Origin of the sequence: Thiomonas sp. FB-Cd (assembly GCF_000733775.1) — a bacterium.
Taxonomy (GTDB): domain Bacteria; phylum Pseudomonadota; class Gammaproteobacteria; order Burkholderiales; family Burkholderiaceae_C; genus Thiomonas_A.
The window spans coordinates 1132456-1363141 of record NZ_JPOE01000002.1; the positions used below are offsets into that span (position 1 = coordinate 1132456).

Annotated in this window: 186 protein-coding genes and 11 pseudogenes (2 of these 197 running past the window's edge); 70 read left to right on the top strand and 127 right to left on the bottom strand. The window is 63.6% G+C overall.

Translation table 11 applies throughout. The features are described from left to right. From CD04_RS0105570 to CD04_RS0105600, 7 genes are all read right to left on the bottom strand, one after another. A protein-coding gene (locus CD04_RS0105570) for a metallophosphoesterase (RefSeq protein WP_038167510.1) crosses the window boundary here: on the bottom strand, nucleotides 1-333 show its 5' portion. Its footprint begins 531 nt before the window's first position; the window shows 333 of its 864 coding nt (coding positions 1-333); the start codon lies at nucleotides 331-333; its stop codon lies beyond the left edge, outside the window. Between the two features lie 14 nt (nucleotides 334-347). After that, complete coding sequence (locus CD04_RS0105575) at nucleotides 348-1637, bottom strand: RNA-guided endonuclease TnpB family protein (protein ID WP_031404862.1); 1290 nt, start codon at nucleotides 1635-1637, stop codon at nucleotides 348-350. Nucleotides 1638-1821: 184 nt separating this feature from the next. Then, nucleotides 1822-2580: a metallophosphoesterase gene (locus CD04_RS0105580; protein ID WP_031404864.1), complete on the bottom strand. Its 759-nt coding sequence runs from the start codon at nucleotides 2578-2580 to the stop codon at nucleotides 1822-1824. A 332-nt stretch (nucleotides 2581-2912) separates the two neighbouring features. Continuing rightward, on the bottom strand, nucleotides 2913-3767 hold the full coding sequence (locus tag CD04_RS0105585; RefSeq protein WP_031404866.1) for an oxidoreductase: 855 nt from the start codon (nucleotides 3765-3767) through the stop codon (nucleotides 2913-2915). 49 nt (nucleotides 3768-3816) lie between these two features. Then, the gene (locus CD04_RS0105590; protein WP_197033033.1) at nucleotides 3817-4686 is read right to left on the bottom strand and encodes a ferritin-like domain-containing protein; all 870 of its coding nucleotides are present in this window, start codon (nucleotides 4684-4686) and stop codon (nucleotides 3817-3819) included. A 1-nt stretch (nucleotide 4687) separates the two neighbouring features. Beyond that, nucleotides 4688-6049, bottom strand: a complete 1362-nt coding sequence (locus tag CD04_RS0105595) for a class I SAM-dependent methyltransferase (RefSeq protein ID WP_051849229.1) — start codon at nucleotides 6047-6049, stop codon at nucleotides 4688-4690. 393 nt (nucleotides 6050-6442) lie between these two features. After that, nucleotides 6443-8239, bottom strand: coding sequence for a patatin-like phospholipase family protein (locus CD04_RS0105600; RefSeq protein ID WP_051848959.1), 1797 nt, complete (start codon nucleotides 8237-8239; stop codon nucleotides 6443-6445). A 284-nt stretch (nucleotides 8240-8523) separates the two neighbouring features. Here CD04_RS0105600 and CD04_RS0105610 point away from each other — a divergent pair, with 284 nt between their 5' ends. Both CD04_RS0105610 and CD04_RS0105620 read left to right on the top strand, forming a co-directional pair. After that, complete coding sequence (locus tag CD04_RS0105610) at nucleotides 8524-8943, top strand: HIT family protein (RefSeq protein ID WP_051848960.1); 420 nt, start codon at nucleotides 8524-8526, stop codon at nucleotides 8941-8943. 246 nt (nucleotides 8944-9189) lie between these two features. Further along, nucleotides 9190-9756, top strand: a complete 567-nt coding sequence (locus CD04_RS0105620) for a YSC84-related protein (RefSeq protein WP_031404878.1) — start codon at nucleotides 9190-9192, stop codon at nucleotides 9754-9756. 21 nt (nucleotides 9757-9777) lie between these two features. Here the strand turns inward: CD04_RS0105620 and CD04_RS0105625 are convergent, their stop codons facing one another. The 3 genes and pseudogenes from CD04_RS0105625 to CD04_RS0105635 form a co-directional block, all read right to left on the bottom strand. Next, the gene (locus CD04_RS0105625; RefSeq protein WP_031404880.1) at nucleotides 9778-10074 is read right to left on the bottom strand and encodes a hypothetical protein; all 297 of its coding nucleotides are present in this window, start codon (nucleotides 10072-10074) and stop codon (nucleotides 9778-9780) included. Beyond that, a pseudogene (locus tag CD04_RS21440) lies at nucleotides 10040-11179 on the bottom strand (IS630 family transposase). Before CD04_RS21440 ends, CD04_RS0105625 begins: the two are co-directional and overlap by 35 nt. Before the next feature lie 80 nt (nucleotides 11180-11259). After that, nucleotides 11260-11796: pseudogene (locus CD04_RS0105635) on the bottom strand (IS630 family transposase); the annotation flags it as partial. A 235-nt stretch (nucleotides 11797-12031) separates the two neighbouring features. Here CD04_RS0105635 and CD04_RS0105640 point away from each other — a divergent pair. Next, complete coding sequence (locus CD04_RS0105640; protein WP_369792815.1) at nucleotides 12032-12982, top strand: IS110 family transposase; 951 nt, start codon at nucleotides 12032-12034, stop codon at nucleotides 12980-12982. A gap of 15 nt (nucleotides 12983-12997) precedes the next feature. On the opposite strand, the pseudogene CD04_RS0105645 reads toward CD04_RS0105640, so the two are convergent. Together CD04_RS0105645 and CD04_RS0105650 are read right to left on the bottom strand one after the other, a co-directional pair. Further along, nucleotides 12998-13501, bottom strand: a pseudogene (locus CD04_RS0105645) (winged helix-turn-helix domain-containing protein); the annotation flags it as partial. Nucleotides 13502-13548: 47 nt separating this feature from the next. Beyond that, nucleotides 13549-14640: an IS630 family transposase gene (locus CD04_RS0105650; protein WP_031404886.1), complete on the bottom strand. Its 1092-nt coding sequence runs from the start codon at nucleotides 14638-14640 to the stop codon at nucleotides 13549-13551. 332 nt (nucleotides 14641-14972) lie between these two features. Here CD04_RS0105650 and CD04_RS0105655 point away from each other — a divergent pair. The 4 genes and pseudogenes from CD04_RS0105655 to CD04_RS25195 form a co-directional block, all read left to right on the top strand. Then, nucleotides 14973-15608, top strand: a pseudogene (locus CD04_RS0105655) (IS1595 family transposase); the annotation flags it as partial. 200 nt (nucleotides 15609-15808) lie between these two features. Then, nucleotides 15809-16201, top strand: coding sequence for a hypothetical protein (locus CD04_RS0105660; protein WP_031404890.1), 393 nt, complete (start codon nucleotides 15809-15811; stop codon nucleotides 16199-16201). Between the two features lie 1098 nt (nucleotides 16202-17299). Beyond that, a pseudogene (locus tag CD04_RS25190) lies at nucleotides 17300-17545 on the top strand (methyl-accepting chemotaxis protein); the annotation flags it as partial. A gap of 42 nt (nucleotides 17546-17587) precedes the next feature. Beyond that, the gene (locus CD04_RS25195; protein ID WP_255333628.1) at nucleotides 17588-17950 is read left to right on the top strand and encodes a CZB domain-containing protein; all 363 of its coding nucleotides are present in this window, start codon (nucleotides 17588-17590) and stop codon (nucleotides 17948-17950) included. Nucleotides 17951-18074: 124 nt separating this feature from the next. Here CD04_RS25195 and CD04_RS0105670 read toward each other — a convergent pair whose 3' ends face one another. Together CD04_RS0105670 and purL are read right to left on the bottom strand one after the other, a co-directional pair. Beyond that, nucleotides 18075-18785, bottom strand: coding sequence for a DUF1624 domain-containing protein (locus tag CD04_RS0105670; protein ID WP_031404893.1), 711 nt, complete (start codon nucleotides 18783-18785; stop codon nucleotides 18075-18077). Nucleotides 18786-18810: 25 nt separating this feature from the next. After that, entirely contained in the window at nucleotides 18811-22794 is a 3984-nt protein-coding gene (purL, locus tag CD04_RS0105675) for a phosphoribosylformylglycinamidine synthase (RefSeq protein WP_031404896.1), read from the bottom strand. 305 nt (nucleotides 22795-23099) lie between these two features. On the opposite strand from purL, the gene map reads away from it, so the two are divergent. Both map and CD04_RS0105685 read left to right on the top strand, forming a co-directional pair. Beyond that, nucleotides 23100-23918, top strand: a complete 819-nt coding sequence (gene map / locus CD04_RS0105680) for a type I methionyl aminopeptidase (protein ID WP_031404898.1) — start codon at nucleotides 23100-23102, stop codon at nucleotides 23916-23918. A 10-nt stretch (nucleotides 23919-23928) separates the two neighbouring features. Beyond that, the gene (locus tag CD04_RS0105685; RefSeq protein ID WP_031404899.1) at nucleotides 23929-26550 is read left to right on the top strand and encodes a [protein-PII] uridylyltransferase; all 2622 of its coding nucleotides are present in this window, start codon (nucleotides 23929-23931) and stop codon (nucleotides 26548-26550) included. A gap of 18 nt (nucleotides 26551-26568) precedes the next feature. On the opposite strand, the gene CD04_RS0105690 is transcribed toward CD04_RS0105685, so the two are convergent. Further along, on the bottom strand, nucleotides 26569-26889 hold the full coding sequence (locus CD04_RS0105690; protein ID WP_031404901.1) for a chaperone modulator CbpM: 321 nt from the start codon (nucleotides 26887-26889) through the stop codon (nucleotides 26569-26571). A 14-nt stretch (nucleotides 26890-26903) separates the two neighbouring features. Beyond that, a pseudogene (locus CD04_RS24445) lies at nucleotides 26904-27855 on the bottom strand (DnaJ C-terminal domain-containing protein). A gap of 417 nt (nucleotides 27856-28272) precedes the next feature. On the opposite strand from CD04_RS24445, the gene CD04_RS0105700 reads away from it, so the two are divergent. Continuing rightward, nucleotides 28273-30927, top strand: a complete 2655-nt coding sequence (locus CD04_RS0105700; protein WP_031404903.1) for a bifunctional acetate--CoA ligase family protein/GNAT family N-acetyltransferase — start codon at nucleotides 28273-28275, stop codon at nucleotides 30925-30927. A gap of 71 nt (nucleotides 30928-30998) precedes the next feature. Here CD04_RS0105700 and CD04_RS0105705 read toward each other — a convergent pair whose 3' ends face one another. From CD04_RS0105705 to CD04_RS0105720, 4 genes are all read right to left on the bottom strand, one after another. Beyond that, entirely contained in the window at nucleotides 30999-32240 is a 1242-nt protein-coding gene (locus tag CD04_RS0105705; RefSeq protein WP_031404905.1) for a GGDEF domain-containing protein, read from the bottom strand. 35 nt (nucleotides 32241-32275) lie between these two features. Continuing rightward, entirely contained in the window at nucleotides 32276-32746 is a 471-nt protein-coding gene (locus tag CD04_RS0105710) for a hypothetical protein (RefSeq protein ID WP_156030112.1), read from the bottom strand. 118 nt (nucleotides 32747-32864) lie between these two features. Further along, a complete protein-coding gene (locus tag CD04_RS22485) occupies nucleotides 32865-37232 on the bottom strand; it encodes an EAL domain-containing protein (protein WP_197033038.1) in 4368 nt (1455 codons plus the stop codon). A 147-nt stretch (nucleotides 37233-37379) separates the two neighbouring features. Continuing rightward, on the bottom strand, nucleotides 37380-39458 hold the full coding sequence (locus CD04_RS0105720) for an EAL domain-containing protein (RefSeq protein ID WP_051848964.1): 2079 nt from the start codon (nucleotides 39456-39458) through the stop codon (nucleotides 37380-37382). A gap of 368 nt (nucleotides 39459-39826) precedes the next feature. On the opposite strand from CD04_RS0105720, the gene CD04_RS0105730 reads away from it, so the two are divergent. The 8 genes from CD04_RS0105730 to pelG (CD04_RS0105765) all read left to right on the top strand — a co-directional run bounded on the left by CD04_RS0105730 (nucleotide 39827) and on the right by pelG (CD04_RS0105765) (nucleotide 52565). Continuing rightward, nucleotides 39827-42724, top strand: coding sequence for a bifunctional glycoside hydrolase 114/ polysaccharide deacetylase family protein (locus tag CD04_RS0105730; RefSeq protein ID WP_081857816.1), 2898 nt, complete (start codon nucleotides 39827-39829; stop codon nucleotides 42722-42724). Continuing rightward, on the top strand, nucleotides 42724-45753 hold the full coding sequence (locus tag CD04_RS0105735; protein WP_031404918.1) for a tetratricopeptide repeat protein: 3030 nt from the start codon (nucleotides 42724-42726) through the stop codon (nucleotides 45751-45753). Before CD04_RS0105730 ends, CD04_RS0105735 begins: the two co-directional genes overlap by 1 nt. Continuing rightward, nucleotides 45750-46376 (top strand): hypothetical protein, encoded by a 627-nt coding sequence (locus CD04_RS0105740; RefSeq protein WP_031404920.1) that lies wholly within the window; start codon nucleotides 45750-45752, stop codon nucleotides 46374-46376. Before CD04_RS0105735 ends, CD04_RS0105740 begins: the two co-directional genes overlap by 4 nt. Nucleotides 46377-46496: 120 nt before the next feature. Beyond that, on the top strand, nucleotides 46497-47081 hold the full coding sequence (locus CD04_RS0105745) for a hypothetical protein (protein ID WP_051848965.1): 585 nt from the start codon (nucleotides 46497-46499) through the stop codon (nucleotides 47079-47081). A 25-nt stretch (nucleotides 47082-47106) separates the two neighbouring features. Further along, entirely contained in the window at nucleotides 47107-48522 is a 1416-nt protein-coding gene (locus CD04_RS0105750; RefSeq protein ID WP_031404925.1) for a hypothetical protein, read from the top strand. A 4-nt stretch (nucleotides 48523-48526) separates the two neighbouring features. Beyond that, nucleotides 48527-49558 (top strand): hypothetical protein, encoded by a 1032-nt coding sequence (locus CD04_RS0105755; protein ID WP_051848966.1) that lies wholly within the window; start codon nucleotides 48527-48529, stop codon nucleotides 49556-49558. Continuing rightward, entirely contained in the window at nucleotides 49558-51189 is a 1632-nt protein-coding gene (gene pelF / locus CD04_RS0105760; protein WP_369792821.1) for a GT4 family glycosyltransferase PelF, read from the top strand. The genes CD04_RS0105755 and pelF overlap by 1 nt, the downstream gene beginning before the upstream one ends. After that, on the top strand, nucleotides 51189-52565 hold the full coding sequence (gene pelG / locus CD04_RS0105765; RefSeq protein ID WP_031404929.1) for an exopolysaccharide Pel transporter PelG: 1377 nt from the start codon (nucleotides 51189-51191) through the stop codon (nucleotides 52563-52565). Before pelF ends, pelG (CD04_RS0105765) begins: the two co-directional genes overlap by 1 nt. Nucleotides 52566-52579: 14 nt before the next feature. Here the strand turns inward: pelG (CD04_RS0105765) and fliN are convergent, their stop codons facing one another. From fliN to flgA, 24 genes are all read right to left on the bottom strand, one after another. Further along, nucleotides 52580-53032 carry a flagellar motor switch protein FliN gene (gene fliN, locus CD04_RS0105770; protein ID WP_031404931.1) on the bottom strand — a complete coding sequence of 151 codons (453 nt, stop codon included), beginning with the start codon at nucleotides 53030-53032 and terminating at the stop codon, nucleotides 52580-52582. A 24-nt stretch (nucleotides 53033-53056) separates the two neighbouring features. Continuing rightward, complete coding sequence (gene fliM / locus CD04_RS0105775) at nucleotides 53057-54061, bottom strand: flagellar motor switch protein FliM (protein WP_038167512.1); 1005 nt, start codon at nucleotides 54059-54061, stop codon at nucleotides 53057-53059. Then, on the bottom strand, nucleotides 54061-54588 hold the full coding sequence (gene fliL / locus CD04_RS0105780; protein WP_031404936.1) for a flagellar basal body-associated protein FliL: 528 nt from the start codon (nucleotides 54586-54588) through the stop codon (nucleotides 54061-54063). The genes fliM and fliL overlap by 1 nt, the downstream gene beginning before the upstream one ends. Before the next feature lie 99 nt (nucleotides 54589-54687). After that, a complete protein-coding gene (locus tag CD04_RS22490; protein WP_197033040.1) occupies nucleotides 54688-56025 on the bottom strand; it encodes a flagellar hook-length control protein FliK in 1338 nt (445 codons plus the stop codon). A gap of 83 nt (nucleotides 56026-56108) precedes the next feature. After that, complete coding sequence (locus tag CD04_RS0105790; protein WP_031404940.1) at nucleotides 56109-56594, bottom strand: flagellar export protein FliJ; 486 nt, start codon at nucleotides 56592-56594, stop codon at nucleotides 56109-56111. A 33-nt stretch (nucleotides 56595-56627) separates the two neighbouring features. After that, nucleotides 56628-58010 (bottom strand): FliI/YscN family ATPase, encoded by a 1383-nt coding sequence (locus CD04_RS0105795; RefSeq protein ID WP_051848968.1) that lies wholly within the window; start codon nucleotides 58008-58010, stop codon nucleotides 56628-56630. Then, nucleotides 58007-58747 (bottom strand): FliH/SctL family protein, encoded by a 741-nt coding sequence (locus CD04_RS0105800; RefSeq protein WP_031404944.1) that lies wholly within the window; start codon nucleotides 58745-58747, stop codon nucleotides 58007-58009. The genes CD04_RS0105795 and CD04_RS0105800 overlap by 4 nt, the downstream gene beginning before the upstream one ends. Before the next feature lie 26 nt (nucleotides 58748-58773). Further along, nucleotides 58774-59784: a flagellar motor switch protein FliG gene (gene fliG / locus CD04_RS0105805; protein WP_031404946.1), complete on the bottom strand. Its 1011-nt coding sequence runs from the start codon at nucleotides 59782-59784 to the stop codon at nucleotides 58774-58776. A 93-nt stretch (nucleotides 59785-59877) separates the two neighbouring features. Then, a complete protein-coding gene (gene fliF, locus CD04_RS21455) occupies nucleotides 59878-61461 on the bottom strand; it encodes a flagellar basal-body MS-ring/collar protein FliF (protein ID WP_231480481.1) in 1584 nt (527 codons plus the stop codon). An 82-nt stretch (nucleotides 61462-61543) separates the two neighbouring features. After that, nucleotides 61544-61879 (bottom strand): flagellar hook-basal body complex protein FliE, encoded by a 336-nt coding sequence (fliE, locus tag CD04_RS0105820; RefSeq protein WP_031404951.1) that lies wholly within the window; start codon nucleotides 61877-61879, stop codon nucleotides 61544-61546. 73 nt (nucleotides 61880-61952) lie between these two features. After that, nucleotides 61953-62978, bottom strand: coding sequence for a sigma-54-dependent Fis family transcriptional regulator (locus tag CD04_RS0105825; protein WP_038167514.1), 1026 nt, complete (start codon nucleotides 62976-62978; stop codon nucleotides 61953-61955). Nucleotides 62979-63411: 433 nt separating this feature from the next. After that, on the bottom strand, nucleotides 63412-64488 hold the full coding sequence (locus CD04_RS0105830; RefSeq protein WP_081857818.1) for a sigma-54-dependent Fis family transcriptional regulator: 1077 nt from the start codon (nucleotides 64486-64488) through the stop codon (nucleotides 63412-63414). Between the two features lie 106 nt (nucleotides 64489-64594). After that, nucleotides 64595-65479 carry an SPOR domain-containing protein gene (locus CD04_RS0105835; protein ID WP_031404956.1) on the bottom strand — a complete coding sequence of 295 codons (885 nt, stop codon included), beginning with the start codon at nucleotides 65477-65479 and terminating at the stop codon, nucleotides 64595-64597. Beyond that, the gene (motD, locus tag CD04_RS0105840; protein WP_038167515.1) at nucleotides 65476-66360 is read right to left on the bottom strand and encodes a flagellar motor protein MotD; all 885 of its coding nucleotides are present in this window, start codon (nucleotides 66358-66360) and stop codon (nucleotides 65476-65478) included. Before motD ends, CD04_RS0105835 begins: the two co-directional genes overlap by 4 nt. 57 nt (nucleotides 66361-66417) lie before the next feature. Then, nucleotides 66418-67008, bottom strand: coding sequence for a PilZ domain-containing protein (locus CD04_RS0105845; RefSeq protein WP_031404960.1), 591 nt, complete (start codon nucleotides 67006-67008; stop codon nucleotides 66418-66420). A 77-nt stretch (nucleotides 67009-67085) separates the two neighbouring features. Continuing rightward, a complete protein-coding gene (gene fliS / locus CD04_RS0105850; protein ID WP_031404962.1) occupies nucleotides 67086-67469 on the bottom strand; it encodes a flagellar export chaperone FliS in 384 nt (127 codons plus the stop codon). A 26-nt stretch (nucleotides 67470-67495) separates the two neighbouring features. After that, entirely contained in the window at nucleotides 67496-69457 is a 1962-nt protein-coding gene (gene fliD / locus CD04_RS0105855) for a flagellar filament capping protein FliD (protein ID WP_031404964.1), read from the bottom strand. Between the two features lie 87 nt (nucleotides 69458-69544). Beyond that, a complete protein-coding gene (locus CD04_RS24110; protein ID WP_197033041.1) occupies nucleotides 69545-69970 on the bottom strand; it encodes a hypothetical protein in 426 nt (141 codons plus the stop codon). A 125-nt stretch (nucleotides 69971-70095) separates the two neighbouring features. Next, the gene (locus CD04_RS0105865; protein WP_231480482.1) at nucleotides 70096-71601 is read right to left on the bottom strand and encodes a flagellin; all 1506 of its coding nucleotides are present in this window, start codon (nucleotides 71599-71601) and stop codon (nucleotides 70096-70098) included. A gap of 70 nt (nucleotides 71602-71671) precedes the next feature. Beyond that, nucleotides 71672-72877: a hypothetical protein gene (locus CD04_RS0105870; protein ID WP_197033042.1), complete on the bottom strand. Its 1206-nt coding sequence runs from the start codon at nucleotides 72875-72877 to the stop codon at nucleotides 71672-71674. After that, nucleotides 72874-73422, bottom strand: a complete 549-nt coding sequence (locus tag CD04_RS22495) for a chemotaxis protein CheW (RefSeq protein WP_231480483.1) — start codon at nucleotides 73420-73422, stop codon at nucleotides 72874-72876. The genes CD04_RS0105870 and CD04_RS22495 overlap by 4 nt, the downstream gene beginning before the upstream one ends. A gap of 83 nt (nucleotides 73423-73505) precedes the next feature. Beyond that, nucleotides 73506-74807 (bottom strand): hypothetical protein, encoded by a 1302-nt coding sequence (locus tag CD04_RS23615; RefSeq protein WP_156030118.1) that lies wholly within the window; start codon nucleotides 74805-74807, stop codon nucleotides 73506-73508. 92 nt (nucleotides 74808-74899) lie between these two features. Then, on the bottom strand, nucleotides 74900-75907 hold the full coding sequence (locus tag CD04_RS21470; RefSeq protein ID WP_081857821.1) for a GGDEF domain-containing protein: 1008 nt from the start codon (nucleotides 75905-75907) through the stop codon (nucleotides 74900-74902). Nucleotides 75908-76111: 204 nt separating this feature from the next. Continuing rightward, nucleotides 76112-76915, bottom strand: coding sequence for a flagellar basal body P-ring formation chaperone FlgA (gene flgA, locus CD04_RS0105895; protein ID WP_051848973.1), 804 nt, complete (start codon nucleotides 76913-76915; stop codon nucleotides 76112-76114). A 290-nt stretch (nucleotides 76916-77205) separates the two neighbouring features. Here flgA and flgB point away from each other — a divergent pair, with 290 nt between their 5' ends. The 15 genes from flgB (at nucleotide 77206) to CD04_RS0105970 (ending at nucleotide 94218) form a co-directional block, all read left to right on the top strand. Continuing rightward, on the top strand, nucleotides 77206-77613 hold the full coding sequence (gene flgB / locus CD04_RS0105900) for a flagellar basal body rod protein FlgB (protein ID WP_031404980.1): 408 nt from the start codon (nucleotides 77206-77208) through the stop codon (nucleotides 77611-77613). Between the two features lie 16 nt (nucleotides 77614-77629). After that, a complete protein-coding gene (flgC, locus tag CD04_RS0105905; RefSeq protein WP_031404982.1) occupies nucleotides 77630-78046 on the top strand; it encodes a flagellar basal body rod protein FlgC in 417 nt (138 codons plus the stop codon). A gap of 24 nt (nucleotides 78047-78070) precedes the next feature. Beyond that, on the top strand, nucleotides 78071-78769 hold the full coding sequence (locus tag CD04_RS0105910) for a flagellar hook assembly protein FlgD (protein WP_031404984.1): 699 nt from the start codon (nucleotides 78071-78073) through the stop codon (nucleotides 78767-78769). A gap of 54 nt (nucleotides 78770-78823) precedes the next feature. Then, nucleotides 78824-80065, top strand: coding sequence for a flagellar hook protein FlgE (gene flgE / locus CD04_RS0105915; RefSeq protein WP_031404985.1), 1242 nt, complete (start codon nucleotides 78824-78826; stop codon nucleotides 80063-80065). A gap of 104 nt (nucleotides 80066-80169) precedes the next feature. After that, nucleotides 80170-80907: a flagellar basal-body rod protein FlgF gene (gene flgF, locus CD04_RS0105920; RefSeq protein ID WP_031404987.1), complete on the top strand. Its 738-nt coding sequence runs from the start codon at nucleotides 80170-80172 to the stop codon at nucleotides 80905-80907. 57 nt (nucleotides 80908-80964) lie between these two features. Continuing rightward, entirely contained in the window at nucleotides 80965-81750 is a 786-nt protein-coding gene (flgG, locus tag CD04_RS0105925; RefSeq protein ID WP_031404989.1) for a flagellar basal-body rod protein FlgG, read from the top strand. Between the two features lie 13 nt (nucleotides 81751-81763). After that, complete coding sequence (locus CD04_RS0105930; protein WP_031404991.1) at nucleotides 81764-82450, top strand: flagellar basal body L-ring protein FlgH; 687 nt, start codon at nucleotides 81764-81766, stop codon at nucleotides 82448-82450. Between the two features lie 23 nt (nucleotides 82451-82473). Then, a complete protein-coding gene (locus tag CD04_RS0105935; protein WP_031404993.1) occupies nucleotides 82474-83616 on the top strand; it encodes a flagellar basal body P-ring protein FlgI in 1143 nt (380 codons plus the stop codon). 16 nt (nucleotides 83617-83632) lie between these two features. Then, entirely contained in the window at nucleotides 83633-84769 is a 1137-nt protein-coding gene (locus CD04_RS0105940; protein ID WP_031404995.1) for a glucosaminidase domain-containing protein, read from the top strand. A 58-nt stretch (nucleotides 84770-84827) separates the two neighbouring features. Next, nucleotides 84828-85244, top strand: coding sequence for a hypothetical protein (locus CD04_RS0105945; protein ID WP_031404997.1), 417 nt, complete (start codon nucleotides 84828-84830; stop codon nucleotides 85242-85244). 1 nt (nucleotide 85245) lies between these two features. Then, nucleotides 85246-87252: a flagellar hook-associated protein FlgK gene (gene flgK / locus CD04_RS0105950; RefSeq protein WP_031404999.1), complete on the top strand. Its 2007-nt coding sequence runs from the start codon at nucleotides 85246-85248 to the stop codon at nucleotides 87250-87252. A gap of 12 nt (nucleotides 87253-87264) precedes the next feature. Beyond that, complete coding sequence (flgL, locus tag CD04_RS0105955; RefSeq protein WP_031405001.1) at nucleotides 87265-88518, top strand: flagellar hook-associated protein FlgL; 1254 nt, start codon at nucleotides 87265-87267, stop codon at nucleotides 88516-88518. Nucleotides 88519-88557: 39 nt separating this feature from the next. Then, nucleotides 88558-92040: a glycosyltransferase gene (locus CD04_RS23025; RefSeq protein WP_081857822.1), complete on the top strand. Its 3483-nt coding sequence runs from the start codon at nucleotides 88558-88560 to the stop codon at nucleotides 92038-92040. A gap of 114 nt (nucleotides 92041-92154) precedes the next feature. Beyond that, nucleotides 92155-93444, top strand: a complete 1290-nt coding sequence (locus tag CD04_RS0105965) for an EAL and HDOD domain-containing protein (RefSeq protein WP_031405005.1) — start codon at nucleotides 92155-92157, stop codon at nucleotides 93442-93444. A 33-nt stretch (nucleotides 93445-93477) separates the two neighbouring features. Beyond that, nucleotides 93478-94218: a flagellar brake protein gene (locus CD04_RS0105970; protein WP_031405008.1), complete on the top strand. Its 741-nt coding sequence runs from the start codon at nucleotides 93478-93480 to the stop codon at nucleotides 94216-94218. Here CD04_RS0105970 and fliW read toward each other — a convergent pair. The 6 genes from fliW to motA all read right to left on the bottom strand — a co-directional run bounded on the left by fliW (nucleotide 94195) and on the right by motA (nucleotide 97819). Continuing rightward, nucleotides 94195-94734 (bottom strand): flagellar assembly protein FliW, encoded by a 540-nt coding sequence (fliW, locus tag CD04_RS0105975; RefSeq protein WP_156030120.1) that lies wholly within the window; start codon nucleotides 94732-94734, stop codon nucleotides 94195-94197. The genes CD04_RS0105970 and fliW overlap by 24 nt on opposite strands. A gap of 30 nt (nucleotides 94735-94764) precedes the next feature. Continuing rightward, on the bottom strand, nucleotides 94765-95001 hold the full coding sequence (gene csrA / locus CD04_RS0105980) for a carbon storage regulator CsrA (RefSeq protein WP_031405012.1): 237 nt from the start codon (nucleotides 94999-95001) through the stop codon (nucleotides 94765-94767). 14 nt (nucleotides 95002-95015) lie between these two features. Continuing rightward, nucleotides 95016-95456 carry a flagella synthesis protein FlgN gene (locus CD04_RS22500; RefSeq protein WP_031405014.1) on the bottom strand — a complete coding sequence of 147 codons (441 nt, stop codon included), beginning with the start codon at nucleotides 95454-95456 and terminating at the stop codon, nucleotides 95016-95018. Nucleotides 95457-95501: 45 nt separating this feature from the next. Continuing rightward, on the bottom strand, nucleotides 95502-95834 hold the full coding sequence (gene flgM, locus CD04_RS0105990) for a flagellar biosynthesis anti-sigma factor FlgM (RefSeq protein WP_031405016.1): 333 nt from the start codon (nucleotides 95832-95834) through the stop codon (nucleotides 95502-95504). Nucleotides 95835-96010: 176 nt separating this feature from the next. Beyond that, nucleotides 96011-96955: a flagellar motor protein MotB gene (gene motB, locus CD04_RS0105995; protein ID WP_031405018.1), complete on the bottom strand. Its 945-nt coding sequence runs from the start codon at nucleotides 96953-96955 to the stop codon at nucleotides 96011-96013. 3 nt (nucleotides 96956-96958) lie between these two features. Beyond that, on the bottom strand, nucleotides 96959-97819 hold the full coding sequence (gene motA / locus CD04_RS0106000) for a flagellar motor stator protein MotA (protein ID WP_031405021.1): 861 nt from the start codon (nucleotides 97817-97819) through the stop codon (nucleotides 96959-96961). A 227-nt stretch (nucleotides 97820-98046) separates the two neighbouring features. Here motA and CD04_RS0106005 point away from each other — a divergent pair, with 227 nt between their 5' ends. The 11 genes from CD04_RS0106005 to CD04_RS0106060 all read left to right on the top strand — a co-directional run bounded on the left by CD04_RS0106005 (nucleotide 98047) and on the right by CD04_RS0106060 (nucleotide 110999). Continuing rightward, on the top strand, nucleotides 98047-98445 hold the full coding sequence (locus tag CD04_RS0106005) for a response regulator (RefSeq protein ID WP_031405023.1): 399 nt from the start codon (nucleotides 98047-98049) through the stop codon (nucleotides 98443-98445). After that, entirely contained in the window at nucleotides 98442-98936 is a 495-nt protein-coding gene (locus CD04_RS0106010; RefSeq protein WP_031405025.1) for a protein phosphatase CheZ, read from the top strand. Before CD04_RS0106005 ends, CD04_RS0106010 begins: the two co-directional genes overlap by 4 nt. 8 nt (nucleotides 98937-98944) lie before the next feature. Continuing rightward, nucleotides 98945-100813 carry a chemotaxis protein CheA gene (locus tag CD04_RS0106015; protein ID WP_231480484.1) on the top strand — a complete coding sequence of 623 codons (1869 nt, stop codon included), beginning with the start codon at nucleotides 98945-98947 and terminating at the stop codon, nucleotides 100811-100813. A gap of 16 nt (nucleotides 100814-100829) precedes the next feature. Beyond that, nucleotides 100830-101444, top strand: coding sequence for a hypothetical protein (locus CD04_RS0106020; protein WP_031405029.1), 615 nt, complete (start codon nucleotides 100830-100832; stop codon nucleotides 101442-101444). Continuing rightward, nucleotides 101441-102193 carry an MBL fold metallo-hydrolase gene (locus CD04_RS0106025; RefSeq protein ID WP_031405030.1) on the top strand — a complete coding sequence of 251 codons (753 nt, stop codon included), beginning with the start codon at nucleotides 101441-101443 and terminating at the stop codon, nucleotides 102191-102193. Before CD04_RS0106020 ends, CD04_RS0106025 begins: the two co-directional genes overlap by 4 nt. A gap of 45 nt (nucleotides 102194-102238) precedes the next feature. Beyond that, nucleotides 102239-104104 carry a methyl-accepting chemotaxis protein gene (locus tag CD04_RS25090; protein ID WP_031405033.1) on the top strand — a complete coding sequence of 622 codons (1866 nt, stop codon included), beginning with the start codon at nucleotides 102239-102241 and terminating at the stop codon, nucleotides 104102-104104. A gap of 667 nt (nucleotides 104105-104771) precedes the next feature. Further along, nucleotides 104772-106211 carry a methyl-accepting chemotaxis protein gene (locus CD04_RS0106040; RefSeq protein WP_051848976.1) on the top strand — a complete coding sequence of 480 codons (1440 nt, stop codon included), beginning with the start codon at nucleotides 104772-104774 and terminating at the stop codon, nucleotides 106209-106211. A 43-nt stretch (nucleotides 106212-106254) separates the two neighbouring features. Continuing rightward, a complete protein-coding gene (locus tag CD04_RS0106045; RefSeq protein WP_031405039.1) occupies nucleotides 106255-107223 on the top strand; it encodes a chemotaxis protein in 969 nt (322 codons plus the stop codon). A gap of 50 nt (nucleotides 107224-107273) precedes the next feature. After that, nucleotides 107274-108767: a methyl-accepting chemotaxis protein gene (locus tag CD04_RS0106050; RefSeq protein ID WP_031405041.1), complete on the top strand. Its 1494-nt coding sequence runs from the start codon at nucleotides 107274-107276 to the stop codon at nucleotides 108765-108767. Between the two features lie 11 nt (nucleotides 108768-108778). Next, nucleotides 108779-109552, top strand: coding sequence for a hypothetical protein (locus CD04_RS0106055; protein ID WP_031405043.1), 774 nt, complete (start codon nucleotides 108779-108781; stop codon nucleotides 109550-109552). Between the two features lie 328 nt (nucleotides 109553-109880). Continuing rightward, entirely contained in the window at nucleotides 109881-110999 is a 1119-nt protein-coding gene (locus CD04_RS0106060; RefSeq protein WP_197033044.1) for an IS630 family transposase, read from the top strand. Nucleotides 111000-111359: 360 nt separating this feature from the next. Here the strand turns inward: CD04_RS0106060 and CD04_RS0106070 are convergent, their stop codons facing one another. After that, nucleotides 111360-112676: an RNA-guided endonuclease TnpB family protein gene (locus CD04_RS0106070; RefSeq protein WP_038167528.1), complete on the bottom strand. Its 1317-nt coding sequence runs from the start codon at nucleotides 112674-112676 to the stop codon at nucleotides 111360-111362. Nucleotides 112677-113585: 909 nt separating this feature from the next. Here CD04_RS0106070 and CD04_RS0106080 point away from each other — a divergent pair. The 3 genes from CD04_RS0106080 to CD04_RS0106090 all read left to right on the top strand — a co-directional run bounded on the left by CD04_RS0106080 (nucleotide 113586) and on the right by CD04_RS0106090 (nucleotide 123388). Continuing rightward, complete coding sequence (locus CD04_RS0106080) at nucleotides 113586-114611, top strand: IS5 family transposase (protein WP_031405050.1); 1026 nt, start codon at nucleotides 113586-113588, stop codon at nucleotides 114609-114611. A 234-nt stretch (nucleotides 114612-114845) separates the two neighbouring features. Next, on the top strand, nucleotides 114846-118316 hold the full coding sequence (locus CD04_RS0106085) for an EAL domain-containing protein (protein ID WP_231480485.1): 3471 nt from the start codon (nucleotides 114846-114848) through the stop codon (nucleotides 118314-118316). A 431-nt stretch (nucleotides 118317-118747) separates the two neighbouring features. Beyond that, a complete protein-coding gene (locus tag CD04_RS0106090) occupies nucleotides 118748-123388 on the top strand; it encodes an EAL domain-containing protein (RefSeq protein WP_051848978.1) in 4641 nt (1546 codons plus the stop codon). A gap of 332 nt (nucleotides 123389-123720) precedes the next feature. On the opposite strand, the gene CD04_RS0106095 is transcribed toward CD04_RS0106090, so the two are convergent. The 16 genes and pseudogenes from CD04_RS0106095 to CD04_RS24455 form a co-directional block, all read right to left on the bottom strand. Next, nucleotides 123721-125397 carry a GGDEF domain-containing protein gene (locus CD04_RS0106095; protein ID WP_051848979.1) on the bottom strand — a complete coding sequence of 559 codons (1677 nt, stop codon included), beginning with the start codon at nucleotides 125395-125397 and terminating at the stop codon, nucleotides 123721-123723. 40 nt (nucleotides 125398-125437) lie between these two features. After that, nucleotides 125438-125764 carry an EscU/YscU/HrcU family type III secretion system export apparatus switch protein gene (locus CD04_RS0106100; protein WP_031405059.1) on the bottom strand — a complete coding sequence of 109 codons (327 nt, stop codon included), beginning with the start codon at nucleotides 125762-125764 and terminating at the stop codon, nucleotides 125438-125440. Beyond that, entirely contained in the window at nucleotides 125761-127044 is a 1284-nt protein-coding gene (locus tag CD04_RS22505) for a flagellar hook-length control protein FliK (protein WP_156030122.1), read from the bottom strand. Before CD04_RS22505 ends, CD04_RS0106100 begins: the two co-directional genes overlap by 4 nt. Beyond that, nucleotides 127041-127583, bottom strand: a complete 543-nt coding sequence (locus tag CD04_RS0106115) for a DUF2802 domain-containing protein (RefSeq protein WP_197033045.1) — start codon at nucleotides 127581-127583, stop codon at nucleotides 127041-127043. Before CD04_RS0106115 ends, CD04_RS22505 begins: the two co-directional genes overlap by 4 nt. A 54-nt stretch (nucleotides 127584-127637) precedes the next feature. Next, complete coding sequence (locus CD04_RS23620; protein ID WP_156030124.1) at nucleotides 127638-127850, bottom strand: hypothetical protein; 213 nt, start codon at nucleotides 127848-127850, stop codon at nucleotides 127638-127640. 78 nt (nucleotides 127851-127928) lie between these two features. Beyond that, nucleotides 127929-128672: a flagellar motor protein gene (locus tag CD04_RS0106120; RefSeq protein WP_031405065.1), complete on the bottom strand. Its 744-nt coding sequence runs from the start codon at nucleotides 128670-128672 to the stop codon at nucleotides 127929-127931. Between the two features lie 37 nt (nucleotides 128673-128709). After that, nucleotides 128710-129429 carry an RNA polymerase sigma factor FliA gene (gene fliA / locus CD04_RS0106125; RefSeq protein ID WP_231480486.1) on the bottom strand — a complete coding sequence of 240 codons (720 nt, stop codon included), beginning with the start codon at nucleotides 129427-129429 and terminating at the stop codon, nucleotides 128710-128712. A gap of 31 nt (nucleotides 129430-129460) precedes the next feature. Beyond that, the gene (locus CD04_RS0106130; protein ID WP_031405069.1) at nucleotides 129461-130318 is read right to left on the bottom strand and encodes a MinD/ParA family protein; all 858 of its coding nucleotides are present in this window, start codon (nucleotides 130316-130318) and stop codon (nucleotides 129461-129463) included. 11 nt (nucleotides 130319-130329) lie between these two features. Next, on the bottom strand, nucleotides 130330-131646 hold the full coding sequence (flhF, locus tag CD04_RS0106135) for a flagellar biosynthesis protein FlhF (RefSeq protein ID WP_051848981.1): 1317 nt from the start codon (nucleotides 131644-131646) through the stop codon (nucleotides 130330-130332). Between the two features lie 3 nt (nucleotides 131647-131649). Then, nucleotides 131650-133746: a flagellar biosynthesis protein FlhA gene (flhA, locus tag CD04_RS0106140; protein ID WP_031405072.1), complete on the bottom strand. Its 2097-nt coding sequence runs from the start codon at nucleotides 133744-133746 to the stop codon at nucleotides 131650-131652. A 2-nt stretch (nucleotides 133747-133748) separates the two neighbouring features. Continuing rightward, nucleotides 133749-134888, bottom strand: coding sequence for a flagellar biosynthesis protein FlhB (flhB, locus tag CD04_RS0106145; RefSeq protein ID WP_031405073.1), 1140 nt, complete (start codon nucleotides 134886-134888; stop codon nucleotides 133749-133751). 9 nt (nucleotides 134889-134897) lie between these two features. Beyond that, on the bottom strand, nucleotides 134898-135689 hold the full coding sequence (gene fliR / locus CD04_RS0106150; RefSeq protein ID WP_031405075.1) for a flagellar biosynthetic protein FliR: 792 nt from the start codon (nucleotides 135687-135689) through the stop codon (nucleotides 134898-134900). After that, nucleotides 135686-135958 carry a flagellar biosynthesis protein FliQ gene (gene fliQ / locus CD04_RS0106155; RefSeq protein WP_031405077.1) on the bottom strand — a complete coding sequence of 91 codons (273 nt, stop codon included), beginning with the start codon at nucleotides 135956-135958 and terminating at the stop codon, nucleotides 135686-135688. Before fliQ ends, fliR begins: the two co-directional genes overlap by 4 nt. Nucleotides 135959-135968: 10 nt before the next feature. Beyond that, nucleotides 135969-136721, bottom strand: a complete 753-nt coding sequence (gene fliP / locus CD04_RS0106160) for a flagellar type III secretion system pore protein FliP (RefSeq protein WP_031405078.1) — start codon at nucleotides 136719-136721, stop codon at nucleotides 135969-135971. Continuing rightward, nucleotides 136718-137071, bottom strand: coding sequence for a flagellar biosynthetic protein FliO (gene fliO, locus CD04_RS23030; RefSeq protein WP_081857823.1), 354 nt, complete (start codon nucleotides 137069-137071; stop codon nucleotides 136718-136720). The genes fliP and fliO overlap by 4 nt, the downstream gene beginning before the upstream one ends. Nucleotides 137072-137288: 217 nt before the next feature. Continuing rightward, a pseudogene (locus CD04_RS24455) lies at nucleotides 137289-137426 on the bottom strand (IS1595 family transposase); the annotation flags it as partial. 280 nt (nucleotides 137427-137706) lie between these two features. Between CD04_RS24455 and CD04_RS0106165 the strand changes: the two are divergent. Further along, entirely contained in the window at nucleotides 137707-137889 is a 183-nt protein-coding gene (locus tag CD04_RS0106165; protein ID WP_369792777.1) for a hypothetical protein, read from the top strand. A 181-nt stretch (nucleotides 137890-138070) separates the two neighbouring features. On the opposite strand, the gene CD04_RS0106170 is transcribed toward CD04_RS0106165, so the two are convergent. Then, nucleotides 138071-138517, bottom strand: a complete 447-nt coding sequence (locus tag CD04_RS0106170; RefSeq protein WP_031405082.1) for a PRC-barrel domain-containing protein — start codon at nucleotides 138515-138517, stop codon at nucleotides 138071-138073. A gap of 528 nt (nucleotides 138518-139045) precedes the next feature. Here CD04_RS0106170 and CD04_RS0106175 point away from each other — a divergent pair. After that, nucleotides 139046-139771, top strand: a pseudogene (locus tag CD04_RS0106175) (slipin family protein); the annotation flags it as partial. Between the two features lie 57 nt (nucleotides 139772-139828). Here the strand turns inward: CD04_RS0106175 and CD04_RS23035 are convergent. The 5 genes and pseudogenes from CD04_RS23035 to CD04_RS0106195 form a co-directional block, all read right to left on the bottom strand. Then, a pseudogene (locus tag CD04_RS23035) lies at nucleotides 139829-141052 on the bottom strand (RNA-guided endonuclease InsQ/TnpB family protein). 152 nt (nucleotides 141053-141204) lie between these two features. Continuing rightward, nucleotides 141205-142575: a group II intron reverse transcriptase/maturase gene (ltrA, locus tag CD04_RS0106180; RefSeq protein WP_031405085.1), complete on the bottom strand. Its 1371-nt coding sequence runs from the start codon at nucleotides 142573-142575 to the stop codon at nucleotides 141205-141207. A gap of 226 nt (nucleotides 142576-142801) precedes the next feature. Continuing rightward, entirely contained in the window at nucleotides 142802-144340 is a 1539-nt protein-coding gene (locus CD04_RS0106185) for an IS66 family transposase (RefSeq protein WP_031405087.1), read from the bottom strand. A 68-nt stretch (nucleotides 144341-144408) separates the two neighbouring features. Then, complete coding sequence (tnpB, locus tag CD04_RS0106190) at nucleotides 144409-144750, bottom strand: IS66 family insertion sequence element accessory protein TnpB (RefSeq protein WP_031405088.1); 342 nt, start codon at nucleotides 144748-144750, stop codon at nucleotides 144409-144411. A 3-nt stretch (nucleotides 144751-144753) separates the two neighbouring features. Continuing rightward, complete coding sequence (locus tag CD04_RS0106195; protein ID WP_031404100.1) at nucleotides 144754-145119, bottom strand: hypothetical protein; 366 nt, start codon at nucleotides 145117-145119, stop codon at nucleotides 144754-144756. Between the two features lie 802 nt (nucleotides 145120-145921). On the opposite strand from CD04_RS0106195, the gene CD04_RS0106205 reads away from it, so the two are divergent. Next, nucleotides 145922-154576, top strand: coding sequence for a glycoside hydrolase family 94 protein (locus tag CD04_RS0106205; RefSeq protein WP_038167533.1), 8655 nt, complete (start codon nucleotides 145922-145924; stop codon nucleotides 154574-154576). Nucleotides 154577-154827: 251 nt separating this feature from the next. On the opposite strand, the gene CD04_RS0106215 is transcribed toward CD04_RS0106205, so the two are convergent. From CD04_RS0106215 to CD04_RS23040, 8 genes are all read right to left on the bottom strand, one after another. After that, nucleotides 154828-156051: an RNA-guided endonuclease TnpB family protein gene (locus CD04_RS0106215; RefSeq protein ID WP_031405094.1), complete on the bottom strand. Its 1224-nt coding sequence runs from the start codon at nucleotides 156049-156051 to the stop codon at nucleotides 154828-154830. Nucleotides 156052-156598: 547 nt separating this feature from the next. Next, on the bottom strand, nucleotides 156599-157429 hold the full coding sequence (locus CD04_RS0106225; RefSeq protein WP_031405097.1) for a hypothetical protein: 831 nt from the start codon (nucleotides 157427-157429) through the stop codon (nucleotides 156599-156601). After that, the gene (locus CD04_RS0106230; RefSeq protein ID WP_051848982.1) at nucleotides 157429-158283 is read right to left on the bottom strand and encodes a YaiO family outer membrane beta-barrel protein; all 855 of its coding nucleotides are present in this window, start codon (nucleotides 158281-158283) and stop codon (nucleotides 157429-157431) included. Before CD04_RS0106230 ends, CD04_RS0106225 begins: the two co-directional genes overlap by 1 nt. A 10-nt stretch (nucleotides 158284-158293) precedes the next feature. Next, entirely contained in the window at nucleotides 158294-159436 is a 1143-nt protein-coding gene (gene wecB, locus CD04_RS0106235; RefSeq protein ID WP_031405100.1) for a non-hydrolyzing UDP-N-acetylglucosamine 2-epimerase, read from the bottom strand. Continuing rightward, complete coding sequence (locus tag CD04_RS0106240; RefSeq protein WP_156030128.1) at nucleotides 159433-160407, bottom strand: hypothetical protein; 975 nt, start codon at nucleotides 160405-160407, stop codon at nucleotides 159433-159435. The genes wecB and CD04_RS0106240 overlap by 4 nt, the downstream gene beginning before the upstream one ends. Further along, nucleotides 160404-161459 (bottom strand): polymer-forming cytoskeletal protein, encoded by a 1056-nt coding sequence (locus CD04_RS0106245; RefSeq protein WP_031405103.1) that lies wholly within the window; start codon nucleotides 161457-161459, stop codon nucleotides 160404-160406. The genes CD04_RS0106240 and CD04_RS0106245 overlap by 4 nt, the downstream gene beginning before the upstream one ends. Further along, nucleotides 161456-162967 carry a glycosyltransferase gene (locus tag CD04_RS0106250; RefSeq protein WP_369792778.1) on the bottom strand — a complete coding sequence of 504 codons (1512 nt, stop codon included), beginning with the start codon at nucleotides 162965-162967 and terminating at the stop codon, nucleotides 161456-161458. Before CD04_RS0106250 ends, CD04_RS0106245 begins: the two co-directional genes overlap by 4 nt. Nucleotides 162968-163362: 395 nt before the next feature. Beyond that, entirely contained in the window at nucleotides 163363-163518 is a 156-nt protein-coding gene (locus CD04_RS23040) for a DUF3096 domain-containing protein (protein ID WP_081857979.1), read from the bottom strand. Nucleotides 163519-164500: 982 nt separating this feature from the next. Here CD04_RS23040 and CD04_RS0106270 point away from each other — a divergent pair. From CD04_RS0106270 to CD04_RS0106295, 5 genes are all read left to right on the top strand, one after another. Then, nucleotides 164501-165319 carry an MIP/aquaporin family protein gene (locus CD04_RS0106270; RefSeq protein WP_038167537.1) on the top strand — a complete coding sequence of 273 codons (819 nt, stop codon included), beginning with the start codon at nucleotides 164501-164503 and terminating at the stop codon, nucleotides 165317-165319. Between the two features lie 202 nt (nucleotides 165320-165521). Beyond that, nucleotides 165522-166196 (top strand): ParB-like protein, encoded by a 675-nt coding sequence (locus CD04_RS0106275; RefSeq protein ID WP_081857824.1) that lies wholly within the window; start codon nucleotides 165522-165524, stop codon nucleotides 166194-166196. Nucleotides 166197-166806: 610 nt separating this feature from the next. Next, complete coding sequence (gene dksA, locus CD04_RS0106285; RefSeq protein WP_031405113.1) at nucleotides 166807-167250, top strand: RNA polymerase-binding protein DksA; 444 nt, start codon at nucleotides 166807-166809, stop codon at nucleotides 167248-167250. A 62-nt stretch (nucleotides 167251-167312) separates the two neighbouring features. Then, complete coding sequence (locus CD04_RS22510; RefSeq protein ID WP_156030130.1) at nucleotides 167313-167723, top strand: hypothetical protein; 411 nt, start codon at nucleotides 167313-167315, stop codon at nucleotides 167721-167723. 7 nt (nucleotides 167724-167730) lie between these two features. Beyond that, nucleotides 167731-168222, top strand: coding sequence for a universal stress protein (locus CD04_RS0106295; protein ID WP_156030132.1), 492 nt, complete (start codon nucleotides 167731-167733; stop codon nucleotides 168220-168222). Between the two features lie 75 nt (nucleotides 168223-168297). Here CD04_RS0106295 and CD04_RS0106300 read toward each other — a convergent pair whose 3' ends face one another. The 10 genes from CD04_RS0106300 to CD04_RS23045 form a co-directional block, all read right to left on the bottom strand. After that, nucleotides 168298-168990 carry a Crp/Fnr family transcriptional regulator gene (locus CD04_RS0106300; protein ID WP_031405119.1) on the bottom strand — a complete coding sequence of 231 codons (693 nt, stop codon included), beginning with the start codon at nucleotides 168988-168990 and terminating at the stop codon, nucleotides 168298-168300. A 153-nt stretch (nucleotides 168991-169143) separates the two neighbouring features. Continuing rightward, nucleotides 169144-169884, bottom strand: coding sequence for a Crp/Fnr family transcriptional regulator (locus CD04_RS0106305; protein WP_081857826.1), 741 nt, complete (start codon nucleotides 169882-169884; stop codon nucleotides 169144-169146). Then, a complete protein-coding gene (locus tag CD04_RS21500; protein WP_156030134.1) occupies nucleotides 169884-171557 on the bottom strand; it encodes a diguanylate cyclase domain-containing protein in 1674 nt (557 codons plus the stop codon). The genes CD04_RS0106305 and CD04_RS21500 overlap by 1 nt, the downstream gene beginning before the upstream one ends. 13 nt (nucleotides 171558-171570) lie before the next feature. Next, nucleotides 171571-173070, bottom strand: a complete 1500-nt coding sequence (locus tag CD04_RS0106315; protein ID WP_031405124.1) for an ATPase domain-containing protein — start codon at nucleotides 173068-173070, stop codon at nucleotides 171571-171573. Beyond that, nucleotides 173067-173498 carry a hypothetical protein gene (locus CD04_RS0106320; RefSeq protein WP_051848985.1) on the bottom strand — a complete coding sequence of 144 codons (432 nt, stop codon included), beginning with the start codon at nucleotides 173496-173498 and terminating at the stop codon, nucleotides 173067-173069. Before CD04_RS0106320 ends, CD04_RS0106315 begins: the two co-directional genes overlap by 4 nt. A 329-nt stretch (nucleotides 173499-173827) precedes the next feature. Next, entirely contained in the window at nucleotides 173828-174157 is a 330-nt protein-coding gene (locus CD04_RS25095; protein WP_031405128.1) for a collagen-like protein, read from the bottom strand. A 328-nt stretch (nucleotides 174158-174485) separates the two neighbouring features. Continuing rightward, nucleotides 174486-174707 carry a hypothetical protein gene (locus tag CD04_RS0106330; protein WP_231480488.1) on the bottom strand — a complete coding sequence of 74 codons (222 nt, stop codon included), beginning with the start codon at nucleotides 174705-174707 and terminating at the stop codon, nucleotides 174486-174488. A gap of 111 nt (nucleotides 174708-174818) precedes the next feature. After that, complete coding sequence (locus CD04_RS0106335) at nucleotides 174819-175034, bottom strand: glycine zipper 2TM domain-containing protein (RefSeq protein ID WP_031405132.1); 216 nt, start codon at nucleotides 175032-175034, stop codon at nucleotides 174819-174821. Nucleotides 175035-175151: 117 nt separating this feature from the next. Then, on the bottom strand, nucleotides 175152-175463 hold the full coding sequence (locus CD04_RS0106340; RefSeq protein WP_031405134.1) for a BON domain-containing protein: 312 nt from the start codon (nucleotides 175461-175463) through the stop codon (nucleotides 175152-175154). Nucleotides 175464-175554: 91 nt separating this feature from the next. Continuing rightward, nucleotides 175555-175713 carry a DUF3309 domain-containing protein gene (locus CD04_RS23045; RefSeq protein WP_081857827.1) on the bottom strand — a complete coding sequence of 53 codons (159 nt, stop codon included), beginning with the start codon at nucleotides 175711-175713 and terminating at the stop codon, nucleotides 175555-175557. Nucleotides 175714-176366: 653 nt separating this feature from the next. Between CD04_RS23045 and pelG (CD04_RS24465) the strand changes: the two genes are divergently transcribed. Further along, nucleotides 176367-176672 (top strand): exopolysaccharide Pel transporter PelG, encoded by a 306-nt coding sequence (gene pelG, locus CD04_RS24465; RefSeq protein WP_031405136.1) that lies wholly within the window; start codon nucleotides 176367-176369, stop codon nucleotides 176670-176672. Nucleotides 176673-176712: 40 nt separating this feature from the next. Here pelG (CD04_RS24465) and CD04_RS0106350 read toward each other — a convergent pair whose 3' ends face one another. Further along, a complete protein-coding gene (locus CD04_RS0106350) occupies nucleotides 176713-177762 on the bottom strand; it encodes a DMT family transporter (protein ID WP_031405138.1) in 1050 nt (349 codons plus the stop codon). Nucleotides 177763-178315: 553 nt separating this feature from the next. Between CD04_RS0106350 and CD04_RS23630 the strand changes: the two genes are divergently transcribed. From CD04_RS23630 to CD04_RS0106385, 6 genes are all read left to right on the top strand, one after another. Next, nucleotides 178316-179335, top strand: a complete 1020-nt coding sequence (locus tag CD04_RS23630; protein WP_031405142.1) for a GGDEF domain-containing protein — start codon at nucleotides 178316-178318, stop codon at nucleotides 179333-179335. An 11-nt stretch (nucleotides 179336-179346) separates the two neighbouring features. Further along, nucleotides 179347-182565 (top strand): EAL domain-containing protein, encoded by a 3219-nt coding sequence (locus CD04_RS0106365; RefSeq protein WP_051848986.1) that lies wholly within the window; start codon nucleotides 179347-179349, stop codon nucleotides 182563-182565. A gap of 153 nt (nucleotides 182566-182718) precedes the next feature. After that, complete coding sequence (locus CD04_RS0106370) at nucleotides 182719-183942, top strand: RNA-guided endonuclease TnpB family protein (RefSeq protein ID WP_031405145.1); 1224 nt, start codon at nucleotides 182719-182721, stop codon at nucleotides 183940-183942. Next, nucleotides 183935-186265: a sensor domain-containing diguanylate cyclase gene (locus CD04_RS0106375; protein ID WP_081857830.1), complete on the top strand. Its 2331-nt coding sequence runs from the start codon at nucleotides 183935-183937 to the stop codon at nucleotides 186263-186265. Before CD04_RS0106370 ends, CD04_RS0106375 begins: the two co-directional genes overlap by 8 nt. A gap of 406 nt (nucleotides 186266-186671) precedes the next feature. Further along, on the top strand, nucleotides 186672-187118 hold the full coding sequence (locus CD04_RS0106380; RefSeq protein WP_038167539.1) for an Hsp20/alpha crystallin family protein: 447 nt from the start codon (nucleotides 186672-186674) through the stop codon (nucleotides 187116-187118). A gap of 25 nt (nucleotides 187119-187143) precedes the next feature. Continuing rightward, complete coding sequence (locus tag CD04_RS0106385; RefSeq protein ID WP_031405152.1) at nucleotides 187144-187533, top strand: Hsp20/alpha crystallin family protein; 390 nt, start codon at nucleotides 187144-187146, stop codon at nucleotides 187531-187533. A gap of 164 nt (nucleotides 187534-187697) precedes the next feature. On the opposite strand, the gene CD04_RS0106390 is transcribed toward CD04_RS0106385, so the two are convergent. After that, the gene (locus tag CD04_RS0106390) at nucleotides 187698-188168 is read right to left on the bottom strand and encodes an HAD family hydrolase (protein WP_031405153.1); all 471 of its coding nucleotides are present in this window, start codon (nucleotides 188166-188168) and stop codon (nucleotides 187698-187700) included. A 61-nt stretch (nucleotides 188169-188229) separates the two neighbouring features. Here CD04_RS0106390 and CD04_RS0106395 point away from each other — a divergent pair, with 61 nt between their 5' ends. Together CD04_RS0106395 and CD04_RS0106400 are read left to right on the top strand one after the other, a co-directional pair. Next, complete coding sequence (locus CD04_RS0106395; protein ID WP_051848988.1) at nucleotides 188230-190527, top strand: DUF255 domain-containing protein; 2298 nt, start codon at nucleotides 188230-188232, stop codon at nucleotides 190525-190527. Continuing rightward, nucleotides 190524-191795, top strand: a complete 1272-nt coding sequence (locus tag CD04_RS0106400; protein ID WP_031405158.1) for an FGGY-family carbohydrate kinase — start codon at nucleotides 190524-190526, stop codon at nucleotides 191793-191795. Before CD04_RS0106395 ends, CD04_RS0106400 begins: the two co-directional genes overlap by 4 nt. Nucleotides 191796-191810: 15 nt before the next feature. On the opposite strand, the gene def is transcribed toward CD04_RS0106400, so the two are convergent. The 20 genes from def to CD04_RS0106500 all read right to left on the bottom strand — a co-directional run bounded on the left by def (nucleotide 191811) and on the right by CD04_RS0106500 (nucleotide 212898). Continuing rightward, a complete protein-coding gene (def, locus tag CD04_RS0106405; RefSeq protein ID WP_031405160.1) occupies nucleotides 191811-192341 on the bottom strand; it encodes a peptide deformylase in 531 nt (176 codons plus the stop codon). Between the two features lie 52 nt (nucleotides 192342-192393). Continuing rightward, nucleotides 192394-192918, bottom strand: coding sequence for a phosphoribosyltransferase (locus CD04_RS0106410; RefSeq protein ID WP_031405162.1), 525 nt, complete (start codon nucleotides 192916-192918; stop codon nucleotides 192394-192396). Nucleotides 192919-192965: 47 nt separating this feature from the next. After that, nucleotides 192966-194288 (bottom strand): adenylosuccinate synthase, encoded by a 1323-nt coding sequence (locus tag CD04_RS0106415; protein ID WP_031405164.1) that lies wholly within the window; start codon nucleotides 194286-194288, stop codon nucleotides 192966-192968. A 44-nt stretch (nucleotides 194289-194332) separates the two neighbouring features. Next, nucleotides 194333-195496 carry an ATP phosphoribosyltransferase regulatory subunit gene (locus CD04_RS0106420; protein ID WP_031405166.1) on the bottom strand — a complete coding sequence of 388 codons (1164 nt, stop codon included), beginning with the start codon at nucleotides 195494-195496 and terminating at the stop codon, nucleotides 194333-194335. 201 nt (nucleotides 195497-195697) lie between these two features. Next, nucleotides 195698-196600 (bottom strand): protease modulator HflC, encoded by a 903-nt coding sequence (hflC, locus tag CD04_RS0106425; protein ID WP_031405169.1) that lies wholly within the window; start codon nucleotides 196598-196600, stop codon nucleotides 195698-195700. 9 nt (nucleotides 196601-196609) lie between these two features. Beyond that, complete coding sequence (gene hflK / locus CD04_RS0106430) at nucleotides 196610-198016, bottom strand: FtsH protease activity modulator HflK (RefSeq protein WP_156030136.1); 1407 nt, start codon at nucleotides 198014-198016, stop codon at nucleotides 196610-196612. A 17-nt stretch (nucleotides 198017-198033) separates the two neighbouring features. After that, nucleotides 198034-199191 carry a GTPase HflX gene (gene hflX / locus CD04_RS0106435; protein WP_231480610.1) on the bottom strand — a complete coding sequence of 386 codons (1158 nt, stop codon included), beginning with the start codon at nucleotides 199189-199191 and terminating at the stop codon, nucleotides 198034-198036. Further along, nucleotides 199169-199414, bottom strand: coding sequence for an RNA chaperone Hfq (gene hfq / locus CD04_RS0106440; protein ID WP_031405175.1), 246 nt, complete (start codon nucleotides 199412-199414; stop codon nucleotides 199169-199171). The genes hflX and hfq overlap by 23 nt, the downstream gene beginning before the upstream one ends. A 116-nt stretch (nucleotides 199415-199530) precedes the next feature. After that, nucleotides 199531-200928: a ribosome biogenesis GTPase Der gene (gene der, locus CD04_RS0106445; protein WP_031405177.1), complete on the bottom strand. Its 1398-nt coding sequence runs from the start codon at nucleotides 200926-200928 to the stop codon at nucleotides 199531-199533. 46 nt (nucleotides 200929-200974) lie between these two features. Continuing rightward, on the bottom strand, nucleotides 200975-202117 hold the full coding sequence (bamB, locus tag CD04_RS0106450; RefSeq protein ID WP_051848989.1) for an outer membrane protein assembly factor BamB: 1143 nt from the start codon (nucleotides 202115-202117) through the stop codon (nucleotides 200975-200977). Beyond that, nucleotides 202114-202752: a tetratricopeptide repeat protein gene (locus tag CD04_RS0106455; protein WP_031405181.1), complete on the bottom strand. Its 639-nt coding sequence runs from the start codon at nucleotides 202750-202752 to the stop codon at nucleotides 202114-202116. Before CD04_RS0106455 ends, bamB begins: the two co-directional genes overlap by 4 nt. 38 nt (nucleotides 202753-202790) lie before the next feature. Beyond that, the gene (hisS, locus tag CD04_RS0106460; RefSeq protein ID WP_031405183.1) at nucleotides 202791-204086 is read right to left on the bottom strand and encodes a histidine--tRNA ligase; all 1296 of its coding nucleotides are present in this window, start codon (nucleotides 204084-204086) and stop codon (nucleotides 202791-202793) included. A gap of 8 nt (nucleotides 204087-204094) precedes the next feature. Continuing rightward, entirely contained in the window at nucleotides 204095-205354 is a 1260-nt protein-coding gene (gene ispG, locus CD04_RS0106465; protein ID WP_038168072.1) for a flavodoxin-dependent (E)-4-hydroxy-3-methylbut-2-enyl-diphosphate synthase, read from the bottom strand. Between the two features lie 5 nt (nucleotides 205355-205359). After that, the gene (locus CD04_RS0106470; protein WP_031405186.1) at nucleotides 205360-206277 is read right to left on the bottom strand and encodes a helix-turn-helix domain-containing protein; all 918 of its coding nucleotides are present in this window, start codon (nucleotides 206275-206277) and stop codon (nucleotides 205360-205362) included. Between the two features lie 10 nt (nucleotides 206278-206287). Then, entirely contained in the window at nucleotides 206288-207076 is a 789-nt protein-coding gene (gene pilW / locus CD04_RS0106475; protein ID WP_231480489.1) for a type IV pilus biogenesis/stability protein PilW, read from the bottom strand. Between the two features lie 61 nt (nucleotides 207077-207137). Next, nucleotides 207138-208337: a 23S rRNA (adenine(2503)-C(2))-methyltransferase RlmN gene (gene rlmN / locus CD04_RS0106480; RefSeq protein WP_081857831.1), complete on the bottom strand. Its 1200-nt coding sequence runs from the start codon at nucleotides 208335-208337 to the stop codon at nucleotides 207138-207140. A 17-nt stretch (nucleotides 208338-208354) separates the two neighbouring features. Further along, complete coding sequence (gene ndk, locus CD04_RS0106485) at nucleotides 208355-208774, bottom strand: nucleoside-diphosphate kinase (RefSeq protein WP_031405192.1); 420 nt, start codon at nucleotides 208772-208774, stop codon at nucleotides 208355-208357. Between the two features lie 105 nt (nucleotides 208775-208879). Further along, the gene (gene rluB, locus CD04_RS0106490; RefSeq protein ID WP_051848991.1) at nucleotides 208880-210736 is read right to left on the bottom strand and encodes a 23S rRNA pseudouridine(2605) synthase RluB; all 1857 of its coding nucleotides are present in this window, start codon (nucleotides 210734-210736) and stop codon (nucleotides 208880-208882) included. Nucleotides 210737-210765: 29 nt separating this feature from the next. Next, nucleotides 210766-211497 (bottom strand): SMC-Scp complex subunit ScpB, encoded by a 732-nt coding sequence (gene scpB, locus CD04_RS0106495; protein ID WP_031405195.1) that lies wholly within the window; start codon nucleotides 211495-211497, stop codon nucleotides 210766-210768. Between the two features lie 285 nt (nucleotides 211498-211782). Beyond that, the gene (locus CD04_RS0106500) at nucleotides 211783-212898 is read right to left on the bottom strand and encodes a 2Fe-2S iron-sulfur cluster-binding protein (RefSeq protein WP_081857982.1); all 1116 of its coding nucleotides are present in this window, start codon (nucleotides 212896-212898) and stop codon (nucleotides 211783-211785) included. A 123-nt stretch (nucleotides 212899-213021) separates the two neighbouring features. Between CD04_RS0106500 and CD04_RS0106505 the strand changes: the two genes are divergently transcribed. Beyond that, a complete protein-coding gene (locus CD04_RS0106505) occupies nucleotides 213022-213564 on the top strand; it encodes an NUDIX hydrolase (RefSeq protein ID WP_031405200.1) in 543 nt (180 codons plus the stop codon). 15 nt (nucleotides 213565-213579) lie between these two features. Here the strand turns inward: CD04_RS0106505 and CD04_RS0106510 are convergent, their stop codons facing one another. Further along, entirely contained in the window at nucleotides 213580-214338 is a 759-nt protein-coding gene (locus CD04_RS0106510) for a sulfite exporter TauE/SafE family protein (RefSeq protein ID WP_031405202.1), read from the bottom strand. Nucleotides 214339-214385: 47 nt separating this feature from the next. On the opposite strand from CD04_RS0106510, the gene CD04_RS0106515 reads away from it, so the two are divergent. Continuing rightward, the gene (locus CD04_RS0106515) at nucleotides 214386-215126 is read left to right on the top strand and encodes a helix-turn-helix domain-containing protein (RefSeq protein ID WP_031405204.1); all 741 of its coding nucleotides are present in this window, start codon (nucleotides 214386-214388) and stop codon (nucleotides 215124-215126) included. Between the two features lie 35 nt (nucleotides 215127-215161). Here CD04_RS0106515 and CD04_RS0106520 read toward each other — a convergent pair whose 3' ends face one another. The 10 genes from CD04_RS0106520 to CD04_RS0106565 all read right to left on the bottom strand — a co-directional run bounded on the left by CD04_RS0106520 (nucleotide 215162) and on the right by CD04_RS0106565 (nucleotide 223552). Continuing rightward, complete coding sequence (locus CD04_RS0106520; protein WP_051848992.1) at nucleotides 215162-215410, bottom strand: hypothetical protein; 249 nt, start codon at nucleotides 215408-215410, stop codon at nucleotides 215162-215164. 9 nt (nucleotides 215411-215419) lie between these two features. Next, complete coding sequence (locus CD04_RS0106525) at nucleotides 215420-215905, bottom strand: FixH family protein (protein WP_031405208.1); 486 nt, start codon at nucleotides 215903-215905, stop codon at nucleotides 215420-215422. A gap of 28 nt (nucleotides 215906-215933) precedes the next feature. Then, nucleotides 215934-217355 (bottom strand): cytochrome c oxidase accessory protein CcoG, encoded by a 1422-nt coding sequence (gene ccoG / locus CD04_RS0106530; protein ID WP_031405210.1) that lies wholly within the window; start codon nucleotides 217353-217355, stop codon nucleotides 215934-215936. Between the two features lie 100 nt (nucleotides 217356-217455). Beyond that, nucleotides 217456-218403, bottom strand: a complete 948-nt coding sequence (ccoP, locus tag CD04_RS0106535; protein WP_031405212.1) for a cytochrome-c oxidase, cbb3-type subunit III — start codon at nucleotides 218401-218403, stop codon at nucleotides 217456-217458. Between the two features lie 3 nt (nucleotides 218404-218406). Continuing rightward, nucleotides 218407-218583 carry a cbb3-type cytochrome c oxidase subunit 3 gene (locus CD04_RS23635; protein ID WP_156030138.1) on the bottom strand — a complete coding sequence of 59 codons (177 nt, stop codon included), beginning with the start codon at nucleotides 218581-218583 and terminating at the stop codon, nucleotides 218407-218409. 10 nt (nucleotides 218584-218593) lie between these two features. After that, complete coding sequence (gene ccoO, locus CD04_RS0106545; RefSeq protein ID WP_031405215.1) at nucleotides 218594-219211, bottom strand: cytochrome-c oxidase, cbb3-type subunit II; 618 nt, start codon at nucleotides 219209-219211, stop codon at nucleotides 218594-218596. Nucleotides 219212-219253: 42 nt separating this feature from the next. After that, nucleotides 219254-220699 carry a cytochrome-c oxidase, cbb3-type subunit I gene (ccoN, locus tag CD04_RS0106550; RefSeq protein WP_031405216.1) on the bottom strand — a complete coding sequence of 482 codons (1446 nt, stop codon included), beginning with the start codon at nucleotides 220697-220699 and terminating at the stop codon, nucleotides 219254-219256. Between the two features lie 113 nt (nucleotides 220700-220812). Then, nucleotides 220813-221040 carry a cbb3-type cytochrome oxidase assembly protein CcoS gene (gene ccoS, locus CD04_RS21505; RefSeq protein ID WP_038167544.1) on the bottom strand — a complete coding sequence of 76 codons (228 nt, stop codon included), beginning with the start codon at nucleotides 221038-221040 and terminating at the stop codon, nucleotides 220813-220815. Then, on the bottom strand, nucleotides 221040-221597 hold the full coding sequence (locus tag CD04_RS24995) for an HAD-IC family P-type ATPase (protein ID WP_031405220.1): 558 nt from the start codon (nucleotides 221595-221597) through the stop codon (nucleotides 221040-221042). Before CD04_RS24995 ends, ccoS begins: the two co-directional genes overlap by 1 nt. Next, the gene (locus tag CD04_RS0106565) at nucleotides 221594-223552 is read right to left on the bottom strand and encodes a heavy metal translocating P-type ATPase (protein ID WP_255332289.1); all 1959 of its coding nucleotides are present in this window, start codon (nucleotides 223550-223552) and stop codon (nucleotides 221594-221596) included. Before CD04_RS0106565 ends, CD04_RS24995 begins: the two co-directional genes overlap by 4 nt. Nucleotides 223553-223704: 152 nt before the next feature. On the opposite strand from CD04_RS0106565, the pseudogene CD04_RS23640 reads away from it, so the two are divergent. From CD04_RS23640 to CD04_RS23070, 4 genes and pseudogenes are all read left to right on the top strand, one after another. Further along, a pseudogene (locus CD04_RS23640) lies at nucleotides 223705-224450 on the top strand (IS5 family transposase). A gap of 203 nt (nucleotides 224451-224653) precedes the next feature. Further along, on the top strand, nucleotides 224654-225211 hold the full coding sequence (locus CD04_RS0106580) for a PadR family transcriptional regulator (protein WP_051848993.1): 558 nt from the start codon (nucleotides 224654-224656) through the stop codon (nucleotides 225209-225211). Nucleotides 225212-225248: 37 nt separating this feature from the next. After that, nucleotides 225249-225941, top strand: a complete 693-nt coding sequence (locus CD04_RS0106585; protein WP_081857834.1) for a DUF2202 domain-containing protein — start codon at nucleotides 225249-225251, stop codon at nucleotides 225939-225941. Between the two features lie 81 nt (nucleotides 225942-226022). Beyond that, nucleotides 226023-226305, top strand: a pseudogene (locus CD04_RS23070) (helix-turn-helix domain-containing protein); the annotation flags it as partial. Nucleotides 226306-226522: 217 nt separating this feature from the next. Here the strand turns inward: CD04_RS23070 and CD04_RS0106595 are convergent. The 3 genes from CD04_RS0106595 to CD04_RS0106610 all read right to left on the bottom strand — a co-directional run. Beyond that, the gene (locus CD04_RS0106595) at nucleotides 226523-228916 is read right to left on the bottom strand and encodes a Tex family protein (RefSeq protein ID WP_038167546.1); all 2394 of its coding nucleotides are present in this window, start codon (nucleotides 228914-228916) and stop codon (nucleotides 226523-226525) included. Between the two features lie 68 nt (nucleotides 228917-228984). Further along, entirely contained in the window at nucleotides 228985-230361 is a 1377-nt protein-coding gene (locus CD04_RS0106600) for an HD-GYP domain-containing protein (protein WP_031405234.1), read from the bottom strand. Between the two features lie 125 nt (nucleotides 230362-230486). Then, nucleotides 230487-230686 carry the 3' end of an MBL fold metallo-hydrolase gene (locus CD04_RS0106610; protein ID WP_051848994.1) on the bottom strand. The gene runs 706 nt beyond the window's last position, so only the last 200 of its 906 coding nucleotides appear in the window; its start codon lies off the right edge, out of view; the stop codon is at nucleotides 230487-230489.

The window sequence follows — 230686 nt, forward strand, 5'->3', positions numbered from 1 at the left end:
GGTCCACGCGGTTGCGCCCAGAAAGCGCACGCCGCCGATCACGACCGCGTCGTGTTCGAGCACGTGGACGCGGCCGGCCATCGGCCCGCACACCGCTTCAGCTTCCTCTCGCAACTGAAGTAGCGCACGCTCGTGATGGCGACCGTAGAACTCATGATTCCCAGCCACAAACACCAGATCGGCGCCGGAACTCTCGCACAAGGCTGCCCACCGGTGCAGCATCCTGGGATGGGACCCGATGTCGCCCGCCAGCACGACAGCGTCCACGCCGCCTGCGATGCTCGGCGTGAAGGCGGAAAATTCGGTGTGCAGATCAGAAAAAATTTGAATCATGAACTCTCCCGCCACTAAGCGCCTGACGGCGCTGTCGTGGGGGTTTCGCGGGTCACGGACCTGGACTTGCCCCGTTGCCGGGGCAGAGGTTTGGGTCTCGCCGCCACGCCCGTCCCAGGCGTGTCTTGCGTGTTGTGCGCGTCGATGAGCACCACCAACGCGCTGTTGCGGTCGCGCGGGGCCGTGTGCCCGCAGTGCGGGCACACATGCACACGCTGCGCCAACGTCTTGGGAACGCGTTCCCAGCACGCCGCGCAGCGCTGCGACGGTTTGAGTTGGCGCGTGTTGCTCAGATGCAGTCGCGTACCAGCTTCTTCCGCTTTGTACGCCAGCATCTGATGCGCCATGCCGAACCCCGCCGAGAGCATCTCGCGGTTGAGTCCGGCCTTCTGCCGCACGCGACGGCCCGGCGCATCCACCGTGCCCTTCGCGCTGCGGCTCATGGTCTTCGGAGCCAGTTGCTCCGTGGCCAGGACGGCGCATTGCTGCACCATCTTGGTTGTTTCCTTGTGCACGAAGTCCCGGCGCAGGTTGCCGATGCGATCATGCAGCACCGCGATGCCGCGGCTCAATCGCTTGTATCGCACGGAGCCTTTGCGTTTGCGTGCACGCTGGCGCTGCAGCACTGCAAGGCGCGGCAGCGCCTCGCGCACCCAGCGCGGGTTCGCGATGGGCGGACCCGCGTCAAATGTGGCCCAGTCCGTGATGCCGAAATCCACGCCACGCCGCATGTCGGCGGTGCGCTCGCGCGCACAGGCCGCATCGGGCACGCGCAGCGTCACCGACACAAACCACTGACCGTTGCGGCGTGTCAGGGCGATGTCGTTGGGTTTGGCATCAATCCCAAAACGATGCTGCCCACGCGCCCGGATGGACAGGGCGGCCTCGCCGCTGCCGATGCGCAGGGTTGCGCCACGGCCGCCGTGCTCCATCAGCTTCCACCCAACCGGATCGGGATAGGCAAAACCCGAGAACCGCTTGCTGGATTTGAATCGCGGGAATCCGGGCGTCTGCCCCGCCTTGACGCGGCGGAAGAACGACTGGAATGCGAGATCCAGCCGCCGCAGCGTTTGCTGCAGCGCGTGGCTACCGAGTTCCATGAACTCAGGCCGCTTCGCCTTGATCTGCGGCAGGACGTTCTGCTGGTCGTAGTAAGAGATGGACTTCCTGGCCTTGCGCCAGGCGTCGATGCGTTCTTCCAGCGCCGCGTTGTACAACTCGCAGTGCAGCCGCGTCCACGCCTCAAGCCGCGCAGCTTGCGCGGCATTGGGATACAGCTTGAGCGTGACTTTGCGCCGTTGCATGCTGGTATTTTATCCAGCATGGCGAGGAACAACAAGCGAAAACCGCCCGCTTGACCCCCTCCTGCCCGGACGGCTTCGCCTATGCGACGCTGTGCGTCGGGCCGGGCTAGGAAGGGGAATGCGCGGGCATGTGTTCATGTCTAGCGGCCGATGGGTCCGGCGCAAACCTGCGTGTGCGTGGCCATCACAGAGTGATCGTCTGCCACGGGTTGTACCCGGTGCTCTCCGGGACGTAGCCCACCGGATTGCTCACCACGCGCGTGCCCCTGACGGCATGGTCGACCGGATCGTGCGTATGCCCGTGCACCCAGAGATCCACGGGGGGACCCATCAGATCCTCCCACGCATTCGCATACGCCGCATCCAGATGGTTGACGTCTGCGGGTGCGCCTTCGGCCCCAGGCCGCACGCTGAGCATGCTCGGCGCATGGTGCGTGATCACCACTGTTTTGCCACTAAACGGCTCGGCGAGCCTTTGCTGCAGCCAGGCCTTCGTGATCTTGTTGATCATCTCGATGTCCGACAGTCGGATCCTGCGCCAGTTGGCGGCGCGGATGCGCATGAAATCATGCATGGAGCGCGCTGCTTCGTATCGGCCCTCGAATTGGTTGCCGGTAGCCGTGTAGTCCGTCCAGGCCGTTGCCCCGAGGAAACGCACGCCGTCCATGACCACCTCATCGCGCTCCAGGAAGCGCACGCGGTCGTCGGAAGCCAGGCGCATTTTCTGCTGCGTGTACTGCAGATGGCCGCGCCAGTACTCATGATTTCCGGCCACCAGCAGCACGCGCCCGGGGAACGCGGAGCGCGCCCAGTTCACCGCGTGCTCGCCCTTGTGGATATCCCCGGCCAGAATGGTCACGTCCGCATCGAGCACCGATGGTTCGTAGACATAGCCTGGGGCGTCAATTTCGAGATGGATGTCGGAGAGTAAGTGAATGCGCATGGCGGTTCCTGGTTGTCGCCACGCGGGGCCGTCCCAAAACAGCAAACCCCGCATCGGCGGGGCTTGCTGTGGGAGACGGTACGCCGAAATTTAGTGGGTCGTCTCATCTTGCGCGCAAGCCCCGGCACGGCCGCTTTTGACGGCCGCCGTCGTCACCCATTCGCCCCCTAGGGGCCGGCGGGAAAACAGGGATGCGCAGTGCAACGCGTTCATAGCCTCTCATTTTGCATAACACGGCGCACTTGGCAAGCCCGGCCCGCTCGATGTTGCCCAGGCAAGACACTCGACTTCGCGGATCTGCCGCTTGCCCCACCCGCACGCCGAGCACGCCTTTAGCCTTCGCCGCGGGGAAAATCGGCCCCAATGGTCGTGGACTCCCATGCATCGAAATCACGGCGCATCGCGTCAAGCTTCTGCCGTGCCAGCTTGAGCGCTGCTTCGCCCAGGAGCAAGCGCAACGGGGGATTGTCCGACAGCGCTGCATCAATGATGGCTTGCGCACCCCGCACCGGATCACCGGCCTGGCTCCCGCTGCGCGCCGCCGTCTGTCTGCGGCGCTCGCCGGCCGTCGCGTCATACGCATCGATGTGGGTTGCCGACGCCTTGATCGAAGGCCCCGCCCAGTTGGTCCGGAATGGCCCCGGCTCGACGATCAGCACATCGATCCCCAGCGGCTTGACCTCGATCGCCAGCGATTCGGAAATGCCTTCCACCGCGTATTTCGTCCCGTGGTAGTACCCCGTCGCGCCAAAGCTCGTGATGCCGCCGATCGATGACACATTCACGATCAGGCCGCTGCGCTGCTCGCGCATGATCGGCAGCACGGCCTTGGTCATGTTGATGAGGCCAAACACGTTGGTCTCGAACATCGCTCGCACGGCTTCGTCCTCACCCTCCTCGATCGCTGCGAGATAGCCGTACCCGGCGTTATTGACGAGCACGTCGATGCGCCCGAACTTGCGCTTCACCGCCGAGACCGCTTCGTCGATCTGGGCAGGCTTTGTGACGTCAAGCGGCAGCACCATCGCCCGGTCTTGGTGAGCTTCGGCGATGTCGGTCACTTTCGACGCGTCGCGGGCGGTGACCGCCGCGCGCCACCCTCGTGCGAGCACGAGCTTGGCCAGCTCACGCCCAAAGCCTGTGGAGCAGCCCGTGATCAGCCACACCGGATCATCGCGACGCATCATCGTCAAAGTCCTCCATTGTTGTTAACAGGAAAAGCAATGCCAGCGCATCTCACTGCAGCAGCAGGCGACGCGTCAGCGCCGCCACAGGTCGCTCGGTCCAGCGCTGCAGGCGGCTGCTCAATTGCAGGGGCTTCATGACCATGCGCACGGCCAATTCGACGGGATACTCGTGTGCCATGATGGCGAACACCCGCTTGCTCATCGCCTCATAGTCCTGGGGCGCATGGCCGAAACGCCAGGACACGGCATGGCGCAGCGCAACGTCCGCGTCGCTCTGGCGCAGCTCGGCCACCCGGCGCCAGAGCGACGCGGCGACTTGCCAGCGCTTGAGCCCGTCGCGCTGCCGGTACTGCAGGAAGTAGTGGTAGAAGTGCTTGTAATGCTGCACCTCGTCGGTGCGAATGCGCCAGGTCAAGTCGCGCAGCACCGGCTCGCTGCATACGGCATTGAGCGCCTGGTAGTAGGTCGTCGTGCCCATCTCGACGACGCAGCGCGCGGCCATCTCCTGCCCCCGCGTGGGCTCCAGTTCCTCGACGGTGCACAGCTTGCCATATTCGCTGAAAAAATCCGCATACGCAGCGTCCCAGTCGAATTCCGGCCACACATGCTGCACATAGGCCTTCAGCGCGCGGCCATGCTGCAGCTCCTCGGGCTCCCATTGATCATTCAGCCATGCGGCAACGGGTGGATCATCCGCGAAGTACTCGATCAGGTTGCGTGTGTAGGTGCTGCTGCCGCTTTCCATGAACGACGCACTGCACAGCAAAAGGAACAGCTCATCGCTGCCCCGGACCTGCTCGGCATCGATGCTTGCGTAGTCCAGATCCTGCCAATGCCAGCGCATGCCGTGCCCGCTGCCTTCCACAGCACTGGACGGTGCCGCTTCCTCGGCAGGCCTCGAATCCGTCGGGGTTGTCATGTCAGACCTCCGTCTCGGCCGCAGCAGCCTGCTCGACAGAGCCGTCCCCGGGCGCGGGCGCGGGAGCCGCTGCGTCTCCTGTGGCCTTGTCCCCATACATGTAGCTGCGATTGAACGGATAGACGCTTTGGGTGGCACGCAGTGTGCCTGTCGCTGGCTCGCGGGGCTGCACCACACCGTCGGGCCGGGAGCCAAGGATCTGGAACAACGAGATCCACCCCTGCTCGAAGCTCATGGCTGAGCCGGCCAGATACAGCCGGTAGGCACGGATGACGCGGTCGGCATCCGCCCCCAGGACCTGGCGCGCTTGACCCTCATGCGCCTCCAGCGCATCGGCCCAGTGCCAAAGCGTCTGCGCGTAATGCGGTCGCAGGCACTCGGCATCCAGGGGTTCGACGTTGCCTCGCGCCATCGCATCGAGCATCACGCTCACGTGCACGAGCTGGCCACCGGGGAAAATGTATTTTTCGATGAAATCCCCCATGCCCCCATCAAGCTGGGCGTTATCGGTGCCGCCAGCCGTGATGCCGTGATTGAGCACCAGACCGCCCGGCTTGAGCAAGCGACGAATCTTGGCGAAATACACGGGCAGGTTCAGACGCCCGACGTGTTCGCACATACCCACCGACGCCACCTTGTCGAAGCCCTCGCTCTCGTCCACATCCCGATAGTCCTGCAGCAGCATGCGCACGCGCCCCTGCAGTCCCTTTTTCTGAATGAGGCCGTTGACGTAGGCGTGCTGGTTCTTCGACAGGGTGATGCCGGTGGCATCCACCCCATAGTGCTCGGCGGCCCACAGCAGCAGGCCGCCCCATCCGGCCCCGATGTCGATGAAGCGCTCCCCGGGCTTGAGCAGCAGCTTCCTGCAAATATGCTCGAGCTTGGCCTCCTGCGCCTGCGCCAGTGACATGCCGGGGTCCAGGAAATAAGCACAGGAATACACACGCAGGGGATCGAGCCACAGCGCGTAGAAATCGTCCGAGACGTCGTAGTGATGCTGAATCTGTGCCGCGTCACGCGCCTGCGTGTGGCTCATGCGCTCCCACAGCGCGCGCTGCATGCGCTGCACCGGACCCGCGCGCTCATGCGTGGGGTCACGGCCGAGAAGTGCAGGCGCCACAGCCATCAAGTCGCGCAGTCGACCTTCGATGTCCAGGCGGCCTTCCACGTAGTCCTCGGCCACACGCCCGATCGCACCACGTGCCAGATGCAACAGCGCGCGCATGTCCCGAACGATGAGTTGCAGTCGGGGTTGCGCAGCGCCGATCCGCTGGCCCCCGGGAAGCTGCACTGCGCAAGACAGCGGCAGACTTGCCAGCCGCTGCTCGGTCGACTGCAGCCAAAGGCGGTTAAGCGATTCCACGTGGTGCCTCCCTCGGTGAATCGTGCAGCAGCCCTGCACCGGCAGGCCAGGCCCCATCCACGTCCAGGCGGTGTCGTCCTCGACACTCCAGACGCCACGGACGGCCCAGCGCCCCTTGACCGCGACCACAATCCTGGCGCGCGCGATCCGTCCATGGATGGCCTGCGCCAACCGGCACAGCCCACCCTCTGGAATACCCTAGCTTCATACAAGCATAGCTCCGACTGCGCATGCGTGCATGAACTGCCCATTCCGACACTCCGTAACGGCACGTCGCACACCCGCGTCCCGGGCGTGGGCACGCCTGCCACGCCGGCCGACAACCGCACCGCCCGCGATGGCGCGCGTCGGCTCCGTCCAGTACACCGGGCGCACCGAGAGCCGAAGTTGCCGCTAAGCCCCTGACGGGCGCATGCGCTTCGCGCCCGAGGGCATCGCTGCGGGCGCGGTCCCATGCGTTTCGAAGTGCCGCATCGTGTACGCATAACCACTTTCGATGGCGCGTTCGTAGGCCTTCCAGTTGAGCAGGCCGACCTGCCCATGCGGGGGGGTGAGCACCCAGGTGGCCAGCTTGCGCCGCTCCTCGCTGCTCCTTTCACTTTGCACCATCGCGGCTCTGACCAGGATGGCGAAGAGGCTCGGCCACTGCCGCCCGTGCAGCCACTCCCAGGTCAAACGCGGCAACGTCGGCAGCGCGACGTCTTCGAAGGTCGCGGGCAGCGCATCATCGCCACTGATGTCCACGGCAATGACCTGATGCACACCGCGGTCACGCATGACGTCCGTGGGCAAATTGTTCATCACGGCGCCATCCACATGCACCATCCCGGCGTCCAGCAGGGGTGGCAGAAGGCCCGGAATGGCCGCGCCCGCCCGCAGCCATTTCCACAGGGAGCCGCGCGTGTGCACATCGACGCTGCCACGCGTGAGATTGGCCGACACGCAGAAAAAGGGGATGGCGAGATCCTCGATGTCGCGCGACCCGAACGAGCGGCGCAGCAAGCGTGTGGCGCGCGTACCCCGCGTCAAGGCGATCAGCGGCAGCGTCAGATCCCGAAGCGGATGCCCCCGGATGAACGCCTGGCGCATCTGCTCGAGCAGTTGCGCATCATCCCATTCGCAGGCCACGCCGGCGGCAATGATGGCCCCCATGCTGGTGCCCCCCACGGCATCGATGGGTTGGCCCAGCTCGCGCAAGGCGCGCACCACGCCAATGTGGCCGAACCCGCGCGCGCCACCACCTGAGAGCACGAGTCCGGTGGCGCGCTGGGCCAGGTGCCGGGCCACCCTCGCATGATCCGCCGGCCCGCGCACATGGTGCAATGCCACCTCGCCATCGAACTGCGAAAGCCATCGCGCCGCATTGCCCGCTGCCGGGGTGGCGCGATCGTCCAGCAGGAGCAGATGCCGTGCGCGGTGCAAAGTATCCACCCCGGAACGACACATCGCATCGGGCCATGGCGCGGGGGTCGCATCGGCGCGCGCCACCATCACGACCTGGTCGGCCTGGCGCAGGCAGGTGGCCCGCCATGCTGGATCGTCGGGCCCCGCCACGTAAAGCACGAAGCGGTGCTCGCGCTCACGCTGGCTGTGCCACGCCGCATCGCCAGCGCGGCCCAGGCTGGCATCGATCACGGCAGCCGGCCCGAAGGGGGCAAGCGCCTGCGCCAGCTGCTCGGCTGTGGCACGCAGGCGAACCGATGCATCCAAGCCCAGCAGGGCGAACGTGCGGGCCGGCGACAGCGACTCGCCCCTGTCGTTGCGCAAGTGCCTGTCCACAATCTGGCGCAAGGTGCCCACCAGGGCCTCCGGGTGCGCGCGCATCACGCGCAGCAGGACGTCCCCGCGCGACAGTTTCAAGAGGGTGCAGTCACGCAGGGCGCGCACCGTTGCGCTTCGGGGCTGCTCGGTGAGCAATCCGAGCTCGCCCACGATTTCACCCGGAGCGATCACGCCCAGAAGGCGCTCGCGGTCGGTGGACAGTCCCGGGCCAAAGGCGCCGAGGCTTCCCGAGCACAACACGTAGAGCGCGTCCGACGGCTCCCCCTGCCGGCACAGCGTTTGGCCTCCGGCCAGCTCCAGCGGTTCGAGATACGGCAGCAGCGCATCGCGAACCTCGGGATGCAGCCCACCGAAGATGGCCGTGCGCGCGATGGAGTCCGAAACACTTGCGCCTTCAGCGTGCGGCATGGCCGTTCCGATCCGCGACCCCGGCAATCACCGTGGATCGCGTGGTCCTGCGCCACGCGTCTGCCTGCGGCAACGCGCCAAACGCCCGTGCCCGCGCACGCAAGCCCCGGCCGCCAGCGCGCGCGCTGCGTTGGCCGATTCGCCAACCCTCTCCATTGGCAACCCCACGTGTCTCGTGCACAATGATCCCCACCCCAGTGCGCAACGGTTTTTTGCAATTCGCAGTCTGGCGCGCGCCCGCATCGGCCATGGCCACACCGTATCAGACCTTCTCCTGACCGCCAATGAGCATCTGCCCCTTTTGCCGCATCGCGACGGCTTCGTCCGGCACGTCGACCCTCCTGCAAACCCCCTCCGCAGTGGCCTTCCTCGATATCCGCCCCATCAGGCCCGGCCACGCCCTCATCGTTCCCCGGCGGCACGAGCCGGATTTCTGGAATCTGACCGACGACGAGCGCCATGACATCTTCGCCCTGGCCAAGCAGCTCGCTGACGCGCAGCGCCAGCTGTTCAACCCTCTTAAAGTCGGCCTGCTCGTGGCGGGATTTGATGTCCCCCATGCCCATGTCCACGTGGTGCCGTTGCACGACGCGCATGACCTCACGTCCGAGCGCATCCTCAATGGGTCGGTGAAGAGCGCAGCGGCGGACGAACTGGCTGACCTCCAAGGCCGATACGCTCAGCACTTTCTCGTGCCGCGCTAGCCTTGCGGGCCCGCCCGGATGCGCATGTGCCCACGTGTCTCGAATCCCCATGCCGCCTCGCCAGGGCTCTGGAGGCCATGCGCGCCGATCCAATGGGTTTTCCAACCCGAGCCACATGGGTACGCCGCGTCGTACGCAAACTCGGCGTTGCCATGCCATTGGACTTTGGCCATGGGATGGACTATAAGCAGCATGGCAACGCTTAAAAGTCAATCATGGCTTCTTAGCCGCATCAAGGAAACTGTCATGCATTTCATCCAACGCGCTTTGCGCAATGCTTTTCTCATGCTTGCGGTCATCGCGCCGCTGGCGTTATGGTCCACCGGCGCCCAGGCAGAAACCGCACAAGAATTAACCCAGAATGCCAGGCAAGCCCTGGACCAGCTCTACAAAACGGACCCCGCGGCCAGCGCGATTTCCAAACAGGCCAAGGCCATTCTTGTGTTTCCGAGCATCATCAAGGCCGGGCTGGTCTTTGGCGGCGCTTATGGCGAAGGCGTCCTGTTCAAGGACTCCAGGGTGGACGGTTATTACAACTCCGTCTCGGCATCCTGGGGTTGGCAAGCCGGCGCCCAGTCCTACGGCTACGTGGTCTTCCTGATGAACGACAAGGCCCTTCAGTACCTTCACAAATCCGATGGTTGGGAAATTGGCGTGGGCCCGACGGTTGCCGTGATGGATAAGGGCGTGGGCCGCAACTTGTCCTCCACCACATTGCAGGACGACGCCTACGCGTTCATTTTTGACCAGAAGGGACTCATGGTGAGCCTCAGCATCGAAGGCACAAAAATCTCGCAGATCAAGAAGCACTAGTACAACATCCCCTAAATAGCGTTACGTCTCTGGATGGAGGTATGGCGCCAGGATGGTGACCACGATCTCGGCGGTTTGGCGCAGGTTGCCGGAGGCGGGCAGTGGTTCCCAGCGCCCTGAATGGGTTCGGAAGGCAGCCACGTAGTGGTTGGTTCCGGTCTGGGTCAATCGGGCGACGGTGTCGAGGGATTCGTCATGCTGCATCTGGATGAGCAGATGCTTGCCATAGCGGCGCACTCGGGCGGCGGCGTGCCCCGTCAACTTGGCGAGCAAGCCCTGCAATTCACTGGCGCGGTCGGGGATAAGGGGTGCGGTCATGGCGAGAGCGATGGACGTGATGCCTAGGCTCCCCAGTTTGCCACTCGAAGCCTGCAAACGTCCAGCGGAACGGTCGCGGATCGAGATTGCGCTGGGCAATGAAGGCCTCGGTGCGCCTGCGCAGATGGTGCACCGAGATGTGGCTGGCACGGCGCAGCACCCGGCGGGCGTAGATGCCGAACAGCAACTCGATCGGGTTGCCCCAGCTGGCATGCAGCCGGGTGTCGTGAAAGACGAAGCGTCCGCCGTGTCGGGCATTGAACGCCTGCCACACGCCCCAGGCGCGATGGGTATTGAGGTTGTCCCAGATGACATGCAGCGGCCCGCTGGGATGCGCGCGCGCGACGTCTTCCATGAAAGCCACCAGGTCGGCCTGGGTGCGGCGATCGGTGCAGCGCCCCAGCACACGGCCGCTATGCACGTCCAGCGCCGCGGTCAGCGCCTGCGTGCCGTGGCGAATGTATTCGAATTCGTAGCGGCGCAGTCGCCCGGGTTGCGCGTGGCGATCGACATGCTTGCGCTCGACGGCCTGGATGCCGGTCTTCTCATCGACGCTCAGCACCACGCTGCCCTTGGGCGCGCGCCGGTACAGCGCACAAATCGCGTTGACCTTCTCGCGGAATTGTGGGTCGGGCGAATGCAACTATTGCCGAACGCGGTGCGGCCGCACGTCGCCAGCCTGCAAAATGCGCTGCAAATGGCTACGGCTGATGTGCTTGACCACGCCTCGCTCCACGGCGCGCACGCACAGCTCATCCAGCGTCGGCAGCGCCCCGGCGCGATCCTCGCCTGTCTCGCACGCTAGCGCCAGCAGTTGCAAACGCTGCGCCGGGTCAATCTGTCGAGGTCGGCCCGGGCGCAGCCCCTCGTGCAGGCCTTCCACACCCGATTGCGCAAGCCGCTCTCGCCAGCGCATCACGGTCGGCCGCGACACCTGCAACGTCGATGCGATCGACGAGATCGTGTGTCCGTCGTGGAGCATCAACGCGATCCGCGCTCGCAGCACGTCGCGCTGCGGCGCCGTGCCCCGACGCAGCGTCTCTCGCAGCTTCGCCTGATCCTTCCTCGACAACTTGATCACTGCCGCCACGCGCTCACGACTCATGGCAAACAGTCTACTTCATGCCCATTTTGTTGTCACGTTATTTAGGGGATGCTGTACTATTGCTCCGGCCCTGTGAAGTATTAAGCTGCGTAGCGAACGCGCCGGTCCTGGAAGTAGCTCATCACACGCTGCGGGTTTTGTTCCAGCCTCGCCATGTGGTCGTTGGCAGCTTCGCGTAACTTGGCCTTGGTTCGCACCGGCACGCGTTTGCCCATTTCCTGTTTGAGATCGGCGTTGAGCCTCTCCTCAGGGTTGAGTTGGGGGCTGTAACTGGGCAGGTAAAACAGCTCGATCTGCGCGTTGTGCAAGGCGACCCACGCCTTCACCAACTTGCTGTGATGCACCCTCAGGTTGTCCAGAATCAGGAACACCTTCCTGCCTGCATCCTTGATCAACGCCTGCAAGAACTCGATCAGCTTGTCGGCGTCAAACGCCTCGTCGATGATCATCCAGCGGGTCTTGCCCTGGTTGGTGACCGTGGCGATCATCGAGAGCTTCTGGCGCGTCCCGCCCACCGCCATCGCCACCGGGGTTTTGCCCGCAGGGGCAAAGCTTCTGCCGCGCACGTCCGTGTTGACCAGCGCGGTTTCGTCTCCCCAGTGAATTTCCGCGCCCTTGTATGTTTAAACCAGATCAGCGCGGTGCAGTCTAATCACCGTTGAGGTGACCGGACCGGATCGTGCAGCCTGAAACGCCCTGGAGTCGGCGAGCGTGCTCGCCAGCTCGTGGCTGAGTCGATTGCGCACGGACCCCGTGCTGGTCTTCCTGACGCCCGAACGGTTCGTTGATCGGCGTTTCGCCTGCTCGCATGCACAGGCAAGGGATATGAAGACCATGTCTGGATCATCCGTGATGGTGGGCATCGACGTTGCCAGTGCGCATGTCGATGTGGCTTGCCTGGGAGCAGTCTTGCCATCGGAGCTGGCTCATGTCAGCAACGATGCCGAGGGGCATTCCGCCCTGGCCGACGCCCTGGTGAAGCTGCAGCCGGGGCTGGTGCTGATGGAGGCCACCGGTGGCTATGAGGCGGCGCTGGCGTGCGCGTTGCAAGCAGTGGGTCTGCGTGTGGCGGTCATCAACCCGCGCATGGCGCGTGACTTCGCTCGTGCGATGCAGCGCCTGGCCAAGACCGACCGCATCGATGCGGCCACCCTGGCCGAGTTCGCTGCCGTGCTGGCCCAGCGCCCCGACTGCGAGCGCTTCGTGCGTCCGCTGAGCGAGCCCGAGCAGCAGGATCTCGCAGCCCTGGTCACCCGCAGGCGCCAGCTCGTGGCCATGCAGTTGTCCGAGCGCCAGCGCTTGCGCCTGGCCCGCCCGGTGACGCGCCCGAGTATCGATGCCCTGCTCGAGGCGATTGCCCGCCAGCTCGACGACGTCGATGCCGAAATGGTCCGCCATGTCGAACAGCATCATGCCGTGATGGCCAAGCTGTTGCAAAGCGTGGCCGGGATCGGCCGCATCGCTGCCGCAACCCTGATCGCTGAACTGCCTGAACTGGGGCGGCTCAACCGGCGCCAGATCTGTGCCTTGGTCGGCGTGGCCCCCTACGCCAAGGACTCCGGGTCCAGCCGAGGCCGACGACGCATCACCGGCGGGCGCTTCGAGGTGCGACGTGCCTTGTACATGGCCACGCTCACCGCCACACGATTCAACCCCGCCATTCGCGCCTTCTACAAGCGTCTGGTGGCCGCAGGCAAGCTCAAGAAAGTGGCCTTGATCGCCTGCATGCGCAAGCTGATCACCCACCTCAACGCCATCACCCGGGACCATCTGAACGCTCAAAATCAGCCTTTCACTGCTTGACTTTCAACACGGTTACTCAGCCCTGGCGCGCTGCTCGATGGCGGGGTATTCCCCCTCCAGCCAAGCCTGCACCGCCGCGGGGCTTTGCTCATAGGCTCGCTTGATGGGCTTTTGCGGCGTAAAGCCCCAGCGGGTGAGGTACTTTCCAACGCTGCGCACCTGCAGTTTGATGTCGAACTCCTGTTCAATGAGTTGCATCACCGCAGCGCGGCTCCACAGATGGAAGTCCATCTTGAGTTGCTCGGGACGTGTGTCAATGATCATGCGCTGGATCGTCTCTTCTTGCGCTTGACTGAGCACCCGACCGTCGCCTCTGGCGCGTCCCCGCCGAGTCGGCCGGATGGCGCTCCAGCCGCCAGCCTCGTACAAGTCGATGGCCGCTCGAACCGACGGGTAACTCAGCCCCGTCATGTCCACGATCTGCATGATCTTGACGCCCCGCTTGTGCAACCTCACGACTTGCTTGCGTCGCTCGTGAAGTTGCTCCAGTGTTTGCTTTCTTGCGTTTTCTTTTTCCATCATCAATGGATCAAAAAACTTGCTGAAAGTTCATATTTTATTGGGCCTTATCTATAGTGTAGTGTTGCATTCTGTTTAGAACTTAAGTGACTGTTGGCACGAATGACCTTCTGCAGGATGTCGGCAGCGCTCTTGGTCCAGATGAACGGCTTGGGTTTGGTGTTGTGATGGGCAACGTACTCATCAATGGCAGTGATCAACTGCGGCACGCTGGTGAACACGCCGCGGCGCAGCCGATTGACGGTGATGTCGCGGCAGAAGCGCTCGACCCTGTTCCGCCACGACGCCGAGGTCGGCGTGAAGTGCATGTTGAATCGCGGATGCTTGGTCAACCAAGCTTGTACGGCAGGATGCTTGTGCGTGGCGTAGTTGTCGGCGATCAGATGCAGCGTCTTGCCTTTGGGCGTCTCGCGGTGGATCTGCCGCAGGAACTTCAGCCACTCGGTGTGGGTGTGGCGCTGCTGACACTGGCCGATGACCTGGCCGTCGAGCACGTTCAGCGCCGCGAACAGCGTAGTCGTGCCGTTGCGCTTGTAGTCGTGCGTCATCGTCTGCGCACGCCCCTTCTTCAGGGGCAGCCCAGGCTGTGTGCGGTCCAGCGCCTGCACCTGGCTCTTCTCGTCACAGCACAGCACCAAGGCGTGCTCGGGCGGCCACAGGTACAGCCCCACGATGTCTTCGAGCTTCTCGACGAACTTCGGGTCGCGCGAGACCTTGAAGCCACGCACCAGATGGGGCTTCAGGCCGTTCTTGCGCCAATGCCGCGAGACGCTGGCTGCGCTGACCCCCAACTCGGCGGCCAGGGTTCGGGTGCTCCAGTGCGTGGCCGCCTCGGGCTTGCGCTGGGTGGTCAGTTCGATGAGGCGCGCCACATCCACAGTCACCGGCGGTGCCCCGCGCGGCAAGTCGTGCTCGATGCCCGCAAGCCTGAACTCGGCATAGCGTTCGCGCCAGCGCGAGACCTGGACTCGCCCAATGCCCAGCTCGGCGGCAATCTCCTTGCTCTGCATGCCCTGCGAAGCCAGCAGCACGATGCGTGCGCGTTGCGCCAGCCTCACGCTGGTGAGCTTGGAACGAGCCAGCTTCGTCAACTCGGCTCGCTCCTCATTGGTCAAAACAATCTCAGGGGCAACTCGCACTCGCTCTCTCCACGCCAGTCCACAGTAAAACATTGGAGATGCAGCAAGACATTAAGTTCACTTAAGAATAATTCACTACACTAGGCGGAACGCCCAGGCAGTGCCTTGATCGGGACCCTAGGGTCCCGATCAAGGCCAATATAGAGCCAAGTATCCAAGTGAACACATACTCGCGCATTCCCCTTCCTCGCCCGGCCCGACGCACAGCGTTGATCAAGCGAAGCCGACCGGGCAGGAGGGGGTCAAGCGGGCGGTTTTCGCTTGTTGTTCCTCTCCAGGCTGGATAAAAGAACGGGGTATCCCTTTAGCTCCACAAGTGGCAAAATTGCCAAATGACCGCACCAGCAAAACCCCCGATAGGGGGGAAGGATGACCCAACGACCTGGGTTCAATTCCTCGACTGGTGCCAATCTGAACAAGCGTGCCGGGATTATTTGGAAAAGATGCGCTGGTCGGACGGGCTGATTTGTCCGAAGTGTGGGGTGATATCGCAAGTTCAGCGACGCAGCCGTGGCAGATTGATTTGTCGGGCGTGCAGACATCAAGCGACGGTGACTGCAGGCACCATTTTTGACAAGACGCGCACCGAACTTCGCGTCTGGTTCGCCGCCATTTGGTACATCACCAACCAAAAACACGGCGTCAGCGCATTGGGGTTGCAGCGCGTACTTGGCCTTGGCAGCTACGAGACGGCGTGGACCATGCTGCACCGACTGCGTCGTGCAATGGTTCGCCCGGACAGAGAATTGCTCCACGGGGAAGTTGAGGTCGACGAAACCTACCTTGCTCTCAGTGACCGGACGCAGCCGATTACGGCTGAAGGGCGCAAGAGCAACACCACCAAGGTTTTGGTTGCCATAGCAGTGGAAATGCTGCAACCCAAAGGATTGGGAAGGATACGGGTTCAACGAATCGAGCGTGGTGATTACGATCACCTGATGCCATTCATCAAAACGTCACCTCCGCCATTTCAAAGAGCTTTTCGCAACCCGATGTCTTGGGCTTGATCGCTTGGTGGGAAGCGCTCGATGCTGTGGGCATTGTCCCCATCCCTTCACCAAGAGCACGACCCCATGGACAGGATCACCCAGCAGGCATCGAGCAAGCTCAGTCATGCGCCGAGGCCGTGGCAAACGCGGACCTGCGTCTAGGCATGGGGAAATAATCAATGGACCCAACGTCCCGACTCGTCGATGTCGATTGGAACGACCCGCGCCTTCAGGAATTGTTGAAGAAGACCGAAGGGCTGCGTTTGGATGACCGGGGGACTTACAAACCGCGCCGCATTCGCGTGCACCCCGGTTGGCACCCTCTGGGGGCCAACCGGGGTGCCTGGGTACCCGCTTTACTCGTGTGGGATACCGGGCACGGGGACCTCGTGATTCAGATGCAACCGATGCCACTGCGGCCCGGAGATCCGATGACGCTCGACAAGGCACCAAACGGTGTGGAAGCCAGACTCGAGCACGGCGAGATCATGCAATGCCGTGCAGGGGTGCGTCCGGAAGATGAAGGCAAGGACGTTTTTCTGGTGTGGGTGCACGTGCCAACCCCGCGATGAGCGACACATGCCTCGCGTGCATCCCGGGCAGTGCCAAAGCTGCATGCCCTGGCACTTGATTAAATATCCAGGCTAGGCCGCAGGGTTTTTTCGAAATCTTGGCGATGGCCGCATCTCTGTTGCCCCTGTGCAACCGGGCGGCCATTTGTTTGATTTACGTCAATTTTTGATCCTGCCCCGCTTTCTAGCATCAACGGTAGTGTTTCTTCGTGACGCTCACCCGGGTAAGTCGTCGACGAGCAGCGTGGTAGATATCCGCCACGCTGCAGCAGATGGTTGGCCAGACAATCGTGGTACCCGCAACGTACATGAACCCAATTTCCATCCTTATTCGGCGTACTCGCACTTCATGTGGTCCACGGACAACCTCCGGGCCGCGTTCTCCAATGCGCGCCAAACCTGAAGACAAGGCCCGTGCCTGCGCAAGTTCCAAGAACCTATAAGAAACCGATGTCCTGGAATTGATCGCTTGGTGTAAAGCGCTCGATGCTGTGGGCGTTCACCCCATCATTTCATCAAGACAACGATCCCATGGACAGTATCACCCAGCACTGCATCGAGCAAACTCTGGACAGTCTGGAAACGCTGGATGTGCTCGCCGAGGCGACCGGTGAGCTTGCCATCTTCTACGCCAATCCCGCTGCGCAAAACACCCTGGCACGGTTCTCTGACATGTTCAGGAACTATCTCGGCGGCATCGACCCAGCCCAGATCCGGGGTCACTCGATAAAGCTCATCTTCCGCGACGGCGAAGCCGCGCGAGACCGGCTACAGGAATTGATGAGTGGCCAATGTTCAGTTCTACACGAGCAGATCGAGATTGGAACCTTCCTTTTCTCGCTGGTCGTCGCAGTCATTCGAGATGTGCACGGCGAGCCGCTTTGCCTGCATGCGAGCCTGCGCAATATTTCGGCACGGCGCGAAGCCGTGCAGTTGAACGACCGGCTCAAGACGGTTCTGAATTCATTGATCAAAGCCGAGGTTGAGGTTGGCCAATCAATGTCTGCAGTGGATTCCGCCATCGGCAAAGTCAAGGATGCAACAGCCGGCAACGCCCGATCCGTTGGTGACCTTCTCACACAGGTCACGATGATTGCCTCACTGGTGCAGAGTATTCAAGAGATCTCCAACAAGACGAATCTGCTCGCACTCAATGCGGCCATCGAAGCCGCGCGCGCCGGTGAAGCAGGCAGGGGCTTCGCGGTGGTCGCCGATGAAGTGCGCAATCTGGCACGCCGCGTGCAGGACATCACCATGAGCATCGAAGGAAATACGGATGCCATCGCCATGCATACGCAGCAGATCGAGGCAACGAGCAACCAGTCCAACCACGAACTTGCAGCTGTCGACGCCGTGGTTGCAAAGCTGCAGTGCCAGGTGAAGGACATGCAGCGCCTGGCCGCCCAAACCCTGCTCCGCGCAGCGGAGGAGGATCACAGAAACTTTCTGATTCAAGTTCTGGCCGAAGCCGAGGGCAATCCTCCCACCATGCCGGCTTCAGCGGTGCCTGACCACCATCAATGCAGTTTTGGCCAGTGGTACGACACTCGGGACCAAGGGGCAATCGACGGGTTGTCAACGCTGAAGTCGATCGGCACACCCCATGCACAAGTGCATGCCATTGCTCGCCAGATCCTGCAAGCGGCCCATGATGGCAGGCGAGAGCATATTCCTCAAATGACCACATCGCTGCTTGGTCAGGAACGACAGTTGATCGAACTTCTCCACACGCTCAGCGCCGAATTTTGATTGATTGGACCCGCTCCCCCCACAGGCATGCGCGGAAAAGGCAGATGGCCTGCGCACAAGTTGCCCATGCAGAGCGCGGGGCACAGACCTGCCTGGCGTGGGCCTGACGTGCCCGGTCTGCCTGCTACCGATGCGCCGCAAGCCAGACCAATCCAACCAATAGCGGTTGGTGCAGCATGTAGATCGTCAGTGGCCAGCGGCCGAGAAACCCAAGCGGGCGCACGCTGGGCAGCGCAGCCAACGCCCGGAAATCCGCCCGACGCAACAGCGCGCCAAGGCCAGCACCAAGCCAGAACACGCCAATCCAGGGCAGCAACGGGACGTAGTCCTCCGTGATCGGCTTTTGCGTGATCAACCCGGTCCAGTTCCACAGGGGTGGATTGAAGAACGCGTGCCCCAGAAACTGGGGCGCGGCAATGGCCAGCGGCGCCAGCAGCAGCACCCAGGCGCCCAGGCGCCGGCCAAGGATGTGGTGGACCAGCAGCATGGCTGCCACCCCCTGCAGGATGCCGAAGTAGATGAAGCTGTGCGGGAACGCGAGGTAGCTGCCTGCTGTCACCAGCAGGCCACACCCGGCGATTTGCCCCCAGCGCTTCCAGAACGCTCGCTCGGTGCGCCCGCGTGCATCGCCGTAACTTTGCGCCAACCCCGCGGTGAACAAAAACAGGCTGACGATGCACACGCGCTGCCAGAGCCACCAGGGGCTGGTGTAGAAATCGGTATGAATGACGCCGAACCAATTCAGGTCGAAACTGAAGTGGAAGCTCATCATCCAGACGATGGCGAGCCCTCGCAGGCTGTCGAGCCCGCCGAGTCGTGGCCGTCGCGGCACCACGCCCGCGCTCCTCACGGCAAGGCCCTCATGCGCACCATGCCCGCGCATTGCGGAACATGCGCATCCATGGGCTTGCATCGCCCCAGGCCGGTTCAGCCCAGCTGAACTGAAGACTACGGAAAACACGCTCGGGATGGGGCATCAGCGCCGTAAATCGCCCATCCGGCGTGGTCACGCCAGTCAGCCCGCCAGCGCTTCCATTGGGGTTCAGCGGGTACGTTTCAGTTGGCTGTCCTGCCCCGTCCACAAAGCGCAGCGCGGGATCCAGCCGTGCCGGGTCGCCCTGCTGGGAGAAGTCCGCGTAGCCTTCGCCGTGCGCCACCACGATGGGCATGCGGCTGCCGGCCATGCCACTGAAGAACAGCGAGGACGAGGGCAGGACTTCCACCATGGCAAGGCGCGCCTCGTACTGCTCGGACTTGTTGCGGGTGAAGCGCGGCCATGCGTGGGCGCCCGGGATCATGGGCGCGAGCGCCGCCAGCATCTGGCAGCCGTTGCACACGCCAAGCGCAAAGGTGTCGGTGCGGCTGAAAAACCGCGCGAAATCCTCGGCAAGCGCGGGGTTGAAGAGCACCGAGCGCGCCCAGCCCTCGCCGGCGCCAAGCACGTCGCCATAGCTGAAGCCGCCACATGCGACAAAGCCGCGGAACGTCTCCAGGCGCACACGCCCGGCGATGAGGTCGCTCATGTGCACGTCGTAGGCACCGAAACCCGCCTGGTTCATCGCCCAGGCCATCTCGCGCTGGGAGTTCACCCCCTGCTCGCGCAGAATCGCCACACGGGGTCGAGCCCCCCGCGCAATGAAGGGTGCGGCCACGTCTTCGCTGATGTCAAAGGCAAGCGCGGCATGCAGTCCGGCATCGTTGCCGCACACAACCGCATGTTCGGCGTCGGCACATTGCGGGTTGTCGCGCATTCGTGCGATGGCGTGCGAGACGTGGTCCCACTGCCGCAGCAGCTCGGCACGGCTGTCGCCATAGATCTTGCGGGTGTCGCGCCAGACCTCGATGGCGGGCGCCTCGGTGACCTGCCCCACCACATGCGAGCAGGCCGACAGGCCCTCCCCACGCAGGATCTGCATCACCGCGTCGCGATCGGCGGCGCGCACCTGCAGCACCACGCCCAGCTCCTCGTTGAACAGGGCGCGCAGCGACAGATCGTTGCGGCGCTCGCCCACCTGCTGCGCCCAGTTCTTCGCATCGCCCTCATCGGGCATAGCCTCGGCTGCGGCGATCAGCACATCCACGTTCAGCGTCACCCCCGCGCGCCCGGCAAACGCCATTTCACACACCGCTGCCCACAGCCCGCCGTCGCTGCGGTCGTGGTACGCCAGCACGCGGCCTTGCGCACGCAAGGTCGCCAGCGCCCGCGTCAGACGCAGCAGATCCTGGGCGTCGTCCAGGTCGGGCACTGGACTTGCGGCCTGCTCCAGCGCCTGCGCCAGGATGCTGCCACCCATGCGCTGCTTGCCGTGGCCGAGGTCAATCAGCACCAGCACGCTGGAGCCTTGGTCCAGACGCAACTGCGGCGTCCACGCCCCGCGCACGTCATCCAGCACGGCAAACGCGGAGACGACGAGCGACACGGGCGAGGTCACGCTGCGGTCCTCCTCGCCCTGCTGCCAGCGCGTATGCATGGACAGCGAATCCTTACCCACCGGCACCCCGATGCCCAGCACCGGGCACAGCCCCAGGGCCACCGCCTGCACCGTGTCGTACAGGGCGGCGTCCTGCCCCGGCTGGCCGCACGCGGCCATCCAGTTGCACGACAGCTTGACCTGCGACAGGCTTTGCAGCGGCGCTGCAAGCACATTGGTGAGCGCTTCGGCCACTGCCATGCGCCCCGAAGCCGGCGCATGGCTGACGGCCAGCGGCGTGCGCTCGCCCATGGCCATGGCCTCGCCGCGCACCCCGGCGTAGTCGGCCAGGGTGATGGCGCAGTCGGCCACCGGCACCTGCCAGGGGCCCACCATGGGATCGCGATGGGACAGCCCGCCCACCGTGCGGTCACCGATCGTGATCAGGAAGCGCTTGCTTGCCACGCTGGGGTGCCGCAGCACGGTCGTTGCCGCCCACTCCAGCGCCACGCCCGTCAGTTCCACGTCGGGCAGTGCCACCGGCTGGCGCTGCACCGTGCGCACCATGCGCGGGGGCTTGCCCAGCAGCACGCTCAGCGGCATGTCCACAGGCTGCTCGGGCAGCAACTTGTCGGTGACCTGCAGCCGCGGCTCGACCTGCGCACGCCCCACCACGGCGTGGGGACAGCGCTCGCGTGCGCAGATCGCGGCGAACTCCGCAAGAGCCTCCGGGGCGATGGCCAGCACATAGCGCTCCTGGCTCTCGTTGCACCAGATCTCGCGCGGGCTCATGCCGCTTTCTTCCACCGGTACGTCGCGCAGCTCGAAATCCGCCCCGCGGCCGGCGCCCTCCACCAGTTCAGGGAAGGCGTTGGACAGCCCGCCTGCCCCCACGTCGTGGATGGCAAGGATGGGGTTGGCGGCACCCAGGGCGCGGCAGGCGTCGATGACTTCCTGGGCGCGGCGCTGCATCTCGGGGTTGCCACGCTGCACCGAATCAAAATCCAGATGCTCGGCGTTGGCTCCGGTGGCCAGGCTTGAGGCTGCCCCTCCGCCCACACCAATGCGCATGCCCGGGCCACCGAGCTGCACGAGCAGCGCGTCGGCCGCGAAGGGCAGCTTGTGGGTGTGCGCATCGGCCACCTCGCCGATGCCCCCGGCCAGCATGATCGGCTTGTGGTAACCCCACGTGCGCCCGCCAGCCGACTGCTCGAAGACGCGGAACACGCCGGCCAGGTTGGGCCGGCCGAACTCGTTGTTGAACGCCGCCGCCCCGATCGGACCCTCGATCATGATCTGCAGGGCGCTTGCCGTGTGGGCGGGCTTGCCGATGTCCCCCTGTTCCCAGGGCTCGGCCTGCGCCTCCAGCCGCAGGTTGGACACGTGGAATCCGCTCAGCCCCGCCTTGGGCCGCCCGCCCCGGCCAGTGGCACCCTCGTCGCGAATCTCGCCACCCGCACCGGTGGCGGCGCCGGGAAACGGCGAGATGGCCGTGGGATGATTGTGCGTTTCCACCTTCATCAGCGTGTGCGCAAGTGCCGGCTCGGCCGTGTAGTGGTGCTGCGGGCCCTGCGGCTGCCAGCGCTGGATCTCGCCGCCTTGCATCACCGCGGCATTGTCCGAATAGGCCACGATCGTGCCGGCGGGGCTTGCCGCGTGCGTGTGGCGGATCATGCCGAACAGGGACTGCGGCTGCGCCTGGCCGTCGATCACGAACTGGGCATTGAAGATCTTGTGCCGGCAATGCTCGCTGTTGGCCTGCGCGAACATCAGCAACTCGACGTCGGTGGGGTTGCGCCGGAGTTCGCCGACGAAGGCATCCATCAGGTAGTCGATCTCGTCCGGCGACAGCGCCAGACCCTGCTCCACGTTGGCGCGCAGCAGCGCCGCGCGCCCCTCGCCCAGCAGGTCCACGGTCTGCAGCGGCTTGGGGGGCAAGGCGGCGAACAGCCGGTGCGCCTCGTCGCGGGCGAACACCACGGTTTCGGTCATGCGATCATGCAGCAGCGCCGCGATGGCCTGCAGCTCGTCCGCACCCAGGCTGTCAGGCGTGCGGGCAAACAGGCCGCGCGGCTTCAGGCTGAAGCGGTATTCCACCGCGCGCTCCACCCGGCGCACCGGCGCGCCGCAGTTGTGCGCGATGTCGGTGGCCTTGCTCGCCCATGGCGAGATGGTGCCCAGGCGCGGGATGACCAGCAGCGCTGGCCCTTCATCGGGGCCCTCGTAGGGCGCGCCGTAATGCAGCAGCGCCGCCAGGCGATCGCGCAGGGCTGCGTCGGGCTCGGCGTCGGTGGCCACGAAATGCACCAGGCGCGCGTGCACCTCGGCAATGGACGCCGCCAGGGTTGGATGCGTCTGGTGCAGGCGCTGGAGCAGAGCGTGGCGGCGAAACGGCGACAGGGCTTGGGCCCCGTCGAAGGTGGAAATGTGCATGGACGGCGCGCGCGGCGGGTGCGGAAAGGGGAAGGCGAAGGGCAAGCGAATGCGTGAAGCGGCACAAGCGTGAAGCGGAACGGGAAAGCCGGGACTGCAGAGCGACCGTGTGGCGTGCTGGCCTGAAAAACGCGGGTGAAGCGCGCGGCGCGCCAGGCAGCCGCCACCGGTCGCGCACGCAACCCGGATCATGCCCCGGTTCGGCCGTGCGCCCCGCGCATTTTAGATGGGACGCCCTTACGCGCGATGCGGGTGCTGCGCGACACCCAGCCGGCGCGCGCAGCCAGTGAGATAATGCGCCCGCTATGAGTATTTCAATCAAAACCCCTGAAGATTTCCCCAAGCTGCGCGTCGCCGGTCGTCTGGGCTCGGAGCTTCTGGACTACCTGACCCCGCACGTCAAGGCCGGCATCACGACCCGCGAGCTCGATCGCCTGGCCCATGACTACACGGTCAATGTGCAGCAGGCCATCCCCGCCCCGCTGAACTACGCCCCGCCCGGCTACACGCCCTACCCGGCGTCGATCTGCACCTCGGTGAATCACGTGGTGTGCCACGGCATCCCGAACGACAAGCCGCTGAAGGATGGCGACGTGATCAACATCGACGTCACCGTCATCAAGGACGGCTGGCATGGCGATACCAGCCGCATGTTCATCATCGGCAAGGTGGCCCCCCACGTCGAGCGCCTGTGCCGCATCACCTACGAGGCCATGTGGCATGGCATCGTGCGCGTGCGCCCCGGCGCGCACCTGGGCGATATCGGCCATGCCATCCAGACCTTTGCCGAAGACGCCGGCTACAGCGTGGTGCGCGAATTCTGCGGTCACGGCATCGGTCGCAACTTTCACGAGGATCCCCAGGTCCTGCACTATGGAAGACCGGGCACGCTCGATGAACTGCGCCCGGGCATGGTCTTCACCATCGAGCCGATGATCAACGCCGGGCGACGCGAGATCCGCGAAATGGCCGATGGCTGGACCATCGTCACCAAGGACCGCTCGCTGTCGGCGCAGTGGGAGCACATGGTGCTGGTGACGGAAAAGGGCTACGAAGTCCTCACCCTCTCGCAAGGCTCCCCCGCACCACCCGACTTCGTTCGGGAATTCGCGACTGCCGCCTGAGCGCGCAGCAGTGGCCGTCGTCCCCACGCCGCAGCCTTCGGCCGTCGCCGCGCCGGATGTTGCCGCCATTCGTGGGACCTGGCGCACGGCGCGCAATGCCCTGCTGGCCGACTTCAGCGCCCACCCCCAGCGCGTGCGGCCCCTGTTGCAGGGCCTGAGCCGGGCGGCGGACGCCGCGCTGCGCGCGCTGTGGCTGCACGCCGGCATGCCGGCCGATTGTGCCTTGCTGGCCGTGGGCGGCTTCGGACGCGCCCGGCTGTTCCCGCACTCCGACGTGGACGTGCTCATCCTGTTGCCGGATGCGCCCGCTGCCAGCACCCAGCAGGCGGCCGAGCGCTTTGTCGCGGCGTGCTGGGACGCGGGGCTGGAAATCGGCCCGAGCGTGCGCACCGTGCAGGCCTGCATTGAGGAGTCCGAGCGCGACGTCACGGTGCAGACCACGCTGCTGGAATCGCGCGCGCTGTGCGGGGATCGGGCGCTCGTCGGGCGTTTCCACAAAGCCTTCGAAGCCCATCTGGATGCGCGCGCGTACTTCCAGGCCAAGCTGCTGGAGATGCGCCAGCGCCATGCCAAGTTTGAAAACACGCCGTACGCCCTGGAGCCCAACTGCAAGGAAAGTCCAGGCGGGCTGCGCGACCTGCAGATACTGCTGTGGGTGGGACGCGCGGCCGGGCTTGGCGCCAGCTGGCAGCAGCTTCGCGCCAGCGGCGTGCTCAGCGCCTACGAGGCCCGCAAGATCCAGACCAACGAGCGCATGCTCGAGCGCATCCGCGCGCACCTGCACGTGGCCGCGGGCCGGCGCGAAGACCGCCTGGTGTTCGATCTGCAAACCACTGTGGCCGCCGCCATGGGGCTGCGTCCCGACCCCACCAAGCGCGCGGGCGAAAGGCTGATGCAGCTGTACTACTGGGCTGCCAAGGCCGTCGAGCAACTCAACCAGATCGTGCTGCTGACGATCGAAGGCAGGCTGTGGCCGGAGCTCGCGGCCCAGCCGGGGCGGGCGATTGCGGGCATCCCGGACGTGCAGGACGGCCTCTTTCTGGACAAGGACGGCCGGCTGGAGCCCGCCGACCTGCGGTTGTATGAACGCGACCCGCCGGCCATTCTGGAGACGTTCGTGGTGTTCGCCCTGGCCCCGGGCATCCGCGGCCTGACGGCGCCCACGCTGCGCGCGCTGTACCACGCGCGCGAGCGCATGGACGCCGCCTTCCGGCGCGACCCGCGCAGCCGCGCGGCGTTCCTGCGCATCATGCAGTCACCCCAGGGCGTGACCCACGCGCTGCGCCTGATGAACCGCACCAGCGTGCTGGGGCGCTACCTGCTGCCGTTTCGGCGCATTGTCGGGCGCATGCAGCACGACCTGTTCCACGTCTACACGGTCGACCAGCACATCCTGATGGTGGTGCGCAACGTGCGGCGGTTTTTCATTCTCGAGCACGCGCACGAATATCCGTTTTGCTCCCAGCTCGCCGCGGGCATGGAAAAGCCCTGGCGGCTGGTGCTCGCCGCGCTGTTCCACGACATCGCCAAGGGTCGCGGCGGCGACCATTCGGTGCTTGGCACGGCCGAGGTCCGCCGCTTCGGCAAGGCCCACAATCTCAGCGGCGAGGACATCGACTTCGTCGCTTTCCTGGTTGCGCAGCACCTCACCATGTCACGCGTGGCGCAAAAGGAGGACATGAGCGACCCCGATGTCATCACCCGCTTTGCCGCGCTGGTGGGCGACGAGCCCCATCTGACCGCGCTGTACCTGCTGAGCGTGGCGGACATCCGCGGCACCAGCCCCAAGGTGTGGAACGGCTGGAAGGCCAAGCTTCTGGAAGACCTGTACCGCGCCACGCTGCGCGTGCTGGGCGGCCAGGCACCGAATGCGCAGGCCGAACTGCAGCAGCGCCAGCAGGAAGCGCGCCGCCTGCTCAACCTCTATGGCATCGACGAGCACGGCGCCAAGGCGCTGTGGGACACGCTGGACGCCAGCTATTTCCTGCGCCACGACCCCGCCGTCGTGGCCTGGCACACGCGCCAGCTCATGCGCCGCACCGCGAGCGCCGAGCCGGTGGTGAGCTCGCGCCTGGCCCCCCATGGCGAAGGCCTGGAGGTGCTGGTGTACTGCCCCGACCAGCCCGACCTGTTTGCGCGCATCTGCGGCTTTTTCGACCAGCACAACTTCAGCATCCTCGACGCCAAGATCCACACCACCCGCGCGGGCTGGGCGCTGGACAGCTTCGTGGTCATCGAGCCGCAGCTTGCCCAGCACTACCGCGACCTGATCTCGCTGCTGGAGGTGGAACTGGCCCGCACGCTGGCGGCGCGCGGGCCCCTGCCCGACCCGGTGCGCGGCCGCGTGTCGCGCCGCGTGCGGCATTTCCCGGTGCAGCCGCGCGTGGAACTGCGCGGTGATGAGCGCGGCCAGCGTTGGATCCTGAGCGTGCGCGCCAGTGACCGCACGGGCTTGCTCTACGCCATTGCGCGCGTGCTGGCCGCACGCGCGATCAGCGTGCAGCTGGCCAAGATCATGACGCTGGGCGAGCGCGTGGAAGACACCTTCGTGCTGCAGGCCGCGAGCCTGGGCAGCGAGAAGGCCCAGCTCGCGCTGGAAACCGCCGTGCTCGAGGCCCTTGAGGCGGCCTGAGCCGCCTTGCCCAGCGGCTCAGTCGTCGACGCCGGCGCGCACCAGGCGCGCCTGCAGGGCCTGCAGCTGCTCCATGAGCTCCAGCGCCAGCGCCGCGCCCTCCAGATTCACCCCGAGGTCACGCTGAAGCCGGCGCACGGTGCGCGCGGTAAACAGGGCCTGCGCCGGAAAGCGCCACGCCTGCGGGGCCTCCGCGGCTCTTGGAAGCGGCTCCAGAATGCCCACCTGAACCAGCTCCATGACCCAGGTTTCGGGCTCCGCGCAGGCCACCGTCAGGGCTTGCAGGTCGAGCAGCACGCCCTCGTCCATGGGTGTGGCGGTCAAAACGTTCACATGCATCGCTCAGGCTCCCTTCAAACGCCCAGGTGCAGGCGCGGGTTGAATCGCAGCTCGCTGGCCATGCGCTTGTACAGCTCCACAGCCTTCGGGTTGTCGGCCGGGGCAGCACGACCTTCAGCTCGATGTACAGATCGCCGGGCTCGGCTGCTGGCAGGCCGCGCCCCTTGAGGCGCAGCTTGCGCCCGGTTTGCGAACCCGCGGGCACGTTGACTTCCACGGTGCCGCCCGGCGTCGGCGCGGCAACCTGACCGCCAAGCGCGGCCTCCCAGGGCGCCACGGGCAAGGTGAGGTACAGGTCCTTGTCCACCACGCGGTACCAGGCATGGGGCCTGAACTGGATTTCCAGGTACAGGTCGCCGCTGTGCCCGTCGGCGCCCGGCGTCCCCTGCCCCGCCAGGCGCAGGCGCTGGCCCTCGCGCACGCCGCGCGGAATCTGCACCCGCAGGCTGCGCTCCTGCATCGTCACGTGCCCTGAAGCGTCCGCTTGCGGGCTTTGCAGGGTGATGGTGCGCTCGGCTCCACTGAACGCGTCTTCCAGGTCGATGGCGATGCGCGCATGGTGATCGGCCGCGCGCGCCGAACGCCGCGCGTGTGCCTGGGAGCCGCCGCGCGCAGCGCCGCCGAACAGCGATTCAAAGAAATCGCTGAACGCCGCGGCCTCCTCCTCGCCCATGCCCCGGTCGCCACCCGCCCCGAGAACTCGAAGCCGCTGCCCCAGTCTGGGGGCGGCTGGAAGTCCTGCCCCGACTGGTACCGTGAGCCCAGGCGGTCATAGGCCGCGCGCTTTTCGGGATCCTTCAACACCTCGTATGCCTCGCCCAGTTCCTTGAAACGCTCCTCGGCCTGGGGCTCCTTGCTGACGTCGGGGTGGAATTTACGAGCCAGTTTGCGGTAGGCGCGCTTGATGTCGTCGTCGCTCGCGCCACGCTCGACACCCAGCACTTCGTAGTAGTCCTTGAATTTCATGCTTGTCGCCGAAAGAGTTGCTTTTCATACGCCGTGCGTCGCGTTGAGTCTACCGTCGATCGGGACAACGCGGCGCAACGCAAAGCAAAGCGCCCCGAGGCGCCCCTGCGCGCGCAGGGGCGCTCGATCGTGCAGCCTGGCGCCGGCGATCCCTGTTTGGGGCGGGCTGCGCACGCTTGAGCCGACCCCGCCGGCTCGCGCCCGCACGGTGGTCTGCGCATGGGCGCCGGTTTTCGGGCCGAGCTAGCATGCAGGGCATGGAGGGATTGCTCCCCGTGCCAGGCGCCGGCCTTGGCCAGCCCAACGCCACAGCGCGCCTTCGCGCGTGGGCAAGGCACAGCGCTGCCTGCCATCCAGGCCCCGGCATCCAGCCTCGGCGTCATGGGTCTTGAGCGGCCCCGCTTCCCATCGCAAACCATGGACAGACACTACCTCACCTCGCTGCTTTCCCCGCAAGCCATCGTCGTGTTTGCCGATGAGGACGGCTCCGGGCTCGCACGCACCGTGCTCGCCGCCCTCAAGGCGCAGCAATTTCGTGGCCGGGTGCAGTTTCTCGGCGTCGAAACCAGCGGCACGCTGGGTGAGCTCTCGCAGGCGCAAGCCGATCTGGCCATCATTGCCCTGCCACCAAAGGACGCCAGCACGGCGCTTGGCATTGCAGCGCGCATCGGCTGCCGGGCTGCGGTCATGCTCGGCAATGGCGTGAGCGCGCACGACGCGGCCTCGATGCAGGCCATTGCCCGGCGCGAAGGTCTGCACATGCTGGGCCCGAACAGCCTGGGATTGCAGCGTCCGCATCTGCAGCTCAACGCCAGTGCGGCCGGCCCCCTGGCTGCACCCGGTCCGCTCGCGCTCGTCTCCCAGTCCGGATCCCTCACGGCGTCCATGCTCGATTGGGCGCGGGACAATGCCGTGGGCTTTTCGTGTGTCGTCGCCGTGGGGCCCCATGCCGCGGTGGATGTGCCCGAGGTGCTCGACTTCCTGGCCAGCGACGCCCACACGCACAGCATCGTCGTCCATCTCGAAGGCATTGGCAACGCGCGACGCTTCATGAGCGCACTGCGCAGTGCCGCCAGTGCCAAACCCGTGATCATCCTCAAGGCCGGACGCACGTCTGCCGGCAATGAAGCCGCGCGCACCCACAGCGCCGCCCTGGTGGGCGCCGATGCGGTGTTCGACGCCGCGCTGCGGCGCGCGGGCGCGGTGCGCGTGCGCTCCTTCGTCGAATTGTTTTCGGCGGCCAAGTGCCTGGCCTCCCGCTATCGCCCGGTGGGGCGGCGCCTGGCTGTGGTCACCAACGGCGGGGGACCCGGCGTGCTGGCCGCCGACTGGATCGGCGAAATCGGCCTGACACTTGGCAAGCTTTCGCACGAGGCGGCCGCGGCCCTGCAGCCGCAGCTGCCCCCGCATGCCTCGCTCAGCGACCTCATCGACCTGTCCGAGGATGCGCTGGCACCCCATTTTCACGCCGCGATCGATGCGGCCAGCCATGACCAGGCGGTGGATGGCATCCTCGTCGTGTATTCGCCCAAGCCCGACTCCGATGCGCAGGCCACGGCCAAGGTTCTGGCCGAGATGCGGCGCAGCGTCAGCAAGCCCCTGCTGGCCTGCTGGCTGGGTGAGACGACGGTGTTGAGTTCGCGGGTGATCCTGAAATCGGCCGACATCCCGACGTTTCGCACGCCAGAGCCCGCAGTCAGCGCGTTTGGCAATATCGCCGCCTTCTATCAAAACCAGCAGCTGCTGCAACAAACGCCGCCGCCCCTGACGGGACTTGCAGCGCCCGATGTCGAGTGCGCGCGCCTCGTGATCGAAAGCGCCCTGGCCGAGCGGCGCACGGTGCTGACCGAAATGGAATCCAAAGCGGTCCTGGCTGCCTTTCACATCCCCGTGACCCCCACCGCCCAGGCACGCAACGCCAACGAGGCGATGCAGCTGGCCAGCCAAATGGGGTTTCCCGTGGCCATGAAAATCGATTCCCCCGATGTCAGCCACAAATCGGATGTCCAAGGCGTGGTCCTCAACGTGAGCAGTGGGGTGGCCGTGCGGGAAACGTTCGAGACCATGATGGACAACGTCAAGCGCCTGCAGCCGCAGGCGCGCATCAACGGGGTGACGGTGCAGAAGATGGCCTCGGCGCAGCGCGGGCGCGAAGTGGCCATCGGGGTGGTCTGCGACGCTGCACTGGGACCCGTGATCACATTCGGTGCCGGGGGCACGGCAGTCGAGTTGATCCATGACCAGGCCATCGAGCTGCCGCCGCTCAACCAGTTCCTGGCCCGCCGGCTGATCGAGCGCGCACGCGTGGCCCAAACCCTCGGCGCGTGGCATGGCGCGGCGGCCGTGGACATGCAGGCGCTGGAGCACCTGCTGCTGCGCGTGTCCGAGATGGTGTGCGAACTGCCCCACCTGCAGGAGATGGACATCAACCCGGTGATTGTCGATGCGCATGGCGCAGTGGCCGTCGATGCCCGCATGATCATCCGGCGCGCGCAGTATGAGCCGCTGGGCTCGGGGCATTATCAGCACCTGGCCATCATGCCCTACCCCGCGTATTACCGCCAAACCGTTCCGCTTGCGGGCGATCTCGAATACACCCTGCGTCCGATTCGCCCCGACGATGCCGAGATGCTGCAGGAACTGGTGCGCGGCCTGTCACCCGAGAGCCGGTACTTCCGCTTCGTGTCCGCGCGCAGCGAACTCACACCCGGAATGCTCGCGCGCTTCACGCTGATCGACTACGACCGGGAAATGGCCCTGGTGGCCGTGCTCAAGCCCCAGGGTGAATCGCAGCCCGAGCGCATCATCGGCGTGTCACGCTACATCACCAGTCCGGATCAGCAAAGCTGCGAGTTCTCGCTGGTGGTTGCCGATGCGTTCAGCGGACAGGGCATCGGCTCGCGCCTGATGCAAGCCATCATCGACGTGGCGCGCGAACGCGGCCTGACCGAAATCTACGGCCTTGTCCTGGCGCACAACCCCACCATGCTCAAGCTGATGCAGGCGCTGGGCTTCAGTATCCAGCCCTGCATCGAGGAGCCCGATTTCCGGTTGGTCAAACGCGAGCTCTGACAAACGCGAGCTCTGAGCGACTGGTTTCGGCCCCGGCATCCGGCGGCGCCCGGCCTGCGGCCGTGCGCGCCTTACGCCGAGACCCGGTTGCGCCCCAGGTGCTTGGCGTGATACAGCGCGCGGTCGGCGCGCTCCAGCAGGTCGCTGGCGCGCCGGTCTTCGGCCAGCGCCTGCGCATACCCGATGCTCACCGTGAGCTGCGTCACCTGCCCCTCGCCCAGATCCACCGGCGCCTCCTCCACCCCCTGGCGGATGCGCTCGGCCGCGCGGTATGCCTCGTCCGCGTCGGCCCCCTCCAGAATCAGCAGGAACTCCTCCCCGCCCAGCCGCCCCAGCCGGTCCACGCTGCGCCGCCTGCCCTCCACCACATCCACCACCTGGCGCAGCACCCGGTCCCCCACCGCATGCCCATGCCCGTCGTTGATGCGCTTGAAATGGTCCAGATCCAGAATCAGCACCGACAGCGGCGACTGCGCGCGCCGGTCCCGCCGCCGCTGCAGCGCCTGCTCCAGCTGCTCCAGTATCTCGCGCCGGTTCGCCAGCCCCGTCAGATCGTCGTGCGTGGCCATGCGCTCGAGCTCGCGCTCCATCGCCTTGCGCTGCGTGATGTCGCGCCAGATCCCCTCCACCCCAGCGTACTGCCCCTGCTCGTCGCGCAGCGCCTGCGTGCTGATCGATATGTCGATGATCACCCCGTCCTTGCGCCGCATGCGCCCCGGAAAATCGTGCACGAACCCCTGCTCGCGAATCGCCGCAATCAGCGCATCGCGCTCGCGCATGTCCGGGTAAAACGCCGCCGCCGGCAAGCCGATGATCTCCTGCGCCTCGTACCCCAGCACGTTCTTCACCGCCGGGCACACATAGCGCGTGATCCCCTGCGCATCCGTGCGGTAAAACACATCCTGCATCGTGTTCATGATGCGCTGGAAATTCTCGTCCGTCTCCCGCAGCCGCTGCTCCATCGCCGCGCGCTCGCTCATGTCCAGGAACGCCGCCAGCACCCCGCCCTGCCCCTCGTGCTCCACGTGGTTGCTCGTCATCGCCACCACCCGCTGGCGCCCGCTGCACGTCAACGCCCGAAACTCCGTGGGCGGGTTCGACACCGCCTCGCGCTCGGCGCGCCGGATGCGCGCCAGCACCCGGTGCAGATCCAGCGGATGGATGAAATCCACCACCGCGCGCCCCACAAACGCCTCGCCCTGCCCCGCCTCCATCAGCTCCAGCGCCGCCGCATTCGCATACCGGAAGCGGTCGCCCACGATCACCACCACGCTCGCCGGCAACCGCTCCAGCCACGCCAGCTGCGCTTGCACCCCGTGCGGGTGCCCCAGGGAGATTGGCGCCTGCGTCATGATCGCCCGCGGCTGCCCTCAGCCTTGCGCCCCCACGCGCCGCAGCACCCCACGTAATGCCCCAGCCGCTGCTCCCCGGCGCGCCGCCCCGGCATGCAGCTCTCCAGCTCGAACCACGTCCCCACCGCATCCATCTCTCCCATCGCGTCCCGATGCCCCGCCGCCGCCGTCCACCCCGTCACCCGGTACGCATGCTCCGCCGCCAGCGCCTGCGCCACCAGCACCACGATCCGCTCGCCGTCGCGCACCCCCACCAGCATCGCCGCATGCCCCTGCGGGTGCGCCGCCGATTGCAGCACCACCGGCTCCGCATCCGACGCCAGCCAGCGCCCGCGCCTCCACGCCTGCCCCGATGCCACCTCCTGCATCCGCTCCTCGTCCATGATCGCCTCCCTCACCCAGTCCCGTTTGGATGCCTCGAAGTTTAGGAACGCCCCACCGCCCACGCGGTGAATAAATGCACACATTCGCCCCTTTTCTGCCCCCAGGCGCCCTTGCCGCCCCCTATGCACCCGCGCCAGGCGACGATCGGCGCGACGGCAAGCGCCGACGGCGCCACCGGGAAGCACCACCGGGCCACCCCAATCACGCGCGCGCTTCCTGCCGCACCTGCTCGAGCAACCAGGCCACGAATTGCTGACTGCTCTGCCACAGATCGTGCTTGTCGTGCACTTGCGCGTGCCACTGTGCGGCCTGGCTATGGCTCAAACCCCGTTCGGCGAGAAACTGCGTCACGGGACACGCATCCAGCGGTGTGGGACCTTGGGCTTTGGCATGCATGTGGATCCAGTGGTGCGCCAGGGCACCGAGAAAGGTGTGAATCTGGCCCTGCGCAATGGGCAACGCAAATGTGCGGATCCACTGCGGCACATCCTGCGCCGGCATGGGCCGTGCCAGGCCATAGCCCTGCGCATGGGTTGCACCGAGGATCATGATGGCCTCGATGGCCCCCGTGTCTTCCACCCCCTCGACGATCACCTGACGTTCGAGATCGTGTGCCATCTTGATCAGCGTGCGAATCAAACTGAACGTGAGCAAAGGGGACTTGCGCAGATTCAGGGTCAGGCTCTGATCCACCTTGATCGTGTCGAAGGGCAGTTCGGAAAGCCGCTTCAGACTGCTGTAGCCTGAGCCCAGGTCGTCCATTGCCAATTTGACTCCCAGCTCTGCAAGGCCGGCAATGGCCTGCCCTTGCAGCGCACTATCAAGCTCCTGGGTCTCCAGCAGCTCCAGGGTCAGGCGTCGAGGCTCGACGTCGTGATCGCGCAAGGCCTCGCTCACCCACTGGCGGCAATGGGCGTTGAGCAGCGTGGACGGCGGAAGGTTCACCGCCACATCCAGCTGCAACCCCTGCGCCTGCCAGGCGCTCACACACTCCAGCGACTGCTCCAGAACGAGGCGGAAGAGGCGATCGAGCTCACCATCGCCCAGCAGGGGAAGAAACACACCGGGCGACACCACCTCCTGGGTATCCAGGCGCAGCCGGGCCAGCGCCTCGACGCGGTCCACCGCTGCGCTGCGCAGATCCACCACCGGCTGCATGAACACGCACAAGCCGCCGCGAAACAGCCGGCTCCTGTAGGCCTGCGCCACATCGTGCGGCAGCACCATGGCCGAGGGCGACACGCGACAGGCTCGCCAGAACTGACCCGCACGCTGCTGCAGGGAACGGATGAATTGCCGCGCCCAGCGCGTTCCGAACTGGTTGGGATAGGCGCCAAACAGCACGAGGATGAAGGCCGGCTTGTCCTGGGCGTTCACCACGGGAATGGCTGCCACGCTGCGCACACCGTGCCCAGCCATGATGCCCTGCCACAGATGCAGCCGCTCATCGTCATCGTATTGCTGCGTGGTCTGGATCGTGCCCAGGCGCCATGCGCGGCCGACGAGCCCGCATCCCGCCGGCGTGTCGTCGTCCTGTCGCACCTGGTATGCGGGCGCATGCAGATCCTCCGTGAGCGCAAGCGCGCGCTCACCAACACCGGCTTCCACCTGAAACTGGCCGTGGCTGTCCGGGCGCATGGCCAGGCAAGCGCGCATCCCCGGCAGTGGCCCGATGGGCGACAGCAAGTCCGCCAACGCATCCTGCCAAAGCGTTCCGGGTTTGGGGATCGCCCCGTCGAGCACCGCGTAGTACGCACCCACCGTGCGGTCGTGCGCTTGCATCTGGGCCTGGAGATCCTCCTGCAGGCGGGCCTCGGCGAGCTGGGTGAGCTGATAGCGCGTGCGCGACGTGAGGGGCGCGAGTCGCAGCTGTTCGGCCATGACTTGCCGGTACAGACCGGTTGCCCGGGCCAGCAAGGCGGGGGACACGCCGACAAAGGCATGCATGCGGCCGAGCCTGCCCGCGCGCTCAAGCACTTCATCGCGCGAAACGCATGGCCCCAGGAGCTTGTGCAGATGCTCGGCCTGGTGACGCCCGAGCGCCTGCATCCGCGCCTCATCCAGGTGCACGACGATGGCGTGCATGGCCACGTCATGGACAAACTCTTCGAGCAGCCTGTGCACGAAGTGGTCGATGGCGCCGTGCAGGTGGGCTCCTGCGCTCGTGAGCAGGGCCTGCGCCTGCGCGTCAAAAGGCTCGAAGCCCGCGCCGGGCTCGGAAATGGCGGTCTGCCCCGTCCCCACTTGCCACCATCGCGGCCGCGTGAGCTTATGGGCCTTGAGCTCATACAGCGAAACGTCGGCTTGACGCAATAACGCATCGCCCGTGGTGCCGTCCTGCGGGTACAGCGCAAGCCCCAGGCTCATGCCGATCCTGGCAACGGCGCCGCGGCCGAGTTCAATGGGCGACGCCACCATCCGTTGCAGACGCCGCAGGATCGCCTCGATTTGCTGCTGGTGATGCAATTCGTCCAGATCCTCGAAGACCAGGACGAACTCGTCACCGCCCAGTCGCGCAAGCATGTCGGACGCGCGCATGCACGAGCGCAGCTGCGTGGCGAATTGCCGCAAGAGGCTGTCCCCTGCTTCATGCCCATGGGTGTCGTTGATCTGTTTGAAGTCATCCAGATCGAGCATGCCCACGGCCAGCATGAAACCGTTGCGCTGTGCGCGTGCCAAGGCCTTCGGCAGGTTCTGCTCCAGGGCGCGGCGGTTGGGCAAATCCGTCAGGACATCGTGCAGGGCCTGGTGGGCAATGGCTTCGCGCGCTTCGTGCAGGGCGGTGATGTCGATCACGCTCCAAAGCACGCCTGCCGAGCCATCGGACAGCTCAATGGGCACGCCCATGATCTGGCATGTCAGGGTTGAACCGCCGGCATGCCGGAAGCGGTGTTCCCGCTTGAGCCGCAGATCGTCTTGCGCCGCCTGTGCGGCGATTTTGTGGAACTGCTCGTCAGACGCCTGGCCGCCATGCAGACGCGCCGTGCTGAACCCGACAAGGGCCTCGCGTGCATAGCCGAAGATCTCGCACAAGGCCGGGTTGACGTCCTGAATGGTGCCGCGGGCATCGACCGTGAAAATCCCCGCCGCATTCTTCTCCATGAGCCTGCGCTGGTAGGCCAGTGAGCGTTCCAGCCGCACGTGCAGCCGCTGGCGCTCGGTGATGTCCACAAGGGTCCACACCATCGTGCGCCCTGCAGCCTCCATGACCACGCCGATCGACAAGTCGCAAAGCACGATCGCGCCATCCTTGCGGCGCAGGCGCACCGTGTCCCCCCGCAGCGGCCGGCCTTCATGCAGGCGTGCGCACAAGGCCGTCACGCGTGCGCACTCGGCCGCATCGGCGTACATCGGGCCCAGGGGCAAGCCCAGGACCTCGTGCGCGTGCGCGTACCCCAGCATCTGCACGAAATGCTCGTTGACCCGCGCCAGCCGGTCGTCGCGCACGCTGGCGATGGCCGCAAGGCTGGCGTCGAGCAGCACGGCTTGCATGGCGGCCGCTTCGCGCTCGCGTTGCAGCAGACTCACGCGCTCCAGTCCACGGGCGATGTTGCGTGCGAGCTCCTCCATGAGTGCGCGCAAATCCGCGTCGAACACCGATGCCTTCTCGTCCAGGACCGTCAGCACGGCCCACACGGCGCCTTCGCGCACGATGGGCAAGGTGGCGGCGGCCTGCAGCCCATAGCGCCCGGCCTGCTCGCGCCACGCGTCAAGCTCGGGCGCCAGCGCGAACGCATCCGCGTAGAACGACCGCTCCTCGCGCCAGGCGCGCCCGGCGAAGCCCTGACCTTCGGGCGCATCGGCGCGCGAGGAAATCACGATTTCATCAAGGTAGCGGGTCTGTCCCGCGCTCGCGAGAAACCGGAACCGCCCGCCAGCGTCCGGCCGCGCCACATAGGCGAGCCCAACGTGTGCGTAGCGCACCGCGAGCTGGCACACCGACTCCAGCAACGCGCCCTCGTCCTGCGCGCTGGCAACCGCCTCGTTGACGTGGGCCAGCAACGCGTTGAACTCCGCCAGGCGCCGCAGACGCTGCTGGGCCTGCCTCAGCCGCCCGGTTGCCTGCCGCATCGCAATGGCGTGGGCCGCCTGGCGGCTCAGTCGGGTCAAGGCGTCGCGCTGCTGCGCGTCGAGCCGGCGCGCGGTGCGGTCGAGCACGCACAAGGTGCCCAGACGATGGCCATCCTGCGTCTGCAGCGGCACCCCGGCATAAAAGCGGATGTGCGTGTCTCCGGCCACGAGCGGGTTGCCGGCGAAGCGCGCATCCTGGCTCGCGTCGGCAACCTCGAACAACGCATCACCCAGAATGGCGTGCGCACAAAAGGCCCAGTCGCGCGGGGTCTGCGCCAGCTCCAGGCCATGGTGGCTCTTGAACCACTGGCGGTCGCGGTCAATCAGCGAAAGCAGTGCAATGGGCGTGCCGATGATCTGGGCCGCAAGGGCCGTAAGGTCATCGAAAACCACCTCGGGCGCACTGTCGAGAATGTCCAGATCACGCAGGGCCTCCAGCCTTTGGGCCTCGTCCGCAGGCTGGGCCGCGGGCTCGAACGACGGCGAATGCGGCATCATGGCATCCCCTGCTGCCCCATGGCTGCCTGCGCGCGCCATGGCGGATGCCGCCACGCGGTGGGCGCGAACCCTCGATGGGCCAGTGCGCACCATGGCGCGTCGCGCCCGGCCCCGCCAGCCGGTCGCCCCGTGGTCAGGATCGCCCGCTTAATGCCCGATTTCATCGAGCCAGCACTCGGTGAGTTGCTCGATCACCGCAAGCCGCGTGACAGGATTGAACGCGTCGGCTTCGGCACCGCGGGGGCTGCGCCCCACCCTTGCCGCCAAGACTCTTCCCAGCGGGCTGTCCGCCAGCTGATTGGCCGCGACGAACTGCTCGACGATGTTCCTTGCCCCTTGAACCGGATCGGCGAGGGCTGGTCGATCCGCCAGCGCGGCCATTTGCATGTCCCACAGCAGGTATCCCGCCATGGCACCAAGCGCCGTGCGGGGAGTCTGGGGATCAACCGGGTAGCGATAGCTGCGCTGCCAGGCCATGACCTCGGCGGCCGGCATGGGCCTGGCGATGCCGTAGCCCTGCCCCTGGTCCGCGCCCAGAATTGCCGCGGCCTCGATCATCCCCAGGTTCTCCAGGCCTTCCACGGTCACCGCCGTGTCGAACGCATGGGCGAGTCGCACCAGGTACACGATGAACTCCAGGGCGCGTTGAGGCTTGCGCAACGCACCGCGCACCAGGCCCTGGTCGATCTTGACCTCATCGAACGCGTACTGGTCCATGCGCAGCAGGGAGCTGTGGCCCGAGCCCAGATCGTCCTGGGCGAACCGGATGCCTTGCTCGCGCAGCCGCTGCACGAAGCTCTGGCGCAACTCGGTCTGGCTGTCGCCATCCTGCGTCTCCAGGACTTCGAGCTGCAAGCGGTCGACGCCGAGGCCGCACGCATCAAGCACCTTGAACAGGACCGCCTCATAGCGGGGATCGCCCAGGCCCTGGGCGGGGAAATTGATCGCGATGTGCGTTCGCAGACCCTGGCGCTCCAGCTCCCGGCAGTCGGCACAGGCCTGGCGCAATCCCAGCTCGAGCAGCTGCAGGAGTTCCGCATGGCCGAATGCCGGAAGAAAGCGCAGCGGTGCGATCAGCTCGCCGTCGTCGCCTTGCAGCCGGGCGAGGGCCTCCAGCTTGAGGAGCCTGCCGTCGCGCAAGCTGATGATGGGTTGGTACGCCATGACCACGCGCTGGCGTTCCAGCAGTTGCCGATACCCCTGCTGCTCGCGCAGCGGGATGACACTGGCGTGGTTGCGCTGCTCAATCCCGTGCCCGAGCACCAGCTGCACGTGTTGCAAAAAGCTGCTGAGGCGAAGGGTCGAAAAATAGCCCGGCCAGGCGCTGTACAGGCTCAACAGGGCGATGGAACGGCCCGATGCGTCCAGCAGCGGCACCGCGGCGCTGGAGCGAAAGCCAAGCTGCGAGCCAATCGAGCGCCAGGGCACCGGACCCGCTTCCAACGCCCAGGCATCGGTGGCCACGATCTGCCCGCTGCGCCACGCGCGCCCGCCCGGTCCCTGCCCTGCGGGCGCCTCGGGATCGATGCTGATCTTGGGGATCAGGCCCGCTTCCATGGCCTGGTGATAACGGTCCGCCGCCACGCCGAATGACGCCTCGATCTGCAATTGCCCGTAGGCGTCGGCGCGCGCGAAAAATCCGCAGACGTCGCCATCCAGCCCACCGATTGCGGCCAGCACCCCGCGGATCAGATCGGCCAGGTTGGCGGCTCCCAGCACATGCTGGTCGATCTGGGACAGCGCCAGTGCGGTCTCCACCTCGATGCGCCGCAAGCTGGAGACTTGCCCTGCCAGGTCGAGCAGGATGCGCCGGCTGACGACGCGCATGACGTGCTCGCGCTGCTCGGATGCCGGCAGGAGCGGCCCCAGCAACTGGTGAATGTGCTGCTGGTACAGACTGAAGGCCTCGATGACCCACAGAATGTCCACGCCCACGAGCGCATGCGCGCGACCCACGTGCTCCGCCTGTGCAAGGTGCTCAGGTCCGGTCAGAGCCGGATCCAGAAGCGCGATCAGGTGCTGTGCCTGACGGCGTTGAAGCTGGGAAAATTCGCTCGGACCGAGCCGGCCGATGATTTCGGCCGTGTGCGCCGCGCTGCTCAGTGCATCGCAAAACGCGGCTGCGAACTGCTCCGAAAGCTGCGCCATGGGCTCCCTGATGGGCTCAAGCGCCGCTTCAATCCACGCGCCATAGGCATCAACGTTGTTTGCATCACCCTGCATCATTGGATTTCCTGAAGTTGCCTCTCAGCACGCGTTCAAGCCGCGCGGTTGCCGTCCTGTGGAATCGATGACGCATGCGGACTCCTCAAGGCAATTTACAGGAAATGGGACGTTTGCGACTGCCACGTGCGAAAGATTCGCATGCGCAGGGCCACGGCAGTGTAAATGCATGTTGCAGCGCGTCGCGCGCGCTGCGGGACGCGAGGCGCTGCACGGCGGACAAACCGCAGCCGGCATGCGGCGACCCCAAATAACTTCCAAAAATCCAACATTTTCATGAACTTCTTGGGTTTTCTTGATGCTGAATGCGACCAAGCGCCGGCCGGTGCAGGACAATGACAGGATCTGGCCATGCCCCGAACCGCTCTGTCATGAATCGCCGCAAATTCCTCCAAGCGTTGCCGCTAAGCACACTCTTGAGCCGCCTGCTGAGCCGCAGTGCAGCTGGCATCCTGGGCGGGCTGGGCGCGGCGCGCACGGCCTTGGCGGACCCGGACACCGGCGTTGATGGGCGCGCGGCGGCGGGCGCCGCGGGGGTTCCGGCCTTGGCCATCTACTACGGCGATCGCATCCCTGTGGACGATTTGCGCGCCTTCGACTGGGCAGTTCTGGAACCGGCCCATGCGCTCGTCCAGGACCCGGATGTGGTCAAGACCCTGGCACCCGGCACGCTGGCCATTGCCTACGTGTCGCTTGGCGAAGTGCAGCCCAGCCGCCCGTACTACCCGGACATTCCGAAGGCCTGGCTGCCGGCATCCAACCCGCAATGGGGCTCGCGGGTCATCGACCAGATGGCGATAGGCTGGCCACAGTTCGTGCAAACCCGCATGATCCAGCCGCTGTGGGATGCAGGCTTTCGCGCATTCTTTCTCGACACCCTGGATTCCTACCAGCTCCTTGCGCAGACTGACGCCGCGCGCAAGCAGCAGGCCGATGCCCTGCGCGCCACCCTGCATGGCCTGATCCAGGCGTTTCCCGGAATTCGCTTCCTCCCGAATCGCGGCTTTGAACTTATGGATGCAACCATCGCGAGCTCCACGTTGGCGATTGCGGCAGAATCACTCTATCAGGGCTGGGACGCGGCCAGCCAGCGCTATGTGGCGGTCGCTGAGCAGGATCGGAATTGGCTGCTGGCGCGCTTCGATGACATGCGCTCGGCGTATGGCTTGAACGGCGTGGCGATCGACTACGTTGCACCGCAGCAACGCGAGCTCGCACGCCAGACAGCCCGACAGATCGCCTCGTCGGGCCTCATCCCCTGGGTGGGCGATCCCACGCTGCAAAGCCTGGGCGTGGGCAACGTGGAGTTGGTGCCGCGCCGCATCCTGCTGCTGCATTCCTGCGCGCAGGGCGACAGCCCTGCGCTTTCGACGCAAAGCGCCCACCTTTATGCGGCGATGCCACTCGAATATTGGGGGCTGGTGCCAGAGTATCGCTATGTGGGCGAACCCGCCCCCACCCAACCACTGGCTGGCCGCTATGCGGGCGTTGTGCTGTGGTCCGACCACTCGGACGTACCCGAACCCGCGCTACATCTACTGCGCCAGGCAAAGGCCGAAGGGGTGATGGTGGCGATCCTCGGTCAACCCGACACCGCCGCGCTGGGGATCTTCGACATGCAGCCGTCTCAAGGCACGCTGCCCGGTCCGGTGACCGTGCAGCGCCCGCCTGGGGCACCAAATGGCGAGATGATCCCGCTCATTCCGGCGGCGGACACGATGCGCCTGGTGGCCGGCCCTGGCAGCCAGGTCTGGTTACGCGCCACGGGCGCCGACGGCTCGAGCATGGACGGCGCCGCACTCACACCCTGGGGTGGGTACGCGCTGGGCAGCTTCGGCGTGTTCAATCTTCCTGGCGAGGTCGGTGTGCGCTGGTCGATCGACCCGATCGCCTTCTTCAGAAGTGCGCTGCGTCTTGGCGACGCCCCCATGCCCGACATCACCACGCGAACCGGGCGGCGGGCGTTTTTCGTGCATTTCGACGGCGACGGCTGGGTCAATGCCTGCGACCGCCCGGGCTCACCCCTGGCCTGCGAAGTGCTTGTGACGGAGTTCCTGGAAAAATATCGCACGCCGACGCTGGCGTCGGTCATCGTGGCCGAAGTCAGCCACGAGGGGCTGTATCCGGCAACAGCCGGCGCCGCGCAGAAATGGGCGCAGCGCATGTTCGCGCTGCCCCACATCGAGGTCGGCAGCCACACGTGGTCCCACCCCTTCGACTGGGTGGCGGCAAGCGAAGAACACAGCCGCGGCAAGCCGACCAAGGCATTGCCCTATGGCAACTATCTGCCGATGCCCAACTACCGCTTCAGCACGCACACCGAGGTGGTGGGCGCGCGCGAGTACATCCAGAACAAGCTCTGCCCACCTGGCAAGCCCTGCAGCATGATCTTGTGGCCGGGGGACTGCAATCCGCCCAACAGCGCTGTGGCGCTGAGCTACACGGTGGGCATGCACAACATCAATGGGGGCGGAGCCACCATCACCAAGACACAACCCAGTTTGGGCTACGTATGGCCAATGGGTATACCCAAGGGGCAGCACTTTCAGGTCTATGCGGCGCTTTCCAACGAAGAGGATTACACCCACAACTGGAAAGGGCCTTACTTCGGCTTCGAGCGCGTGATCGAAACCTACACCATGACCGACGCGCCCCGACGCCTCAAGGCGCTGGACCTGTACTTCCATCCCTACATCGTGACCAAGGCCGCGGGCGTGGCGAGCCTGCACAAGGTATGGACATGGGTGACGCAGCAGTCGATCCATCCGATTTTCGGTATCCAGTACGCACGCAGCGTGCTGGCCTGGCGGCAAGCCACAGTGGCGCGCACCTTGCATGGGGCCTGGCAGCTGCGAAGCGACCCGAACCTGCGCCAGTGGCGACAACCGCACAGCGCGGCTGCGCCCAGCCTGTCCAGCAGCCACAACCTGGCTGGCTTCAGCACCCACGCGGACATGCGCTACCTGCACGCCGTAGCTGACAAGGTCCTGCTGCAAACAGCTGCGCAAGACATGCGTCCGGTTGCGCGCCTGGTGGACGCCAATGCCGACATCACCCGGTTCACTCAGCTCCCTCATGGAGGGGTGGAGCTTGAGTTGACGGGCCACGTGCCGGTGCAGGCAACCGTGGCGCTGCCGCCCGGCTGGCACCTGCACGCTGGCAGCGCCACCCAAGTGCACGCAGCCTCGACGCCGATGGGCGACATGCGCATGCACCACGTCGCAAGCGCCGAGACGCGAGTCGCCTTGCGTTGCCTTCCCGAGGCCTGATGCCCGAGACCCCCACTTCGCGCCGCCCGGGCCTGTCGGTAGCGCCTGATGATCCGCGGCGCAGCAGGCTGTTTCCGCGGGGTACCCTGCTTGGGTTGATGCTCATCGGGGTGGCCACGCTGGCCTTGATGTGGCCTGGACGCCAGCTCATGCAGCTCTTGCGCACGACGCAAGATACGGCCCTGGCAATCGATTACCTGCAGCATTTGCTCGCCCTGCAGGAAGGCAACTCGGAGCTGCGGTTGCTGCTGGCCCAGCGGTACATGAGCATTGGCCAATGGGACAATGCGCTCAAGGCCCTGGATTCCCTGGCATCCGGGCCCCAGGCCGACGCGTTGCGCCTGAAGATCTGGAAGCACATCTGGTTCGACGCACGCGCGCGCGGACATGAAGCGCGGGCAGAACAGGCGGCCGCCGCCTTGCGTGAGCTGGTGGCGCGCGTGCAGCCCCGGGACTTTGCCGCCTGGCGTTCCGCCCTCACGCTTTTGCAGGGCCTGGACGATGCACCTGCGCTTAAACGCCTGGCGCCGCAGGTACTGCGCTTCACGCCGCTGCCGGCATCAACCGCACAACAGGCGTCGGCGTTGCTGCTTGGCATGCAGCACTACCACCTGGCAGCGCAGGTCCTGTTCGACTCACTGCCAGCCGCGCGCACGCCGGCGCAACGCCGTGCCATGCTGGAACAGGCTGCTGATGCCCTGCTGGCGTCCGGTAATGCCAGTCGGGCCTATGACGAGCTCGCTGTGCAGGCCGCCAAACTGCCGCCGGATCCCAAGCTGGCGTGGCACCTCGTGACTTGGGCGCTTGCGGCCGACAAGCCTCACGATGCGCTGCACTGGCTCGGCCAAGCCGTGGACCTCCAGGCCCCTGCAGCCACACTGGGCCACGCGCTCACGCCGGCGCAGGCCGAATTGGCGTGGCGCCTGATGCTGGCCGACGGCAACCTCGACGGCGCCTTGCATATCGCCAACGCCGCGCTTGCCGCGCACGCCAGCAGCGACTGGGAACAGCGCCGCGCGCAAGTTCTGGAATGGAGTGGGAAACCCGATGCCGCGCTGCAGCAATGGTTGGTGCTGTTGCGCCAGCGCATCACCAGCGAGGCGCTGGCCAATGTCAAGCGCCTGGCCGGCATCCTGCATTCCTCCAGCGGGTTGGTTGCCTACTGGGAGTCGCGCGCCAAGACTGGTGCGATGGACACTACGGCCTGGCTGGACTATGCGCAAGCCCTGGAATCGCAGGGTCACCCCAGGCAGGCCGTCGCGATCTTGCAACGTGCAGTGCCGAACGCCCCGAGCCTGTCTGGACCACTAGGCTGGCTGCTCGGCACGATGGGCGACACGGAAGGGTCGCTGGCTGCCTACGCTCAGGGGCTGCGGCGCCACGCACTGGACTTGCGCAGCAGCATCGACTACGCGCTGGCGCTCTTGCAAACGGGGCAGTTTCTCCAGGCACGTGACGTGCTGGCACAGACTCAGAAGGTGCCGGGGCTGGACAACCTGCGCGCGGTGCATCAGGGTCTCCTGGCCGATATCGACTGGGACTTGAACGACACCAGGGCGGCGCTGCAAGCCTATGCCAGCCTGTGGCACGATCCCTCACTGCGCCGAGGCATGAAGCCTTATCAAATTGAACGCTTCATCACCCTTACGGGGCAGATGCGAGGGGCGTCCGCCGCGCTCGCCGCACTGCCTGCGGCGTGGGCCGCAGCGCCGCGCAAGGCCCTCGCCCTGCAATGGCTGCAATGGCTGGTCAAGCAACCCAGCCTGGCCGGCTTGCACGCCTGGCAGCGGGCCGTGTTCCAGGGCGCGCTGGGGGCGGATCTGCAGCATGACGCCGAGGTCTTCGCCGCACGCGCGCAGGTTTGGCAGGCGTTGGGGCGGCGCGAGAACGCGTTGGCCGATTTGCGCACCGCTGTGCACCTGGACCCCGGCAACCGGGATGATCAGATTGCACTGCTCTGGATGCTGGTGGACATGCAACGCCTGGATGCGCTGCGCAGGGCGTACGCGCAATACTCCGGGGGCCTGCGGGGAACGCCCGATGGCCTGGAGGTGCTGGCTGCCGCCGCACAAGCGCTGGACGATCTGCCGCAAGCCCTGGCCCTGAGCCGTGCCCTGTACCCGCGCAAGCGCAACGATGCGCTGTGGCTGATCAACTTCGGCGACCTGCTCACCCGTTCCGGCCAGGAAGCGAGTGCCCGCGCAGCCTACGACCAGGCCTGGGCGCTGTTGCGCCAGCGCGCGCAGCAACACACCACGTCGCCCCGCTTCGATGCGCTTGTCGCGGCCCTGCGGTTGTCTCATGGGCGCACCACGATAGCCCAACAGCAACGCATCATTGCGGCGCTGCGCGCCACGCTGCACGAGCCCGGCGCTCCCGGCCAGGCTCGCGCCCAGGCCGACGCCGCCATTGCCGACTGGCTGCTGCGTCTGCACACGACCGCCCCCACGCGCTGGTGGCTGGCACACGCCGTGCTCAGCAGCGCTGATCGGCAATCGATCGAGCTGCAAGTGGCGATGAAGCAAGGCGACACCGAGCACGTTCGCAGCTTGCTGGACGCAGGCGCTGGATCCGCGCTTGCGCCCATCGATCGCGTCGAGGCCCTTCGCGCTGCGGGCCACCCGCTGCAGGCGCTAGCTCAGGCAGATCAGGTTCTGGAGCATGCGGCCGCGCAAGGCCGCAGCAGCCCGCAACTCCAGGCGCTGGCGAGGCAAGACGCCGAGGACCACCTCAATTTAGCCAATCGCACTGCGCTGGGCTTCGCCAGTCAGCAAAACGATGCCGTGATGCGCCAGGGCCCGGTGCTGGAGCAACGCTTGACTCTCACGCCAGCTCTCAAGCTCGATGTGCATGTCGCCGGCGAGCGCCTGAGCACACGCGACGCGAGCGTCATCACCAACCTGCCGCAAACGTGGAGCGACGCGCAGGCTACGCTGCAGTGGCGTGAGGGTCGGCACGCCTGTCGGGCAGCGCGGGCCGCAACACCGCAGTCGGGACCATTGACCCGCTCCAGCTGGACGCTGCGTTGACGCTGCCAGGAGGCGTGCGCGCCCACGTGCAGGCGCAATACGATGCGGTCGCCGACGAGTCCGGCTTGCTGCTGGTGGCAGGCAAGCGCGACCGGATCGAGCTTGCGTTGAGCAAGACCTATGGGCGACTGTGGGTCAGCGTCAGCCAGAGCGCGTCACGCTATTTCACGCGCGCGGGCGCACCCCTGGGCCAGGGCCGCAGCATCCAGGCCGATGCGGGCATCTGGCTGCGGCAGGACGAGCCGGACATTGCCCTCAAGATGCTTGGGTACGCCAACCAGTTCAGCGCCACGGGCGGGCCTGAGTGGCTGTACGCGAAGCTCAGCCCCACAGGGGTTCCACCCACCGCAAATTCGTTCATTCCTGCCGGCGATGACGTTGCGGGCGTCGGAGTCACTCTGAACGCGCTTGCAGCGGACCGCTACAGTTCGCATTGGGTTCCCTTTGGAGAGGTGGATGTGCTGTCTTCGCGTCGGCTTGGAAATGCAGCGGACCTTAACCTCGGCCTTCAAGGCCCGGTGCTGGGTGGTGACCAGCTGTCATTCCAATATCAGCGCGAGCAAAACACGACGGGGCTCAACCGCCAGTGGAGTCTCCAATACCGTATCTGGTTCGGGCCATGATCACAGGCATCGGCCTGCGTGATCACCTCGCACCAACCCTTGGCCACCTTAACTGCCGCCGACAACCTTTTCTCATTCATACCCACACGGCCATCCCAAAGCGCCGCACAGGAGTCGCCAATGCATCCATTCACCCTTCGATCCCCGCGTGTTCAGACGCCGCGCTTGTGGCTTGGCGCCATCCTGACGCTGCTTCTGGCAGCATGCGCCACCACGGCCGTGCCCACCCAGAGCCTGCAATTGCAGGCAGGGGACACCCTGGCCGTGCTGCCTTTTGAGAACGCCACCGAGGTTCCCCAGGCCGAGACCCGCGTGCAAGCGATTGCCGTGGCGCTGGTGCGCCAAAAAGGGATGCAACAGGTGCTGGTCTATCCACAGTCGCCGTCCGACAACCCCCTGGAGGCGCCGGCTGCAGTCACCCCGGTGCAGGTTTTGGACTGGGCACGGCGCAAGGGGGCGCACTATGCGCTGAGCGGCACGGTAACCGAGTGGCGCTACAAAACGGGCGTAGACAGCGAACCGGCGGTCGGCCTGACGCTGCAGATCACCGACGTGGGCACCGGGCAGGTCGTGTGGTCAGCCACGGGTGCGCGTGCCGGCTGGGGCTACCAGGCGCTCGCCGCTGTGGGCCAGGCGCAGCTCGCTGACTTGCTGCGTGGCGTGCACGTTGTGACGGCGCCCGCCAAGGCATCTGTCACACCCTGAGCAACGCACGCAACGCCTGTTGCCGATGAGCCGCATCGCCCACCTTCGCGCTCGCATCACGCGAAAACGTGAGGTGCCGTCTCGCCCGCGCTGGCGTCAGCTGTGGCGTGCGCTACGGTTCTGGCGACCCAATGCGCAGGCCGATCGCCTCTTGGCGAGTCTCGAGAGCGCCGGCCTTCCGGCTTTGGCGCTGTACCTGGGCTTGCGCATCAATCCCGGCGACCCCCTGGGATTGCATGGCGGCTTTCCATGGGTGTGGTTTGGGCCGTGGCTGGCCGCAGTGCGCTACGGCGCCGGCTATGGCCTGTTTGGCGTCGCGCTCTATGGCGGTGCCTGGGCGTGGCTTTTCGATTCGAGCCCAGCGGCCTTTCCCGGTGAGTTCTTTCTCGGCGGTGCGCTGGTGAGCCTGATCCTTGGCGAGTTTGGTTCGGCCTACAAGGTGCAGAGCGTGCGTCACAGGGAAATCCAGTCGGACCTCACGGCAAGGCTGGAACGGACCAAGCGGCGGCTGTTCATCGTGAAGGAGTCGCTTGCCACGCTCGAGCAGGAACTCACCGACCGGCCCATGACCCTGCGCGATGCGCTGCTTGACCTGCGACGCAGGCTTGCGCAGGCGCAGACCAAACCGCAGACGCCTGCTGGGAGCACATTGCCCGATCCTGCGGCTTTTTTGCAGCTGCTCAGCCAGTCATGCCGGCTGATTCAGGCGGGCATCTTTCTGCGCAAGGGCGGTGCCGAGCGCTGGGGGCTCGTGGTGCGCCTCGGCCAGCACCTGCCCGAGATCGACACAACGCACCCGCTCATTGAGCACGTCCTGGAAACGCATGAAATTGCCCACATCGCACAAGCGGGGCTGTCCGACCCGAAATACAACGAGTGGGTGTTCGCAGCCCCCTTGCGTGTGGATATCTTTGAGGAGGTTGACGTTTTACTGGCCGTGCACACCATGCCGTTCATGGCCTTCGATGACATCAATTTGCGGCGGCTTCAGGTGCTGGCCTCCTCGTACGCGGACTTCACCCAGCTCGAACTCCTCGTGGAGGACATGCGCGCGGCCTGGCCCGAATCGCCCATCGGGCTCCAGCAAGAATGGGCTCACCTCGGGGCGCTGCATCGGGCCTCCGGCCTGCGCAGCTACTGCGCCCTTTGGATGGGCGAGGCACGCCTGAGCGCGGAGGTGCTCGACGAGTTTGCGAGCATGCAACCGCCGGAGAGCAGTTGGTGGCGCCTGCAAACCCCGAAGGGTCACCTGGTGCTGGTGGTGCTCATGCCCATCATCAGCGGCGCAAGTCTGACTGCCTACAGGCGCGAGATGATCGAGGCGCTTGAGGCCATTCTCGCGCGCAAGGACATTCCCAAGCAAACCCTCGGCGTTGATTTCTATCCCGTGCGGCACGCGGCAGATTTCGCCGAGCTCCACAAGCGCGTCAATCGGCAGTGAAGTCATGGAGGTGATTCAGGTCTATAAACTTCTGCTGCTGTCGGCCTCGATGGAAACAGCCGCGTTGTGGCTTTTGAACTCGCATGGCGACGCAAAGTTCCTGGCCTTCTCGCTCATGCACGCCGGGGCCTCCGCGGCTGCGAGCTGGCTGGCCTGGTTGTCCCTTCCCCGGCCCATGCGCCAGCCGCGGCTGCTCTCACTGCTGCTGGTCTTCCTTCTCGCACTCCTCTTCCCGATCCTGGGTGTGGTCGGCCTGCTGCTGGCGTCGCGCCTGGCCATGGCCTTGCCCAAACGTCAGCAGGATGATGAAGCGATCCATGAGGCGCCACGCCTTGAGATCTACGCCATTGACCCGCGCCTGGACAAAGGACTGGACCTTCTGCCCCCAGGCCAGATTGGCCGCATCGCCGCCGATCCCCATGCTGCGACTACGCAACGCATACGTGCTGTGCTGGCCCTGCGCGACATGCCCGCACGTCTGGCCCTGCCGTTGCTGCGCAGCTTGCTGGGGGACGGCAACGAGGAAATCCGCCTGTTGGCCTACGGCATTGCCAGTCAATGGGAACAGCGCCTCACCCACGACCTGCAAGGTGCACAACGGGAACTCGATGCGCTTCAAAGCCAGGGCGCCAGTGGCAACGTCCTGGCCCGGGCCGCACTGCACGTGGCGGAGCTGCAAATGGAATTCATTTACCAAGGCCTGGCGCAGGGCGATTTGCGCAAGTTCGCGCTCGACCAGGCCTGGTATTACGCCAACCTCGGACTCAAGGCTCAACCCGACGAACCGGCCTTGCTGATGCTGCGCCTGCGCCTGAGCATGACAAAAGACGATCTGGACAACGCCCAGGATACCTTGCTGCTTCTGGATGAACACACCAGCGCCTCGGTGTGGGTGCCCTATGCAGCCGAGCTGGCCTGGCGGCACCGCAACTTCTCTGCAGTGGGCGCCATCCTGGGCCAACTCAGCAATGCGCAAGTGGCTCCGCGCATGCTCCCGATCGTGCGCCTGTGGTCGGACTCCAGGGGGAGAACATGATGGGCACGGCGCCACAGCCCGATATCGACGTGATGCTGCTGCTCGAAGGCACATACCCGTACGTCTCCGGCGGCGTGTCGAGTTGGGTGCATCAGATCATTAACGGCTTTCCCGAGCTGCGGTTCCACCTGTGTTTTCTGGGTTCACGCCGGGACGATTACGGCGAAGCACGCTATGCAATGCCGCCCAATGTGGTCGGGCTGACCGAGCATTACCTCTTCAGCGACGAGGCGATGCCCACGCCGCACCGCAGATCGGGCGACGCGGCCACAGCCAAGCTGGTTCGCAATCTGCACGAGCAACTGCGCACGCCGGGCGATACGGCTGACGGCGGGCGCCACTCGCGTGCCCAGGTGCTGGAGCAAAGCCTGCGGGCGATGCAGGGCAAGCTGACTCTGGACAATTTTCTGCACTCCGAGGCGTCGTGGAGCTATCTCACGGAGCAGTACCTTACGCGCTGTACCGATCCATCCTTCGTCGATTACTTCTGGACTGTGCGCACCATGCACACGCCCATCTGGACCCTGGCCACGCTGGCGCGCGCTCTGCCTGCTGCGCGGGTCTATCACACCATCTCCACAGGCTACGCCGGCTACCTCGGCGCGGTGCTGGCAGGGCTCACCAACCGGCCACTGATTCTCTCCGAGCACGGCATTTATACGAAGGAAAGGCGCATTGACCTTTTCTCGGCCCAGTGGGTAAGCGACAATATGCCGGTTCTGGAGCGTAACGCTGGGGATGCGGGATATTTCCGTGAGCTGTGGATCCGCCTGTTTGAATCGCTGGGGCGCATGTGCTACGACGCGGCGGACCCGGTGATCGCGTTGTATGAGGCCAACCGGCTGCGACAGCTCGCTGACGGTGCCGAACCCGCATCAACCTGCCTGATCGCCAACGGCATCAACATTCCGCCCTTCGCTGCCACGCGCGCGCAGCGCCCACCGCAGCCCCCGCCGGTGATGTGCCTGATCGGCCGCGTGGTGCCGATCAAGGACGTGAAGACCTTCATCCGCGCCGTGCGCGTGGCCGTGGGGCGAATGCCGGGGCTCGAGGGCTGGATTGCCGGCCCCGAAGACGAGCATCCGGACTATGCACGCGAATGCCGGGAACTCGCCGATAGCCTGGAACTCGGCAGCAACCTCAAATTCCTTGGGTTCCAGAAACTGGTCGAGTTGCTACCCAGGGTGGGCGTGGTCGTGCTGTCGTCGATCAGCGAGGCGCTTCCGCTCGTGCTTCTCGAAGGCTTTGCCGCAGGCGTTCCCGCCGTGACGACGGATGTTGGCTCATGCCAGCAGCTGATCGCAGGTCTTGGCCCGGAGGATACGGCGCTGGGCTCAGCAGGCGCTGTGGTCCGCATCGCCGACGCGCAAGCGCTTGGTGAGGCTTGCACCGCACTGCTCGGCGACCCTGTCGCGTACGCGCGCGCGCAGGCGGCAGGCATCGCGCGCGTGGAGCGTTACTACGGCCAGCCCACGATGTTTGCGAAGTACCGCGCTGTGTACGAGGACGCGTTGGCGCGAAGCGACGATCCGGATCACGCCACGCCGCGGGGCCAGGTCGCCACCGCGTTGCGTGAGGGACATGTGCCTGGCCGCATCCCGCCGCCGCTTCAAACCGAGGAGGCCGGCTGATGGCAGGTATCGGCTTTGAATTGCGCAAATTGCTGCGAAGCCAGTCCTATCTCGGCTTGCTGCGCGCCTACAGCTATGCCTCGATCATCAGTTCCGGCCCCTGGGTGTTTTCGATTCTCGGGCTGATCGTCACGGGGTTTTTGTCGCTCAGCGCGGTCAGCCCCAATTCACTCATCACCCAGTTCCAGGTCACGGTCACTTACCTGATCATGACGTCGCTCGTGCTCTCCGGTGGCCTCCAGCTGAGTTTCACCCGCTGGGTCGCGGACCAATTGTTTGCCAAGCAGCGTGAGGACGTGGCGCCGGCTTTTCTTGGCGTGCTCCTGGTCACGACCGCCGTGTCGGGGGCGCTGGGGTGGATCGCCGCGCTTGTGCTCTTCCCTCTGCAGAGCAACCTGTATCGCGTGCTGCTTGCCGGTGGCCTTCCCCTGCTGTGCGACATCTGGATCGTGACTGTGTTTCTGTCAGGCCTCAAGCAGTACCGCGCGATTGTCGCGCTGTACGCGTGTGGCTACGGGCTGTCGGTGTTCCTGTCGTATCTGCTACGGGGCTGGGGGCTGGAGGGGCTTCTGGCCGGTTTTCTTGGTGGCCAATTCCTGATGTGGACGGCCATGATGGCACTGGTCCTGCGCAATTTCCCGCCGACCAAGCCCATCACCCTCGCATGCTTCGCGCCCGGCGCGATGCTCCCTACCCTGCTGGCGGGCGGAACGCTCTACAACCTCGGTGTTTGGGCCGACAAGCTGATGTTCTGGTTCACGCCGCAAACCTCCTCACCCGTGATTGGCCCGCTACGGGCCTCGACCATTTATGACCTTCCGGTATTCCTTGCCTACTTGTGCGTGATTCCGGGCATGGGCGTTTTTCTGGTGAAATTCGAAACCGACTTTGTCGAGTGGTATGACCACTTCTACACGGCCGTGCGTTCAGGCGGCGCACTCCAGGACATTGCGCGATACCACGACCGCATGCAGGACACGGTGCGTGAGGGCATTTACCAGATCATCAAGGTTCAGGCCATCACCCTGCTGGCCTTGTACACCTTTGTGAAACCGTTGTTTCACGCCATCGGCATCAGCGACTTATACATTCCGCTGTTTCTCGTCCAAGCCGTCGCGGCCAGTTTCCAGGTGTTGCTGCTGGCCGTGCTCAACGTTTTTTTCTACCTCGACCGCAGACGCGAGGTGGTCTTCATCACCGCCTTATTGCTTGTGCTCAACGTCATTCTGAGCAGGGTTTCGATTAGTCTTGGAGCCGTGTACTTCGGGTATGGGTTCGCGGTCGCGCTGCTCCTGACCCTTCTGGCAAGCCTCCTGCTCGTACAACGCCTGTTTCGGCGCCTGGAATACCAGACCTTCATGCTGCAGCGAACGTAAGGCACGGTACTCGGTCATCCCAGGCGCCGTGCGCGCTCGGTGGGGCTGACAATGTCCGTGAGGCGGATGCCAAATTTGTCGTTGACAAGGACAACTTCGCCACGTGCGATCAGGAAGCCGTTAACCAGCACGTCCATCGGCTCGCCAGCCAACCGATCGAGGTCGACCACAGATCCCTGCGCAAGCTGGAGAAGCTCGCGAATCTGAATTTTGGTGCGCCCCAACTCGACCGACAGCGTCACCGGAATGTCCATCACCAGGTCGAGCTGGTCGGTGTTGCCGGCACTGCCCGTCTCCGGCCTCAGCTGGGTAAAGGGCGCACGTTGCGCAGCCGGGGCTGTCTCGGGCTGCGTTTGCACGGGGGCAGCCGCCTCGCCACCCTGCTCGGCCATGGCAGCGGCCCAATCGTCGACAGCAGCGTCGGGGGCAGCCTGCGCCATTTCAGCGGTTTGGGTGTCGTCAGCCATGATGATGCGTGTTCTCGGGAAAATTCAATGAATGGGCTTGGCGCTATGCGTCAGCGCCGCATCGGGCAAGAGGCGCTGGCGCACCTTGATCGCCATGTGCTCGTCATGCTGGCCGTACTCGCCGCGCAGAACGGGAATGCCGTCCACGCGTGCAATCACAGTCTCCGGCATGTCCACAGGCAGCACGTCGCCAATGCTGATCTGCAGTAATTCGCGTACGAGGATGGATCGGTTCAGGAGCTCCACCCGCAACTCCACCTCGGCCTCGCGCATCTCGCTTTGGAGCGCTTGCATCCAGCGCTGATCGACGTCATTGCGGTCGGTGGTCATGCCCGTGGTCATCTGGTCGCGAATCGGCTCGATCATGCTGTACGGTATGCACACATTCAGGCTGCCACCGCCACCTTCGATCTCCACGTCGAAGGTGGAGACAATGACGACCTCGGTGGGCGTGGCAATATTGACGAATTGGGGATTGACCTCGGACCGCACCACCTCGATGTCCAGCGGCAGGACCGGGTTCCACGCCGTCTTGTATTCCTTGAAAACCATGTCAAGCATGCGCGAGATGATGCGCTGCTCCAGCGGCGTGAAGTCGCGTCCCTCGATGCGCGCGTGGAAGCGTCCGTCGCCACCAAAATAGTTGTCCACGACGCTGAACACCAGTCGTGGATCAAAGATGAACAGCGCCGTGCCGCGTAGAGGCTTGAGTTGCACGAGATTGAGATTGCTCGGCACGACCAGGGTGCGAATGAATTCGCTGTATTTCATGAGGCGAACCGACGACACCGAGATTTCCGATGAGCGGCGAAGAAAGTTGAACAACCCGACGCGCCACAGCCGTGCAAAGCGCTCATTGATGACTTCAAGCGTGGGCATGCGCCCGCGCACAATGCGGTCCTGGCTGGCCAGGTCATAGGGACGTATGCCGCCTTCATCGGCCGCCTCCGGCTCGGGCTCGGCTTCCTCGCCGCTCAACCCCTGCAGGAGTGCATCGACCTCATCTTGCGACAGGACGTCCTTGACCATTACTGCACCACGAAAGCCGTGAAGTACACACCCACAACCGGACCGACTGGCTGAGCAGCGTGGGCCGTCGGCGCCACAGCTTTGCCCAATGCATCGCTCCCCGTGTTCAGGATCCGGTTGATCACCGTGAGAATTTCGCTGCGCAACTGCTCCCGCACCTGCACGGTTCCAACTTTGTCGGCCTGCTGCGCAGCAAGGATGCGAAGGACGGCATTGCGGATTTCAGGCGTCATGGCTTTGACTTCGTCGTCCGTCTTCGGCTCGAAGGTCTTGAGGTCGATCTTCACCTGCAGATAGTGCGTGTTGCCGTCGGTGCTCAGGACGTTCGTGACAAACGGTTCGAGGCTGATGAAATGCGCCAGTTTTTCACGCTGCGCTGCGAGCTCCTGCGCCGTGACCTGCGGCTTCGGGCGCATCAGGAACCACCACGCCCCCGCCCCACCGCCACCGAAAACGAGCAGCACCACGACCGTGATGATGATCCATTTACCCTTGCCAGATTTGGTTTTGGCGGGTTTATCTGCCATTGAGAAACTCCAGAAGTCTTGCCGAACGTGACACTGTAAACGGCACGGATTCCAGAAAATTGAATCCGGCTCCCGCATGCCCGGGGCCTATCGCACCAATCAGACGTAGGTATTCACCAGACCCCGTCTCCATCCTGCGCCAATCCCGATTGGCGCAGCGATGCCCGGCTCCGCGGCCGCGCCGAGCGCGCCAATCGAGGCCGCAAGACGCTGTCGTGGAGCCGCGAATTGCCCCGAATTACCGCCCGATGCGCCCGAATTAACCGACGATTGTGACAATGTGAGCCCCGCACCGGTAAACAGATCATGCAACTGCGGCATCGCGCTTTCAATTGCCTGGCGCACCGCGAGGTGGGGCGATATGAACTGCGCATTCACCTGACCGCCGTCTAATTGCAGATGCACCTCCAGCGGCCCGAGTTGCGGCGGGTTAAGGTGCAAGGTCGCCAGTTGCTGACGAGCGTTCACTGCGACCAGCATCTGCTGCCCCAACTCCTGACCCCATGGCGCCGCTCCGACCGGAATATGCAACGCAGCCGTGACCCCCGAGCCGGGCGCGGCGCTCGGCGGCAAGACGGGCGCGCCAGGCATGAGCGCGACCTGCATGCCGCTGGGCGTGGAAGTCGGCGCCACACCCGCATCCCCTGCATGCCGGGATGTTGCATCGCTCGATTGGGGCGTGGAACTGTCGCCAAGCGTGCGCAGGGCAAGCGCGGCGTCAATGGGCTTGCCCTGCGCGCCCACGGCCGCTGCGGAGCTGCTCTGCGGGCCCGGGCTCCACACGCCAGGTCGCTCAGCCGCACTGCCCTGTTGGCTGACCGGCAAGCGTGACGGGTCGATCGGGGCACCGCCGCCCAGGGGCATCTTGCCCGTCGGCAGCGGCGCTGCGGCCAGGCCGGGCCCTGCCGCAGCGCCCTGATCGCCGGCAAGCGGCAAGACTTTGCCGCTCACGGCTGCCGCGTCGGCCACCTGTGCGCTTGGCAAGACACCGGAGGGCGCGGAACGATCCACGGAGTTCGCAACGCTGCCCCCGCCCTTGCCGTCCACCGTCTGTGCGGCCACTGCGCCCGATGACACCACCCCGGCAAGGGCGATGGCCGCAGGGGCCTGGACTTGCGCCGCTTGCAGCGATGCTGCCTGCGCGGGTTTTGCATCCCCCTTTGAAACCTCCTTGGACTTCAACTTGCCGTCCTGCGGTTGCCCCTGTGCGGATGCGGCTTTGCCCTCGCCAGGCCCGTTGCCTTTCGTCTGTTCGGCCACTGACGTGGGCGTCGGACTGTCTGGGCCCTCACCGGCGCCATTTGACTTGGTGCTCTGCGCCTGCTTCAGGGTCGCGGCAAACGCTACGCCGCCGGTCGCCGCCGGCTCCTGCACGGAGGCACCCGATGGCGTCGATGCGGAGGAAGCAGAGGGGGAGAAAGCGAGAATGGTGGTCATGCGTGGCATCCGTGTGCTGTCCCCACCATTAAGCAAAAGCCGCGCCAAGCGGCCGCCAGCGCCCCAAACCAGCTTGCGGCGTCCTAAAAGCGCGTGGGCTGCGTAGTCGTGACGAACTGCGACTGGGGATTGAGCCCCCATTCCTGCAACTCGTGCTGAGCTTGTTTTTGCGCCGCAGTCTTGACGAAAACCTGTTGCTGGGCGAGCAACAGCTCGTAGGCTTTCTCACGTTGCCGCGCCGCCGTCCATGCCTGGGTCTTTTCCGCGCGCCGGGCCTCGACACGCGCGATTTCTGCCTGCTGCGCCACAAGCGCCGCATCGACCTTGGCAATAAAACTGCGCAGGTCGCGCACCTTGCTCCACGCCCCACCTTCGGCTTCCAGCTCTTGCAACTGCCGACGGTACTGCTGCGCGTAAGTTTGCAGATTTTGCATCTTGTCCAGCGACTGCTGGTGCAACGACTGGCTCTGCTTGAGGTCTACGGCGAGTTGATTGCCGGCTTCGACGGCCTGGGCGTGCAACGTCTTGAGCACATCGATGCGCTGGGGTATCGCTTGGGATGGCGGCATGTGTGGTTTTGGCTGGTCTTCTTATGTCGACCATTATGCCGCAAGGGGTGCCGGCAGGTAAGGCGTCATGAGGTTGATGAGCATCGCCTCGCTCGTCGAAAGATTGACGGCCTCACGCATGTCCTGCCGCAAGAACGCGCGAATGCCCGCATGCGCCTGCACAGCCAGATCGAGGCTTGGGTCGCTGCCCGGCGTGTAGGCACCGACGGCGATCAAATCCTGCTGGCTGGCGTAGCGCGACTGCAACTCTTTGAGCTTGTAGGCGCGTCGCAACTGTTCGGGGTCGACCAGGTTGGGCATCACGCGGCTGATGGATGACTGCAGGTCGATGGCCGGAAAATGCCCTTGCTCGGCCAGGCGCCGGCTGAGCACGATATGGCCGTCGAGGATGGCGCGCGTGTTGTCGGCCACCGGGTCCTGCTGGTCGTCACCTTCCATGAGAATGGTGTAAAAGGCTGTGATGCTGCCTCGGCCCTCCAGCCCATTGCCTGCGCGCTCCACCAAAGCCGGCAATCTGGCAAACACGGACGGCGGAAAACCCCGCGCTGCCGGGGGCTCGCCCGCCGCCAGCGCAACCTCCCGCAGTGCCAGCGCGTAGCGCGTGAGCGAATCCATCAGCAGCAACACGTGCTTGCCCTCGTCGCGGAAATACTCGGCCAGGGCGGTGGCCAGCCGCGCTCCACGGATGCGCGTAAGCGCTGGCGCATCCGCCGGCGCTGCCACAACAATGGCGCGGCGCATCCCCTCCTTGCCGAGGATGTCCTCGATGAATTCCTTGACCTCGCGCCCGCGTTCACCGATCAACCCCACGACAATCACGTCAGCGTTCGTGTTGCGCGCCATCATGCCCAGGAGAACGCTTTTGCCCACGCCACTGCCCGCGAACAAACCCATGCGCGCGCCGCGACCGACGGTGAAGAGCGCGTTGATTGCACGCACCCCGACGTCCAGCGGCTGGCGCACAAGGGCGCGCTCCAGAGGGTTGATCGGCGCGCTGTTGAGGGTGGTAAACGCTGAGGCGTGCAGCGGGCCGTGGCTATCGAGAGGTTTGCCGTTGCCGTCGAGAACGCGCCCGCAAAGCTCCATCCCGGCCGGGATGCGCAGATCCCCGGGAATGGGCGCCACGCGCGCGCCAGGAGCCAAGCCCTGCATGTCGCCCGAGGCAATCAGCTGCACATGCGGACCGTTGAAGCCCACAACCTCGGCGGCCACATGGCGGTGGCCTTCACCGGTAATGACGCAGCGAGTACCCAGACTGATGTCCAGCCCCTGTGCCTCCAGAATCAGGCCGCGCACGCGCACCAGGGTTCCGCTGGGCTGGATGGGCAGATTGCCCGCCGCCTGCAGACGCTTATGCAGTGTGCGCAGGCGCAGCAGTGCGCCTGTCGAGCCCGATGCCGGGACACCTTCGCTCAAAGGGAACCCTCCTCGAACAGGCGCGCCATCACCTGCCTCCAGCGCTCCTCAATGCGCAAGTCCAGCTCTGACTGCACGTCATGCCCGCTGCGCGGACGCCAGCGCCGATCGGACATCGCCCGCTGGGGCTCGCTTCCCGTGGCGAGGATCAGGTCTCCGCGCTGCAATGTCTCGTCAGGAATCAGACTGAGATCCCCGGCTTCGAGCTCCGGGGCGAGTTCGTGCAGAAGCTTGACGTCATCCGGGTGCAGGCGTACCCAGGGAATGCCGGCATGCGCCGGATAGGCGTCCAGCGCGCGGTGCAGTACGTCGAGCACCCCCTCTGGTCGCGTACGCAGTTCGCTGATGACGACCTGCCGCGCGATTTCCAGGGCCAGCGAGACAACGGCGGCCTCCATCACGTCGTCGAGCTGCTGTATCGGCTCTTGCAGTCGCGACAACAAATCGAGCAATGTCTGGCGCTCGACCGTTGCCTGCGCCCGTCCTTCCTGCAGGCCCGCCGCGTGTCCCTCGGCCCGGCCAAGCTTGAAGCCTTCGTCATGGCCCTGCGTCTGTGCCTGGTCAAACACCGTCTCCAGCGCGCTGGCGGTAGGCAGATCAACGTTCAGCGCCTCGTCCTGCAGGCCTGCCTGTGCCTGGTGTCCCGATTGCACCGCCGCACCTCCGCCCGGGCCAAGTTCGGGAGCGTTCCAGGCGCGCGCATCCCCAGCGCTGTCCTTGGGAATGATCGCATTCATCAGGGATGAGCCGCCCGCGCGCGCCGTCAGGACACCAAGGGCTCGCCGCTGCCGCCGAGCTGGATCTGCCCGGCGGACTCAAGGCGGGTGGAGATCTGCAGAATCTCCTTCTGGGCGGCCTCGACCTCGGTGAGCCGCACGGGACCCTTGGCCTCCATGTCGTCGCGCAGCATTTCAGAAGCACGCTTGGACATATTGCCAAGGAACTTTTCCTTCAGCGCGGCGTTGGCCCCCTTGAGCGCGAGAATGAGAACCTCAGAGGAGATTTCGCGCAGCAATGCCTGCATGCTGCGGTCGTCGATTTTGATGAGGTCGTCAAAGACGAACATCTTCTCCTGCACCTTGCTGGCAAGATCCTCATCCTGCGAGCGCAAGTGGTCCATGATCGTGTTTGACAACGATGTGTCCAGGCGGTTGAGAATCTCCGCTGCAACCTTCGGCCCCCCCATTGCACTGACTTGCACGCTTTGCGATTCGCCCGAGAGCAGTTCGTCCAGCGCATCATTGAGCTCACGCAGCGCGCTGGGCTGCAGGCCATCAAGGTTGGCCAGACGCAGCAGTGCCTCACCCGCCTGGCGTTCGGGCAGGAAATGCAACACCTCTCCGGCCTGGTCGGGCTCGATATACGAGAGCACGAGTGCCACGACCTGGGGATGTTCGAGCTTGATGAGCTCAGCGATCGCTCGCGGCTCCAGCCACTTCAGGTTTTCCAGGCCGCTGGACTCGCCGCCATGCAGGATCCGCTCAATCAGCGAGTTCGCGCGGTCGCCACCCAAAGCCTTGGTCAGCGCTCCACGCAGGAACTGGTCCGCGCCGAGGCCGAGCGAGGTCTGCTGTTCAAGCTGTTCGCGAAACTCACGCATGACGGCGTGTGCCTGATCGGTGCTGACCCGACCCAGCTTGGACATCGCGACGCCCAGGCGCTGCACCTCGCGTGGCGCGAGATGTTTCATGACCTCCGCGGCCTGGTCTTCGCCCAAGCTCAAGAGCAGCACCGCAGCGCGATCCAGTCCCTTGTACTTCTCCTCACTGACCATCGGCAAGCCACTCCTTCACGACCTGTGCGGCACGGCGCGGATCCTGCTTGACCAACTCGCGGGAGACAGCGGCGTCGCTTTCGAAGGTGTTACTCAAACGTACCACGTCTGGCTCGAGTTCCTTCGGAGATTGCGGCCGTGCGGGTCGCGCTCCCGCACCGTCCGCGGAACCGGTGCCGGCCTCCAGGCCGCCAGGTTCCGTGGCCTGCTGGGCGCCCCGCCGAGTTTGCGCACGGCGCGGTAGATGAGCAGCCCCAGGATCAACGCCACCAGATAGGGGACAGCGTGCTTCACTCCCGCCCAAAGCCAGGCGGCACGCCACCACGGACGCGCCTGTTCCGCTGCGGCAACCTGTGCCGTGAAAGGAATGTTGACAACCGACACCTGATCGCCGCGTTTGGCGTCGAAACCGATGGCGTTTTCGACCAGCTTCTTGATCTGCGCCAGCTGCTGCACGCTCATTGCGTGCGGCTTGAGCCTCGCGCCGCTGCCCACGATGTCCTGGTCATTGACCAGAACCGAGACCGAAATGCGCTTGATCGACCCGACCGGCTGCTGCGTGTGACTCACCGTCTTGTCGAGATCGTAATTGGTCGTAGCCGAGCTGCTGGCCGATGTCGGCGCCAAGGCCTTCAAACTGGGTGTCATCTGTGCAAACTGCTGCGGAGTCAGCGGGGCCGAGGCCGAACCCACGGCGAACGGCGCATTGACACCGCCCGGCGGCTGGTTCGTCAGCGCCCCGGGCACACCCGACGGCAGATTGGCGCTTCCAGCGCTGCTGGTGGACTGGGCTTGCTGACTGAGCACATGACCCTGCCCATAGTAGACCGAGCTGGTTTCGGTTTTGCCAAAGTCCAAATCCGCCGATACCGCCACGCGCACGCCGTCGGCACCCACCAGCGGTGTGAGAATGGATTCGATCTGCTTGCGATACTGCTGCTCCACCGCGTTGCGGTAAGCCAGCTGACCGGGTTCAATGCCGGACTCATCCTGCCCGGCTGCGGTGAGCATGGTGCCATCCTGATCAACCACGGTGACGTTTTTATCACTCATCCCGGCGACGCCAGACGACACCAGATGGACGATACCGGCGACCTGCGCGCCGCTCAGAACGCGCCCGGGATAGAGCTTGACCAACACGGAAGCCGTCGGCTTTTCTTCTTGACTGAGAAACACTGAAGGCTTCGGGATCGCCAGATGCACCGTGGCCGACGCGACCGCCGACAGCGACTCGATCGTACGTGCCAGCGATCCCTCCAGGGCGCGCTGGTAATTCACCTGCTCCACGAATTGGCTCGTACCCATGGGCTCGTTGTCGAGCGCTTCGAAGCCCACGCCTGCCCCCTTGGGAAGCCCACCCGCAGCCAGCTTCATACGCGTGGCGTAGACCTGGCCCGACGGCACCTGGATCACGGCGCCCCCGTCCGTGATGCGGTAGGGGACGTTGAGCTTTTGCAGCTCGGCGATGACGGCTCCGCCGTCACGCTCGGACAGGTTTGTGTACAACACCTGGTAATTGGCGCTGCCGCTCCACAGCAGAATGCCCACCACCAGCGCCACCAGCGCCGCAAGTCCCGCCAGAGCGGCGAAGCGCTGGTTCATGCTGAGCCCGCGCCAAGCCCCGAGTGGATCTTGGCGGGCCGCCGGCGCAGGCACGGCAGTGTCGGTGGTGGCCATGAGAAGTCTTTGACTCGGAAAGGGGTAGTCAGGTGCCGGGGCTCAGAATGGCGGCTGGTGCGTGCAAATCCGACCTGGACAATCAGGCCTGGATATTCATGATGTCTTGGTAGGCTGAAACGAGCTTATTGCGCACCTGCAGCGCCGCCTGGAATGACAGACTGGCCTTTTGCGAAGCCAGCATCACGTCGCTCAGGCTGAGGTTGGACTGCCCTGCCGAAAATTGCTGCTGCATCGTATCGGCGCTCTGCATTTGCTGATTGATGCCGTCGAGTGCAGTCTTGAGGGTCGCCGCGAAGTCCCCCTGCTGGCTGGAGGCGCCGCCGGCGACGCCCTGCCCGGCTGACGGCTTCCCTGCGGCTTCGGCCGCCAGTGCGCGCATCTGGCCGACGAGTTCCTGCATGCGATCGACGTTCATCGTGCTCCCCACCCCAAAACGCCGGACAGTCGACGTCTGGCCTTCTTCAAGCAAAAGGCATTCCAGCGTTCATTCATCGCTCGCCTGGCGCCGGCGGGACGAGGCTTGCCTCGCGCATGCGCTGCAGCTTGTGACGCAGCGTACGCGGGCTGATGCCCAAACGCTCGGCCGCGAGTTTTTTCGATCCGCCGCTTTCGCGCAGCGCGTCGGCGATGAGTTTGCGTTCACTGTCGGCCAGCTCATCGCCAAGATCGCGTGGCTCCTGTGCCTTTGCCTGCACGCTGACCGCCCCGTCCTCAGGCAGCGCGCCATCGGTCGTACCCCTGTCCTGCTGCAACAGCAGGTCACCCGCCGTGATCACCCCCTGCATGCACAAGATGGCCGAGCGCTGAATGACATTTTCGAGTTCGCGCACATTACCCGGCCAGCGGTACTCTGCAAGAGCCCGCTGCGCGCCAGGGTCGAGCCGCGGCATCTGCTTCAGTCCGTAAAGCCCCGCATAGCGCTCCAACAAGGAAGCGGCCAGCGGCAGGATGTCTTCGCGCCTCTCGCGTAGCGGCGGAATGCGCAGCGGAAACACGCTCAGCCGGTAATAGAGGTCTTCGCGTAATACGCCTTGCTTGACCGCAAGCTGCAATTCCCGGTTGCTCGTCGCAATGATTCGCAAGTCCAGCGCAATGTGCTTACGGCCACCCACGCGCTCGATTTCACGCTCTTGCAGCACGCGTAGCAGCTTCGCCTGCAGGCCTGGAGCCATCTCGGTGACTTCGTCCAGCAGTAGCGTGCCGCCCTGCGCCTGCTCGAATTTGCCGGGCGCAGACTGCGACGCGCCTGTGAAGGCGCCCTTCTCATAGCCGAACAGGGTGGCTTCGAGCAGGGTCTCGGGAATTGCAGCGCAATTGATCCCGATAAATGGTCCCTGGGCCCGGGGTGAGGCGCGGTGCACGAAGCGAGACACAACTTCCTTGCCCACGCCGCTCTCCCCCAGGAGCATGATCCCAACGTCGGTCTGCGCAGCGCGCCGGGCCATCTCGAGCACCTGCTGCATGACGGGCGAGCGTGCGATCAATCCTGGCGCGTCGACCGATTCATGCTGCATTGGGGCATCAGGCCCGGGATAGCTCATCAAAAGCACTTCCCTTGCGCCACGTGCTCGCCTTCGCCATGGGCGCCTGGCATGGGCGAGTCACGTCCCGGCGCGCATGCCGCCATCCATGGCGCCTGGCCCAAGCGCTTTCTACCGCGAGGTGCGCGTCGCGTCGGCTCGAATTGAAGTGGGGTCGTAGACATGGTGATCGGGTGATCGGGTGGGTCCGCACGGGACCATGCCGGCAAAAACCCGCTGGCAGTGGCATGCACACCCCATCGTAAGCAATTCCAGTGCCCGCTCTCCGTGGCGCGCACGAAGCCCAATCTGCCCATCACTGACATGCGCCTGAGGCTTTACGATCGCTCGGCGTCAAAACCTTGACTCAACCAGGCCGATCCAGCCCGAATCTTGACACATGCCTGTTTGCGCAAAGGCAATCGTCCTAGACATCGCAGACCGCAGCGCGCAAACCATATTTACGGATCTTTTCCACAAGCGTCGTGCGCCGCAGCCCGAGCTTGCCTGCTGCGTGAGCGATGACATCATTGCTCGCTGCAAGCGCCTGCTCAATGAAGGAGCGCTCGATGCGCTCCAGGTATGCCCTCAAATCGACCCCCTGAGAAGGCAGAACCGGAACGGACGGATCGGCCACGAGCCGCATCAGATCCTGGAGCCCGTCATCTGTATCCGTCAGGGGCTCCACTGCAGCTGTCTGGAAGTCCGCCGCTAGCATCTTTGGTGGCAGCTCACGCAGCGTCACTGTGGATCCGCCGTGCAGGATCACCAGCCGTTCCATCAGGTTATGCAACTCCCGCACATTACCCGGCCAGCGATAGGCCAGCAGCGCCTTCACAACGCCATCGCCTAACCGGACGTGGCCCAGCCCAGAGGCGTCCAACTGTCGCAACGCCTGGTAGGCAAGCAGAAGAATGTCCTCCCCTCGGTCGCGCAGGGGCGGGATGTGGATCGGCACGACATGCAGGCGGTAAAACAAGTCTTCGCGAAAGCGCCCAAGCTGAATCTGCTGCTCCAGGTCGCGGTGCGTGGCAGCAACGATGCGCGCCGGGGCCTGCAGGGTCTCAGAACCACCCACGCGCTCAAAGGTGCGCTCCTGCAGCACGCGCAGGATCTTGACCTGCAGCGGCGGCGCCATTTCTGCGATTTCGTCGAGAAACAAAGTCCCACGCCCGGCGAGCTCGAAGCGACCTTTGCGCATGCCCTGCGCCCCGGTGAACGCGCCGCGCTCGTGACCAAACAGCTCGCTTTCCATCAATTCACCGGGTATTGCACCGCAATTGACCCCGGCGAAGGGGCGCAAGGCTCGTGGGGACCACGCATGCAGCAGCCGGGCCACGAGTTCCTTGCCTGTACCGGACTCCCCCTGGATCAGCACCGTACTGTCAGCCCCCGCCACTCGCCGAATCAGCGCGCGCAGAGCCACCATGGGAGGGCTGTCGCCCAAAAGCTGGGGTTCAAGCGCAGGTCCTTCGGCAATCACAGATGGCGATGGGGCAGTCATAACCTGCACATTCTCGCACTCTGGCCGCACGCGCCGATGCGATGCGTTGCAACGCAGCAACGCAGCAGCCCTTCAACGCTGGCACGGCCAGGCCCGTGCGGTCGCTTTAGCGCGGCGGCAGATGGCGCACGTAGGCCGCACTGCGCAGCGAAGCCTCAAGCCGCTTGCCGGCGTGCTGAGCCTCGTCGCGCGTCGGGTAGTCGCCGACCCATAGCACGCTCAGTCCCCCGGGCGCCTCGGGCGCCTTGCAGGGCTTGTAGCTCGCGCGTTCGAGACGCGCTCTCAGACGTTGAAAGCGCCGCGCGTCAGCAAAAGCTCCCACCTGCACATACCATCCGGAGCGCTTGCATGTGAGCACTGCGGCAACCTCCCGATGCGCCGCAGCGTGGTGTCGCACGTCCCGCTCCTTCGCCCTGGTCAAAAGCTCGCGCTTACGCTCATGTTTTGGTGCCGGCTTCGCCACATGGATCGCCTTGCCCGATTCAGCCGCCTTGAACGCCTGGCGTTGCGCAGCACCTGCGGCATGCGTCTTCACGGGCTCGCTTATGTGGCGACTGGGCGGGGTGGGCTCCGAGGTGAAGGCTTGCGACGGCCGCGTTTGCATCTTGGCCACCGCCCCGGAAGATGCGGCAGATGCGGCGCCCTGCGGTCTCGATGCGCCCGACGCGCCCACCCCGGGCACAGGCGTCATGGCAGACGTGGACACGCTGGCAGTCATGGCCCTGGACGCCACCAAGGCTGGGGGCGTGGCCGGCACGGATGCAGCGACGGCAGGAAAAGGCCTGGACGCACTCGCGGGCGTGGGTGCAGACGTGCCCGATTGCGGCGGCTTCGGCACGGCCACTGCAACGATCACCGTCTTGGGTTTCGACGGCTGTAGCGTGCGCAGTGTGATGATGAACAGGCCTAGGAGCACCAGAACGCCGGCTACGAGTACGCCGCGATTGAGCCAGCGCAGGCGCTTATGGATCGAGTCGAGTGGATCGGTCACGAGGCAGATCGGGTCGCGGTTGAATGGGCAGGTGCGAAGGCGGGAGCGAGAGGTTGGGCGGCCGCAACACCAACGGCCCCCGTGGGCTGCTCCGGTGAGACGATGACGATGCTCACGCGGCGGTTGGCCGCGCGGCCCCCGGTCGTGCTATTCGACGCCACCGGATGGTATTGCCCGTAGCCTGCTGCGATGAGTTGCCCGGGCGGTACGCTTTGCTCAATCAACATATGCACGACGGATACGGCGCGCATTGCAGAAAGTGCCCAGTTGGACTGGAACTGTGGATTGTGAATGGGCTTGTCGTCGGTATATCCGTTGACCTGGATCTGATAAGGAAGACCGCTGAGCACCCCGGCCACTTCTTGCAGGAGACCTTGCGCCACCGGTGAAAGCTGTGCCTGGCCTGAGGCAAAAAGAAGGTTGTCGTGAATATCGATCACCACGCCAAGCGGCGTGATGCGTACCTGCACCTCACCCTTGTTGATCTGGCTGGCCAGGCGCTCGGCCATGGTCAGCGCAATGGCCTGAAGCTTCAGTTGCACCGGGTCCTGCCCCAGCGCCGTGCCGCCCTTCGGGCCATTCGCTGCGTGGGGGCGCGTGGGCATCGGGGCGATGCTCGTTGGGCGGGGTAGCGGCGGAAGGTCGATCACGCTGGGCGCGTTGGAATACGGCGCGCCGGCCTGAATCGGGTTGGGCGCGCTCGGCTGCCCAGCAAACGCCGACACAAGCGTTTGCGAAAGCACCTTGTACTTGCCCTCATTGAGCGAGGATATTGAGTACATGACCACGAAAAAAGCAAATAGCAGCGTGATGAAATCGGCATAGGAAACCAGCCACCGCTCGTGGTTCTCGTGCTCGTCCTGCCGCCGCTTACGTCCCATGATCCTGCGTTCCTGTCCTCATTGAAGAGTCACGGCCGAAGCTCCTTCCAGCCACCGTTAGCCCGCGGCGCGCTGACGAGCGACCTGCCGCCTGTGGTGGCGGAAGATGAATCGCTCCAGATCACCCTGCAGCGCGTCGTCGAGGGACTCGATGGCCATTCGATGCCACAGCACATCGCCCTCCGCCACCTCCTCCACAATTTGTCCCGGCAGCATCAGCGGCAGAGCGATGCGGTGACGCAGGTAGATACGCGCCCAGACGCGGCGACCGACGCCGACGACCTCGTCACTGCCCCAAAGCAGATGCCGCGCCGACAGCACGCACGAGCGCTCCGGAGGCATAACATTCATGCCTCGAAGCGCTGTGCTGGCCATGATGAGCAAAAGGTCGATGCGACGTTCGAGATGCTGAATCGCGTCGTTTCGACCTTGTTCAGCGTCTGCGGGGACGCGCGAATCATCAAGCATCAGCAGCGCACGCAGCAACGTTCCATTGTCAGCCATCACGTCCGCCAGGGCCGACTGCGGAGTGATCGTTTCAACCCAGTCCATCGGTAGCACGGCCTCCAGATGGACGGCGTCTGCCCTCGGCAAGAGCGATGCAACGTCGGACGGATCCAACGGTTCAGGGGGAAGGGTCTCGGACATGGCTGGGCTTCCTCGAGGGGCAGGCGGCGACAGCGTCAAGCATACCCCGCCCGCTCCATGCCGCAATCAGCGGCCGCTCACACGCGTCGCAGGCCCTCGAGCCACGAGTCGCGCAAGGCTCCGACCACGGCTGCGCAGTCGTCGATGGCCTGCACGTCGTCGAAAATGTTGGCCTGGGCCATGCGTTCGAGCAGGTAGCGGTAGATCCCACCAAGGCGGTTGCCCAAAGGTGTGGCATCCTGTCCACTGGGCACCGGAAGCGCGACGAGCAAGTGCTCGACGATTTGGTAGGCCTTGCTCAGGCTGGCGAGTTTGCGCTCCGTTGCCCCGTCTCCGATGGCCACTTTAGCTCGCCTCAGGTACTCGAGAATGCCATCGAGACCCAGTACGAGAAGCTTGTCTTCCGATACGCCCTGCTGCTCGACCTGCCTATAGGCCTGTACGGCCAAACCTGCGCTCATGAATGCCTCCTGGAAATAACGTACGTTCAACCGCTGGTAGTGGATGAACTGCTGGATGTGCCGGTGTTAAAGAAGGCCGTGAGGTACTGCCCCACGGACTGCAGTTGTGACACCTGGGTTTGCATGGCATTGAACTGCTGCTGCAACAACGTGGTTTGTGCCGCTGCGCTGCTTTGCAACTGCGTGATTTGCTGGTTGATGCTCGTAATGGTGCTGTTGAGGCCACTGGTGGCCGCTGAGACGAAACCACTCTGCGTGTTGAGTGCCTGCGTCAAGATCGTGTTCATCTGTTGGTAGAGGCCCTGGCTGACGGTGACAGTCCCAAGGTTTCCCGTGCCCTGGCCCGTCATGCTTAACTGCAATCCGAGCGCCGCACCCGACCCGGTGGCCGTGAGCTGCTGGCCCGCACCGCTACTGGTCTGCCCGTTGATCGAACCAACGACGTCCGCCCCCTTTGCCGTGAGCAATGTGGTCCCAATCCCAGTGCTCCCACTTGAGGCAGCCTGGGTCGACACCACCGTGAAGCTTTGTGCACTACCGTAGCCGGACGATTGAAATTGGAGGCTACCGTTATTGTTGACGGCTGTGATGTCGCTCAAACCTTGCTGACTCAATGTGGCATTGATGGTGGCAACAATCGCGTTGATGGTTGCCCCCGAGGCCAGTTGCACCGATACGCTGGTTGCTCCCGAGCCGAAGACCAGTGTTTCGGCGCTGCTCAGGCCGCCACTGGCAATCGCGTTGGATGCCGTGACGCTTGCCTGTGCCGCAGGTGTCGTCACGTTCACCGCATAGGTTCCCGGTTGGGTGCTATTGCCCGCGCCGACGAACTGCACGTTGGCATTCGTGGCACTGCCGACCTGCCCGAACAGGCCTGCCACGGCGTTGTAATCGCCCGATAGCGCTTGGTTTAACGTGCCCGAGTTCAGCACGAGCGTGCCGTCCTGTGCCAGGCTCAGGCCCACCGCACCCAAGGATGTATAAGAACTGCCGGGAGTCGTGCCAATACCCTGGCCGCTGATCAGATTGAGCAACTGCGTGCGTAGCGTCTGGATCCCGGCATTTCCGATCAATGGGCCGCTCTGGCCAGATGATCCGCTCGTGCCCGTTCCCCCGTTGAAGGCGGTGAGCTGATTCAGCGTGCTCATGGTCGAGTTGAATGCGGTGACAAAACTCTGCACCGAGGTCACAAATGCGCTCGAATCATTGGCCACCGTCAGCGTTGACGAACCACTTGCCTGCAGCAGGTTCAGACTCACGCCCGGGATCGCCCCACTCACGGTGTTCGTGGCACTGGTGATGGCCAAGCCGTTGATGCTGACTGAAGCGTTTTGCGCAGCCTGACTCTGGCTCATGCCGCCGGAGGTACTGGCGCTGTAACTCAAAGCAGCCAATGAACCCGTCGCACCACTGGCGCTCACCGTAAAGGCATTCGCTGCGCCGGTGTTGTTGCCCGTGAGGGTCAGGCGGTAGCCAGTGCCGTCGTAAATGACTGCGGCGTTCACCCCGCTATTGGACCCGTTGATAGCCGCGGCGATGCCATTGAGCGTGTTGTTTGCGCTGCCAACACTGATATTGGTGACGGATCCACTACCAACCTGGATTTGCAAAGTGCCCGTGCCAACTGCGGTATTGGTGGCTGACGCGAAGTCTTGTGAATACACGCTCTGCGTCTGCGCCAGAACGATGTTGCTCAGTGAATAGCTGCCCAGCGGCGCGTTCGCGCTGGCCGTGCCTGATACGGCGCTGGTGTTGCTCAGATTGACCGTGCGATTGTTCAGGCTCGTGACGTTCTGCAAGTTGCCGACTGCCGACTGCAGGCTTGAGAGGGTGTTCTGGACCGAGCCCCAAGCGCTCACGGTCGTCTGGTAGGACTGCTCCTGGTTCTGTAGCAAGGTGATGGGTTGCTGGTAAGCCGCGCTGAGCGTGGTGATCAGCGACTGCACGTTGATCCCACTAACCAAACCCGAAATGGACACCGACGACATGGTTGACTCCGAACGCGTGTGCGCTTCCTAAATGACTTAACGACGCAGCTTCGGCAAACTTGAAACCACGCAAGCCCAAACCCTTGCTCAGGCCTTCCCTTTCAGCAGCGTGCCAGGCGGCACCCCCTGAGTCGGGCCCTGCGCTGCAGCCTTTGCAACCTGCTCCGCCGGGACGTAATAGTGGACAAAAACCTGCTGTGTGACATTGTCCTTGAGCTGCACCAGCACCTGCCCCGGATGCGAGCCCCCAGGGTCGAGCCCTGCCGTCAGGGCTACCGAAGACTCCTGCGCACTGATCTGCTTTTGCACGTTGGCCACAGCCTGTGCCAGCTGTGCAGCCGGCGCCGTGTCCGGACGCGTTGCCGCGGCTGCGCCGCCAGGCGGAATTGATGCTGATCCGGGCAACGGGACGCCTGCGCCTTCCGGCGTCTTGGCCACGTTGAGCGGATCGCCACTTGGCCGCTTCTGCACGCCGCCCGCATCGGGCAATCCTGCCACACCTTGAATGTTCATGAGGCCCCCACGGAGAACCGGTTAAAACGCGAAGAACTCCCCAGACAAAACCACCGTTCAGATGGCAAAGCCCCGGGGCACTTTGCAGCGCCCCGGGGAAGTCCCTGTGAAAATTAGGACTGTGCTTACGGCAGAAGCTTCAAGTAACTTTGCTGCAGTGAGTTGGCCTGCGCCAACGTGGAGATACCGGCTTGCTGAAGAATCTGATACTTCGACAGTTGCGTCGTCGCCTGCGCGATGTTGGCGTCCTGTACCACGGACTGGGCCGCCTGCAGATTGGTCGCAGTGGTTTGCGAGTTCTGCACCGAGGCTTGAATCCGGTTCTGGATGGCACCGAGTGCCCCACCTTGCTGATTCAGGGAGTTGATGGCGTTGTCGATAATGGAAATTGCTTGGTTAGCCCCGGTAACCGTGGACACGTTGGCGGTGGAGGCCGCCTGCAAGGAACTGATCGAGCCTAGGCCGATGTTTGAGCCATTCCCCAAGGAATAACCTTGAGTCGACGCCATCTGCACAAACCCTTGCACAAGCGCAGTACCCGCGCCACTGCTGATTGCCGTGGCTGCGCCCGCGGTAAGAGTCCCCGAGCCACCAAAGCCCGAAATCAGAATGTTCTGACCCTGATTCTGCGTAAGCACCAGTTGGTTGCTGGTATTCACGCTAGCAGTCACACCAGTCTGCGCAGTGCTGTTATCGATCGCAGCAACGAGACCGCTCAAACCAGTAGCGCTGTTTGGATCGGTGACATTGGCGGAAATGGTGACTGGGTTGGTTGGTGAACCCGAGGTGCCGTTGCTCAGCGTGAAGCTGAAAGAGCCCGAGCCAACGGTAAACGCGACGCTGGTGTTGGCCGTCGCGCTAACCCCTGTATTTTGAGTCACAGCATTGACGGACGCAGCAATTGACGCCGCGGAGGCGTCCGTTGATGCGACGGAGACACTCGCGACACCCACCGAACCGGAGATCGAGACCGTGCCGCTCGTGAAATTACCGGCGCCAGTGCTAAGCGTGTAGGCGGAATCGTAGCCATTGTTGGTGGCTGAGCCACTAGCCCCTGAGTATACGGCCCCGGATGTGCCGATGGTGTTGACGCCGACTGCATTGGCTTGCGAATTTGAGATGGACACGTTGATCACTTGGTTGGCATTCGCGCCAACCTGGAACTGCTGACCCGAAAAACTGCCATCGAGGATGTTTTGCCCGTTGAATTGAGTTTGCGTGGCGATGGTCTGCACCTGCGCCAGAAGCTGCGATACAACGCCCTGCAGGGAGGATCGGTCGGACGCAGTATTGGAACCGTTGGCGGATTGGACGGCGATGGTGCGAATCTGCTGCAGAAGATTGGTTTCGTTCTGTAGCGCCCCGGTAGCGGTTTGCACGAGCGAAACGGCCTGGTTTCCATTGGACACGGCTTGGTTCAAGCCATTGATCTGGGTCTGGAAGCGTTGCGCGATGGCGTAACCGGCAGGATTGTCGGCGGGTCCGTTGATCTGCTTGCCGGTGGAGAGTTGCTGGATGTAGGTGCTCAGGCTGCTCGAAGTGCTGCCGAGGGCGTTCAGGGTGTTCAGCGCATTGACGTTGGTGTTGATAATGCCGGAGATGGCCATGATGATGCTCCAATGGATGGACATGATCCGGCTTCCGTGCCGGATGCAGGCGAAGCTGCCCGCACTCGGATTGACGACACGCTTGCAGCTAACTTTAGCCCTGCGGCGCGGACGCCGATGAAAGCTCGACGCCGGAAGGCAGAGCGGCCTCGGCTCGGCCGCGCGCAAACCAAGGCTCAACCCGCTGCAACAGCGCCTCGATCACCAACTGCGCCTCCCGAACGCCCTGAGATGACGGCGAAGGATTCGTGGCTGAGACAAGGGCGTCCTCTAAGCCAGCGCGAAATTGCTGCATCGCAGCGAAACCATAGCGAACATCTTGCTCGGCATGTGCCCGAAACGTAGAGATCTGATGTAGGACATCGGCCCAAGCTTTGTGTGCCCTTTGCCCGGTCACTGCGCCAGAAAATGCCCTCACCTCCATCCCCAATTGATTCGCGCGACGCACAGTTTTCTGCAGGTCTGCCGCCTCGGCACATAAGGGGTCGAGATCCTGCATGATGGTTTCGAGCACCTCATCGCCCACACGACCCTGCAGGTCAAGCCGCTCCAACGCTAGCCGAAAATTCAAGCCCAGCATCTGGAGCGCGTCCGCCACGCGCTCCAGATGCTGCCAGCCTGAAGGATTCTGATCGAGGTGCTGATTCGCAATTGGCATGCGAACTTCATCAATCTGCGATCTTCCTGCCAGTTCAACCTCCAAAGGCCGAAGTGTCAGCAGCGATGCTTCAAGCTTCGCCAGACGTGGCGTGAGTACGGCAAGGAGGTGGTGGGCATGCTCATTTTGCGTGCCGGACACTGCTTCTCGTTCGGCGCTTTCAGCGGCAAGGCGCTCGATCGATCGCGCGAGGCCGTCCCTCGCCTCGGCTAACGACTGACAGACGGTGCTTGCAGCAGCGTCAGCATCGCGGGCGCGGGCGCACGCGACGTCACGCTCCTGCTCGCAGTCGATGACGCGTTCGCGCAGGGTACCGATCTCCTGCCGCTGACGCTGAGTTGCGAGGCGCAAATCGTCCAGCAGTCCACGCCATTCCGGAGCCACGCCCCCCTCCCCAACGAAGGTTCCCTCAAGCACCGCCCTCATGTCCGCGCGCAGCTTGCCCAATTCGATATGCAAGGCAATGCGCAGATACATCAAGAGAAACAGCAGGAACAACGCCCCTGCTCCAAGCGCCACCATGAACAGCGTCGCACCCGGCCCGGGCGCGACGCTACCGTGCCCGATCCACCAAACGCCGGCCATCCAGGCACTACAAAGCAGCCACATCATGGTGATGGCTCTTGACGGTGACATTTTCACGAATCAGGCTCCTGTGAAGCCGCAGGCGAGGCGGTGTACGGTGCAACCTCCGGCATAAGAGGCATAAGAGACAGGCAATCGTCCCAGAGCGTGGGAAGGTGCAACAGCGCACAAACCTCGCCGTCGGCGGCCAAGGACAGCGGCAGTAGCGCCGTCATGGCACTCCACGGCGGCGGCAAACCTGGCGAGACGGTAATGCGCTGTGACTCGCCCGACGCCTCGCGGTGAAAGCCGCGCACAGCATCAACGACCAAGGCGCAGCACTCCCCCTCTAACTGACACACCAGGACGCGCGCGGCAAGCAGACCCAGGCTTGGCCGGCGGCCGAGGCAGGCGCCGAGGTCGAGCACGACCAGAGGGCGACCCTGCCAGGCCAGAAGGCCCGGATAGCAAGGGTTGCGCCCGGGCAGCGCCACGATACCGTCGGATCGGCGAATTTGCCTCACCTGCCCGCTGGCAATAGCGCACGCCTGCCCGTCCACGTCGAGCACGAGCCAATGTCCTGACTTCGAAATCACACCCAACGAATTGCGCGAACCATCCATGCCCGATGCATCAGAAACCATCCGATCGTCGACACAATTTGCCTCACCTTCGTCCGCATCAGGGGATCGCGATGGCGGCGAGGTCATCGTTGCGCCACCGGATCCCGTCTGCACCGGCTCGCAAGATAGGCCGGTGAAAGGACAAGCGCAATGTTGGGGCCGGATGTCACTTCGGACAGCACTGCTGCGGCAACGATACCGAATGCCGAGCCCACCTTCGCCGGCATAGACCAGACATGCAGAGTTCTTGTGGAAAAACAGGCTTCGACACGCATTGCGAAAACGTGTGCGTCGTCACGCAGCAGGAGGGTGCATCCCAGCGTTGCGTCTTTTGCGTCATCTGCGGTCTCAACGCTCCAGACGGCCGGTAGCCGCACGATCGGCGCAGCCCCCGCCTCTGTGAACACCAGGGCGTCGCCCCGCGGAAGCGTCAATCGGCGGCGATCTTCGGGAACGACGCCAAGAATGCTCGCCTCTGGCAACGCAAGCAGCCACTGTCCCAAGCGAACGAGGCGCACGGCCATGCTGCCATTCCACGGCTGAAAACGACCAGGATGACTCGCTTCGGGGACTAGCGCACCGGCGCTATGTTCGGCATGCGGCTCACCCATGCTCAATGGCTCAATTGGCTCAGACGGATCTGCATCTTCATTCGTAGCGTCTCGCACCCTTGTGCTGGGTGTCTCCCCGATTGCGTGCCCGCGCAATCGCTCATCACTTGGTTTGGCGACATACTCGGGACCGACCCGATCACCAGGCCTGGAGCCTGGATCGCACGGCTCCCCATCTCCATGCCCATCTGCGATCGAGCAGGCGTTGCGCCCCACCCAGGTCTCGTGCACCGCTTGCAAAGCTTGCAGGTGCTCGCGTAGCAAGTCTGGCATCTCCGCCAGGCCCTGCAAGAGCCGGTGCCAATCGGCGTTGGGCTCTGCCAACGGGTCAATGCGGGGCTGCGGCTGCGGCTGCGGCTGCGGCTGAGGCTGCGGCTGAGGCTGAGGCTGAGGCTGAGGCTGAGGCTGAGGCTGAGGCTGAGGCTGAGGCTGAGGCTGAGGCTGAGGCTGAGGCTGAGCAAGTTCAGCGCGCAGCCCGGCCACCACCGCGACCATCGTTTCCCAATGTAGTGGCCTTCCAACGCTCACCGCCAGCAGTTGCACCAGGAGCTCCTGCTCTCCCTGCCGACAGAGCCGGCAGATTGCGTCAAGTCGAAGAAAGGCAGCGCCGATGCGAATGCCGCGCAAAGCCTCGCCAGCCTGGCCGAAGGCCTGCAAGGCATCCACACCTTGCCCGGCATCAGCCACTGCCCGCTCAATCTGAACCAGGAACCGGCGTGCGTCGACGAAAAAAGCCGCCATCAATTCGGCGGGAGTTGCGTGCGCGAGACTCACTCCTGCTCCCCGACCCCAGGTCGCGGAGCACGTTGACAGGGTAGCGGCACCATGAACATGAACGCAGAAGTTCGAACAAGGGCGCCAATTCTTCAGGCGCTGCCGTCCCGGAAAATATTGATGTCACGCAGGCCCGGCGCTGCGATGGGGACGGATTTCGGTTGCTTTGCTGCGTAGAGCAAGGCATCGGCCTCGGCGAGGCTGTCGGTCACGCTTTGTCCTCGCTCCAATGCGGCGACGCCCGCAGAAAACTCGGCGTGCAAAGACTGCCCCATGATCACCAGAAGCGGCTGTCGCTGCAGCCTGCCCCGGATGCGTTCAACAGCTGCGGATGCCTGCTCAGTTGTCGCTTGCGGCAGACAAAGTACGAATTCGTCGCCGCCGTACCGGAAGGCCTTGTCGTAAGGACGCAGCTCGGCACCCAGCACACCAGCAAACGCCGCCAGGTAGCGGTCACCGACGAGGTGGCCATAACGGTCGTTGACGCGCTTGAAGCAGTCGAGGTCAATCAACACAAGGGCGCAGTCGTCGGCGTGGCGCCGCACCCTTGCCTGCTCTGCGAGCAGGCAGTGCTGCAGAGCTCGACGGCCAGGAAGGCCAGTAAGCGGATCGAGTCCAGCTTGCTGAGCAGTAAGTTCCACCTCGATTTCCGCCAAATGCTGCAGCGTCTCGAGTCCTCGTTCCACCAGCTGATCGTAAATGTGCAACGCTTCGGGCTGCGTCTTGATTGCGGCGGCCAGTCTTTCGACCAGTAATTCAATATCCACCAATGCTTCAGCGAGGTTTGTCTGTGCCAACGCGAGAGATGCCGCTTCCGCCACCCCCTGGACCGCCTGGTCTAGGTGCCGCGTGATGGCTTGCGTCGGTACAGCCGCGACGGCTTGTGCGCGTTGCCTGTAGGCGCCCTGCCGAAGACAGCGCTGCAACCATGCGGCGAACAGGTCCCGCGCCGTGCGCATGGCATCATGTCGAGCCTGGGAACCTGGCACCGCGGTGACCATTTCAAATCCCATGTTGACGCCTGAAATCGGCACGCTGGCAGCATGCTGCACCACAGATGGCAGTGACAGGGTATCGCGTAATGGTGCAGGGACGGACATGGGCGCGCCTCCTCCTAATGTGTGCCAAGCTTAAGCAAGCGCAATGCCAGCCCAAGATTCGGCATTTATTCTTCTTTTATCAATTTTTTTCACTTTTTATTCTTATCTTTTAGAGAACTTTAGATTTTTCGCCTATTCCTTTGCATTTCCCGTCAGCGCCGTCATGAATTTGACGAGCCAAATGGAAGTCGCACCTTCGATCCTCTAGGGACCGAGGGCGACCATGACCTGACCCTCGGAATCGAGGACGCCTGTGACAACCTTGCCGGATTGCACGTTGCGCGCCATGATGGTTTGGCCCTCGCGTCCGTTCTCGAGGGCCATGCCCAAAGCCACCAGTCGCACCCCCGGTCCGATCGCCACCAGAGAAACCGATTGTCCGTAATGCACAATCTGCCGCCCGGTGAGCATGTCTTGGGTAATGCTTTGACCGGCCGCCACGCTGTACTGAAGCACGCGGCCGATGGCCTGTTCGGGTTTTGTCACGGCACCAGCGGGCAACTTGGACAGGTCGCGTTGCACCACGGACAGATCGCCGATGGTCAGCACGTGCCCGGCGCCCAGCGCACGGTCAGCGATCACCGCACCCTGCGGCCACGAAACCTGCACCGGCAGATAAAGGGACCACACCTGCGGCGCTTCACATCGCACCTCAACAGTCTGTGCCCCAAATGGGTTGGCGGAGCCAAAATCCTGTGCGTGCAACTGTGTACAGCGTGGAAAATGCAGGCCAGCAGCCGGCCCCTGAATCGCGATGCGCGGTTGCTGAGCCTGCTGCGGCAAGCGACCGCGCACGAAGTCCTCCACCGTTTGGCGGATGGTCGTGGCACGCTCCCACTCCTGCGCCCCGGTCTGAGTGGCCCGGGGTGCTGCAATTACCGTGGTTGCAAGACCGAGCATCACAAGGCAGAAGATCACAACGCCGCGCACGACCGCAAGCGGGGCCGGTGGCACTGGCATCAGCCTGGGCTGCCGGAAGGGGACGTCAAATTCGTGTGGATCGTTCATCGTTTTTGGAACAGGGCTCCCAACCATCAAGATTGGATTGAGCATGAAGCAGCAAGGTCCATACCACCGTCCGCGCCGCCCGCGGCGCGGACGGCACTTCACAAAGCTTGCCGCCGGGCGGCAAGGTCTTGCCGCTTCAACGCGCCCGATGCCGCATACGCCATTGCCAATCGCTCTGTGCCGAGCATTGCTCGCTTCTGATCCCTCTCCTCGAAGAATGCGAGGATGCGACCAAAGGCTTACTGGCATGCTTCGTGCAGTAGGTTGGGCGTCCACCCGAAAAAACCACCATGATTTCTGCCCTCGACAGCACCTTCGCTCCGCTACAAAAGGCGCTCAATCTGCGCGGCTACCGCCAGCAACTTCTGGCCGCGAATATGGCCAACGCGGATACGCCAGGCTACAAAGCCGTGGATCTGGATTTCACCAAGGCCCTGCACGGTGCGCTGACCGGCCAGGGCACCACGTTGGCCCTGAAGACCGAGCAGGCCCGCCAGCTCCCCGCGACAGCTGGAAGCAATCCAGCTGCCAATTTTGTAGTCTACGAAGCCGGCAATACCGTGCGTCTCGATGGCAACTCCGTGGATATGAACCGGGAGCAGGCGGCATTTCAGAAAAACAGTATTCAGTATGAAGCCGACCTGACCTTCCTGACTGGCAAGATCAAAACCTTGACTTCGGCCATCACCGGCACTTGAACGTTCCTCGCAAGCCATGTCCCTGTTTACTGCACTTGACGTTTCCAACTCCGGCCTGAATGCCGAGAGCTACCGGCTCAATGTCGTCGCCAGCAATCTGGCCAACGCCAATGCAGCCACCAGCTCCAACGGCCAACCCTACCGCGCTCGCGAAGTGGTGTTTGCCGCGCAACCGCTCTCTGGACCCGGTATCCCTGCTGGCGTCAAGGGCGTCCAGGTCGCTGGCGTCGTGGAAAAGCCTGGCGCCATGAAATTGGTGTACGACCCGGGCAATCCGCTGGCGGATAAGCAAGGCAATGTGGCTTACCCGAACGTGAACCCCGTTGACGAGATGGTCAACATGATTTCCGCGTCGCGCGCTTACCAGGCGGACGTGAACGTGATGAACACCACCAAGAACCTGCTTCTTAAAACCCTCACCTTGGGCCAATGAGCCTGAACGCTTGAAGGACACACCATGACCACCCCTTCCATTGGCAGCAACGCCTTTCTCTCATCGCTGCAGACGAGCAGCAGCAGCGGCACCTCGGGTAGTAGCGCCAGCGGCCTGAGCGGGCTGGGGAACGTCAACACGTTCTACAACCTGCTGGTCACGCAACTGACCAACCAGGATCCCCTCAACCCGATGAGCAATTCAGACTTGTCGGCGCAGTTGGCGCAATTCAGCACCGCCAGCGGGGTGCAGTCCATGCAGCAATCCATGGCGGCGCTGACCGCGCAGATGGCGCAGTCCCAAGGTCTTCAGGCCGCTAATCTGGTCGGGCAAAACGTGGTGTTCGACAACAACTCAGTCAGTCTGGGAGCTAGCGGAGGCACAGCCGGGGGCTTTACCCTGGCCAGCGCTGCGCAAAACGTGCAGGTCCAGATTCAGAACACTGCAGGACAAGTCATCCAGACTTTGAAGCTCGGAGGCTTGCCGACCGGGGTGCAGACGTTCAATTGGAATGGAACGGATTCCACCGGCAAACCCGCTCCTGTGGGCAATTACACCTTCAGCGTTCAGGCGATGGACTCTGGCGGCCAAAGCGTGGCCGCCATTCCCTTCGGCACGGGCACGGTGCAGTCGGTCTACCTGAATGCCAGTACCGGCCCGTCACTGCAGATTCAAGGTCAGAGCGGCACGATTCCACTTTCGAGCATTCAAGGCGTGATGTAAGCGCCTGCCAAGCGTCCCGGTCCAGCACTGCATACCACCCATTCGGGGATATCGATGAGCACCTTCCAAACAGCACTCTCTGGCCTGCAAGCCGCCTCCACCGACCTGCAGGTGATGGGCAACAACATTTCCAACGCCAACACCGTGGGCTTCAAGGAGTCGAACGCCCAGTTCGCTGATGCCTACGCCTCGGCAATTGCAGGCACCGCTCCCGCTGCCGGGCAGATCGGCATTGGCACGACCGTGCAAACCGTGGCTCAACAATTCTCTCAAGGCAATATCCAGACCACCAGCAACCCGCTGGACGTTGCCATCAACGGCACGGGCTTTTTCCAGTTCAACTACAACGGCGCAACCGTCTACGGCCGCAACGGTCAGTTCCAGCTCGATCAGAACGGTTATATCGTGGATGCTGCGGGCGGCCAGCTCATCGGCACTCCTGCCGTGAGCGGCGCGCTGACGGGTGGCGCCGGTCCCTTGCGCGTCACGGCAACGATCCTGGCGCCGCAAGCGACGTCAGGTCTGAGTATCGGCCTCAATCTGGACGCCGGAGCCACGCCGATTGCCAGCGGCACAGCTGTCAACATCAATGACCCCACCACCTACAACTACTCGACAAGTACGACGGTTTATGACAGCCTTGGATCGTCCCATCTATTGACAAGCTACTACCAGCTCACCTCCGGTGCGACACCGACACCAACCTGGAATGTCTACTACTCGGTCAATGGCACAACAGCCGCGGGCGGTACCACGTCCGGGTCATTCGGAACTTTGCCGTTCACGGCCACCGGCTCCGTCAGCGGCACTGCCAGCGGCACCATTGCCGGGCTGAACTGGGCCGATGGCGCTTCGAGCAGCACGATAGCCCTCAATTTCGCCGGCTCCACCAATTTCAGCGCGCCGTCGGCGGTGACCAGCGTCACCAATAACGGCTATGGCGTGGGCCAACTCAGCAACCTGTCGATCAACCCCAGCGGAGTCGTCTATGGCGTCTACAGCAACGGCCAGTCGTCCATCCTGGGCCAGATTACGCTGACCAACTTCTCAGCGCCGCAGAACTTGCAGCGCGTTGGCAACAATTACTACGCTGCAACCTACCAGTCTGGCCAGCCGCTCACCGGGCAACCCAGTTCCACCGGGTTGGGCACGCTCCAGTCCAGCGCGGTGGAGCAATCCAACGTCAACTTGTCGACGCAACTGGTCGATCTGATCGTCGCGCAACAGGCGTACCAGGCGAATGCTCAGACCATCAAGACCCAGAATCAGGTGGTCCAGACCTTGCTTTCTTTGTAAGGCAACAGTCCCACGCGCCCAAAACGCCTTGAGCGCCCCTCATCGATTCACGACACAGCATCTGGCCTTTCGACCGGATTCAAAGCTCAAGCGAAACCTGACCCATGGATACTCTTTGGATTGCCGCCAACGGCGCTCGAGCCATCCTGCGACGACAAGACGCGGTCACGAACAATCTGGCCAATGTGAACACCACCGGCTACCGCGCAACGGAAGCCCAGTTTCGCGCCTTGCCTGTCTATGGCGAACCCTTGCCGAGCAATGCGTATGTCACGACACAAGGCAATCGCGCCGATTTCCAGGAAGGTCCGATCAATCACACCGGCCGCAATCTCGATGTCGCGATCAAGGGCCCTGGGTGGATTGCTGTGCAGGCCCAAAACGGCGATGCCGCCTACACCCGCAACGGCGACCTGCAGGTCTCCAGCAGCGGGATCCTGAGCACGAGTGACGGCAATCCGGTGCTCGGCCAGGGAGGCGCGCCGATTTCGCTGCCGCCGCTGCAATCGGTGCAGATTGGGACTGACGGCACCATATCCGGTGTACCGGTCGGTGGCCAGCCCAATGCACTGGTTGTGGTCAACCGCATCCAACTCGTCAATCCGCCTGAGACGCAAATGCAACGTGGCGCCGACGGCCTGTTCCGCGACACCAAGGGACCCGCTCAGCAGGATGGATCAGTCGAACTGGACGTGGGCGCGCTTGAAGGCAGCAACGTCAGTCCAGTGCAGGCCATGATCCAGATTCTCGACAACTCCCGCGCCTTTGAAATCCAGACCAAATTGATGCAGGCCGTGGACCAGAACGCACAAGCCGCAACGCAGTTGCTGAATGTGAGCTGACGGCGTTTTCGCCTCAATCCCACCCCTTGTCGACGCCCCTCGAATGAGATCTCCCCCATGATTCGCTCCCTCTATATCGCCGCCACCGGTCTGCAGGCCCAGCAAACCAGCATGGATGTGATTTCCAACAATCTGGCTAACGTCAACACCACCGGCTTCAAGAGCGCCCGGACCGTCTTTCAGGACCTGCTCTATCAAAACCTGACACAACCCGGGGCGCAGTCATCACAGACGACCCAATACCCTTCAGGCTTGCAACTTGGCACGGGCGTGACCCCAATCGCCACCGAGCGGCTGATGACCGAGGGCAATCTGACCCAAACCGGCAACTCCCTCGACGTGGCCATCAACGGCCAGGGGTTCTTTCAGGTGCTGCAGCCCAATGGCACCATCGCCTACACCCGGGACGGAACCTTCCAGCTCAACAACCAAGGCCAACTTGTCACGTCCAACGGTTACCTGATACAGCCCACCGTCACGGTTCCTGCCAGCGCGCAGAGCGTCACCATTGGCAACGATGGCACGGTCTCCGTCACCCTGCCTGGTCAAGCGGCGCCGCAGCAGGTCGGCACCTTGCAGCTCGCCAGCTTCGTCAACCCCACAGGGCTGCAAAGCGTAGGCACCAACCTCTATCTGCAAACGGGCTCCTCCGGCAGCCCCAATACGGGTCAGCCCACACTCAATGGCTTGGGTTCGGTGCAACAGGGTTATCTCGAATCGTCGAACGTCAATGTGGTCTCTGCACTGGTGGACATGATCTCCACGCAGCGCGCTTACGAGATCAACAGCAAGGCAGTGCAGGCTTCGGACCAGATGCTGCAGTACGTCGAGCAAAACATCTGAGTTGGCGCCACCTATGCGCACCTGTGTCAACCCTGTTGTGGCATCGTTGCTGGCGCTGTTGCTCGGCGCTTGCGCCGCCATGCCCGATCACATGGCCGACGAGCACCTCAAGCCCTTGCCGGTTCCAGCAATGCCCGAGGCCATGAACGCGCACACGGCCAATGGCTCGATTTGGCAACCTGGAACGAATGTGACGTTGTTCGAGGACACGCGTGCCCACCGCGTGGGCGATCTGATCACGGTCTTGATCCAGGAAAACGCCAACGCCACGAAGTCCACCAACACCACCATCAACAAGTCCGACAGCGTGAGTGCCGGTCTCTCCAGCCTTTTCGGGGTTGCTCCGACGCTTGGCGCCTACAGCCCCAGCATTGGGGCCACCTCGGCACAGAAGTTCGGCGGGAACGGCGCCACCGCGCAAAGCAACACCTTCACCACAACCCTGCAAGCCACTGTGGTTCAGGTCATGAGCAACGGCAACCTGGAAATCTCCGGCCAGAAGGAAGTGATGCTCAATGGCGGACACGAATTCGTTCGCGTGGTGGGCGTCGTGCGCGCGGCTGACGTCTCGCCGCAAAACACCGTGTCGAGCACACAGATTGCCAATGCTCGCGTCGAATACAGCGGCAATGGCAGCGTCTACGCGGCGGCCAAAGTCCCTTGGTTGACCGGTTTCTTCCTCTCGCTATGGCCGTTCTGAACGACACTGACGCACTCGATCTCATGCAAACGCCCAACACACTGTCTCGCTCGCGCTCTGGGCGTTTGCACAAGCTGCTGCTTGCCCTGACCCTGCTTACTGCCAGCACGGCAGCCCAGGCCATGGCAATTCGCGACCTCACCAGCGTGCAGGGGGTGCGGGTCAACCAGCTCGTGGGCTATGGGCTGGTGGTGGGCCTTTCGGGCACTGGAGATCAGGCGACCCAGGTCCCTTTCACGACCCAATCGCTTCTCAACATGTTTCAACGTCTAGGCATCAATCTGCCGCCGAGCGTGGCGTCGAACCTGCAACCCAAGGACGTCGCCGCGGTCATCGTGACCGCGCAGCTCCCGCCATTCGCTCAACCTGGACAGACCATCAACGTCACGGTCTCGGCCGTTGGCAACGCCTCCAGCCTGGCTGGAGGGACCTTGCTGATGACGCCGCTCAAGGGCGCTGACAGCCAGACTTACGCGGTGGCGCAAGGCAATCTGGTGGTCAGCGGTTTTGGCGCTGCATCCGGCGGCAACAGCACACAGGTGAACTTTCTCACTGCAGGCACGGTGGCCAACGGAGCCACCGTGGAGCGCACCGTCGCCAATGGCTTCGACCAACCCGGGCCGCTCACCCTTGCACTCAATACACCGAGTTTCGGCACGGCAAGTCGTATTGCCGACCGCATCAACCAGCACTATGGCGCGAATACCGCCGTGGCATTGAACGCGGGCATGGTTCAGGTCAGCGCACCCGCCAATCCCGGTGCACGCACAGGTTTTCTGGGCAGTCTGGAGGCGCTCGACGTGTCGCCGGAAACCCCGCCAGCCAAAGTCGTGATCGATGCCCGCAGCGGGACCGTCGTGCTGGGTCAGAACGTCACGCTCGGCGCCTGTGCCGTGGCACACGGCAACCTCTCGGTGACGATCAACACCCAATATGAGGTGAGTCAGCCCAACCCACTTGGCGCGGGGCAAACCGCGGTGGTGCCGAAGACGAGTGTGACCGCCAAACAGGAAAAAGCCGACCTGCTGATGTTCAACCCGGGCGTGACCCTGGAGGCCGTGGTGCGCGCACTCAACGCCGTGGGCGCCACGCCCACCGACCTGATCGCGATCCTGCAGGCGATGAAGGCCGCCGGCGCGCTGCATGCGCAACTCGACGTGATCTGACCGTCGGCGACCCACGATGAAAACCCCGTCCCTGCCCATCGCCCCAGCGCTTCCTGCGGCTGTCGACAACAGCCTGTCCTTTCAAGGGCTGAACCAGTTGTCGGCAGCAGCCAAGGCGAATCCGCGCAATCCGGCGGCGATCAAGGCCGTGGCGCAACAGTTCGAGGCGCTTCTGGTGCAGCAGATGCTTGCAGCAATGAGCGCCACGAGCCTTGGCCCCGATATGCTCGGTGGCACTGCCGGCCCCATGTTCAAGTCGCTGTTTAACCAGCAGATCGCCACGACCATCAGCCAAGGTCAGGGCATCGGATTGGCCAGTTTCATCGCGAAGGAACTGGCCACGCGCTATGGCGGCAAGCCACATGACCCCTCGGCCGCAGCAACCGTCTCCCCGAAAGGCTCCGCAGTCCCCAAGAGCTTGGGCAGCCAGACGACCCCTGCAGCTTCAGGCATTGCAGGCTACCTCGCGCACCGTGGAGTCACTCCAGCGCCAGCAACGCCATCACACGCCACGGAAGGTGGTGAGCGGTCGGCGCTGCACAACAAGGCACAGGCCTTCATTCGATCCATCCTGCCGAGCGTGCAGCAGGCAGCAACGGCGTTGCAGGTCAGCCCAGTCGCCATTCCAGCGCCAGCGACGCCATCGCAAGCCACGGAAGGTGGCGAACCGTCGGCGCTAGCCAACAAGGCACAGGCCTTCATTCGATCCATCCTGCCGAGCGTGCAGCAGGCAGCAACGGCGTTGCAGGTCAGCCCAGTCGCCATTCTTGCGCAGGCCGCTCTGGAAACGGGCTGGGGCAGCCACGCGCCAGGCCATAATCTGTTTGGCATGAAGGCGTCGGCAGATTGGTCCGGGGCGTCACTGTCGAGGCTGACCAGCGAAGTTGCCCATGGCGTAACGCATCTCGGAAGCGCTGCGTTCCGTGCGTACCAGAGCGCAGCGGACAGCGTTCAGAGCTATACGCAGATGCTGCTGGGTTCGCCGCGCTACCAGAGCGTGCTCGGACATGGCAGCGATATTGCCGGATTTGCTGCGGCCTTGCAGCACGCCGGCTATGCGACTGATCCGCGGTACGCGAGCAAGCTGGTGGCCATGGCGCGAAGCCCCCTGATGCGCGACGCCCTATCGGCGTTGGGGCTCCAAGCGAACTAAAGTTCCGCCCCACCGTGCCGTTAAAGCCTTTAAACCGACCGCCCAAAGACGCAGCCCCATGACCACCACCGCCCTAATGGACGAATCCCGCCTGGTGGCTGCGCTCACTGACGTGCTGCGTCGCAAACGCCAGAACTTGTCGGACAGCGATTCGGCGCTGCCGGCGACTGCTGTGCCTGATGGCTCAGCCCCAGCGCCAGATTGGCTCAACCCAATCTGGCAACCGCTGCTTGATCGCCTGCAACCGTACGCGGCACACCGGCAGCAAGGCGACTGTGAGCCGCCATCTGCCGAACTCACAGCCCAGGTTCTGGCGCTGCGACACGAGTATGAAGGCCTGCAGCACACCCTGACCGTGTGGATCGCCGCGATCCAGCTTGCCATGGCCAAGGCCGCCCGGCAGCAGCCACCGCCGGTGTACGGCCCGGCTTCGAGCATGTCGTCGCCGCAGCGTCAGACCCTGGGCCGAGGTTGAAATGTCAGGCATCTCCGGATTGGTCACCAACTCCCTTACGGGCCTGCAGGCTGCGCAACAGGCCCTGCAAGTCACGGGCAACAACATTGCCAACGTCAACACGCCCGGCTATAGCCGCGAGCAGGTGATTCAGTCGACGCAACCGCCCTCATTGCTCGGTGGGCTGTACCTGGGCAATGGCACGCAGATTGATACCGTCGCACGCAGCTACAACAGCTACCTGCAGTCGCAGGTTTGGAGCACGACGGCCACGGCCAGCGGGGCCAACACCTTCAACACCCAGTTGCAGCCCCTCGTCAACCTTCTTGCTGGAACGAACGCTGGTCTGAGCACGTCCATTCAGCAATTTTTTGCAAGCGGCGTCGCTCAGGTCGCGGCCAACCCGTCCGATATTCCCTCGCGGCAAAACTTGATCAGCGAGGCCCAAAGTCTGGCGCAGACCTTCCAGGGCGCAGCACAGCAGTTGCAGGATGCGGCCACGGGCGTCAACCAGCAAATCGGCCAGAGCATCACCACAATCAATAGCCTGACGCAGCAGATTGCCCAGCTCAACGTGCAGATCAACAGCCTGTCAAGCGCGCAAAGCACTCCCAATTCCCTGCTTGACCAGCGCGACCAACTCATCACGCAACTGTCTGCGCAGGTTGGCGTGAGCGTGCTACCGCAAAGCGGCAATCAGGTCAGCGTGTTCACCGGTAACGGTCAGGTATTGGTGGCAGGCAGCCTCTCCTTTGCCCTCAAAACGGCGCCCAACGCCTACGACCCGTCACAAGCCGAGGTTGCCTACGCCGCCAACGGCGCGTTCATCTCGCAGGGGCTGCAGGGCGGCACTCTGGGCGGCGTGCTGCAGTTCCGCAGCCAGGTCCTTCAGCCTGCACAAAACGCGTTGGGACGCATCGCCGACGGATTGGCGCAAGCGATGAACACGCAGCAGGCGCAAGGACTTGATCTGAATGGGAAATTCGGCGCCGTCATGTTCCAGTCAGGCGCGGTTCAGGTGTTGGCAAATGCGGCCAACGCCGGTAGCGCGGTCATCAGCGGCAGCGTGGTCGACAGTAATGCGCTGACCACCGCCGACTATCAACTGAACTACAACGGCAGTAACTGGACGGCCACCAACCTGTCCACCGGCCAGCCCACCATAATCACGCCTGGAACCTCTGGCACCGCCACCACGCTGACCTTCGGCGGCGTGCAGGTCAACGTCAGCGGTGCGCAGGCGGGCAACACGTTCGAAGTGCTGCCCACGCGCTATGGCGCGCTGAACTTCCAGTCCACCCTCACCAACGCAGCGGGCGTCGCCGCGGCGTCACCCTACGTCAGCAGCGCCGGGCAGATGCAAGCTGGCGGTTTGGTCAATGCCAATCTTGGAAATCTCGCCTTGTCCGCCGGCCAATACAGCGCCACCAGCGGTAGTGCAAGCGTGGTGGTCAGCGGCGGCGTCAACGCACCGACAGCGCTGCAGATTACCCTGAACAGTGGTGGCACTAGCGGTGCTATCGGCTTTCAGGTGACGCAGCCCGGGTCGGCCACGGTGCTGGCAACGGGAAGCGTCACCCTGGGCAGCAGCGGAACCACGGTTGCCATTCCATATGCCACCAACACCCCACCCGGCGGCTTCTGGACGGTGAATCTCAGCGGCAGCACCGCCGTCTCGGGCGACGCCTTCACGCTCAGCCCGGCCAGCGGCGGCAACGGCGGCAACGCCCAAGCCATGGCGGCGCTGCAGACGGCCAAGACGCTGGGAGGCAGCAGCACGTCCATCGAGGGCGCGTATTCACAGCTTGTCAGCCAGGTGGCATCACAGGGCAATCAGGCACAAACTGCGCTCAGCGCCGCCACTGCCGTCAGCGCGCAGGCCGTCTCGTCGCAGCAATCCGTGTCCGGTGTCAACCTGGACCAGGAGGCGACGAATCTTATTCAATATCAGCAGGCCTACCAGGCGGCAGCCAAGGCCATCCAGGTCGGCAACAGCCTGTTCACCTCGCTGCTGCAAGCCGTGCAGTAAGGAGCCGCCGCCATGCGCATCAGCACCTCGCAGTTCTATGCCGCCAGTCTGACGGGCATTCTCAACCAGCAGAGCACGCTCAGCACCTTGAGCGCGGAGCTCTCCACGGGTAGCACGTTGGTCAACCCATCTGACCAGCCCGTGGCCGCCGCGCAAAACGTGACGCTGACCGGGCAGATCAACCGGTTGGCAACCTACACGCAGAACGGCCAGAACGCCCAAAATGCGTTGCAGCTCGAAAGCTCCACGGTGCAGAGCGTGGGCACTCTGGTCGATCAGGTGCGGCAGCTCGCCGTGCAGATGAACAACGGTACGGTGAGTTCGCAAGACCTGCAAAACGCTGCATCCACCATGCAGGGCTATGCGCAGCAGCTCGCCCAATACGCCAACACGCAGGACGGGCAAGGGAACTACATTTTCGCCGGGAGCAAAAGCGGCACGCAGCCATTCAATATCCAGAGCAACGGTTCTGTGCAATACCAAGGGGATGGTGGGCAAAACCAGCTGGCCCTGGGGCCCAGCCTGCAGACCGCGATCGGTGACCCTGGTAGCGCCGTGTTCATGAACGCGCGCGCAGGCAATGGCACCTTCAGTGTCGGAGCGTCCGCAGCCAATACTGGCGGCGCGACCGCTGGCCCGGGCACGGTCAACAACACCGCGCTGGCCCAGCAGATCCTGCAAGTGAACGGCACGCAGTATCAGATCTCGTTCAGTGGTAGCGGCAACACCATGAGCTACGCAGTGACCAGCGGCAGCGGCGGTGTGTTCTCTTCTGGCGTTGTCAGCAGCGGCGCCTTCACCGCCGGCATGAGCATCGGCTTACCCACTAGCGCAAGCCCGGCCATCACCGTGCCCATCGTCGGCACGCCATCGAACGGCGATACGTTTACTGTGGGCGCCGCCAAGCTGCAAAGCCTGTTCGAGACGTTCCAGTCTCTGGCGCAGGCCTTTACTGCATCGGCACAAGCCTCCGGCTCGAACGCGCAGCGCGCCCAGTCCATCAGCAATGCCTTGGCCACCCTCGACCAGAGCCAGACCAATCTGCTCAGCACGCAAGCCAACATTGGCAGCCGCCTGCAACAGATTCAGGCCGTGCAGACGCAAAACTCCAGTCTGACGCTGCAACTGCAAACCCAGCAGAGCCAGCTCACCAGCATCAACTACCCACAAGTCATCACCGACTACCAGTCCAGCCTCACTGCCCTCCAGGCCGCACAGAAGGCGTTCACGCAGGTGCAGGGGCTGAGCTTGTTCCAATACCTATGACGCTTGGTTACTCCTTCCTTTCCAAAAACACAAACCCGCATGACCCAACAGAGCAAGCCACCGTCATACGTGCCACGCCGTGGTTTCATCTGGGAAGAATTGTCGGAACCAAACAGGGCCGACCTAAAGGGGCAATACCACGACCACCCGAGACCGGAGGTTTTCGAACTACGTAAGCATATACCGCGACTAGTCCTCGATGTCGGCTGTGCCACCGGTGCGACGGGTGCGCTCATCAAGACTCTTTGTCCTGATTGCCGTGTGATTGGCGTCGAGCTTAACGAAAACGCTGCGGAGATCGCTAGATCGCGCGTTGACCTGGTCATCGATCGACCAGTGGAGCAGATCGATCTGGCATCCTATGGCATCAGCGCGCACAGCATCGACACTGTCATTTTGGCCGATGTCCTGGAGCATATGTACGACCCGTGGAATTTCATGCTCAAGCTCAGGGCATGGATCACACCCGACGCGCAAATTCTGGTGAGCGTGCCGAACATCAAAAACCTCGCTCTGATCAACGATCTGGCCAGCGGTTTGTTCCCTTACGCGCGAGAAGGCTTGCTGGATGTCACGCACATCCGGTTTTTCACACGCATGGAGATCACCAAACTACTCAAGGAAACAGGCTTTGTTGCTGAGCGCTGGGGAAGGACCGCAGATGGACGACTACAGAACTGGGCTCCACAGGCCGGCGCGGACCGCGTAGAAACCGAAAAGATCATTCTTAAAAATCTCTCACCTCAAGATCTCGACGATCTGCGTACCCTTCAGTTCCTGATTTTGGCAACGCCTGTCACTGACGCTGAAATGCTGGCCATGCGGCCACAGCTCGTTCCAACGTCAGCAACCACCTCTGCCGTGCTCCCGCCTTGGCTTCCACAGAGCCGCTGGGCACCTAAAGAGAAGACTTGGGCGGATGAAGCGCTGTGCGAGTGGAGCGCGTCCGATATTGCTGCGCCCTCCGCCGCCCTCGCCCTGCTCTCCCACTCAAGCCTGTCCACGGAAACTACTGTCGTCAGCCTTCAGGCCCAGTGGTTCGGCAGCACGTTTCACGCCATTACAGCGCAAACGGATACTGCCGCTCTTCTTACCACGGCTAATCGCACTCTGGTAGCCAGCAAGGCCGACTGGTTCGGCCTCATCGACGCCGGCGACCAACTCGCCCCCGACGCGCTGTTTCGCATCACCCACGCGCTACGTCGCCACCCCGAGTGGCAGATCGTCTACACCGACGAGGACAATCTCACCGCCGACGGCCAGCACGTCAACCCGCATTTCAAGCCCGATTTCAGCCTCGACTATCTGCGCAGTTTGCCCTATGTCGGGGGACTCTTGCTGATTCGACGCGATCTTTTTGAAACGCTCAGCGGTTTCGACCCACAGGCCGAGGGCGCCGAAGATTACGATTTGCTACTACGCGCTTGGGAGCACTTGCACGCCCATGGCCTTGGCGACGCCTGCATCGGCCATGTACCCGAAGTTCTCTATCACAGACTGCAGGGCTCGGGGCACACGCAAAAGTCGGTGCCCGAGATTCTGGAAGCCGGACAGTCGGCGCTTCAGCGCCACTTCGAGCGACTGGGCGTCGCGGCGCAAGTGCAGGCAGGCCCCTTTCCGCCAGCGTTCCGCGTGCGCTGGCCGCTGCCCGAGGTGCGCCCGCTGGTCTCCGTCATCATTCCGACGCGTGACCAGTTTCCGCTATTGCAACGATGCATTGAATCGCTGATCGAAAAAACCAAATATCCAGCTTACGAAATCCTGATCGTCGACAACGACAGCCAGACACCGGAGGCACGCAACTACCTGGCCGCCATCGAGGCCAAGGAGGCTGAGCTTGGCGAGCGCCTGCGCATCATTCGCCAGCCGGGACCATTCAATTTCTCGGCAATGAACAACGCCGCCGCGGGTGCCGCGCGCGGGGAATACCTGCTGCTTCTCAACAACGACACGGCAGCGCTGCACGACGACTGGCTCGATGAGATGATGGGCTACGCCGTGCGACCCGACGTGGGCATCGTCGGCGCCAAGCTGCTCTACCCGGACGGCAAGATTCAACATGCGGGCGTGATTCTCGGCATGCGAGGCCCTGCCGAGCACCCCTTCATCAGCCGCCCGCCTGAAGACCGCGGTTACTTCGGCCGCGCCCAGTTGACGCAGAACTATTCCGCCGTCACCGGCGCCTGCCTGCTCGTACGCAAGAGCGTGTTTGAACAGGTTGGCGGACTGGACGAAGGTGACTTCAAGGTGTCGTACAACGACATCGACTTGTGCCTGAAGGTGCGCGAGGCTGGCCTGCGCATTGTCTGGACGCCTTACGCCCTGCTGATGCATGAAGGCTCAGCCAGCCAGAAGGGCCAGATTGAAGGCAAGCCGGACGAAGCCAAGCTCAAGCGCTTCGCCGCCGAAAAGGACGCGATGTACGCGAAGTGGTTGCCCAAGCTTGCTTTTGATCCCGCGTACAACCGGCACCTGAGTCTGGCCAGCACGGAGTTCCTGCTCGAAGATCAGCCGCCGCTGTCGTGGGATCCGGCATGGCGACCGCGCCCGCGCATCCTCGTGCACCCGGCCGATCGCGAAGGCTGCGGCGAATACCGCATCATCGCGCCGATGCGCGCGCTCAACCGCGCCGGGCTCACACAGGGCTGGGAGACCATGCGCCTTTATGAGCCCGCAGAAATGGAGCGCATGCAGCCTGAGAGCCTTGTGGTGCAGCGTCAGATGGAGTGGCCGCAGATCGAGGCACTGGAGCGCCACGCCCGTACCAGCAAAGCTTTGCGCGTGTTCGAGATCGATGACCTCATCACCAATCTTCCGCACAAAAGCGTGCACAAGAGCAGCATCTACAAGGACATCGCCAAGCGCTTCCGCAAGGCGGCGGGCCTGTGCAACCGCCTGGTAGTGGCGACCGAGCCGCTGGCCAAAGCCTACGCCCATTTCACCGACGAAGTCATTGTGCAGCCCAACTATCTTGAGGCTGCGCGCTGGGGACATCTGCAGCCCGCACGCGCCGAGCGCAGCAAGCCGCGCGTCGGCTGGGCAGGCGGCATCGGCCATACCGGCGACCTCGAACTCATCGTGGACATGGTGCGCGATACGGCCACTGAGGTGGACTGGGTCTTCTTTGGTCTTTGTCCGGATCAATTGAAGCCGCTCGTGAAAGAATTTCACCCCGGGGTCCCGCTTGACCAATACCCGGTCAAGCTCGCGGCTCTCGACCTCGACCTCGCCGTCGCACCCCTGGAGGACAACGCCTTCAACGAGGCCAAGAGTCACCTGCGCCTTTTGGAGTACGGCATCCTGGGCTACCCGGTCATCTGCTCAGACCTCACCCCGTACCAAGGGGACTTCCCAGTCATCCGTGTAGCCAACCGCTACCGGGACTGGACCCGTGCGCTGCGAGACGCCATTGCGGACTGGCAGGCCCTGCGCGCGCAAGGCGATGCCCTGCGTGCCAAGGTTCTTGCCCACTGGATGATGGAAGATCACCTTGATCGGTGGCTCGCCGCATGGACGGCCTGAAGTGTTCAACGACGACTGCGACGATGCGCTGCACGGCCTGTGCCGCCCGTCGTGCAGGACTTGATAGCATCAAGGCCACTGTTGACGTAACCCAACCGAAGCTGCCGACCGCTTATGCAAACTCAGCCTGACACGCAACGACCAGATACCCCGGCCACTGTCGCCTCACCCGAAACCGACGGCTATACGTACATTGCACGCCAGCCGCTTGTTGACCGCAAGCAACAGATCATTGGCTATGAACTCCTCTCACGCGTTTCGGCCACAGCCACCGAAGCGCCGACGACGCACACGCGTGCGTCCGACACGGCGTTCTTGTTCAACGCCCTGTCAAACATCACCACGGAAAACCTGTTCGGCGACAAGCTCGCCTTCATCAACGTGCGTCTGGAGGATCTGAACGGCGAGCATTTTGAAATCGTCTACCCCGAGCGCATCGTGCTCGAGTTACCCCGCGCCGCGGGCGACGATGCTGCCATCATCGCTGACGCCGTACCGAAGATGCAGGCTCTGCGCGAGCGCGGGTTTCGCTTGGCGGCGGGCGTGTTCGCCATCACCGCGCCCTACGCCGCATGGCTGCCGCTGCTTGCATTCCTGGAGGTGGACGTCAAGGCGCTTCCCGCAGGGGTGCTTCCCGCGCTCATGCGTAAGCTGGGATCGTCGCCCAACCTCAAGCTCATCGCCGAAAAGGTGGAAACGCTCGAAGCCTTTCGCGAATTTCACGACGCGGGCTTTCATCTTTTCCAGGGTTACTACTTCGCACGCCCGCAGACCGTCAGCGCAAAGGTGCTGAACCCCGCGTTTTCGACCGTGCTGCAACTTGTCGACCTGGTGAACAAACAGGCCGAAATCCCCCGCATCGAAGAGGTTCTCAAGCGCGACCCGGCGCTGTCGTTCAAGCTGCTTCGCTACATCAATTCCTCCGGTTTCGGGCTGATGTCGGAGGTCACCTCGTTCCGCCACGCGGTGATGATGCTTGGTTACAAGAAGCTGTTTCGCTGGCTCGTCCTTCTGATGGCCACCACCCCCGGCAACAGCGCCGCATCCGCGATGGCCCGCAATGCCATCACACGCGGGCGCATGATGGAACTGCTCACCGCTGGCACGTTGTCGGATGCCGACATCGATAACGCCTTCGTCGTCGGCGTTTTTTCCATGCTCGACGTCATGCTTGGCGTGCCGCTGGACAAGGCCCTGGAGGAAATCTCGCTTGCCGAACCCATCACCCTGGCCCTCAAGCACCATCAGGGGACGTTCGGGCCCTATCTGCAAATCGTCAAGGCCTGTGAGCAAGATACCTGGGAGGATGTGGATTTGCACATTGCCCTGCTGGGCATGCAGCGCAGGCAGGTCGCCATTGCCCACCTTGAAGCCCTGGCCTGGGCTGAAAGTATTGGCATCTGAGCCCCTTTTTGACCCTTCTGAGCTCGAATGCGCATGCGCGAGGTTGCTCACAGTCTGTTCAAAGACGAATTCCGGCTGACCACACAGCAAAAAGCCGAACGTGTGCTCACCCGCATCGCCCTTGAGCGCGAGGCCTTGGCGATCATCCCAAGCGAGCATGCGGAGGAATTCACATCGCTTGTGCTGCACATCGACCGCGCCGAAAACCAGTTGATCATTGATGATCTCAACCCCGCGCATGGCAATCGCCGGGTGGCCGAAGGTCAACCTTTCTTCTGTCTTGGCCGATCGGACGGGGTCTATGTCGGATTCCAGAGCCACCTGCTCAAGACGACCCACTGGGAAGGGTATGGCGCGCTGTGCATTGCCTATCCCGACACAACGTATTACCTCCAGCGCCGCAGCTACTACCGCGTGACAGTCAGTGCGGGCGACGTCAACCATGTTGAGGTCCAACGGCGTGGCGCACGCTCCCTCAAAGGACAGTGCCACGATATCAGCGGCAGCGGCATGCGCATCCTTGTGGAGGTGCCCACGGATTTTTCCCTGACCGAAGGTGAGTACATCCCACTCGTGCGCTTCGAACTTGATGGCATCGAACTCGCCAGCGAGGCCCAGATCCGCTCGATTGGCCCTTTGCGCAGCGCTAAAGTCCGGCAGCCGATGCGGACCGTTGGCGTCCAGTTCCTGAATATGACTGCGGCATTCGAGAGGCGCGTGACGAACTATGTTCAGCGCCGCGATCGCGAACTATTGCGCGACGCCAAGCGCTGACCCGCTATCGGTGGCATCGCCTGCAACCAATGCGGCACGCTGCGTTACCCCGCCTTCGCGCGCGCACTCGATATGCACGATCCGCGCCAACCAGGCGGCGCTTTGCGCCCGGCCGGAAGGGCCGGTCCAGTAGCCCGTACCGGTAACCTGCTCGGGCTCGAATACTTCCTGCACGAAGCTGGCGCGCCTCGCGTCAAACAGGATGGGCGCCAAACGGTGAACCCTCAGCGTGTCCTCTGGACGCTGTGGCACGATGACGAGCACGCAAGGCTCCGTGTCCCCGTCCGCGCGCGCGCGGCTTGCAGGCGGATATCTCAGACCGAAACAATCGGCTCCGGCGATGAGAAAAGCCAAGTCCGGCTCCTCAAGAGATTGCATCCAGAGAAACGGCCCCTGCCCTTCATGCTGCAGCAACGCGAAGCTGTGCAGTGTCTCGAACCCTGGCATGGGTCCTGCGCAGGTCCAGCGCTGTGCCGCGGCGATGCGCAGCGGTCCGAATCGGGTGAGGGACGTCATCACGTTGGGTTTCGGGTTATGTTGCGCCAGCTAGGGCAAGGGTTGCACGCCCCGCTGCAGCCAGGAGTCGAGCGCACCCTGGTCGGGCGCGGTGGCCTGCTGGTTGAGGTCAATGACCATCTTATACAGCTCTTCACGCAGGATGCGAAGCTCCTTGGGCCCTTCGATACCCAGCCTGACCTTGCCGCCACCGACCTGAACAACAACGATGCGAATGTCCTGACCGATGAGGATGGCTTCGCCAGCATGACGGCTCAGGATCAGCATTGGGCAGGACCGGGTCAGGCGCTGCCCAAGGGCTTGGCCGCCTGCTGCGTGGCGAGCGAGTGTCCCGCCGGCCCGTACACTCCCGCTGCGGTGTCAGCGCTAATCCCTCGCAGGATGTCCAGGGCACCTTGGGTGTTGCGGATCAGTGCCGACACAATCATGCCATTGCGTTGGTTGGCCTGCACGACAGCGCGCCCGAGCTCCTGAATCTTGCGCATCCGGTCAGCCTCTTCGACCGGCATGGCCGCGCTGCGCTGGCCAACGCGCTCCAGCCGCTGCTGCTCGAGAGCACTGAGTTCGGCGAAGACGTCCATCTTGCCAGCCGCCAAGCCGTGGAGATTCTCCACGTCACCTGCGAGCAAGGCTTCAAGCTCAGTCTGGAGCATCTGCTGGAGCCTGCCCAGCAAATCCTGTTGGGCAAGCAAGATCCGGTCAAACGCTTCGGGTTCCGACATGATGACGACTGGACAGCGCCTGCGGGATGGCTCGGGGCCGTGGCATTAACCGCCTGTCGTTGCCTTCAGCAGCGCTTGACTATCCTGCACCAGGCCCTTGGCGATCTTCTGCGGATCGACCGTGTATTGACCTGACGCGATGGCCGCCTTAAGGGCATTGATACGCTGATTAGACACGCCGGAAGTGGTCATGGTGCTCGCGGTATTAAGCAGGCGCGCCGAATTGGAAATGGACACCATATCGCCTCCCGCTTGCACCCCGGCTGCTCCGGCGCCTGAAGACTTGGATGCCCCGACTCCACCCCGTTTGACGCCAAGGTCGGCTTTCTGCGTGCTCCCGCTGGTCGAAGTGGTAATGGAATTCTGAATGGGATTCATCGCTGATATTCTCTTAGAAAAACGCCGGATCGTCGCAGGTTTCCTTGCACCACCGAGTGCGGGCAGATCGCCTCTTTATCGCGTACCTATGCCGCTTACACTCGGATTGACGGCACAATTTCACGAAACTTGAGCATAGTGCACAAAAAGTCGATGTGCACGCCATGCGCCTCCAGTCAATGCCCCCCAGCCACAGGCAACCCTGCGGGGGCTTGAATCTGCGGCCGCACCTGCGCCGCTGTACTGGCGGTCTGTTCGGCGCCCTGGTCGCTCACGATACGCGCGTAGGCCTGTTTGGACAAGACCACGATACTCACACGCCGGTTGAGCGACGAGTCGGGATTGTGGAGGTCGAAGGGCGCCGCCGACCCCATGCCGACCACGCGCAGCACCTTGAACTCATCCAGGCCTGATTGCACAAGAACCTGGCGCACCACGTTTGCGCGGTCAGCCGACAGGTTGTAATTACTGTAACCTTTGCCTTGGTTCTGATAACTCAGCGCGTCCGTATGCCCCGTGATGCTGATGTGGTTCGGCAACTGGTTGAGGGTTGGCGCAATATCCTGAAAGATAGTGCGGGCATAGGCCTCGAGATCGGCACCGCCTAAGGCGAACATCGGACGCTTGTCACTGTCAACCACCTGGATGCGCAGGCCTTCGCGGGTGATGTCAATCAGCAGTTGCGAGCGAAAGGCGCTGAGTTGCGGATTCGCCTCGATCTGCGACTCCAACGCCTTTTTCAAGGCCTCGAGATTTTGCTTGTCAACCTGCTCGTCGCGCACCTGCGTGGCATTGGGCGCGACAGTCTTGCCAGGGGTGGCGCCATTGCGCACTTGCCCGACGGTGCGCGTGAGATCGGTGCCCCCGCCCTGAATGACGGAGGTGGCCGAGCCGGCGCCGGAGCCGCCTTCGAGCGAAACCTTTTCAGGATTCTGGAAATACTCGGCAATCCCCTGCAATTGGGCCTTGGTTGTGGAACCCAGAAGCCACATCAACAGGAAAAACGCCATCATCGCCGTGACAAAGTCCGCGTAGGCGATCTTCCAGGCGGCGCCATGCCCGCCCCCACTGATTTTTTTGATCTTCTTGATGACGATCGGCTGGGGCTTCGTGTCGGCCACGGCTTATCTCCCTTTGGCGTCACGCAGGTGCGATTCGAGTTCGCTGAAGCTCGGGCGCTCGCCGGAGAACAGGACCTTACGGCTGAATTCGACGGCAACCTGTGGCGGGTAGGCGTTCATGGTCGCCAGCAACGCCACCTTGATGCATTCAAGCATCTTCGTGCCCTCGTGTGCGCGGTCTTCCATGCGTGAGGCCACCGGTGCGAGGATGGCATAGCCAATCAGAATACCCAAAAAGGTCCCCACCAGCGCCGCACCCACCAACTCGCCGAGCACGGCGGGCGGTTGATCAACGGAGGCCATCGTGTGCACGACGCCCATGACGGCGGCAACGATCCCGAACGCCGGCATGCTGTCCGCCGTGCGCGTCATGGCGTGAATGGGAATTTCCATCTCCCGATGGTGCGTCTCGATGTTCACGTCCATCAGATTTTCCATCTCCATCACCCCCAGATTGCCACCGATCATCAGACGCAGGTAATCGGTGATGAATTCGAGCACGTGATGATCCGCCACGATATGCGGGAATTTCTTGAAGATTTCGCTGTTTTTCGGGTCTTCCACATCACCTTCGATCGCCATCAGCCCGTTTTGCCGCATGCGGGTAAACAGCTCATTGAGTAGCGAAAGAAGCTCCAGGTACGCCGCCTTCGAATAGGTCGAACCCTTCATCGCCATCGGCAGCGCCTTGAGCGTGGCCTTGAACGACTTGGGGAAAGTCGCCGCGAAGAACGCACCAAAGGCTCCGCCGCCAATCATCAGCAGCTCAAAGGGCTGCAAGAGAGACCCCAGATGCCCTCCCTCGGCCATGTAGCCGCCAAAAATTGCCGAGAGGGACAGGGCATAACCAATCAGGAGATACATGGTCGCAAAGGTCTGGGCTAGGTCGTAAGCGCCCACGATGGGCGCGGGTCGGTATGACCCTGAATGCTGTTACGTCACGAATTTTCCCAGCTTGAGCGCCTTGGCCACGACCTGTCGCGCGCCCGATGCGCTGGCAAGCGCGTTCGCATGCCACCATCAAGTTGCTCCTGAACGTGCCGTCATACCCAACAAGACTTGAATATTGCGATCGACTCAGGAGCGCTTCTTTGAAATTTCTTGTTGTTGATGATTTCCCCACGATGCGCCGAATTGTCCGGGGTTTGCTGATGCAAACCGGGCACGTCACCGGCACGATCGATGAGGCCGAGGACGGCGTGCAGGCCTTGAAGCGCATTGAGGCGGGTGGCGTCGAGTTTGTGGTGACGGACTGGAACATGCCCAACATGCAGGGCATTGACCTCCTGCGCCATATCCGTGCGTCCGACGACCCGTCCATCCGCAGTCTGCCCGTGCTGATGGTGACGGCCGAGGCAAAGAAGGAAAACATCCTCACCGCAGCCCAGGCCGGCGTGAACGGCTACATCGTCAAGCCCTTTCCGGCCGACACGCTCAAGGCCAAAATTGACGCCATCCTCCAGCGTCTGCGCGGAGGTCAGGCAGCATGAACGCCCCCAACACCACCCCTACGCTTGCGGCTGCCGCCGTGCTCAACCTGCGCGAGGCCGACGCGCTGCTCACCGAAGGGGTGCAGCGCATCATGCGCGCCTCCATCGACCTGCCCGGGATGAGACACCCGCTGCAAGAAGCCCTGCACCTCAGCGAGCAGCAGGCCATGGCCACCCTTGAGGCCGTGGAAGCGGCGCAGGCCGAGCTCGCCGCCATCCGCGCCACCAACGGCGATTTCATTGACTCCCGGCTGGACCGACTCGACACGCATCTGCAATCCATTTTCACCAGCCAACAGGGCCAGGACCTGACTGGCCAGCGCCTGAAGAAAACCATCACCCTGCTACAGGCCGTCGAGCAACGCATCCAGGAATCGCTGGCGCAGCTTGGCTACGCGCAAGCAGCAGAGCCACCTCCGGAAGGCACATTCAACGGCACGCGCATGGATCAGAGCAACGTCGACGATCTGCTCGCCGAACTCGGCATTTGAGGACCATCATGGCCATGGACAATGACATCCTGCAGGAGTTTCTCGCCGAATCACGCGAGCTGCTTGCGGACGCGCAGGGCCAGTTGCTGCGCCTGGAAGCTGACCCCACCGATTCGGCTGTTCTGGGCGCCATCTTCCGCGCCTTCCACACCCTCAAGGGGGGAGCGGGTTTTCTGGAAGCGCAGAACATGGTCGAGTGGTGCCACCACCTTGAAGACCTGCTCGACAAGTTGCGCGCTAACAAGTTCACTGCCGACAGCGGCATGATCGACGCCATCCTGCGCTCCACCGACATGATCGAGCGCATGCTTGACGAAATGGCGCATGGCGAGAACCCTACCCCAGGCCACGCCGAACTCGGCGCCGTGGTGCAGGCCTACGCACGAGGCGAGCAGCCCACCCTGCCCTCGCCGCTGCAGCTTGACGGCGCGGGCCAGACCTGGGCCGAGTCCCGCACCGACGCCGCCGGGCAGACTGGCCTGTATGTGGAAAAAAAGCCCGTCCACGCACCGCCGCTGACCACGGAGTCCGCAGGTGAGGACGACCTCGAAGCCCTGTTCAACCAGACGCTCGATGCGCTTTACGGGAAGGACGGCGCGCCCGGCGGTGGCGCCTCCCCCCCAGCACCCGTCGGTGCAGTGTCGGCGCCGGCGGCGAACCACGCGCCGACCGTGCCGGCCGCGCAGAGCAGCGAGCCGCAGTCTCGTGAAGACACCACCATCCGCGTCGATTCGTCGCGCCTGGATCAGGCCATGAACCAGGTCGGTGAACTTGTGCTGCTGCGCAACCGCCTGTCGGCTGCAGTGGCACGCTTTGCCCAGAGCGACGACGCCTTGGTGCGCATGGTGCGCGAGACCGATCTGGCTGTCAACGATCTCCAAAACACGGTCATGCGCCTACGTATGCAGCCCTGCAAGCGGCTATTCCAGAGCCTTCCCCGCGTGGTCCGCGACGCGAGCCGCTCGCTCGGAAAGAAGGTGCGCTTGGAACTCGGCGGTGAGGATGTGGAGATTGACAAGACCGTCATCGATGCCCTCTCGGGACCCCTCATCCACCTGGTGCGCAACGCGCTGGACCACGGCCTTGAGGCCCCGCAGGATCGTCTGAGCACAGCCAAGCCCGAAGAGGGCCTCCTGAAAGTGCTCGCTATCCATCTCGGTGACAAGGTGCAGATCCAGGTCAGCGATGATGGACGCGGGATGAATCCACACAAGATTCTGCAATCGGCTCTCGGCAAGGGCATCATCAGCGAGACCGACGCAGCGCGCTTGTCAGAGCGTGAGATGCTTGACCTCATCTTCCTGCCAGGTTTCTCCACCAAGGAGCAGGTCAGCGAACTCTCGGGCCGCGGTGTAGGCATGGACGTGGTCCGCTCAGCCGTGCAGTCCTTGCGCGGCCGTGTGGACATTACCACGCGCCCCAACCAGGGCACCACGCTCACACTTGAGTTGCCCCTGACGCTGGCCGTGCTGCCCGTCCTGTACTTCAAGCTGCGCCGCGAGACCTATGCGCTGCCCGTGTCGGTGGTGGATAACCTGATGGAAATCGAACCCCAGCAGGTGCACAGCATCTCCGGGCGTCTCATGGCACAGGTGGCCAACGACCGCATCGTCCCCTACATTGATCTTGGCCAGCAACTCCAGGGTTCACCCCTGAACCTGGGCAAGGATCCTTGCGAGGGCATCCTCACCGAGCAGGGCCTGCTGGTCGTCTCCGAAGCCGTCGGCACCGAGGACTCCGTCGTCAAGCCCCTGGACATCTCGGCCCAATCGTCGTGGTACCAGGGCGCCACGATCTCCGGTGGCGGGGACGTCGTGCTCATCCTTGACATTCAGGCCCTCGCACGCGCGATGCGCACCACACCGACTGCGCAGTAAACCGGGGGCCATTGCCATGACATCCAAAACCATTGTCCAGCTGCGAACCAACTTCGTCGGGGTCGCCGACGCAACCTTCACCTTCCAGCGCCAGCTTCAGCGCAGGCTGCGTGAGATCGACCGCAAGGCGCTCAATGCCCAGGTCCTGGTCAAGCGCCACGGCAAAGGCCTTGCCGGCTATGGCGTGGTCGCGCAGTCTTTCCGCGAGGGTGCACAGCAGCTGCAGGGCGCGGCCACCGCCCTTCAGGGCGCTATCCAACCCTTGATTCTTGCCTTCATGCAGACCCTGCGCGATACGCATCAACTTGACAAGCTCAACGCGCTTCCCGATTCCGTGCGCAAGGCGGCGCAAGGACTCCAGGGCACTTTGCCGGAATACGAGAAGAAGTTGGCCTCACACCATGACCAAAGCCGCCGTGCCAGCTCCAAGATGCGCCAGGCACTGGCGCGTTTCGAAAGCGTGGTGGCCGAGCTCGAATACGTGGTCGTCAACGGCCGCATCGAGGCCGCCCTCAAGGGCGACGGCCACGCGTCTCTGGCCCAGGTTTCATCCGATATGGACAACGCTGTCGTGCAGGTTCGCGATCTCCTTCGCGCCTACGCCGAACAAATTGAAAAGGTTCTTCCATGAAAGCCGAAAAGTTCTACTCTGAAGGACAGCACCACTGGTTCATTGTCTACGACCAAGAGGAATCGCGCGTCGTCGACTCCAACGTCTTTGCCTTGCAGGTCGACAATGACACCCTGCTGTGTGATCCGGGCGGTTTTGAAGTCTTCCCGCAAGTTTTTTCTGCGCTGGTCGACGTGCTGCCGCCGTCCACCATCAAGCAGGCCTTCGTCAGTCATCAGGACCCAGACGTCGCCTCAAGCCTGCCGCTGTGGAGCGCCTGTAGCCCCCAAATCACCTGGCACGCCTCCAAACTCTGGGTCGGATTCATTCGCCACTACGGCGCCCTGGAAGCCAACATCCAAGGCATCCCTGATGAGGGCGCCGAACTGCTCATGGGGTCGGCTCGACTGCAGATCATTCCCGCCCACTATCTGCACTCCTCAGCCAACTTCCAACTCTACGATCCACAGGCAAAGGTTCTGTTCTCCGGAGACGTAGGCGCAGCCCTCCTGCCGGCCGGGCATTCCGCCTTCGTCGAACGACGCAACCTCGAAAGTGCATCCGCATTCGACGCCCACATCAAGCACGCCGAGTACTTCCACAAGCGCTGGATGCCCAGTAACGCTGCCAAGCGCGACTGGTGCGAGCGCGTGGCCAAACTCGACATCGACTTCCTTTGCCCCCAACACGGGGCGATCTATACCGGCGAGAACGTCAAACGTTTCATCGACTGGTTTGACGCGCTCGAGGTGGGCCGCGCCATCGCCTGAACCCCTCGCTGCGCCATTGACCCAGCCCGTCACAGACTATCCGCCATGCCCACATCCACTCTGCATCCCGACGCCCTGCATGCCCTGCAACAGGTTCTCACGCCGATGGATTCCTGTGAAGCGCTGATTGACGCAAGCAATGCCGAAGTCCACCGCGTGATCTGGCTCAACCCCGCGGCGCAGCGTGTCCTCGCGGATCTCAACCTGCCGGCCGATCCGATCCTTTCACTCCTCATTGAGGCGCTGCAACTCGACCGGGACGTGGCTCTCTCAGCCCTGCGCGATGTAGCTCGAGGCGCCTCCACTGTAGTCACTTTCGAACCGGCTGAGACACGAACCACCGGCCCGATTCGTTTGACTGGGGTGCGCGACGCGCTTGATACCGTAGCGGCGTTCCACATGTCATGGCGCGGCATCGACAAGCGCAAAGCTTCCGACGACTTGATTGACGCGCTCAGCAGCCACCCCCTCGATGCGCGCGCCGAACGCATCGATCGGCTGCCGGCGCCCTATCGTGACATCCTCAGTTTTCTGCGTGACAAGGCCCAAGCCTGGGAGCGTGGCTCCACGAAGGTTGGGCTTGCTGCGGCGCGGGGTTATTTTTCGCCCCGGGGCTCGGCACAGACCATCAAGGCACGGCAAGTCGAGCAAGATGCGCTCATCGCCAAGGTTGGGGCCAGCGTCGAGCAGGTCGTGCAGACGACTCATGCGATGGAAGAACAGATTCAGCAGGCCGCTGCGCGAGCTAAGGCGATTGTTGATGTGACCGAAGCCCGGCAGCAGGATGTGAGCGGCGCGCGTGATCAATTTGAGAATTTGATTGCGGAGGCCGACCGCAACCGCGAGCACCTGGAGCGCATTCAGACGCACGCACAGGACGTCACCCGTGTGCTCCACGTCATCAAAGACATCGCTGCCCAGACCAACCTCCTCGCGCTCAATGCCGCCATTGAGGCGGCCCGAGCGGGTGAGGCAGGCCGGGGGTTCGCTGTCGTCGCAGACGAAGTGCGCCGCCTCGCCAGCAAAGTCGCCGAAACCGTGATCGCGGCCGGTGGATCCATCGAGACCATCCGGGAATCTGTGGCAGTCGCGCATCGCGCTTCTGAAGGTCTGGGGGCCACCGTGGGCAAGAGTGCCGAGCAGATGGGCGACGTGCTGCATGGCTTTGCCGAGATCAAGCGGGGCATCGCCGACAACCAAACGGTATTCGCCGAAGTCGCACGTCTGAGCAATACCTCACAGGACATCATCGCCACGCTCAACGCCAGCTTTGGCCAGATGGCCTCGGGCATCCGCCAGGCGACTGAAGAGGGTATCCGCGGTGCTGAAGAAGTATCTGCCAATCTTCTCGAAACACTTAACGAAAACAAGACACTCCTCGAAATGAATCTGGATTTCGACACCGGTTCTGAGCTCAGCATGGCCTCGCGTGCTGCGATGCAAGGCGCACAGCGGATCGAGGTCCTGTTGAATCAGGCCGTGCTCGAGCGCAGGATCGCCGAGGGTGACCTTTTCGATGAGAACTACCTGCCGATCGCGAATACCGAACCTACGAAGTATCGTACCCGTTTCACCGACCTGTTCAAGCAGCGCGTGCAGACGGTGCTCGACGAAATCCTGGGACAGAGCACGAGTTTCCGATTCGCATTTGCCGTCGACCGCAACGGCTATACCGCCACCCACAACAGCATCTACGACAGGCCCCTGACCGGCGACCCCCAGAAGGACTTGGTTGGAAACCGTGCGATGCGCATCTTCAACGACGTGTTCGGGTTGGAGGCCGCACACAATACCAAGGCCGTGCACTTGATGATTTATGCCCGCGACACGGGTGAAGTGCTGCGCGAGTTGGATGTTCCCATCCAGGTGGCGGGCCGCCATTGGGGCAATCTGCGCCTGGGTTTCCAGTAACGCATGGCGCTCCAGCAGAATCCAACGACGAAAGCGAAACAGCATGAATCACACCTTGCTGCATCGCGGCAGAAAGCGCCCGGATCTGCGTTGCATGCCCGCGTCGCTGATCGAGGCCGCGCGCAACGGCCCTGGGCTTGCAACCGCCCAGAGCGCCACCGCGATGAACGCCCTCACGAAAGTCACTCACGCAATGCGTAAGACCACACAGGGCCGCTGTTCCGGCATCCAGCGCCTCCGGCAACGTGCGGACCACCTCAAGGCTCAGATGCGGCGCATGTGCGACGCGCCCGGCCCGATCCCCTGTCCGGCGCACATGCCGGCGACCACGGCCGACGTCCCTTGGGTGCAAACCACCTCCAGCGGGTTGTACGACCCGACCTGCTGGCGTCAGACAGGCCGCGATGGACGCCGCATGCATCGACCCCTCGACGCCGAACACCACCAAGCCACTTTCGGTGGGCGCGCTGCCGGCTCGTGTCAAGCCCGCGTCGGCAGGCTGGCCGTGTGCGCGACACGGCCAGCCCCGCCGTCGCATGTGCACTCGGCATCGGCATGTCGCCGCTGCACTGCGTGGCCAAACACGGGACATGATCGACAAGCACGGCCCATTCCGTGACTTGATGCAGACCTGAACCGCTCTCGATTAAACCCACGGAAATCGATCATGGAAACCACACTGGAACTCCCGGCACAAGCCACCGTGCTTGCCCCAGCGGAAATCCCCTCCCACCAGGGAGCGCCGAGGCTGCCAGGGGACAGCATTCAGCCCGACGGCCTTCTCGCCCGCCTCAGAGCTGACCGCGAAGCCGTGCTCAGCGCGGTACTCGATCTGTTCACAGGCTGCGGAAGCCGCACCCTGCTCGAGCTCGACCTCATTGACGGCGCACACTGGGTGGAGCAGTTCGCCGCAGTGCGCTCCGCCCTTCTCGCCGGAGCCGACGCCGTGCGCCACACGACGCGCAGCCTGACCTCCGCCCAAGCCACGGTCGCGGGCTACCAGGCGGGTCTCGTCGAACTCTCCACCCAAGTCGTGGACACTGCGCACGCAATGCAGATCACAACTGACCGCGTGCAGGTAGCTGCGGCTGACATGCAAACGCTGCAGGACAAAACTGAAGCAACTTCGCAGAACGTCATTCGCGGTCGCGCGGCGCTCGACCAAGTGCAGGATGAAGTACGCGAAGTCAAGCACTTCGTCGCTTCCACCCAAAGCAAAGTCACGAGCTTTGTGGACTCGGTGCGAGCCGTGGAAACGATGACGGCCACGATCCAGGACGTGGCCAATCAGACCAATCTGCTCGCCCTCAATGCGGCCATCGAAGCAGCCCGGGCTGGTGAGGCAGGACGTGGATTTGCGGTGGTGGCCGATGAGGTACGCAACCTCGCGCGCAAGACCGCTTCCATCACCCACAAAATTGACGACCTGACCCTGTCCATACGCGATAACTCCGGGGTGCTCGGGCGCGATATGGAGGCCGCAGTCGAGCGCATTGAGCGCGTGGGTAACCACATCGGCACCGTACAGGACGCGACCAACGAAGTGCAAAACACGATTGGCGGCTTGCTCCAGGTCGCGTCCACACAGCGCGAACACATGCAAGCCCTCGTTCACGAAGCGCAATCCCAGCACGCCGGCGGCGAGCTGGTCTGCAGCAAGGTGCAGGCTTTGACTGCCCAGGTGGGCGCCATGGTCGAGAGCGTTGGGCGCGCCCGTACCCACCTCACGCAAGGCGCCAGCCACATCGGCACCCTCGCGAGCCCGGGTGTTGCGCTGCGCATCGCGCTGGCCATGCACTACGCGTGGATCGGCGACCTGCTAGCCGCAGCGAAGACGGGCAAGAGCGTGGATATGGACCTGCCCGACGAACGCGGCTGCCAATTTGGAAAGTGGTACTACGGACCTGCGCAGGGATATTTCGGATCGGACGCAGGTTTTGCAGCCACTGGAAGTGTGCATAAGTCGGTCCATATCGCGGGCCAGGCGCTGCTGGACGCGCTGCGTTCAGGTGACCAGTCGCGCATCCATGCGGTCGCCCGTGAACTCGCGGGCTTGACCGACACGATCTCCGAACGCGTCGAGGCGTTGATGGCGCTCGTGCGCTGAGCCATCGCCTTCCATCCAACAAATTTTTAAACACGGAGCCACCATGTCCACCGTACTTCAGGATGTTGACGAGCGTTCACGCCTCGCGGGAACCAACAAATTTGAACTGTTGCTGTTCCGTCTCGGCGAAGACCCCGGCGGGCGGCGCGAGATCTTCGGCATCAACGTCTTCAAGGTGCGCGAGGCGCTGGTCATGCCCAGCATCACCGCGATGCCCGGCGCCCCCGACCATGTGCTGGGTGTGGCCAACATTCGCGGCCAAATCTTGCCGGTGATCGACCTCCCTGCCCTCGTCGGATGCAAGCCCAAAGCCTTGAATATTCTCATCGTCACCGAGTACGAGCGCTCTGTCCAGGGGTTCGCTGTGGAAGAAGTCGAGGAAATCACGCGACTGGAATGGAGCCGTGTGCTCTCGGCAGAGGCCAACGCCGTGGGCGGCATGGTGACCAGCATCGCGCGCCTCGATGCCGACAGTGACAAAACCCGCCTTGCCTTGGTATTGGACGTGGAAAAAGTGCTTCGCGACGTCCTCCCCTCGCGCGTGCAGGAAGTCAATGCGGCGCACGTTGGCCAGAAGCTGGAGCTTCCGCAGGGGGCAATGATCCTGGCCGCCGACGACTCGTTTGTGGCCCGCAGCCAGATCGAGAAGGTGCTCCAGGCTCTCCACGCCCCTTATGTGATGGCCAAGACCGGCAAGGAGGCGTGGGACAAGCTTCAGGCGCTGGCTCACGACGCCAAGGCCGAGGGCAAGACCGTGGGCCAGAAAGTGGCAGCCGTGCTCACGGACCTCGAAATGCCCGAGATGGATGGCTTTACCCTCACGCGCAAAATCAAGGAGGACGAACGCTTCAAGCGCATTCCCGTCGTCATCCACTCCTCGCTCACCGGGGCCGCCAACGAGGATCACGCCCGCAACGTCGGAGCCGAAGGCTATGTCGCCAAATTTGTCGCCGAAGAACTCGGCGCGGCGCTGCGCAAAGCCATCGCAAGCGCAGCCCAGCTTGGATCCTGAGTCCACACCAGAGCGCGCAGCCCGCATCTGCCAATCGAACCCCACGCATCATGAACTCGAACACACCCAAGGACCTCGCCGCCTGGCTGCAGACCCGCCCGCTTGACCTCCGCGTGGCGCAAACTGCCAATTTGCCTGAAACTGAACGTGCGCTGTTGGATCTGCAACGCGGCTTCGTCGACAAGGTTACCGACGGGGCTACTGAAGTGGCCTACGCTATTGCCCGCATCCGCTTCGATTCGAAGGCCGCACTCGCTGAAAGCGAGGCCCACGCCCAGCTGCAGACTCAGCGGATTGCGGCGGTCGGCCAGGAACTGGGTACAGCCGTGCAGGGCATCGAAGCGCTATTGACCCAGGTGCAGAAGGTCGATACCGAATCCAATCGCATCGACCGGTTGGCCACGGAAGGCTCGAGCCAGAGCGCCAGCATGCGAGAGATGTTCGGCGAATTGGTGGAGCAGAACGCGCGCAATCGCGCCGAAATCCAGGCACTACAGCAGCAGTTTGGCGGTGTGGTGCAGCAAATGAGCATGATCCGCGACATTGCCCAGAAAACCAACCTGCTGGCACTCAATGCGAATATCGAGGCGGCACGCGTCGGCGAAGCTGGACGCGGCTTTGCCGTCGTGGCCGAGGAAATCCGCAAGCTCGCGCAGAGTACTGAAAAATCTGTAAGCAGCATCACTGAGGCTGTGGGATTAATCGACAAGTCACTGAAGACCGTGGGGCAGGCCACCGAGCAGTTTTCCACGCTGATGCAAACCAGCCAGACCCGGGTGCTCAATATCGCCACCCATTTCGGCGACATCGCGGGCGGCGTGAACACGGTGGCCAAGGAGGCCGCCGCTACATCGGCCGGGATCACACGGCAAGCTCAGCATTTGCGCGGCTTGGATGCCGACTTCAACACGATGGCCGCACAGGTGCAAACCCATGCCGCTGAAACCGTGCAGACCTCCACACGTATCGCAGAGTCGCTTGAGCAGGCCCTGAACAAGAGCCAGCGTTTATTCGAGTCGGCGACATTATTCCGCACCGACTCAGGTGCAAGCCGCGTGCTCAGCACGCTGGAACAAGTCACGACCGACATCGAAGTCCGCCTTGGACAGGCACTGGAGCGCGGCGAGATCACCGAGTCCGAGCTATTCGACGAAAACTACGAAGCCGTGGCGAACACCGACCCGCGCAAGTTCACTACCCGCTTTACCGCCTGGGTCAAACGCGAGATCCAGCCTGTGGAAGATCGCTATCTCGGCTTATCCGACCAATACAAGTATGTGCTTTTGGTCGATCGCAACGGCTACGCTGCGGCACACAATTCGGTGTACGACCAACCGCTCACGGGTGACCCGAAACGGGATCTGGTTGGCAATCGCTCCATGCGTCTTTTCAATGATCCGGTCGGCTTGGCTTCGGCGCGAAACCGGCAGGACTTCTTGCTGCAAGTCTATGCGCGCGACACCGGCGAGATCATGCGCGAGTTGTCGCGTCCGGTGATGCTCAACGGCAAACACTGGGGCGCCGTGCGCTTCGCCTTCGTCTGAGACCCTCCGCCATGAACCCATCCGCCACCGCTGGCCTGCCCCAGGCGCTGCGTCTGTTTCTTGCGCGCATAAGCCACCATTGGCGCAAGCCAGTAGACCGTACCGCGTTCTCGCAAACGGGACCTATGGACCGCCGCACCATCATGCTGCCAATGATTGGCAACCAGCAGGGCAAGAGCTACTACGAGGTCGCCGAGATGTGGGCACGTGAGCGCTTGCGCGCAAAGCGCCACCTGCAGGAGATCCTCGACGGCACGATCGATTCCGGAGATCCGGACCATGCGGCCAGTTCATTCGCCTGCGAGTTGGGCATCTGGTTGCGTTTTGTCGACATGCCCGGAATTGCCCACACAATTGACGATCTGCGCATGTGGCACGATCACTGGCACCAGGAGCTCGCGAGGTTGATCGACCTTGCCAATCAGGCAGAGCGCACTGCGGTTGACACAGCGATGAAGCCCGGGCGTGGCCCTTGGGCGTACGCCAGCCGCCGCGTCACCCAGTTGCTTGAGGCATTGTGGGTCGACAAGGCTCCGATCGCGCTGAAGCTACAGCTCCCGACTGCGGAGGGGAACTGGATTGACGCGGTCCTGCTGCAGGAGTATGAGCAGGGCGCCCGGCTCACGATATCGCTGGAAACCAATTTGAGTGCAGGCATGAAGGTCGGTGTGCGCGACGTTACGAAGCCCGAGGGGTCAGTGCGCGACTATCGCGTGAAGCTCTGCCGCCTTGGCCAGCGCGGCCCGCAAGATGAGGGCCTGCTCATTGCTTACTTGGTGGGTTGAACATCTGCCCGCACATTTCTCTTCCTCGCCCGGCCCGACGCTCCGCGTCGCATGGGCGAAGCCGTCCGGGCAGAGGGGGTCAAGCGAGTGATTTTCGCTTGTGTCGGCAGCCCGCCATGTGCCGCCCACGGCGATCGCCACCAGCGTACAGGACTTGGGCGCAAAGCTGAGGCCGCACGCATCGGTGTTGACCAGCACCGCCCGCCACCCCAGTCGATCTCACCCTTCTTGTTCTTGGCTTGCGCGTTCGGCAAGGGCTGGGTGCTGCGCATCCCGCCTAGTGTAGTGAATCATTCTTAAGTGAACTTAATGTCTTGCTGCATCTCCAATGTTTTACTGTGGACTGGGGTGGAGAGAGCGAGTGCGAGTTGCCCCTGAGATTGTTTTGACCAATGAGGAGCGAGCCGAGTTGACGAAGCTGGCTCGTTCCAAGCTCACCAGCGTGAGGCTGGCGCAACGCGCACGCATCGTGCTGCTGGCTTCGCAGGGCATGCAGAGCAAGGAGATTGCCGCCGAGCTGGGCATTGGGCGAGTCCAGGTCTCGCGCTGGCGCGAACGCTATGCCGAGTTCAGGCTTGCGGGCATCGAGCACGACTTGCCGCGCGGGGCACCGCCGGTGACTGTGGATGTGGCGCGCCTCATCGAACTGACCACCCAGCGCAAGCCCGAGGCGGCCACGCACTGGAGCACCCGAACCCTGGCCGCCGAGTTGGGGGTCAGCGCAGCCAGCGTCTCGCGGCATTGGCGCAAGAACGGCCTGAAGCCCCATCTGGTGCGTGGCTTCAAGGTCTCGCGCGACCCGAAGTTCGTCGAGAAGCTCGAAGACATCGTGGGGCTGTACCTGTGGCCGCCCGAGCACGCCTTGGTGCTGTGCTGTGACGAGAAGAGCCAGGTGCAGGCGCTGGACCGCACACAGCCTGGGCTGCCCCTGAAGAAGGGGCGTGCGCAGACGATGACGCACGACTACAAGCGCAACGGCACGACTACGCTGTTCGCGGCGCTGAACGTGCTCGACGGCCAGGTCATCGGCCAGTGTCAGCAGCGCCACACCCACACCGAGTGGCTGAAGTTCCTGCGGCAGATCGACCGCGAGACGCCCAAAGGCAAGACGCTGCATCTGATCGCCGACAACTACGCCACGCACAAGCATCCTGCCGTACAAGCTTGGTTGACCAAGCATCCGCGATTCAACATGCACTTCACGCCGACCTCGGCGTCGTGGCTGAACAGGGTCGAGCGCTTCTTCCGCGACATCACCGTCAATCGGCTGCGCCGCGGCGTGTTCACCAGCGTGCCGCAGTTGATCACTGCCATTGATGAGTACGTTGCCCATCACAACACCAAACCCAAGCCGTTCATCTGGACCAAGAGCGCTGCCGACATCCTGCAGAAGGTCATTCGTGCCAACAGTCACTTAAGTTCTAAACAGAATGCAACACTACACTAGCCTGCAGCGAGCAGGAGGGCTTCTCGCAATCGCGGCTGATGGGCTTTCGCGGCCTCGAGCCCGAGCGCGCCGATTGCATGCCCACAGAGCGCACCTGCAATGCAATGCTGCATTTGCAAACAATGAGCTGCATCAAACATATCGGACAGCGAGCATCCCGGACGAGCCGCCTTCCGGCGTGCTGAAGCTGTGGAGCTAAATGCACTGCCCGGGATTTTGACCTCCCGGGCGCGAAATCAGATCTGCACAACCGCCTGCCTGACCCCTACTGCCGGCTCGGCTTCGACCCAGTGACGCTGCGCGTCGAATCGTGAGAGAAAGGGAATGCGCGGGCACATGTTGAACGGGACGACCTGCAAGTCAAGCCACTGAATATGAACTCTCCCGCCGCTCAACGCATGGCGTTGTAGCGGGGGTTTCGCGGGTCACAGGCCTGGACTTGCCACGTTGCCGTGACAGAGGTTTGGGTCTCGCCGCCACGCCCGTCCCAGGCGTGTCCTGCGTGTTGTGCGCGTCGATGAGCACCACCATTGCGCTGTTGCGGTCGCGCGGGGCCGTGTGCCCGCAGTGCGGGCACACATGCACACGCTGCGCCAACGTCTTGGGAACAAGTTCCCAGCACGCCGCGCAGCATTGCGACGGTTTGAGCTGGCGCGTATTGCTCAGATGCAGCCGCGTACCAGCTTCTTCCGCTTTGTACGCGAGCATCGGATGCGCCATGCCGAACGCGGCCGAGAGGATCTCCCGGTTGAGTCCGGCCTTTTGCCGCACGCGACGGCCCGGTGCATCCACCGTGCCCTTCGCGCTGCGGCTCATGGTCTTCGGAGCCAGTTGCTCCGTGGCCAGGACCGCGCATTGCCGCACCATCCTGGTTGTTTCCTTGTGCACGAAGTCCCGGCGCCGATTGCCGATACGCTCGTGCAGCCGGGCGATGCGACGCCCGAGCCGTTTGAAGCGCAACGATCCCTTCTTCTTCCTGGCGCGCTGCCGCTGCAGCGCGGCAAGGCGCGGCAGTTCCTCGCGCAGCCAGCGCGGGTTGCCGATAGTCCGTCCATCATCGAACGTCGCCCAGTCGTTGATCCCGAAATCCACGCCACGCCGCATGTCGCCCGTGCGCTGGCGCGCACAGGCCGCGTCGGGCACGCGCAGCGTCACCGACACGAACCACTGATCGTTCCTGCGCGTGAGCGTGATGTCGTTGGGTTTTGCCTGATCGCCGAAGCGATGCCGGCCGCGCGCCCGAATGGACATCGCCGCATCGCCACTTCCCAAGCGCAGCGTGGCACCACGGCCGCCATGCTGCATGAGCTTCCAGCCAGCCGGATCGGGATAGGTAAAACCCGAGAACCGCTTGGCCGCCTTAAAGCGCCGGAATCCGGGCGTTTGACCAGCTTTGACCCGGCGAAAGAACGACTGGAAGGCGAGATCCAGCCGCCGCAGCGTCTGCTGCAAGGCATGACTGCCGAGCGCGATGAACTCAGGCCGATCCGCCTTGATCTGCGGCAGGACGTTCTGCTGCTCGTAGTAAGAGATGGACTTCCTGGCCTTGTGCCAGGCGTCGATGCGCTCCTCGAGCGCCGCGTTGTACAACTCGCAGTGCAGCCGCGTCCACGCCTCCAGCCGCGCAGCTTGCGCGGCATTGGGATACAGCTTGAGCGTGACTTTGCGCCGTTGCATGCTGGTATTTTATCCAGCCAAAGACCGAACAACAAGCGAAAATCGCCCGCTTGACCCCCTCCTGCCCGGTCGGCTTCGCCTGAGCGACGCTGTGCGTCGGGCCGGGCGAGGAAGGGGAATGCGCGAGCATGTGTTCACTTCAAGCTTTTGGTAGATGTGCCGTTAATCTGGGCGGGACCTGCTGAGACAATCCGGCTACAGGATACACACGTCAGGATGACATCTATCGGCGCTATGACGCGCCCGAAGCGATTTTTTGCCGAGGAGCTTAACCCGATGGCCTCTGTGACGGCACCTTCGGCGACCAATTCAGTAAGCGCTGAACAATGCCATCAGCTTCTTGCTTCGGTGCCCCTTTCGGTTGTCACCAATCTCGCCGCGTCAGGGTTGACGTATACGTTTCTGCGAACGGGGGTTCCCTCTACGGCGCTATTCGGTTGGATTTTCGCTGTGGGTTTGATCCACCTGGCTCGACTCATGGTTTGGGTGCTTCATCGCAGAACTCCGCCTCTGGAATGCAAGACAAGGCTGCATGGCTTGCTGCGAATGGGGTTCGCATTGGCGAGTTCATCCTGGGGAGTCATTCCCCTCTTTTTGCTCCCTGCCAGCAATCTTGGCCAAACATTCGTGGCCTGCGTTCTTGCCGGCATCAGTGGCTCTGCTGTGGCAGGATTAGCGTTTGATGGTTGGGCAGCCTACTTTTACGCGATCCTGACTGGGATGCCCTTAGCGTTCGGGCTGTGGCTCGCGGGTAGCAATACATTCCAAGCCATAGCCGTCTTGACTGTCCTGTACTCAGGCTATCTACTCGTCGTGGCGAAGCGAGGTGAGCGTCAATTTAGGGCACCTCGAAAAACCGCCCGGACGCTGGCATGATGTTGCCTGTGTCGGGGACATGAGGAAGTGGAGATGATCAAGGTCAGTCTGTTCGCGGAGCAAGAGCGTGAGACGAAGCTGGACAAGATCGGCGACGCGCTGGGCAAGCTGTCTGCGCACGTGGACTTTGCGGCGCTGGCCGCGGAGATCGACGAGGCAGCGCCCCGGCCTGGCCGCGAGCGCGGCGGACGGCCGCCGTTTCCGACCGAGTTGATGGTCCGGGCTCTGGTGGTCCAGCAGCTCTACAACCTCAGCGACGAGCAGATGGAGTTCCAGCTTCTGGACAGGCTGAGCTTCCAGCGCTTCGTGGGGCTGAGGCAGAGTTCGCAGGCACCCGACCGCACGACCATCTGGACGTTCAAAGAGCGGCTGATCAAGGCAGGCGCCACCGAGCGGATCTTCGAAGCGGTGAGCCGTCAACTCGACCGCCAGGGCTACATCGCGCGGGGCGGACAGATGATCGACGCGAGCATCGTGCCGGCGCCGAAGCAGAAGCTGACCCGTGACGAGAAGGAGATCGTTCAGCAGGACGCCATGCCGGCCGAGTGGTCGCCTTCGAAGCGCCGGCAGAAGGACGTGCAGGCGCGCTGGACGAAGAAGCATGGCAAGAGCTACTTCGGCTACAAGCTGTCCACGAGCGTGGACAAGCGACACAAGCTGATCCGCCGCGTGCAGGTGAGCACGGCCAGCGAGCACGACACCTTGCACTTCGAGGGCGTGCTCGACGCCGGCAACACCAGCCGCGATGTCTACGCTGACAAGGGCTACGTCGACGGCGAGCGCGAGCAGCGGCTGAAGGCCCAGGGCTGGCGCATGCATATCCAGCGCAAGGGGCAGGCGGGCAAGCCGTTGTCGGACTGCCAGGAGCGACGCAACCGGCGCATTGCCAAGACCCGCGCCCGGGTGGAGCACATCTACGCCAGCCTGGAGCAGATGGGTGGCAAGGCGCTGCGCTCGATCGGCCTGGACCGTGCGACGCTGCATCTGCACTGGAAGGCGGCGACCTACAACCTGCGGCGTCTGTGCACGCTGATGGAGGTCGGTCCGCAGCCCTTCTGACGCCCGAAATGGGCTTGGACCGGTCGAAATCGACCGGATCCAGGCGCCAGAGGGCACAAAGATCCTCGCGCTGCCCTTCGCAGGGCCCGGAACTGGGCTCGATTGCGGCGTCATCAGGGCGATGTCAGCTCAAAAACCGGGTAATTCGAGGTGCCCTTTAGTCATCTTGTCATTTGGCGCGAAGATGCGCTCCAAAACGCACAAAAGCTGCAGCGCCTGGCAGCGTTCAATGCGATGCGCTCCCAAGTCAACATCGTCATTGCAACCGCCGAGAATGAGAACCAGCTGTTTCAGGCAATCTGCGACTTGGCCATTCAATACGGCGGGTTTCAGTTGGCTTGGATTGGGCGCCCCAATGCAACAGGTCGCTTTGAATTTGTTGCGTGCAGCGGCGAAATTGGCTACCTGGACGGACTCTATATCACCACGGATACCACCGTGTCCGAAGGGCGCGGACCGACTCCTCGCACATGGTTCGAGAGTCGAGCCCATTTCAGCGGATCGTTTGGTGCAGCGCCAGCGCTGCAGCCCTGGGTGGAGAAGGCAAAGCGCTTTGGCCTGAATTCAACTGCGACGCTACCCATCCAGCGGCTCGGAAGGACCTCAGAAGTTTTCGTGGTCTACCACAGCGAGATGGATGCCTTTGACGCTGAAATGCGCGGCTTGCTTGAGGATATTGCCGCGGATCTTTCTCGCGGATTAGCCCGGTTGGCGAGCCGCCAACGTGAGTTGAAACTTGGTGCACAACTTGACGCCGCACGGAGGTTCGAACGCAGTCTTTTTCAAAAGAATGCGGCCGGTCTTTATCTGATCGATGCACATCGCAAAATCCTTGATGTCAACCCAGCTCTATGCGCGATGACAGGCTATGAGTCGAGTGAACTGATCGGCTTGACCACGGCCGCACTTCATGTCGATGTGGATGCATACGACGACTGGGAGCACCGGTTCATCGCGTCGATGCAAGGTTCGACCATCGATCATGAAGCCGTGCCCTTCCGACGCAAAGACGGCAGCCGGGGTGCCGCCAAGCTCATGACGGCCTCAGTAGAACTGCCAGACGGATCTCCGGGTGTCCTGGTGAGCGCAATTGACATCTCGGCGCTTCAACAAGCGAATGAGGCCATGAGTTATCAGGCTCGCCACGATGCGTTGACAGGGCTTCTAAACCGGTTCGCGCTCGAATTACTCCTCCCCATCTCCGTAGTACGGGGGCGCCATCAGAACAGTGTTTTCGCAGTCGGCATGATCGACCTTGACGACTTCAAATTCATCAATGACACGTGGGGACACGATGCCGGCGACCGGTTGCTCCAAGACTTCGCAGCGCGGCTGAAGGCGCACACGCGGGGTTCGGACATCGTTGCGCGCCTCGGAGGGGACGAATTTGTCATCGTGACGGAAAACATCGACGAGCTCCAGGCGATTGACCAGCTCCATGACATCTTCGACCTTCTTCATCAATGCGTGGAAACGCCCTTCGAGATCTGCCCCGGCGTCTTTCAGACCATGGGGATGACGATGGGCGTGGCACTTTTCCCACTCGATGCCGAAGACGGGGATGCGCTGCTGCGTCAGGCCGATGCTGCCATGTACCAGGCGAAACTGCATAAACACGACAGAAAGCATTGGTGGCGCATTGGAGGCAATCCCGATTCAGACGCTGACCGTGAAGAAGAACTCGACCCTTACGGCCTCGACGCGGCTTCGCTTCTGGAAAGCATGCAGCCCCAGATCAAGGCGCTGACTGACAAGTTTGTCGACGAGTTTTTCGCGAACCTGAGTCAAACAACAGACCCTTCGAACATCTTGAAGCAGCTCACGAGCACTGAAGCCGACAATTTGCGACGTGTCCAAACCCAGCATTTTCTGTTTCTATTCTCACCAAACACCAGCCAGCAGGAGATCGCAAGGCGTGCCGAACGCCTTGGGACCGTGCACACGTTGGTCGGCGTGACGGCGTCTTTGCTGGTGCAGTCTTTATCGCTGTATCGGAGCCATCTTGGCGATGTCATACGCACCGCGGTGCTGCAATCTCGCCAGCGTTATCGCCTACTTTTCATCGCGGACGTCCGTCTTCAAGACGATCTGCAGGCTCAGTTGGATCAGCAGGCCTCTGTTTTGAGTGCCTACATGGATCCGCTGGCGAGGCCCCTTCCTGCGCCGGGCGCACTCTGGGCTGACATAAGCACCGACGAGATTGACGGGCTTGGCCAGCTTCCGGGCGTGCACGGGGTAATGTTGATGCGCTTGACGTCAAGCGGGGTCTTTGTTGTTGAGCGTAGTGCCGGAGTCAAGAGCCGAGCCATCGCAGCTTTATTGGCAACGCCAGGAATGGAGCCTGTGGTGGATCCTCAATCACCTCGGGGTCACGGGCTCAGCGCCGTCGCATGGCGCAGTGCAGAAATCCAGCGCTCCGCCTCCTATGCAAGCGACGCCCGGTATGCGGCGTGGCACTCCCAGGCCAGTGCGCTGGTTGTCCGCTCGTCACTCAGCATCCCTGTCCGCGATGTTCTCGGCAATACGGTGGCCGTCCTGAGCTTCTTTGGCGCCTATCCAAACCAGTTCGAATCGGCGACGATGCAACAATTCGCGCGCGGTCTGCAGGAGCGCTGGGGCCAAATCTGGTCTCGCTGTTTGGCCATCGCGCCAGTCGTGCGGGAAAAACAGGCTAAAGCGATTCGTGAGCGCCTGTTTTCTGGCGGATTGCAGATGTTCATTCAACCCGTCGTTGACCTCCGGGACGGAAGCGTTCCCAAGGTCGAGGCATTGGCTCGCCTGATACTGGAGGACGGCAAAGTGCTTGCGCCCGCCCAATTTCTGCCGCTGCTAGGCGATACCCAGCTCGATCACCTCTTTCGCATCGGGCTAAGCCAAGCGCTCGATCATTTGGTGTCTTGGGATAGGCAAAATCTACCGCTTAGCGTCGGTGTGAATTTGGCACCCTCAACTCTGCTTGATCCCAATTGCGCCTTCTGGGTTGAAGAAGCGCTGCGCGCCCACGAGATCGCTCCCCATCGGCTCAGCCTGGAACTGTTGGAGACAGAGAGCCTCGACCATACAGCGCAGGATGAGGCCATCGAAAAACTGACCCGCCTTGGCGTCAACCTTGTCATGGACGATCTGGGATCGGGGTACAGCAGCCTGATACGGCTCTCTATGGTTCCGTTCAACGCGATCAAAATTGATCAGAGCCTTGTTCTCGGTTTACGAAAGTCACCGCTGCTGAATCTTTCGATGATTCGGGCCATGGTTCAACTCGGCCATGACCTCGGCCGCGAAGTGATACTCGAAGGCTTGGAGGACACAGGAATGATGGAAGCCGCCTTGATTCTTGGCGCAAATTTTGGTCAAGGCTATGGTTTAGCGCGGCCCATGCAGGCAGAGTCGCTGCCAGGTTGGCTGGCAGCGTTCCGGGCACCCATCGTCGCCCAAAAAGTGCAAACGTATCTGGGAGCGCTAGCTCACCATTGGCTCTATACCCAGTCGGTTTTGGCGGATGTCCATATTCCTCTGCAGACATGTCCGGTCACTGCATTCTTCGAGTCGCGCGGCCTCGCTGATTCAGAACCCGCAGAGTGGCACGTAAGGTGCCATGCAGGCGGAAACATCCATGAAGCAAGCCAAAAATTGACAAACTGGCTGATCGAAAAGGTGCTTGGTGAAGGGGTGAATGCTCCCCCGACTACTCGCTACGCGCTGTAGTCGGGGGATGCGCGGTGAAATTACCTAACGAAGGTGCCACCAGACCGGCCAGACCCGAACCGCTGCCAGGCGACGTGGTAAGTCCAAGTCCGTGACCCATCCCCTCCCCCCGCGACAGCGCCATGCATTGAGCGGCGGGAGATTTCATTGGATCAATCTGCAGATTCCACCCGACACCTCAAATTTTTGCAATGTGTGCCGTTAATCTACCGAAGGCCAAACGCGAGCCTGAAGTAATTGCCGGCAGAAGATTGGCTCCAGTAGGACATCCAAGTTCATTGGAACCAGTGAAAGGACCTGCAGCCACAAACCCGCCCATTGAGATCTAAGAAATCGAAGTCGTGGCCGTGTCTGCAGGCTACATCGCAGCATTGGCGATTCTGCCATGCCCATGAATTTCCCATCTGGCCCGAACACTTTCCCACCATGCGATGCAACGCCCGGGCCCCAAGGAACTACACAAGCTACGCGGCGTGGTCATAGCGGCCAACGCCGCTTTTGCGCTGCTGCTTATCGGGTTATTAGCTTGGCGCTACGGCGCCATCGAGGCGAACACTGGAAAAATGCTCGGCACCCAGTCGGCCTTATGGGCAGACGCGATAAGCCAGCGCTACGCTCGCATCGCGACCGTGTGCGACGCTATGCGGGACAAATTAGACGCCTCTCCTGGTCTGTGGGGCGAGCCCAGTGGGTTGGATCCCTTGATGGCCGGATTCCTGAGGCAAGTTCCTTCCGTCAGCAACATCAAGCTTGTTACTGCCGGTGGGAACATCGTCGCATCCATGCCTGCCCGCGCCAGTGGCACACGCTTTGTGCATGCGCAAGACGGCGCAGGCGCGTTGCCCGCTGGGTTGCAGATTGGCAGACCCAGGCCGGCATCTGGTGGCGGTTTGGTTACGCCGGTACGCTGCACAGTGCCCGGTCCCTCGGCGGGCAAGCAAGGCATTCTGGAGTTCGGCCTGCGCACCCAAGACATCTTGCAATCCATAGGGCGGCGCGAGGATGCCGCGAACGGCGATCGGCCGTCACCGGCCGTAGGGCTCATCCGCAGCGACGGTTACTTGCTCGCACGCTTACCGGCCTTTGGATCCCGCGCCACGAACGACGAATTTACCTTGCCCTCGCGGGGCGTTCTCGCAACGACCCTGGCAGCACATCACGCACATGGGCACGGTATCGTTTTCGGCTGGGTGCCATCGGCAGATGCGCATGACATCATCGCCTGGCAACGTTTGCCCGGCCACAACGTCACAGCCTTTGTCAGCCTGCCGCGCAGCGTCGTCCTCAAGTCCTGGGCGACGCAGGCAGCCCCGACGCTCATCGGCTGGCTGATCCTGCTCGCGGTACAGGCCGTGGGATGGCCCTGGATCACGCGCCTGTATCAGCGTCAGAACCGCATGATGCGCTTTAACGCCGCATTGGCGGCCATGAGTCAATTGGCCGTCCGCGCAGGCAGCGCGGACGCATTGCTGCGGGACGCCTGTCGGATCGCCACCGAGCAGACCGGGGCGCGCCTGGCCTGGATTGGCAGTCCTGATGCACAGGGTCGGTTAACTTTTGATGCGGCACACGGTCTCGTGGACTACCTTGCGGACCTGGACTTGTGCATCCATGCCGAGCAGCCCCAAGGCCGAGGACCGGCAGGACTGGCATGGCGTTCTGGACGCGCTTACTTCGCGCAAAGCTATACGGATCCCATCGCAGCACCGTGGCGTGAGCGAGCGGCCCAGTATGGGTTCGGGGCGCTGACCGTGCTACCGATCTCCACAGCAGGCAAGGTCGCCGCGCTCTTTTGCGCCTATCACCCGACTGGCAACACCCTGGACTCCGATCTGCGATGGCTGCTTGAACAATTGGTGCTCGAGATTGGACGCGGTCTGGACCGGCTGGCGCTACAGGCCGCCGAACGCGTTGAACGCGAGAGCCGCGAACGCCAACAGGAAATTCTGCGCGCCATCTTGGCTGAAATCGAAACGCTCATCGGTGCGCGCAACGACACGGACCTGATGGTCTCAGCGTGTACACGCCTTCTTGAAAGCGGCCTGTTTGCCGCGGCATGGGTCGGATCCCCAAATGAGCAAGGCCATATCCAAGTGCTCGCTGCCGCCGGCAATGGCGCCGAGATTCTTGCCGAGTTTCCACAACTCACGCTTCAGTCAGCTCCCGCTTTGCAACAGGCGCTGCAGACCGACGCACTGAGGCTCGACACTTGCGCGCTGTCGCCCCTTCTCACACCGTGGCAGCCTTACGCGCTGTCTGACTGGACCCAAGCAGCTGCTGTGCTCACGATTCACCGGCATGGCGTCCCATGGTCACTACTGGTCCTTGTGGCACAGAATCGCGATGACCTCGACGATGCCATGCTCGGCATGCTTCGGTGGGTTCCCGAGCTTCTAAGCCGTGCCCTGGCCGAGTTTGACCTCAAGGCGAATCTGCAGTCTGAGCAGTTGCTTCAGGCCCACCTTGCATGGCACGATGCGCTCACCCGGCTGCCGAACCGTGTGGCGCTGGAAGCCCACCTGCCGCTCGCGATGGCGCGCACACGACGCCACGGCACAGTGCTTGCCGTCGGCGTCATCGATATCGATGATTTCAAACGGGTGAACGATCAGTGGGGGCACCCAGCTGGCGACGACCTCTTGCAGCAACTCGGCCAACGGCTGAAGGCTGCGGTGCGCGACAGCGATATGGTGGCACGCCGTGGTGGGGACGAGTTTGTCGTCGTGCTCGAGGGACTCCAGCGAGAGTGCGACCTGCCCATCCTTCTCGAGCGCCTGCACTCCGCAGTGGAGGTGCCTTTTGCCTTGGAGGGCGATACGCTGGCTCAAGTGGGCATGAGTCTGGGCCTTACTCTGTACCCGATCGACGAGTCGGAGCCCGATCTGCTGTTGCGCCACGCCGATGCTGCGCTTTACTCGAGCAAGGCACACAAGGCCGACCGTCCTGCGTGGTGGCTGCGCTGGAGTGAGGGTTGGGGCGAAGACAGCACGACAGCGGCCGCGCCGCATCCCCTGCCCCCCTATGGGGACGAAGTTAGCCGCTTGCTTGCACTGTTGCAGGATGCTGTTGGCCAAACGGCCGAGCAGTTTATCGAACACTTCTACGGCAAACTCGCCTACCCGTCCCAATCTGCGCGCATTGTCCAATCGTTAAGCGAAGACGAACTGACCAGACTCAAACGCCGTCAAACGACTCACTTGCGTTGCATCATGGCACCTGGACTGCGCGAGATCAAACACCGCCAAGCCGCTTCGCGCGTGGGCTTTTGGCATGCGTTGGCCGGCGTTCCCATTGGCTCGGTGGCGAGCAGCCTGGGTTGGTACCTGCAGCAGTTACAGAAACAAATGGCCAAGCATCCTGTGCCAGTACGCGACGGCCAACAGCTCGCCCAGGCCATCTCGGCACGCCTGCAGGTGGAAATCGAGGCCCAGACCCAATCTGCGCACGATCTGCGCGAGCAATACCAGCTTGCCCTCACGAGCCTGGAGCATATGCTGCGCGATGCAACGCAGTGGCCCGATGTGATGCGCGCCGCGCTAAACACCGTGGTTCAGCTTCCGGGCATGAAGGGAACCGCTCTGTACAAGGCCAACTCCGATGGCCGCCTCATGCCCGAGTTCAGCGCTGGCCGATTCGATGCCTACGTGCAAGAACTCATGGCTCGTGACATCGCGCCGCTGGATCTCGACGAACGCAATAGCCTCGGTAACGGACCACAACCCCGTTGTTGGCGTAGCGAGCGCATTGAAACCAACCCAAGTTTCATCACCGATGTGCGCATGGCGCCGTGGCGCGAAGCGGCCGTCGCCGCCGGCATCCGCAGCTCGGCTGCAGTGCCGGTCAAAGACGCGCGCGGGCGCATGCTTGGAGTCTTCGGCTTGTACGGCGGCACCCCGGGGATGTTTGAGCCACCGGATATGCGTCGATTCATGCAGTCGCTGGAATTGCTGTTCGAGCGCGCCTCGCGCTGTTTGCAAACCGGCAGCGGTCGCGTGCCAGGTGTGGAAGATCGCCGGCCTTGGCGCGCCCGCCTGTTCAACGGCGGATTGGACATGTTTGTGCAGCCGATCGTGGACCTGCGTACCGGCCTTCCCGGAAAGGTCGAGACTCTCGCTCGGCTGCGCCTCGAAGATGGCCGTGTCATCACTCCAGACCAGTTCCTGCCCTGGTTTGGCACCGCCGAACTCGTTCGCCTGTTTACTCTCGGGCTGGAGCAAACCCTCAACCACGTCAAGGACTGGGGCAGACAGGGCCTGCGTGTGGACGCGTCAATCAACCTGCCACCAGAAGTGCTGTTGCACCCGGACTGCGTCCAGTGGGTCCGGGAAGGCCTGGAGCAATTTGACATCGAGCCCAATCGACTGCATCTGGAAATCCTCGAAGACGCCGAGTTCCAGGACGGCGAGCGCCGCGATGCGGCAGTGCATGCGCTCGCCGCCCTCGGTGTGCGCCTGGTGATGGACGACCTCGGTTCCGGATACTCCAGCCTTCTTCGCTTGCGCACTCTCCCCTTCCACGTCGTGAAGATTGACCAGGGTCTCATGCGCGAAGCGGGGCGCGATCCGGTGAGGGTCGTACGCTTCATCGGATCACTCGTACGCATGGCGCAAAGCCTCGGGCTTTGCGTCGTGGTGGAAGGCCTGGAAACCCCGGAGCTGGTGGAAGTGGCCGCTGCGCTTGGCGCACAGTTCGGTCAGGGCTACGCCTTCGCGAAGCCGATGCCGGCAGAAGATTTCCCGGACTGGGTAAGTCAGTTCATACCGCGCTTTCACGCAGCATTCGACGTCCTGCGTCCGTGCACCCCTTTGGGCTGTCTGGCCCGTCAGTGGGCTCTTGACGGGAGCGGAGAGCCTCTCGCGCCGCTCCCACGGATCGTTGCGCCGCAATCGACGGTGAGATACCACCACAAGCAATCCCTACAGCATGCACACCGATTGCCACCTCCGGCTAAGCTGGCCGCGCGCAGTGCATGGAGCCGCGACGACGATCGATTGCCTTCAGCATCGAAGGAGGCAGACTCGTCGATCGAACAAGGAATCGCCTTGGCCGAAGAATTTCCTGAAAGGATCTAGCCCTCTACGTGTGGACAACTGCCACGCCTTGAACGGCAGCGGCGTCCAGATGCTGCCGTGCATGCCACAACACCATGATTGCCACGCCTGCGATGCGAATGGGACGATCGATGCACTGGCAAACTCACCGTGCTGGCCCGCTTTGCGCGCAAGCGTGGCAACCCGGTGCTTCTTGAGCCAGCGCTGGCCGTGGCGTCGTCTGCTGCCCTTGGCCGTCCGACGTTGTTCCAGGCGCGTTATGTGCGCGCCGCAGATCCACAAGGCGAGGGCGAGCTCAACAAGTCGCGCGTGCACTCATGGCACACTCGGCAACGAAGCCTCCCCTCGCCTCTTCATGCCTGTCGTTTGCCCTGGCTCTGCCACGGCTGCGCGCGCTCCAAGCGGTGCCGTCCCGCCTGCTTGGCACGCAGCAGAGCCGCATCTGCGCGCTGGTACAAGCTGGAAAACCCCTCGCCCGCGCACCACTGCGCAATGCCGCCGCTAAAGGCAACGCTGATCCGATTGCCGGTGCCGTGATGCAACACGCGCTTGGTGGTCAGCGCATGCAGCAGCCGTTCGACGACGAGCCACGCACGCTCAGTGTCAGCGTCAGGCAGCAAAAGCATGAACTCTTCACCGCCCATGCGGGCAATACTGTCCGTGGGGCGTATCAGGCCTTGTGCCAGCTGCACCAAGGCGCAAAGCACCGCGTCGCCGAGATCGTGGCCGTAAGTGTCGTTGACCTGCTTGAAATGGTCCAAATCAATCAGTGCCACCGACAGCGGCTGATTTTGGCGTTCTGCGCGAGCGGCATCACGAACGAAGGCGATGTCGAGCCCACGGCGGTTGAGTGCGCCGGTGAGCGGGTCTTCCTGAAGCTTGAGGCTTGCCTGTTCAAGTTCGCTCTCCAAGCTCTGGATGCGCTCGTGCGCCTGCGCTGCCTGCCGCTGCACTTCCGCGAGATGGCTTCCAAGTTCACCGCTGCGTTGCTGCATCTGCCAGCCCTGCTCCAGGATGCCCTGCACAATCACGCGAATTTCCTCCCAGTCGCCGCTGCCTTCAAGCCTTCGCAGATCACCCTCAAGCATTTGGTTATAGCTGGCGCTGTGCTCGGCAAATACCACCAGGTTGCGCACGACCAGGCCAATGAGTTCCTTGGCCGTGGCGCGCGCCTCGTCGGCGCTCTTGTGCAGCACGCCCTGCCGAAACAGAACCTGTTTGAGACTTCCCTGCGCCTGCTCGATACGGTGCATGTCGAGCGGCGGGCGCAGAGTGTCCTGGATCGCGGCCATCTGCGCGCCCACCCAGTGGTCCTGGGCCACCAGTTCGCCAAGGTTGTCGAGCATCAGGGCGAAGAGGCCAACGAGCCCATCGCGCACCGCTTCATCCTCCGCGTGCAGACGCTCCCACTGCATCCAAATCTCGCGACTCTCGACTCCGAGCCGGCTCGCCTCAACACTGTCCCCCTCCCATTTTTCGGCAAGGCCAATGAGAGCCTCCGCTCGCAATTTCAGGGCCTCATCGCGGCAGTAAGGCAATACCGCATATCTCAAGCTTTGCAGCCACAATCCATGCCACAACCCGTCAGCACTTTCAAGGCCCGGCGTTGACTCCGACGGGGCTGGCGCATTCCGGCTGGGCAGCGCCGCCCAATGGTCCACAAGTTCTGCCAAGCGTCGACGCAACGCGCCGGTATCGGGTAACGCCTGCGACCCTGGCGCCAAGGCGTGGATCGCCTGGCGTTTCTGCAATTGGGTGAGCCCCGATTGCGAACGTTCCCACTCGGCCACAAGGCTCAGCAACAAGGTGCCCCAAGGCACCTCCTCCGCCTGCGCGGGCTTCCGCGGAGCGTCATCTGCCGAAGTCTTGCCCGACTCTGACTCGGGGGGGCCCGCAGGAGAGCCCTTTTCGAGTTCTGCGTAGATTCGGCTGTAATTCTGCGGTGTTGGCGGCAGGCGCGCCTCGGCCAGGCGCCTGAGTGTGGTGCGTGCGAGCTCTGTGGCAGGCGTTGTCGTTGTTGTTTTTAGCATGTTGTTATTGTGATCTGACTGGCACCCATCATGGTCCGGGTCAAGCCAATGGAAAATCTGGCGGCTGCGCGCTCCCCGGGCTAGCCTCGCGTTCGATGCGCCACAACCAGGCCAGCAATTCCGCCACCGCAAGATATAGCGCTGGCGGAATCTTCTCGTCAAGGTCGACATGCATGAGAAGCTGCACGAGTTGTGGAGAATTATGGACGTAAACACCCGCTTCACGCGCGCGCGCCACAATGGCCTCGGCCACGAAGCCTCTGCCCTTCGCCACGACCTCCGGCGCGCCACCCCGCTCGCGGTCGTATCGCAAGGCAACAGCCTCGCGCTCACTGTGCCCTAACTCGGCGCCGGCTTTCTGGGTCATGGCGCAGAAGCTGCGGGCTCGGACTGCAGCGTCAACTCGTCCATCTGCAGGCCTGCGGCTCGCAGTGCCTGGCCCAACTCCTCGCCCCGGACCCGCAGACGATGGAGTGACGCTTCGTGCTGGCTCAACTGCAATTGCACCCGCACGCGCCCACCGGCACCCAGATGCACACTGGCCACGAGCGGCCCCAGGTTCGGCAGATCAAGCTCGAGCACTGAAGTCCAGCCGCAGGCCTCCGGAGTTGGTGCCAAAGGACCGTGCCCCGCATCGTCGGGCTCAATGCGCCATTTCATCTGCTGGCCCGCCCAGATTTGCCCTGTCCATTGGACGGACCCCTGCGCCAGGGTGGCAAGTTGCTGCTGCACCAGGCCCACTAAAGACGCCGGAATATCGCCACCGTTGGCTTGATGCGGGGATGGGAGTGTGAGCAGACTCGTGTATGCAACGAGTGCCTGCTGCGCGTGAGCAACCGGGATCGGCGACGCGGACAGCTGAGGTAGCGCCTGATCTGTTTGCACACCCGTTGCTGACTGCCCCATTTGTGAGGGCCCGGTGCCGGTGTAGGGTGGAGTGGCCCTGGCTTCCGCAGCAGCGGGGTTGCCGGAAGCGGGCGCGCCAGTCTGAGTCTGAGACCCAAGTGGCTGCGTGCTCGGCGATGCCGAATACTGGGCTTGCGGTTCGGCCAGCAGTGCCGTCAAAGGCAACCGTCCCTGCGCCCACGCGACAAGGTGACTTTCGTAGAAAAGGCCGCTGGCGTGGATTGATTGCGCCAGTTGAGACGCCAGTTGTCCAGCGCTTCCGGCCCTGGATGGCGCCCATACCGGGCGAGCCGACTGCATCGCATGGGGCTGTGGCGTCAACTGCTGCAACCGCCCGAGCAATTGCGCTGTCGGCGAGAGCTCGATCGCGTCTGCCACGGGTGCGCTTGCGGGGGCAAGCAGGAAGGTCAGGGGCGTGCCGGGCTTGGGCTGCGGTGCAAGCGTGCCTTGGACCGTTGCCTGCGAATTTGGGTTGTCGAGCGCGGCAACCACGATCAGCGGCAGCATTTGCCCCTTGGCATAGCTGCCGGGCAGCGTGGCCGCAACCAGGGTCTGACCCAGTCGCAGCAAAACCTGGCCGTCTGCCTGTGTCTGTACGACTTCAGCCATGATGCGCGTGCCGGGCGGCATCGCAAGCGATGTGGCTTGGCTGCCGGACGGCGTTGCCGCCCGGCTGTCGAGTGTGGCGCCGCCAGCCGGGGAAATCGGCAAGGTTGATGCGGGATTTGGAATGCCGCTCACGCCTGGCTATCCACCAGCCTGAGCATCAACTCGGCCTCAGCCTCGCTCAACCCGCAACGAGCAGCTATTGCACGCACCGTCATCCCTTGCGCGACAAGTTGCTGCATCAACCCAAGCATTTGTGTTCGCAACTCCGCCTGTGTCGGTGCCACGCCTGCACGGGCTCCAGACGCAGCCGCCTGCACTGTGTCTGTTGGAGGTTTGATCTCGGTTTGTCTCTGGGTTTGCACTGCGCTCGGTTGCGCCACGGAATCGGGGGAAGGGGATGCCTCCGCGCGGGACGGCAGGCTGTTCTCGACCGCTTGCGCATCGGGCGTCGGGGCGTCAGGCCGAAGGCGAAAGATCGCACCCGCACCGGCTCGCCTCGGATCGGCAGTCCTGCTGTCAGCGCCGGTCCGGTCCTCGGCCCGATAATTTTCCAACACCGTGATGCGCGCGCGCTCGTGGTCGAGTTGCGTGACGATCTTGCGCATCATGGCCATGAGGCCGAATTGCAGCAGGATGATGAGTGCTGCGAGCACTAGCAAAAAAATGATCATGATGAATGACAGGGGCTCCGTAAATGGCATCCGCACAGTTGCCAATCATCCTGGTTACGCCAGCTCATCTATCTGGCCGCTGCGCGGACTCTCGGGTTCTCCCGAGGCCGACGACCCGCCACCAGGTGCTGTCTTGGCTTCAGGTGATCCGCGCTTTGGCGGCTTGCGCTGCGGCTCCTGGTGGGTTCGCGACTGGTTGCTCACCGGCTTGACCGGTGCCCACGGCTCCACAGGCCCAACCGGATTGACATCATCGCTCTGGCTCATGTTCGCCCTTCCTACCGGACCGGCCCGGGTTTTACCTCAATCAGGAGCCAATCCCCTGAACTTGCATACACGCCAATCTCAATGCGCGAAAAAACTCTGCAGGCGGCTCTCGATGATGCGCGGGTTTTCGCCTTCTGCGATGGCGACAATCCCTTCGACAACGAGCTCCTGTAATTTGGCCCTCTCGTGAACAATGCCCTTCATCTTGTTCGCAACTGGAAGAAAAAACAAGTTGGCTGAGCCCACACCGTATATGGTTGCCACAAACGCCACCGCGATGCCCTCGCCCAGTTTGCTCGGATCTGCAAGATTTTCCATCACGTGGATGAGGCCGAGCACGGCCCCCAAAATACCCACCGTCGGCGCGTAACCACCAGCCGATTCCAGGACTTTGGCGGCCTGACCGTCATGGTGCTCGATCGCCCCGATTTCTTGTTCAAGCGTTGAGCGTATCTTCATGGGATCGGTGCCATCTACCAGCATCTGAAGCCCCTTGTGCGTGAACGGATCGGCCACGTCATCGACCAGTGATTCGAGCGAAAGAAGCCCGTTTCTGCGCGCCGCGTCGCTCCATTGCAGGATCATACTGATTGCGGCGCGTGGATCCATAGCTGGCGGCCTCACCACCCACGGCAGCATCTTGAGCGAGCGCAGGAATACGGGAAGCGGGTATTGCAACATGGCCGCGCCAGTGGTGCCGCCAATAACAATGAGGAAAGCCGTAGGCTGGACGATCGAGGCGATATGCCCGCCTTCAAGGAGTTGCCCGAGAAGGATGGAGCCCAGAGCGATAACAAGGCCTGCGATGCTAAGGATGTCCATAATTGACGGCGGCAAGCTCGTGGTTGGCGTCCGGGGCTCAGCCTGCACGCCCAGCGCCATGCGCCTGAAGACTGGCGCGCAGGCGCATGACTGCCTGCTTCATCAACTGGCTCACGCGCGACTCACTCACCTCGAGCACTTGGCCGATTTCCTTGAGCTGCAGGTCCTCCTGGTAATACAGGGAAAGGATGAGGCGCTCGCGCTCGGGCAGATCGAGGATGGCAAGCTGAAGGTCACGCTCGAGTTGCTCATCCTGCAACGCTGCGTCGGGCTGTGCGATTGAGGTGTCGGCATGGCGTTCGGTGTAATCGGAGCCCTCACCCAACGTGAGGTCCTCCAGATAGACGAGCTGCAAGCTGCTTTGTGCCAGCGCCCCGTGGTAGACCTCGATCGACCATCCGAGGTGCTCAGCAATCTCCAGGTCTTCGGGTGGCCGGCGCAGGCGTTGGGTAAGACTCTGGATAGCCTTTTGGATTGCCCGTTCTTGCGTGCGGCTGCGGCGCGGCAACCAGTCCTGGCGCCGCAGCTCGTCGTAGATTGCGCCACGGATACGGATCGCCGCATAGGCACCGAATTGCGAAGGTGATTGCTCCTGACCGCGCTCCAGCGCATCCCAGAGCCCGATCATGCCTGCCTGCTCGAGATCGGCAATGTCCACCGAGGCTGGGAGTTGCGCCGCCATCTGCCCCGCGATACGACGCACCATCGGCAGGTAGCGTGCCAGGCGCTCCTCCCGAGATTCGATTGGGTTGTACACGACAGGTTTCATCCGGGATATAGGCTGGCGATCATGCTGACGCGGCGGACTGTTCGGCCTGCAACCACTGCGCCATGAAAAACTCGATTTGTCCGCCAGGCCCCTCGGGCAGCGGCCACCCCTGCACGCGTGCGCTCAACGCCGCAAAAGCCACTGAGGCCGGGCTTTGAGGTGCGCTTTCGACGACAGCGCGCTGCGCTCGTACTGCGGCGCGCAGCGCAGCGTCCAGTGGAATTGCTCCGACAAGGTCCAGCGAGACGTCCAGGTAGCGGTCAGCCACGCCACAAATTTTGGCAAAGAGGGCCCGGCCCTCGCGCGCATCACGCACCATGTTGGGCAGCAAGTGAAAGCGCTTGAGCCCATACTGTTTCGACAACACTTTGATCAGTGCATAGGCGTCGGCCACCGATGCGGGCTCGTTGGACAGCACGACGACGAGATGCTGCGCGGCGCGACTGAAGGTCAGTACGTCGCCCGAGATGCCCGCCGCGCAATCGACGAGCAGATAATCGAGCTGAATGTCCAGCCTGCTCACCGCGTCGATCAAACGCGACTGGCTCTGCGTATCGAGCGCAGCCATGTGCGCAACGCCGCTGGAGGCCGGCAATACCCAGATGCCATGAGGTCCCTGCACCAACACCTGCTCAAGTGTCTTCTCGCCCGATAGCACGTGCGAAATGTTGTAGCGAGGCGCCAGCCCAAGAAGGATATCAATGTTGCCCAAACCCAGGTCAGCATCGAACACCAGTACGCGGCGGCCCGCCATGCCGAGGCGCACCGCCAGATTGGCAACAACGTTCGTCTTGCCAACCCCACCCTTGCCACTGGCCACGGTAATGACCTTCGTGGCAGGCCGTTGCAGGCGACGCAGTCCTTCGGCTTGGTCCATGGGTCTCATCCTCAGCGGCTCGAGGCGCCAGCAAGCTCGATGCCTGCGCCAATAGGGTCCCGATCCGGGGCTCTGTCACTTTGCAGCAAAGTCACCATCTTAGCGAGCGATGGCACGTGCAGATCCTCGGGAACACGCTGGCCGTCGGTGTAGAACCAAAGGGGTAGTCCGCGTTCCACGAGCCATTGCAGCGCCGCGCCAAAAACTGGAGTCTCGTCGAGTTTGGTGAGAATGCACGCCGCAACCGGTAGATGGCGGTAGATCGCCCAAAGTGCGTCATAGAAGCCCAGTCCCATGCCGCCGTTGATCAGCATCAGCCGGGTCACGCGGTCGCCGAATGCCTGAAGCCACTGCATCTGCTCGGCCAGACGGGCGTCGCGCGGCGACAGGCCGATGGTGTCGATGAGCACGAACGCGCGGTCAGCAAACGCTTCGAGGTGGTCCTCGAGCTCCTTCGCATCGCGCGCCACCGCCACGGGAACCCCGAGAATGCGCCCGTAGATCTTGAGTTGCTCCACGCCTCCAATACGGTAGGTATCAGTGGTGACGAGGGCAACGGTCTGGGTGCCGTGGCGAAGAACCAGGCGCGCGGCGAGCTTGGCTATCGTTGTGGTTTTACCCACACCGGTGGCACCCACCAAGGCGTAAATGCCTCGTGTAGCCACCGGCTCGTCTGGCATGGCCAAGCGCTGCACGATATCCGACAGGGCGGAGTTGAGCTCGGCTGCCCCTGCAGCAGCCTGCTCCGCATATGCTGGGGCAAACCCCAGGCTTTGAAGCCTCAGGGACAAAGGCGACGCTGATGCGCCGTGGCTGGGTGCACTACTGGCGACTGTGGTCTGTACCCACTGCCGCAGCTGCTGAACCTCTTGACGCAGAACACCGATCTCGCTCGACCATACGGGTTGTATCTGGGCGACTTCGGTTGGCGCCGAACTCTGCGCGCCGGACGCCGCCGAACGGATGGGCGCTGCAACGCTGGCGGCAGGCCTCGCTGGTACGGGCGCAGGCCTTGGCGCGGCGGGCGCCGGCGGCTGAGCAATGCCTCGCGGAGCAAGGGCAGGAGCAGGATCGGTGCGTTGTTTCGCCAACACCTGGGGCGCCGGCTTGGACTGGGACGACACGCTGACAGACTGGGCCTGCCCGCCTGCATCTCCAACGGCTTGCTCCGCCTGGATGTGGCTCGCGTCAAAATCCACCGCAGCCATGAGTTCAACACCGCCGACGATTTCGCGGTTCGACAGAATCACGGCGTCCGGCCCCAGGTCGTTGCGAATGCGTGCGAGCACTTCGCGAGTGCTGGTGCCGGTGTAGCGTTTGATTTTCACGAATTACGCTCCGAGAGTGGAGATGATTTTGACTTGTTTCTGATCGGGAATCTCGGCATAGGACAACACCCGCAAGCGTGGTGCCGTGCGGGCCAGAAGCCGGGCGAGAAAGGTACGCAGAGGTGCGACCGTCAGCAATACGGGGCTTGCACCCTGTGCCTCCATACGTTGCATGAGTTCACGCGCGCGCTCCATCGTGCGCTGCGCAAGACCGGGCTCGACAGAGCTCTGGGCCGGGTCCGCGCGAAGGCCAGATAGCAGAATCTGCTCCAGTTGCCCGTCAAGGACCGAAGCTGACAGCTCCCGATTGGAGCCTGACAGCATCTGCACGATGAATGGCCCGAGTGCGAGGCGCACCCGAGCGGTGAGTTCGTCGGCGTCCTGCACCTGCGCCGCGTTCTCGGCAAGCACCTCCGCGATCGTGCGCATGTCGCGGATCGGCACGCCTTCAATCAACAGGTTCTGCAGCACCTTGCGCAGGCGGTCGGCGCTGATCAGCTTGGGAACCAGGTCTTCAACCAGCTTGGGCGATCGTGTGGACAGATGCGCGAGCAGTCCTTCCACTTCCTCGCGGCCGAGCAACTCCGCTGCGTGGGTCTGCAGGATATGGTGCAGGTGAGTGGCAATCACAGTACTGGGATCAACCACGGTATAACCCAGCTGCATCGCCTGCTCGCGTTGCGCAGGCTGGGTCCACACCGCCGGCAAGCCGAAGGAAGGATCGGTCGTGGGCTGGCCTGCGATCGGCCCCAGCACCTGGCCTGGGTTAATCGCCATCAGCATGTCCGGAATCACCTCGCCTGCGCCCACCTCCACACCCTTGAGGGCGATGCGATAGCCTCCTGGCCGAAGTTCGAGGTTGTCCCGGATGTGCACCGGCGATACGAGAAAACCCAACTCCTGAGCAAATTTCTTGCGCACGCCACGAATCCGCATGAGGAGCTCGCCGCCCTGGTTACGATCGACCAGCGCGATAAGGCGATAGCCAACGTCCAGTGACAGAGTGTCGACCGGCTCAATCTGCTCCCAGCTAACGTCCTCAGACTCGGCCGGCGCAGCTGGCGGCGGTGCCGCCGCCATGGTGGCATTCGTGCGCTCGCGCCTGATGCGAAGCCAAAGGATGCCAGCGAGAACACCTGCGGCGAACAGGAACGACAGATGCGGCATCCCGGGAACCAGTCCGACAAAGCCGAGAATCCCGGCAGCAATAGCCAGGACGTGCTTATGGCTAAATAACTGGTTGACGAGCTGGCCTCCGACATCCTGACCCGTGGAGACATTGCTGATGACGATGCCAGCAGCGATGGAAATAACCAGCGATGGAATCTGCGCGACTAGGGCGTCGCCGATCGACAACAGGGTGTAATTCTCGGCCGCCTGCGACAGACTCAAGCTGTGCATGAACACACCGATCACGAGGCCGCCAATCAGGTCAATCACCAAAATCAGGATGGCGGCAATCGCATCGCCACGCACAAACTTGCTGGCGCCGTCCATCGCGCCAAAAAAATCTGCCTCCTGGGCAATCTCGGCGCGGCGCCTGCGCGCCTCGTCCTGATCGATCTGCCCGGCGTTCAGGTCGGCATCGATGGCCATCTGCTTACCCGGCATGGCATCGAGGGTAAATCGCGCACTGACCTCGGCGATTCGCCCGGCACCCTTGGTAATCACCACGAAGTTGATCACCACGAGGATGGCAAAAATGATGATACCTACCGCGTAGTTGCCGCCGACAACGAAGTTGCCGAACGATTCGATGACCTGCCCTGCCGCGTCCGTGCCGTTTTGCCCGTGAAGAAGGATCACACGCGCTGCCGCCACGTTGAGCGAAAGACGTAGCAGCGTGGTGAGCAAAATGGCCGTGGGAAAAGCAGCGAAGTCAAGCGGCCTTGTGAGGTAGAGGGTCACGAGCAGGATCACCATCGACAACGCAATGTTGAAGGTGAATAGCACGTCCAGCAAAAAGGTCGGCAGTGGCACGACCAACATGGTGAGGATCATCACCACCAGGACGGGAGCGGCCAGCACGCGCCAATCCATGCGGCGCAGGGACCGCAGTACCGTGGTGATGCTCAACGATGGAGAGAACGACGTTGCCATGGTCAGTGCACGGGCATGGCTTCGGAGGACGTGTCAATTTCCGCGGGAATCGTCCAGTCGTCCGGCAACGCAGCGTTTTGCGGCATCACACGCAATTGGTAAACGTAGGCCAGAAGAAGCGCCACAGCGCTGTACAACGCGGCGGGTATCTCGCGCTCGAGCTCGCCATAGCGGTACAGCGCACGCGCTAGTGGCGGTGCCTCGACCACGGGGACGTGGGCCTGCGCGGCTAACTCGCGGATGCGCAACGCCACGTGGCCCACGCCCATTGCCAGCACCACAGGTGCCCGCTGCAGGCCCTGCTCGTAGGCAAGCGCCACGGCAAAATGTTGCGGATTGGTGACGACCACGTCGGCCTTTGGTACAGCTTCCATCATGCGCTTGCGAGCCCGTTCTCGCTGCATGCTGCGAATGCGCTGTTTCATTTGCGGGTTTCCCTCGCTTTCGCGCATCTCATCCTGCACATCCTGACGCGACATTTTCAGCTTGCTGTTGAGCTGAAAGATCTGCCACGGCACGTCAACTGCTGCGACCAGCACTGTGGATGCTGCAAGCCAGAAGAATGCCTGCCCACAAAGCATGGCCAGTTGCATTGGCGCACGAGCTGGCTCCACCTGCAGCAATTGCAACAGAGACCCTCGGTCGTTCCACAAAACCAGGGATGCGATGACACCGATGACCAGCGCCTTGAGCACGGCCTTGCCCAATTCGCCCAGGCCCGTACGCGAGAACATGCGCTGCACCCCTGTGATCGGATCCAGGCGCGTCCAGTCAGGCGTCAGCGCCTGAATGCTGAACACCCATCCGCCAATCGCCAAGCCTCCGGCGAGGCTAGTGGCAACCGTCAGCAGGAGAATAGGCACGAGCACAAATACGCCATACAGGCCAACATGGCTGGCCAGCCGCAACATTTGTAAAGGGTCGCGCGCCGCCGCAGACGGGATCGAAAGACCGCTGCGCAGCATTGCGCCTCCTTGCTGAAAAACCCAGCCCCCCCCATAGAACACGATTGCTCCTACGCCAAGCAGCAATAAGGTGGACGTGAGATCGCGCGAACGCGCCACCTGCCCTTTCTCGCGAGCCTGTTGCTTTCGCTTCTGTGAAGCGGGTAATTCCTTGTCCTGGGCGCCTTCGTCAGCCATGGTGGATACTCAACGCACCGATGCCTGCTGGAGCAGGCGGGTGGAAAGATCGAGGCCGACTTCCACCAGATGGCGTACCACGGTCTGCATCGCGGGCATCAAGAGGTACAAACCGACGAAACCCAACGCAAAGAACAGCGGAAAACCAATAGCGAAAAGATTAAGCTGAGGCGCCAATTTGCTCAGGGTCGCCAATCCCAAATTGGCGATGATGAGCACACCCAGCACCGGAGCCGCCAGCGCCAAGCCCAGGCTAAAGAGCGCGGAGCCCTCGAGCACCAAACTATGCCACGTCGCCGCCCCCACCCCCAGAGATGCCCCCACAGGAACCAGGGAAAAACTACGCGCGAGTACAGCGAGGAGCAGCAAATGCCCGTTTAACGCGAGAAAAAGCAGCATTGCCAAAAGGTTGAGAAAGCTTGCAAGGCTTGTGACTTGCACGCCTTGCACAGGATCAAACAGGGTGGAAAAACCCAGGCCCATCTGCAGTCCGATGACGCTGCCGCCTAGCTGCACGGCAGTGAGGATGAGAGTCATGGATACCCCCACGACACCGCCCACCAATAACTGCTGCAACACCAGCATCCATGACAGACTGCTGCCCAACTGCACGGGCGGCATGCCAGGCAGTGCAGGCGCCAACGCTAAGGCGATTGCCACAGCCAGGCCCACTCGAACCTGCACGGGAATCTGAGAAGCGCCGAAAACCGGGGCCGTACTCAGCATGCCGAGCACGCGAAGAAAGGGCCAGAAGAAGGCGCCGATCCAAGTCTCGATCTGGGTGGACGTGAATTCGATCATGAGCCGATGAGGTGCGGAATGCTCTGGAACAATCGAATGGTGAAATCCATCAACACGTGCAGCATCCAAGGCCCGGCAAAAACGGCGGCCACGCCGATGCCCAGGAGCTTCGGCACGAAACTCAGCGTCATTTCGTTGAGTTGAGTGGCCGCCTGGACCAAGCTCACAACCAGGCCGACAAGGAGCGCCGTGCCCAGCAGCGGCAATGCAATGAGCAGCATGACCCACAGCGCCTGCTGGCCGAGGGAAGTGATGGTCTCCGGGGTCACGTCAAGGGCCTTAGTGCACGAAGCTCTGAACCAGCGAACCGATCACGAGCTCCCAACCGTTGACCAGCACGAACAGCATCAGCTTGAGCGGAAACGACACAGTCACGGGCGAAAGCATCATCATTCCCATGGACATGAGCACGGCCGCAACCACCATGTCAATGATCAGAAACGGGATAAACACAATAAAACCAATCTGAAACGCCGTTTTCAGCTCCGACGTGACGAAAGCGGGGATGAGGAGGCTCATCGGGGTGTCGGCTGGCGACACTAGCGGCTTGTTGCCCGAAAGCCTCACAAATAAGGCCAGATCGTCCTGGCGGGTTTGTGAAAGCATGAATGTCTTCAACGGTGCCGAGCCTGCATCAAGTGCCTGCACCATGGAGATCTGGTTATCCATCAACGGCTTGATCGCCACGTCGTTGATTTTGGAGAGCACCGGATTCATGACGAAAAACGTGAGGAACAAGGACAGTCCAATAATCACCTGGCTGGGTGGAACGGTGGTGGTTCCCAAGGCCTGCTTGAGCAGGGACATGACAATCACGATCCGTGTAAATGCGGTCATCATCAATAGCATGGCCGGCAGAAATACGAGCACGGTCATGAACAGCAAAGTCTGCAAGCTAAGCGTGTATTCCGTCGCACCGCCTGGCACCGGCGTCGCCGTGAACGCAGGTAGCCCTTGCGCCTGCGCCCACGCTGGAACGTACAGCGTGAACAGGATCAATGCTTGACTGAGCTTGCGGAAGGTCGGGTTCATGGACTTCGGTCTTGGGGCACGCCGCGAGTTACAGACTTGCGCAACCAATCCGAAAAGACCAAGGAGGAATCTGTCTTTCGAACTTCGAGCGTTTGCGGTAACACGTGTAAACAGCGCAAGCCTTGGGGGCCGGAGCCCAAAAGCAATTGCTGTTCGCCCACCTGTATGAGCAAAAGTCGTTCCCGCGGCGATAGCGCCAAACTCGTGACAACACGCAGCGGAGCATCGGCTCTGGCCAAGCCTGGCTGTACACGCCTAAGTACACGTAAAGCCACGAAAAAAATCAAAAGGACGAGCGCCAACCCGCCCAAGACACGCAGCAATTCAGACCAAGACAAAGGATTGGACATGGTCGATGGACCTCAAAGGTTGACGGAATTTTGACAAGGCAAATCGATGACTGCCAGCCGGTTGACGCTTGACTGAAGCCGATTTTTGACCCGGTGTACGACGAGCACCGGCATTCGTGCCGGAAAGGATAGCGCGGATGCCCCAGACATCCTGTTTCGAATGAAGCGACTTTCGATAGGCTGTATATTCGTACGGACTATCGTTTTAGCTCCACGACTAGGCAACGCACCTGATCACATCGTCATAGGTGACCGGCGACGTAACCACTGCTCGCTGGGTCAGGCAATGGAACACCAAGCCGCGATAGCGGAGTTTGCGACGGTTGAAGCGAAAGACGAACTCGTCGAGGTATGAGGTAGGCGTTGATCTGGTTATCTCCGAGGGCACCCTTGTCAACGCCGGTTGGAATTTCCCCACCTGTTGTGTGTTGGGTGATTGGCCCGGGCGTGGGCTTCGAGCCTCCTTTGGTGGTCGGCTGGGCCGACGTTTGATGGGCTGAACTGCTGCGGGATCGAGCAGTGAGGCGCGATTGCGTATGGTTTCCGGGATGAAGGTGGCATGCTCGCGCGAGCGATAGGAGTTGCCCTCGATGGGGATGACCACGGCGTGGTGCAGCAGACGGTCGAGCAAGGCAGTGGCCGCCAGTTTTCAGGTCTTGCTGCTGGCCGTGCTCAACGTGGAGCTCAGCCGCCTGTCGATGACACTCGGTGCTGTGTATTTCGGCTATGGATTTGCGGTGGCCCTCCTGGTGGGCCTCATGCTCGTGCAACGCCTCTTTCGCCGCCTCGAATACCAGACCTTCATGCTCCAGGGATAAGGCGCGCATCGCGCGTGTTGCCTTCATCCTTCACGTAAGCCGCGTGCCATTCCCAAGGCAGCGTTGACGCGGCACTGCGGCTTCGTCAGGCTGGAGCCTATGGCCACGGACACGCGTCAGTTCTTCTCCAAGTGATACCGCGCCACAGCCCTGTCCAACAGGCCTGTGAGCGGACTTGACTTTACAGCGCCAGGCCCCGATCCGCGGTGGACTTGGTACCGTAATAATTGTGAATGCTCGTCGCCCATGTCGGGTCGACCATATTGGGCCAGTTGTCCTTGTCGAAGCCCGGTGCGCTTTCGAGGCGGGCCTTGTCGACATTCAACACGAAATATTTGTGGTCGGTGTCCTGTTTCAGGGCGCTCCAAGGTACGGCAAAGAGTTTTTCGCCCATGCCGAGAAAACCACCAAATGACAGCACGGCGTATTCAACACGGCCGGTGCGCATATCCAGCATGATTTCCTTGATCTCGCCCAGATTTTCCGACTGTTCGTTGTGCACATCGGTGCCAATCAGGGTGTCGGCACCCATCAGGCCTGTGCCCCTACCTACATGCAATGTGCCCATGCTGCCGCCGTTGTTCCGGCCTTTGTACATGCCATAGGTGTCGCGCTCTTCGTAGTTCATATCGATCTCAATTCAGAAGGTGGGTTGGGAACGTGCCAAAGCGTCCCAGATTGATTCGTGCCTGAAGACGCTTGCAGTCAAGGTAGGCACATCCAATCGCAGTGTCTGTTTGGCAGCGCACGTAGCCGGCGGGCACCCAGCCGCTGCGCCAGTCCAGGACCGCTTCCAGTTCGATGGATGCCGCGCGTCATCGCGATGGACGGGTGAGAAGGCCGGGGAAGCCGCACCCCCAGCCCCCGCAGAACCAGAGGTAAAAATCACACGGACATCGCGAAATTCGTGCCCAAGGATGCAGGGACACGGTACGTCATCGCAATGGGTGAGCCAGAGACTGGCTGTGCCGACAATTTTTTGTCGCTTTATGTGCGCAACCGAACAGTCCGGAAAAGCCTTCGAGCCTACGTTGCACTTGGCGCAATCCTCTCACCAAACCTTCGCCGCGGGAAACCGCGAAACGCCAGCCACCTTTTGCCACAGCTCATCCCCCAAAGCCCCAAAAGCCGAAGACATTCAATACCCAACTTGCACATGCTTTCCCCAATTTTCCTCGCGCTGCTCGTGGTTGGCTTGTTCCTGGCAACGTCTCTGAAAATCATCTATGAATATCAACGCGCCGTCGTCTTTCCGCTTGGGCGGTTCCTGAAGGTCAAAGGACCGGGACTCATCTTCGTGGTGCCGGTCTTCCAGCGGATGGCGCGAATGGATTTGCGCACCGTCGTCCATGAGGTTCCGTCTCAGGACGTGATTTCGCGCGACAACGTCTCGGTCAAGGTCGACGCGGTTCTCTATTTCCGCATCGTTGATCCGGAAAAGGCCTTTATCCAGGTGGAAGACTATTTTTCGGCCACCAGCAAGCTGGCGCAGACGACGCTTCGCGCCGTCCTGGGCAAGCACGATCTGGATGAAATGCTCTCGGAGCGGGGAAAAATCAACGCGGACATCCAGACCATACTCGATGCACAGACCGAAGCCTGGGGCATCAAGGTCAGTGTGGTTGAGATCCGCAATATCGAACTCACCGAAGACATGGTGCGTGCAATCGCCAAGCAGGCCGAGGCCGAGCGTGATCGCCGCGCCAAGGTGATCCATGCGGACGCCGAGTTCCAGGCGGCGCAGACGCTGGTGAACGCACCCGCCATCCTGGCCTCCGCACCGGGAGGCATGCAACTGCGCTATCTTCAGACCCTCTCCGAGATCGGCACGGAAAAGAATTCCACAGTCATTTTCCCCATGTCCATCGATCTGTTGACATCCTCCCCGCCCTTGGCTTTCGCCACCGCTTGCGCGGGAAGGACGGGGATTCCTGCGGCGCTACGCATGCGTGACCTCGTGCGCAGTCGCTTCGGTGGGTTCCTGCTTCATCGAGGGGCCCGAATGCGCCACCTCTCCACAGGCTGCAACGCGGTGTCCCCGCGCCAGAATATTCATCGCGCCGACCACATCGGCGTGATGCGCGTAGCCACACGCCACGCACTTGAACTGCGACTGCGTGCGGCGATTCTCAGCCGCCACATGGCCGCAGCATGGGCAGGTGCGGCTCGTGTGGTGCGGCGGCACCGCCACGAGCCATCCGCCGCTCCACTGGAGCTTGTAGTCCAGTTGCCGGCGAAACTCGGCCCAGCCCTGGTCCAGGATCGACCGGTTCAGGCCGCTCTTGGCCCGAACGTTCCTGCCCGGTCGCTCGGCCGTGCCCGCAGCGCTGCGCGACATGTTCTTCACCTGCAAGTCCTCGATACACACCATCGCGTGGTTTTGGCTGATCGTGGTCGTGGCCTTGTGCAGGGCGTCGCGCCGGGCATTGGCGATACGGGTGTGAAGGGTCTGAACCCTCCGTTTGGCCTTGTGCCAGTTCTTGCTGAACTTCACCTTGCGGCTCATCGCCCGCTGGTACCGCGCAAGCCGCACCGCGTGCGTCCTGAAACTGTTCAGTGGTGCCAGGAACGTGCCGTCGCTGAACGTGGCAAATCGGGCAATGCCCACATCGATCCCGATGGCGCGGGTGGCGCTCGGGATGGGCTGCTCGACCTCACGCTCGGTCTGGATCGAGATGAACCACGTGCCGCCGCTGCTGGACACCGTGACGTTGCGCACCGCGCCGAGCACCGTGCGGCTGTTGCGCTAGCGCAGCCACCCCAGCTTGGGCAAGAAGATGCGGCTGTTGGCCGCATCGAGCTTGATCTGTTTCGGATCCGGGTAGCGCAAGCTCGCGCCCTGGCCTTTCCTCTTGAAGTGCGGGAAATCGGCGCGTTTGGCGAAGAAGTTGGTGTAGGCGCGGTCCAGATCCTTGAGCGCGTGTTGCAACGGGTGGATCGGCGCATCCTGGAGCCACGGCGTCTCTGCGCCGTTGCGCCAGGCCGTCAGATGCCTGGCCATGTCGACGTAGCGGATGAATCGTCCGCCCGCCTCGTGGTTCGTCTTCTGCAACGCCAGCGCCTTGTTGAACACGAACCGGCACGAACCCGCGAAGCGTCGCATCTGGCGCTGCTGCTGGCCGTTTGGCCGAAGCTCGAACTTGAACGCCTGGAGTCGCTTCATGACTGGGTGAATGTACAGCGCATCGGGCGCCACTTCAAGACCAACAAGGATGCCTGTGGCATCCACGATCGGCATAGGGGGCGGCGGTGAGCCGCGCCCCTGCCACACCACCCGGCATGCGGGTCCGCACCGGGCGGTTCGAGAAGTTGAGGTCATGCGAGTCGTGGGAAGCCCAGGGTGTCGAAGTACGTGACCGTGAGGACGCGGTTCAGTCCGGCTCCGCTATGCCGCCACCAGTGGCCTGCACCGCGTGCAAGTTGCACCGCCACCTCATGGGAAGCGCCCAGCGCCCTCAGACGGCTGTAGACCGTCGTGCCGGTACGCCAGTGCCTGAGTTGGATGGCGCGCAGCCGGTGTCGGATCCAGGAGTCCAGGTTCTTGAAGATTTGCGGGGTCTGCGCCAGGCGGAAGTACGCCTTCCACCCCGGCAGGTAGCGCCGCATCTTCTTCGCAACCTGCGCCATGCTCTGGCCGCCGCTCCTCTTGGTGATGGCCCTGACGCGCCGTTTGAACGTGTCGATCGCCTTGGGGGCCACCGCGATCTTGACCGTGTCGCCTGACCACCGCCGGAGGCAGTAGCCCAGGAATTTGCGGCCAAAGACGGAACCCACTTCGGTCTTCTTCTCGTTCACCCGCAGGTGCAGTTGCGCGTACAGCCTGCGCAACCATCGCAGGACCCGCTCGCCCGCCCGTTGGCTGCGAACATAGACGTTGCAGTCATCGGCATAGCGGGCGAATCGGTGCCCACGTCGGGCCAGCGCCCGGTCCACATCGTCCAGCAGAACATTGGCCAGCAGCGGCGACAGCGGCCCGCCCTGCGGCGTGCCTTCGTCCCGTGCAACCACCACGCCATTCAGCATCACGCCGGCTTCAAGGTATCGGCGAACCAACCGCAGTACGGCCTTGTCGTCGATCCTCTTGGCGAGGCGATCCATCAGGATGTCGTGGTTGACGCGATCGAAGAACGTCTCCAGGTCAACATCCACGACCACCCGGTAGCCGTCCTGCGCGTAGCGCTGTGCCTGCAGCACGGCGTCGTGCGCGCTTCGGCCCGGACGGAAGCCATAGCTGAACTCGGAGAACGTCGGATCGATCAGCGGCTGCAGGATTTGCAGCAAGGCTTGCTGAATGAGCCGGTCAGTGACGGTGGGGATACCCAGTTCCCGCACGCCGCCCGTCGGCTTCGGGATTTCCACGCGGCGCACGGCTTGGGGCCGGTAGACGCCTTCGCGGATTTCCTGCCGAATGCGCGGCCATTGGGTCTTGAGATGCTCAACCGTCTGCTCGATGGTCAGCCCATCGACACCTGCACTTCCCTTGTTGGACTTGACGCGTTTCCACGCCTCGCCCATGTTCTCGCGCGAGAGGACCTGCGTCAACAGATCACCTCGCCCCAAGCCTTCGCGTCCGCCTCCCGCCAGACGAGCTTCATCACGCCCCGCTACGCCTCGGGCTTCACCCGAACCGTCGGCGATGCGCCCGGGTTGCCCCGGCTTCTGATGCGATGCCCTTCCAAGAGTCACGGCCTCCAGCCTTCCTTCTCGTTTGGCCCTTCGCCCGGTTGCCCGGGCTACTACGGCCTTTGCTGACTTCTCGCTTGCAGCCACGTGGCCGGCACCCTTTCAGGTTTTAGGCGAGATCTCCCCAGGTAAGAACGCGATCCTTCGCCGCACAACCGCCGGATCTACGCGACTTCGCCTTGACCACAGTAAGCGTCCAGCGAACCCATCTTGACCCCTGCAGTAAGAGTCAGGTGCTGACGGCAGGGGTGTTGGCTTTGGCCCAGTTGTGCGGCAGCAATTCGCCCAAGCGGCTGTTGGGCCAGGTGGGTAGCTTCGTCAGCACGTCCTTGAGATAGGCCCAGGGGTCGACCTCGCACAGCTTGGCCGATTCGATCAGCGTCATGAGCACCGCGGCTCGGCTGCCGGCTTGGGGCGAGCCCACAAAGAGCCAGTTTTTGCGGCCCAGGGCGAGGGGACGAATGGCGTTTTCCACGGGGTTGTTATCGATGGGCACGCGCCCATCGCTGGCAAACACGCACAAGGCGCTCCAGCGGCCCAGCGCATAGTCGATGGCCCGCGCCGTGGCGTCCGCCTTGGCCAGGAGTGGGCGCTGGTCGAGCAGCCAGGCGTGCAAGGCATCCAGCAAGGGTTGGCTTTGGTGCTGGCGCATGACGGTGCGCGCATCGGGCGGATGCTCCCGAAGGGTCTGCTCGATGCCATACAAGGCCCCAATGCGCTCGAGTGCCTCCTGCGCGATGGCGCTGCCGGCCAGCTTGTGCGCCTCGAAGAACTTGCGCCGCACATGCGCCCAGCAACCCGCTTCGACGATCGAGTCCTGGGCATGGAGGGCGGCGTAGCCGCTGAACCCGTCGGTCAGCAAGGTCCCTGACCAGTCCTGCAGGAAGTCGCGCGCATGCGCACCGGCGCGGCTGGCGCAATAGTCAAACACCACGGCCGGGGTCAACGCGCTGCGGTAGACCCAGACATAGGCGCGGTGCGTCTTGCCGGTGCCCGGGGCCAGCTCGGCCACCGGGGTCTCATCAGCGTGCAGCACGGGCTGCGCCAACAGATGGTCTTTGAGTGCCTGGGCCAGCGGCTCCAGGCGCACGCCACAGATGCCCACCCACTGCGCCATGCTCGAGCGCGGGATGTGCGCGCCGCTGCGACGATAGATCTCCTCCTGGCGGTACAGCGGCAGGTGATCGTCATGCTTGGCCAGCACCACCTGCGCCAGCAGGCCGGGAGCGGGGATGCCCTTGTCGATGATCTGGGCCGGCATGGGCGCAGCCAACACCGTCTGGCAGCATGCGCAGGCGTACTTGCCGCGGATGTGCCGGTGCACGAAGAAACGCGTGGGCTCGCAGTCGAGCTGTTCGCTGATCTCCTCACCGATGCGGCGCAGGGCGTGGCCCTGCGGGCACCGCCCCGACTCGATCTCGTAGCGGTGTTCGATGCGCGGCAGCTGGCCCGGCAGGGGCTGGCGTTTGGGGCGACGTTTGCCTGGGGCTGTGCGCTCCTCATCGGCTGCCCGGTCCTCGGCCTGTTCCTCGGCTTGCAGCAGCGCCTGCGTCTTGGCATCGAAGAGCTCGCCCTGGGTGTCCAGTGCCTCGCTCGATTGCCCAAAACGCCATTGCTTGAGGCGCGCCAGCTCGAAGCTCAGGGCCTCGATCTTCGTCTGCTTGAACTTCAGATCCGCCTGCATGCGGGCAATGACCGCACGCGCGTACTGCGCCGTCGGATCGTCCCCCAGGGCCTGCAGTCGGTCGGAATCGATGGCGTCGAGCATGGGCACATTCTCGCGCGCGTGAGCGTGCGCGAGCAGTGGGAGTTGTCCGGATCGACAACCGCCAGCGCCTACACCACGGCAATGGCCGCTGCCGTGGCGTGCGCCGTCATCCGCTGCCACGGCAGCCCGGCCACCAGCCAGCGCCATTGCTGCTCGCTCAGGTGCAGCGCCTCACGATCGTCCTGCGGCCACGCGAACCGGCCTTCTTGCAGTCGGCGCGTGCACAGCCAGATCCCCGCGCCATCAAACACCAGCACCTTCAGCCTTGTCGCGCTGCGGTTGGCAAACACGTAGGCGTGGTGCCGCTGCGCTGAGCCAAACCGGGCCACAACCTGGCCCAGCAGGCTGTCCATGCCGCCGCGCAGATCACTGGCACCCACCGCCAGCCAGACGGCCTCAATGCGCAGCATGGCTCACCCCAGCCAGGCTCGCAGCCACTGCGCGCACTCCGCCGCATGGGCCACTGGCCAGTCGATCTGCGCCCGCCGAGCGCCAGCCACGCAGGTGATGCGCGCGTGGGCCGGCAGCGCATCGGCGGCCACCGCACCAGACCTCGGGCTGAGCCTGGCTTGCACGAACCCGCTCGCACGCGCAGGCACCTCCTGCCCTGCCAACTGCGCCCGCCAGCGCGGTGCGTGTGACAGCCAGCCCCGAAGCTGCCCGTAGCTGACGCCATGGCTTTGGGCAAAAACCTCGGCACGCCCACCGCTGGCCTTGAGTTCATCGAGGATCGCCAGAATCTCCCCAATCCTCTCCTCACTGAGCTTGTCTGATCGCATGCAGCCTCCCAAAACCCCAAGCTTCGCTCAGCCGTCCTTCACTGAAAAGATGGGTTCGCCAGACGCATACTGACCACAAAAGCTTTGCAGCGATAGGCCTGCTCGCCTTGCTCGGTCGCGCCTCGTATCCGGTTCTTGTTCATCAGCTCGCGGTTTCATTCCATGCTTCCTTCCCACGCTCGGTCACCCTTGCGCAGTTGCACTTCCTTTCGCTCGCTGTGGTCAGCTTGCGGGAGGACTTCCACCTCCAAGATCGCGCCCATGCTGGGCGCACCTGTCCTTCCTCCCCGTGCACGGGGAGGTTTGCCGCGCATCTGATCATCGAGAAAGAGGCCCAGACCCAATAGTGCCCCGGCCCGCTGCCAGCATGCTCAAGGTGCAAGGGGGAGACAACGCGGGAAGGTTGGACTATCTTTGATGCACACGGAGCGCATTGCAGCGCCACGGATGGAGGCCAACACGAGAACTGCAGCTTGATGAGCGCGATCGACAGGATGTGGGACCATTCCACGTTCCCACAGCGAGATTCTCCACAAATCAATCCGACAGGCCAACGACGTCGGCTGGAGCGAGGCGAATCGACATGCAAGCAATATCCGGGCACGCGCGGTAACCGCCGGGGTTGATCTCAAAACTCCTGGGTGCACGCGCTCGATCGCTCGACGTCCTTCCTCTTCAGCGATTGCAGCGCACGCACCGAACGGGGCCGCCAAGACCCCGTTCGGCCGGAGCACGTCCACCACCCACTTGGCACACCATCGCGCATGTGTAGCAACCATTGAAGATTCGCTCTCCAGCCTCTTTGTTCAACCTCACCCATTTGCGAGACCGTATTGCTCGCCAGTCCGTTCTGCGTCGAAGTCTTGAACACGAACCTGCCCTGCGTTCGGAACTGTTCAGTGCCGAGCAGATGGACCTGTATGGAGCTGTACTTGCCCGCCGGCATCGATCGACTGATGTTTCGCGGGACAATTCTCTGCTGGCGCGATTGTCGGATAACGAAGCCATTCTCGGACAGGCCAGCGAGATGCTTGCGCTGGCCTTACGTACTGGCCAACGCATCACGCCGGCCGGCGAGTGGTTGCTCGACAACTACTACCTGATCGAAGAGCAGATCCGCACTGCACAAAGGCATTTACCTAAAGGTTACAGCCGCGAGCTGCCAGGGCTGCTCAACGGGCCGTCTGCAAAGTTGCCCCGGGTCTACGACATTGCGTTGGAAACCATTTCCCACGGTGATGGCCGGGTGGACAGCGAGAGCCTGAGCTGCTTCGTGGCTTCGTACCAGAGGGTGAGCCTCCTCACGCTCGGTGAGCTTTGGGCCATTCCGATCATGCTCCGGTTGGCGCTGATCGAGAATCTGCGCCGCGTCGCGGTGCGCGTCATGACCAACTGGGCCGACCGCAATCTGGCCAGCCAGTGGGCCGACCGGATGACCAAAACCGCTGAAAGCGACCCCAAGAGCGTCGTGCTTGTGGTTGCCGACATGGCGCGGTCGAACCCACCGATGGGGAGCTCGTTTGTCGCCGAATTGACGCGGCGGCTGCAGGGTCAGGGACCGGCTTTGGCGCTGGCCTTGACCTGGATCGAACAACGGCTTTCCGAATCGGGGCATGGCGTCGAACACCTGGTGCAGTTGGAGGCGCAGCAGCAGGCGGCCGATCAAGTATCCATCGGCAACAGCATTGGAAGCCTTCGCGCGCTTTCGGCGATGGACTGGCGCGAATTCGTCGAAGCCATGAGCAGCGTCGAGCACGTCCTGCGCGAGGATCCCGCCGGTGTCTATGCCGCGATGGACTTCGCCACGCGCGATCATTACCGCCACGTGGTGGAGAGTCTGGCGAGGCACAGTACCTTGTCCGAAACCGAGGTGGCGCACGCTGCCATCCAATGCGCCAAGGAAGGCAAGCTGCAAGGGCCCCGTGGGCAGGTTGAAGCCCATGTCGGTTTTTACCTGGTGGACAAGGGCCTTCCGGCACTGAGGCGGCACATCGTCAAACCGTATAAAGCGGCAAGAGCCTTGCAATCATTGATTGACCGGGTGCCGTTGCAGATCTATCTGGGTCTGGTCTTACTGCTCACGGCGTTGCTTGCGCGCCCCTTGCTGCAGGCCATGCAGCTCAGCGCAATACACGGTTGGACATCGTGGCTGATTGCCATTCCTGTCGTGCTCGTGACCAGCCAGCTGGCGATCAGTCTGGTGAATTGGCTCGTCACCATCGTCGTGGCGCCGAACAGGCTGCCGCGCATGGACTATTCCAGCGGCCTGCCCGAAGAGGCTCGCACCCTCGTGGTCATCCCTTCGATGTTTTCAGCGCCGCAGGATGTCGAAGATCTGGCCGATGCCTTGGAAGTGCACTTTCTGGCCAATCGCGAGCCTTACCTGCACTTCGGGCTTTTGACGGATTTTCCAGACGCCCAGGCCGAGACGCTGGAGCTGGATGCGTCGCTGCTTGTGCTTGCTCGACAACGCATCGATGCGCTCAACGCAGCCTATCCCGATGTGGATCCCCACACCGATCGCTTCTTTCTCTTTCACCGCCCACGACGGTGGAATTCCGTGGACAAGCTGTGGATGGGGCACGAGCGCAAGCGCGGCAAGCTTGCCGCACTCAATGCGCTGTTACGCGGCCGATGTCCCGAGCAATTCTCCCTGATCGTTGGCCGCACCGCGGTGTTGAGCGATGTGAAGTACGTCATCACGCTGGATGCCGACACCCAGTTGCCGCGAACCTCGGCACGCCAGTTCATCGGCACCATGGCGCACCTCCTTAACCGCGCCGTTTACGACCCCGTCAAGCGGCGCGTCGTCGCCGGTTATGCCATCCTGCAGCCGCGTGTGGGCATCAGCCTGCCAAGCGCTGCACGCTCGAGCTATGCCAGGCTCTTCGGCAGCGACGCAGGAATCGATCCCTACACGCGCGCGGTCTCGGATGTTTATCAGGATCTGTTCCATGAAGGTTCATTCATCGGCAAGGGCATCTACGACGTCGATGCGTTCGAGAAGGCCATTGATGGCCGCTTCCCCGAGAACAGCATCCTCAGTCACGATCTGGTGGAGGGCTGCTACGCACGATCAGGGCTGATCAGCGATGTTCACCTCTACGAGGAATATCCACCCCGCTACCTCGCCGATGTGAGTCGGCGCCACCGCTGGATTCGTGGAGACTGGCAACTTCTGCCATGGCTGATGCCATGGACGCCTACGCAGGACAAAGGCCGGGAGCGCAATCCCCTGACTGTGCTTTCACGCTGGAAGATTTTCGACAACCTGCGCCGCAGCTTTGTCCCGTCCGCCTTGCTGGCCCTGCTCCTGTTCGGCTGGATCGCGATCGTGCAAGTGGTTGCGTGGACGGTAGCAGTGCTGGCCGTCGTGCTGGTTCCCGCATTGTTGTCCTCGTGGTTGGATATGGTTCATAAGCCGCGCGACGTGCAACTCAAGCAACACTTGCGCGCCGCCTTGCACGCAGCTGGCCAGCATTTCCTGCGGGCGCTGCTTTATCTGGCGTGGCTTCCGCACGAGGCGCTGTACACCCTGGATGCTGTGGCGCGCACGCTGTGGCGATTGGGAATCAGCAGGCGCCAATTGCTGCAGTGGAATCCATCCAGAGATGCCGAGCGCGCCAGCCCCAACGATTTGATCGGCCTGTACAGGTCGATGTGGATCGCGCCCTTTCTCGCGCTGCTCGGCGCGCTTGGGCTGCTATGGGTGCGGCCGTATGCGCTGGCCGTGGCCCTGCCGTTCCTGCTGCTGTGGCTGCTCGCGCCGGCCATCGCCTGGCGCATGAGCAACCCCCCAGTTCTGGCAGCATTTGTCCCGACCCCCGAAATGCTGCAATTTCTGCACAGGCTCGCGCGCAAGACGTGGGCTTTCTTCGAGATTCATGTCAGCTCGCGGGAAAACTGGTTGCCGCCGGACAATATTCAGGAGCAACCGACTGCGGTGACCGCACACCGGACCTCGCCCACCAATATGGGGTTGGCGCTGCTGGCCAATCTCGCGGCCTATGATCTGGGCTATCTGACGGCGGGCCGTTTGGTGGAGCGCACCGGCCACGCCCTGCGGACGATGCAAAGCATGCAGCGGCATCGCGGCCATTTTTACAACTGGTACGACACGTTGACGCTGCAGCCACTGCCGCCGCGATACGTCTCGACCGTGGACAGCGGCAACCTCGCCGGACATTTGTTGACATTGCGCCCTGGCTTGCTCGCGCTTGCAGATGAACCGCTGTTCGACTGGCGCGTGCTCCAGGGTGTGCAAGACACCTTTGCTCTATTGTGCGAAGCGGCTCGCACGGGTTCTTCGGACGCGGGGCCTCTGGAGGGTTTGCGCGACGAACTCACTTCCGCCCTTGCCGCGACGCCGCAGACGATGACGGCGGCCACGGCCTGCATGCAGCGGCTCCTCGACCACGCCGAGTCCATCAATGCAGCCGCGCACCATGCCGAAGGTGCAAGTGAGGCGGAATTCTGGCTGCAGGCGCTGGTCGGTCAATGCCGTGACGCCCATTCCTATCTCGTCCAATTCAACTTCGCGTCCCCAGATCTTGCGCCTGACGGGGCCGATGGAATTCCCACATTGCGCCAGCTGGCGGATCTCGACGTGCGACCTGGGGCTCCCATGGCCCAAGCCACCGCAGCCGCCGCCATGCAACACAAGGCCGCCGTGCTCATCGCAACCATCGACGAGTTTGTGAAACAGGCGGGCGACCTTGCGGTCATGGATTACGACTTTCTCTTCGATGCCCGAAGCGACTTGCTCTCGATCGGCTACAACGTCGAGGAGCGCCGGCTCGACGCAGGGTCCTACGATTTGCTGGCCTCGGAGGCCAGGCTGACCAGTTTCGTGGCGATCGCGCAGGAACGGTTGCCCCAGGAGAGCTGGTTCGCGCTCGGCCGGTTGTTGACCACCGCGGGCGGCGAGCCTGTACTGCTGTCGTGGTCCGGCTCGATGTTCGAGTACCTGATGCCCATGCTGGTGATGCCGTCTTATCAGGGGACACTGCTCGATCAGACGTGCCGTGCAGCGGTGGCCCGGCAGATTGAATACGGCAAGCAACTGGGTTTGGCCTGGGGCGTCTCCGAGTCTGGCTACAACACGCTGGACATTCATTTTAATTATCAGTACCGCGCGTTCGGGGTGCCCGGACTCGGCTTGAAGCGCGGGCTGGGTGATGAAATTGTGATCGCGCCGTACGCGTCTGCGCTCGCGTTGATGGTGGCGCCGGACGCCGCTTGTGCGAATCTCCAGCGCCTCTCCAACCAGGGTCTGGACGGGCGCTTCGGACTGTACGAGGCCGTTGACTACACACCTGCGCGCCTATCGCGCGGGCAGGACTCGGCGGTGATCCGCTCGTTCATGGCGCACCACCAGGGCATGAGCCTTTTGGCGTTGGATTACGTGCTCAGGCAGCGCCCGATGCAAAGGCGTTTCGAGTCCGATGCAAGCTTGCGGGCGACGCTTCTGCTCTTGCAGGAGCGGGTGCCGAAAACTGCTTCGGAGTATCGTCACGCCTCGGCACTCCAGGCGCCGAACGTGCTGTTGCGCACAGCCGGTTCCCGCATGCGTGTCGTGACCGATCCGGACAAGTCGCGACCCGCCGTGCAATTGCTCTCCAATGGACGCTACCACGTCATGGTGAGCAGCGCGGGCGGCGGCTACAGCCGCTTCCGTGACCTGGCCGTCACCCGTTGGCGCGAGGACATCAGCGGCGACAGCTGGGGGGTTTTTTGTTACCTGCGCGATGTGGCCAGCGGCGAATTCTGGTCGAGCGCGCATCAGCCAACGTTGAAAAAGCCAGAGCTTAGCGAGGCGATCCTTTCCGATGCGAGAGTCGAGTTTCGCGTACGCGAGCACGATTTCGACACGCATACCGAAATCGTGGTGTCACCCGAGGACGATATCGAGTTGCGCCGCGTTCGCATCACCAACCGTGCACGCGTGGCACGGACCATCGAAATCACCAGCTATGCGGAGGTTGTTCTGGCTCCGGCGATAGCCGATGCGCTGCATCCTGCGTTCAGCAAACTGTTTGTCCAGAGCGAGCTCGTGCGGGCGCTGCAGGCGATCATCTGCACGCGGCGCCCACGCTCCAGCACCGAGCACATACCGTCGTTGTGTCACTTGTTGGCCGTGCACGATGCCGACATTGACGAGATTTCCTACGAAACCGACCGCGCCCGCTTCATCGGACGCGGCGGCAGCGTGGCCAGTCCGGCCGCGATGGACAGCACCTCGGGGGTGCATCGCCGCCTGAGCGACAGCGAAGGGTCGGTGCTCGACCCGATCGTGGCGATTCGCTGCCGCATCACGCTCCAACCGGAGCAGTCAGCGCTGGTGGATATGGTCACCGGCGTCGGCGACAGCCGCGAGGCCTGCATGCATCTGATCGGGAAATATCGCGACCGCCATCTGGCCGACCGCGTGTTCGATCTGGCCTGGACCCACAGCCAGGTTTTGCTGCGCCAGATCAACGCAGGCCTGGCCGCCGCACAGCTCTATGAGGAAATGGCCGCATCGGTCATCTACGCCAGCGCCGCGCTGCGTGCCGACGCCAGCATTCTGCGTGCCAACCGCCGTGGTCAGTCCGGGTTGTGGGGCCAGGCAATCTCCGGCGATCTGCCGATCGTTTTGCTGCACATCGCCGATCCCGCCAATATCGAACTCGTACGCCAGCTGGTGCAGGCGCATGCGTATTGGCGGCTCAAGGGCCTGGCGGTGGATCTTGTGATCTGGAATGAGGACCGCGCCGGCTACCGGCAGCGGCTGCAGGACTTGATCATGGGGTTGATCGCATCGGGGGTCGAAGCCAGCCTGATCGATCGTCCCGGCGGCATTTTTGTGCGCCAGGCGCAGCAGATTTCCGACGAAGATCGCATTCTGGTGCAATCCGCCGCGCGCATCGTTCTCATGGACGGTAGCGGTGCCCTGTCCGAGCAGATCGGACGTCGCCGCATGCACACCCAGCTGGCACGTTTCGTGGCCACCAGAAGCCGCCTCGCCAAACCCGGCTCCGCAAACCCGCCTCCCGAATCGGCTGGCCTGCCCCTGCAGCTGCGCAACCCCTACGGGGGCTTCAGCGCGGATGGCGCCGAATACGTCATCACCCTTGCACAGGGGCAGATGACACCAGCGCCGTGGGCCAATGTCCTGGCCAATCCACATTTCGGCACGGTTGTGTCCGAAAGCGGCGGCGCCTATACGTGGAGCGAGAACGCGCACGAATTCCGGCTGACGCCCTGGCACAACGACCCGGTCACCGACGCCAGCGGAGAGGCGATCTACCTGCGCGACGAGGAGACCGGCCATTACTGGTCGCCCATGCCACTACCCAGGCGCGGCGAAGGCGTCTATCTCACCCGACACGGTTTCGGCTACAGCGTGTTCGAGCACAGCGAGGACGGCATTCAAACGCAGCTGTGGATCTATGTGGCGTTGGACTCGGCCGTCAAGTTTTCGGTCCTCAAGGTGCGCAACGCATCTCCTCGCATGCGCCGATTGTCCGCGACCGGCTACGTCGAATGGGTGCTTGGCGATCTGCCTGAAAAGTCCGCCATGCACGTGGTGACCATGTCCGATCCGTTGACTGGCGCGATTTTTGCGCGCAATGGCTACAACATGGAGTTCCCGGGAAGGGTGGCATTTTTCGATGTCGACGACCCCGCGCGCAGCGTCAGTGGCGATCGCAGCGAATTTCTAGGCCGCAACGGCAGTCTGCGGGCGCCCGCGGCAATGGCCAACGCCCGGCTTTCAGGCCAGGTTGGCGCAGGCCTGGACCCCTGCGCAGCCATCCAGGTCGTCTTCGACCTCGATGCTGGCAACGAGCACGAAGTCATCTTCCGTCTGGGCACGGCCGGCGACATCAAGGCGGCAAGCGAATTTGTGCAGCGGTGCCGCGGACTCGGCACTGCGGCTGCGACACTCAAAGCCGTGCGCACCCACTGGCACGAGCTCCTGGGCAAAATCCAGGTGCAGACGCCAGATCCGGCCATCAACGTCCTCGTCAACGGCTGGCTGATGTATCAGACCATCGCCAGCCGCTTCACGGCCCGCAGCGGCTATTACCAGTCGGGTGGCGCCATCGGTTTCCGCGATCAGCTGCAGGACGCGATGGCGATGATTCATGCCTCGCCGCAAGCCGTACGCCAGCATCTGCTGTTGTGCGCCGCGCATCAGTTCCCCGAGGGTGACGTGCAGCATTGGTGGCATCCGCCCATGGAGCGCGGCGTGCGCACGCGATGCTCCGACGACTATCTGTGGCTGCCGCTGGCCACCAGCCGATATGTACGCGTCACCGGCGATCGCAGTGTGCTCGACGAGAGCGCCGGTTACCTTGAAGGGCGGCGCGTCGGCTTTGACGAGGAGGCCTACTACGATTTGCCGGTTCGCTCGGAACTGCGTGAGACGCTTTATCAGCACTGCGTGCGCGCAATCGAACACAGCATGCCGCGAGGTTTGCACGGATTGCCGCTGATCGGCAGCGGCGACTGGAATGACGGCATGAACCGGGTTGGCGATCAGGGGCGTGGCGAGAGCGTTTGGCTGGGGTTCTTTCTCCATGACGTGCTGCTGCGCTTTGCCCCGATTGCGCGCTTGCGCGACGACACGGCCTTCGCCGCGCGTTGCGAAGCCGAGGCAGCCACGCTGCGCGCCAGTATCGAGCAGCACGCCTGGGACGGCGCGTGGTACCGGCGCGCGTATTTCGACGACGGCACCCCGCTGGGTTCTGCCGAGAACGACGAATGCCAGATCGACGCGATCGCGCAAAGCTGGTCGGTGCTGTCCGGAGCTGCCAGCGAGGGCCGCCGACGCGCAGCCATGGATGCGCTCGACAAACGGCTGGTGCGCCGCGCCGAGGGGCTGGTGCAGTTGCTGGATCCCCCATTCGACCGTTCCGCCCTCGATCCCGGCTACATCAAGGGCTATGTACCTGGCGTACGCGAGAACGGTGGGCAGTACACGCACGCGGCAGTCTGGGCATCCATGGCGTTTGCCGAACTCGGTGACGGGGCGCGCGCATGGGAACTGCTGCGCATGATCAATCCGGTCCGCCACGGGCAAGGCGCCGCTGACATCGAAGTCTACAAGGTCGAGCCCTATGTGGTGGCCGCCGATGTCTACGCCGTCGCTCCGCACGTGGGTCGCGGCGGCTGGAGTTGGTACACCGGGTCGGCCGGCTGGATGTACCGGCTGATCGTGGAGTCGCTCTTGGGTCTTCACCGGGAGGGTAACAGCCTGCGCATCGCGCCGGTACTGCCGGCTGACTGGCCTTCATTCAAGCTCCACTACCGCCATGGCGACACGAACTACCACATCACGGTGCTGCAGACCAATGATGTCGACGAGAACAACAGCTGCATCATGGACGGCGAGCTGATGGCAAGGTCGAGCATCGGGCTGATCGACGATGGCCTGGAGCATCAGGTCGAGATCCGTCACAGGCCTGGCGCATGACCGCTCCCGCCCCTTACCGCATGGCGTTGTCGCGCGGGTTTCGGGGGTCAGGGACTTCGATTTGCGCCGTTGCGGAGGCCCAGGTTTGGGTCTCGCCGCCACCTTGTTGCAGACGCATGCGCGTCGTTCGCCACCGCAGGTGCAAAACATGAAACTTGCTGGATGAGCGATTCCAAGCGTGCTCGTTGACATCCTCCCCGCCCTTGGCGTTCGCCACCGCTTGCGCGGGAAGGACGGGGATTCCTGCGACGCTACGCATGAGTGACCTCGTGCGCAGTCGCTTCGGTGGGTTCCTGCTTCATCGAGGGGCCCGAATGCGCCACCTCTCCACAGGCTGCAACGCGGTGTCCCCGCGCCAGAATATTCATCGCGCCGACCACATCGGCGTGATGCGCGTAGCCACACGCCACGCACTTGAACTGCGACTGCGTGCGGCGATTCTCAGCCGCCACATGGCCGCAGCATGGGCAGGTGCGGCTCGTGTGGTGCGGCGGCACCGCCACGAGCCATCCGCCGCTCCACTGGAGCTTGTAGTCCAGTTGCCGGCGAAACTCGGCCCAGCCCTGGTCCAGGATCGACCGGTTCAGGCCGCTCTTGGCCCGAACGTTCCTGCCCGGTCGCTCGGCCATGCCCGCAGCGCTGCGCGACATGTTCTTCACCTGCAAGTCCTCGATACACACCATCGCGTGGTTTTGGCTGATGGATGTCGTGGCCTTGTGCAGGGCGTCGCGCCGGGCATTGCCAATTCTCTGGTGGAGTTTTGTGACTTTGGCCTTCGCTTTCGTCCAGTTCTTGCTGAACTTCACCTTGCGGCTCATCGCCCGCTGGTACCGCGCAAGCCGCACCGCGTGCGCCCTGAAACTGTTCAGCGGTGCCAGGAACGTGCCATCGCTGAACGTGGCAAATCGGGCAATGCCCACGTCGATCCCGATGGCGCGGGTGGCGCTCGGGATGGGCTGCTCGACCTCACGCTCGGTCTGGATCGAGATGAACCACGTGCCGCCGCTGCTGGACACCGTGACGTTGCGCACCGCACCGAGCACATCGCGGCTGTTGCGGTAGCGCAGCCACCCCAGCTTGGGCAAGAAGATGCGGCTGTTGGCCGCATCGAGCTTGATCTGTTTCGGATCCGGGTAGCGCAAGCTCGCGCCCTGGCCTTTCCTCTTGAAGTGCGGGAAATCGGCGCGTTTGGCGAAGACGTTGGTGTAGGCGCGGTCCAGATCCTTGAGTGCGTGTTGCAACGGGTGGATCGGCGCATCCTTGAGCCACGGCGTCTCTGCGCCGTTGCGCCAGGCCGTCAGATGCCTGGCCATGTCGACGTAGCGGATGAATCGTCCGCCCGCCTCGTGGTTCGTCTTCTGCAACGCCAGCGCCTTGTTGAACACGAACCGGCACGAACCCGCGAAGCGTCGCATCTGGCGCTGCTGCTGGCCGTTTGGCCGAAGCTCGAACTTGAACGCCTGGAGTCGCTTCATGACTGGGTGAATGTACAGCGCATCGGGCGCCACTTCAAGACCAACAAGGATGCCTGTGGCATCCACGCTGTCCTTCCTCCCCGTGCACGGGGAGGTTTGCCGCGCATCTGATCATGCGTCAGGCGACAGCGCACCGATCCGCAGCACCAGGGTAACGCATGCGCATGGCTGCTTTGCCCCGCGACCCTCGGGCACCGAAAACATCGACACGATTGATCGGGAAGGCTCCAAGGACGCGGCGCATCGGCGGTCCATCCTGCACCGGGCCCGGTCGATCACCAGTCCCGCGATTGAGATCGGGTGAGGCTCAACGTACGGGCGCTGGCGATGCGCACGCTGACCCCCGGTGTTCCGGGATCCGGCCGCACGCGGGGTCGCGCCAATGGGCTGATCGACGGCCGCGCAGGCGCTTTCACGACAAAGCGCCTTGTGCCGCTGCAGTCGGGGACTGGGCGATTGCTTTGCTCAAAACTTGTGCTGCAACATTTTGCCAGGCGTAAGGCTTTGGATTGCATATCGCCGCAAAACCGCGCGACGGCTTCCCGCATCATCCACTCAGCGCATCGGCAGGAACACGGCTTGCGAGCCATGAATACAAGGCCACAAAAATCATGACATCAAACACCACACCGAAGCACAGATACAGCAGGGGCATAAACAGCACCGATAGGTGTTGCAGCACGACGGCATGCAGAACCGCCATGTGCGGCACCATCAGTGCAAAGTAGACCAGTACCCCCGCGGGGTGGAGGAACCGGTGTGCACCGCGAATGGGCAGTATTCCGTAGCCCAACGCGAGCAGCATTGGCACGGCGAGCATGACGCCGTATCCAGCGTTCAAAATGGCCTGTAAATGCCCTGGGATGGTGTAGGTGAACAGGGAGGGTTCGAACGTGAAAAACACGATGGCCGTGGCCTGGACCACGCACAAGGTGCGGATCAGGTATTTCAACGGCGTCATCGCATCGCTCATCCAGAACGTTGCCCCATAAAGGGCGATCACCGCTGCGGCCGTGGCGAGGACGATGCCCCTTGTTGGCATCACGGAGGTCCCGGCCGCTTGGACCCAGAGCAGAAGCCCAGACTCAGCGCGCCCGGCATGCAGTGGGATACCCAGATGCCCACCCCAGAACAAGATCACCTCCCGCCACCCGTGCATCAACGGCTGCTTACCCCACAGTAACAGGGCCGTGAACAGCACGGCCCACGTCAGCGACTGGAGCAAGGCGCCCGAACGTAGCGGAGCGCTGCGCATGGCGCGATGGGCTCCCGGGCCTGGAAAGCTTGACCGAACCTCGTCCAACGCCAACTTTGCGGCCTGCAGTGCATCGGACCTTGCGAGGCTGCGTTCGTGTGACTCCAGGGGTGCGGATTTCATCACAGTTGCCAAAACAGCCCGAGCGTGACGCCCTGCCGGTCGTAGTAGGGGTTTCGGTAGCGTTCCAGCATGGCTGAAACCCCCCAATTCGGGCCGAGCCAGTGGCGCACGGCAAGGCTCGCGTCGGTGCTGTAGAAGTCAACCAGTTGAACTCCAGCGCCGATGGTCTGGTATCCCTCCATGCCCCAGGCGTAGCGCCCGATGATCTGGGTTTTTTTAGCGTACCCCCACGTCGCCGCAACGAACTGCTGGCGCGTATCGACGCTTCCCGGACTGCTGTTGTTGAATCGCACTTCGCCTTGAACAACGAGTGGTTGGCTGAAGTAGTAAATGGCGCCCAGACCAACGCTCCTGTCGGTGTGGCCATCGGGCGCGAGGTAGTAGGACAGCCCAAGCGTGGCAACCAGGTTTTTTTGTGCGAGCAGCTTACGGTTGATAAACGCATCGACGCGATAGCGCGGCAGGTAGAACGCGCCATCACCCGCACCCACGGTCAAACTGGCATACCAATCGGGGTTGAGCGTCAGCGTATCGCCGAACCCGGCATACTTGCCCGGTTGACCGAACCGTCGCATGGCCGCCAACTGGCCCTGGAGCACATTGGCGCCCACTGCATCGGTGCCGAGCACCCCCGTTTCGCTCCACTGACCATATCCGGCTGACAGGCTTTGATAGCTGGCGTAGGTGTCGATCTCGATCGGAGTCGAGGCCGGCGTCGGGGTCGGGGCGACCGGGGCAGCGGCTGGCGCAGCAGCCGGAACAGCGGCTGGCAGCAGGTTGGTTTGAGCCATGCACGGCACGGCGAGGCATGCCAGCAAGCTGCCGACCAGATGAATCACGTTTTTTCTTTGCATCAGGCTTTGCCTAGGTGGTGAGCAGAACTTTGGAAATGCGCTCGGCAGCCTGCCCGTCGCCAAACGGACTGTATGGAAGCTGCATGCGCCGATAAACGACCTCGTCGTTGAGCAGTGTCTCGGCCTCGTCCACAATGCGTTGCGTGTCGGTACCAACCAAACGGGCCCCGCCGGCCTGCACCAATTCCTGGCGCTCGGTGCTGTTGCGAGCGATCAGAACGGGCCTGGCCAAGGCTGACGCCTCTTCCTGGATTCCTCCCGAGTCCGTCAGACTGAAATAGCAGCGCGCCAAGAGTGCAATCATGGACAGGTAGTCGAGCGGCTCGGTCAGGCACAGCCGCGCGCGAGCCTGCGCTGCCAACCCGGTCAAACCCTTTGAGACATCCTCCTGCACGGATGGGTTGGGATGAACCGGCCAGACAACCACCAGCTCGGGGTACGCGTTCAGAAGCCTGACCACAGCGGCGGCGATGTCGCGAATCGGCTGTCCCCAGTTTTCCCGGCGATGTGCGGTGACAAGCATCAACCTGTTCTGGCTGTATTGCGCCAGGAAGCTGCTCAACTGCCCGGGCATGGCCAGCGTCGGATCCAGCAATCCTTGGCTGATGCGTTCGCGCACCCAAAGCGCGGCATCGATCACCGTGTTGCCAACCATGAAAACGCGATCGGGCTCGATCCCTTCCCGGATCAGATTGGCCTGTGCCTGGAGCGTGGGTGCAAAGTGCCAGTGGGCCAGACGGCCGATCAGTTCTCGGTTCTTTTCTTCGGGAAACGGCTCATGCTCGCCCGTGCGCAAACCGGCTTCGATATGCGCCACCGATATGTTGTGGTAGTAGCCGGCCAGCGCCCCCGTAAAGGCGGATGTGGTGTCTCCCTGCACCAGCACCACGTCGGGGTCGGCCTTTTCAACGACTTTGTCGATGCGGTCCAGAAGCGTCGCCGTCAGGTTGCCCAGCAGGGGCGAGCGGCGAGGCAACTCGATTTGATAATCCGGAGGTATTTCGAAAAATCGATACAGAACTTGGGCCACCTCCTCATGTTGCCCCGTGTGCAACAGCTGCACATGGTTCCCCTGTTGACGCAGCAGACGGTACAGAACCGCAATCTTGATGATTTCCGGCCGGGTCCCGATGCAGGCAAGATACGTTGTCATGTACAGTTTTCCTTCGTGTTCGCTGGTACCACGTGGTGCGCGTTGAGGATCTGCACCACGACTTCATCGGTCACGGTCCAGTGCGCGGTATGGCGAAATGGCAAGGTGGTGCGCAACCAGCACTGCGCGGATGCGGTGTCGCCCTGCTTCCAGGCAACCAGCGCCACAAGCCCCCACGCAAAATCCGTGTGGACCTGGCTCAGCCATAGTCCGCGATACTGTTTGATCCATTGCGCATACCAGGCATGGGCACCGCCGGGAATGCCGGGATAGTTTTCCAACAACGGGTAGATTTGAGCGACGGCATCGGGATAGAACGCCGGTTTGACCAGTTCCTGCCCAGGCTGTGTAGAGACCAAAAACCGCTTTGTCTTGCCGTCCCAGAACGCCTTGTCGATGGACGCCGCCAGATTTGGGTGTGCCGCATTCTCAGCAGCCGCACGGTTGGCCTTTCCAGACCAGACTTCGAGGTTGTCCATGAAAAGCCCGTGCTGATAGACCGGCGAGACGAGATAGATCCCCCGCGAAGGATCCACCAGCCTGGACAGAGCAAGCTGGGAGGCTTGCTCGCTATGACGCCAGGCTGGATTGCGTTTCAATTCAGCAGGCATGGTCCTCAAAAACTCGAGCCAAAGCGCAAGCAGCGAATCATCCGCGTCAGCCGTCTTGCAGGGAGCCCACACCGGGCCGTTGCGGCAGAATCGATCGAATGTGGCGTCGGGCTTTTGCCGGGCAAGCAGCCAATCCGCCCATGTCGTGCTGTAGGCAGCAATGCTCAAGCCATTCTGTTTCGCCAGGAGAAGCGCTTGCAAGGCGAAATAAGGGTCGACGGTATCGCCATGAAACTGAATGGAAATGGCGCCTGAATCATCGGCGTAGCCGGACAGATCAAGCGGCACGGCCTCGGCCTTTGCGAGAAACGCCAAAAGCGCCACCCCGGCAAACCGTCGGAGCCACAATCGTGTTCTCATGCCACCCCCCATACGACGCCGGCTTCCCGGGCCCATACGGTGCCATGCGCCACGGCGCCAATCTCGGCAATGATGGTTGGCGCGCTGATCGACGTCAGCGCGTCCTCGTGGCCAACCTGCGTGCCGTGATCAAGCAGAACATCGGTTTCCGAGGTCACCGGGCCATGCGCCGAGGATCCCGCCAAAAAGTGAATCGTGTCCTCGCAAATGACAGCCCCGAGAACCCTGGCGTGGAAACCAAGACGGATGCCCTGACGGGCTTTGATGTCGCCCTCGATGCTTGTGAACGCGCCGATCGTGAGTATTCCCGTCACAATCAGCGACCCGACATAATGACGACTCTCGGGAATCGTGCAGTTGCCGTTCACCCGGTACAAGCGCCCGCCTCGATGCTCCGCCCCCGGCAATTGCGAAAGCTCGCTTGGCCGGCCTGCGCCGGCAACCGGGCGCTCCGATTTGGCTCGGCTTGCACCGAAGTGCACCGCGGGCGCATGCATGCGCTCGAAGCAGCAACCCCTTCCGAGTTCGATGGTGGCATCGGACGAAAGGCGGCGCAGGCCAACGCTGAATCCACCCAAGCGCAGACCCTGGTCTGCATGCGCCCATTCCGTGACCCGGCTTAGAGGGCCGAGCTTGATGCATCCGCTTGACAGGATGGCGGAGAAGGTGGAACCGCCAGCCGCGCGGAAATCCAAAGCGGCATGCACCGGGCGCAGGCATTCCACCGGGGTGGCAAGCACAACGCTTCGGGTTGCGAGCACAGGCTCGTCCGTATGGTTCCAGGCCTGCACGTCGGCAACGTCGAACTTGTGTTGAAGTTGGAGTTCCTTTGATGTGTCAATGGAGGATGCATCCAGGACGCCTCCAACATGCTGCCTGCGCCACGAGTTGGCGAAATGACTTACCTGGTTGCTGTCATGGGCCGGCACCGTGAGGGCGTCTTCGTCGCTGGGGTTGCGCCACTCTTGCCATGCGGGCAGGAATGGGATCGTCAGAAAGGTCATGCTTCCCAGCACGAACACAACCATGAGCGTGAACTCGAGGGGACTCATATCGGACTCGCGCTCCTGTAACGCACGGTTTTGTGCCAGACCAGCTCTCTCTGCAAAAGCCCATCCACAATGAGCTCAGCGGATGCCCAGGTGATCGCGAACAGACTGACGAAAAAGCACAGCAGATTGATGGGGAGAAGGCGCACGCGCCGGCGGTTGCCGTCCAGAAGCACGGCCATCACGATTTCATAAAAGGTTGCGAAATTTCCCAGGGTTCCATAGGCCATCACGGCAAAGACGGGCAGAACGAGAGCGAGCAGGGAGCTGGCGTTCAGGTAGTACAGCGTCAAGGCCAAGCCCCAGCCCAACAACAGCAACGGAGGAACAGCAAAGATCGTCAGCAGCATGAAGCCATCGACTTTTTCCCGGGCCGACAAGAACCGACTGCCCAAGAGGCCGCGCCAGTGGCGAACCAGGACCTGGTTGTGTCCCTTGGCCCAACGGCGAACCTGGCGAATACGCACAGACCATTCCTCCGGCACCTCTTCGAAACACTCGGAGCGGTTGCTGTACACGGTCTTCCAGCCATGGATCAGCAATCGAAAGGTGATGTCGGTATCTTCGGCCAGCGCATCGTCGTTCCATCCTCCCACCGCGTCCACCGCCGAGCGACGAATGCCCCCGACGGTTCCCCCGTATTGCGGCACCAGGCGAAGGTTCATGCGCGCTTGCTGGTCCACTTGATATCCGGCGGATCGCTCCAGATCGAGTAATCGTGTCAGCAGATTGCTCCCGCCATTCACGGGCACCACGCGCCCCATGACGGCGCCGACCTCCGGATCAAAGAAGGGGGAAACCAACTGCCGAAGCAGTCCCTTCCCGGGGATGTAGTCCGCGTCAAAGATCAGCGCAATGTCGCCTTCGGCCAGTGGCAACGCATCCTTGAGTGCGGCCGATTTTCCCGGCTTGCCGGTTAATCGATGGAAGGGATGGATGCGATCCGGAAAGCGTTGTGCGAAGTTGTCAATGATGCTCCGTGTCTGGTCCTGAGAGCGGTCATTGACGGGGACGATCTTGAGCCGATTCTGCGGATAGTCCGAGTTCAGCAGCGCCGTGATGCATCCGGCAATCACCTTTTCCTCGTTATGCGCCGCGATGAAAACGGTCAGCATTGGCCAGTCGGCCGTGTCGATGTCGAGGTAGGGATGACGCTGCTTTCCAAAGAGACGGCTCAACGTGAATGCGATGTGACGTGCGGCGTAGGCCATCATCACCAAGACAATCAGACCGAGCACAAAGGCCAGGCCAGTGACCACAGGGCGTTGGTGCAGCGCTACGGCCAGATTGGGTAAATCCGGTACGAGTGTGGGAAGCTCCACTGTCGCGGCGTGGACTGCGTTGCCCACCAGCAGCGGGGCGGCCGCAAAGGGTTGCGGTGAACGAGCAATTGACTCTCCAGTGTTGGCGTCTCCTGCGGGCTTGAGCCAGCCCGAATGGAAGGATTGCATGTTCACTTGCGGCGGCGTCGCGGTCTGTGCGCTGGCGTACAACTCGCACAGATCGGTCATCACCCAAGCGGGAACATCGGCAGGTTGGACAGCCAGGCTTGCTTGCCAAGCGTTGTGAGGACGGCCATGACGTGCCAGTCCACGGCCGAAGAGCAGGCGGCCTGCCCAACGCCCATCAAGACCGGCGTGCCAGGTCCCGCTGCAGGGCGCCGTCTGATGGCCACCCCGCGGAAAGGGCTTCGATCATCACATCGGCTCCGAACGCCATGCCACGCGTGACAAAGGCGTCCTGGAGCGTCCTGGAGTGGGCCCCCTGCGCGACTGCAAAAAGTGGCCTTGCGGACTCCATGCGGCCTGCCTGTGCCGATGCAGGCCGCATGGAATTTCTCGACGAATCCGGCCACGATCCGCGCGCAATGCAGAACTCAGGCGCATCGTGGAGCGAGAACCGCACATTAATGCATATAGAAGCCGCCAGTCCCCACGAGACCAAGAAGTCCGATCACGATCAGATAAATGGCAACAATGTAATTCAACAGTCGCGGAACGACGAGGATAAGTACACCCGCAATCAGGGAAACGAGGGGGCCAATGCTCAAATGTAGGTTCATCATTAATCCTTTCTTCGATTGAATCAATCTCCCCGTTCTTCTTGACCTGGCCGCAAGGCCTGCAAGTCAACATGATCGGGTGCCGGGCTTTGCAACGTCATGAATCGGCTTTGCATCGCTGTGGCCGTTGCGCAGACATGTCAGTCGCTCCAAGCGGGCCAAGCAAGCCCGCGCGTGCCGTATCCATCACGACGCAATAGCCATCCGGCGACATGAAGCCGCAGGTTAATCTTGAACATGACGCCAGACAGTACGGTAACGCACACAGTGTTTCTGTCGATCCGGACCACTGACTTGCCGTCAAAGAAGGCGTCGCGCGGGCGGTTTTTTTTCTCCCACCGCGTTCCCGAAGCAGGGGCCCAACATCCCACGCCGTGGCGTACCGCGTCGGGTACGGCCTCCCCGGCGTGCCTTGATGTGCGCCAACGCACAGACGGCGAACGTGCGCAGGCGTACTCTGACTCGACTTTCCGCTTACGTTGCTGGCTCGCTGCCATCGGATCCTCGCAAAACCTGCCCAGCGTGCTTCACCAACCTTCGCCATGAGGCAGAATATATCGAGGACTTTATTCACAGAAAATAAATGGCAACGCAGAATCTCGGCGATTTCCTGGCTTGGTTCTGCTCTGGCCCTGGCGATGCTTGTCATCTATTTCCATATTCAATAATTTTCAGGGCACTCCATGAAAGGTGGCCCGCGATGAATCACCACGGCAACTGCATGGATAAAACTATCAAAGACCTCACGAGCCCCAACCGAAACAAAATCCGCTCATGATTCACAGCACTAGAATACCCTCACCTCCCAGCCAGCCTAAATCCGCAATCCATCAACTTGAGGCAGGCGCGCGGCTTTACGCTGATGGGCCTATGAAATAGGCATAGACTCTCATCATGAATTCGCACTTCACCGGCTTGCGATTGAGGCCGTTGAACCGTCGCCTATTTCAGTCGCAGTCCAAGAATGGGGAGTTTCCCGGGCATGACGTCGATACGTAAACCCGATATCGCAGCGGCGCGCGAGGACCATCGAACGCAGCGCATGTCCTCTGTCGATTTTCTTGATCCTTCGATCGAGTGGCGCCGGCTGTTTGCCGAATGCTGGGGCACGTTTCTTCTCGTCCTCGTTGCTGCCGGCGCAGGGGTTGTTGCGGCCCGCAGCCATGGCGCGGTCACCCTGCCCATGCAGGTGGTTGCTCCTGGCCTCATGGTCATGGCAATCATCTACTTCATGGGTACGGTCAGTGGCGCACACCTGAATCCCGCGGTGACCCTAGCCTTTGCCGTCCGGCGTAATTTCCCATGGCAGCGGGTGCCAGGGTACGTGCTAGCCCAATTGGCTGGCGGGGTAGCCGCAGCACTGTTTTTGCGTGCCATGTTCGGAACCGCCGGAGCGCTGGGCGCAACCCTGCCTGGAAGCGGTATCAGCAGTATGCAGGCGCTCGCCATGGAGACGGTCTTGACCACCGGGTTGGTGAATACCATTCTTGGCACGGCCTCGGGAGCCCGCAACATCGGCACAAACGGTGCCCTTGCCGTTGGGGGATACATCGCGTTGGCGGGGCTTTGGGCTGCGCCGATCAGTGGCGCATCGATGAACCCAGTGCGATCGCTGGCTCCGGACTTGGTGCGCGGCGATTTTGCGACAACGTGGATCTATATCGTCGGGCCCATCCTGGGGGCCCTGATCGGGGTCGCGTTCGAGGCCATTCTCAGGGGAAAACCCAGCGCCGCCGGAACGATGGCGGCGGAAGGCGATCTGGGCCTCGATGATGCGAAGTCCGGAACGCACGCGCCGTAGCGCTGCATGGCCTCTCATAAACCGAGCCATGCCGAATGCAGGGTTCGTGCGCGCCAGCAACCCAGGCCATGGAACGCCTGTCACGTTGAGCCGCTGTCACGATTGATGGACACGCTCCCTTTGCGCTTGCCTCGAAGTGAACCGGTCGCGCAAACGACTGTGCATCAAACCAAACCCTGCAACCCCACTCCGGCCTTTCGTCATGCCCATCTACCGCCACCACCTTGTCGAGGTTGAATTAAAAGCACTGAGGCCGACACAGATGACCGTAGGGATGGGGGAGGTTCGCCAGAAGTCGACACACTGGTGCACGCTCGACCCGCAGGAACGCAGTCATTACCTTTCCCGGCATTGGTTCCCGGCAGTGCGCGGACCGAAGTCGCGCTATTACATCATCGACCATCATCACCTGGGACTGGCTTTGATCCTGGAAAACGTGCAGAGTACCCAACTCGTCCTCATGCAAGACTTCGCGGCATTAAGTCAGCACGAGTTCTGGGTTGTCATGGACCATTACCAATGGGTGCATCCGTATGATCGGGACGGTCATCGATGTGATTTCAACCAACTTCCCAAAAAACTGACGGACCTGATCGACGACCCCTATCGCAGTCTTGCCGGGGTCGTCAAGAGTTCCGGTGGCTTTCCGAAGGATGGAGAGCCATTTGCCGAGTTCCTCTGGGCCGATTTCTTCCGGCGGCGAATTTCCGCACACATGCTCAAAACGGACCCGCAAGCCGCCATCTGCCGCGCCCAAGAACTCGCCCACGGCAAGGAGGCTTCGCACCTACCCGGATGGAGCGGTGTCAATGTTGAGGGCGAAGACGATTTGGACCCGGTGCCCAAAACATCCAAGGTGAGGCGCCCGCGCACCTAGTCATTCCGGCTGCGGCGATCGTTGCGCAGGCGATGGAGGCCACGTTCAGACCCCCCAGAGCATGCGCTTGGCCACGGCCGCGTTGCCTCAATGGCCGGCGCATCCGTGGCCGACAAGGAGCGCGGATGCGACTGTGCAAGTGGGCATGCGCGACGAATCACCATCAGACCGCCCGGAGTGCATGCAACATCGTGCGCCGCCGCACAGACGGCGACGCACGGAACCATTAGCCTTGCAAATCAAGTCCACAACGCTACCCAGGACAGGCGCAGGATCGCACCCGACAGTTGCACATGAATTTCCAAATATTCGAAACACAGCAAGACGGCGCATCGCAGCACGCACGGGATGCATGGCACCGTGCAGCGCGGGTCCGTGGCACGCTTGGCGATCTCCAGTCCAACCCGCCATTATTTGGCGAGATGGCTTTCATGCCGTCGTCGCCGACGAGCCTCGATCGCTTCGGCGGCGCTGACTTCTCAGGGGACGTGGCGAATCGGTCGCGCCCGAATGTTCACCGGCTTGATCGGTTGTCCAGCCTCACGCATTCTCTCGTGCGGGTTGCGTCGCACCGCCTTATTTTCCTTCGCGAACAAGGTGACCCACGATGATGAACCCACAAGCATTGGCAGCGGCTCCCGCGCAGCGCGCGAAATCCTTGCCGGCTGGCGCCGCAGAGGCCATGTCTCCTCAGCAGCTCGCATTCTTCAGGGAGCTGCTTCACGCCAAACGCGCCGCGCTGCTGCGGGCGGCACATGAGACCATGACCCATCTTCAGGAGTTCGAGGCAACCCCCGATGTATCGGATCGGGCGTCGTTGGAAGAAGACCATTTTCTCGAATTCAGGATCCGCGACCGTGAACGCAAGCACCTGCATGCCATCGATGAAGCACTGGCGCGCATCGACGACGGAAGCTATGGCATCTGTGAAGAAACAGGCGAGATGATCGGGATTGCACGGCTCCTGGTGCGCCCCACGGCAACGCTCTCGATCGAAGCGCAAGAGCACCAAGAGTCGATCCAAGGCATGCTGCCGGTCAAGCATCGGTCTTGACCAAGCAGCCAGCACGTACGCGTGTCGGTCGGTATCGAAGCCGCACTTTCAAGGAGTTTTCAGTGCTCAAGACCACGGTTTCACCCATGCGCAGTGCCCTTGTCGCGCTTGCCAGCGCGGCTGCTCTTTGGGCTTGCGCAGACGCAGCTCATGCCACATCCAGGGCAGACCCGGGCATCATCACCCACTTGTGCGGAGGGGTCGGCGCTGCGCATTTGAAGGCGTTAAAGGCGCAGGCCCATGCATTCAATCTGGGATTCTGGATGGTTGAGGGTCCGCACGGTGCCTATCTCGCTGATGTTCCGATTCAGATCAAGACGGGTGGCAGGATCATCGCCACTTTTACTGCGGAGGGACCGCTGTGTTACCTCAAGGTACCCGCGGGTGAATACACCATTGTCGGAAGCCACAAGAGTCAAACACGCGCCATCACGGCGCATTCGGGAAGCATGAACGACTATTTGCGTTGGTGACTCCACCTTGCACATCCGGCACCTGACCCCAAGCTCAAGGACACCCCTGGCCATGTACACAAAAATCCTCGTTCCCCTCGACTCAAGCAGTGCTGCGCAGATTGCAGCGGACCACGCGGTGGGTTTGGCGCGTGACCATCATGCGGCGGTGCGCTTCCTGACAGTGATCGACTTCAATAACTTCATCGGCGCTTATCCCAACATGATCGAGGTGATGAGCGATGGCGCGCGGCAAATGTTGGACGGGTGGATGGAAAGGGCGTCGCGGTCGGGGCTCGACGCAAGCACCGCAATCGGTGAAACCTGTCTCGACAATGCCAGTGTGGCCGCCGTCATCGCCGCGGATGCCAACACGTGGGGCGCCGATCTTATTGTCCTTGGCCGCGATGGGCACGAAAGTATGGCTCACCGAGTTTTGGGCGGCGTCGCCGACGGTGTGGCGCGGATGAGCGCAATTCGTGTATTGACCGTGCCCTCAAAAGACATCACGAACCCTTAGCGTCCGCCTGCCCGCCCCTTCCGTCCGGGCAGCCTGAATCGGCGTTCATCGCGCGGACTTGGTGTGATGTGGCGCTCAGTGCATGATCTCGGTGTAGGCCTGCCCGTCAGCGGCATAGCAGCTGCAGGCTGCGGCTTCGAGCTTGCCGCGGTTGAGCACCGTGAGTTCACCGCGGTGGTATTCGATCAACCCGGCGCGCTGCATGGCACTGGCTGCGACGGTGATGCCGACGCGGCGCACGCCAAGCATGTACGCCAGAGACTCATGCGTCACGTGGAAGCTGTCGGCGTGTGCGCGATCCTGGCTCATCAGCAGCCAACGCGCCAGGCGAGGACCGATCTTGTGAAAGCGCAAGCACGTTGCCGATGCGGTCAACTGGGCCATCAACACATGGATGTAATGGTGCAGGCAAAGTTGGAGTGCAGTACTGCGCGCCAACTCGCGTTGGAAGGGTAAGGTATCGATGCGCCATGCAGCTCCCGCGCCCTGCACAAGGGCCTGCAATGGCGCAGTCACCACACCGAGAACCAGCTGCGCCCCCAACATGCCTTCACGCCCGACCATTCCAACCTCCAGAGGAGGGGTGTCGTCGCGCCGTGTCAGCACTGAAATGAATCCATCCGTGGGAAAATAAACATGGAGCGTGCGCTCGCCGTGCATGGACAGTATTTCGGAAAACTTGAGTTCAACCAGCACACCGATGGACTGCAGGCGCAGGCGATCCTCGCGGGGAAGCAGTTCAATCAGGTGGTTTTCGGCGACGGCCAAAGGGTTCTCCGGAACATTGCGATCCCCTGCGATAAGGGGAGCGGACGAAGATCGCCTTGTCAGCCTTGGGCCGGGGCGGCAACGCATCGGTCAAGTCTGCGCGAACCGCATCGCCGTGTCTGTTTGCCAGCACGCATAGCCACTGGCACTTATTTAAAGCAGCCGGTCATACTCCCTCTTGACCACGGCGTAGCATTCGCAGGAGCGCTGCTCGAGACCTTGTCGATTCAGCACGGTGATGTGCCCTCGGGCGTAGCGAATCAAGCCCGCCTTCTGCAACTTGACTGCGGCCTCCGTCACGCCTTCCCGGCGTACGCCAAGCATGTTGGCGATCAACTCCTGCGTCATGATGAGTTCGCTGCCCTGCAGGCGGTCCAGGCTGAGCAGCAACAAGCGGCAGAGTTGCTGGTCCAGCGAGTGGTGGCGGTTACACACTGCGGTCTGCGTCATCTGCGTGATCAGCGCCTGCGTGTAGCGCAGAAGCAGAAGTCTCACGGGCCCCGATGTGTTGAATTCGTGCATCAGGGCTTGCGCCCTCACGCGAAATCCATACCCTGCGCATTGCACGACTCCGCGGCTGGGCGTGGACCCGCCCCCCATGAACAGCGGGATGCCGACGATGCCGTCGTTGCCGACCACGGCGATTTCAGCCGACGAACCGTCCTCGGTCACGTACAACAGCGAGACGATGGCCGTGGTGGGAAAATAGGCGTGGCTCAATGTTGCGCCCGATTCGTACAGGGCCTGGCCAAGCGACAATTCCACGCATTCCAGATGCGGCAGCCAGCGCTGGAGCTCGGCGTCTGGTAGCACGGCCAGGAGATGGTTCGCTCTGGGCTCCCGGGCATTGGCCCCCAAGAGCTTGCGCGGCTGATCCGGATGTGGACTGTCCATCAATGCATGGAATCCAGATCGCTTGAGCCGTCTCCGCCTTGGTCGACACCCGAGCGCCCACCCAGCGGCAGCTTCACGACGAATTGACTGCCAAGTCCGCTTCCGGCGCTGGCCGCTGTGATGTGTCCGCCATGGGCCTCGACCAAGGCGCGAACCACTGTAAGCCCGATGCCCATGCCAACGCCATTGAGTCCGGTGGTGTGGGTGTCTTGCACAAAAGGCTCGAAGATCCGGGGCAGTGCCAGTGCGGTGATGCCCACGCCGTTGTCGGATACCGTCAGGACGATTTGGTCATCTGCCGTGGTGACGCTCAGATCGATCTCGCCGCCGTCGGGCGTGTACTTGGAAGCGTTATCCAAGAGGTTGCCGAGAAGCTGGGTGAGGCGATTCGGGTCGCCATGCATCACCAAGGCACGCGAAGGCATCCGGACTTTGAGTCCCTGCAGGCGCGCATCCATGGCAGGTCGGCTGGCGTTGACCGCTTCATCGATGATGCTTGTCATGTCGACCATTTGACGCATGAGCGTCAGCTTGTTCATTTGGATTTTGGATATATCGTCCAATCTGTCGACCAATCGATTCATCTGGGTCAGTTGGTGCTCGATCATCGATTGCGCGCGCGGGAGGAGGGGCTCGTCTGTGCGGACCCGGCCCAGCATGGCCGTCGCCACACGGATGGGCGTCAACGGATCGCGCAGCTCATTCGCGACCACGGCCAGGAACTGGGACTGGCGGCGCTGCCCCTGTTCTGCAGCCTCCCGCAGTTCGTGCGCATCGAGCACAGCAAGGACCAGCTGTTCGTTCGCTTCCCGGAGTTGCAAATGTCTTTTCTCTTGCTCCTCGTGGGTCATAGTAATCGGCATCGCGGGGCGCTCTAGCGCGGCAAGGCGTGGTCGCTGCAGAATGCCTTCAGCGAATGCGTCACTGCCATAGAACTCAAAGCTTCCGACCCGCTGCGATTTCGCGCGATACATGGCCGCGTCTGCTCGAGCGATCAAGGTATCGGCATCCTCCGCGTCATCCGGATACAGGCTGATTCCAATACTCGCCGTCAATCGCAGCACATGCTCGCCCACGCGGCTTGGCATATCCAGAGTCGCGGTGATCTTTTGGGCGATCAAGGCTGCATCTGCAGGCGTGGCGATGTCGGTGAGCAGGATCAGGAACTCATCGCCTCCGTAGCGGCTCACCAGGTCCGTCTCGCGAATCGACGTCACCAGGCGGCTTGTGACCAGCTTGAGCACCTGATCCCCAGCCGCATGCCCGAGCGTGTCGTTGATTCGCTTGAAATTGTCGAAATCTAGGTACAGAACGGCCAGGCGAGTTCCATGCCGCTTCGCTTGGCCGATGGCATGCGCAAGCTGGTCGAGCATCCAGCCACGCCTGGGTAGCTGCGTTAGCGAGTCGAGCCCCGCCGCGTGCGAGACGGCTTCAAGCCGATGCATGGCCTCATCGGCTTGAACCTGGGCGCGGAGCGCGGCAAGCACCAGTTGTTCGTTGGCCTCGACGATCTTGGACTCGCGGGCGGCATCCGCACGACTTTCGGCCACAATCACGTCCTGCAGCAAGCGGTTCAACACCACGCGCGCGGCGTCGACCTGATCCTGCAACTGAACAAGCTCGCGCGCGGATTGTTCCGCTTCACGCGCGTTGGAGTCCGGTGGCTGATTCACAGCGGGTGGCAATTCAATTCGACGTTTCCGCCTTCGGGATTATCGGCTCATGGGGCATGCCCTCCGACTTGCGCGTGGGCCGCCCGCCAAGCAACCCTTCCTGGTCCGACAGCATTTCCCCGACATGGATGCCGTCACTATCGATGGTGAACTCGCGCAAGGCGTTGGAATGTGCGCTGGCCCGCACCTTGACGACTGCCATCGCACGCAATAAGCGGCTGTTGATCTCGATGTAACGCTGCACGATAATGGCGTCTGTCAGGAATGCCGCCCCATAGGGGCTGAAGCGCAGATCGGTATAGCGGTCTTCCAGTTCGGAGGTCATCAGCACGGTGACGCCGGCGCCGGTCAATGTGGTGACCAGACGCATAAGGGATTCACGAAAATCCTCCTGAAATGTGGGCGCCAGCGCGAGCTCGAAACCCGAAAGTGAATCGATCACGACACGGCTTGCCTTCAGTCGCTGGATTTCGCGCATCAGCAGCACGATGATTTCATCGATCGAGAGATCGGACGCCCGACTGTCCACCAAGCCCACGCGATCGCTCTCGATGAGATCGATGAGCACGCGGTTCCGGGATCGATTCGGGTGCTGCTCGAAGGCGGCGATGACGCCCGTCTCGCCGCGCGCTACGCCTTCGGCCAGGAACGCCGAGGCGAGAATGCTTTTTCCCGAACCCGAAGGACCGGCGACCAGCAGCGAATACCCGCGCGGCAGGCCGCCGCCCAGCATGTCATCCAGGCCCGGGACTCCGATATTCAGGCGTGAAGTTGACGGCGGCGAGGCCGCCACGGCGCCGCCCTCGAGCGTCAGACTGGACGATGCGAAGACGTCGATGCCCGAGCTGCTGATCCGAAACGTGTGCAGACCAGGGCGTGTGGCCTGGCCGCGCATTTTCATGATCTCCATCTTGCGAACCATGGAGTTGCGCTGCACGCTCTGGCGTAGCCAGATGAGTCCATCGGCGACGGTGAACACCGGGTTTGCGTCGGACTCCGTGAAGTATTCGCCGATCAAGAAGGTCGTGGCCTGCCAACTTGTCATCAGCATGCCAAGTTGCTGGACGAATTGCTGCAGGCTATTGTGCGGGCTCCGTGCGGCTTTATTGGCAAGCACGACGGAACGGAATGAATCCACGAAGACGAGGGCCGGGCTGTGCGTTTCGACCTCGGCAACGATACGCCGCAGGACATGGTCGAGATCGCCCGCCATGGCGTCGTCGGAGAGGTTGAAGAAGTACACCCCACGATTGATCAGCGTGTTGTCGAAGAACGTGAACAACTGCTGGTAGCGCAGCATTTTCAGCGGGGGCTCGCCCAGCACCGTGAAATACAGCGCTGGGCGCTCGGGCGTGGCCAACGCGAACATCATCTGGTGGGCCAGCGTCGTTTTGCCGCAGCCTGGAGGGCCTGCAATGAGGTTGAACGAGAACTCTGGTAGCCCTCCGCCCAACACATCGTCCAAGCCGGGGACGCCGGTGGACAAACGATTGATCGTCACTTTGCTCGTCATGGCTGTGTGTCCTGCTCAGGCGGTTCGCTCAAGAAGTTGATCCGTATCGAGTGCAATACACGCCTGGTCAACGCGGCTCCGATCAGGCTGGAGAGCAGCGCATAGAACGTGTGCAGCATGGCCGCGCCACCCGCCGCGGCATTGGCACCGCTTTGCCCTTTGAGCGCCGATCTCAACGCGTCCAGACCCATCGCCGCAGGCTGGGTGCGGCTATGGGCAGTCATCAACCAAGGATGCGCTGTACTGGTGAGATAGAGACTGCGCTGGTACAGAGCGTCAACCCCGCCCTTGCCGATGATGGGGTTCAGGCTGGCCGCAATCTCCTGCCAAATCGAAACCACCGCGCTGGCGATTTGCGCAGGATCCGCATCGACGCCCCCTCGCCGCATCAGATTGGCTTCGATTTGCAGCTGCTCATGCGTTTCCATAGGTCGTGCTGTGCGCTGGAATGGTTTTGACGGCTGTCGGTCCGCAGCAAAACTTTGGGCAGTGCCTCGGCCGTCCGGCGAAATGACGTTGATATTTTTGGGCATCTAGCTCGCATGACCGACAGATGCCGGAAATCGTTGGGCATATCGTTTGCGACAGTATGCGCAGCATAGGCCGATATGGCTCCACTTTTTGGAAGCGAGCGCATAATTTTTTGGCGCAACCAAGCCGCTCGACGCGTGACGTGGCGGCAATGCACCCATCGCCTTGGGCGGGTGGCATGCACCGTTCGCATTACAGCAACGCACCACCTCCCCCTACTCTGTGCTCACTGGGCCTGCGGCACAACAACGACAGTGCTGCCCCCGGTGCCAGCTTTGCCCTTGGCACCCGTTGCCCCGGTATCGCCCGTGTTTCCCGTATCGCCAGTGGCACCGGTATCACCTGTTGCGCCCACGGTTCCTTGATTGCCAGTTTTGCCTTGCATGCCAGTGTCACCCGTATCGCCGGTATTCCCCTGGTTGCCGGGCGCGCCCTTGGCCCCCGTATAGCCCGTGTTGCCAGTGTTGCCTTGATTGCCTTGCGGCCCCATTGGGCCCGTGCACGCACCAAGCGCGAACGATGCCAACAGCAGTACGGCAGGTATTGAATAGTTCATGATTGATCCCTTGTCAAAACACAGCCAAGACGGCCATATGGACACTATGGCAGCGCATGTCCGGTGCGTCTGTACGCTGTCGTACGTTGGCTGGATGATGCGGGTGCCGCCTTGGCCAATCGGTGGCTACAGAAGGTGCGGCTACTGAGTCTTGCCATCCGCCGCCAGGAACAGGCATTGCGTCCGTTCTCGCAGCGCGCGCCCGTGCGTTGGCCAACCGTCTCGAGTGCGTCGCGTCCTTGGCGTATCACGTTTCCACCGCGAGCCTCGGCTCGCCAGTTCTCGCGCGGGGAACCCGCTGGCCGACATGGCTGGTTGCCGAAAACGCTCACTGCTGCTGATCGCCCTTCGCCGCGTTTTGCACGCTGTGGCCCGCCTTTTCGATTTGCTGCCCAGCCTTCGCCGCACCTTGATCGATTTCCTTGCCGGCCTTCTCGGCTGGGCCTTCTGGCTTTTGGCAACCGTACAGCGTGGCACTCAAGACGCTCACGGCAAAGGCGAGGCCGAGGATCGCCGGCAATTTGGTCATCCGCATCGGGCTATCTCGCATGTTTGCCTCCTGCAGTTGTCCATTCAATTGGAACGTGCCGCTGTTCCGATAAATGCGCTGCGGCCCCCACACGCGGCATCGGCGCGAAACCGCTGCTTGCCAGACCCTTCATCATTTGCTCACTTCATGGCCAATGATCCCGCCCACGGCTGCGCCACCGACCGTGCCGATGCCGCTGCCACCCGACAAGACTGCGCCGCCCACGGCGCCGACGCCCGCTCCGATGGCCGTGTTTTTGTCTTGCGACGACATACCGGCGCAGCCACCCAAGGCCAGCAGCACAATTGCAGCGGCGGCAGTGGGAATGAACCTTTGCTTGATTTTCATGAAACCACCTCGTGATTCAGGTTATGGAAATACCGGGCTATCCGCCCGGCGCGAAAATTAATGTCTTGACCAAATGCCTCCTTGCCGCGTCCCGACATAACCGCTCTGGCAGTCGGATTACTTTAGACTCATCTCGTCTTTCACCGTTTTGACGCCGCCGACGCCTCGAGCAACTTCAACGGCCTTGAGTTCGTCGGCGCGCGAGCGCACGAAGCCGCTGAGTTGCACGACCCCCTTGAAAGTCTCGACATTGATTTCAGCAACCTTGAGATCAGCATCTGCAAAGATGGCCGCCTTGACTTTGGCCGTGATGGCACTGTCATCGAAATATTGACCCGTGCCTTCCTGTTTGGGCGTCGAGGCACATCCGACCATGCTGACGACGGAAACTGCCAGCAAGATCGCATAGAGAGGTTTGATTAATCGCATATAAATCCTTGATCAATAAGTCGATCGGCCGCAGCCAATCTCGCTGCAAAGCCAGAGAAACAAAAATATTTTCGGAAGACCGGAACCTTCTTTACATCCGACCCGTAAGGAAAAGAACAATCACGATGATGAGTAAAAATCCGAGAATTCCACTTGGAAAATATCCCCAACTTCTGCTATGGGGCCAAGTCGGCAAAACGCCAACCAACATTAAAACAAGAATGATTAAAAGCAGTGCGCCTAAAGACATGGTCGAACTCCAAGTAGATCGCCAAACAGGTTTTGATGGCCATGGATGCGGATAACGAGAAAACGCATTGCATGGACCAGTGGCGCTTCAAGATCGAAGCACAGCAACCCCCGGTCCTGCCTTGCCGTCACGAGAAGCAAAATATCTCGTTACAACTGATCCGTCTGTACGCTGTCGCACATCACTTTCCAGGCGCCCCGCCAGGGAATCGGTGCCCAGTGCGTATCGAGGGATCGGATTTCGGGCTTTGCTTTGTCGCGCTCGCCCGATGCCGCGGCCAACACCGATATTGGCGGCCTGCAAGCCCAACGCGAAGCTCATCGCCCACAGCGTCGTCAAGGCCAGCGTTGCCTCTCCTGCACTGGTGACGCACCGGAGTTGGTGTTCGGTTGTTCGCGCATCCTCCCGCACCTGCGGCCTATGACGCGGCGCAAGGCGTTTCCGAAAGCAGAAGAGGTCGCCGGATGGTGCCCAGTTGCTTGCGCAGCGGCCCAAGGCGATCGAGAAGGATCGCCCGGCCGCGCCGGCGCGGCTCGCGGCGCCCCGGAGAACCGGCCGCGTGGCCGGCTCCTGTCAAGGCGCCAAGGCGCAGTTTTACCTGGGGTCGTTGATAACGCCGCAAACCACGGCACGCGTCAGACCGTGGCGCATCCATGCACGTGGATGGCCAGCATCGGTATCGAGTTGTACAAACTTCTGCGCAGCCAGCCCTATCTCCGCTTGCTGCGCGCCCACAGCAATGCCTCAATCGTCAGCTCCGGGCGCTGGGGTGGCTGGCCGCCCTCAACGTCGCGCTCAGCCGCCTGTCGATGGCCCCCGGCGTTGTGCATTTCGGCTACGGCTTTGCGGTGGCCCTGCTGCTGACCCTCCTGGTGGGTTTGATGCTCGTGCAACGCCTGTTTCGCCGCCTCGAATACCAGACCTTCATGCTCCCAGGGACACGGATCGCGGATCCATAAAGGCTGGTGCGTCCGTCTTCGCGCCCCACCCGCGTGCATGTCAGTGTTTGTGCCGGTGATGGATATCTGGGTAATGCAAATGAGTGTGCGTCAGCGCTTGGTGACGATGGGGATGCGCGTGCGGTTGCGCGCCATCCCAGACGAAATCATGCGCATGCTGGTGGTGCTCGTCGTGCCAGTGACGATGAGCATGCTCCAGCGGCTCGTGCGTGTGTTCATGCGCATGCCGCTCCCTGATGTGGAGCCAGACGCCCAGTGCCATGAGTAGTGCCGCCGCCCAGAATAGGGCTGAGGGCATACGTGGCCACAGGGCCAGCGAAATGACGACCCCGAAAAGCGGCGCCACTGCAAAATAGGCTCCCGTGCGCGCAGTACCAAGCGTGCGCAGTCCGACAACGAAAAGGGTCAGGCTCACGCCATAGCCGAGAAACCCCACCAGCATGCTGCTCGCCATGGCCGGCAGGCCCGGCATTGAGGCGCCTGCGGCCAAAGCCAAGCCCGTGTTGCAGGCCCCTGCCAAGAGGCCCTTCAAGCACGCCACCAGCATCGCATCATTCGTCGACACCTTGCGCGTCAGGTTGTTATCGATGGCCCAAGCCAGACACGCACCGACGATGAGCAGGGAGCCCGGCGATAGCTTCGCTCCACCGGGCTCCCAGGAAAGCAAGAGTCCACCGGCAACGATGGCACCCATGCCGAGGACGATTTGCCGATCCGTGTTCTCTTTAAATACAAGCCACGCCATGGCGGCCGTGAGCACGCCCTCGACGTTGAGCAGCAGTGATGCCGTTGCGCCATCGATTTGCGTCAACGCCCACATCAGCAGCGCCGGGGCAATGACCCCGCCGAACACGATGGCACCAAGCAGCCATGGCATCTCGCGCGCGGGAATGCGCAGCTCTCCAGCGGCCTCAGCGCCGCGAATCCTCCGCAAAGCCAACAGCAACCCCAAACCAAGCCCGCTGCCGAGATACAGCAAACCAGCCAGCAGCAAAGGTGGCACATCGCCCACGAGCAACTTCGCGAGTGGTGTGCTCGCGCCGAACAGGAGTGCGGCGCCGAGTGCCGGGGCGGCTGAACGCAGAGACATGGTGAAGCAGAAGCGCCTGGGAGCGCAATCGTTGAAGGTTTCCCGCATTGTCTCTGATCGCAGAAGCTTCAAAGCGGCCGCGACGAGGCCGAGGCCATGCATGGAGCGCGTCGCCCAACGACCTGACTGAAGTCCACGGCACGACGCAAACGCCAAGATTGCCGGGCCTTCACGGCAAGCGTGGGCCGATGCGCTGGCGCCGTCTCGGCTCTTGGCCGGATGCACGGCAAGCTCCTGCGCTTGAGGGATGCCGCGTGGGTCTTCGCCGAATGCCGCGCACGCGATGCTCCCAAAGAGCGGCTGTTGAGCCACGCGGTCACCGTGTCCTTGGCCGAGGGCCCGCATCATTCAAGTGCCTCGGGCGTGACCGATTTCACACTTTCGCCATTTTTTCCGGACAGCGTGGGTGGCGGCGCCCGCGCGTTTCGGCCAGAATGGGTCTAGTCATTCAATCCACTCCTGCAGCGCCTGCGTCCGATGTTTCCATCGAAATTTTGGACGCTCGGCACCGCAGCATTCCGAACAACCAGCAAGACTGTCATTGGCGAGGCCCATGATGCAAATTCTGATGGAGTTCCTGCAACTCACTGCCGATGAAGTGCAGGCCTTGGTGGCGTGCGCGCCACAATTGCTCAGCAGGCTGGACGCGTTTGCGAAGACCTTTGCTGAGCAAATCCAAGCGCAGGCCGACGACGAGGGTGCATTGGCTGGGCTCAGCAAGGATCAGCGCCTCGAGCTGGCAACCATGCAGACCGATCATTACCGCGAACTGCTGGCCTCGGAGTACACGCAGCAACTGCAGCACCGCATGGTGGAGATCGGGGCGTTGTACTACCGCTGGGGTCTGCCACCCATGTGGATCATGACCACGTCGTCGCTGTTTGCCGCCGAGTTCGAGACGTTTGCCGCCGATCTGTCGCTGGCTCAACGCCGCCCGCTCATGGGCGCCTTGTACAAGCGCTTGCGCCGCGACGAGGCCTGGCAGATGGAAGGCTATCGACAGGCGGCCGAACGCGTGCGACGCCAGCTTGAACGAAGCCCCTTGCGCGACGCCCTGACCGGCTCGCTCAACGGCGATGCACTCCAGGAAATGCTGCCCAGCGCCCTGGCTCGCGCGCGTCGGCATGGCAGCAAGGTCTTGGTGGGATTGCTGGAATTCGATGACTTCAGCGCCCTGACCGCGGCGCAGGGCAACGCGGTGGGAGATGCCGTGCTACAGCAACTTGCCGACCGGCTGCGCAATGCACTGCGCAAAACCGATCTTGTGGTGCGACTCGAAGGTGACCGCTTTGCCGTGGTGCTCGAAGATATTTACCGCATCGAGGCCGTCGCGCCCCTGCTTGAGCGCCTGCAGATGGACCTGAACCTGCCCTACACGCTGTCGGATACGGTGCTGTGGCAATGTCCGCTGAGCATCGGCATCACGGTGTTCCCCGATGACAACGTCGACGCGCCGGAGTTGTTGCGCCATGCCCAGCAGGCCATGCACAACGCCCGCACCAGCAAGTCCCACCGCGAGTGCTTCTGGTCCTTCTATGGCCGCGAAGTCGATGCGCTGATGGCTGCGGCCTAAGGACGCGAGCATTGAGGCCCACCATTCCGGACGCCCTGCTGGCGCAGGCGTTGAATGCGATATCCGAGGCATCGCTGATCACGGATGCGCAGCAGCTTGTGCTGCATGCCAACGCGGCCTTCACGGAGGTCACGGGTTATGCCGCCGATGAGATTGTGGGGCGCGATTGCCGCCTGCTGCAAGGCTCTCAGACCGACCCCACCACGGTGCGGCAGATTCGCCAGGCGCTTGAGCAGGGCAAGACCTTCCGCGGTGAAATTCTCAACTATCGCAAGAATGGTTCGCCATTCTGGAACGCGCTCACGATCACCCCCATGCTGGACGCGTCGGCGCAGGTGACGCACTTCGTCAGTGTGCAGCGCGATGTCACGCAGCAGCGCATGTTGCGCGACCAATTGCACCACCAGGCCTGGCACGACCCGTTGACGGGTCTGCCCAATCGCCTCGGATTGTCCCAGCATGTCGGCGATGCCATCGCGCGTGCCCAGCGCAACCACACGGCGCTGGCCATGGGCATGATCGACCTGGACGATTTCAAGTCCATCAACGACAACTGGGGCCACCTGGCTGGCGACGCGCTGCTGCGCGAGCTGGCCCGCCGTCTTCAAAGCCGCCTGCGCGCGACCGACTATCTCGCCAGGCTCGGTGGCGATGAACTCGTCATCGTGTTGGAGGGCCTGGATGCGGGACGCACCACGGATGAGCTCACCGCCCTGGCCCATCGTCTTCACGCCGCCGTGGAGTCCGCCTTTGAGGTCACGCCCGGGCAGTTCGCGGAAGTCGACATGCGCATGGGTGTGGCCCTGTATCCCAGTCATGGCGACGAGCCGGATCATCTCTTGCGTCTGGCCGATGCGGCGCTGTATCAGGCCAAGGCGCACAAACACGACGGTTCCCGGTGGTGGCGCGCCTGGGGCGAATCCGAGCCGCTGGATGCGGCACTGTCCGTGCACGACTCCGGGCTCGACCCCTACGGCTGGCAGGCGTCGGCGCTGCTGGAAGAGATCCGCTTGCCGCTGCACAAGGTGGTCACGCAGTTCGTCAAGCGGTTTTATGCGGGCATGCGCCAGCGCAGCGAACCCTCGGCGGTGTTGAATCAGCTCAGTGCTCAAGAACACGCCCATCTGCAGGCATCGCAGGGCGAGCACCTCTTGCAGCTGCTCGCCCCGGCCGTGCTGGAGGCCGACCACCGCAGCAAGGCCCTGCAGCTCGGTCGCATCCATGCCCTCGTGGGGCTGGGGTCCAGCGAGGCGGTCCTGGCCATGCAGGATTACTCCAGCTTGCTGCACGGCATGGTCCAGGCGCTTGCCTGGCGCGTGGAACGGCGGGGCGCACTCTTCGGGGTCATCAACGAGCGTCTCAAGCGCGAAATGCAGTGGGAGCTCGAGGGCATGAATCGGGTTGACCAGTCCCGCCGATCGGCGCCCGCGTTGATGGAGTCGCAAGCAGACACATGGACCAAGGCGGGCGACTTCATTGACTCGGCCCTGTCGGCGATCTTTCAACAGCCCGAAGGGATTCAAGGCATCGCCTACCTGGAGCCGAGCAGCGAAGATGACATCGTTGTGCGCTGCTCAATCGGCTGCTCGCCGGCGTACTTTGCCGACCTGACCAACGCCGGGGTCGAGCTCACCTTTCATGCAGCGAATCCAACCCTGAATCAGACCAGCGTGGTCAGCGCCTGGCTCAGCGGCGAAATCGCTACCCGGACCAACTACGCGCTGCATCCGGGATTGAGCACCATTCAGCCCATCGCGCTGCGGCACGGCATTCGCAGTTCGGCCTCCATCCCGCTGTCGGGCAAAGCCGGCAATCCAGCGGCCGTTCTCACGCTGTTTGGCGCCTACCCCAACCAGTTCGAGTCGTGGTCCGCCCAGCTCTGGTTGCGCTCGCTGCAGCAGATCTTTCAGCGCCATGTGGCGCAGGGTCAAGGTTCACCCAAGATCGCGCAGTCGCGTGAGGACCGCGAGCGCTATCGCCGCCTGCTGCACGGGGACGGGTTGCGCATGCACATGCAGCCCATTGTCGACTTGTATACGGGGCGCTTCGTCAAGGTCGAGGCCCTTGCGCGCCTGGACGATGCCGGCGAGCTGATCTCGCCCCTTCGCTTTCTGCAAGCCTGTGGTGAGCAGGACCTGGCGTGGCTGTTTCGCACCGGCCTGGCCCAGGCTTTGCGCTGGCTGCGAACCTGGGAAGATGCCGGCTTGATCCTCGATTTGAGCATCAACCTGCCGCCATCGGTGCTCATCATGCCCGAATGTCCATCCTGGGTCCAGCAGGCGCTGCATGCAGCCCAGGTCGTGCCGCAGCGGCTCACCCTGGAGCTTCTGGAGTCCGAAGAGAGCGCAGACATCAACCGGCGTGATGCAAGCGTTGCAGAGCTTGCAAACCTCGGCGTGAACTTGGCCATGGATGACCTGGGCTCCGGCTACAGCAGCCTTCAGCGCCTGCAGGCGCTACCCTTTCACGCCGTCAAGATTGACCAGTACCCGGTGCGCCACGCGGTGGAGTCACCGGAGAAGTCCATCCCCTTTCTCGGCGCGCTGGTGCGCATGGCTCAAGGCATGGGCATACGCGTTGCCATGGAGGGCCTGGAGACGCCCGAACTCGTTGAAATGGCCACCGCCCTGGGTGTGGATTGGGGACAAGGCTATGCAATCGCCAAGCCGATGCCGCCGCAAAGTGTGGTGGATTGGGCGGCCCAGTGGACCTGGAGTCTCAACCCGGACAAACCGCGGCATGCGATGGGACAGCGCGCCAGGGCGTTCAGCCGCGAATCCCTGGCGCTTGATTGGAAGCGGGCCATCGAAACCCATCAGCGCTGGTGGCAGGACTTTGAGAGCAGCCTGTTCGAGGCGGGCAAACCGCTTGAGTGGCAAATCGCCTGCCGTGACGACAAATGCCACCTCGGGCGCTGGCTGTACCGGCACCGCAAGACGTGCGGCGTGGAGCAGCGTCCCCTGTTCGATCGCGTGGTGGCCGAGCATGCGCGGTTTCACACAATGGCTGGCCACCTGTTGCGCCGTGTGCAAGAAGGCGAGGACCGGCAGTCCGTCATGCTTGCGTTGCGTCACGGCGCCCTCCCCGAGGTGTCCGCGCGCCTGATCGGATTGCTGCAGGAACTCGGCGGTCTGGTGCCTGATGAAGCGGCCGATGCCGGCGGCACTGCGCCGCATGCGAACCTGGCGGCCCCCCTGGAGGCGCGCTCGCTCAGCACGGCATCGTCGTGATGGCTCGCCGTTGTCGCCTCCATTCGTTGGACCCTCACCTTGACCAGATGCGCGACAAGCCCGGTCCTTCAGGGTGGGGAAGGATAGCGCGGATGCCACAGGCATCCATCGTCTCTTGAAGTAGCGCCCGATTAGCTGTATATTAAACCAGTCATGAAGCGACTCCAGGCGTTCAAGTTCGAGCTTCGGCCAAACGGTCAGCAGCAGCGCCAGATGCGCCGCTTCGCGGGCTCGTGCCGGTTCGTGTTCAACAAGGCGCTGGCGTTGCAGAAGGCGCGCTTCGAGCACGGCGAGAAGAAGCTGGGCTACGCCGGGCTGTGCAAGGAACTCACCGCCTGGCGCAACGGATCGGACACGCCTTGGCTCGGCGAGGCGCCGATCCACCCGTTGCAACAGGCGCTCAAGGATCTGGAGCGCGCCTATGCCAACTTCTTCGCCAAACGCGCGGACTTTCCGCGTTTCAAGAAGAAGGGCCATGGCGGGAGTTTCCGCTACCCCGACCCGAAACAGATCAAGCTCGACCAAGCCAATTCCCGCATCTTCTTGCCCAAGCTGGGGTGGCTGCGCTACCGCAACAGCCGGGACGTTCTCGGTGCGGTGCGCAACGCCACGGTGAGTTTCAGCGCAGGCAAGTGGTTTGTGTCGATCCAGAGCGAGCGTGAGGTTGAGCCACCCATCCCGAGCGCCACCAGCGCCATCGGGATTGATGTGGGCATCGCTCGCTTGGCCACGCTCTCGGATGGGACGTTCGTGGCGCCGCTGAACAGTTTCAGGACGCATGAGGTGCGGCTGGCGCGGTACCAGCGGGCGATGAGCCGCAAGGTGAAGTTCAGCAACAACTGGAGAAAAGCCAAACGCAGAGTGCAACGCATTCACGCCCGCATCGCCAATGCCCGACGCGACTTCCTGCACAAGGCCACGACATCCATCAGCCAAAACCACGCGATGGTGTGTATCGAGGACTTGCAGGTGAGAAACATGTCCAAGTCGAGCAGAGGCAGTGCCGAGAAGCCGGGGACGAATGTCCGGGCCAAAAGCGGCTTGAACAAGTCGATCCTGGACCAGGGCTGGGCCGAGTTTCGCAGGCAACTGGACTACAAGCTCCAGTGGAGCGGCGGATGGCTCGTTGCGGTGCCGCCGCACAACACGAGCCGAACCTGCCCGTGCTGCGGCCACATCGCGGCGGACAATCGCCGCACGCAGGCGCAGTTCAAGTGCGTGGCGTGTGGCTATGCGAATCATGCCGATGTTGTCGGCGCGATGAATAGTTTGGCGCGGGGACACCGCGTTGCAGCCTGTGGAGAGGTGGTGCATTCAGGCCCCTCGATGAAGCAGGAACCCACCGAAGCGACTGCGCACGAGGTCACTCATGCGTAGCGCCGTAGGAATCCCCGTCCTTCCCGCGCAAGCGGTGGCGAAAGCCAAGGGCGGGGTGGATGTCAACCCGTCCACACCGCACGACCGTTTTGACCAGCCGGCCCAGGCTGCCGTGGCTGCGGATCAGTATCGCCGTCTGCTCACGGCCGCTCCGTACTCGGCCCTGACCAACCTGGCCACGGGGGCGATCGTCATCTGGGTCTTGCGCGAGTCGGTTTCCCTGAACCGTCTCTGGGCCTGGGGGCTGGTCCTGGCCTTGGTGCACGGTGCGCACCTTGGTCTTTGGATGCGCAAGCGCAAGCGCCCCGCCGCGCCCCGGGCGTTGGTGCGATTGCACCGCGTGCTTCGGGCGGGAGCGTGGCTGTCCGGACTGGCCTGGGGAGCCGTTCCGCTCGTTCTGTTTCCGCCCGGCGCCATGCAACAGGCGTTCATCGTGTTTTTCACTGCTGGCGTCAGTGGCGCAGCGATGACGGCGTTGGCCTTCGACGGTTGGGCGGCGTTCCTGTTCGTGGTGTCGGCGCTGGTGCCGCTGATGGCCCGTTTGTTCCTCCTGCATGGCAGCATGGCGCATGCGGCAAGCCTCATGGTGGCCATTTATCTCGCCTATCTCAGCGCGGCCATTCACCACGGCCATCGGCAGTTCGTCCAGTCGCTGAGCTGGCGCAATCAGGCTTTTGAAAACGCTGCCCAACGCGAGCAGCAAGCGCAACGCCTTCGACGTCTGGCCCAGTTCAACGCGCTGCTCGCCCAGGCCAACCAGCTCGGCTCGACGGCGGACGACGCAGGCGCACTGTATGCGGCGATTTGCGAGGCAGCCGTCGAGCACGCCGCGCTGAAATCCGTCTGGATCGGGCGGCTGGACACAGCCACGCAAGACTTTGATGTCCTGGCTGCAGCCACATCCGGCGGCGAATCGAACGATGCGTGGATCGGCGCAGAGCTTGATGGGCCCGCTGCCCCGGGTTTGGCACGCGCGGCGTGGCGGGAGGATCGTCCGGTATTCGAACCCCGCAGCCCATCCGGCACGCCCGCGACCGGGGCGAACGCAGCCCTGCCCGTGCACGAACACGGCCGCATCGCTTCGGTGCTGAGCGTGCACGTCGAGCAGGAAGAAGTGTTCGATGAGGCAACGCGGGATCTTCTCCTCAATTTGGTCGCGAGCATCGAGCGCGGACTTCAAGTGGTGTGGCAGCGCAACCGGATCGCCAATTTGCAAAAACTGCACCACGCCCTGATGAGCGAAGGCGATGTGGTGCTGCAAGCGCGCAGCGTTCCCGAGATGCTGGTGCGCTCGTGTCAAAAGCTCACCCAAGGCACGCAGTTCCACGCCGCCTGGGTTGCGCGCCCCGACGAGCGCGGCCACATCGATGTCATCGCACGCGCCGGCACCGGCGCCAGCCAGCTCGACGCGCTCGACATCAACATCAACGACGACAACAAGTCGCCCCTGGCCATCCGGGTCTGGATCAGCCACGGGGTCGCCCTCAGTGACGACCTGCTCGAGGACTCGACCATGGCACCGTGGCACGCGTCGCTCGCAGCGCATGGGTGGCGCGCCGCGCTGGCCGCTCCGGTCTTCCGCGGCGGCGAGATCTGGGCCGTGCTTGTCTTCGTTTCGCCCCACGCGCATGTGTTTGACACGCAAACGATCGAACTGTGTGAGCGCGTGGCCGAACTGCTCGGACACGGTCTGGATGAACTCGATTTGAAGCAGCGCCTGGGCGATCTTCAGCGCCAGGAGGCCCACCGCGCCCGGCACGATCCACTCACGGGGTTGGCCAACCGCTTTGCCCTCGAGCAACACCTGCCGCGGGCCATCGCGCGCGCGCATGCCCACGGCCGCGCGCTGGCCCTGGGCATGATCGATCTGGACAACTTCAAGCCCGTCAATGACACATGGGGCCACGAGGCGGGCGACCAGCTGCTGCGTGAGTTGGGCATGCGCCTCCAATCGCGAATTCGCGAATCGGATTTCCTCGTCCGCTTAGGTGGAGACGAGTTCGTGGTGGTCATCGAAGGGATTGACAAGAAACGCGTCATCGAAACGCTCGAGCAGGCTTTTGCCCGCCTGCACCAGGCCGTGGAGACGCCCTTTGCGCTCGGCACGGGAGCGCTGATTCCTATCGACATGACCATGGGCATCGCCCTGTATCCGTTCGATGCGGGCGATGCCGATTCCCTGATGCGCCAAGCCGATGGGGCCATGTATCAGGCCAAGCTGCACAAGGGCGACCGGCAACGCTGGTGGCAGCTGGGCGCAGCCAGCGCCGAACTGTTCAGGCACGCCAAAGCGCTTGACGCGCGGGCCGAAGCGTCCACTTAAACACGCTGGTCCTTGACGTGCACCCCGGGTCGGATCCCGCCGTGCGCAGCGCTCGCCTCATGCGTCGCAGGCGACGGGCGGCCGTGACGCCGGCAGCGGTCTGCATGCGCTGACCGACCCGGGCTGGGTGCAGGCGGCTGGCGGGCGACTTCGTGACCGGCGCAGCGTAGGGCAGGCCGCGGATGGGCGGCGCCGCACAGGGCCCTTGAATTTCATGGCGGTGCTCGCATATTCAGGATGTATTGCAAATGGGCTCGCACGGCACGTGCCGTCTTCGTTTGCACCTGACGGGGCGGGTGTGGTCTGCACAGACGCCCACCGCCGCGCCGGGCCGTTTGCAACCGTTGTCGTGTCGACCCCGGCTGCCCATCCAGGCGCAGCCATATCGAATCAAGGAGCATGCATCATGGTTGGTACATTGATGAGAACCCCGGCGAGCTGGCTCGGCGAGCTCGACCGCTTCCAGCGCGAATTGGATCGCCGCTACGGGGCCTTCGGATTGCCCGTGAGCATCCGTGCGGCAAGCGGCGCGGCCTTTCCGGCGATCAACATCGGCTCCACGCCCACCGCTGTCGACGTTTACGCGTTTGCCCCCGGGCTGGACGCCTCCAAGCTGGAGGTCACCGTGGACAACAATCTGTTGACCCTGACCGGGGAGCGCAAGCTTGAAGCGCCCGACGCCAAGAGCACCGTATATGCGCAAGAGCGCTTTGCCGGCGCCTTCCGCCGTGTCATCAGTCTTCCCGAGGACGTGGACCCCACCAAGGTCGAAGCGCATTACAAGGACGGCGTCGTGCACGTGAGCATCGCGCGCCGCGCCTCCGTGCAGCCGCGGCGCATCACGGTGAACTGAAATCGCCCCCATTGGAGAACGCATCATGAACAGTGAAGTCAGCAAGACCGACCAGGCACCGACCCCAGAGACCGTGCGCAGCGCCCAACCCCTCACCCCGGCAGTGGACATCATCGAAGATGTCGAAGGCATCAGCCTGTACGCCGATATGCCTGGCGTGCCCAAGGAATCCCTGCACGTCCAGGTGGAGGGCGATACGCTCACGCTGCGCGGCGAAATGAGTATTCCGCTGCCGCAGGGAATGGATCCCTTCTACGCGGAAATGCGCAGCAGCGCCTGGGAACGCAGCTTTACGCTGTCGCGAGAGCTGGACCCGTCCAATATCCAGGCCAGCATGAAAGATGGCGTGCTGAGCCTGCGTATTCCGAAGGCCGAGCACGCCAAGCCTCGCACGGTGGAAGTCAAGCTGGGCTGAAACCTGGCGAAAGGGGAAAAGGCGCCGCCCTCAAGCCTGCAGGGCGGCCTTCGGGCCGCGTTTTTCGAGTGAGCACGATCCTGGGCGCATCGCCTGCGTGCAGGCCAAGGTGCACGCAGGCAAGCCTCACCGCCCCCGACGCGAGGGGCGGCGTTCGGCGCGAGCTAGGCGCGCAACGTCGCCACGAGGCGCTGGGGATGCAGCAACACATCGAGCGCATCCATGATCGAGCGCGCCAGCATATCCGCGGCCACCAGGGTCTGCGCGGCGCATCCCTCCTCGCCCAAAACCGCAATCCCCAGCGCCGCCGCTTGCAGCATGCGTGCATCGTTGCGTCCATTGCCGATGGCCACCACCCCTGCCGGGCCAAGCGCCAGCACGTACTCGCGTTTGATGCGGCCCTGGTCAATGCTCGGCAGCACGTGCAGCTTGCAGCCCAGGCCCTGCAACTCAAGGGCGGCCGTGCCGTGGGTGTCGCCGGTGACGACGTGCAGTGTCATGTCCGTGCCAAGGCGTTGCAGCCGCTCGCCAAGGCCCGGCAGCAGCCGGCCATCGGTGGCCAGCGTGCCGTTGAAATCCAGCACCAGGTCCGTCAGGTGCAGGGTGCCGAAATCGGGAATCTCATAGGTGCGCATGCTTGGCCTCGTCTGAAGAGCAAGCGGCAGTTTAGGGGCTCGCGCGGGTCATAATCGAGCTATGCAACCCCATTGGTCCCGGCCCCTGTGCGCCCTGCTCCTGCTGGCAGCAGGCTCTTGCGCGGCGGCGCCCGCGCATGAACCCAGTCGCGCTGCGAGCGGGCCCGCTCCTCCAGGCGTGGCGGCGAATGCGGAAATCGCCGCAAGCTCCAGCCCCTATTTGCGCATGCATGCCGCCAACGCCGTGCACTGGCTGCCCTGGGGTGCGCAGGCGTTTGCGCAGGCGCAACGTACGCATAAGCCGATTTTTGTGACCACGGGATTTTTCGCGTGCTTCTGGTGCCACGCCATGGATCGCACGGTGTTCGCCGACCCGGCGATCGCCAGGCTGCTCAATCGGGATTTCGTGAGCGTTGTGGTCGACCGCGAACAGCGCCCCGACCTGGACCAATCCTTCGTGCTGGCACGCGTCATCCTCGACCACGGCTCAAGCGGCTGGCCCAACAACCTCGTGCTCACGCCCCAAGGCCTTCCGTTCGCTGCCTTTGGGGTGCTGCCTCCGCGAACCACGAAGCGGCAGGCCGGCTTCACCGAGGTCATGCAGCGCATCCATGCTGTGTGGCAGCGCGACCCGCAGGCCATCGAAGCCCAGGCCCAGACCGTGCGCTTGGCCATGCAACGGGTGCAACAAGCCAGTCGCCAACCCGGCGTGGTTGCGCCGCAGCGCTGGCGCAGCCAGGCCCTGGCTGCGGCCAGCGCAACGTTCGATCCCCTTGGCGGCGGCTTTGATGCCGGCTCCGATCGCTTTCCCCATGCGCCGCTGCTGGCCTTTCTTCAGGGCAGTGGCGACGCGCAGGCGCGTCAAAGCGTGGATATGACGCTGCGCGCCATGGCTGAGGGAGGCATCATGGATCAGCTTGACGGCGGATTTCATCGCTACGCCATCGACCCGCAGTGGTCAGTCCCGCATTTCGAGAAAATGCTGTCCGACAACGCGCAGTTGCTCGCGCTGTATGCACAGGCTGCAGCCAGCGAGCATGATGGGTTCTTCGCGCAGGTCGCGCAGCGCACGGCTGCCTTCATGCTCGATCGCCTGCAACTGCCCGACGGCGCCTTCGCCAGCAGCGTGAGCAGCGAAACTGGCGGCATCGAGGGAGCGCCCTATACCTGGAGCGCCGCGCGCATCCGGTCCGTGCTCGGCCAGGCCGACGCCGATCGCTGGCTGCAGCTCTACGCACTGGTGGCGCTGCCGCCTGCGCCCGGCAGCGATCGTCAACCGCAGGCGTCGGTGCTGCGTGTCAATCCTGCAGCAAGCGCCGATGCCACCGATGCGCAACTGGCCGCACGCATCGCCGCGCTTGCCCCGCTGCGCGAGCGCCTGCTCGCTGCCCGGGCGCAACGCCCGCAGCCTGCGCGCGATGGCGTGGCCGTCCTTGCCGCCAATGGCCTGGCCATCGCCGCCTTGGCCGATGCGGGGGCGGCGATGGGCGAACCGCAGTGGGTCCATGCGGCCTCGCGCGCCGCGCAAACCCTGTGGCGCGCAGCCTGGAATCCGCAGACCCGAACCCTGGCGCACGAAGTGGTTGCTGGGGTCGCGGCAGGCCCGGGGCTGCTGGCCGACGACGCCCTGTTCGGGCAAGGCTTGTTGCATTTGTACCGCGTCACGCACGAGGCCATCTGGCTTGAGCGCGCCGAGCAGGTGGCCACGGCCATGCGCGGCCAGTACCGCCGGCGCGACGGCAGCCTGCGCAGCACGCTCGATGCCACGATGCCTGCGCCCGCGCTGGGCGACTCGCACGAGCCCAGCGCGCAGTCCGCTGCCATCGCGCTGTGGCTCGAACTTGCGCAGACCACGGCAAAGCCGGGCTACGCGCAGGATGCGCAGCGCGCGCTGGCGAGCTTTGCCGGCTTCATCCAGCGTGCTCCGGTGGGGTTCGGCAGCCTGCTTGCAGCGCTCGACGCGTCACCGCAAGGCGCTTCAACGCCCGCGCAGGACTCCGCCGGTGTGGTGCGTGCCCTCGCGCGGCTGACGCCAGGCGCAGGCGGCGTGTCGGCACCACTGCAGGTGACGCTGATCATTGCGCCGGGCTACCACGTCAACGCCAACCCGGCCAGCAAACCCTACCTGATTGCGACCAGCGTGCTGGTGCACGGCAAGCCTGCCAGCGGTGTGCGCTATCCCCCCAGCCGCGTGTTGCGGCTGCAAAGCGGCCTGCGGCTTGCGGTGCTCGAAGGCCGCGTCACCCTCACCGTGCCCGTGGCCGGTGCGCCCCCCGCGCAGGTGCAGGTGCGGGTCCAGGCCTGTGACGACAAGGCTTGCCTGGCGCCATCGCTGCTCACGCTCGCGGTTGCCCAATGAGCACGGATCTGGCACTCGGCCTGGACTTCGGCACCAGCGGGGCCCGATGCTGCGTGATCGATGCCGGCGAGCGCGTGCTGTTTGCATCCGGCTGCGCCTTTGCGGCGCCGCGTGCGCAAACCCCGCAGGATTGGGCCGCCGCACTCGCCACCGTGCTCAGTGCGCTGCCCGCGACGCTGCGCGCGCGGCTTGCCTGCATGGCGATCTGCGCCACCTCGGGCACCGTGCTTCTGGCCGATGCCGCACTGCAGCCCGTGGGCCCTGCGCTGGCCTACTTCGATCACCGGGCCGAGAGCCTGGCGCGCGATCTGCACCACACGCTGAGCGCGCCCGCGCAGGTGGACGCGCTCGCCCGACTGCTGTGGCTGTGGCGCGATGCGGCCGGCGCGCCGGTGGCGCACGCCTTGCACCAGGCCGACTGGATCGCGGCCCTGCTGCTGGGCCACGCCCCGGCCACGGATTGGCACAACGCATTGAAGACCGGCGCCGATGTCCTGCACGCCCGATGGCCCGAGGCGGTGCGCGCCCTGCCCTTTGGCGCGATGCTTCCGGCCCTCAGGGCCCCGGGCAGCGTGCTCGGGCGCATTGGCGCGCAGGCCGCACGGCGCCACGGTCTTCCGCGCGGGGTGGTGCTGCGCGCAGGCACCACCGACAGCAACGCCGCGTTCCTCGCCACGGGTGCCCACCGACCGGGCCAGGCCGTCACGACCCTGGGCAGCACCCTCACGCTCAAGCTGCTTAGCGCCCGCCGCGTGGATGCCGCTCCGTATGGCGTGTACAGCCACCGTTGGGGCGACCTGTGGCTGGCCGGCGGCGCAAGCAACGCCGGTGGCGCCGCTCTGCGCCAGATGTTCAGCGACGCAGAACTGCAGGCTTTGAGTGCGCGCATCGACCCGGACGCCGACAGCCCGCTCGATCTGTACCCGCTGCCCGCTGCGGGTGAGCGCTTTCCGCTGCACGACCCGGCCATGGCGCCGCGCCTGACGCCGCGCCCGCGCGACGATGCCGCGTATCTGCATGGGCTGTTGCAGGCGCTGGCGCGCATCGAGGCCCTCGGCTATGGGCTGCTTGCCGAGCTCGGCGCCACGCCGGCCACCGAGGTCCTCACCACCGGGGGCGGCGCCCGCAATCCGACGTGGACCCGTTTGCGCGAGCGCGCCCTGGGCCTTCCGGTGCACCAAGCCGCGCAGACCGAAGCCGCCTTCGGCGCGGCGCGCCTGGCGTTGCACGGCATCGATGCGTTGCGCCCCCGCAGCGAAGGGGCCTGAGAGCGCGCGCGGCGCTCACTCCGCGGGCAAGTCCGGCTCGTCCAGTGCGTCGAGAAAGCCAAAGCGCGTGAAGTCCCGCATGCGCATCGGGTAGAGCTTGCCGATGAGGTGGTCGCACTCGTGCTGCACCACCCGCGCGTGGAAGCCGTCCACCGTGCGGTCGATGGGCTGCCCGTGCGCATCAAAGCCCGTGTAGCGGATGCCGGCAAAGCGCGGCACCACGCCACGCAGGCCTGGCACCGACAGGCAGCCCTCCCAGCCCTCTTCCATGGCGTCCGACAGGGGCTCGATGCGGGGGTTGCACAAGACGGTGAACGGAACCTCCGGCGCGTGCGGGTAGCGCGCGTTATGCCCGAAGCCGAAGATCACGACGGCCAGATCCACGCCGATTTGTGGCGCTGCCAGGCCTGCGCCCTCGGCCGCACGCATCGTGTCGATCAGATCGTTGACCAACGCGCTCAGCTCGGGGGTGCCGAACGCCTGCACGGGCTTGGCCACGCGCAGCAGGCGCGCATCGCCCATCTTCAGAATGTCTCGCACGGCCATTGCCAATCTCCGGATGCACCGATGCTGCCGGCTCGTGAATGGGTCCTGCCGCTCAGATCTTCCAGCGCTCCGCCAACCTGGGCGGGCGCAAGGTGTCGTACTCTTCGAAGGGCTGGTGGATCCAGGGGCTCGAGGGCAGCATTTCGACGTAATAATCCGGCAGGATCGTCGAGATGCCCTTGACCCAGATCACCGCGGTGCGCATCTCGGTGATTTTCAGCGCGCTTCCGAGAAGCCGGTTGGCCACAGCCTTGAGCGTTTCACCCGAATCGGCCAGATCATCCACCAGCAGCACCCGGCCTTCGAGTTCACCGCGTGGCATGGTGATGTAGTTGGCCAGATCCAGGTGCCCCTGCTTGGTGCCGGCACTCTCGCGGTAGGAGCTGGTCGACATGATCGCCAGCGGCTTGTCGAACACCCGCGACAGGATGTCCCCTGGACGCGTCCCGCCCCGCGCCAGACACAGGATCTGGTCGAACTCCCAACCAGACTTGTAAATCTTGAGCGCGAGCTTTTCGATCAGGGCGTGGTATTCGTCCCAGGATACGTACATGTGCTTGCCGTCTTCGCTGAGCATGGTCGTGGTGAGGTTGACGTGAAGGAAGCCGCTGGCGAGCAGGTCGCTCAGTCCTGAAAGGGGTGGTGCAGCACGATGGTGTGATCCCGATCGGGCCCCGTGGACACCATCGCGATTGGCGTTCCGCTGAGCTCGGCCACGCGCTCAAGATAGCGTTGCGCCTTGCGGGGCAACTGCTCCCAGCGCGTGAGCCCGGCGGTCGTTTCGCTCCAGCCTTCGAAGCTCTCGTACCGAGGCTCACAGCGCGTGATGTCGTCCGCGTCAAGCGGGAGGATGTCGATGTCCCTGCCATCGAGCCGATAGCCGACGCACACCAGGATCTCGGGCAGGCCATCGAGCACATCGAGCTTGGTGATGCACTGACCCGTGGTGGAGTTGATGATGTTGGCGCGCTTGAGCGCAGCCGCATCGAGCCAACCACACCGGCGTGGCCGTCCAGTCACGGTACCGCGCTCCTGCCCGACGGTATGCAGGTGGTAACCCACAGTCCCGGCCTTGTCGATGGGCAACTCGGTCGGAAAGGGCCCGCTGCCCACCCGGGTGGTATAGGCCTTGGTGATGCCCAGGACGTAGTCCAGGTAGCCAGGACCCACGCCGGAGCCCGCCGCCGCGTTGCCAGCCACGCAGTTGCTCGAGGTGACAAAGGGGTAGGTGCCGTGATCGATGTCCAGCAACGTCCCCTGGGCGCCTTCGAACAACAGACGGTCCCCGCGTTCATGGCTTTGGTGAATGAGGTAGCCCACATCGGCCATCATCGGCCGGATCACCTCGGCGAGCTCCAGCAGATGCTCGTAGGTGGATTCGAACGCCACCGGCTCCACATGCAGGAATTCGCGCAGGATGAAATTGTGCAGCTCGAGCGTCTCACGCAGTTTCTCGCCCAGCCGCTTGGGATGCTTGAGGTCCTGCACCCGTATGGCGCGGCGCGCCACCTTGTCTTCATAGGCCGGGCCGATCCCCTTGCCCGTGGTGCCGATCTTGCCAATCCCGCGCGACTCGCGGCTGGCTTCACGCGCCACGTCCAGCGCCACGTGCGAAGGCAACACCAGGGGGCAGGACTCACTGATGCGCAGGCGCGAACGCACCTCCACACCGGCAGCTTCCAGACGGGAGATTTCCAGCAGCAAGTGGGTGGGGTCGACCACCACGCCGTTGCCGATGTAGCAGGCCACGCCCGGGCGCATCACGCCGGAGGGGATGAGCTGCAGGGCCGTCTTGTGGCCATTGATGACCAGCGTGTGCCCAGCGTTGTGTCCTCCCTGGAAGCGAACCACGCCCTGGGCTTGGTCCGTCAACCAGTCGACCACCTTGCCTTTGCCTTCGTCGCCCCATTGGTTACCCACGACGACCACGTTACGTCCTGTGCTCACGACACCTCTACCACTCAAGGAAAAAGAAACCAGTCACGCTTGCATCAACTGGGAGAATATGCACGCACGTGCCACTGCCCGTCGCTCCAGGCCAGTTCACGGTCGAAATGGAATTGTTCGCCTTCGAGCGTCGCCCCGGCCGGCAGCTCGATGACGGCTTGCCCATCTTCGCGCAGCCGCTGCACGGCCTGGGCATAGCCCTCGCGCTGCGACCACTCGGCGCGAATGGCGCTGCGCGCCGCCAGCGGCTGCATGTAGCGCACCAGCTCACGCAAATCCAGCGAGAAACCGGTGGCCGGGCGCGGGCGCCCGAAGGTGGCGCCGATCTCGTCATAGCGCCCGCCACGGGCCAGCGCGTCGGGCTGGCCCTGCGCATACAGACCAAAAATCACCCCGCTGTGGTAGTGGTAGCCGCGCAGATCGGCCAGATCAATCTGCACGTCCACACCCGCCTGGGTCTGCGTGGCGGCCAGCCGGGCCAGGTCGGCCAGGGCTTCGCGGATGATCGGACGATCGGGCAGCACGCGCGCGGCATCGTCCAGCACGGAGGCATCGCCGAAGAGTTCCGGAAGCCCCAGGATTGCATCACGCTGCTCGCCACCGGTGCTGCGCGTGAGCTCCTGCAGCACGGCCTGATCCTTGCGTGAGAGCGCCTGCAGGATCGCATCGATCTGCTCGGGTCCTGCCACCATGCCGGCCAGCACGCCACGCACGATGCGCACGTCGGACAAGGCCAGGGTCATGCGCCGCACGCCGCCGAGTTGAAGGCTGCGCACGGCGAGCTGCTGCACCTCGATATCGGCTTCGAGTCCGGCGTGGCCATAGATCTCGGCGCCGAATTGCAGGGGCTCACGCGTGGCGTACACACCTTGTGCGCGCGTGTGGACCACGCTGCCGCTGTAGCAAAGTCGCACGATGCCTTCGCGGTTGAGCAGATGGGCGTCGATGCGCGTGGCCTGGGGCGTCATGTCCGCGCGCAAGCCCAGCGTGCGCCCCGAGATCTGGTCCACGAGCTTGAAGGTCTGCAGGTCGAGGTCCTGCCCGGTGCCGGAGAGCAGCGAGTCGACGTATTCCAGCAGGGGCGGAATCACCAGTTCGTAGCCATAGCCGCTTGCCGTGTCCAAAAGCGTGCGGCGCAGGGACTCGATGGCCCGCGATTCGCTGGGAAGCGCATCGGAGAATTGCTCGGGAAGGAGCCAGGCAGTCATGCGAAGGGGGAAGACGGGCTGAGGGCAGGTGGAAATGTCATTCTAGGTGCGGCACGCGCCTGAGGCGGCAGGTCCGCCCCCCGCACCAGGGGAGCAAACTGGTTGCTCAAGCGCGATCCGACCGCGCAGCGCAGCGCGGGGCCGAGCGCGGCAGCGCACCAGCGCGTGGCGCCAGGCGCGAAGGCGTGGCGTGCCACGCAATCAGCGCTTGGACGGATTGGGTTTGGGTGAGGAGCTGCCGTCGGGGTTGCGGAAGAAACGGAAGAAATCGTTGGATGGATCAAGCACCAAGACGTCGCTGCGACTGTTGAAGCTGGCGCGGTAGGCCTCCAGGCTGCGGTAGAAGGACGCAAATTGCGGATTCTGGCCGAATGCCTTGGCATAGATCGCAGCGGCCTTCGCGTCGCCTTCGCCCTTGATGGTCTGCGCGCGGCTGTACGCGTCGGCCACGATGATTTCGCGCTGCTTGTCGGCTTCGGCGCGGATCTTTTCCGCTTCGGCCTGCCCGGTCGAGCGCAATTCGTTGGCCACGCGCTTGCGCTCAGCCGACATGCGGCGGTAGACCGACTGCGTGATGTCGGCGACAAAATCAACCCGCGTCAGACGCATGTCCACGATTTGCAGGCCGGTGCCGGCGGCAGACTGGGCGATGACCTTCTGCACGTCCGACATGATCTTGTCGCGGTCGGTGGACAGCACCTGACCCACCGTGCGCCGCGTGATCTGTTCATTCAGCGCGGCCTTCACGATGGCATACAGCCGGTCGTTCGCGCGCTGCTGGCTGCCGCCGTAGCTGCGAATGAACGCGGTGGGGTTGACAATGCGCCACTTCAGATACCAGTCCACCACCACGTTCTTCTTCTCGGCCGTGATGAAGCGATCGGTATCGGGGCTTTGCAGCGTGAGCACGCGCTTGTCGAGAACCACGACATTTTCGAACGGGGCCGGCCACTTCAGATACAGGCCCGGTGACTTGATCACCCGCTTGATCTCGCCCAGGGCAAACACCGCCGCAAACTGGCGCTGGTCAACCACGAACAGGCTGGAGGCGAGAACCCCCAGGACGATGGCCAGGGCTACAACGGCAAGAATGGTTCGGTTCATGGCGTGACCTCAGCGGGAATCGCGCTCGCGCAGGGTATCGCGCGAGCTGCTGCCTGAGGCATTGGCAAGGGGTGCCGAGCTGGCAACCCCGGCGGCGCTGTCGGCCAGCGCAGGCGCCGAGGCGGCTGGCAGGCTCGGCACGGGCAGGGCCGAGGCGGCTTGGCGGCTCGATGGGACCGATGGCGGCAGTGCGCTTGGCTGCAGCAGCTTGTCCAGCGGCAGGTACAGCAGGTTGTTCGACCCGCGCGACTCCACCATCACCTTGCTCACATTCGACAGGATTTGCTGCATGGTTTCCAGGTACATGCGCTCGCGTGTGACCTGCGGCGCTTTTTCATATTGGTTGAGGATGAGATCGAAGCGCGAGGTGTCACCCTGCGCCTGCGCCACGACACGCGCCTTGTAGCCCTCGGCTTCCTGCACCAGGCGCGACGCCGTGCCCTTGGCGCGCGGCACCACATCATTGGCGTACGCCTCCGCCTCGTTCTTCAGCCGCTCGCGGTCCTGGCCGGCCTTGATGGCGTCGTTGAAGGCTGCCTGCACCTGTTCGGGCGGCTGCACGCTTTGCAGCGTGACGTTGGTCACCAGGATACCCGTCTTGTAGCGGTCGAGGATCGACTGGATCAGATCCTGCACCTTGATGGCAACCTCGGCACGCCCCTCGTACAGCACGTAGTCCAGCGTCTTGCTGCCCACCACCGCGCGAATGGCGGTTTCGGCAGCCTGGGTCACGACATCATCCGGACTGCGGTTGTTGTACAGGTAATCCACGACGTTGCTGATGCGGTACTGCACGGCAAAGCGGATGTCGACGATGTTCTCGTCCTGCGTGAGCATGGCCGACGCAGGCAAGCCGGTGGTGCGGATATCCCCGCCGCGGCCGACTTCCACCGAGCGCACCTGGGACACGTTGACGATTTCCTCAGCCCCGATCGGATAGGGCATGCGCCAGTGAAACCCCGCCTCTTCGATATAGGCCAGCTTGCCAAAGCGCGTGACCACCGCCTGCTGGCCTTCTTGCACGATGAAAAAACCCGATCCGAGCCATCCCAGGACGACGATGGCGACGAGCGCGGCCACGCCAAAACCTGCGGCGCGCGGCGAGGGTTGAAAATCGGGCCGGCGCGGGGGCTTGAACCCGCCCCCACCCTTGCGGCCGAACAGCCCGTTGAGCTTGCGGTTGAAATCACGCCACAACTCATCGAGATCGGGCGGACCGCTGCCCTGTCCGGGGCGCTTGCCATCGTTGCCCGGGCGCTTGTCGCCATTGCCGGCGCCGTTGCCGTTCTTCGGGTCGGAACCCTGAGGCTGCTGCTCGGAACCGCCGCGACCCCATTGGGGGTCGTTCAGGTTGGCAATGCCTTCAGGCCGGGCGCAATCGGCAGCGCCTGCCGTTCGAGGCCACTTGAGGTGCATGGTGAACTTGGTTGGTGTCAAGCGTGAATGACGGGATGGCCATCGGCAGTGCTGCGTGCTGCAGCCATGGCAGCGAGATACTCGCGCAATGCATCGAGACCCGCGCCGGTCAGGGCACTGACGTCAAAGCTTTTGATGCTATCACGACCGCCTGTTCCAGCATGGGCCGCGTACCGGTCCGTGAAGGGAATCGGGGCCTGGAGCTTGTCGATCTTGTTGTAGACCAAAATCTGTGGGATGTCCTGCGCCCCGATTTCCGCCAGCACCGCATTGACCTGTTCGATCTGCTGGTCGCGCTGCTCGTTCGACAAGTCCACCACATGCAAGAGCACGTCCGCCTCCAGCGTCTCGTCAAGCGTGGCCTTGAACGCATCGACCAGGCTGTGCGGCAAGTCCCGGATGAAACCCACCGTATCGGATACGACGGCGAACGCGCCAGGCGCGAGATAAATGCGCCGCGTGGTCGTATCCAGCGTGGCAAACAGTTGATTGGCCACATAGCCATGCGCGTGCGTCAGCGCGTTGAACAACGTGCTCTTCCCCGCATTGGTGTAGCCGACGATGGACACGCGCAACTGACCGGCGCGGGCGCGGGCACGGCGCTGCGTGGAGCGCTGGCGCTCGAGCTTGTGCAGGCGAACCTGAAGCACCTTGATCTTGTCCTCCAGCATGCGCCGGTCGAGCTCGATCTGCTTCTCGCCAGGGCCCCCGCGCAGGCCAATACCCCCCTGCTGGCGCTCCAGGTGGGTCCAGCCGCGCACCAGCCGCGTCGCTGCGTGGCGCAAACGCGCCAGCTCCACCTGCAGCTTGCCCTCACCGCTGCGTGCACGCCGCGCGAAGATCTCCAGGATCAACGCCGTGCGATCCCACACGGGGACGCCCAGCGCATTTTCAAGGTTGCGCTGTTGGGCGGGCGACAGCGCGTTGTCGAACAGCACGCACGAGGCGTGCGTGCCCACCACCTGCTGCTTGAGCTCGTCGACCTTGCCCGATCCCACGTAAAAGCCCGGATCGATGCGCCGACGCGTGCTCCAGAGGCTGGCCGACGGGACCAAACCCGCGGACAAGGCGAGCTCGTGCAGCTCGTGAAGCTGCGTATCGGGATGCGGTTGCCCGGTGTCGACCCCGACGAGCACGGCACCGGGGGCCTCTTCAGGCCGCGTCAGGCTCGGAATCACCGACGTGGAAGGTCACGGGACGGGCGGGCACGACTGTGGAAATGGCGTGCTTGTACACCATTTGCGTCACGGTGTTGCGAAGAAGGACCACATATTGATCGAAAGATTCGATATGACCTTGCAGCTTGATTCCGTTGACCAGATAGATTGAAACTTGAACGTGCTCCTTGCGCAGCAGGTTCAGGAAGGGGTCTTGTAGCAACTGCCCTTTGTTACTCATGAAAAACTCCAGTTGAGATTGTTATGCAAAAACTGCCAGATGCCGCTCGAACATAGCACAAACCCGCATGCTTGCACGACGCTCGCACAGGTCGGCGGCGCATGCCGCGCGCGCGGTCAGCGCTCGGACTGGTAGGGGTTGTGCGACGAGCGGTATTCAACCCGCAGTGGCGTCCCGCTGAGCTTGAAAACCTTCGAAAACCGCGATTCCAGGTAGCGGGTGTAGCTGTTGGGCACGCGATCCAGGGCGTTGCCGTGGATGACGATGACAGGGGGGTTCTGGCCACCCTGATGGGCGTAGCGCAACTTGGGGCGCACGGTGCCGGCGCGCGGCGGCTGCTGAAACGCAACGGCCTCTTGCAGCGCCCGCGTCAGCCGGGGGGTGGACAGTTTCGCAAAGGCCGCCTTGAACGCCTCGTTGACCGATTTGAGCAAGGCACCAAGCCCCTTGCGGGACAGCGCGGAAATTTCGTGCTGGCGGGCAAAGCTCAGGAACGGCAAGCGCTCATGCAGGCTGTTGGTGAATTGCTGGCGCTGGTAGGCGTCAACCTTGTCCCACTTGTTGGCGGCCACCACCACGGCCCGGCCCGACTCGACGGCGAAGCCGGCAATGTGCGCATCCTGGTCCGACACGCCCTCGCTGGCATCGAGCAACAGCACGACCACGTTGGCCGATTCGATGGCCTGCAAGGTCTTGAGCACCGAGAACTTCTCGATGGTCTCGAAAACCTTGCCCTTGCGCCGCAGGCCCGCGGTATCGATCAGCGTGTAGGCCACGCCGTCGCGCTCGAACGGCACCTCGATGGCGTCGCGCGTGGTGCCCGGCTGATCGAATGCGATGACCCGCTCTTCGCCCACCAGGGCATTGATCAGCGTGGACTTGCCCACATTCGGGCGCCCGACGATGGCAAGTTTGATCACGCGCTGCTGCGGCGCGGGCTCAAACTCCGCGGATTCGGCAGCCGCAACAGGCTCGTGCTCGTGCTCGTGCTCGAGTTCGGACGGTGCACCTTCTGGCACCGGCGGGCGCAGGTGTTCAACGATGGCATCCAGCAGCAAACCCACGCCGCTGCCGTGTGCCGCACTCACGGCAAGCGGCTGGCCCAGACCAAGCTCGTGGAACTCGGCCAAGGCCGTGGGCGGCAATCCCTCGGCCTTGTTCACCGCCAGCACCACGGTCTTGCCGGTCTTGCGCAGGTAGGCAGCAATCTGCTGGTCTTGGGGAGCCAGCCCGGTGCGCGCATCGGTGAGAAACACCACGACGTCGGATTCCGCGATCGCCTGCTTGGTCTGCTTGGCCATTTCAGCGACGATGCCCGTGTCGACCACGGGCTCGAACCCGCCTGTGTCCACAACGAGGAACGCCTGCCCTTCCCACTGCGTCCTGGCGTAGTGGCGGTCGCGCGTCAGGCCCGGAATATTGGCCACGATCGCATCACGCGAACGCGTGATGCGATTGAACAGCGTGGATTTGCCCACATTCGGGCGCCCGACCAGGGCCACGACGGGAATCATGCTCATACGGCGACGCCGCGGCCATGCCGCAGAAAGCTCGGTGCGCTCATTCGGGCAGGAACCCGAAGACGCCGCCCTTGGCCGTCACGGCCACCAGCGTATTGCCCACGCCCACCATCGGGCACTGGATGGCCGCGCCGTCGGTGCTCACGCGCCCGATGATGCTGCCGTCTTTGGCCGACAGAAAGGAAATGTAGCCCTGGTAATCGCCCACCGCGACGGTCACGCCCAGCAAAAGCGGTGCGCCGAGACGTCGATACTTCAACTGGCTGTTGCTCCAGCCTGCTGCACCGCTGGCCGCATCGTAGGCTTGCACCACGCCGTCGCCCTGGCTTGCAACAACGAGGCTGCCGTTCTGGCTCACGCCGGTAGCCCCGACGGCCTTGTCGGTCCACAGCACACGCCCCGTGTCGAGGTCTGCGCAACCGATGGTGGACTGGTAGGCGCGCGCGCACACCATCGAGCCGGCCACGGCCGGTGCACCCGTGATGCCGATCACGCGCTCGACTTCCGTGATGCCGCGGGCGCGCGCCAGGGTGGCCTCCCACAGCAAGGTCCCGCTTGCCAGTGAGACGGACTCGATGCGTCCCAAGGCGTTGCCCACCAGCAAGTCGTCGCCATGCGCGGTGATGCCCGAGGCCTGTTGCAGCAGCAAGGCCGGAGCGCGCGACACGTTGCTCCACAGCTTCTGGCCGGTTGCCGCGTTGAACGCCCACAGGCGCTGGTCTGCGCCCTGCACCACGATCGTGCCGCCGACGACAGCCGGCGCGGTGATCACGCTCGTGGGCAGCTGATACAGCCAAAGGACCTGGCCCTGAGGCCCGAGCGAGACGACCTGATTGGCGTCGTTGACGACGGCGGTGAAGGTCCCGTCGCTGCCGGTGCCGGCGCTGATGCCGCCCTTGACCTGGCTGCGCCACAACTCGCGCCCGGTGCCGGCGTCGATGCGCGCCACCACGCCGTCGCTGGAGGCCACTACCACGCCGGCGCTGGCGCCCGTGCCAACTGCGGCCGTCACGAAGGTGGCCGGAACCGGCCCGACGTGCGCGCTCCACGCCGTCTTGGCCTGCAGGATGGTCGCCACCGGCCCCAGCGGCGTGGGGTCCGGCTGCTTGGGCGTCGATGCACAGGCGCCGAGGCCCGCCGCCAGGCTTGCGGCGACGAGAAGCTTGAGCGTGCGGGCCATCATGATGCGCGGCCTCCCACGCTGTCGAGCTTGAGTTGCACCAGTTGCCGGTAGCCGGCATTGGGTGGCAGTGCCTTCATCGCGTCCTCATAAGCCTGGCGTGCCTTGTCCCGCTGGCCCATGAGGGCGTAAATGTCCCCGCGGCGCGTGGCGAACAAGGCATCGAAGGCAGGCGACGGGGACTGCTGCACCGCCTGCAGCGCGGCCGGCAATGCCTTGGCATCCACCTCAATGGCCGAGAGATTGAGCAAGGCCGCAGCGCGATAGGACTGGCTTTGCGCGTGCTCGGCCGTCCAGCGCAGGACGGCTTGCGCCTCGCTGGGCTTGCCGGCATCGTCGTAGGCCTTGGCCATGGCCAGGCCGCCCATCTGCGCATAAGGGCTGTCGGCGTAGTGCGCCTGCAGCTCGGCCCAGGCTGGAGCCGCATTCGGCAGATTGCTGGCGCCGATTTCCCTGGTCATCTGACCAAACAGGGCCGAAGCCTGCGCGGCCTGCCGCGCCTGCCACCAGTGCCAGCCCGAGTACCCGGCCCACGCCACGCCTGCCACCAGGACGAGGGCGGAAATCAGCGTGCCCCAGCGGCTCCAGAAATCGCGCAGGGTGTCGATCTGGTCTTGTTCTTCGAGGTTGTAGCTCATGGAGGATTGGTGTGTGTTCAGCCGCGCATTCTAGGGGCCTAGGCCGCCGCATCGGTGTGCGCAAGGCACGCGATCAGGCCCGCGAGGGGTTGCAGGGCGATGCGCTGCTGCTGGGCCTCGAGGCCATGACCCTGGCGCAGCGCCTTGCACGTGATCTCGCCGGCGGCATACTCGTCCTCGCCGAAGATCAGCGCGTAGCGCGCGCCGCTCGCATCTGCCTTTTTCATCTGGGACTTCATGCTGCCCGCTCCGGCGTGCAGCACCACGTTCAAGCCTGCGGTGCGCAGATCTTCGGCCGTTTGCATCGCCAGGGCCAGCGCCGGGGCATGCGCCAACACGATATAGGCATCGGGCTGCGGCGCGGGCACCGGCATGCCGCCCTGCTCCAGCAAGTCCAGCACACGTTCCACGCCCAGGGCCCAGCCGCAGGCCGGTGCGGGCTTGCCGCCGATCTGCTCGATCAGCCCGTCGTAGCGGCCCCCTGCGCACACGGTGCCCTGGGCGCCCAGGCGGTCGGTCACCCACTCGAACACGGTGAGGTTGTAGTAATCGAGCCCGCGGACCAGCCGCGGGTTGATGGTGAAGCCCTGCCCTGCCGCGCGCAGCAGGGCCTGCACGCCCTCGAAGTGCTGCAGCGACTCCTCGCCCAGCTCATCGATCAAGCGTGGCGCGGCATTGACCAGTGCCTGCATCTGCGGATTCTTGGTGTCAAGAATGCGCAGCGGGTTGCTGTGCAGGCGCCGGCGACTGTCCTCGTCCAGCTGATCCTGATGCGCCTCGAAATAGGCCACGAGCTTGTGGCGGTGGCGAAGCCGCTCATCGGGCTGGCCAAGGCAGTTCAGCTCCAGGCGCACGTCGGCCAGGCCCAGCATGTGCCACAACCGACGCGCCATCAGGATGAGCTCGGCGTCGACGTCCGGTCCGGCAAATCCAAGCGCTTCGGCACCCACCTGGTGAAACTGCCGGTAGCGCCCACGCTGCGGACGCTCATGCCGAAACATGGGCCCGCTGTACCACAGCCGCTTGCCACCGTCGTACAACAGGTTGTGTTCCACTGCGGCGCGCACAACCGCCGCTGTGCTCTCCGGACGCAGCGTCAGCTGCTCGCCGTTGAGCGCGTCGGTAAAGCTGTACATCTCCTTCTCGACGATATCCGTGACTTCGCCGATGCTGCGCACAAACAATGCGGTGGGCTCGACGATCGGCGTGCGAATATTGCGGTAGCCGTAGCCCTGCATGAGCGCGCGCACCTGGGCCTCGAACCATTCCCAGCTCGCCGACTGTGGCGGCAACAAGTCATTCATGCCTTTGACGGCACTGAGTTTTGCATTCATGCGGATGATCAGTCCGCTGCGGCCTGTTGGCCCCAGCGATGCTCAATGTAGGAGTTGACGATGTCGATGAACTGCACGGCGATGCCGTCGCCGCGCAGGGTGTACCGCTTTTCCCCGTCGATGTACACCGGCGCCGCAGGCTGCTCGCCCGTTCCGGGCAGGCTGATGCCGATGTCGGCATGACGGCTTTCGCCCGGCCCATTGACGATGCAGCCCATCACCGCCACGCGCAGCCCCTCCACCCCGGGGTATTGCGCGCGCCACAGCGGCATGTGCGCACGCAGGTGGCGATCAATATCCTGCGCCAGTTCCTGGAACACGCTGCTGGTGGTGCGCCCGCATCCTGGGCAGGCCGTGACGCTGGGCACGAAGCTGCGCAGCCCGAGCGCCTGCAGGATTTCAAGCGCCACCACGACCTCCTGGGTGCGGGCCTCGCCAGGCGCGGGCGTCAGCGACACGCGGATCGTGTCCCCAATGCCCTCCTGGAGCAGCACGGCAAGCGCGGCCGTGCTCGCCACCGTGCCCTTCGTCCCCATGCCCGCCTCGGTCAGTCCGAGGTGCAGCGCATAGTCGCAGCGGCGTGAGAGCTCGCGGTACACGGCGATGAGATCGCGCACGCCCGAAACCTTGCACGACAGCAGGATCTGGTCGCCCGGCAGGCCAATGTCCCGTGCCCGCTTCGCCGATTCCAGCGCCGAGGTGATGAGCGCTTCATACATCACCTGCTGCGCGTCGCGCGGCTGCGCACGCGCAGCATTGGCGTCCATCAGCGCAGCGAGCAATTCCTGATCCAAGCTGCCCCAGTTCACCCCGATGCGCACGGGTTTGTTCCAGCGCGCGGCAACTTCGATCATCTGCGCGAACTGCCGATCCTTCTTATCGCCCTTGCCCACATTTCCCGGGTTGATCCGGTATTTGGACAACGCCTGTGCGCATTGCGGGTACTGGGTCAGCAGCAGGTGGCCGTTGTAGTGAAAGTCGCCAATCAGCGGCACGTCCACGCCCATGCGGTCAAGCTGCTCGCGGATGGCCGGCACCGCGGCAGCCGCCTCGGGCGTGTTGACCGTGATGCGCACCAACTCGGATCCCGCCTGCGCGAGCTCCTTGACCTGGATGGCCGTTCCGATGGCATCGACCGTGTCGGTGTTGGTCATGGACTGCACGCGCACAGGCGCGTCGCCGCCGACCTGCACGCAGCGCGCGCCCCAGCGCACTGCGACTTGACGAGTGGCACGGCGCCGCGGCACCGCGTCAGGAATGAGCGCCATATCCATCACGGTTGGGGCAGCGTCAAACGGGCGACGTTGCCAAGGGTGCGCGCGGCTAGATTCACAGGTTGGCCGTTGAACATCACCTGGGTATGACCCGCGTTGCCCACAATCAGTTTCACGGGCAGGTCTTGCGCTGTCAGCGGCACCACGTGCGCGCCGTTGGCCGGCACGATGCCGGAAAACAGCACCTTACCCTCTTGGGTGCTGACCTGCATCCAGCTGTCGGCTGTTGCCTGCAGACTCAGGCTCGCCGCGGATCCCGTCGCAGCGCCCGAAGCGCCACTTGCCGGAACCTGCGGGCCTGCTGCGGGCACCGCGCCCTCAGCAGGCGAGCTGGCCGCAGCCGAGGCTGCTGCGCTCGCCAGCGGCGCGACACGCGGACTGGTCCCCGGCGCCGACGCCGACGGGTGCGGCTGGCCGTTTGCGCTCGCCTTGGTCGCGATCTGCCCAGAGGCGTGAAAGGCCGCCAGCCAGCGATTCATCTCGCTGGTGCGAGGCAGGAAGAAAATCACCAGCGCAGCCAGCACAATGGCCAGCACCGCCAGCCACCACAGCTTGCGCGAGCCGTGCGCCGGACCATTGCCGGCCGCCGGCAGGGGCCGGCGCGCTGGTGCCGCCTCCAAGCCGGCCGACCCCGAGACCGCATGGGAAACCGCCAGCACCTGCATGATGGCTTCGGCATCGCCCTTCACCATCTTGGCCGCAGCGCGCAGCAACCCGCGCGCGAAGGTTGGATCGGGCAGGCGCTCCCAGGCGCCGCTTTCCAGCGCCTCGATCTTGTCGCCGGACACTTTGAGCTGTGTGGCCAGCTCACCCGTGCTGCGCCCGGCAGCCTCGCGCGCAGCGCGCAGCATCCCGCCGGCCTGCGTACGCGCCGCTTGCAGCTCCGGCGTGGGGGCGAGATTCGAAGGACTCGTCATCGGCAACGGCTCAACGGGGCAGCAGGCTGGAGTCGTCAAACCGGCCTTGCTGGCTGGCGATGGCCTCGCGCGAATCCGGAAAGCGCTGCACCAGCTGGTTGGTCCACGTGGTGGCCTCCAACGTATCGGCCGCGGCGCGCGCGATCAGGATGCCCAGCCAAAGCGATTGTGCGTTGGCATATTGCCCGGAATTGACGCGGCGGATGTAGAACAGCGCATCTTTGAGCTTGTTCTGCCGGTACAGCACCAGCGACAGGTTGGTCGACAGCGCCGGGTTGGCGGGATCCAGTGCGAAGCCGGCGCGCAGCGTCCGCTCGGCCCCGGCTATGTCCCCGTCGCGATATTGGCACACGCCGTACGCAAGATCGGTGCGCTGCGGATAACGGTAGCCCGGCACGGCCAGGGCCCGCTTGAACATGGCGAATGACTCGGCGTACCGCTTGTCGGTGCACAGGAACCACCCGTAGTTGTGCAGGGCGTCGGCGTTGTTCGGCTGGATGGCCAGCGCCTTTCGGAAACTCGCCTCGGCCTGCGCGTTGCGCCCCAGGCTCATCTCAATGAGGGCGCGCATCGTGTAGGCCGGCACATAGTCGGGAGCCTGCTCGAGGGCCTTGCCCACTTCGGACAGCGCCACCTCGGTCTGCCCGCGCTGGTAGTAGCCCTCGGCCAGCTCAAGGCGGATTTGCGCGTTCTTGTCCGCCTGCTCATTGCCCGAATTGGGCGTCTGCGCGCTGGCGCCATTGGCCTCGGGGCGCGTTGCGCATCCGGCAACCGTCAGCGCCAGGGCCAGGCCCAGCACCAGGGCAACAAGCCCCAGCGGTGAAGGCCGTGCGGCCTTGCAGTGCGTCATGTGCATGGCATTAACCCTCGAGAAAACGTCGCGCCGCGACTGTGGACGCACGCGCCACGGTCGCGTGTGGCGGTGAGCTGGCCAGCTCCGCCACGATCGGAATCACGGGTTGCGTCGCAGACTGGCCGCCGCGCGCGGCCTTGCGCGTGGTGCGATCCTGCACGTCTCCGGCCAGTTGTCCGCAGGCTGCATCAATATCCTCGCCCCGGGTCTTGCGCACGGTGGTCACAAAACCCGCGTCCACCAAAATCTGGGCGAACGCGGCCACGCTTTGCGGCGTGGAACGGCGCAAACCCGACTGCGGGAAGGGATTGAACGGGATGAGGTTGAACTTGCAGGCAAAGCGGTTGCGCAGCAGCTCCACGAGCTGTCGCGCATGCTCGGGCTGGTCATTCACGCCGTCGAGCATGCAGTATTCGAATGTGATGAAGTCGCGCGGCGCGTGCACCAGGTAGCGCTCGCAGGCGGCCAGCAATTCGGCCAGCGGGTATTTTCGATTCAGGGGAACGAGATCGTCGCGCAATGCGTCGTTGGGCGCGTGCAGCGACACCGCCAGCGCCACGGGGCAATCCGCAGCCAGGCGATCGATCATCGGCACCACGCCCGAGGTGGACACCGTCACGCGGCGCCGTGACAGGCCATAACCGTCGTCGTCCAGCATCACGCGCAGCGCGGGCACAAGCGCCGCGTAGTTCTGCAGCGGCTCGCCCATGCCCATCATCACCACGTTGGAGATGGCGCGCTCGCCCGGCGCCAGGCCCAGCTGGGCACGCATGGCGAATTCGGCGTGCCAGAGCTGTGCGAGGATCTCGGCCGTCGTCAGGTTCCGGCTGAATCCCTGGGCGCCAGTCGAGCAGAATCGGCACGCCATGGCGCACCCGGCCTGGGACGACACGCACAGCGTATTGCGCTGCGCCTCCGGGATGAACACCGTCTCCACGGCATCGCCCGCGCCCACGTCGAACAGCCATTTCACCGTGCCGTCGCTTGAGCGCTTCTCGGTCAGCACCGAAAGGCCCTGGATGGTGGCCTCCGCCTCCAGCCAGCTGCGCAGTGGCTTGGCCAGATCGCTCATGCCGGCAAAGCCGGCCGCGCCCTTGTGGTGAATCCAGCGGAAGACCTGGCGCGCGCGAAACGGCTTCTCGCCATGCGCGGCGAACCAGTCCACCAGACCGGCGCGATCGAATTGGAGCAGGTTGGTGGCGGACATGGGCGCCCCGCGGGTCGTCAGCGGGAGAAAATCCAGTTGGACGGGAAGAAAAACGCGATTTCCGTCGCGGCGTTCTCCGCACTGTCGGAGCCGTGCACGGCGTTGGCGTCGATGCTGTCGGCAAAGTCGGCGCGAATCGTGCCCGGGGTTGCCTTCTTGGGATCGGTTGCCCCCATGAGTTCGCGGTTCTTGGCAATCGCGTTGGGACCTTCAAGCACCTGCACCATGACCGGGCCGGAGATCATGAATTCCACCAGATCCTTGAAGAACGGCCGCTCCTTGTGCACGGCGTAAAAGCCTTCGGCCTCGACCCGCGACAGGTGCATCATGCGGGCAGCCACCACCTTCAGCCCGGCTGTTTCAAAGCGATCGATGATTTTGCCGATGCAATTCTTGGCCACGGCGTCGGGCTTGATGATCGAGAGCGTGCGCTCCATAAGATTTTTTCTCCAGAAATCAAGTGATTAAAAATGAATTGTAAGGCGCGCCCGCGTGCTCAGCCGTGGGCGCCGCAACGCACAACGTGATGCCAAACCGCGCCTTCAACGCGGGAAATTGCGCCGCTTGCCGCCCTGGCCGCTGCCGGAACGGCCCGGCTGGGTCAAGCCCAGGGCCGAGCGCGTGGGGTCGGGCTGGGCTGCGCCGCCGCCCTTGCGGCCTTTGCCGCCGCGCGATGGCTTGTTGCCGCTGCGCGCGCCCGCGCCTTTGCCAAACAGGGCATCGACCGCGCTCATCGCATAGCTGTTGGGACCGGGCTCACGTTCCGGCACATCGCGATCCTCGTCGAATGCCGGGCGCGGGTTCGCCAATCGGGCTTCGCGCACGGCGCGCCCGAACAGCGCGTCCACCGCGCTCATGGCATAGCTGTTGGGACCCGGCTCGCGCTCACCGCCCGGCCCGCGCCCGCCCTGGCGCTCGTCGGGGCGTCCGGCGCTGCGATCGGGCCCGCGGCCCTCGTTGCGCCCGCCCTTGCGGGCATCCCTTGCGCCACCGCCCTGCGCGCTGGGCTTCGGGCCCCGCGACTTGCCTTGCGAGCCCTGAACGGCGCCCGCGCGATTCATCATGGCGCGAACGTCCTCGCGGTCGATTTCCGCAAAGTCGCCGCGCCGCAGCCCGGCGGGCAGTGCAATGGAGCCGTAACGCACACGGATGAGGCGACTGACGGTCAACCCCACCGCTTCGAACAACCGGCGCACTTCGCGGTTGCGCCCTTCGGCAATGATCACCCGGTACCAGCGGTTGGCACCTTCGCCGCCCGCTTCTTCAAGGCTGATGAATCGGGCAGGCCCATCGCTGAGCTCCACGCCGCCAAGCAGCTTTTGCCGCGCCTCGTCGTCCACCTGGCCCAGCACGCGCACCGCGTACTCGCGCTCCACACCCTGGCTGGGATGCATGAGCCTGTTGGCCAGTTCGCCCGACGTCGTGAACAGCAGCAGCCCCTCGGTGTTGATATCCAGACGCCCGATGGCCGTCCACTTGGCGTTTTGCACGCGCGGCAGGTTGCGGAACACGGTCGGCCGGCCTTCCGGATCCTTGAACGTGACCACCTCCCCAACCGGCTTGTGATAGACCAGAACCCGTGCCGGGGGCGGGGCGATGCGCACTTTGAGTGGCTTGCCGTTGACGCGGATCTGGTCGCCGGGCTGGATGCGCTGACCCAGGTGGGCCGGCTCGCCGTTCACCGACACGCGGCCCTCCACGATGAGCTCTTCCATCTCGCGACGCGAACCCACGCCGCCTTGCGCCAGCACCTTGTGCAGCTTGGGCGCCTCGGGCGAAGGCGCCAGCACGCGGCGCCCACCGGGCTCGATGGCCTCGGCAATTTCCACGGCGCGGTCGAAGTCGCCCGAAATGACCTCCTCGATGCGCACGGCGGGCACAGCCTTGGCTGGACCACGCAGGGGTGAATTGGGTTTCTTGTTGTTGTGGCGGGCTTGGCGCGGCCGATCCGCACGATTCGCTTGCGCAGGCCTGGCGTGCCCTTCGGCTGCGCGCTCGCCCACCGCCGGCTCGCCCTCGGCCTCGCCCGATCCATCGCCCTGCGGGGCCATCTCGGCCCCGGCATCGCTCGTGGGCACCACGTCGGCCGATTCCGCTCGCGCGACCTTGGATCGTCCCGAGCGGCGGCTGCGCCGACGCTTGCCTTCAGGGCTCGGCTCGCCTTCGGTGCGGGGCTCGCCTCCCGGCGCGGCCACAGCAACGCGCGCCTCGCCCGCCTCCGCGGCTCCCGGGTGTGCGCCCGATCGCTCGCTGGGCGCCGCACTGAAGACGGCCCCTGCGCCGGCCGCGGCGTCCGGGCTCGGCGCCATGGCACGTTGCGCGGGCTCGGGGGTGGCCGCCATGGCGGCTGGTTGGGTGCGCTCGGCGCTGGCGTCGGTATCGTGTTCTTGCATGGACATGGGGCTGTGGGTGTTCGGGACATGCCGCTTCAGGCGGCGGACTGGGTGTCAGGAATGGGAGAAGAATCGGGAGAAGAATCGGGAGAAGAATTGGGGGAAGGAGCCGGGGTGGACAGGTCCGCCGGCGCTGCAGCTGGCTCGGCCACCCTTGCTGCAGGTTCCGCGGTGGCACCCTGCTCGGGTGCATCCGGTGCGGGCTGGACCTCGTGCAAGGGCAGGAGGTCGATCTGCAGTGGGTCGGCGGCCGGCGGCTCGGGCTGCAGCGCGGGAAGCTCGGCGATGGAGGTCAGGCCCATGTCGTCGAGAAAATGGCGTGTGGTGGCATACAGCACCGGGCGGCCCGGCCCCTCGCGATGGCCAATGGCCTCGATCCACCCCCGGTCCTCCAGCTGGCGCAGGATCTGGGCGTTGACGACCACGCCGCGGATGTCTTCAATGTCGCCGCGCGTCACCGGCTGCCGATGCGCAATGATGGCCAGGGTCTCCTGCACGGCACGCGAGTAGCGCGGCGGCTTTTCCGGATTGAGCCGCTGGAGGTACGGCTGCATGTCCTCGCGACTCTGGAAGCGCCAGCCGCCGGCCACCGCGCGCAGCTCCACGCCGCGGTCCTTCCAGTCCTCGCGCAGTTCGTCGAGGACCACGCGCACCGTATCGGCTGCGACCTGTTCGTCAAACAGGCTGCGCAGCGCGTTGATGCTCAAAGGTTGGTTGGCACACATCAGCGCGGTTTCGACAACGCGCTTGGCCAGTGCAATGTTCATGCGTGACAGGAATCGTGCGCCGATGAAAAGTTGCCGGCATGGTTCTTCGGCTGGAGAATCGGGTCGACTCTCGATCGGTTACAGCGCTACGAGCGTGCATGTTAACCCAGATATGCATCCTGCGAACTGCGGCGCATGCATCCGTGGCGCCCAGGCGACGAACGTCCCGCAAAGCGCCGCCGGCTTGTCGGCCCTGCAGGCCGGGCGTTCCTTGCGCCCGCGCCCGAAGGCCTCGCCGCGGCGGCGGGGCCCATGCAGCGCCGCCAAGCACGGGGGCAAACCCGGTCAGACCTCGGCGCGCGGCTGCGGCGGTGCGGCGAGGCGCTCGGGTTCGGCCGCCGGCGCGCCCAGGGCCGCGGCCCCCTCGACCGCCCTTGGCGCATAGAACGCATCCGCGTGGACATCCCCATGGGGCAGCCCGCGCTCGATCAAGGCGGCGCTGACCGCCTCGACCATGGCCGGCGACCCGGCCAGATAGACCTTGGCACCGTCCAGGCCGTTCGCATCGCCCAGCAGCACGTCACCCACGCGGCCGCTGCGGTCGCCGCCATGGGCATCCTGCTCCACCACGATGTGGAAGCGGAAGTTGGCAAACCGGCGCGCCAGATCCGCCAGGTCGTCCCGGCCGTAGACCTCTTGCGGCGTCTTGAATCCGGCATAAAGCACCACGGGCTCCAACTTGCCATTGTCGAGTGCGGTCCTGGCGATGCTGAGCATGGGCGCAAGCCCCGTTCCTGCGGCAACCGCATACAGCGGCCCCTCATGACGCGGGCGGAAATGGCTCGACCCCATGGGGCCATCGACAAAGACGGTGCTGCCGAGCACGATCGCACGCCCCAACAGGCCGCTGAACGCCCCCGTGGGCGTGCGTCGGATGTGAAACTCCAGTTCGTCGTCGTATTCCGCATCCACCGGCGTGCTTGCCATGGAGAAGTCGCGCGCGATGGTGGTATCGGGCCCGGTCTGCACGCTGAGCTGCGCGTACTGGCCAGCCGAGAAGATGAAAGGCTCGCCCTCGCGGTCCACGTACCGGATCTTCAGGCGCAGGCTGAACACCTCGGGCGCAAGCTCGGTCAAGCCGATCACGGTGGCGACGAGGTGGCGCTCGGGATGGACGATATAGTCATCGCTGTCCACCAGGCGCAACTGCACATCGCCCTTGATGCGGCTGCAGCACGCCAGGATCAGGCCCTGCGTGCGCTGCGCCTCGGGCAAGGCCGTGTCCTTGTACCCGCGCAACTCCACCGCGCCTGATTCCAGCACGCATTTGCAACTGCCGCACTCGCCCTGCTTGCACGAGTAATGGATGGGCACCTTGGAGCGGCGCAACACCTTGAGCAGGTTGTCGTCGAGGTCGGCCTGCATGTGCAGGCCGAGTGCGGGAATCGAAATGGTAGGCATGTGGTCGTGTGTGTCGCATCCAGCGCAAATGTGGCCCATTGTTTCAAAACTGCGCCAAGACGGTTGCCGATGCCCAAAAGCCCGCAGTGCGGCACGGGGCAGCCGGCCTGCAACAATAGACCCATGCACAGCAAACCCATCCAGCACTGCAACCAATGCGGCGCCGCCGTGACGTACCAGGTTCCCGAGAGCGACACGCACGCGCGCGCCGTGTGTCCGGTCTGCGGGCACATCCAGTACGAGAACCCGCGCAACATCGTGGGCACGGTGCCGGTGTGGGAAGGCCGGGTCCTGCTGTGCAGGCGCGCCATCGAACCCCGGCATGGGCTGTGGACCCTGCCGGCGGGCTTCATGGAACTGCACGAGACCACCGAGCAGGGCGCGCTGCGCGAAACGCACGAAGAAGCCGGCATCGACGTCGAGCTCGAAGGCTTGTACTGCGTGGCCAATGTCAAGCCCGTCAGCCAGGTCTACCTGCTCTATCGCGCGCGCATGCTGCACCCGCACTGGGCACCGGGACCGGAAACCCTCGAAGCGCAGCTGTTCAGCCGCGAAGAGGTGCCGTGGGACGCGTTGGCGTTTCGCACCGTGCGCGAAACGCTGCAGCGGTTCTTTGCCGAGCAGCAGGCAGGCCGCTACAGCCTGCAGGTGTTCGACATCGATTAAGCCTGCGGCGCGTGCTCAGATCACGCAAAACCCGTGCACCCCAAGGCTCGTGCCTGCATGCGCCAGCTTCCAGAATCCCCAGGCCGCAAACGCCAGCATCACGCCCGCCGCGGCCAGCCGCGTGGCGCGGCTCGTCGCGCGCTGGCTCAACCGCCTCAGCACGTGCCCGGCCAGAAGCATGTGCGGCAAGGTGCCCAGGCCGAAAGCGGCCATCGCCGCAGCACCCTGCCAGGCGCTGCCGGTGAGCAAAGCCAGGGACAGGGCCGAATACACCAGCCCGCAAGGCAAAAGACCCCACAGCAGCCCCGCGCCAAAGCGCCGCTGCGCGTTCGACAGCGGCAGCAGGCGGTTGAGCACACGCATGCCGGTGCCCATGAGGCCCTGGCGCACGCCCTGCGTCCACGATCGCCCCGCTGCGGCGCCCAGCGCAAGGCGCCGTGGCCCGCGCACGCCCAGCGCAGCCTGCAGCAGCCATAGACCACTGGCTGCGAGTACGATGTTGCCCACGGCATACAGCCCGATTTGCGCGGGGCGGGCCTGAAGCGCCCACAACCCGGAGCCGATCCAGCCGGCCACCGCCCCCAGCATCGCGTAAGACACTACCCGCGCCAGTTGCATCTGCGCCGCATTCCACAGCAGCCGGCGAGCCGGTAGCAAAATCGTGCCTTGCATGGCGCGCTCACTGGCAACAACGAGCCCGCCACACATGCCCGCGCAGTGCAGGCCGCCGGTCAAGCCCATCAGCAAGAGTGTCAAAATGATTGCAGTGTTCACGAGCAATATGCGATAGTTCGGTTACAAGACACAACAGACGAGCCACCATGAACGCCATTCCAGCCGCCACTTTGCATCGCATGGACAAGCCCCATCCTTGTGACGTGTGCTTCCAAAGCCGGTTCTGCCTGCCCATTGCGCTGCCGCAGGACCAGCTCGAGCGCATGCGCGACATCGTGCAGAACACGATCCGCATTGGCAAGGGCGAGCGTCTGTTCGAAGCCGGCCAGTCCATGGACAAGGTGTTCTCGGTGCATGCTGGCTCGTTCAAGTCCGTGGTCAGCAGCCCTGACGGACGGCAGCAGATCGTGGGTTTTCACGTACCCGGGGAGATGATGGGGCTGGAGGGGTTCTCGGCGCGCGTGTATCTGACCGACGTCGTCGCGCTGGAAGACGGCGAAGCCTGCGAGATCGACGTCCGGGTGCTGGAGAACGCGGCACGCGAGATGCCCACCCTGCAGCACCAGATTCACTGCCTGATCGGCAACCGCCTGGCGCGCGCCCAGCAGGACCAGTTCGTGCTGGGCAGCATGCAGGCCGATGAACGACTCGCACGGTTCCTGCTCGACTTGTCCGAGCGCTACAAGGCGCGCGGGCTCTCGCCCGACGAATTCGTCCTGCGCATGAGCCGCGAGGAAATCGGCAGCTATCTCGGGCTCAAGCTGGAAACCGTCAGTCGCCTGATGTCGCGCTTTCATCAGGCCGGCCTGATCCACGTTGCCCAGCGCCAGGTGCGCATCACCAACCGTGAAGGGCTGGCTGAGCTGCTCGTGCCGCAGGAGAGCTGAAGGCATTGGCATCGCACGCGCGGCCCTGACCCGGGTCAGTCATCCCATTGCGGGTCGCGGCGGCAACCGAACAGCCACAGATTCAGGGCGCTGGCAACCCAGCACAGCAGCCACAGCACGAGAAAGGTCACGGTGTACATCCCCAGCCCTGAGATCTGGGCCGGGGCACCGAACAGCATGACCTCGCGCGGATCCACCGCACTGAACAACAGCGCCGTGGCTGGCAGTGCCACAAGAAAGGCTGGCCAGAGTGCACGCAGGAAATTGGGGTTGCAGGCACGCATACGAGCTCCTCACACGCCGGGTTTCAGGGGTGCTGCGGCGCCCGGCTTCCATACGCCGGAAAGGCGCCATTGGGCGGATTCGGCCGTCACGGTGTAGCGCACCGCGTCCGTGACGGCTCGGCCGACATAGCGACCAAGGGCCACACGGTGCAGCGTGAGGTGCAGATCGCGACCGGGCGCATAGGGGTGGCGCAGGCGCAACGAAATCACGGCGTCGCGCACGGCAGGCTCGAGTTCGACGGTCAGCGCCTGCCCTGTCTGGTCCACCTGGCCCTGCAGGTGCATGGCCCGGGCGTGCAACTCCTTGTCAATGTTGATGCCGACCTCAAGACCCTTGGTGTAGTAATGGTCCGTGACGACGCTGTCGGCGTGGGTGAACGCAATCGACACGGTGACGAGGCTGGCCACGACCACACTGCCGGGCAGCCCGATGAGGATCCAGGGCCAGGGCTCTTTCCACCAGGGCTTGGAGGGGAGTGTTTGCGAACTGTGCATGCTTGGGTGTCCTTGCGTTTTTCGGCCCTCAGGGCACGATGAATGTGGTGCCGGTATGCACGACGACGGACTTGCCATTTTCCGAGCGTGCCGTAATCACGATCTTGTACACGCCCTGATGCGCCTCGTCCTCCGGTATCGTGACTTCCAGCGGCCGCAGCAGATTGGTCGAGGCGCCAATCTCCACGACGTCATTCGGCTTGAGGATGCTCACCCCCGGCAGGCCCGTGACCTCGAAGCGGATGCGCCGCGGCGTGTTCGAGGCGTTCATCAACTGAACCTGGTAGACGTTTTCCAGCAAGTCGCCCGGGATCTCGCGCGAAAGCACGCGGCGGTCGCGCATGACGTTGAGCTTGATGGGTTCGCGCATGGCCAGGCCGCCCACGAAGATGCTCACCATGACGGCAAGGATGCCCGTGTAGATCAGCACGCGCGGGCGCAGCAGGTGGGCCCATTGCTCGGCCTTGGTCCAGCGCTTCTCGATGGCATTCTCGCTGGAGTAGCGGATGAGCCCGCGCGGCGTGTTGAGCTTGTCCATCACCTGATCGCAGGCGTCGATGCACGCGCCGCACCCGATGCACATGTATTGCAGGCCCTCGCGGATGTCGATTCCGGTGGGGCAGACCTGCACACAGATCGAGCAGTCCACGCAGTCGCCCTTGCCCTGCTCGCGCGCCGGCACGTCCTTCTTGCGCTTGCCTCGCGGCTCGCCGCGCACCGGGTCGTAGCTGACGATGAGCGTATCGCGGTCGAACATGACCGATTGGAAGCGTGCGTACGGACACATGTACTTGCACACCTGTTCGCGCATGAAGCCGGCGTTGCCATACGTGGCGAAGGCGTAGAACAGGATCCAGAACGTTTCCCAGCCGCCAAGACTCCAGGCGACGACCTCTTGGGTGAGGGTATGGATCGCCGTGAAGTAGCCGACGAACGTGAAGCCCGTCCACAACGCCAGCGCGATCCAAAGGCCGTGCTTGATGGCCTTGCGTGCGAACTTTCGCATGCTCATCGGCTGCGAGTCCAGACGAATGCGCGCCAGGCGATCGCCCTCCACCTTGGACTCGATCCACATGAAGATTTCGGTGTAAACCGTCTGCGGGCACGCATAGCCGCAGAACAGGCGCCCGGCAATGGCGGTAAACAGGAACAGGCCGTAGGCGGCGATGATCAGCAGCAACGCAAGAAAAATGACGTCCTGCGGCCACAGGATCAGGCCAAAAAAGTAAAACTTGCGCTGCGCCACGTCCAGCAGCACGGCCTGGCGCCCGTCCCAGCGCAGCCAGGGCAGACCATAGAAGATGATCTGCGTCAACCACACCATGATCCAGCGCCAGTTGGCAAAAAAGCCCTGGACGGAGCGCGCGTAGATTTTTCTGCGTGCTTCGTAAAGCACCTCTTCCGTAGCCTGCAGATCAGCCTGGGTGTTGCCGGGGGCCGGGGCGTCCATCAAATTCTCTCAACTCAACTGCAAAAAGCCCCGAGCAGGCTCGGGGAATGAAGGGCTTGCTGCCGCACGCGGCGGCCGCAACGATCGCGATGGCGTTGCATCAGGGGCTCGCCGTGCTGACCTTCTGGCCATGGCTCAGGCCATACACGTACGCCGCCAGAACATGGATCTTCTCCGGCTCGAGGTTGTTCTTCTGCGCCGGCATATGGCCGTTGCGACCATCCTGGATCGTCTGCTCGATGGTTTGCAGATTTGAGCCGAACAGCCAGTACTGGTCGGTCAGATTGGGCGCCCCGAGCATCTGGTTGCCGGTGCCGCCGGCTCCGTGGCACCCGGCGCAGGCCGTGGCAAACAGGGGCTTGCCCTTGGCCGCCAAGGCCGCGTCATGGCTCAGGCCCGAAAGACTGCGCACGTAATTGGCCACGGCCACCACGCCGCCCTGACCCCCGATGGCCGCGGCCATCGGGGGCATCATGCCCTGGCGGCCTTCGGTGATGGTCTGCACGACGGTGTCGGGCTGATTGCCGTACAGCCAGCTCTTCTCCCCCGGCGCGGTCAGGTTGGGAAAGCCCTTGGAACCCCCCGCATCCGAGCCGTGGCATTGCGCACAATACGTCAGGAACATGCGCTGGCCGGTTGCCATGGCCTGCGGGTTCTTCGCCAGATCGGGAATGGAGGTCTTCATGTACTGCGCATAGATCGGCTCAATGCGCTTTTCATACGCCGCCGACTCGGCCTGGTACATCCTTGCACTCGTGAAGCCCAGCGTACCGTTCCAGAACGCCAGTCCCGGGTACAGGATCAGATAGACGATGGCGAAGACCAGGGTGAGGATGAACAATCCCATCCACCACCGCGGCAGCGGATTGTTGAACTCCTGCAGATCGCCATCCCACACGTGGCCGGTGGTGGCGATCACCTGGCCTTCCTTGTTGCGAAAGACGGTCTGCTTGGCCGTTCCGCGCAGGAACAGGAAAAGGCCGATGATCGATACGATCGTCACGCCACCGATCCAATAGGCCCAGCCAGGCGAAGTAAACTGGTTCATGGTTCAGATCCTCGTTTTGTCGTCGCCGCGCACGTCCGGCGGAGTCGAAGAGTCCAGGAAGGGAATCATCCCGTCCTGCTCGTGTTTTTTCTTGAACCGCGGGGAGTACGCCGCCCACACGATGGCTGCAAAAGCCACCACGACGAGCACCGTGAATGCAGCTCCGATCATCCCGGACATCGCCGCCTCCTCACTGGTGAATGTTGGATAGGGCCAAACCCAGACCCTGCAGGTAGGCAATCAGGGCGTCTTCCTTGGTCTTGCCTTGTAGCTGCGCGGGTGCGGCGGCGATTTCGGCGTCCGTATACGGCACGCCCAGGACCCGCAACGCACGCATCTTGTCCTGGATCATGTCGGCCCCCGCGGGCTCATGCTGAAGCCAGGGGTACGCGGGCATGATGCTCTCGGGCACGACATCGCGCGGCTCGCGCAGATGGATGCGCTGCCACTCATCGGAGTACTTGCCACCCACGCGCGCCAGATCCGGTCCGTTGCGCTTGCTGCCCCACTGGAAGGGGTGGTCGTACACCGACTCGCCGGCCACCGAGTAGTGCCCATAGCGCTCGACCTCGGCGCGCAGCGGGCGAATCATCTGCGAATGGCAGAGATAGCACCCCTCGGAGACGTACACGTCACGCCCTTCAAGCTGCAGCGCAGTGTAGGGTTTGACGCCGGGGATCGGCTCCGTGGTGGCCTTGTCGAAGAACATCGGCACCAGTTGCACGAAGCCCGCGATGCTGACGACGATCGCAATGAGCACGATCATCAGCCCAGCGTTCTTTTCGATGCTCTCGTGGTTGAATTTCAAAGCGGCCATGATGGCGTCTCTCCTATGTGTCGGTTCTGGGCATCAGGCATGAGCGCCGGCCAGCGCAGGCACGGGGGCGTCAACGGCCTCACCCTGGCGGATCGTGCGGTAGGCGTTGTAGACCATGAGGGTCATGCCGAACAGATAGATCACACCACCGAGGAGACGGATGTAATACAGGGGCTTCACCGCCACGATGCTCTCGATGAAGCTGTAGGTCAGCGTGCCGTCCGGCTGCATGGCGCGCCACATCAGGCCTTCGGTCACCCCGGCCACCCACATGGAGGCGATGTACAGCACGACGCCGATGGTCGCCGTCCAGAAATGCCACTCGATGAGGCGCTTGCTCCACATCTGCGTCTGACCCCAAAGGCGCGGAATCATGTAGTACAGGCTGCCCATGGTGATCATCCCCACCCAGCCCATCGCCCCGGAGTGCACATGGCCAATGATCCAGTCCGTGTAGTGGCCAAGAGCGCTGACGGTCTTGATCGACAGCATCGGTCCCTCAAACGTGGACATGCCGTAGAAGGACAGCGCGGTGATGAGGAACTTCAGGATCGGATCGTCACGCAGCTTGTGCCACGCACCCGACAGCGTCATGATCCCGTTGATCATGCCGCCCCAGCTTGGCGCCAGCAGAATCAGGGAAAACACCATGCCCAGCGACTGCGCCCAGTCCGGCAGCGCGGTGTACAGCAGATGGTGGGGGCCGGCCCACATGTACACGAACGTCAGCGCCCAGAAGTGGACAATGGACAGCCGGTAGGAATAGATCGGACGCTCGGCCTGCTTGGGGATGAAGTAATACATCATGCCCAGGAATGACACGGTCAGGAAGAAGCCGACGGCATTGTGTCCATACCACCACTGGATCATCGCGTCCTGGGCTCCGGCATATGCCGAGTAGCTCTTGAACGACAGCAAGCTGATGGGCAGCTTGATGTTGTTGACGATATACAGAATCGCGATGGTGATGATGTACGCGCCGAAGAACCAGTTCGCCACATAGATGTGGGGGGTCTTGCGCTTGAACACCGTGCCGAAGAAGACGATGGCATAGGCGACCCAGACCAGCACGATGAGCAGGCTGATCGGCCACTCCTGCTCGGCGTACTCCTTGCCACTCGTGAACCCCAGCGGATACGTGACCGCGCACAGCACGATCACCGCGGTCCACCCCCAGAAGGTGAATTCCGCAAGCTTGGGCGCGAACAGGCGAACCTGACACGTGCGCTGCACGATGTAATAGGAGGTGGCGAACAGTGCGGTGCCGCCGAATCCGAAAATCACCCCATTGGTATGCACGGGCCGGATCCGGCCCCAGCTCAGCCAAGGCAGCCCGTAGGTCAAATCGGGCCAGATCAGCTGGGCCGCGATGACCGCGCCCACAAGCATGCCGACCACGGCCCAGACCAGGGTCATGACGGTGAATTTTCGTATCACCCCGTAGTTATAAGTTTCCATTGTTATGGCTTGCGCACTCATGTCATCTCCATCCAAGCGGGAATAGCAACGTTGGCAAGAAGGTAATAGAGCCCATTGCGGTTGCGATTGACTTGCGTCAAGAGGTTTCGACATGTACCAAAATCACACGACTTTCAATGCGATTTTTGCGATGCGTCAGCTTGTTGCGCGGCATCGGGAACGTCCCCCTTGTGCTCGGTGGGGCGAGCAGCCGGCGGCCTGTCGTCATCCATCAAAATGGCATGCGCCGGGCCTTCCAGGTCATCGAACTGACCCTGGCGTGCCGCCCACCACAGCACCGCGACAATGCCCGCCACAACCAGCACGCTGATGGGAATGAGCACGATCAAGGCGCCTTCCATCACGCCCTCTGCCGCTCGAACCAGGCCAGGCGGGCCGAATTGAGCACCACCAACAGCGACGACACGCTCATCCCCACCGCGGCCCATACGGGGGTGATGCGCCCGGCAATGGCCAACGGCACGAACACCGCGTTGTAGGCCACAGCCCACACCAGGTTCTGGCGCATGACGCGCTGCGCCTGGCGCGCCACACGCACCAGAAGCGGCAAGGCCCGCATGTCATCGAAGGCCAGCACGATATCGGCGCCGGCGCGCGCAATCGGCGCCGCGCTGGCGAAGCTGACCGAGACGTCCGCCGCCCCCAGCGTGGGCGCATCGTTGACCCCGTCGCCCACCATGGCCACACGCATGCCCTGCGCCTGCAAGCCGCGCACATGCGCGAGCTTGTCCTGCGGCAGCATCCCGGCCTGCACCGCTGCAACCCCCACCTGCGCGCCCCAGGCGCGTGCGCTCTCGGGGTTATCGCCGCTCAACAGTTCGAGACGCGCGCCACCTGCGCGCAGGCTATCCACGGCCTCGCGTGCGCCCGCGCGCAACTGCTCGGCGACTTCAATCACCGCCAGGCGTTCCCCCCGGCGGGCGCAACGCCCGCGTCCTGGGGCGGCGCCACACGCAGTTCAAGCACGCTGGCGCCAGCTTGTTGCGCAGCCACTGGCACCGGCTGCAACGGCTTGCCCAGCTGCAGCCGGCGCCCGTCGATCTGCGCCTCCACGCCCTGCCCTGGCCGCACCTGGATGTGCTGGGCGTGTGGCACGCTCACACCACGCTGCTTGGCGTGCGCGCACAAGGCCAGGGCCAGCGGGTGTTGCACACCCTGCTCGAGCGCTGCGGCCAGCGCCACGACGGTGTCCTCCCTCAGCCCGCTTTGCAGCCAGGTCACGCGCACGCTGTCGGCCACACCCGTGGTGAGGGTGCCCGTCTTGTCCAGAAGCCAGACGTCAATCCCGGCGACAGCGTCGAGCGCATGGCCCCGGGCAACGAGCACGCCAGCGCGCGAAAGCCGCGCGGTGGCTGCCGCCAAAGCGGCCGGGATCGCCAGCGACAGCGCACACGGACAGCTCACCACGAGCACCGCAATGACGGCCGGCACGATGCGCGAGGGGTCCAGCCACCACCACAGCAGCGCCGTGGCGCCCGCCAGGCTCAGCAGCACCAGGGTGAACCAGTGGGCGGCCGCATCGGCCAAGCGCGCTGCGCGCGGCTTGTGGGTCAAGGCGCCGTTCATCAAATCCACCATCTGGGCAATGCGCGTGCCCTGTCCGGCCGCCTCGGCGCGCACGAGAAGCGGCGAGTCAATGTTCATGCTTCCAGCCAGCACCCGGCTTGCAGCCGCCTTGAATACGGGGGCGCTCTCGCCAGTCAGCAAGGACTCGTTGGCATGGCTGCGCCCTTCCAGCACGACGCCGTCCACCGGGACAAGGCTGGCGCTGGGCACCTGCACCACGTCGCCGGCGCGCAGCCGGGTCACCGCAACGGTCTCCCACTCGCCACCCGCACCTTGCCGGCGCACGGCAGCCGGGAGCTGTTCGAGCAGTTCATCGGCGGCGTTCATGCTGCGATGGCGCAGGCTCGTCTCGATCAGCCGCGCCGTAAGCAGCAGGGCCAAAAACATCGTGACCGAGTCAAAATAGACCGGTCCCTGGCCGCGCACCACGCTGGCCACGCTGGCCCCAAACGCGCCCCACAAGCCCAGCACCACGGGCACGTCCATGCCCAGGCGGCGCATGCGCCAGTCGCGCAGGCTTCCCGTGATGAATGGCCAGCCGGAAAACAGCAGGACGGGCAGCGTGATGGACAGGCTGGCCCAGTGAAAAATCGCCACTTCGGCTGCGCTCAGGCCTGCGGGATCGACGTAGCTCGGCCAGGCCAGCATCATCACCTGCATCATGGCCAGCCAGGCAACCAGCGTGCGCAGCACGGCCATGCGCGCGCTCTTGCGCTGTTGCGCCTCGCTGGCGTGGCGAACATTCGGCGCTGGCTTGTATCCGATGCGCGCCAGACCCTCGAGAATATCGCCAAGGTGCACCTGGCTGTCGTCCCACTCCACGAGCACACGACGTGTGGCGTAATTGACCGCCGCCGCGCGCACCCCGGGAATCGCGCGCAAGTGCCGCTCGATGAGCCATACGCAGGCGCCGCAGTGGATGCCCTCCACGGCCACCAGGCTGCGCCAGGAGCCACCACCCAGATCAGTGGCAAACGCAGCAAGAAATTCGCGGTCCGCAAGCGCCTGCCACTGCTCGCGCATGCGCGTGATGTCCTCCTCGGGCAGCGCCGGCAGGCCCACCGTGTCGCGCTTGTCGTAGTACGCGCACAAGCCCCCTTCGGCGATCACCTGCGCTGCAGCGGCGCAACCACCACAGCAAAAGTCGCGCCACTGGCCAGCCAGCATGGCGCGGATGGGTGGCTGGGGCAAGGGCGCGCCGCAGTGGTGGCAGGCGCCCTGCTGCTGCTCACCCGGATCTGGGAGGGCCAGAGGCGACGAGGGGACAGCCAGGACGGACTCAATCATGCGTCGCATGCTAGGCAAGGCCTCGGCAAGCCGTCTTGCTTTGTATCAAGATTTTTCGATATCGCTCGAAAAGTCACTGCGACAGGTGTCTCGCGCCCAGGGCGCGTTAACACGAATTACCCCGATGGCACAGACGAGTGACCCAGCCACTTATGGAAATCAGCCCCGAGCAATTCGCCCTTGTCGAACATTGTTTGCCCAAGCAACGAGGCAACGTCAGCATGACCAATCTGCAAATCACCAGTGCCGTGCTGTAGGTGGCCGAACAGGGCTGCAAGTGGCACGGGCTTCCCAATCGGTGAGGCAACTGGCACACGCTGTACATGCGCATGCGGCGCTGGGCCAAGGCGAGCGTGCTGGACAAGGTGCTCGAAGAGCTGCAGCGCCAGCAGGCGGTGCGCATCAAGATCGAGGCGACCTCGCTGGACTGCACCAGCATCAAGGTGCATCCCGACGGCAATGGCGCTCTATAAAAACAGACCGCAATCCATCGGCAAGTCCAGCGGGGATGGAATACCAAAGGTCATCTGGTTGCTGCGGATGCTCGAGAGGCCATAACGTTTAGCCTGTCTCCCGGGCAGGCCCACGATGCGCCCGCGGGTAGGCAATTGCTTGGCACCCGGGGCCAACGAGCGGCCCCATTTACTTGCTGATGGACCGTGCTTATGAAGGCACTGAGACGCGCCAACTGGCCCCTGAACTTGGCTTCATCCCTGTGGCGCCGCCCATGAAGACGCCCATTGAGCCATGGGAGTACGACCGAGCGATGTACAAGCGCCGCAACGAAGTCGAGCGCCTGTTCCGGCGCATGTTCTCTCTGTTCGAAAAACTCGACGCGATGTTCCGCGGCCTCCTCAGCTTCGTGCTGGTGGTCGATGTGCTTCGCGGCTTTTGTTAACAGGACCTAGTCGAGTCGCTCGGCTTGGACACGCCCTGACAGCTTGGTTTCTGCCGAGCAGTCTGCCAGAGCAGCCGGCGGCATTGGCCGGCTGCGCCCGGCGGGACTGCGAACCTGACCCTTTCGTCAAGACCCGCTTGAAATTCTTGCATAAGGCATTATGATATGTCTTATTAAGATATATCTATTAAGGAACCATCGCAATGCACTCTCCCAATCCTTCCGACAGCAACGGCTTCGGACGCTGCAGTGGCGCCGGCTTCGAACGCAACGCCGAAATGCCCGGTGGCTGCCACGGCCGGCATGGCCGCCGCGGGCCGCGGATGTTCGACGCCGGCATGCTGCGCTACGTGGTGCTCAAGCACATCGCAGAGCAACCGCGTCACGGCTACGACCTGATCAAGCTGCTGCAGGAACAGTCCGGCGGCCTCTACACCCCAAGCCCGGGGATGATCTACCCCATGCTCGCGATGCTTGAGGATCTGGGCCACGTTTCGGCGGACGCCGACGGCAACAAGAAGCTCTACACAATCACCGAGCAGGGACGCGAGTTTCTGCAGCAGAACCAGGCACTGGTCGCGGCCATCGAGGAACAGATCGCGGCCCGCCGCAGCGCTGGCGGGGAACAAATGCGCGAGCGGCTGCGGGCGCTGCGTGACACCATCTACGCCCGGGTGCGCGGACAGCAGCTTTCGCCGGAGCAGGTCCGGCAGATCGCATCCGTCCTCGACAGGGCGCTTGCGGAGATCCAGGCCCTCTGACAGCTAACCTGGCGACACGAATCAAAGGAGTTTCACGATGAACGACAAGACGCAACATTGCCCGCGCTGCGCTGCGCAGAATTCGGGCCGCGGCCAGCGCATGGGGGGCGGTGGCATGGGCCGAGGCGGCTCCGGCCACCTGGGCCGTGCCGCGCACCGATTCGGCCATATCGCGCAAATCCGCGCCGACATCGCCGCGAGCCCGCGGGCGCCGCTGACCCCCGAGGAGCGCGACGACCTGCTCTTGATGCGCGAGGAGGAGAAGGTCGCTCGCGATGTCTATATCCGGCTGCTCGAGCGGTGGGACATTCGGCCATTCGGCAATATCAGCGGCGCGGAGCAGGTGCACATGGACGCCATCCTCGCGCTGCTTGAGCATCATGGTCTGCCCGATCCGGCGCAGGGCTTGGTGGTTGGCCGGTTCCACCGCACCGACCTGCAGGACCTGTACGACCAACTGATCGAGCAGGGGCTGCGCAGCCAGGCGGACGCGGTCCGCGTCGGCCTGCTGATCGAGGAACTCGACATTGCCGACCTGCAGAAGGCCGCGCGCCGCACCAACAAACCGGAGATCCGCGCGGTCTATGCCGAACTCGAACGCGGCTCGCGCAACCATCTGCGCGCGTTCTACCACTGGAAGCAAATGCTCGGCATCGACTACGCGCCGCAGCACCTGCCGGCCACCGAGTTCGAGCGGACCGCCCTGTCGGCCCACGAGAGTTGCGACTGACCCGCGGCGATCAGCGACGCTACCAGGGCCCGCCTTCGCCGTGCCAGCCGTCGGGCCGGATTATCAGCGGTTCGGCACCCACTGATCACCCGGGCGCACAAACGTGGGCGCACGCGCACGCAGATTGCCGCAGACGTGGGACTGAGTTACACGACGGTGAGCAAGACGATTGACGGCTATGAAGCCGATGGCATGGCTGCGCTGGCTCCCCATCGCAGCAGCCGCCGCACGGGGGAGCCAGCGGGTGCTCAGTGCGGAACAGGAAGCGCGCATCCAGCACGTGATCTGTGATGACCGCCCTGAGCAATTCAAAATGGACTTTGCCCTGTGGAGCCGAGCTACAGTGATGCAACGCACCGAGCGCACCTGAAAGGCCATGCCGCATTCACGCTCGGTACGTTGCGGCCTCGGTGCCGGGAAGAGCGATCGCACCGCCGGGTGCTAGCTGCCAGCGAAGGTTGCCGCGTTGCGTGCTCCCCATCTCGAGTGCCAGGCACAGCGCCCGTGCCTTACGCCAAGCCTGGTTGCGCCACCGAAGCGGCGATGCCGCTCACGGTGGGAGCACGCGCAAGCGCTGCTGGTCAGGGCCTTGTCTTGCCCAGACGCGAAAAAGCCGCGGCCATGGCCGATTGCGCGGGCGCAGTCATGGACGCCTGCCGGGCCTTGCCGGCAGGCCGGTTTGCCGGTGCGCCAGCGGCAGGCAACCGTGCATCGGAGGGCTTGCCGCTTGCGCTGGAGCCCGCTCCGGGCTGGGCGCTGCGCATGCTCAGCCCGATGCGCTGGCGCTGCACGTCAACTTCCAGGACCGTGACGTTCACAATGTCGCCGACCTTCACCACATCGCTTGCATCCTTGACAAAGCGGTCGGCGAGTTGTGAAACATGCACCAGGCCGTCGCAATGCACGCCGAGATCCACGAACGCCCCAAACGCCGCAACGTTGGTCACCGTGCCTTCCAGGCGCATGCCCGGGCGCAGGTCCTGGATCTTCTGCACATCCTCCTGCAGCTGGGCCACACGGAAGGCCGGGCGCGGATCGCGCCCAGGCTTGTCAAGTTCGGCCAGCACGTCGCGTACCGTGTACAGCCCGAACTGCGCGTCCACGAAGGCCTCGGCACGCACGGCCTGCAACGCCTTGGCATTGCCCATCATGACGTCGATGGGCTGGCCGGCCGCGGCCAGGATGCGCTCGACCAACGGGTAGCTCTCGGGGTGGACTGCCGAGCGGTCCAGCGGATTGTCCCCGTCCATGATGCGCAAAAAGCCAGCTGCCTGCTCGAAGGTCTTGGCCCCCAGACCGGGCACGGCGAGCAGACTCTGGCGGCTGCGGAAGGCGCCGTTGGCATCGCGCTGGCGCACGATGTGGTCGGCAAGACGGGCGCTCAGTCCGGCCACCCGTGCCAGGAGCGGACGCGAAGCGGTGTTCACGTCCACGCCGACGCGGTTGACGCAGTCTTCCACGACCGCGTCCAGCCGGCGCGCAAGCTGCGCCTGGTCCACGTCGTGCTGATACTGGCCCACCCCGATGCTTTTGGGGTCGATTTTCACCAATTCCGCCAGCGGATCCTGCACCCGCCGGGCAATCGACACGGCCCCGCGCAGGCTCACGTCCAGCTCCGGCAGCTCCTGAGTGGCCAGCTCGCTGGCCGAGTACACCGACGCACCTGCCTCGCTCACCACCACCTGCGTCAGCGCCAACTCGGGATGACGACGCGCCAGATCACTGACGAGTCGGGTTGTTTCGCGGCTGGCGGTTCCGTTGCCAATCGAGACGATTTGCACCCGATGCCGGCTGCACAGCGTCGCCAGGGTATGCAGGCTGCCGTCCCAGTCGCGCCGAGGCTCGTGCGGATACACCGTGGCCGTCTCCAGAACCTTGCCAGTGGGGTCGGTCACCGCCACCTTCACGCCAGTGCGGATCCCCGGATCCAGCCCCATCACCGTCTTCGGACCCGCTGGCGCGGCCAGCAGCAGATCCCGCAAGTTCGCGCCAAAAACACTGATGGCCTGCGCTTCGGCCTGCTCGCGCAGCCGGCCAAACAGCTCGCGCTCGAGCGACAGCGACAGCTTCACCCGCCACGCCCATTGCACACAGCGCTGTAGCCAGTCATCGGCGGCTCGTGCCTGATGGCTCCAGCCAATGTGCTGGGCAATGCGTTGCTGCGCCGCATTGAGTGGCGCACTGCCAGGTGCGTGGGCATCGGGCAGCTGCAGGCTCAGATCCAGCACGTCCTGGGTACGCCCCCGGAACACGGCCAGCGCCCGGTGTGACGGCACACGGGCCATTGGTTCGGCGTACTCGAAGTAGTCCCGGAAATTCGCGCCCTCCTCGGTCTTGCCTTCGCGCACCTGGGCACGCAGCACGCCGCAGCTCCAAAGCCACTCGCGCAGCGGCCCCACCAGCGTGGAATCCTCGGCCCAGCGTTCCACCAGGATGTCGCGCGCGCCGTCCAGACAGGCTTGTGCCGTGGTGAAGTCCGCGCCGTCCTCCCCTTTGCTGGCCTGCACGAAGCCCTGCGCCTGCGTCAGCGGATCGCGCGTGGGGTCGCTGAACAGCACGTCCGCCAACGGCTCCAGGCCGGCGCTGCGTGCCTTTTGGGCCCGCGTGGTCACACGAGGCTTGTAGGGCAGGTACAGGTCCTCGAGCTCCTGCTTTTGCGAAGCAGCCAGGATCGCCGCCTGCAAAGGGGGCGAAAGTTTGCCCTGCGACGCGATGGACTTGAGGATGGCGGCCCGGCGTTGCTCCAGCTCGCGCAGATAGGCGAGACGCACCTCCATGTTGCGCAGGTGCTCGTCGCTCATGCCGCCGGTGGCCTCCTTGCGGTAGCGCGCGATAAACGGCACGGTGGCGCCACCGTCAAGCAGTTCCACGGCTGCCGCGATCTGCGGCGGGCGCAACTGGAGTTCGGCTGCAAGCTGCGCCAGGATCTGCGCGTGTTGCGCGGCGCTGTCCTCGAGGTTCGACGATGCGGTCATGGAAAAGCCAATGCGGCAAAAACCGGGCAGTCTAGCCGCATCGAATCCGCCACGGCAAGATTTCGGCCTCAGCCTTGGGGCTGGTCATCGGCCGCCGGCACCGAGACAAGCCCGGACTCGATGCGCTGCGCGGCCTGCCGCAATGCGTGCATGCATCGCGCATCGAGCGCCGAGCCGACCAACTTGTCCATCATGGCCAGGGTTTGCGGTACCGGCACCGCGGCACGGTAGGGCCGATCGGCCGAGATGGCGTCGAAGATATCCGCGGTCGTGATCATGCGGGTTTCAAGCGTGATGTCACCGGCTGACAGGCCGCGCGGGTAGCCGGCGCCATCCAGTCGCTCGTGATGGGCGCCGGCGACCTGCGCAAGTTCCGCGAATGGCGCGATGCCGCTCAGGATCTGTTCGGTGTAGGTGGCATGCAGCCGCACCGCCTCCCACTCCGCTGCATCGAGCTTGCCGGCCTTGTCGAGGATGGTGTTGCTGACGCCAAGCTTGCCCATGTCGTGCAAGAGTGCGCCGCGCCGCAGCCAGCGGCGCCGTGCGCCGGGCACGCCGAGCTCTTCGGCGATGAGGTCCGTATACAGGGCCACGCGCGCGCTGTGCCCGGCCGTGTAAGGACTCTTGGCATCGATGATCTGGCCGAAGGCTTCGGCGATTTCATCCAGATAGTCCTCGCTCAGGGGCACGCTGTGCTGGGCCGGCTCCAGCGCGTAAACACGCGCCGGCAGGTCCGCCCGTCCCAGGACTGTCCACAGCTGCTCACGCGCTGCCACACGCTCGAAGGCGGCCACCAGCGCGGGATCAAGCCATTGGCCGCTGCGCAGCCGGGTTTCGGCCAGCGCCGCAGCTGGCCCGCCTGAAGTATGAAAAACGTCGACGACCTGGGCCAGCAAGGCAATCCGGGAATACAGCGGTATGGCTTCGCCTGCCAGGCCGTCGGGTTTGCCTCCGCCATCCCAGTGCTCGTCCAATGCATGGATGCCTTGCGCCACCGCCTCGCCAAACCGCAACTGGCGAGCAATATCCGCCCCGCGCTGGCAGCGGGTTCTGATCAGCTCGCTGGCGATGTCTCCTCCATTTTGGAAAATGTCCAGCGTGGCGCGAAATCGCTCCGCCAGGCCCGACTTCAGCCCGGTGTGCGTGAGCACAAAGCGCACCACCTGCGGCAGCGAGCCGCCGACGAGCTTGAAATCGCGCTTGAAGCGCAGGTCGTCGGTGAGGTAGAGATCGCAGATGCGCGCAGCGTTGCTGCTGCAACCCAGATCCTTGAGCAGCAACGTGTAATAGAGCTCCCATTGCCGCTGCGAATCCAGCCCCAGCTCGTGCGCCACGTTCATGCCAATGAACGCGCAGCGCACGCAGTGCCCCTTGGGCTGGCCCTCCGTCATGTCCAGCGCATGACTGAGGGCACCCACCAGTTCGCAAAGCTTGAGATCGTCCATCATTCGCCGCCGTCTTGCATGGCGGCGAATGATGCCATGTTGACCGGGCGTCTGCAGGGCACCACTGGCGATCAGGCCTTGGCCCTGGCGCGCCCTCGCCGCGCCCCGGGAACCGACTGCCGCTGCTAACGGCCAAACACGTTGATGGGAATCTTCAGGTAGCTCACCCCGTTGGACTCCGGCGGCGGCATGTCGCCTGCTCGCACGTTGACCTGCACTGAGGGCAGGATCAGTGCTGGCGCGCTGAGCTTGGCATCACGCTGCTTGCGAAACGCGACGAAGTCGTCCTCGCGCACGCCCTCATGGATCTGGACGTTGCCTTCGC

Coding starts and splice junctions, on each gene's coding strand:
- CD04_RS0105735 (WP_031404918.1), top strand. CDS start 42,724: ATGCCCGAGACCCCCACTTCGCGCCGCCCGGGCCTGTCGGTAGCGCCT.
- flhB (WP_031405073.1), bottom strand. CDS start 134,888: ATGGCTGACGAAGGCGCCCAGGACAAGGAATTACCCGCTTCACAGAAG.
- CD04_RS0105750 (WP_031404925.1), top strand. CDS start 47,107: ATGAGCCGCATCGCCCACCTTCGCGCTCGCATCACGCGAAAACGTGAG.
- CD04_RS0106330 (WP_231480488.1), bottom strand. CDS start 174,707: ATGCGAGATAGCCCGATGCGGATGACCAAATTGCCGGCGATCCTCGGC.
- CD04_RS0105720 (WP_051848964.1), bottom strand. CDS start 39,458: ATGATGCAGGGTGATGCAAACAACGTTGATGCCTATGGCGCGTGGATT.
- hisS (WP_031405183.1), bottom strand. CDS start 204,086: ATGAATGCAAAACTCAGTGCCGTCAAAGGCATGAATGACTTGTTGCCG.
- CD04_RS0106395 (WP_051848988.1), top strand. CDS start 188,230: ATGCAACCCCATTGGTCCCGGCCCCTGTGCGCCCTGCTCCTGCTGGCA.
- CD04_RS0105865 (WP_231480482.1), bottom strand. CDS start 71,601: ATGTCCATCCATTGGAGCATCATCATGGCCATCTCCGGCATTATCAAC.
- CD04_RS0106195 (WP_031404100.1), bottom strand. CDS start 145,119: ATGCGATCAGACAAGCTCAGTGAGGAGAGGATTGGGGAGATTCTGGCG.
- CD04_RS0106585 (WP_081857834.1), top strand. CDS start 225,249: ATGAACGACAAGACGCAACATTGCCCGCGCTGCGCTGCGCAGAATTCG.
- CD04_RS0106600 (WP_031405234.1), bottom strand. CDS start 230,361: ATGGACGATCTCAAGCTTTGCGAACTGGTGGGTGCCCTCAGTCATGCG.
- CD04_RS0106095 (WP_051848979.1), bottom strand. CDS start 125,397: ATGCTAAAAACAACAACGACAACGCCTGCCACAGAGCTCGCACGCACC.
- csrA (WP_031405012.1), bottom strand. CDS start 95,001: ATGCTGATCCTGAGCCGTCATGCTGGCGAAGCCATCCTCATCGGTCAG.
- CD04_RS0106520 (WP_051848992.1), bottom strand. CDS start 215,410: ATGCGTGCCTGCAACCCCAATTTCCTGCGTGCACTCTGGCCAGCCTTT.
- flgA (WP_051848973.1), bottom strand. CDS start 76,915: ATGAACGATCCACACGAATTTGACGTCCCCTTCCGGCAGCCCAGGCTG.
- CD04_RS0105755 (WP_051848966.1), top strand. CDS start 48,527: ATGGAGGTGATTCAGGTCTATAAACTTCTGCTGCTGTCGGCCTCGATG.
- CD04_RS22495 (WP_231480483.1), bottom strand. CDS start 73,422: ATGGATGGTTCGCGCAATTCGTTGGGTGTGATTTCGAAGTCAGGACAT.
- CD04_RS0105745 (WP_051848965.1), top strand. CDS start 46,497: ATGCATCCATTCACCCTTCGATCCCCGCGTGTTCAGACGCCGCGCTTG.
- ccoS (WP_038167544.1), bottom strand. CDS start 221,040: ATGGAAGGCGCCTTGATCGTGCTCATTCCCATCAGCGTGCTGGTTGTG.
- CD04_RS0106320 (WP_051848985.1), bottom strand. CDS start 173,498: ATGGAAACGCATGAGCAGCTGCAAATCGAAGCCAATCTGATGCGGCGA.
- CD04_RS0106185 (WP_031405087.1), bottom strand. CDS start 144,340: ATGCTCGACGCCATCGATTCCGACCGACTGCAGGCCCTGGGGGACGAT.
- CD04_RS0105945 (WP_031404997.1), top strand. CDS start 84,828: ATGACCACCACCGCCCTAATGGACGAATCCCGCCTGGTGGCTGCGCTC.
- CD04_RS22500 (WP_031405014.1), bottom strand. CDS start 95,456: ATGTCGGAACCCGAAGCGTTTGACCGGATCTTGCTTGCCCAACAGGAT.
- flgC (WP_031404982.1), top strand. CDS start 77,630: ATGTCCCTGTTTACTGCACTTGACGTTTCCAACTCCGGCCTGAATGCC.
- flgK (WP_031404999.1), top strand. CDS start 85,246: ATGTCAGGCATCTCCGGATTGGTCACCAACTCCCTTACGGGCCTGCAG.
- CD04_RS0106115 (WP_197033045.1), bottom strand. CDS start 127,583: ATGATCATTTTTTTGCTAGTGCTCGCAGCACTCATCATCCTGCTGCAA.
- wecB (WP_031405100.1), bottom strand. CDS start 159,436: ATGACAACGTATCTTGCCTGCATCGGGACCCGGCCGGAAATCATCAAG.
- CD04_RS0106410 (WP_031405162.1), bottom strand. CDS start 192,918: ATGCTCAGCGAAGACGGCAAGCACATGTACGTATCCTGGGACGAATAC.
- CD04_RS0106090 (WP_051848978.1), top strand. CDS start 118,748: ATGCAACGCCCGGGCCCCAAGGAACTACACAAGCTACGCGGCGTGGTC.
- flgE (WP_031404985.1), top strand. CDS start 78,824: ATGAGCACCTTCCAAACAGCACTCTCTGGCCTGCAAGCCGCCTCCACC.
- CD04_RS0106515 (WP_031405204.1), top strand. CDS start 214,386: ATGAACGCCATTCCAGCCGCCACTTTGCATCGCATGGACAAGCCCCAT.
- CD04_RS0106315 (WP_031405124.1), bottom strand. CDS start 173,070: ATGACGAGCAAAGTGACGATCAATCGTTTGTCCACCGGCGTCCCCGGC.
- CD04_RS25195 (WP_255333628.1), top strand. CDS start 17,588: ATGCAGCGCCTGGCCGCCCAAACCCTGCTCCGCGCAGCGGAGGAGGAT.
- CD04_RS0106250 (WP_369792778.1), bottom strand. CDS start 162,967: ATGACCGATCTGTGCGAGTTGTACGCCAGCGCACAGACCGCGACGCCG.
- fliR (WP_031405075.1), bottom strand. CDS start 135,689: ATGATCGAATTCACGTCCACCCAGATCGAGACTTGGATCGGCGCCTTC.
- CD04_RS0106070 (WP_038167528.1), bottom strand. CDS start 112,676: ATGCAACGGCGCAAAGTCACGCTCAAGCTGTATCCCAATGCCGCGCAA.
- fliP (WP_031405078.1), bottom strand. CDS start 136,721: ATGAACCCGACCTTCCGCAAGCTCAGTCAAGCATTGATCCTGTTCACG.
- CD04_RS0106565 (WP_255332289.1), bottom strand. CDS start 223,552: ATGATTGAGTCCGTCCTGGCTGTCCCCTCGTCGCCTCTGGCCCTCCCA.
- CD04_RS0106380 (WP_038167539.1), top strand. CDS start 186,672: ATGGTTGGTACATTGATGAGAACCCCGGCGAGCTGGCTCGGCGAGCTC.
- hflK (WP_156030136.1), bottom strand. CDS start 198,016: ATGCACCTCAAGTGGCCTCGAACGGCAGGCGCTGCCGATTGCGCCCGG.
- CD04_RS0106390 (WP_031405153.1), bottom strand. CDS start 188,168: ATGCGCACCTATGAGATTCCCGATTTCGGCACCCTGCACCTGACGGAC.
- CD04_RS0106525 (WP_031405208.1), bottom strand. CDS start 215,905: ATGCACAGTTCGCAAACACTCCCCTCCAAGCCCTGGTGGAAAGAGCCC.
- CD04_RS0106340 (WP_031405134.1), bottom strand. CDS start 175,463: ATGCGATTAATCAAACCTCTCTATGCGATCTTGCTGGCAGTTTCCGTC.
- fliM (WP_038167512.1), bottom strand. CDS start 54,061: ATGGTCAAGGACGTCCTGTCGCAAGATGAGGTCGATGCACTCCTGCAG.
- CD04_RS25090 (WP_031405033.1), top strand. CDS start 102,239: ATGCCCACATCCACTCTGCATCCCGACGCCCTGCATGCCCTGCAACAG.
- CD04_RS0106375 (WP_081857830.1), top strand. CDS start 183,935: ATGCGTAGCGCCGTAGGAATCCCCGTCCTTCCCGCGCAAGCGGTGGCG.
- CD04_RS0106045 (WP_031405039.1), top strand. CDS start 106,255: ATGTCCACCGTACTTCAGGATGTTGACGAGCGTTCACGCCTCGCGGGA.
- pelF (WP_369792821.1), top strand. CDS start 49,558: ATGGGCACGGCGCCACAGCCCGATATCGACGTGATGCTGCTGCTCGAA.
- CD04_RS0105935 (WP_031404993.1), top strand. CDS start 82,474: ATGCAAACGCCCAACACACTGTCTCGCTCGCGCTCTGGGCGTTTGCAC.
- CD04_RS0105660 (WP_031404890.1), top strand. CDS start 15,809: ATGGACCCAACGTCCCGACTCGTCGATGTCGATTGGAACGACCCGCGC.
- CD04_RS0106225 (WP_031405097.1), bottom strand. CDS start 157,429: ATGAAATCCGCACCCCTGGAGTCACACGAACGCAGCCTCGCAAGGTCC.
- CD04_RS0106230 (WP_051848982.1), bottom strand. CDS start 158,283: ATGCAAAGAAAAAACGTGATTCATCTGGTCGGCAGCTTGCTGGCATGC.
- def (WP_031405160.1), bottom strand. CDS start 192,341: ATGGCCGTGCGAGACATTCTGAAGATGGGCGATGCGCGCCTGCTGCGC.
- CD04_RS0105710 (WP_156030112.1), bottom strand. CDS start 32,746: ATGTGTGCATTTATTCACCGCGTGGGCGGTGGGGCGTTCCTAAACTTC.
- CD04_RS0106400 (WP_031405158.1), top strand. CDS start 190,524: ATGAGCACGGATCTGGCACTCGGCCTGGACTTCGGCACCAGCGGGGCC.
- CD04_RS22485 (WP_197033038.1), bottom strand. CDS start 37,232: ATGATGCCGCATTCGCCGTCGTTCGAGCCCGCGGCCCAGCCTGCGGAC.
- rluB (WP_051848991.1), bottom strand. CDS start 210,736: ATGTCCATGCAAGAACACGATACCGACGCCAGCGCCGAGCGCACCCAA.
- tnpB (WP_031405088.1), bottom strand. CDS start 144,750: ATGCTGCGCATTGAGGCCGTCTGGCTGGCGGTGGGTGCCAGTGATCTG.
- CD04_RS0105845 (WP_031404960.1), bottom strand. CDS start 67,008: ATGTCCGAGACCCTTCCCCCTGAACCGTTGGATCCGTCCGACGTTGCA.
- CD04_RS0105800 (WP_031404944.1), bottom strand. CDS start 58,747: ATGAATGCGATCATTCCCAAGGACAGCGCTGGGGATGCGCGCGCCTGG.
- CD04_RS0105940 (WP_031404995.1), top strand. CDS start 83,633: ATGAAAACCCCGTCCCTGCCCATCGCCCCAGCGCTTCCTGCGGCTGTC.
- CD04_RS0106010 (WP_031405025.1), top strand. CDS start 98,442: ATGAACGCCCCCAACACCACCCCTACGCTTGCGGCTGCCGCCGTGCTC.
- CD04_RS25095 (WP_031405128.1), bottom strand. CDS start 174,157: ATGAACTATTCAATACCTGCCGTACTGCTGTTGGCATCGTTCGCGCTT.
- fliW (WP_156030120.1), bottom strand. CDS start 94,734: ATGACGTCCCTCACCCGATTCGGACCGCTGCGCATCGCCGCGGCACAG.
- CD04_RS24110 (WP_197033041.1), bottom strand. CDS start 69,970: ATGAACATTCAAGGTGTGGCAGGATTGCCCGATGCGGGCGGCGTGCAG.
- CD04_RS0106100 (WP_031405059.1), bottom strand. CDS start 125,764: ATGACCCAGAAAGCCGGCGCCGAGTTAGGGCACAGTGAGCGCGAGGCT.
- CD04_RS0105610 (WP_051848960.1), top strand. CDS start 8,524: ATGAGCATCTGCCCCTTTTGCCGCATCGCGACGGCTTCGTCCGGCACG.
- CD04_RS0105825 (WP_038167514.1), bottom strand. CDS start 62,978: ATGCAGCATGAATCGGTCGACGCGCCAGGATTGATCGCACGCTCGCCC.
- CD04_RS0105620 (WP_031404878.1), top strand. CDS start 9,190: ATGCATTTCATCCAACGCGCTTTGCGCAATGCTTTTCTCATGCTTGCG.
- CD04_RS0105690 (WP_031404901.1), bottom strand. CDS start 26,889: ATGCATGTGAACGTTTTGACCGCCACACCCATGGACGAGGGCGTGCTG.
- CD04_RS23630 (WP_031405142.1), top strand. CDS start 178,316: ATGATGCAAATTCTGATGGAGTTCCTGCAACTCACTGCCGATGAAGTG.
- fliE (WP_031404951.1), bottom strand. CDS start 61,879: ATGAACGTCGATCGCATGCAGGAACTCGTCGGCCAGATGCGCGCACTG.
- fliL (WP_031404936.1), bottom strand. CDS start 54,588: ATGGCAGATAAACCCGCCAAAACCAAATCTGGCAAGGGTAAATGGATC.
- CD04_RS0106130 (WP_031405069.1), bottom strand. CDS start 130,318: ATGGACCAAGCCGAAGGACTGCGTCGCCTGCAACGGCCTGCCACGAAG.
- ccoN (WP_031405216.1), bottom strand. CDS start 220,699: ATGAGTGCGCAAGCCATAACAATGGAAACTTATAACTACGGGGTGATA.
- CD04_RS23045 (WP_081857827.1), bottom strand. CDS start 175,713: ATGTCTTTAGGCGCACTGCTTTTAATCATTCTTGTTTTAATGTTGGTT.
- CD04_RS0106335 (WP_031405132.1), bottom strand. CDS start 175,034: ATGAAAATCAAGCAAAGGTTCATTCCCACTGCCGCCGCTGCAATTGTG.
- CD04_RS0106270 (WP_038167537.1), top strand. CDS start 164,501: ATGACGTCGATACGTAAACCCGATATCGCAGCGGCGCGCGAGGACCAT.
- CD04_RS0106040 (WP_051848976.1), top strand. CDS start 104,772: ATGGAAACCACACTGGAACTCCCGGCACAAGCCACCGTGCTTGCCCCA.
- CD04_RS0105700 (WP_031404903.1), top strand. CDS start 28,273: ATGGACAGACACTACCTCACCTCGCTGCTTTCCCCGCAAGCCATCGTC.
- CD04_RS0106350 (WP_031405138.1), bottom strand. CDS start 177,762: ATGTCTCTGCGTTCAGCCGCCCCGGCACTCGGCGCCGCACTCCTGTTC.
- CD04_RS0105590 (WP_197033033.1), bottom strand. CDS start 4,686: ATGACAACCCCGACGGATTCGAGGCCTGCCGAGGAAGCGGCACCGTCC.
- CD04_RS0106170 (WP_031405082.1), bottom strand. CDS start 138,517: ATGAACTACGAAGAGCGCGACACCTATGGCATGTACAAAGGCCGGAAC.
- CD04_RS0106240 (WP_156030128.1), bottom strand. CDS start 160,407: ATGAGAACACGATTGTGGCTCCGACGGTTTGCCGGGGTGGCGCTTTTG.
- ispG (WP_038168072.1), bottom strand. CDS start 205,354: ATGGCGCTCATTCCTGACGCGGTGCCGCGGCGCCGTGCCACTCGTCAA.
- CD04_RS23040 (WP_081857979.1), bottom strand. CDS start 163,518: ATGAACCTACATTTGAGCATTGGCCCCCTCGTTTCCCTGATTGCGGGT.
- pelG (WP_031405136.1), top strand. CDS start 176,367: ATGCACGTGGATGGCCAGCATCGGTATCGAGTTGTACAAACTTCTGCG.
- rlmN (WP_081857831.1), bottom strand. CDS start 208,337: ATGTCCGCCACCAACCTGCTCCAATTCGATCGCGCCGGTCTGGTGGAC.
- fliS (WP_031404962.1), bottom strand. CDS start 67,469: ATGAGCGCAGGTTTGGCCGTACAGGCCTATAGGCAGGTCGAGCAGCAG.
- flgM (WP_031405016.1), bottom strand. CDS start 95,834: ATGAATCCCATTCAGAATTCCATTACCACTTCGACCAGCGGGAGCACG.
- bamB (WP_051848989.1), bottom strand. CDS start 202,117: ATGATGGCCCGCACGCTCAAGCTTCTCGTCGCCGCAAGCCTGGCGGCG.
- CD04_RS0105965 (WP_031405005.1), top strand. CDS start 92,155: ATGCAAACTCAGCCTGACACGCAACGACCAGATACCCCGGCCACTGTC.
- CD04_RS0106580 (WP_051848993.1), top strand. CDS start 224,654: ATGCACTCTCCCAATCCTTCCGACAGCAACGGCTTCGGACGCTGCAGT.
- der (WP_031405177.1), bottom strand. CDS start 200,928: ATGATTCCCGTCGTGGCCCTGGTCGGGCGCCCGAATGTGGGCAAATCC.
- CD04_RS0106025 (WP_031405030.1), top strand. CDS start 101,441: ATGAAAGCCGAAAAGTTCTACTCTGAAGGACAGCACCACTGGTTCATT.
- hfq (WP_031405175.1), bottom strand. CDS start 199,414: ATGAGTAACAAAGGGCAGTTGCTACAAGACCCCTTCCTGAACCTGCTG.
- dksA (WP_031405113.1), top strand. CDS start 166,807: ATGAACCCACAAGCATTGGCAGCGGCTCCCGCGCAGCGCGCGAAATCC.
- CD04_RS0105730 (WP_081857816.1), top strand. CDS start 39,827: ATGAATCGCCGCAAATTCCTCCAAGCGTTGCCGCTAAGCACACTCTTG.
- pelG (WP_031404929.1), top strand. CDS start 51,189: ATGGCAGGTATCGGCTTTGAATTGCGCAAATTGCTGCGAAGCCAGTCC.
- CD04_RS0106060 (WP_197033044.1), top strand. CDS start 109,881: ATGTTTTACTGTGGACTGGGGTGGAGAGAGCGAGTGCGAGTTGCCCCT.
- flgL (WP_031405001.1), top strand. CDS start 87,265: ATGCGCATCAGCACCTCGCAGTTCTATGCCGCCAGTCTGACGGGCATT.
- CD04_RS0105625 (WP_031404880.1), bottom strand. CDS start 10,074: ATGACCGCACCCCTTATCCCCGACCGCGCCAGTGAATTGCAGGGCTTG.
- CD04_RS0106055 (WP_031405043.1), top strand. CDS start 108,779: ATGAACCCATCCGCCACCGCTGGCCTGCCCCAGGCGCTGCGTCTGTTT.
- CD04_RS0106120 (WP_031405065.1), bottom strand. CDS start 128,672: ATGGACATCCTTAGCATCGCAGGCCTTGTTATCGCTCTGGGCTCCATC.
- CD04_RS0105585 (WP_031404866.1), bottom strand. CDS start 3,767: ATGATGCGTCGCGATGATCCGGTGTGGCTGATCACGGGCTGCTCCACA.
- CD04_RS0106215 (WP_031405094.1), bottom strand. CDS start 156,051: ATGAAGCGACTCCAGGCGTTCAAGTTCGAGCTTCGGCCAAACGGCCAG.
- CD04_RS0105930 (WP_031404991.1), top strand. CDS start 81,764: ATGCGCACCTGTGTCAACCCTGTTGTGGCATCGTTGCTGGCGCTGTTG.
- flhA (WP_031405072.1), bottom strand. CDS start 133,746: ATGGCAACGTCGTTCTCTCCATCGTTGAGCATCACCACGGTACTGCGG.
- CD04_RS0105575 (WP_031404862.1), bottom strand. CDS start 1,637: ATGCAACGGCGCAAAGTCACGCTCAAGCTGTATCCCAATGCCGCGCAA.
- ndk (WP_031405192.1), bottom strand. CDS start 208,774: ATGGAGCGCACGCTCTCGATCATCAAGCCCGACGCCGTGGCCAAGAAT.
- CD04_RS0106015 (WP_231480484.1), top strand. CDS start 98,945: ATGGCCATGGACAATGACATCCTGCAGGAGTTTCTCGCCGAATCACGC.
- CD04_RS0106305 (WP_081857826.1), bottom strand. CDS start 169,884: ATGGACAGTCCACATCCGGATCAGCCGCGCAAGCTCTTGGGGGCCAAT.
- CD04_RS0106275 (WP_081857824.1), top strand. CDS start 165,522: ATGCCCATCTACCGCCACCACCTTGTCGAGGTTGAATTAAAAGCACTG.
- ccoG (WP_031405210.1), bottom strand. CDS start 217,355: ATGGACGCCCCGGCCCCCGGCAACACCCAGGCTGATCTGCAGGCTACG.
- CD04_RS21470 (WP_081857821.1), bottom strand. CDS start 75,907: ATGTCCGTCCCTGCACCATTACGCGATACCCTGTCACTGCCATCTGTG.
- CD04_RS0106595 (WP_038167546.1), bottom strand. CDS start 228,916: ATGACCGCATCGTCGAACCTCGAGGACAGCGCCGCGCAACACGCGCAG.
- flgF (WP_031404987.1), top strand. CDS start 80,170: ATGGATACTCTTTGGATTGCCGCCAACGGCGCTCGAGCCATCCTGCGA.
- CD04_RS0106245 (WP_031405103.1), bottom strand. CDS start 161,459: ATGAGTCCCCTCGAGTTCACGCTCATGGTTGTGTTCGTGCTGGGAAGC.
- CD04_RS0105910 (WP_031404984.1), top strand. CDS start 78,071: ATGACCACCCCTTCCATTGGCAGCAACGCCTTTCTCTCATCGCTGCAG.
- CD04_RS0106370 (WP_031405145.1), top strand. CDS start 182,719: ATGAAGCGACTCCAGGCGTTCAAGTTCGAGCTTCGGCCAAACGGTCAG.
- CD04_RS0106420 (WP_031405166.1), bottom strand. CDS start 195,496: ATGACTGCCTGGCTCCTTCCCGAGCAATTCTCCGATGCGCTTCCCAGC.
- CD04_RS22490 (WP_197033040.1), bottom strand. CDS start 56,025: ATGACCACCATTCTCGCTTTCTCCCCCTCTGCTTCCTCCGCATCGACG.
- CD04_RS0106505 (WP_031405200.1), top strand. CDS start 213,022: ATGCACAGCAAACCCATCCAGCACTGCAACCAATGCGGCGCCGCCGTG.
- fliG (WP_031404946.1), bottom strand. CDS start 59,784: ATGGTCAGTGAGGAGAAGTACAAGGGACTGGATCGCGCTGCGGTGCTG.
- flgB (WP_031404980.1), top strand. CDS start 77,206: ATGATTTCTGCCCTCGACAGCACCTTCGCTCCGCTACAAAAGGCGCTC.
- fliN (WP_031404931.1), bottom strand. CDS start 53,032: ATGGCTGACGACACCCAAACCGCTGAAATGGCGCAGGCTGCCCCCGAC.
- fliF (WP_231480481.1), bottom strand. CDS start 61,461: ATGGCCACCACCGACACTGCCGTGCCTGCGCCGGCGGCCCGCCAAGAT.
- CD04_RS0106470 (WP_031405186.1), bottom strand. CDS start 206,277: ATGACGAGTCCTTCGAATCTCGCCCCCACGCCGGAGCTGCAAGCGGCG.
- motD (WP_038167515.1), bottom strand. CDS start 66,360: ATGGGACGTAAGCGGCGGCAGGACGAGCACGAGAACCACGAGCGGTGG.
- CD04_RS0106020 (WP_031405029.1), top strand. CDS start 100,830: ATGACATCCAAAACCATTGTCCAGCTGCGAACCAACTTCGTCGGGGTC.
- CD04_RS0106500 (WP_081857982.1), bottom strand. CDS start 212,898: ATGCCTACCATTTCGATTCCCGCACTCGGCCTGCACATGCAGGCCGAC.
- fliD (WP_031404964.1), bottom strand. CDS start 69,457: ATGTCGTCGGTGTCCATTTCGGGTTTGGTTAGTGGGATCAACGTGCAG.
- CD04_RS0105600 (WP_051848959.1), bottom strand. CDS start 8,239: ATGCCGCACGCTGAAGGCGCAAGTGTTTCGGACTCCATCGCGCGCACG.
- CD04_RS0105790 (WP_031404940.1), bottom strand. CDS start 56,594: ATGCCGCCATCCCAAGCGATACCCCAGCGCATCGATGTGCTCAAGACG.
- CD04_RS0106455 (WP_031405181.1), bottom strand. CDS start 202,752: ATGAGCTACAACCTCGAAGAACAAGACCAGATCGACACCCTGCGCGAT.
- CD04_RS0106050 (WP_031405041.1), top strand. CDS start 107,274: ATGAACTCGAACACACCCAAGGACCTCGCCGCCTGGCTGCAGACCCGC.
- fliO (WP_081857823.1), bottom strand. CDS start 137,071: ATGTCCAATCCTTTGTCTTGGTCTGAATTGCTGCGTGTCTTGGGCGGG.
- CD04_RS0105580 (WP_031404864.1), bottom strand. CDS start 2,580: ATGCGCATTCACTTACTCTCCGACATCCATCTCGAAATTGACGCCCCA.
- ccoP (WP_031405212.1), bottom strand. CDS start 218,403: ATGAACCAGTTTACTTCGCCTGGCTGGGCCTATTGGATCGGTGGCGTG.
- CD04_RS23635 (WP_156030138.1), bottom strand. CDS start 218,583: ATGTCCGGGATGATCGGAGCTGCATTCACGGTGCTCGTCGTGGTGGCT.
- scpB (WP_031405195.1), bottom strand. CDS start 211,497: ATGAACATTGCACTGGCCAAGCGCGTTGTCGAAACCGCGCTGATGTGT.
- flgG (WP_031404989.1), top strand. CDS start 80,965: ATGATTCGCTCCCTCTATATCGCCGCCACCGGTCTGCAGGCCCAGCAA.
- CD04_RS0105640 (WP_369792815.1), top strand. CDS start 12,032: ATGGTGGGCATCGACGTTGCCAGTGCGCATGTCGATGTGGCTTGCCTG.
- CD04_RS0106385 (WP_031405152.1), top strand. CDS start 187,144: ATGAACAGTGAAGTCAGCAAGACCGACCAGGCACCGACCCCAGAGACC.
- purL (WP_031404896.1), bottom strand. CDS start 22,794: ATGCACATTTCCACCTTCGACGGGGCCCAAGCCCTGTCGCCGTTTCGC.
- CD04_RS23620 (WP_156030124.1), bottom strand. CDS start 127,850: ATGAGCCAGAGCGATGATGTCAATCCGGTTGGGCCTGTGGAGCCGTGG.
- CD04_RS0105830 (WP_081857818.1), bottom strand. CDS start 64,488: ATGACTGCCCCATCGCCATCTGTGATTGCCGAAGGACCTGCGCTTGAA.
- CD04_RS0106080 (WP_031405050.1), top strand. CDS start 113,586: ATGATCAAGGTCAGTCTGTTCGCGGAGCAAGAGCGTGAGACGAAGCTG.
- motA (WP_031405021.1), bottom strand. CDS start 97,819: ATGTATCTCCTGATTGGTTATGCCCTGTCCCTCTCGGCAATTTTTGGC.
- map (WP_031404898.1), top strand. CDS start 23,100: ATGAGTATTTCAATCAAAACCCCTGAAGATTTCCCCAAGCTGCGCGTC.
- hflC (WP_031405169.1), bottom strand. CDS start 196,600: ATGAACCGAACCATTCTTGCCGTTGTAGCCCTGGCCATCGTCCTGGGG.
- CD04_RS0106085 (WP_231480485.1), top strand. CDS start 114,846: ATGCGCTCCCAAGTCAACATCGTCATTGCAACCGCCGAGAATGAGAAC.
- CD04_RS0105970 (WP_031405008.1), top strand. CDS start 93,478: ATGCGCGAGGTTGCTCACAGTCTGTTCAAAGACGAATTCCGGCTGACC.
- CD04_RS23025 (WP_081857822.1), top strand. CDS start 88,558: ATGACCCAACAGAGCAAGCCACCGTCATACGTGCCACGCCGTGGTTTC.